Origin of the sequence: Pseudarthrobacter oxydans, from assembly GCF_034258515.1 — a bacterium.
Taxonomy (GTDB): Bacteria; Actinomycetota; Actinomycetes; order Actinomycetales; family Micrococcaceae; genus Arthrobacter.
The window spans coordinates 2,573,189-2,799,167 of sequence record NZ_CP139438.1; the positions used below are offsets into that span (position 1 = coordinate 2,573,189).

The 225,979-nt window shown below is 66.5% G+C and carries 202 protein-coding genes, 11 tRNA genes, 1 other RNA gene, 1 pseudogene and 2 riboswitches (2 of these 217 cut by a window edge); of the genes and pseudogenes, 64 read left to right on the plus strand and 151 right to left on the minus strand.

Features of this window, described 5'->3' with window-relative positions; translation table 11 throughout:
* On the minus strand, window positions 1–873 hold the 5' portion of the coding sequence (locus SMD14_RS11560) for an ROK family protein (protein ID WP_157243127.1). It extends 330 nt beyond the left edge of the window; only the first 873 of its 1,203 coding nucleotides appear in the window; its start codon is at window positions 871–873; the stop codon falls past the left edge of the window.
* Between the two features lie 199 nt (window positions 874–1,072).
* Window positions 1,073–2,263 carry a methyltransferase gene (locus tag SMD14_RS11565; RefSeq protein ID WP_321213736.1) on the minus strand — a complete coding sequence of 397 codons (1,191 nt, stop codon included), beginning with the start codon at window positions 2,261–2,263 and terminating at the stop codon, window positions 1,073–1,075.
* Window positions 2,264–2,560: 297 nt separating this feature from the next.
* Here SMD14_RS11565 and SMD14_RS11570 point away from each other — a divergent pair, with 297 nt between their 5' ends.
* Complete coding sequence (locus SMD14_RS11570; protein ID WP_321213737.1) at window positions 2,561–3,883, plus strand: class I SAM-dependent methyltransferase; 1,323 nt, start codon at window positions 2,561–2,563, stop codon at window positions 3,881–3,883.
* A 95-nt stretch (window positions 3,884–3,978) separates the two neighbouring features.
* On the opposite strand, the gene SMD14_RS11575 is transcribed toward SMD14_RS11570, so the two are convergent.
* From SMD14_RS11575 to SMD14_RS11635, 13 genes are all read right to left on the minus strand, one after another.
* Window positions 3,979–4,051, minus strand: a tRNA-Ala gene (locus SMD14_RS11575).
* A 174-nt stretch (window positions 4,052–4,225) separates the two neighbouring features.
* A tRNA-Ala gene (locus SMD14_RS11580) sits at window positions 4,226–4,298 on the minus strand.
* Window positions 4,299–4,410: 112 nt separating this feature from the next.
* A complete protein-coding gene (gene rsfS / locus SMD14_RS11585; protein WP_321213738.1) occupies window positions 4,411–4,812 on the minus strand; it encodes a ribosome silencing factor in 402 nt (133 codons plus the stop codon).
* Between the two features lie 43 nt (window positions 4,813–4,855).
* On the minus strand, window positions 4,856–6,091 hold the full coding sequence (locus tag SMD14_RS11590) for a hypothetical protein (protein WP_321213739.1): 1,236 nt from the start codon (window positions 6,089–6,091) through the stop codon (window positions 4,856–4,858).
* A gap of 7 nt (window positions 6,092–6,098) precedes the next feature.
* On the minus strand, window positions 6,099–6,713 hold the full coding sequence (gene nadD, locus SMD14_RS11595) for a nicotinate-nucleotide adenylyltransferase (RefSeq protein ID WP_157241973.1): 615 nt from the start codon (window positions 6,711–6,713) through the stop codon (window positions 6,099–6,101).
* Window positions 6,714–6,768: 55 nt separating this feature from the next.
* A complete protein-coding gene (locus SMD14_RS11600) occupies window positions 6,769–6,999 on the minus strand; it encodes a hypothetical protein (protein WP_321213740.1) in 231 nt (76 codons plus the stop codon).
* A 77-nt stretch (window positions 7,000–7,076) separates the two neighbouring features.
* The gene (locus SMD14_RS11605; protein WP_321213741.1) at window positions 7,077–8,456 is read right to left on the minus strand and encodes a glutamate-5-semialdehyde dehydrogenase; all 1,380 of its coding nucleotides are present in this window, start codon (window positions 8,454–8,456) and stop codon (window positions 7,077–7,079) included.
* Window positions 8,457–8,482: 26 nt separating this feature from the next.
* Entirely contained in the window at window positions 8,483–9,634 is a 1,152-nt protein-coding gene (proB, locus tag SMD14_RS11610; protein ID WP_321213742.1) for a glutamate 5-kinase, read from the minus strand.
* The gene (gene obgE, locus SMD14_RS11615) at window positions 9,624–11,213 is read right to left on the minus strand and encodes a GTPase ObgE (protein ID WP_321213743.1); all 1,590 of its coding nucleotides are present in this window, start codon (window positions 11,211–11,213) and stop codon (window positions 9,624–9,626) included. Before obgE ends, proB begins: the two co-directional genes overlap by 11 nt.
* A 116-nt stretch (window positions 11,214–11,329) precedes the next feature.
* A complete protein-coding gene (gene rpmA / locus SMD14_RS11620; RefSeq protein WP_009372867.1) occupies window positions 11,330–11,593 on the minus strand; it encodes a 50S ribosomal protein L27 in 264 nt (87 codons plus the stop codon).
* Window positions 11,594–11,654: 61 nt separating this feature from the next.
* The gene (gene rplU / locus SMD14_RS11625; protein ID WP_066276623.1) at window positions 11,655–11,963 is read right to left on the minus strand and encodes a 50S ribosomal protein L21; all 309 of its coding nucleotides are present in this window, start codon (window positions 11,961–11,963) and stop codon (window positions 11,655–11,657) included.
* A 263-nt stretch (window positions 11,964–12,226) separates the two neighbouring features.
* Window positions 12,227–13,774, minus strand: coding sequence for a bifunctional hydroxymethylpyrimidine kinase/phosphomethylpyrimidine kinase (gene thiD, locus SMD14_RS11630; protein ID WP_370460689.1), 1,548 nt, complete (start codon window positions 13,772–13,774; stop codon window positions 12,227–12,229).
* Window positions 13,764–13,861, minus strand: a riboswitch (TPP riboswitch). (Overlaps the previous gene by 11 nt.)
* Before the next feature lie 129 nt (window positions 13,862–13,990).
* Window positions 13,991–17,467, minus strand: a complete 3,477-nt coding sequence (locus SMD14_RS11635; protein ID WP_157241969.1) for an Rne/Rng family ribonuclease — start codon at window positions 17,465–17,467, stop codon at window positions 13,991–13,993.
* 439 nt (window positions 17,468–17,906) lie between these two features.
* On the opposite strand from SMD14_RS11635, the gene SMD14_RS11640 reads away from it, so the two are divergent.
* On the plus strand, window positions 17,907–18,578 hold the full coding sequence (locus SMD14_RS11640) for a vitamin K epoxide reductase family protein (RefSeq protein WP_157241968.1): 672 nt from the start codon (window positions 17,907–17,909) through the stop codon (window positions 18,576–18,578).
* A 63-nt stretch (window positions 18,579–18,641) separates the two neighbouring features.
* Here SMD14_RS11640 and ndk read toward each other — a convergent pair whose 3' ends face one another.
* Genes ndk through ileS form a run of 4 tightly spaced genes read right to left on the minus strand, consistent with a single transcriptional unit; the run spans window position 18,642 to window position 24,278 of the window.
* Window positions 18,642–19,061 carry a nucleoside-diphosphate kinase gene (ndk, locus tag SMD14_RS11645; RefSeq protein ID WP_228403670.1) on the minus strand — a complete coding sequence of 140 codons (420 nt, stop codon included), beginning with the start codon at window positions 19,059–19,061 and terminating at the stop codon, window positions 18,642–18,644.
* A gap of 54 nt (window positions 19,062–19,115) precedes the next feature.
* Window positions 19,116–19,583: a DUF4233 domain-containing protein gene (locus SMD14_RS11650; RefSeq protein ID WP_321213744.1), complete on the minus strand. Its 468-nt coding sequence runs from the start codon at window positions 19,581–19,583 to the stop codon at window positions 19,116–19,118.
* A complete protein-coding gene (locus SMD14_RS11655; protein ID WP_157241967.1) occupies window positions 19,584–20,942 on the minus strand; it encodes a folylpolyglutamate synthase/dihydrofolate synthase family protein in 1,359 nt (452 codons plus the stop codon). It abuts the gene before it with no gap.
* Between the two features lie 3 nt (window positions 20,943–20,945).
* On the minus strand, window positions 20,946–24,278 hold the full coding sequence (ileS, locus tag SMD14_RS11660; RefSeq protein WP_321213745.1) for an isoleucine--tRNA ligase: 3,333 nt from the start codon (window positions 24,276–24,278) through the stop codon (window positions 20,946–20,948).
* Window positions 24,279–24,697: 419 nt separating this feature from the next.
* On the opposite strand from ileS, the gene SMD14_RS11665 reads away from it, so the two are divergent.
* From SMD14_RS11665 to SMD14_RS11680, 4 genes are all read left to right on the plus strand, one after another.
* On the plus strand, window positions 24,698–25,237 hold the full coding sequence (locus tag SMD14_RS11665; RefSeq protein WP_321213746.1) for a hypothetical protein: 540 nt from the start codon (window positions 24,698–24,700) through the stop codon (window positions 25,235–25,237).
* Window positions 25,237–26,460 carry a histidine kinase gene (locus SMD14_RS11670; protein ID WP_321213747.1) on the plus strand — a complete coding sequence of 408 codons (1,224 nt, stop codon included), beginning with the start codon at window positions 25,237–25,239 and terminating at the stop codon, window positions 26,458–26,460. Before SMD14_RS11665 ends, SMD14_RS11670 begins: the two co-directional genes overlap by 1 nt.
* Window positions 26,450–27,148, plus strand: a complete 699-nt coding sequence (locus tag SMD14_RS11675) for a response regulator transcription factor (protein ID WP_321213748.1) — start codon at window positions 26,450–26,452, stop codon at window positions 27,146–27,148. The genes SMD14_RS11670 and SMD14_RS11675 overlap by 11 nt, the downstream gene beginning before the upstream one ends.
* A gap of 194 nt (window positions 27,149–27,342) precedes the next feature.
* Window positions 27,343–27,726: a hypothetical protein gene (locus SMD14_RS11680; RefSeq protein WP_321213749.1), complete on the plus strand. Its 384-nt coding sequence runs from the start codon at window positions 27,343–27,345 to the stop codon at window positions 27,724–27,726.
* A 7-nt stretch (window positions 27,727–27,733) separates the two neighbouring features.
* Here SMD14_RS11680 and SMD14_RS11685 read toward each other — a convergent pair whose 3' ends face one another.
* Complete coding sequence (locus tag SMD14_RS11685; protein ID WP_321213750.1) at window positions 27,734–28,495, minus strand: SDR family oxidoreductase; 762 nt, start codon at window positions 28,493–28,495, stop codon at window positions 27,734–27,736.
* Window positions 28,496–28,620: 125 nt separating this feature from the next.
* Here SMD14_RS11685 and valS point away from each other — a divergent pair, with 125 nt between their 5' ends.
* Window positions 28,621–31,242, plus strand: a complete 2,622-nt coding sequence (gene valS, locus SMD14_RS11690) for a valine--tRNA ligase (protein WP_321213751.1) — start codon at window positions 28,621–28,623, stop codon at window positions 31,240–31,242.
* A gap of 350 nt (window positions 31,243–31,592) precedes the next feature.
* On the opposite strand, the gene SMD14_RS11695 is transcribed toward valS, so the two are convergent.
* From SMD14_RS11695 to SMD14_RS11720, 6 genes are all read right to left on the minus strand, one after another.
* Complete coding sequence (locus SMD14_RS11695; RefSeq protein ID WP_157241962.1) at window positions 31,593–32,207, minus strand: DsbA family protein; 615 nt, start codon at window positions 32,205–32,207, stop codon at window positions 31,593–31,595.
* Between the two features lie 84 nt (window positions 32,208–32,291).
* On the minus strand, window positions 32,292–33,572 hold the full coding sequence (gene clpX, locus SMD14_RS11700) for an ATP-dependent Clp protease ATP-binding subunit ClpX (protein WP_157241961.1): 1,281 nt from the start codon (window positions 33,570–33,572) through the stop codon (window positions 32,292–32,294).
* Between the two features lie 176 nt (window positions 33,573–33,748).
* Window positions 33,749–34,408, minus strand: coding sequence for an ATP-dependent Clp protease proteolytic subunit (locus SMD14_RS11705; RefSeq protein WP_157241960.1), 660 nt, complete (start codon window positions 34,406–34,408; stop codon window positions 33,749–33,751).
* Window positions 34,409–34,445: 37 nt separating this feature from the next.
* The gene (locus SMD14_RS11710; RefSeq protein ID WP_157243122.1) at window positions 34,446–35,069 is read right to left on the minus strand and encodes an ATP-dependent Clp protease proteolytic subunit; all 624 of its coding nucleotides are present in this window, start codon (window positions 35,067–35,069) and stop codon (window positions 34,446–34,448) included.
* A 226-nt stretch (window positions 35,070–35,295) separates the two neighbouring features.
* Entirely contained in the window at window positions 35,296–36,687 is a 1,392-nt protein-coding gene (gene tig, locus SMD14_RS11715; RefSeq protein WP_321213752.1) for a trigger factor, read from the minus strand.
* Between the two features lie 81 nt (window positions 36,688–36,768).
* Window positions 36,769–36,843 (minus strand) — tRNA-Pro (locus SMD14_RS11720).
* 141 nt (window positions 36,844–36,984) lie between these two features.
* Between SMD14_RS11720 and SMD14_RS11725 the strand changes: the two genes are divergently transcribed.
* Window positions 36,985–37,058, plus strand: a tRNA-Gly gene (locus tag SMD14_RS11725).
* A 95-nt stretch (window positions 37,059–37,153) separates the two neighbouring features.
* Here the strand turns inward: SMD14_RS11725 and SMD14_RS11730 are convergent.
* The 3 genes from SMD14_RS11730 to SMD14_RS11740 form a co-directional block, all read right to left on the minus strand.
* Entirely contained in the window at window positions 37,154–38,104 is a 951-nt protein-coding gene (locus SMD14_RS11730; protein ID WP_321213753.1) for a DNA-formamidopyrimidine glycosylase family protein, read from the minus strand.
* On the minus strand, window positions 38,104–38,598 hold the full coding sequence (locus SMD14_RS11735) for a ribose-5-phosphate isomerase (RefSeq protein WP_321213754.1): 495 nt from the start codon (window positions 38,596–38,598) through the stop codon (window positions 38,104–38,106). The genes SMD14_RS11730 and SMD14_RS11735 overlap by 1 nt, the downstream gene beginning before the upstream one ends.
* A gap of 81 nt (window positions 38,599–38,679) precedes the next feature.
* Window positions 38,680–39,699: a hypothetical protein gene (locus SMD14_RS11740; RefSeq protein ID WP_321213755.1), complete on the minus strand. Its 1,020-nt coding sequence runs from the start codon at window positions 39,697–39,699 to the stop codon at window positions 38,680–38,682.
* Window positions 39,700–39,865: 166 nt separating this feature from the next.
* Between SMD14_RS11740 and pepN the strand changes: the two genes are divergently transcribed.
* Both pepN and SMD14_RS11750 read left to right on the plus strand, forming a co-directional pair.
* Window positions 39,866–42,445, plus strand: coding sequence for an aminopeptidase N (gene pepN, locus SMD14_RS11745; RefSeq protein WP_321213756.1), 2,580 nt, complete (start codon window positions 39,866–39,868; stop codon window positions 42,443–42,445).
* A complete protein-coding gene (locus SMD14_RS11750; RefSeq protein WP_157241957.1) occupies window positions 42,442–42,915 on the plus strand; it encodes an OsmC family protein in 474 nt (157 codons plus the stop codon). The genes pepN and SMD14_RS11750 overlap by 4 nt, the downstream gene beginning before the upstream one ends.
* Here SMD14_RS11750 and SMD14_RS11755 read toward each other — a convergent pair.
* Window positions 42,912–43,895 carry an NAD-dependent epimerase/dehydratase family protein gene (locus SMD14_RS11755; protein ID WP_321213757.1) on the minus strand — a complete coding sequence of 328 codons (984 nt, stop codon included), beginning with the start codon at window positions 43,893–43,895 and terminating at the stop codon, window positions 42,912–42,914. The two genes, SMD14_RS11750 and SMD14_RS11755, sit on opposite strands and share 4 nt — an antisense overlap.
* Before the next feature lie 117 nt (window positions 43,896–44,012).
* Here SMD14_RS11755 and SMD14_RS11760 point away from each other — a divergent pair, with 117 nt between their 5' ends.
* Window positions 44,013–44,696 carry a mechanosensitive ion channel domain-containing protein gene (locus tag SMD14_RS11760; RefSeq protein ID WP_321213758.1) on the plus strand — a complete coding sequence of 228 codons (684 nt, stop codon included), beginning with the start codon at window positions 44,013–44,015 and terminating at the stop codon, window positions 44,694–44,696.
* A gap of 2 nt (window positions 44,697–44,698) precedes the next feature.
* Entirely contained in the window at window positions 44,699–45,142 is a 444-nt protein-coding gene (locus tag SMD14_RS11765) for a globin (protein ID WP_321213759.1), read from the plus strand.
* A gap of 17 nt (window positions 45,143–45,159) precedes the next feature.
* On the opposite strand, the gene SMD14_RS11770 is transcribed toward SMD14_RS11765, so the two are convergent.
* Window positions 45,160–45,819: a hypothetical protein gene (locus SMD14_RS11770; RefSeq protein ID WP_321213760.1), complete on the minus strand. Its 660-nt coding sequence runs from the start codon at window positions 45,817–45,819 to the stop codon at window positions 45,160–45,162.
* 63 nt (window positions 45,820–45,882) lie between these two features.
* On the opposite strand from SMD14_RS11770, the gene SMD14_RS11775 reads away from it, so the two are divergent.
* Window positions 45,883–46,863, plus strand: a complete 981-nt coding sequence (locus SMD14_RS11775; RefSeq protein ID WP_157241952.1) for an acyl-CoA thioesterase II — start codon at window positions 45,883–45,885, stop codon at window positions 46,861–46,863.
* Between the two features lie 95 nt (window positions 46,864–46,958).
* On the opposite strand, the gene ettA is transcribed toward SMD14_RS11775, so the two are convergent.
* The 3 genes from ettA to SMD14_RS11790 form a co-directional block, all read right to left on the minus strand.
* Window positions 46,959–48,641 carry an energy-dependent translational throttle protein EttA gene (gene ettA, locus SMD14_RS11780; RefSeq protein WP_157241951.1) on the minus strand — a complete coding sequence of 561 codons (1,683 nt, stop codon included), beginning with the start codon at window positions 48,639–48,641 and terminating at the stop codon, window positions 46,959–46,961.
* Window positions 48,642–48,693: 52 nt separating this feature from the next.
* Entirely contained in the window at window positions 48,694–49,332 is a 639-nt protein-coding gene (locus SMD14_RS11785; RefSeq protein ID WP_321213761.1) for a DUF6993 domain-containing protein, read from the minus strand.
* 131 nt (window positions 49,333–49,463) lie between these two features.
* Window positions 49,464–50,024: a single-stranded DNA-binding protein gene (locus tag SMD14_RS11790; RefSeq protein ID WP_321213762.1), complete on the minus strand. Its 561-nt coding sequence runs from the start codon at window positions 50,022–50,024 to the stop codon at window positions 49,464–49,466.
* 214 nt (window positions 50,025–50,238) lie between these two features.
* Here SMD14_RS11790 and SMD14_RS11795 point away from each other — a divergent pair.
* Window positions 50,239–50,311, plus strand: a tRNA-Arg gene (locus SMD14_RS11795).
* A 62-nt stretch (window positions 50,312–50,373) separates the two neighbouring features.
* Here SMD14_RS11795 and SMD14_RS11800 read toward each other — a convergent pair.
* The gene (locus SMD14_RS11800; protein WP_157241949.1) at window positions 50,374–51,603 is read right to left on the minus strand and encodes an ROK family protein; all 1,230 of its coding nucleotides are present in this window, start codon (window positions 51,601–51,603) and stop codon (window positions 50,374–50,376) included.
* A gap of 137 nt (window positions 51,604–51,740) precedes the next feature.
* Here SMD14_RS11800 and xylA point away from each other — a divergent pair, with 137 nt between their 5' ends.
* Both xylA and xylB read left to right on the plus strand, forming a co-directional pair.
* On the plus strand, window positions 51,741–52,928 hold the full coding sequence (gene xylA / locus SMD14_RS11805; protein ID WP_321213763.1) for a xylose isomerase: 1,188 nt from the start codon (window positions 51,741–51,743) through the stop codon (window positions 52,926–52,928).
* A 3-nt stretch (window positions 52,929–52,931) separates the two neighbouring features.
* Window positions 52,932–54,350, plus strand: coding sequence for a xylulokinase (xylB, locus tag SMD14_RS11810; protein WP_321213764.1), 1,419 nt, complete (start codon window positions 52,932–52,934; stop codon window positions 54,348–54,350).
* 160 nt (window positions 54,351–54,510) lie between these two features.
* Here xylB and SMD14_RS11815 read toward each other — a convergent pair whose 3' ends face one another.
* From SMD14_RS11815 to SMD14_RS11825, 3 genes are read right to left on the minus strand one after another with little or no spacing between them, the layout of a single operon-like run.
* On the minus strand, window positions 54,511–55,368 hold the full coding sequence (locus tag SMD14_RS11815) for a sugar phosphate isomerase/epimerase (protein ID WP_157241946.1): 858 nt from the start codon (window positions 55,366–55,368) through the stop codon (window positions 54,511–54,513).
* Window positions 55,365–56,579: a dihydrodipicolinate synthase family protein gene (locus SMD14_RS11820; RefSeq protein WP_409339682.1), complete on the minus strand. Its 1,215-nt coding sequence runs from the start codon at window positions 56,577–56,579 to the stop codon at window positions 55,365–55,367. The genes SMD14_RS11815 and SMD14_RS11820 overlap by 4 nt, the downstream gene beginning before the upstream one ends.
* The gene (locus tag SMD14_RS11825) at window positions 56,579–57,748 is read right to left on the minus strand and encodes a Gfo/Idh/MocA family oxidoreductase (protein ID WP_321213765.1); all 1,170 of its coding nucleotides are present in this window, start codon (window positions 57,746–57,748) and stop codon (window positions 56,579–56,581) included. Before SMD14_RS11825 ends, SMD14_RS11820 begins: the two co-directional genes overlap by 1 nt.
* Before the next feature lie 190 nt (window positions 57,749–57,938).
* Here SMD14_RS11825 and SMD14_RS11830 point away from each other — a divergent pair, with 190 nt between their 5' ends.
* Window positions 57,939–59,030 carry a LacI family DNA-binding transcriptional regulator gene (locus tag SMD14_RS11830; protein WP_321213766.1) on the plus strand — a complete coding sequence of 364 codons (1,092 nt, stop codon included), beginning with the start codon at window positions 57,939–57,941 and terminating at the stop codon, window positions 59,028–59,030.
* Window positions 59,031–59,032: 2 nt separating this feature from the next.
* On the plus strand, window positions 59,033–59,848 hold the full coding sequence (locus tag SMD14_RS11835; RefSeq protein WP_321213767.1) for an alpha/beta hydrolase: 816 nt from the start codon (window positions 59,033–59,035) through the stop codon (window positions 59,846–59,848).
* On the opposite strand, the gene SMD14_RS11840 is transcribed toward SMD14_RS11835, so the two are convergent.
* A complete protein-coding gene (locus tag SMD14_RS11840) occupies window positions 59,796–60,698 on the minus strand; it encodes an aldose 1-epimerase family protein (protein ID WP_321213768.1) in 903 nt (300 codons plus the stop codon). The genes SMD14_RS11835 and SMD14_RS11840 overlap by 53 nt on opposite strands.
* 101 nt (window positions 60,699–60,799) lie before the next feature.
* Between SMD14_RS11840 and SMD14_RS11845 the strand changes: the two genes are divergently transcribed.
* Window positions 60,800–61,513: a DNA alkylation repair protein gene (locus SMD14_RS11845; RefSeq protein WP_321213769.1), complete on the plus strand. Its 714-nt coding sequence runs from the start codon at window positions 60,800–60,802 to the stop codon at window positions 61,511–61,513.
* A gap of 27 nt (window positions 61,514–61,540) precedes the next feature.
* Here SMD14_RS11845 and SMD14_RS11850 read toward each other — a convergent pair whose 3' ends face one another.
* The gene (locus tag SMD14_RS11850) at window positions 61,541–62,218 is read right to left on the minus strand and encodes a hypothetical protein (RefSeq protein ID WP_321213770.1); all 678 of its coding nucleotides are present in this window, start codon (window positions 62,216–62,218) and stop codon (window positions 61,541–61,543) included.
* 177 nt (window positions 62,219–62,395) lie between these two features.
* Entirely contained in the window at window positions 62,396–63,952 is a 1,557-nt protein-coding gene (mptB, locus tag SMD14_RS11855; protein ID WP_321213771.1) for a polyprenol phosphomannose-dependent alpha 1,6 mannosyltransferase MptB, read from the minus strand.
* A 193-nt stretch (window positions 63,953–64,145) separates the two neighbouring features.
* On the opposite strand from mptB, the gene orn reads away from it, so the two are divergent.
* From orn to def, 3 genes are all read left to right on the plus strand, one after another.
* Entirely contained in the window at window positions 64,146–64,733 is a 588-nt protein-coding gene (orn, locus tag SMD14_RS11860) for an oligoribonuclease (protein ID WP_321216261.1), read from the plus strand.
* A 128-nt stretch (window positions 64,734–64,861) separates the two neighbouring features.
* Window positions 64,862–64,934 (plus strand) — tRNA-His (locus SMD14_RS11865).
* Between the two features lie 126 nt (window positions 64,935–65,060).
* The gene (gene def, locus SMD14_RS11870) at window positions 65,061–65,633 is read left to right on the plus strand and encodes a peptide deformylase (protein ID WP_157241937.1); all 573 of its coding nucleotides are present in this window, start codon (window positions 65,061–65,063) and stop codon (window positions 65,631–65,633) included.
* A gap of 9 nt (window positions 65,634–65,642) precedes the next feature.
* Here the strand turns inward: def and SMD14_RS11875 are convergent, their stop codons facing one another.
* The 5 genes from SMD14_RS11875 to rnpB all read right to left on the minus strand — a co-directional run bounded on the left by SMD14_RS11875 (window position 65,643) and on the right by rnpB (window position 69,565).
* A complete protein-coding gene (locus tag SMD14_RS11875; protein WP_157241936.1) occupies window positions 65,643–66,440 on the minus strand; it encodes an HNH endonuclease family protein in 798 nt (265 codons plus the stop codon).
* Between the two features lie 124 nt (window positions 66,441–66,564).
* Window positions 66,565–66,774: a hypothetical protein gene (locus SMD14_RS11880; protein ID WP_157241935.1), complete on the minus strand. Its 210-nt coding sequence runs from the start codon at window positions 66,772–66,774 to the stop codon at window positions 66,565–66,567.
* A 75-nt stretch (window positions 66,775–66,849) separates the two neighbouring features.
* Window positions 66,850–68,292 (minus strand): glyceraldehyde-3-phosphate dehydrogenase, encoded by a 1,443-nt coding sequence (locus tag SMD14_RS11885; RefSeq protein ID WP_157243117.1) that lies wholly within the window; start codon window positions 68,290–68,292, stop codon window positions 66,850–66,852.
* A 293-nt stretch (window positions 68,293–68,585) separates the two neighbouring features.
* Window positions 68,586–69,128, minus strand: a complete 543-nt coding sequence (locus SMD14_RS11890; protein WP_321213772.1) for a TspO/MBR family protein — start codon at window positions 69,126–69,128, stop codon at window positions 68,586–68,588.
* Between the two features lie 45 nt (window positions 69,129–69,173).
* Window positions 69,174–69,565, minus strand: an RNA gene (gene rnpB / locus SMD14_RS11895) — RNase P RNA component class A.
* Window positions 69,566–69,621: 56 nt separating this feature from the next.
* Between rnpB and SMD14_RS11900 the strand changes: the two genes are divergently transcribed.
* The gene (locus SMD14_RS11900) at window positions 69,622–70,386 is read left to right on the plus strand and encodes a peroxide stress protein YaaA (RefSeq protein WP_321213773.1); all 765 of its coding nucleotides are present in this window, start codon (window positions 69,622–69,624) and stop codon (window positions 70,384–70,386) included.
* An 80-nt stretch (window positions 70,387–70,466) separates the two neighbouring features.
* Here the strand turns inward: SMD14_RS11900 and SMD14_RS11905 are convergent, their stop codons facing one another.
* A complete protein-coding gene (locus SMD14_RS11905) occupies window positions 70,467–71,204 on the minus strand; it encodes a C4-type zinc ribbon domain-containing protein (protein ID WP_321213774.1) in 738 nt (245 codons plus the stop codon).
* Window positions 71,205–71,324: 120 nt separating this feature from the next.
* A complete protein-coding gene (locus SMD14_RS11910; protein WP_321213775.1) occupies window positions 71,325–72,263 on the minus strand; it encodes a Nif3-like dinuclear metal center hexameric protein in 939 nt (312 codons plus the stop codon).
* A 102-nt stretch (window positions 72,264–72,365) separates the two neighbouring features.
* On the opposite strand from SMD14_RS11910, the gene msrA reads away from it, so the two are divergent.
* The 3 genes from msrA (at window position 72,366) to epsC (ending at window position 74,514) form a co-directional block, all read left to right on the plus strand.
* On the plus strand, window positions 72,366–72,890 hold the full coding sequence (gene msrA, locus SMD14_RS11915) for a peptide-methionine (S)-S-oxide reductase MsrA (RefSeq protein ID WP_321213776.1): 525 nt from the start codon (window positions 72,366–72,368) through the stop codon (window positions 72,888–72,890).
* Window positions 72,891–72,954: 64 nt separating this feature from the next.
* Window positions 72,955–73,890 carry a cysteine synthase A gene (gene cysK, locus SMD14_RS11920; protein WP_157241932.1) on the plus strand — a complete coding sequence of 312 codons (936 nt, stop codon included), beginning with the start codon at window positions 72,955–72,957 and terminating at the stop codon, window positions 73,888–73,890.
* Window positions 73,891–73,929: 39 nt separating this feature from the next.
* Complete coding sequence (gene epsC / locus SMD14_RS11925; protein WP_321213777.1) at window positions 73,930–74,514, plus strand: serine O-acetyltransferase EpsC; 585 nt, start codon at window positions 73,930–73,932, stop codon at window positions 74,512–74,514.
* Window positions 74,515–74,626: 112 nt separating this feature from the next.
* On the opposite strand, the gene gndA is transcribed toward epsC, so the two are convergent.
* Window positions 74,627–76,063: an NADP-dependent phosphogluconate dehydrogenase gene (gndA, locus tag SMD14_RS11930; protein WP_157241931.1), complete on the minus strand. Its 1,437-nt coding sequence runs from the start codon at window positions 76,061–76,063 to the stop codon at window positions 74,627–74,629.
* Between the two features lie 199 nt (window positions 76,064–76,262).
* Between gndA and SMD14_RS11935 the strand changes: the two genes are divergently transcribed.
* Complete coding sequence (locus tag SMD14_RS11935) at window positions 76,263–76,988, plus strand: FadR/GntR family transcriptional regulator (protein ID WP_157241930.1); 726 nt, start codon at window positions 76,263–76,265, stop codon at window positions 76,986–76,988.
* Window positions 76,989–77,122: 134 nt separating this feature from the next.
* Here the strand turns inward: SMD14_RS11935 and SMD14_RS11940 are convergent, their stop codons facing one another.
* The 5 genes from SMD14_RS11940 to SMD14_RS11960 form a co-directional block, all read right to left on the minus strand.
* The gene (locus SMD14_RS11940; protein WP_157241929.1) at window positions 77,123–77,413 is read right to left on the minus strand and encodes a hypothetical protein; all 291 of its coding nucleotides are present in this window, start codon (window positions 77,411–77,413) and stop codon (window positions 77,123–77,125) included.
* Between the two features lie 118 nt (window positions 77,414–77,531).
* Window positions 77,532–77,604 (minus strand) — tRNA-Val (locus SMD14_RS11945).
* A gap of 107 nt (window positions 77,605–77,711) precedes the next feature.
* Window positions 77,712–78,632, minus strand: a complete 921-nt coding sequence (locus SMD14_RS11950; protein ID WP_321213778.1) for an NAD-dependent protein deacetylase — start codon at window positions 78,630–78,632, stop codon at window positions 77,712–77,714.
* A gap of 6 nt (window positions 78,633–78,638) precedes the next feature.
* Window positions 78,639–79,133, minus strand: a complete 495-nt coding sequence (locus tag SMD14_RS11955) for a peroxiredoxin (protein WP_321213779.1) — start codon at window positions 79,131–79,133, stop codon at window positions 78,639–78,641.
* Window positions 79,130–79,549: a DUF3052 domain-containing protein gene (locus SMD14_RS11960; RefSeq protein WP_321213780.1), complete on the minus strand. Its 420-nt coding sequence runs from the start codon at window positions 79,547–79,549 to the stop codon at window positions 79,130–79,132. Before SMD14_RS11960 ends, SMD14_RS11955 begins: the two co-directional genes overlap by 4 nt.
* A 428-nt stretch (window positions 79,550–79,977) precedes the next feature.
* Here SMD14_RS11960 and aceE point away from each other — a divergent pair, with 428 nt between their 5' ends.
* The 6 genes from aceE (at window position 79,978) to SMD14_RS11990 (ending at window position 87,917) form a co-directional block, all read left to right on the plus strand.
* Window positions 79,978–82,719 (plus strand): pyruvate dehydrogenase (acetyl-transferring), homodimeric type, encoded by a 2,742-nt coding sequence (gene aceE, locus SMD14_RS11965; RefSeq protein WP_321213781.1) that lies wholly within the window; start codon window positions 79,978–79,980, stop codon window positions 82,717–82,719.
* Between the two features lie 154 nt (window positions 82,720–82,873).
* A complete protein-coding gene (locus SMD14_RS11970) occupies window positions 82,874–84,118 on the plus strand; it encodes a CdaR family transcriptional regulator (protein WP_157241925.1) in 1,245 nt (414 codons plus the stop codon).
* An 88-nt stretch (window positions 84,119–84,206) separates the two neighbouring features.
* Window positions 84,207–85,136 (plus strand): ACP S-malonyltransferase, encoded by a 930-nt coding sequence (locus tag SMD14_RS11975; protein ID WP_321213782.1) that lies wholly within the window; start codon window positions 84,207–84,209, stop codon window positions 85,134–85,136.
* Window positions 85,133–86,194 carry a beta-ketoacyl-ACP synthase III gene (locus tag SMD14_RS11980; RefSeq protein WP_157241923.1) on the plus strand — a complete coding sequence of 354 codons (1,062 nt, stop codon included), beginning with the start codon at window positions 85,133–85,135 and terminating at the stop codon, window positions 86,192–86,194. The genes SMD14_RS11975 and SMD14_RS11980 overlap by 4 nt, the downstream gene beginning before the upstream one ends.
* A gap of 79 nt (window positions 86,195–86,273) precedes the next feature.
* Window positions 86,274–86,519, plus strand: a complete 246-nt coding sequence (locus SMD14_RS11985; protein WP_009359314.1) for an acyl carrier protein — start codon at window positions 86,274–86,276, stop codon at window positions 86,517–86,519.
* 162 nt (window positions 86,520–86,681) lie between these two features.
* On the plus strand, window positions 86,682–87,917 hold the full coding sequence (locus SMD14_RS11990; RefSeq protein WP_321213783.1) for a beta-ketoacyl-[acyl-carrier-protein] synthase II: 1,236 nt from the start codon (window positions 86,682–86,684) through the stop codon (window positions 87,915–87,917).
* A gap of 89 nt (window positions 87,918–88,006) precedes the next feature.
* Here the strand turns inward: SMD14_RS11990 and SMD14_RS11995 are convergent, their stop codons facing one another.
* The 17 genes from SMD14_RS11995 to SMD14_RS12075 all read right to left on the minus strand — a co-directional run bounded on the left by SMD14_RS11995 (window position 88,007) and on the right by SMD14_RS12075 (window position 101,438).
* The gene (locus SMD14_RS11995; RefSeq protein ID WP_157241921.1) at window positions 88,007–88,510 is read right to left on the minus strand and encodes a DUF3145 domain-containing protein; all 504 of its coding nucleotides are present in this window, start codon (window positions 88,508–88,510) and stop codon (window positions 88,007–88,009) included.
* 242 nt (window positions 88,511–88,752) lie between these two features.
* Window positions 88,753–89,679 carry a tyrosine recombinase XerC gene (locus SMD14_RS12000; protein ID WP_321213784.1) on the minus strand — a complete coding sequence of 309 codons (927 nt, stop codon included), beginning with the start codon at window positions 89,677–89,679 and terminating at the stop codon, window positions 88,753–88,755.
* A 90-nt stretch (window positions 89,680–89,769) separates the two neighbouring features.
* Window positions 89,770–90,969: a DNA-processing protein DprA gene (gene dprA, locus SMD14_RS12005; protein WP_321213785.1), complete on the minus strand. Its 1,200-nt coding sequence runs from the start codon at window positions 90,967–90,969 to the stop codon at window positions 89,770–89,772.
* The gene (locus SMD14_RS12010) at window positions 90,966–92,510 is read right to left on the minus strand and encodes a YifB family Mg chelatase-like AAA ATPase (protein WP_321213786.1); all 1,545 of its coding nucleotides are present in this window, start codon (window positions 92,508–92,510) and stop codon (window positions 90,966–90,968) included. The genes dprA and SMD14_RS12010 overlap by 4 nt, the downstream gene beginning before the upstream one ends.
* Window positions 92,511–92,867 carry a YraN family protein gene (locus SMD14_RS12015; protein WP_157241919.1) on the minus strand — a complete coding sequence of 119 codons (357 nt, stop codon included), beginning with the start codon at window positions 92,865–92,867 and terminating at the stop codon, window positions 92,511–92,513.
* A 138-nt stretch (window positions 92,868–93,005) separates the two neighbouring features.
* The gene (locus SMD14_RS12020) at window positions 93,006–93,332 is read right to left on the minus strand and encodes a DUF2469 domain-containing protein (protein ID WP_157241918.1); all 327 of its coding nucleotides are present in this window, start codon (window positions 93,330–93,332) and stop codon (window positions 93,006–93,008) included.
* A gap of 50 nt (window positions 93,333–93,382) precedes the next feature.
* Window positions 93,383–94,183 (minus strand): ribonuclease HII, encoded by an 801-nt coding sequence (locus tag SMD14_RS12025; RefSeq protein ID WP_321213787.1) that lies wholly within the window; start codon window positions 94,181–94,183, stop codon window positions 93,383–93,385.
* Between the two features lie 2 nt (window positions 94,184–94,185).
* Window positions 94,186–95,013, minus strand: a complete 828-nt coding sequence (gene lepB, locus SMD14_RS12030; RefSeq protein WP_321213788.1) for a signal peptidase I — start codon at window positions 95,011–95,013, stop codon at window positions 94,186–94,188.
* Entirely contained in the window at window positions 95,014–95,691 is a 678-nt protein-coding gene (gene lepB, locus SMD14_RS12035; RefSeq protein ID WP_321213789.1) for a signal peptidase I, read from the minus strand.
* Between the two features lie 85 nt (window positions 95,692–95,776).
* Window positions 95,777–96,136 (minus strand): 50S ribosomal protein L19, encoded by a 360-nt coding sequence (gene rplS / locus SMD14_RS12040; protein WP_050054723.1) that lies wholly within the window; start codon window positions 96,134–96,136, stop codon window positions 95,777–95,779.
* A gap of 270 nt (window positions 96,137–96,406) precedes the next feature.
* Window positions 96,407–97,231, minus strand: a complete 825-nt coding sequence (gene trmD, locus SMD14_RS12045) for a tRNA (guanosine(37)-N1)-methyltransferase TrmD (RefSeq protein ID WP_157241914.1) — start codon at window positions 97,229–97,231, stop codon at window positions 96,407–96,409.
* A complete protein-coding gene (gene rimM, locus SMD14_RS12050) occupies window positions 97,232–97,780 on the minus strand; it encodes a ribosome maturation factor RimM (RefSeq protein ID WP_321213790.1) in 549 nt (182 codons plus the stop codon).
* A gap of 110 nt (window positions 97,781–97,890) precedes the next feature.
* On the minus strand, window positions 97,891–98,133 hold the full coding sequence (locus SMD14_RS12055; RefSeq protein WP_018759999.1) for an RNA-binding protein: 243 nt from the start codon (window positions 98,131–98,133) through the stop codon (window positions 97,891–97,893).
* A gap of 1 nt (window position 98,134) precedes the next feature.
* Entirely contained in the window at window positions 98,135–98,557 is a 423-nt protein-coding gene (gene rpsP / locus SMD14_RS12060) for a 30S ribosomal protein S16 (RefSeq protein WP_321213791.1), read from the minus strand.
* A 217-nt stretch (window positions 98,558–98,774) separates the two neighbouring features.
* Window positions 98,775–99,215: a hypothetical protein gene (locus SMD14_RS12065; protein ID WP_321216262.1), complete on the minus strand. Its 441-nt coding sequence runs from the start codon at window positions 99,213–99,215 to the stop codon at window positions 98,775–98,777.
* A 165-nt stretch (window positions 99,216–99,380) separates the two neighbouring features.
* Window positions 99,381–100,256, minus strand: a complete 876-nt coding sequence (locus tag SMD14_RS12070; protein ID WP_157241911.1) for a VOC family protein — start codon at window positions 100,254–100,256, stop codon at window positions 99,381–99,383.
* A 99-nt stretch (window positions 100,257–100,355) separates the two neighbouring features.
* A complete protein-coding gene (locus SMD14_RS12075; protein WP_321213792.1) occupies window positions 100,356–101,438 on the minus strand; it encodes an amidohydrolase family protein in 1,083 nt (360 codons plus the stop codon).
* A gap of 79 nt (window positions 101,439–101,517) precedes the next feature.
* A riboswitch (TPP riboswitch) is annotated at window positions 101,518–101,625 on the plus strand.
* Here SMD14_RS12075 and thiC point away from each other — a divergent pair.
* Window positions 101,620–103,440 (plus strand): phosphomethylpyrimidine synthase ThiC, encoded by a 1,821-nt coding sequence (gene thiC, locus SMD14_RS12080; RefSeq protein WP_321213793.1) that lies wholly within the window; start codon window positions 101,620–101,622, stop codon window positions 103,438–103,440. (Overlaps the previous riboswitch by 6 nt.)
* A 4-nt stretch (window positions 103,441–103,444) precedes the next feature.
* Here thiC and SMD14_RS12085 read toward each other — a convergent pair whose 3' ends face one another.
* Window positions 103,445–104,176 carry an alpha/beta hydrolase gene (locus SMD14_RS12085; protein ID WP_321213794.1) on the minus strand — a complete coding sequence of 244 codons (732 nt, stop codon included), beginning with the start codon at window positions 104,174–104,176 and terminating at the stop codon, window positions 103,445–103,447.
* A 105-nt stretch (window positions 104,177–104,281) separates the two neighbouring features.
* Window positions 104,282–105,865, minus strand: coding sequence for a signal recognition particle protein (gene ffh, locus SMD14_RS12090; RefSeq protein ID WP_321213795.1), 1,584 nt, complete (start codon window positions 105,863–105,865; stop codon window positions 104,282–104,284).
* A 118-nt stretch (window positions 105,866–105,983) separates the two neighbouring features.
* Between ffh and SMD14_RS12095 the strand changes: the two genes are divergently transcribed.
* Window positions 105,984–107,387 (plus strand): glucose-6-phosphate dehydrogenase, encoded by a 1,404-nt coding sequence (locus tag SMD14_RS12095; RefSeq protein ID WP_321213796.1) that lies wholly within the window; start codon window positions 105,984–105,986, stop codon window positions 107,385–107,387.
* A 124-nt stretch (window positions 107,388–107,511) separates the two neighbouring features.
* Here the strand turns inward: SMD14_RS12095 and SMD14_RS12100 are convergent, their stop codons facing one another.
* Window positions 107,512–107,850 (minus strand): P-II family nitrogen regulator, encoded by a 339-nt coding sequence (locus SMD14_RS12100; RefSeq protein ID WP_013601408.1) that lies wholly within the window; start codon window positions 107,848–107,850, stop codon window positions 107,512–107,514.
* Window positions 107,847–109,196, minus strand: coding sequence for an ammonium transporter (locus SMD14_RS12105; RefSeq protein WP_321213797.1), 1,350 nt, complete (start codon window positions 109,194–109,196; stop codon window positions 107,847–107,849). Before SMD14_RS12105 ends, SMD14_RS12100 begins: the two co-directional genes overlap by 4 nt.
* A 233-nt stretch (window positions 109,197–109,429) precedes the next feature.
* Here SMD14_RS12105 and SMD14_RS12110 point away from each other — a divergent pair, with 233 nt between their 5' ends.
* Entirely contained in the window at window positions 109,430–110,671 is a 1,242-nt protein-coding gene (locus SMD14_RS12110) for an MFS transporter (RefSeq protein WP_321213798.1), read from the plus strand.
* A 26-nt stretch (window positions 110,672–110,697) separates the two neighbouring features.
* Here the strand turns inward: SMD14_RS12110 and ftsY are convergent, their stop codons facing one another.
* The 7 genes from ftsY to coaD all read right to left on the minus strand — a co-directional run bounded on the left by ftsY (window position 110,698) and on the right by coaD (window position 118,782).
* Complete coding sequence (gene ftsY, locus SMD14_RS12115) at window positions 110,698–111,906, minus strand: signal recognition particle-docking protein FtsY (RefSeq protein WP_321213799.1); 1,209 nt, start codon at window positions 111,904–111,906, stop codon at window positions 110,698–110,700.
* 76 nt (window positions 111,907–111,982) lie between these two features.
* Window positions 111,983–115,570 (minus strand): chromosome segregation protein SMC, encoded by a 3,588-nt coding sequence (gene smc / locus SMD14_RS12120; protein WP_321213800.1) that lies wholly within the window; start codon window positions 115,568–115,570, stop codon window positions 111,983–111,985.
* 94 nt (window positions 115,571–115,664) lie between these two features.
* Window positions 115,665–116,645: a bifunctional DNA-formamidopyrimidine glycosylase/DNA-(apurinic or apyrimidinic site) lyase gene (gene mutM, locus SMD14_RS12125; RefSeq protein ID WP_321213801.1), complete on the minus strand. Its 981-nt coding sequence runs from the start codon at window positions 116,643–116,645 to the stop codon at window positions 115,665–115,667.
* A gap of 4 nt (window positions 116,646–116,649) precedes the next feature.
* A complete protein-coding gene (rnc, locus tag SMD14_RS12130) occupies window positions 116,650–117,372 on the minus strand; it encodes a ribonuclease III (protein WP_321213802.1) in 723 nt (240 codons plus the stop codon).
* Window positions 117,373–117,393: 21 nt separating this feature from the next.
* A complete protein-coding gene (gene rpmF, locus SMD14_RS12135; RefSeq protein WP_009356569.1) occupies window positions 117,394–117,597 on the minus strand; it encodes a 50S ribosomal protein L32 in 204 nt (67 codons plus the stop codon).
* Between the two features lie 36 nt (window positions 117,598–117,633).
* Window positions 117,634–118,158, minus strand: a complete 525-nt coding sequence (locus SMD14_RS12140; protein ID WP_157241902.1) for a DUF177 domain-containing protein — start codon at window positions 118,156–118,158, stop codon at window positions 117,634–117,636.
* Window positions 118,159–118,281: 123 nt separating this feature from the next.
* Window positions 118,282–118,782 carry a pantetheine-phosphate adenylyltransferase gene (coaD, locus tag SMD14_RS12145; RefSeq protein WP_321213803.1) on the minus strand — a complete coding sequence of 167 codons (501 nt, stop codon included), beginning with the start codon at window positions 118,780–118,782 and terminating at the stop codon, window positions 118,282–118,284.
* Window positions 118,783–118,825: 43 nt separating this feature from the next.
* Between coaD and SMD14_RS12150 the strand changes: the two genes are divergently transcribed.
* A complete protein-coding gene (locus SMD14_RS12150) occupies window positions 118,826–120,055 on the plus strand; it encodes an aminotransferase class I/II-fold pyridoxal phosphate-dependent enzyme (protein WP_321213804.1) in 1,230 nt (409 codons plus the stop codon).
* Window positions 120,055–120,843 carry a fused MFS/spermidine synthase gene (locus SMD14_RS12155; RefSeq protein ID WP_321213805.1) on the plus strand — a complete coding sequence of 263 codons (789 nt, stop codon included), beginning with the start codon at window positions 120,055–120,057 and terminating at the stop codon, window positions 120,841–120,843. Before SMD14_RS12150 ends, SMD14_RS12155 begins: the two co-directional genes overlap by 1 nt.
* 30 nt (window positions 120,844–120,873) lie before the next feature.
* Here SMD14_RS12155 and rsmD read toward each other — a convergent pair whose 3' ends face one another.
* The 4 genes from rsmD to thiL are packed head-to-tail and all read right to left on the minus strand — an operon-like array spanning window position 120,874 to window position 125,759.
* The gene (gene rsmD, locus SMD14_RS12160; protein WP_321213806.1) at window positions 120,874–121,497 is read right to left on the minus strand and encodes a 16S rRNA (guanine(966)-N(2))-methyltransferase RsmD; all 624 of its coding nucleotides are present in this window, start codon (window positions 121,495–121,497) and stop codon (window positions 120,874–120,876) included.
* A gap of 45 nt (window positions 121,498–121,542) precedes the next feature.
* On the minus strand, window positions 121,543–123,810 hold the full coding sequence (locus SMD14_RS12165) for an ATP-dependent DNA helicase RecG (RefSeq protein WP_321213807.1): 2,268 nt from the start codon (window positions 123,808–123,810) through the stop codon (window positions 121,543–121,545).
* The gene (locus tag SMD14_RS12170) at window positions 123,800–124,786 is read right to left on the minus strand and encodes a DAK2 domain-containing protein (RefSeq protein WP_321213808.1); all 987 of its coding nucleotides are present in this window, start codon (window positions 124,784–124,786) and stop codon (window positions 123,800–123,802) included. The genes SMD14_RS12165 and SMD14_RS12170 overlap by 11 nt, the downstream gene beginning before the upstream one ends.
* A gap of 22 nt (window positions 124,787–124,808) precedes the next feature.
* Entirely contained in the window at window positions 124,809–125,759 is a 951-nt protein-coding gene (gene thiL, locus SMD14_RS12175; RefSeq protein WP_321216263.1) for a thiamine-phosphate kinase, read from the minus strand.
* 229 nt (window positions 125,760–125,988) lie between these two features.
* Here thiL and SMD14_RS12180 point away from each other — a divergent pair, with 229 nt between their 5' ends.
* Window positions 125,989–126,492 carry a DUF3515 domain-containing protein gene (locus SMD14_RS12180; RefSeq protein ID WP_321213809.1) on the plus strand — a complete coding sequence of 168 codons (504 nt, stop codon included), beginning with the start codon at window positions 125,989–125,991 and terminating at the stop codon, window positions 126,490–126,492.
* Window positions 126,493–126,509: 17 nt separating this feature from the next.
* Here the strand turns inward: SMD14_RS12180 and SMD14_RS12185 are convergent, their stop codons facing one another.
* The 6 genes from SMD14_RS12185 to leuC all read right to left on the minus strand — a co-directional run bounded on the left by SMD14_RS12185 (window position 126,510) and on the right by leuC (window position 133,033).
* On the minus strand, window positions 126,510–127,658 hold the full coding sequence (locus SMD14_RS12185) for a D-alanine--D-alanine ligase family protein (protein WP_321213810.1): 1,149 nt from the start codon (window positions 127,656–127,658) through the stop codon (window positions 126,510–126,512).
* Between the two features lie 2 nt (window positions 127,659–127,660).
* The gene (locus SMD14_RS12190; protein ID WP_321213811.1) at window positions 127,661–128,713 is read right to left on the minus strand and encodes an NAD(P)H-dependent glycerol-3-phosphate dehydrogenase; all 1,053 of its coding nucleotides are present in this window, start codon (window positions 128,711–128,713) and stop codon (window positions 127,661–127,663) included.
* A complete protein-coding gene (locus tag SMD14_RS12195; RefSeq protein WP_321213812.1) occupies window positions 128,710–129,483 on the minus strand; it encodes a lysophospholipid acyltransferase family protein in 774 nt (257 codons plus the stop codon). The genes SMD14_RS12190 and SMD14_RS12195 overlap by 4 nt, the downstream gene beginning before the upstream one ends.
* A 9-nt stretch (window positions 129,484–129,492) precedes the next feature.
* Entirely contained in the window at window positions 129,493–130,818 is a 1,326-nt protein-coding gene (murA, locus tag SMD14_RS12200; RefSeq protein WP_157241893.1) for a UDP-N-acetylglucosamine 1-carboxyvinyltransferase, read from the minus strand.
* Between the two features lie 140 nt (window positions 130,819–130,958).
* Window positions 130,959–131,570 (minus strand): 3-isopropylmalate dehydratase small subunit, encoded by a 612-nt coding sequence (gene leuD, locus SMD14_RS12205; protein WP_157241892.1) that lies wholly within the window; start codon window positions 131,568–131,570, stop codon window positions 130,959–130,961.
* 8 nt (window positions 131,571–131,578) lie between these two features.
* Window positions 131,579–133,033, minus strand: coding sequence for a 3-isopropylmalate dehydratase large subunit (gene leuC, locus SMD14_RS12210; RefSeq protein ID WP_157241891.1), 1,455 nt, complete (start codon window positions 133,031–133,033; stop codon window positions 131,579–131,581).
* Between the two features lie 113 nt (window positions 133,034–133,146).
* On the opposite strand from leuC, the gene SMD14_RS12215 reads away from it, so the two are divergent.
* Complete coding sequence (locus SMD14_RS12215; protein ID WP_009356552.1) at window positions 133,147–133,866, plus strand: IclR family transcriptional regulator; 720 nt, start codon at window positions 133,147–133,149, stop codon at window positions 133,864–133,866.
* Window positions 133,867–133,921: 55 nt separating this feature from the next.
* Window positions 133,922–134,473 (plus strand): DUF1697 domain-containing protein, encoded by a 552-nt coding sequence (locus tag SMD14_RS12220; protein ID WP_321213813.1) that lies wholly within the window; start codon window positions 133,922–133,924, stop codon window positions 134,471–134,473.
* 24 nt (window positions 134,474–134,497) lie between these two features.
* Here SMD14_RS12220 and SMD14_RS12225 read toward each other — a convergent pair whose 3' ends face one another.
* From SMD14_RS12225 to SMD14_RS12245, 5 genes are all read right to left on the minus strand, one after another.
* A complete protein-coding gene (locus SMD14_RS12225; protein WP_321213814.1) occupies window positions 134,498–136,114 on the minus strand; it encodes a GTPase in 1,617 nt (538 codons plus the stop codon).
* Complete coding sequence (locus tag SMD14_RS12230) at window positions 136,111–137,904, minus strand: dynamin family protein (protein ID WP_409339683.1); 1,794 nt, start codon at window positions 137,902–137,904, stop codon at window positions 136,111–136,113. Before SMD14_RS12230 ends, SMD14_RS12225 begins: the two co-directional genes overlap by 4 nt.
* A 7-nt stretch (window positions 137,905–137,911) precedes the next feature.
* On the minus strand, window positions 137,912–138,967 hold the full coding sequence (locus SMD14_RS12235; protein ID WP_321216265.1) for an acyltransferase: 1,056 nt from the start codon (window positions 138,965–138,967) through the stop codon (window positions 137,912–137,914).
* A gap of 120 nt (window positions 138,968–139,087) precedes the next feature.
* A tRNA-Glu gene (locus tag SMD14_RS12240) sits at window positions 139,088–139,163 on the minus strand.
* Window positions 139,164–139,300: 137 nt separating this feature from the next.
* Window positions 139,301–139,372, minus strand: a tRNA-Gln gene (locus SMD14_RS12245).
* 301 nt (window positions 139,373–139,673) lie between these two features.
* Between SMD14_RS12245 and SMD14_RS12250 the strand changes: the two genes are divergently transcribed.
* Entirely contained in the window at window positions 139,674–140,186 is a 513-nt protein-coding gene (locus SMD14_RS12250; protein WP_321213815.1) for a hypothetical protein, read from the plus strand.
* Here SMD14_RS12250 and SMD14_RS12255 read toward each other — a convergent pair.
* The 16 genes from SMD14_RS12255 to ilvD form a co-directional block, all read right to left on the minus strand.
* Entirely contained in the window at window positions 140,183–140,920 is a 738-nt protein-coding gene (locus SMD14_RS12255; RefSeq protein WP_157241885.1) for an HAD family hydrolase, read from the minus strand. The genes SMD14_RS12250 and SMD14_RS12255 overlap by 4 nt on opposite strands.
* Entirely contained in the window at window positions 140,920–142,434 is a 1,515-nt protein-coding gene (gene gltX / locus SMD14_RS12260) for a glutamate--tRNA ligase (RefSeq protein ID WP_321213816.1), read from the minus strand. Before gltX ends, SMD14_RS12255 begins: the two co-directional genes overlap by 1 nt.
* Before the next feature lie 50 nt (window positions 142,435–142,484).
* Window positions 142,485–143,261 (minus strand): fumarylacetoacetate hydrolase family protein, encoded by a 777-nt coding sequence (locus SMD14_RS12265; RefSeq protein WP_321213817.1) that lies wholly within the window; start codon window positions 143,259–143,261, stop codon window positions 142,485–142,487.
* Between the two features lie 41 nt (window positions 143,262–143,302).
* On the minus strand, window positions 143,303–144,103 hold the full coding sequence (locus tag SMD14_RS12270; protein ID WP_321213818.1) for an MBL fold metallo-hydrolase: 801 nt from the start codon (window positions 144,101–144,103) through the stop codon (window positions 143,303–143,305).
* 82 nt (window positions 144,104–144,185) lie between these two features.
* The gene (locus tag SMD14_RS12275; RefSeq protein WP_157241881.1) at window positions 144,186–145,298 is read right to left on the minus strand and encodes a branched-chain amino acid aminotransferase; all 1,113 of its coding nucleotides are present in this window, start codon (window positions 145,296–145,298) and stop codon (window positions 144,186–144,188) included.
* A 104-nt stretch (window positions 145,299–145,402) separates the two neighbouring features.
* Complete coding sequence (locus tag SMD14_RS12280) at window positions 145,403–146,455, minus strand: 3-isopropylmalate dehydrogenase (RefSeq protein WP_321213819.1); 1,053 nt, start codon at window positions 146,453–146,455, stop codon at window positions 145,403–145,405.
* 107 nt (window positions 146,456–146,562) lie between these two features.
* Window positions 146,563–147,306, minus strand: coding sequence for a class F sortase (locus SMD14_RS12285; protein WP_321213820.1), 744 nt, complete (start codon window positions 147,304–147,306; stop codon window positions 146,563–146,565).
* A gap of 125 nt (window positions 147,307–147,431) precedes the next feature.
* Window positions 147,432–148,274, minus strand: a complete 843-nt coding sequence (locus SMD14_RS12290; RefSeq protein ID WP_321213821.1) for a hypothetical protein — start codon at window positions 148,272–148,274, stop codon at window positions 147,432–147,434.
* Window positions 148,275–148,495: 221 nt separating this feature from the next.
* A complete protein-coding gene (gene metG / locus SMD14_RS12295) occupies window positions 148,496–150,058 on the minus strand; it encodes a methionine--tRNA ligase (protein ID WP_321213822.1) in 1,563 nt (520 codons plus the stop codon).
* Between the two features lie 34 nt (window positions 150,059–150,092).
* Window positions 150,093–150,848, minus strand: coding sequence for an ATP-binding cassette domain-containing protein (locus SMD14_RS12300; protein WP_321213823.1), 756 nt, complete (start codon window positions 150,846–150,848; stop codon window positions 150,093–150,095).
* Window positions 150,845–153,640: an ABC transporter permease gene (locus SMD14_RS12305; protein WP_157241877.1), complete on the minus strand. Its 2,796-nt coding sequence runs from the start codon at window positions 153,638–153,640 to the stop codon at window positions 150,845–150,847. The genes SMD14_RS12300 and SMD14_RS12305 overlap by 4 nt, the downstream gene beginning before the upstream one ends.
* A gap of 216 nt (window positions 153,641–153,856) precedes the next feature.
* Window positions 153,857–155,446: a phosphoglycerate dehydrogenase gene (serA, locus tag SMD14_RS12310; RefSeq protein WP_321213824.1), complete on the minus strand. Its 1,590-nt coding sequence runs from the start codon at window positions 155,444–155,446 to the stop codon at window positions 153,857–153,859.
* A 126-nt stretch (window positions 155,447–155,572) separates the two neighbouring features.
* Window positions 155,573–156,598 (minus strand): ketol-acid reductoisomerase, encoded by a 1,026-nt coding sequence (gene ilvC / locus SMD14_RS12315; RefSeq protein ID WP_321213825.1) that lies wholly within the window; start codon window positions 156,596–156,598, stop codon window positions 155,573–155,575.
* Between the two features lie 90 nt (window positions 156,599–156,688).
* Window positions 156,689–157,201, minus strand: coding sequence for an acetolactate synthase small subunit (ilvN, locus tag SMD14_RS12320; RefSeq protein WP_009356538.1), 513 nt, complete (start codon window positions 157,199–157,201; stop codon window positions 156,689–156,691).
* Window positions 157,202–157,203: 2 nt separating this feature from the next.
* The gene (locus SMD14_RS12325) at window positions 157,204–159,108 is read right to left on the minus strand and encodes an acetolactate synthase large subunit (RefSeq protein WP_321213826.1); all 1,905 of its coding nucleotides are present in this window, start codon (window positions 159,106–159,108) and stop codon (window positions 157,204–157,206) included.
* Between the two features lie 384 nt (window positions 159,109–159,492).
* Window positions 159,493–161,211, minus strand: coding sequence for a dihydroxy-acid dehydratase (gene ilvD / locus SMD14_RS12330; protein WP_321213827.1), 1,719 nt, complete (start codon window positions 161,209–161,211; stop codon window positions 159,493–159,495).
* A gap of 265 nt (window positions 161,212–161,476) precedes the next feature.
* Between ilvD and SMD14_RS12335 the strand changes: the two genes are divergently transcribed.
* Both SMD14_RS12335 and SMD14_RS12340 read left to right on the plus strand, forming a co-directional pair.
* Window positions 161,477–162,550: a hypothetical protein gene (locus SMD14_RS12335; protein WP_321213828.1), complete on the plus strand. Its 1,074-nt coding sequence runs from the start codon at window positions 161,477–161,479 to the stop codon at window positions 162,548–162,550.
* Window positions 162,551–162,836: 286 nt separating this feature from the next.
* A tRNA-Lys gene (locus SMD14_RS12340) sits at window positions 162,837–162,909 on the plus strand.
* Window positions 162,910–163,129: 220 nt separating this feature from the next.
* Here the strand turns inward: SMD14_RS12340 and SMD14_RS12345 are convergent.
* Window positions 163,130–163,588 (minus strand): MarR family winged helix-turn-helix transcriptional regulator, encoded by a 459-nt coding sequence (locus SMD14_RS12345; RefSeq protein ID WP_157243103.1) that lies wholly within the window; start codon window positions 163,586–163,588, stop codon window positions 163,130–163,132.
* Window positions 163,589–163,683: 95 nt separating this feature from the next.
* Here SMD14_RS12345 and bcp point away from each other — a divergent pair, with 95 nt between their 5' ends.
* The 8 genes from bcp (at window position 163,684) to SMD14_RS12385 (ending at window position 173,743) form a co-directional block, all read left to right on the plus strand.
* Window positions 163,684–164,157, plus strand: a complete 474-nt coding sequence (gene bcp / locus SMD14_RS12350; protein ID WP_157241872.1) for a thioredoxin-dependent thiol peroxidase — start codon at window positions 163,684–163,686, stop codon at window positions 164,155–164,157.
* A 99-nt stretch (window positions 164,158–164,256) separates the two neighbouring features.
* Window positions 164,257–164,338 (plus strand) — tRNA-Leu (locus tag SMD14_RS12355).
* A gap of 245 nt (window positions 164,339–164,583) precedes the next feature.
* Window positions 164,584–165,258 (plus strand): fasciclin domain-containing protein, encoded by a 675-nt coding sequence (locus SMD14_RS12360; protein ID WP_321213829.1) that lies wholly within the window; start codon window positions 164,584–164,586, stop codon window positions 165,256–165,258.
* A gap of 211 nt (window positions 165,259–165,469) precedes the next feature.
* Window positions 165,470–167,140, plus strand: a complete 1,671-nt coding sequence (locus SMD14_RS12365) for an ABC transporter substrate-binding protein (RefSeq protein WP_321213830.1) — start codon at window positions 165,470–165,472, stop codon at window positions 167,138–167,140.
* A 79-nt stretch (window positions 167,141–167,219) separates the two neighbouring features.
* Window positions 167,220–168,722 carry a malate:quinone oxidoreductase gene (locus SMD14_RS12370; protein ID WP_321213831.1) on the plus strand — a complete coding sequence of 501 codons (1,503 nt, stop codon included), beginning with the start codon at window positions 167,220–167,222 and terminating at the stop codon, window positions 168,720–168,722.
* A gap of 69 nt (window positions 168,723–168,791) precedes the next feature.
* Window positions 168,792–172,025 carry an efflux RND transporter permease subunit gene (locus SMD14_RS12375; protein WP_321213832.1) on the plus strand — a complete coding sequence of 1,078 codons (3,234 nt, stop codon included), beginning with the start codon at window positions 168,792–168,794 and terminating at the stop codon, window positions 172,023–172,025.
* A 126-nt stretch (window positions 172,026–172,151) separates the two neighbouring features.
* Window positions 172,152–173,261, plus strand: a complete 1,110-nt coding sequence (locus SMD14_RS12380; RefSeq protein WP_157241868.1) for an LLM class flavin-dependent oxidoreductase — start codon at window positions 172,152–172,154, stop codon at window positions 173,259–173,261.
* Window positions 173,261–173,743 (plus strand): MarR family winged helix-turn-helix transcriptional regulator, encoded by a 483-nt coding sequence (locus SMD14_RS12385; protein WP_157241867.1) that lies wholly within the window; start codon window positions 173,261–173,263, stop codon window positions 173,741–173,743. The genes SMD14_RS12380 and SMD14_RS12385 overlap by 1 nt, the downstream gene beginning before the upstream one ends.
* Here the strand turns inward: SMD14_RS12385 and SMD14_RS12390 are convergent.
* Both SMD14_RS12390 and SMD14_RS12395 read right to left on the minus strand, forming a co-directional pair.
* Window positions 173,740–174,546, minus strand: coding sequence for a transglutaminase family protein (locus SMD14_RS12390; protein WP_157241866.1), 807 nt, complete (start codon window positions 174,544–174,546; stop codon window positions 173,740–173,742). The two genes, SMD14_RS12385 and SMD14_RS12390, sit on opposite strands and share 4 nt — an antisense overlap.
* Window positions 174,547–174,620: 74 nt before the next feature.
* Window positions 174,621–175,433, minus strand: a complete 813-nt coding sequence (locus SMD14_RS12395; RefSeq protein ID WP_197432491.1) for a hypothetical protein — start codon at window positions 175,431–175,433, stop codon at window positions 174,621–174,623.
* Window positions 175,434–175,577: 144 nt separating this feature from the next.
* Between SMD14_RS12395 and SMD14_RS12400 the strand changes: the two genes are divergently transcribed.
* Window positions 175,578–176,237: a DUF1684 domain-containing protein gene (locus tag SMD14_RS12400; RefSeq protein ID WP_157241865.1), complete on the plus strand. Its 660-nt coding sequence runs from the start codon at window positions 175,578–175,580 to the stop codon at window positions 176,235–176,237.
* A 28-nt stretch (window positions 176,238–176,265) separates the two neighbouring features.
* Here SMD14_RS12400 and SMD14_RS12405 read toward each other — a convergent pair whose 3' ends face one another.
* From SMD14_RS12405 to SMD14_RS12425, 5 genes are read right to left on the minus strand one after another with little or no spacing between them, the layout of a single operon-like run.
* A complete protein-coding gene (locus tag SMD14_RS12405; RefSeq protein WP_157241864.1) occupies window positions 176,266–177,420 on the minus strand; it encodes a cysteine desulfurase family protein in 1,155 nt (384 codons plus the stop codon).
* Window positions 177,421–177,427: 7 nt separating this feature from the next.
* Window positions 177,428–178,315 (minus strand): carboxylating nicotinate-nucleotide diphosphorylase, encoded by an 888-nt coding sequence (gene nadC / locus SMD14_RS12410; protein ID WP_197432490.1) that lies wholly within the window; start codon window positions 178,313–178,315, stop codon window positions 177,428–177,430.
* On the minus strand, window positions 178,308–180,116 hold the full coding sequence (gene nadB / locus SMD14_RS12415) for an L-aspartate oxidase (protein WP_321213833.1): 1,809 nt from the start codon (window positions 180,114–180,116) through the stop codon (window positions 178,308–178,310). Before nadB ends, nadC begins: the two co-directional genes overlap by 8 nt.
* Entirely contained in the window at window positions 180,116–181,420 is a 1,305-nt protein-coding gene (gene nadA / locus SMD14_RS12420) for a quinolinate synthase NadA (RefSeq protein ID WP_321213834.1), read from the minus strand. The genes nadB and nadA overlap by 1 nt, the downstream gene beginning before the upstream one ends.
* Window positions 181,417–182,127 carry an NrtR DNA-binding winged helix domain-containing protein gene (locus tag SMD14_RS12425; protein WP_104998334.1) on the minus strand — a complete coding sequence of 237 codons (711 nt, stop codon included), beginning with the start codon at window positions 182,125–182,127 and terminating at the stop codon, window positions 181,417–181,419. Before SMD14_RS12425 ends, nadA begins: the two co-directional genes overlap by 4 nt.
* 244 nt (window positions 182,128–182,371) lie before the next feature.
* On the opposite strand from SMD14_RS12425, the gene SMD14_RS12430 reads away from it, so the two are divergent.
* From SMD14_RS12430 to SMD14_RS12440, 3 genes are all read left to right on the plus strand, one after another.
* Entirely contained in the window at window positions 182,372–183,802 is a 1,431-nt protein-coding gene (locus SMD14_RS12430) for an amino acid permease (protein ID WP_157241861.1), read from the plus strand.
* A 67-nt stretch (window positions 183,803–183,869) separates the two neighbouring features.
* Window positions 183,870–184,697: an alpha/beta fold hydrolase gene (locus SMD14_RS12435; RefSeq protein WP_321213835.1), complete on the plus strand. Its 828-nt coding sequence runs from the start codon at window positions 183,870–183,872 to the stop codon at window positions 184,695–184,697.
* A gap of 19 nt (window positions 184,698–184,716) precedes the next feature.
* A complete protein-coding gene (locus SMD14_RS12440) occupies window positions 184,717–185,364 on the plus strand; it encodes a phosphoribosyltransferase (RefSeq protein ID WP_157241859.1) in 648 nt (215 codons plus the stop codon).
* Window positions 185,365–185,495: 131 nt separating this feature from the next.
* Here the strand turns inward: SMD14_RS12440 and SMD14_RS12445 are convergent, their stop codons facing one another.
* Window positions 185,496–186,827, minus strand: coding sequence for an MFS transporter (locus tag SMD14_RS12445; protein WP_157241858.1), 1,332 nt, complete (start codon window positions 186,825–186,827; stop codon window positions 185,496–185,498).
* 290 nt (window positions 186,828–187,117) lie between these two features.
* Here SMD14_RS12445 and SMD14_RS12450 point away from each other — a divergent pair, with 290 nt between their 5' ends.
* Complete coding sequence (locus SMD14_RS12450; protein WP_197432489.1) at window positions 187,118–187,852, plus strand: IclR family transcriptional regulator; 735 nt, start codon at window positions 187,118–187,120, stop codon at window positions 187,850–187,852.
* Here SMD14_RS12450 and SMD14_RS12455 read toward each other — a convergent pair.
* The 4 genes and pseudogenes from SMD14_RS12455 to SMD14_RS12470 all read right to left on the minus strand — a co-directional run bounded on the left by SMD14_RS12455 (window position 187,849) and on the right by SMD14_RS12470 (window position 194,597).
* Window positions 187,849–189,254: pseudogene (locus tag SMD14_RS12455) on the minus strand (MFS transporter). The gene SMD14_RS12450 and the pseudogene SMD14_RS12455 overlap by 4 nt on opposite strands.
* 98 nt (window positions 189,255–189,352) lie before the next feature.
* Window positions 189,353–192,421, minus strand: coding sequence for an AAA family ATPase (locus tag SMD14_RS12460; RefSeq protein WP_157241855.1), 3,069 nt, complete (start codon window positions 192,419–192,421; stop codon window positions 189,353–189,355).
* Complete coding sequence (locus tag SMD14_RS12465) at window positions 192,418–193,602, minus strand: exonuclease SbcCD subunit D (protein WP_157241854.1); 1,185 nt, start codon at window positions 193,600–193,602, stop codon at window positions 192,418–192,420. The genes SMD14_RS12460 and SMD14_RS12465 overlap by 4 nt, the downstream gene beginning before the upstream one ends.
* 56 nt (window positions 193,603–193,658) lie before the next feature.
* Complete coding sequence (locus tag SMD14_RS12470) at window positions 193,659–194,597, minus strand: aquaporin (protein ID WP_157241853.1); 939 nt, start codon at window positions 194,595–194,597, stop codon at window positions 193,659–193,661.
* Window positions 194,598–194,756: 159 nt separating this feature from the next.
* Here SMD14_RS12470 and SMD14_RS12475 point away from each other — a divergent pair, with 159 nt between their 5' ends.
* Entirely contained in the window at window positions 194,757–195,878 is a 1,122-nt protein-coding gene (locus SMD14_RS12475; protein WP_321213836.1) for an ADP-ribosylglycohydrolase family protein, read from the plus strand.
* Here SMD14_RS12475 and SMD14_RS12480 read toward each other — a convergent pair.
* Together SMD14_RS12480 and SMD14_RS12485 are read right to left on the minus strand one after the other, a co-directional pair.
* Window positions 195,859–196,338, minus strand: coding sequence for a DUF4395 domain-containing protein (locus SMD14_RS12480; RefSeq protein WP_157241851.1), 480 nt, complete (start codon window positions 196,336–196,338; stop codon window positions 195,859–195,861). The genes SMD14_RS12475 and SMD14_RS12480 overlap by 20 nt on opposite strands.
* A 67-nt stretch (window positions 196,339–196,405) precedes the next feature.
* Window positions 196,406–197,416, minus strand: a complete 1,011-nt coding sequence (locus tag SMD14_RS12485) for an exonuclease domain-containing protein (RefSeq protein WP_321213837.1) — start codon at window positions 197,414–197,416, stop codon at window positions 196,406–196,408.
* Between the two features lie 82 nt (window positions 197,417–197,498).
* Between SMD14_RS12485 and SMD14_RS12490 the strand changes: the two genes are divergently transcribed.
* A complete protein-coding gene (locus SMD14_RS12490; protein WP_157243098.1) occupies window positions 197,499–198,275 on the plus strand; it encodes a VTT domain-containing protein in 777 nt (258 codons plus the stop codon).
* 95 nt (window positions 198,276–198,370) lie between these two features.
* Here the strand turns inward: SMD14_RS12490 and rdgB are convergent, their stop codons facing one another.
* From rdgB to clpS, 6 genes are all read right to left on the minus strand, one after another.
* Window positions 198,371–199,045, minus strand: coding sequence for an RdgB/HAM1 family non-canonical purine NTP pyrophosphatase (rdgB, locus tag SMD14_RS12495; RefSeq protein WP_321213838.1), 675 nt, complete (start codon window positions 199,043–199,045; stop codon window positions 198,371–198,373).
* Entirely contained in the window at window positions 199,042–199,800 is a 759-nt protein-coding gene (gene rph / locus SMD14_RS12500; RefSeq protein WP_157241850.1) for a ribonuclease PH, read from the minus strand. Before rph ends, rdgB begins: the two co-directional genes overlap by 4 nt.
* 53 nt (window positions 199,801–199,853) lie before the next feature.
* Complete coding sequence (locus SMD14_RS12505) at window positions 199,854–200,651, minus strand: MBL fold metallo-hydrolase (RefSeq protein ID WP_321213839.1); 798 nt, start codon at window positions 200,649–200,651, stop codon at window positions 199,854–199,856.
* On the minus strand, window positions 200,648–201,664 hold the full coding sequence (gene murI / locus SMD14_RS12510) for a glutamate racemase (RefSeq protein ID WP_321213840.1): 1,017 nt from the start codon (window positions 201,662–201,664) through the stop codon (window positions 200,648–200,650). The genes SMD14_RS12505 and murI overlap by 4 nt, the downstream gene beginning before the upstream one ends.
* A gap of 105 nt (window positions 201,665–201,769) precedes the next feature.
* On the minus strand, window positions 201,770–202,336 hold the full coding sequence (locus SMD14_RS12515; RefSeq protein WP_321213841.1) for a DUF2017 domain-containing protein: 567 nt from the start codon (window positions 202,334–202,336) through the stop codon (window positions 201,770–201,772).
* Window positions 202,329–202,712 (minus strand): ATP-dependent Clp protease adapter ClpS, encoded by a 384-nt coding sequence (gene clpS, locus SMD14_RS12520; RefSeq protein WP_157241848.1) that lies wholly within the window; start codon window positions 202,710–202,712, stop codon window positions 202,329–202,331. The genes SMD14_RS12515 and clpS overlap by 8 nt, the downstream gene beginning before the upstream one ends.
* A gap of 262 nt (window positions 202,713–202,974) precedes the next feature.
* Between clpS and SMD14_RS12525 the strand changes: the two genes are divergently transcribed.
* Both SMD14_RS12525 and SMD14_RS12530 read left to right on the plus strand, forming a co-directional pair.
* A complete protein-coding gene (locus SMD14_RS12525; RefSeq protein WP_321213842.1) occupies window positions 202,975–204,303 on the plus strand; it encodes a nicotinate phosphoribosyltransferase in 1,329 nt (442 codons plus the stop codon).
* Window positions 204,304–204,312: 9 nt separating this feature from the next.
* A complete protein-coding gene (locus tag SMD14_RS12530) occupies window positions 204,313–204,951 on the plus strand; it encodes an isochorismatase family protein (protein ID WP_157241847.1) in 639 nt (212 codons plus the stop codon).
* A gap of 22 nt (window positions 204,952–204,973) precedes the next feature.
* Here SMD14_RS12530 and SMD14_RS12535 read toward each other — a convergent pair whose 3' ends face one another.
* The 8 genes from SMD14_RS12535 to SMD14_RS12570 all read right to left on the minus strand — a co-directional run bounded on the left by SMD14_RS12535 (window position 204,974) and on the right by SMD14_RS12570 (window position 214,357).
* The gene (locus tag SMD14_RS12535; RefSeq protein ID WP_321213843.1) at window positions 204,974–206,755 is read right to left on the minus strand and encodes a DEAD/DEAH box helicase; all 1,782 of its coding nucleotides are present in this window, start codon (window positions 206,753–206,755) and stop codon (window positions 204,974–204,976) included.
* The gene (locus SMD14_RS12540; protein WP_139029610.1) at window positions 206,755–207,096 is read right to left on the minus strand and encodes a DUF3039 domain-containing protein; all 342 of its coding nucleotides are present in this window, start codon (window positions 207,094–207,096) and stop codon (window positions 206,755–206,757) included. Before SMD14_RS12540 ends, SMD14_RS12535 begins: the two co-directional genes overlap by 1 nt.
* A 131-nt stretch (window positions 207,097–207,227) precedes the next feature.
* Window positions 207,228–208,010: a glucosamine-6-phosphate deaminase gene (gene nagB / locus SMD14_RS12545; RefSeq protein WP_321213844.1), complete on the minus strand. Its 783-nt coding sequence runs from the start codon at window positions 208,008–208,010 to the stop codon at window positions 207,228–207,230.
* A 21-nt stretch (window positions 208,011–208,031) separates the two neighbouring features.
* Window positions 208,032–209,603 carry a transporter gene (locus SMD14_RS12550; protein ID WP_321213845.1) on the minus strand — a complete coding sequence of 524 codons (1,572 nt, stop codon included), beginning with the start codon at window positions 209,601–209,603 and terminating at the stop codon, window positions 208,032–208,034.
* Window positions 209,585–210,406: an ABC transporter ATP-binding protein gene (locus SMD14_RS12555; protein ID WP_157241844.1), complete on the minus strand. Its 822-nt coding sequence runs from the start codon at window positions 210,404–210,406 to the stop codon at window positions 209,585–209,587. Before SMD14_RS12555 ends, SMD14_RS12550 begins: the two co-directional genes overlap by 19 nt.
* Before the next feature lie 125 nt (window positions 210,407–210,531).
* Window positions 210,532–211,629, minus strand: a complete 1,098-nt coding sequence (locus SMD14_RS12560; RefSeq protein WP_321213846.1) for an NADH:flavin oxidoreductase/NADH oxidase — start codon at window positions 211,627–211,629, stop codon at window positions 210,532–210,534.
* Window positions 211,629–212,600, minus strand: coding sequence for a tetratricopeptide repeat protein (locus SMD14_RS12565; RefSeq protein WP_321213847.1), 972 nt, complete (start codon window positions 212,598–212,600; stop codon window positions 211,629–211,631). The genes SMD14_RS12560 and SMD14_RS12565 overlap by 1 nt, the downstream gene beginning before the upstream one ends.
* A 53-nt stretch (window positions 212,601–212,653) precedes the next feature.
* Window positions 212,654–214,357 carry a hypothetical protein gene (locus tag SMD14_RS12570; RefSeq protein WP_321213848.1) on the minus strand — a complete coding sequence of 568 codons (1,704 nt, stop codon included), beginning with the start codon at window positions 214,355–214,357 and terminating at the stop codon, window positions 212,654–212,656.
* Between the two features lie 191 nt (window positions 214,358–214,548).
* Here SMD14_RS12570 and SMD14_RS12575 point away from each other — a divergent pair, with 191 nt between their 5' ends.
* Window positions 214,549–215,859: an AI-2E family transporter gene (locus SMD14_RS12575; RefSeq protein WP_321213849.1), complete on the plus strand. Its 1,311-nt coding sequence runs from the start codon at window positions 214,549–214,551 to the stop codon at window positions 215,857–215,859.
* Window positions 215,860–215,892: 33 nt separating this feature from the next.
* Here SMD14_RS12575 and SMD14_RS12580 read toward each other — a convergent pair whose 3' ends face one another.
* The gene (locus SMD14_RS12580) at window positions 215,893–216,693 is read right to left on the minus strand and encodes an alpha/beta fold hydrolase (protein ID WP_321213850.1); all 801 of its coding nucleotides are present in this window, start codon (window positions 216,691–216,693) and stop codon (window positions 215,893–215,895) included.
* Between the two features lie 42 nt (window positions 216,694–216,735).
* Window positions 216,736–217,092, minus strand: coding sequence for an ATP/GTP-binding protein (locus tag SMD14_RS12585; RefSeq protein WP_157241840.1), 357 nt, complete (start codon window positions 217,090–217,092; stop codon window positions 216,736–216,738).
* Window positions 217,093–217,207: 115 nt separating this feature from the next.
* Here SMD14_RS12585 and nucS point away from each other — a divergent pair, with 115 nt between their 5' ends.
* The gene (gene nucS, locus SMD14_RS12590) at window positions 217,208–217,903 is read left to right on the plus strand and encodes an endonuclease NucS (protein ID WP_321213851.1); all 696 of its coding nucleotides are present in this window, start codon (window positions 217,208–217,210) and stop codon (window positions 217,901–217,903) included.
* Between the two features lie 301 nt (window positions 217,904–218,204).
* The gene (locus SMD14_RS12595; RefSeq protein ID WP_011692441.1) at window positions 218,205–218,408 is read left to right on the plus strand and encodes a cold-shock protein; all 204 of its coding nucleotides are present in this window, start codon (window positions 218,205–218,207) and stop codon (window positions 218,406–218,408) included.
* Window positions 218,409–218,496: 88 nt separating this feature from the next.
* On the opposite strand, the gene SMD14_RS12600 is transcribed toward SMD14_RS12595, so the two are convergent.
* From SMD14_RS12600 to atpA, 7 genes are all read right to left on the minus strand, one after another.
* A complete protein-coding gene (locus SMD14_RS12600; protein WP_321213852.1) occupies window positions 218,497–221,058 on the minus strand; it encodes a DUF2156 domain-containing protein in 2,562 nt (853 codons plus the stop codon).
* Window positions 221,055–222,365, minus strand: coding sequence for an alpha/beta hydrolase-fold protein (locus SMD14_RS12605; RefSeq protein WP_321216266.1), 1,311 nt, complete (start codon window positions 222,363–222,365; stop codon window positions 221,055–221,057). Before SMD14_RS12605 ends, SMD14_RS12600 begins: the two co-directional genes overlap by 4 nt.
* A gap of 5 nt (window positions 222,366–222,370) precedes the next feature.
* A complete protein-coding gene (locus tag SMD14_RS12610) occupies window positions 222,371–222,799 on the minus strand; it encodes a DUF2550 domain-containing protein (RefSeq protein WP_157241837.1) in 429 nt (142 codons plus the stop codon).
* A gap of 10 nt (window positions 222,800–222,809) precedes the next feature.
* Window positions 222,810–223,094: a F0F1 ATP synthase subunit epsilon gene (locus SMD14_RS12615; protein WP_157241836.1), complete on the minus strand. Its 285-nt coding sequence runs from the start codon at window positions 223,092–223,094 to the stop codon at window positions 222,810–222,812.
* Between the two features lies 1 nt (window position 223,095).
* Window positions 223,096–224,550, minus strand: coding sequence for a F0F1 ATP synthase subunit beta (atpD, locus tag SMD14_RS12620; protein ID WP_321213853.1), 1,455 nt, complete (start codon window positions 224,548–224,550; stop codon window positions 223,096–223,098).
* Between the two features lie 83 nt (window positions 224,551–224,633).
* Window positions 224,634–225,524, minus strand: coding sequence for a F0F1 ATP synthase subunit gamma (locus SMD14_RS12625; protein ID WP_157241834.1), 891 nt, complete (start codon window positions 225,522–225,524; stop codon window positions 224,634–224,636).
* 72 nt (window positions 225,525–225,596) lie between these two features.
* Window positions 225,597–225,979 carry the final stretch of a F0F1 ATP synthase subunit alpha gene (gene atpA / locus SMD14_RS12630; RefSeq protein WP_321213854.1) on the minus strand. 1,255 nt of this gene lie beyond the right edge of the window, so only the last 383 of its 1,638 coding nucleotides appear in the window; the start codon falls outside the window, past its right edge — the gene reads right to left on this strand; its stop codon occupies window positions 225,597–225,599.

Here is a 225,979-nt window from a genome sequence, read left to right on the forward strand (position 1 = left end):
CCGGGAAAAGCTTTGCTGGATCTCCGCGCCGCTGTTCCCGGACCGCGTGCCGTCCAAAATCCCGGCGGCCTCCGCTTCGGCCACCAACACCTGCGGGATGCAGGTGGACTTCACGCAGCCGCGCAGGCCGCAGTCGCAAGGGGGTCCGTCCGGGTCCACCACGATATGGCCGATCTCGCCGGCGTTTCCGGAAGTTCCCCGGACAACCTCGTCATTGAGGACAATGCCGCAGCCGATGCCGGTGCCCATGTACATGAAGACGAAGCTGCCGGAGCCGCTGGGGCCGCCGGCCCACGTTTCCGCGACGGCGGCGCTGGTGACGTCCTTGTCCATCAGGACGGAATAGCCCGTGGCTTCGGAAAGGGCGCTGCGCAGTTCCACCCGGTCCCAGCCGGGGAGCAGGGGCGGATCCACCACGGATCCGCTATCAAGGTCGATGGGGCCGGGAGCAGCGACGCCGAGTCCGGCGATCCTCTCCCGGTCCACGCCGGAGTCCTCCACCAACTGGGCGATCTCCTCAGCGATGGTGGAAATAACGGCCGACGGATCGTTGCCGCCGGGGGTTTTAATCCTCGAGTGCCGCACCACTGCGCCCACCAGATCCAGGACCACGAAGGTGGTGACAGCGGGATCCAGGTGGACACCCAGCGCGAACACACCGCCGGGGTTGAGCCGCAGGATGGTGCGCGGCTTGCCGGGTCCGCTGCCTTCCTTGCCCGCCTCCACGATGAGGTTCTGGTCAAGGAGGCGCCGGGAGATGTTGGAGATGGTCTGCGGTGAGAGGCCCACAATCTGGGCCAGCTCCACCCGGCTCAGCCCGGCGGAAGCCCTTCGGATAGCGTCCAGGATCACCGTGAGGTTGAAGTCCCCCATTTTGGGCAGGTTGGTTCCGCGCCTCGGTGAGGATTGGCGGATCTCAGTCACGGCGTCCCCTAAACGTCTTTGGCCACGTACTTGTGGTGATGCTTGAATCGTACGTTACGCGTGGTCACAGACCCATAGGGCGGGCACGACGGCGCGGCGCGGCAAGGGCGGTCCTCCCCCTGGGCGGAGTGGGGCCGGCCTGTTCCGCTCATCCATCGCCGCGGCGGGTGCTCAACGTCACTGTGAACTTGGGGTTCCTGCCTTTCACGGCGGTAGGCCCAACGTGCCGCTCCAGCGCGGGCAGGTAGGGCAGGTGGCGGTTGAAGACCGTCCACAGCTCGCCCCCGGGCGCGAGGACCCGTCCCGCTGCCTCAATCATCTTTAGGCCTGCTCCAGCATGGACCCCGGCGCCGACGTGGAACGGCGGGTTGAGCAGGACCAGGTCCACGCTGCCTGCCGCCAGGCTGCCGAGGGCGTCATCCTGCAGGACGGTGATTCGGCCTTCCAGCCCGTTGGCTTGTGCCGTTGCCTGCGCGGAGGCCACTGCTGCGGCGGACTGGTCCGTGGCGGTCACTGCTGCCCCAGGGTGCTGCCGGGCGTACATGGCGGCAAGGATTCCCGTGCCGCAGCCCAGGTCGACGGCGTGCCGGGCCGCCTTCATGGCCGGGAGGAACGTCAGCAGGAACCTGGTACCGATGTCCAGTTTGGTGCCGGCGAACACTGCCCCATGGGCGGCGACGTCGAGGTCGAGCTCGGCGAGGTGTTCGACGACGGGATAGTTTCCCTTCCCGCCCCCTTGCGGACCGCACGCCAGAATCACGCGCGACTTCTGCCTGGCGAGCTGCGGCTGGACGGAAGAGAAGTGGCGTTCCAGCACGGCGTTCATGCCGAGTGACATGTGCTTGACCCGCCCGCCGGCCAGGAGCGTAACGTCCGGTGCCGCGTAGCGGGCCACCGCGGCGGCGATCTCGTCCAGCTCAGCCAGCGTCTTGGGCAACTGAAGCAGTACTGCCTGCGCCCCGGCCAGGAGTTCCGGGCCAAGCGGCAGCTGGGTGAACCCTGGCTCCCCGTCCGTGGAACCGGCGGGCATCCCCGCCGGGGCGGCCGGGAGCAGGCCGGCGCTACGGAGCCCGGCCGCGTTGAGCTGCAGGGCGCGCTCCCCGGTGATCAGGTCCTGGTGGACCCGTACGGAGCCCGGGTTGAGCGCGGCGAGGGCCCCCAGCGTCAGCGCACCGTACCGGTCCCCGATGACGGCCACTGCGCTTCCGGAAGCCACCAGTCCCCCGGCTGCCTCAAGCAGGAGCCGGTCCGTGGCGTCCCACGCCTGCAGGTTGGGTGCTTCCACATCCGGTCTGCGCCGGAGTGCTGCAAAGAGATCCCCAAGACTGTTTGATGCCAACTGTTCCCGCTGCTTTCCGTTGTTCTGGTTAAACGTGCCGCTGCCCGGAACTGCTGCCGCTCATTCCAAAGCCGTCCGCAGGCTTTCCCGGCGGTCCCGCCGGGCGCCACCCGGGCCGTCCCCGGCGTCGAGCATTACATAGCCGTTGCCACGGCGCTGAAGGTGACAGGCAGCGGAGAACCCGGCCGGCCCGCACCAACGACGATGACGTCGGTTCGGGCAGAATTCACCTCCCCAATGATAGTCGCGCGAGGTATTCCGGCCTTAGTGTTGGCCCATGGAGACGGGAGGAGCACCATGACCACAGCTACCGGGAATGCATCGCGGCTCGCCAGGGCCCTGGCAGTAGTGCTTGGCACTGAAGAAATACCCCTGCGCCTCCGCGCTTGGGACGGTTCCGAGGCAGGGCCGGCGGGAGCGCCTGTCCTTGAATTCCGATCCCGCCGCGCCCTGCGCCGGATCCTGTGGTCCCCGGGCCAGCTCGGCCTGAGCCGTGCCTATGTGGCTGGCGAGATCGACTCTCCCGGGGACATTTTCGCAGCGTTCGCGGCCCTGAGCTCGGCGGGCAAGTTCGCGGAGCCGGGTCCGTTCCGGCCGCTCACCGCCGGTGAAGTCTGGACGCTGCTGCGCACCGCGGTCCGGCTGGGCGCCCTGGGCCCCAACCCTGCGCCACCGCCGGAGGAGGCAAGGGTGGCCCGGAGAGGTCCCCTGCACTCGCGCCGCCGTGACTCCGCAGCCATCTCGCACCACTATGACGTGGGCAACGACTTCTACGCCTTGGTGCTGGGACAGTCCATGGTCTACTCCTGCGCCGTGTGGCCCGACGACAGCGACCACCCGGAGCAACCGGATGCCGGGAGCCGGCTCGCCGACGGCCTGGACGCCGCGCAGGAGGCCAAGCTGGACCTGGTATGCCGCAAGCTTTGCCTCCGGCCGGGCATGCGCGTGCTGGATGTCGGCTGCGGCTGGGGCAGTTTTTCCCTGCATGCGGCCGGGAAGTACGGCGCAACCGTTGTGGGCGTGACGCTGTCCACGGAACAGGCCATCCTGGCCCGGAAACGGGCCGCAGACGCCGGACTGACCGAACGGGTGGACATCCGGGTCCAGGATTACCGGGACATCGGGGACGGTCCGTTCGATGCCATCAGTTCGATCGGAATGTCCGAGCACGTTGGGCGGGAGCAGACCCCCGGTTACGCCGCTGCCTTGTTCGGCCTGCTCCGGCCGGGCGGGCGGCTGCTAAACCACGCGATCTCCTGGAATGCCGGTCCCACCAAACCCGATCCGAATTCCTTCATCCCCCGTTACGTGTTTCCGGACGGGGAGATGATCAGCCTCGGCGAGATGGTATCCGCCCTGGAGGCAGCAGGCTTCGAGATCCTGGATGTGGAGGCACTGCGGCGCCACTACGCGTTGACCCTGCGCGCGTGGGTCCACAGGCTGGAGGCAAACTGGGATCAGGCTGCGAAACTCAGCGGTCTCGGAAGGGCCCGGGTCTGGCGGCTTTACATGGCTGCAAGCGCACTGGGTTTCGAAGGCGGCCTGACAGGCGTCAACCAGGTCCTGGTACAGCGGCCCGGCGGCGACGAACCGCCGCTGCGGCGTACAGCCTGGCTTTGACTGCCTGAGCCGTGGGGCGACACAGGGTCGTGCCCCCGGAACCGGTCCCTTAAGCAAAAGGGACGATCCCGTGGGGATCGTCCCTTTTGTGCCGGTGGAGCTGAGGGGACTCGAACCCCTGACCCCCTGCATGCCATGCAGGTGCGCTACCAGCTGCGCCACAGCCCCGGACTTTGCCGCCCCCGGTTTACCACCTCGAAGCAACCTGTTCAGCTTAATGCACTTTCGCCGCTCACGCCAATCGGCCTGGTCCGCCTCGCGGCCGCATCGGCTCCCGGCCGGGGCAGGTAAAGCACACAAAAAAATCCGCCGGAATCGCAGTGATTCCGGCGGACCGTCCGGTGGAGCTGAGGGGACTCGAACCCCTGACCCCCTGCATGCCATGCAGGTGCGCTACCAGCTGCGCCACAGCCCCGAATTATTGCCGCTCCTTCAAGCTTTTCGGCTTTCCCCGAAGCAACTCAAATATCTTAGAACAGCAATTCCGAAAATTCCAAATCGGGCATATTCCGCGTGGTTCCGCGGATTTACTCGCTCTCGGACGCAGCAACAGCCTTTACGGAGGTGTCGTCACCGAGCTGCAGGTCAACGACGGGGCAGTCCTTCCAGAGGCGCTCCAGGGCGTAGAAAACGCGGTCTTCCTCATGCTGGACATGGATCACAACGTCCGAGTAGTCCAGCAGTACCCAGCGGCCGCCGGAACGGCCTTCACGGCGGACAGGCCGCAGGTCCTGCTTGGCGAGCTCTTCCTCGATCCCGTCCACGATTGCGTTGACCTGCCGCTCGCTGGGTGCGGAGGCAATGAGGAAGACGTCGGCCAGGGCGAGCCGCTCGCTGACGTCCAGGGCAACGATATCCTGCGCGATCTTGTCCGCGGCTGCCTTGGCGGCGGCGCGGGCTATGGTGATGGATGATTCTGATGCAGTCACGTGACTCCTTGTTGGGTGGAAACTCTAAGTGGCGGAACGCGGCTCAGCGGGACATGCCGCTGATGATGAGGATGATGCCCGAGACCAGGGCCACGATTCCGAATGCCAGGATGCAGAACTGCAGGACCCTGTTCCGCTGCGCCCGGGCCAGTCCGGCCGTGGCAGCGTCCAGGGGCTCCAGGCCGTAGGCCGACCTGGCGGGGATCCGCGGGAGGTCCTCAAAGAGGTCCTCCGCCTGGTTCGCGTCGGTCATCACGGGCCGCGGACGGGCTGCCGCCCGGGCTGCGGCTTCCGCCCTGGCAATGACGTGGGAGCGGCCCGAACCGGCTTCGGGTGCGGCCGGACGCTGAGGGCCCGCAGGGCGCCGTTTCTTGGTTCCGGGCGCCGTAACCTTCGACCCCGGACGGGTGGTGACCGGGACATGTGAGGTTGCGGGCGGCTTCATGACCGGCCGGTCGATGCCGGGAACCTGCACGAACTCCAGCGGGGTAACCATGGCAAGGTTGCTGGCCGTCGATGGCGCCGGGCGCTGGCTTGCCGGGCCGGTCTGGTCCCCGGCGCCGGGTTCCCGCGCCGGGCTCTTGGCAGGATCCCTCGACGGCGCAACCGGGGTTCCGGCCTGCTCGGCCAGCTTCTGCTTGGCAATGGCGCGGCGGTTCAGGATGGCCGCACGTTCGGCCAGGGCGATCTGCTCCGCCAGGATCTCCGGGTCAACCGCTTCCGGGTCCAGGGAGGCGATGTGCTCCATCTTGGCGATCTGGTTCTTGGCCTGCTCGGCGAGCAGTGCCCGTGCCGCCAGGGCCTGTTCAACCGTCATGCCCGCAGGGGCTGCAGGACCCGGCTCCGCACCGGAGGGTTTCTTGCCGTCCTGGGCAGCCCGCTCCCCCGCGCCCCGGCCCTCCTGCACCTGAGCGGCGGCATCGGTCTGGACGGACGACGGCGGCACAACGGGGTTGGCCGCGGTCAGCGCCTGTTCCTTGAGCTGCTGCAGGCGGAGCTGGCGCCGGGTGGGTGGCCCTCCGGCAGAGAGCTGGCCCTCTTTTTCCTCCAGCTCCTTAAGGGTGCGCAGGGCTGCGCGGTCGCGCGCCCGGATCTGGGACGACCGTTGAGTGGAGGTTTGCTCGGACACAGCAGCAGCGGGCCCGGGGGCCGTAGGGGTGGCAGCAGGCGGGTTCGCGGCAGGGGAAAGCTGCTCCGTGGCGGCGGGCACGGGCTGTTGGGCATCCCTGGCCTTCCGGAGTTCCCGGCGGCTGCGGATGGGGGGCTGTTCCTGACTCATTGAGAACTCATTCAGTACTGGCTGGTTCACGTGCTTGGGAAGTTGGGACATCGCCGGCTTCCACGGCGTCGGCGTACAGGCCGTACTTGGCGATGTACTGGACAACGCCGTCCGGCACCAGGTACCAGACCGGGTTGTTCGCGGCCACGCGCGTGCGGCAGTCCGTGGAGGAGATGGCCATGGCCGGAACCTCAAGGAGGCTCACGTCAGCGCGTCCCATCCCGTCGAGGACATGGCCCGGCCGGGTGACTCCCACAAAGTGGGCGAGCGACCACAGTTCGTCGATGTCCTTCCAGGAAAGGATTTGTGCCAGTGCGTCCGCTCCGGTGATGAAGAACAGGTCAGCGTCGGGACGCTGGGCGCGGAGGTCCCGGAGGGTGTCGATGGTGTAGGTGGGACCTGGCCGCTCAATGTCTACCCTGCTCACAGTGAAGCGCGGATTGGAGGCCGTCGCGATGACTGTCATGAGGTAGCGGTGCTCGGGCTCGCTGACGTGTTGGTGGGACTTCTGCCACGGCTGGCCGGTGGGGACGAAAACCACCTCGTCCAGGTCGAATTCCGCCGCCACTTCGCTGGCTGCGACCAAGTGGCCGTGATGGATGGGATCGAACGTCCCGCCCATCACGCCAAGCCGCAGCCTGCCGGTGGCACCCGAGCGGTGCAGGGCGCGGGAAATGTTAGCGGCCCTGCCCGTGATCGTGCTTGTTGGGGTGCTGGCGGTGCGGGTCCGCGTGCTCCTCGGTTGCTGCGTGGCGGTTGCCCAGGTTGGAGTAGGACAAGGTGATGAACATCAGCACCAGCAGGAGGGCGAAAATAACCACCCCGAAGACCCACGGCTCAGCCCACAGCGGCGCGAGTTCGTGTTCTCCGCCTTCGGCGACGGTCGTGGCAATCTGCTGGAACAGCATTTTCTCCCCTTGGGCTCAAACTATTGTGGCAGCGGAAAGCTCCGCCGTTTCTGACTTCTGGTCTATGTTACCGTGCGCTACCCGCGCACCTGGCCCTCGCCCTGCACGATCCACTTCGTGGTAGTGAGCTCGGTCAGCCCCATGGGGCCCCGCGCGTGCAGCTTTTGGGTGGAAATGCCCACCTCGGCGCCGAGGCCAAGCTCCCCGCCGTCGGTGAACCGGGTGGAGGCATTCACGATGACGGCAGCAGAATCAACCTCGGCGATGAACCGTTCTGCGTTACGGAGATCGTTGGTGAGGATCGCCTCGGTGTGGCCCGTGGACCACGTACGGATGTGCTGCACGGCCTCGTCCAGGCTGTCCACCATGGCCACCGCGAGGTCCAGGTCCATGTACTCCGTGCCCCAGTCCTCCTCAGTGGCAGGTTCGGACTCGATGGAGGCGGGCAGGGCCGCGCGTACCCGCTCGTCGGCATGCAGCCGGACCCCTGCCTGGCGGAGCGCGGCTGCCACGGCAGGAAGAACGGGGGATCCCGAGTGGACCAGGAGCGTCTCCACCGTGTTGCAGACGCTGGGCCGCTGGGTCTTGGCGTTGAGGAGGATCTCGACTGCCATGTCCTCGCTGGCCGATTCATCGATGAAGATGTGCACGTTCCCTTCACCGGTCTCGATCACAGGCACGGCGGAGTTGACGACAACGGTCTGGATGAGCTCCCGGCCGCCGCGGGGAATCAGCACGTCCACCCTGCCGCGCGCCTTCATGAGGACGTTGGCACCTGCGCGGCCGTACTGGTCGACTGTCTGGACGGCGTCGGCAGGCAGGCCTACGGACTCCAGCGCTTCACGCAGTACCCGCACCAGCACCTCGTTGGTGGCTTGGGCGGCAGTGCCGCCGCGCAGGATCACGGCGTTGCCGCTCTTGAGTGCCAGCCCCGCAATGTCCACGGTGACGTTCGGCCGTGCTTCGTAGATTGCCGCCACCACACCCATGGGCACGTTGACCTGCCGGAGGCGCAGGCCGTTGGGAAGCGTCTGCCCGCGGACCACGTTTCCCACGGGATCGGGAAGGTTGGCCAGGTTTTCCAAAGCTGCCACGAGTCCCGAGATGCGGGTTTCCGTCAGGGTAAGGCGGTCCAGCATGGCGGCGGAGGTGCCATTGGCTTTTCCTGCCGCCACGTCCATGGCGTTGGCCGTAAGAATGGCCCCGGTGTTCTCCTCCAAGGCTGCGCCGACGTTACGGAGGGCGCGGTCCTTCCAGGCCCGGTTTGCCATGGCCATACGGCGCGCGGCGTCACGGGAGCGGTCCGCAATGGCATGGACTGCTGCCTCAATATCGCCCGAAGACAGCGGGGAGTCAGCCGGCACCTGCGCCACGGATGAAGTAGCCGGCTGCGCCTCGGTGGCGGCAGTATCTCCGGGATTTTCAGCAGTCGTGTTGTGGATCAGGGCCTCAGTCATGTTCCAAGTTTAGGCGAGCGGGAAGCTCAAACCAGCACCAGGTCATCAACGTGAACAACTTCGCGGTCATAGCCGCTGCCCAGCGCCTCACCCAGGTCCCTGGTGGACCGGCCAAGCATCTGCGGCAACTCCGCTGACGAATAGTTCACCAGTCCCCGCGCAACCACGGTGCCGTCGGCAGCTGCTATCTCGACGGCGTCGCCCGCTTCAAATTCACCGTGGACGGCGGAGATGCCTGCGGGAAGCAGCGAGGTGCGGTGGTGCCGCACAGCCTTGACGGCGCCTTCGTCCAGCACCAGCCGCCCTTGGACGGAGGCGACGTGCGCCAGCCACAGGAGGCGGACGGGCTTGCGGGCACCGTTGACCGTGAACCAGGTGCCCACGTCCTCGCCGTTAAGGGCAGCCGCCGCGTTGGGGGTGGAAGTGACAAGGGCATGGATGCCGGAGCCGGCTGCCATGGTGGCCGCTTCCACCTTGGTCAGCATCCCGCCGGTGCCCACGCCTGCCTTGCCGGGTTTCCCGATGGAGACGCCATCCAGGTCCGCGGGGCCCGCAACGAGCGGGATCCGCTTCGCGCCAAGTGACGGCGGGCCGTCGTAGAGGGAGTCGACGTCGGACAGCAGCACGAGGGCATCGGCCCGGACCAGGTGGGCAACGAGGGCAGCGAGCCGGTCGTTGTCACCGAAGCGGATTTCATGCGTGGCCACGGTGTCGTTTTCATTGACCACCGGCACCACGCCAAGGTTGAGCAGCCGGTCCAGGGCGCGGAAGGCATTGGTGTGCTGGCTGCGCCGCATGAGGTCTTCGGCGGTGAGCAGCACCTGGCTGACCGTCACACCGTGCGCCCCGAAGGCCTGGGTGTAGCGGGCCATCAGGAGGCCCTGCCCCACGCTGGCAGCTGCCTGCTGGGTGGCAAGATCGCGGGGGCGCTTGGCAAGGCCCAGGGGTGCCAGGCCCGCGGCGATGGCACCGGAGGAGACCAGGATGATTTCGGTGCCGGTGTTGCGTTTGGCCGCCAACGCGTCAGCCAGGGCAGTCAGCGCCTCTTCGGAGATGCCGCCCTTGATGCTGGTCAGCGACGACGAGCCAACCTTCACCACGATCCTGCGGGCGCTGGCGAGCACGCTCCTGTCCACGGACCGCGCCAGCGGCACCGCAGCTGCCGCCCTAGAACTCATCGCCTGCGTCCAGTCCACTCTCCTTGAGCGGCTTGGCGACCCGGCGGCTGCTCACGGACTCGGTCCAGATGCCGGCCTTGCGCTCGGCTTCAAGTTCGGCGCGGGCGGCCGCCCTGGCGTCCTTGCGTTCCTGCTGCTCGTCACGTTTCTGTCCGCGCGTGGGGCGGTCGCCGATATCGGCAAACCGGACGTCGGTGCCGCGCGGCGAGGCCAGCAGTTCCGCACCGGCCATCATGGTGGGCTCCCAGTCGAAGACAACGCCGTCATCCTCGCCAATAACAACTGTGTCGCCGGGCTTGGCGCCCTGCTTGAACAGCTCCGTCTCCACGCCGAGCTTTGCCAGGCGGTCAGCGAGGTAGCCGATGGCTTCCTCGTTGGTGAAGTCCGTCTGCTTGACCCAGCGCACCGGCTTTTCGCCCAGCACGCGGAACAGCGGCTCAAGGCCCTTCTCTTCCCGGCGGATCCGGAAGCCTGCTTCATTGACCGCGCGGGGCTTGATGACAACGGGCTGCACCTTGGGCGGCGCAGCAGCCACCGCGTCCCGGGCCGCCTGGACGATTTCGGCCATGGCAAAGCCCAGCTGGCGGAGGCCCTCGTGGCTAGTTGCCGAGATTTCAAAGACCCGGTAGCCGCGGGATTCCAGTTCGGGGCGGACGAACTCGGCCATGTCCTTGCCGTCCGGCAGGTCCACCTTGTTCAGTGCCACCAGGCGGGGGCGGTGGTTCAGCGGAACCACTTCACCGTCCTGGCCCGCGTAGCTCATGTCCACGGCGTACTTTTCGAGTTCGGCCTCGATGACGGCCAGGTCCGAGAGGGGGTCGCGGTCGGCCTCCAGCGTGCCGCAGTCCAGGACATGGACCAGCGCCGCGCACCGCTCCACATGGCGGAGGAAGTGGTGGCCGAGGCCCTTGCCCTCGCTGGCGCCTTCAATCAGCCCCGGTACGTCTGCAATGGTGAAGCGGACATCCCCGGCCTGAACTACGCCCAGGTTGGGAATCAGGGTGGTGAAGGGGTAGTCGGCGATCTTGGGCCGCGCCGCGGACATGGCGGCGATAAGGCTGGACTTGCCGGCGGACGGGAAACCCACCAGGGCAATATCCGCAATTGACTTCAGTTCCAGCACAATGTCGCTGGACTCGCCTTCGATGCCGAGGAGGGCAAAGCCGGGAGCGCGGCGCTTTTGCGAAGAGAGCGCGGCGTTGCCCAGGCCGCCGATGCCGCCCGCCGCAGCCACGTACTCGGTGCCTTCGCCCACGAGGTCGGCGAGGACGGTGCCGTCCTTGGACTTGACCACCGTGCCGTCCGGAACGGGCAGGATGAGCGTCTCGCCGTTCTTTCCGCCGCGCCAGTCCCCCATGCCCGGGCCGCCGTTGGTGGCGTGGCGGTGGGGCGCGTGGTGGTAGTCAAGGAGCGTGGTGGTCTGGTGGTCCACGCGAAGGATCACGTCGCCGCCGTTGCCGCCGTTGCCGCCGTCGGGACCACCCAGCGGCTTGAACTTCTCACGGTGGACGGAGACGCACCCGTGGCCGCCGGTACCGCCGGATACGTGCAGTACTACCCGGTCTACAAAGCTGGCCACGTGGATCTCCTCAGTGCTGTTTCCTGGACACCCAAGGGCGCCAAGACGATTGTAATGCGGTTAAAAGAACAGTGGAGCGGACCACATGGCCCGCTCCACCGCTTCAGAACTGGTTGTTACTCTGCAGCTGCAGCAGCAACGATGTTGACGACGCGACGACCGCGGCGGGTGCCGAATTCAACGGCGCCCGGGGTCAGGGCGAACAGGGTGTCGTCGCCGCCGCGGCCAACGCCGGCGCCCGGGTGGAAGTGGGTGCCGCGCTGGCGGACGATGATCTCGCCTGCGGAAACTACCTGGCCGCCGAAGCGCTTGACGCCGAGGTACTGTGCGTTGGAGTCACGACCGTTGCGAGTGGAGCTCGCGCCCTTTTTATGTGCCATCTGAAATGCCTGCCTCTAAATTCTGGGGAATCTGCTGAAAAACCTGAACAGTAACGGGAGGTTACTTGATACCAGTGATCTTGACCTTGGTCAGTTCCTGGCGGTGACCCTGGCGCTTCTTGTAACCGGTCTTGTTCTTGAACTTCTGGATCACAATCTTAGGACCACGGAGGTCCTGGAGGATCTCAGCCGTAACAGTTACCTTGGCCAGGTCAGCAGCGGCGGAGGTGACCTTGTCACCATCAACCAGGAGCAGTGCGGGCAGCTGAATGGTGCTGCCAGCTCCACCGGCGACGCGGTTCAGGGTAACGAAGTCTCCAACGGAAACCTTCTCTTGGCGGCCGCCTGCGCGGACAATCGCGTACACCACTTGGGAACTCACTTCTCTCGACGTTTATTACAAATTTGCGTGCGGAACCCGGTTCCATAATTGGTTGGGCTCTCGCTGTGCCTCAACGCCGTGGGGTCATAACCCAAGTGTTGGCGTAAGCACCGAAGATCTAGAATACGCTAGTTTTGGCTTCGGCCGCAAATGAGGCTGGTTCCGGCGGGTTGTCTGTGATAGGTACCACAACACATTTCCTTGGCCGGGGGGTGCCCCACCATAGTACCGGCGCGGCGGCCGTCCGGACGTCAGGAATGAAGGCGCGGCGCGTCGAAAAATTCAACTTCCAGGCGGCAGGACTGCCTGAATGCCGTGGCCATGGCATCCTTCTCATGCGCCGGAGCGGTGCGCCCCGCACTGTCCACAATGGCAACCGCCCTGCGGGTGGCCGCGGCGAAGTCCTCATCCGCGTATGTGCGCAGCCACTCCGCGTAGGGATGGCCCGCCGGCTCCCCGGCAGCCACGAACTGTGCGTGGAGCGTTTTGCCCACCTCCGCGTACAGCCAGAAGCAGGGCAGGACGGCTGCCGCCAGCACGGCATAACTGCCCGACGCCGATGCCGCCACCAGGTGGTCCACGTAGGACTTGGTTACGGGTCCCAGCTGCGGCTCAACGGTCCGGGTACTGAGCCAGGAGCGGTGCAGTTCAGACTCGACCTCCAGGCATTGCGCGGCGGAACGTGCCCAGAAGAGTTGCTCTGCCTCGGTGGGGGCCAGGGCACTTGTCCGCGCGAGCACCCGTGAATAACCGTTGAGGTAGATGGCGTCCTGGGCCAGGTAGTAGCCAAACTGTTTCTCGGCCAGGTCGCCGGAGGCCAGGTCCCGGATAAACGCCAGGGAATAGATGGCTTCCAGGTGCTCCTCCGCTTCAGCCCACAGCCGCGCCGCGAAGCTGCCTTCAGCAGGCTCCGGCTGAAGGTGGTGGAAGTGGTGGACTGGTCCGTTGCCCGTACCCACCTCCAGCGACTCCGAGGCCTCCAGCGCGCCGGACAGCCAGGGCTTGACCTCCCGGAGGGCTGCCTCCCAGTCCCCCAGCCGCACCTGGACTGTGGCCATGGCTGATGACAGTGAACAACCGGTGCCGTGGCTGTTCAGCGTTGCCACCCGCCTGCCCGGGACCACCACCACGTCCTGGCCAAGCGTGCCTGCAGTGTTGACAAGGGCGTCGGGGCATTCGTCCCCGGCCAGGTGTCCGCCCTTCACAAGCACCGTCGCCCCGGTGGCGGAAGAGAGCTCGCGGCCCTGTTCCAGGGCGCCTTCCCAGCTCTCCTGCACGTTCCCGCCCACCAGCATGGCAAGTTCAGCCAGGTTGGGCGTGATGAGGTGCGCCAGCGGCAGCAGCTCGCGAAGTGCGGCTTCGGCGGATTCCTGCAGGAGCCGGTCACCGCTGGTGGCCACCATGACAGGGTCCAAAACCACGACGCCGGGACGGACTTTTTCGAGCCACGCCCGGACAGCTTCGATCACCGCGACATCACCCAGCATCCCGATTTTCACGGCGTCGATGCTGATGTCCTCACTGAGCGCGTCAAGTTGCCGGGTGAGGAAGTCAGCAGGCGGAACGTGGACCCCGCGTACGCCGCGGGTGTTCTGTGCGGTGAGGGCAGTGATGGCGGCCATTCCGTAGCCGCCGTGGGCCGCGATGCTTTTCAGGTCCGCCTGGACGCCGGCTCCGCCGGACGGATCCGAGCCCGCGATCGAGAGGACCCGGGGCACGTCCGGCCGCTGGCCGGACTGTGCTGCAGGGGCAGGGGCGCCCTGAGGGGTGGCAGAGGGCAATTCGAGAGTTGAAGACAAGAGACATCCCTTCGCCGGTGCTAGCCGGACAGGTTCAACGGGTGTGGATCTCAGCCGGCTCTGTGCGCGGCACCCCGTGTCGGTTCACCAGCCTAGCTTTTTTGCGGTACGCAGGGCGAAGGTGACGCAGTGCGACTGGTGCGGCCTTAAATGCCGGATGCCCGGCCGTCCACACGTGGTGGGCGGCCGGGCATCCAGCGTGTCGCGTGCCGTGGCCTAGAGTTCCGAAGCGGGAACCCCGACACCCAGGATGATGGGCTCCGCGGCAGGCTTGGCGTTGCCTGGCGCAGGGGCACCTGCCTGGTCAGCTTCCGGCGCCTTTGCAGAGTGTGAATGCCCTGCCGCCGCGGCGGGGACATTCTCGTGCTGCTCGACGGAGGTCTCGTTGGCCGCACCCTGGGCACGGCTGGCGCTGCGGTTGCGGCGCGCCCGGCGCGGGCGGGACTGTTCCAGGGTGTGGTCGGAATAGTCCTTTTCGCGCAGCGCATGGGCAGCCTGCAGCGGCTCAGGCCGGACCTGCGGAGACTCCGCCTGCGGTGCCTGGACGTGCTGCGGTGCCCGGACCTGCTCCGGTTCCCGCTGCTCCTTTTCCGGTGCCCGCCGTTCGGGCTGCCCGGCTGTGGCTTCCGCGGCAGGGGCAGGCTCACCGAGGTGGGCGAAGGCTTCGGCGAGCCGGTCCAGCGTCAGGGCCGGCTTCGGCTGCTGCTCCTCCGCGTGCTCCACGAACGGCAGGGCAACTTTCTCCCCGCCAAAGGTGAGGACGGCGGCAGGCCGGGAGGCGTCGCCGTCGTGCTTCTCAGGTTCCGCCGGCTGGACCTGCGGAGCCTGCCGGGCCGCGGCTACCTCATCGTCGTGCAGGTGGGCGGCGTGTGCTGCCGCAGCAATATTGGCAAGGGCAAGCCTGGTGGCTTCGGCCTTTGCGTGCCGCTCGGCGTCCGTGGGGTCGGGGTGGACCGTGTGCACGTGGAGGGCGGCTGCAGGAGCAGCGTCCACCTGCTGGCCGCCGCGGCCGCGGCGGCGCTTCCGGTCTGGACGGACGCCGGGCTGGCTGCTGTCCCCGCGCTGGGCCTCAGCGCGGTGGCTTTCATTCCGGACGTCCGGGCGGGCGTCCGAGCGCTGAACGTGGTGTTCGGCCGCCACGATATTGGCCCGGCGGTGCTCCACGGGGTCATCGTGGGTCACCACGCCGCGGCCGGCGCAGGCCTCGCACTGCTCGCCAAACACTTCAAGCAGCCCGGTGCCCATCCGCTTGCGGGTCATCTGCACCAGGCCAAGGGACGTGACTTCGGCAACCTGGTGCTTGGTGCGGTCGCGTCCCAGGCACTCCACCATCCGACGGAGGACGAGGTCGCGGTTCGATTCCAGGACCATGTCGATGAAGTCGATGACGATAATGCCGCCGATATCGCGCAGGCGGAGCTGGCGTACCACTTCCTCCGCAGCTTCCAGGTTGTTCTTGGTGACCGTCTCTTCAAGGTTGCCGCCGCTGCCGGTGAATTTGCCGGTGTTGACATCCACAACAGTCATGGCCTCGGTGCGGTCGATCACCAGCGAGCCGCCGGAGGGCAGGAAGACCTTCCGTTCCAGTGCCTTGTGGATCTGTTCGTCGATCCGCCATGCGCTGAAGATGTCCTGGTCCTTGGTCCACTTCTCGAGGCGCCCCACCAGATCGGGAGCGACGTAGGTGACGTAGGCCTCGATGGTGTCCCAGGCTTCCTCGCCGGAGACGATCAGCTTGGAGAAGTCCTCGTTGAAGACGTCGCGGACCACCTTGATGGTCAGGTCCGGTTCGCCGTACAGCAGTTCCGGAGCAAGGATCTTGGTGGACTTCGACTGGCTTTCGATGCCTTCCCACTGGGCCCGCAGCCGGTTGATGTCGTGGGTCAGCTCTTCCTCGGAGGCGCCTTCCGCAGCGGTCCGGACAATAACGCCGGCCTGCTCGGGGAGGCGGTCCTTGAGGATCCGCTTGAGGCGGTTGCGTTCGACGTCGGGCAGCTTGCGGGAGATGCCGGTCATGGAACCGCCGGGAACGAAGACCAGGTAGCGGCCCGGCAGTGAGATCTGACTGGTCAGGCGCGCGCCCTTATGGCCCACGGGGTCCTTGGTGACCTGGACCAGGACGGTGTCGCCGGACTTGAGCGCGTTTTCAATGCGGCGCTGCTTGCCCTCGAGGTTAACGGCCTCCCAGTTGACTTCGCCAGCGTACAGGACGGCGTTGCGCCCGCGTCCGATGTCCACGAAGGCTGCTTCCATGGACGGCAGCACGTTCTGGACCTTGCCCAGGTAGACGTTGCCGATCAGGGAATCCTGCTGGGTCTTGGAGACAAAGTGCTCGGCCAGGACGCCGTCTTCCAGGACGGCAATCTGGATTCTGTCATCGCGCTGGCGCACGATCATTTGGCGGTCCACGGACTCCCGGCGGGCCAGGAACTCGGCTTCGGTGATGACGGTGCGGCGGCGGCCCGTGTCGCGCGATTCGCGGCGGCGCTGCTTCTTGGCCTCCAGGCGGGTGGAGCCCTTGACGCTGGTGACCCGGTTGCTGACCGCGGGTTCTCCCACGGGGCGCGGTGCGCGGACGCGGGTCACCGTGTTGGGGGGATCGTCGTCTCCCCCGCCCGTCAGTTCAAGGTCCTGGTCGCCACGGCGGCGGCGGCGCCGACGGCGGGACGTCACGCCTTCGTCGGCCTGCCCGGCGGCTTCCTCGTCGGCGTCATCGGCAGCATCGGTCTCGGCATCTGAGCCCTCGGCGTCTTCGCCGTCACGCTCGCCAGTCCTGCTGCGGCCGCGGCGGCCGCGGCCACGGCGCCTCCTGCGGTTACCGGCATCGTCCGAGTCGTCCTCGGTGTCCTCTTCTTCAGCTTCTTCCGTGGCGGCCGGCGCGGGCCGGACAACAGCGCTGAGATCCGGGGCCTGGAACAGGACGGAAGTGGCGGAACCTGGCTCCAAAAAGAGGGAGCCGAAAGGGCTTGCCGGGGCGGTGGAAGCGGCAGGGGCGGCTACGGGTTCCGCGGCAGCATCGCCCTGGGCGGCTGCCTCGGCGGCGGGCGGGCCCTGCACGGGAGTGCCGTTGTCCTGCCCGGCTGCGGAAGGCAGGACCGCAGGTTCCGGTGCGGCCGCTTCGGCTTCAGCTGCGGCGACTGCCGGGTCAGCGACGGCTGGAGCTTCCGCGGCAGGTGCGGCTTCGGCGGGCGCAGCTCCCGCCGCCGCACTCTCTGCCTGCGCAGCCGCAGCCTCCGCCACCGGGGCGGAGGTCTTGCGGGTGGCAACCCGCCGGCGTCGGACGGGTTTTGCGTCCTCCGCGGCGGCTTCAGAAGGCGCGCCGGCCGACGCAGCCTGCGCGCCGGCGTCGTCGCCGGCAGCGGCAGGGGCGGCTGCCTCCTCGGCGAAGGCCGGAAGCGGCTCAGCCGGGTCAACCTTCTTCCTGGAGCGGCTCCGGCGGACGGGTGCCTTCGCCTCAGCGGCGTCGGTAACCGGCACTGTGTTTACTGCGTTCGCGCCGGATTCGGCGGCGCTGGCCCCTGCCTGCACGGAATCTGCGCCCGCGGTGCCTGCCGCAACGTCTGTTTCGGCGATCAGGGCGTCACTGGCCTTGGGAGCGGCTTTCCGCCTGGTCCTCGTGGCCTTCTTCGGCTCGGCCTCGGCACCCGTGGCGGCGGCTTCATCATTAACGGCTGAAACTTGTTCATTATCCATATGTGGCAACACTCCTGCCCCTGACGTACCGCCACATCCGGCACCCATTGGGGCACATATTGTCAAAACCCGCAGGCGTTGACAGAAGTCAAGTGGATACCCCCAGGTTCGCACCGGCAGTGGGGTGCGGCAGCCCGTGGGGGCCGGCAGGATGTTCAAAAACCCGTTGTTCCACGTGTCACAACCAGGTGCCGCCCAATGGAGTTGCGGGAGGCCGGATTGACAAATCCAATGCCTGCGCTGCTCATCATTGGCGGTCTTGCGAACAAGCCACCGGACCGGAATCCGAATGTGGATCGGGTTCCAGCCACGTTCATTCTCTCATACCCGGACTATTCCACGGCGGAAGAGGCGCTGCATATTCCCTCCCTGAAGGGTCTTTCCAGCCGCCGGCGTTACAATCGGGCAAGGAGCACCCGATGAAAAGGACGCCTTGCCAATGCCCAGCATTTCCCCCGTCAGCGGCACCCACGCGCCGGAACGGACTCTTGACCCGGACACCAGTGCGGCTGGAGCCCGCCCGCCCATGACCCGCGACCGGCCCCTCGGCTGGCTGCTGGTGGTCACCGGGGTGGTTGGCTGGCTCGCGTCCGGAGCACTGGTCCTGGAGAAGCTGGAGGTCCTCAAGGACCCTAACCACACCACGGTGTGCGATGTGAACCCTTGGATCTCCTGCGGCCAGGTGATGCAGACGTGGCAAAGCTCGCTGTTCGGCTTCCCCAACATGTTCATCGGCATCGTGGCGTTCGCCATCACCATCACGGTGGGAATGGCGCTGCTGGCCGGCGCCAACTTCGCCCGGTGGTACTGGCTTGGCCTGCAGGCCGGCGTCACGCTGGGCTTCGCGTTTGTGGTGTGGCTATGGTCGCAGGCGCTGTACGTCATCCACATCCTGTGCCCGTTCTGCATGATTGTGTGGGCGGCAATGATTCCGCTCTTCGTGTGGGTGACCATCCGGAACATCAGCGCCGGCGTGATCCCGGTACCTGCCAAGGCCGCCCGCATCCTGGGCGACTCCGGCTGGATCATCACGGCCCTGCTCTATGTGGCAGTTATCGCCACCATCTTCTTCGCCTTTATCCAGGTTTTCGCCGGGACGTCAGGCTTCTAGGCCTGCGGACGGGAAAAGCCCCTGGTTCCGAAGAACCAGGGGCTTTTTGCTGTCCCCGGGCGGTCAGCCCTGGAACCAGATCTTGATCTCGCGCTCCGCGGAATCGGTGGAGTCGGAGCCGTGCACCAGGTTCTGCTGGACCTTCAGGCCCCAGTCACGGCCGAAGTCGCCGCGGATGGTGCCGGGGGCCGCCGTGGTGGGATCGGTGGTGCCGGCAAGGGAACGGAATCCCTCGATGACCCGGTGGCCCTCGAAGATCGCCGCAACAACGGGGCCGCTGAGCATGAATTCCACGAGGGGCTCGTAGAAGGGCTTGCCGACGTGCTCCTCATAGTGCTGCTCCAGGAGTTCGCGCGAGGCGTCGACCTTCTTGAGTTCGGCCAGGGTGTAGCCCTTGGCTTCGATCCGGGCCAGGATGGCGCCGGTGAGGTTGCGGGCGACGCCGTCGGGCTTGATCAGGACGAGGGTGCGCTCAGTGGTCACGACTGCTCCAATGCGTTGGGATGGGTTTCGGGGACAAGTCTACGGGGACTTTGCCTACGGGGACTGCGGCTGCTGCCCCGGTCCAGCCGCCTGGTCCGGGTGCGCCGCCTCCCACTCCGCCTGCTCGCGGGCGCGCTCCCCGGCCTCGCGGTCCAGCCGGATTCCGGTGCGGATGCCGTACCACCAGGCCGCTGCGAACAGGGCGCCGACCAGGAACATGGCGGGCTCGAAGATGCCGGTCAGGACCAGGACGAGCTGCAGGATCCAGCCCAGCCCGATGCCCCAGGGCCTGGTGAGGAACGCGCAGGCCACGATCATCACGACACTGAGCCCGATCCCCACACCGAGGATGAGGGCCGGCGGGAACTCCCCGCGGCGAAGTCCGAACACTGCCAGGGTGGCGAAGAACATGACGAAGGCTTCCAGCAGCAGCACGGTGGATGCGAACATCACCTTGGTGGAGCGGCGCTTCCTGGGCATGCCCGGGCGCCACTCACGCTGGGCTTTGGTCAGCTTGGGCACTCAGGCCTCCGTCTTTCCGAGCAGGATCCGGGCCTCGGCAACAAGGGTGATGGAGCCTGTCACCAGGACTCCCCCGGACAGGTCGTCGTTGGCTTCGGCGCGTTCCACTGCCCACTCAAGGGCGTCGTCGAGCTTCTCCGCGATGTGCACGTTGTCCTCGCCGAAGCCAAGCTCAACCGCCAGTTCGGCCAGTTCCGCGGCAGGGACTGCCCGCGGGGAGTTCGACTGGGTGAAGCAGAATTCCTCCGCGATCCCGCCCAGCGACTCCTTGAGCTGCCGCAGGATCTCCTCGGCGTCCTTTTCCTTCAGCACCCCCACTACCGGAACCAGCCTGGTGAAGTTGAAGGCTTCCTGCAGGGCGGCAGCCGACGCCTTGATGCCATCCGGGTTATGGGCTGCATCCACAATGATGGTGGGCGCGGTCCGGACCACTTCAAGCCGGCCCGGCGACGTCACGTTGGCGAAGCCTTCCTGCAGCACGTCGAAGTCGAGTTCCTTTTCGCCCCCGAAGAATGCCTCGATCGCGGCCACGGCCACCGCGGCGTTCTGCGCCTGGTGTGCGCCGTGCAGCGGGACCAGGAGTTCCGGGTACCGGCCGGCGATGCCCTGGATGCTCACCATCTGCCCGCCCACCGCCACGGTCCGGGACTCAACGCCGAATTCCACGCCTTCGAAGCGGAACGGCACGCCCACGTCCTTTGCCTTCTCCAGCAGGACCTGCGCCGCGTCCAGGGGCTGCGCGGCGCTGATGAGGTAGCCGCCCGGCTTGATGATTCCCGCCTTCTCGTGGGCGATGTCCTCCGTGGTGTCGCCCAGGAGGTCCGTGTGGTCAAGGGAAATGGGCGTGATGACGGAGACCTGTCCGTCGCCCACGTTGGTGGCATCGGTGATCCCGCCCAGGCCAACCTCGATGACGGCCACGTTGACCGGCTGGTCCGCGAAGATTGCGAAGCCCAGGATGGTGAGGCATTCGAAGTAGGTGAGCCGGGGCTGGCCCTCGGCTTCAAGCTCGGAGTCCACGATCTCCAGGTAGGGACGGATTTCGTCCCAGATCCGGACGAACGTCTCGTCGGAAACCGGGTGGCCGTCGATGCTGATCCGCTCAGTGACCTTGGACAGGTGCGGGCTGGTGTATCGTCCGGTGCTGAGGCCATGGGCCCTCAGCACCGATTCGATCATGCGGGCGGTGGAGGTCTTGCCGTTGGTGCCGGTCACGTGGATGATCGGGAACGCCTTGTTGGGCTCCCCCAGCACGTCCATGGCGCGGAACAGCGGCGCGAGGCGCGGCTCCATCTTGTTTTCCGGCGCCCTGCCCAGCAGTTCGGCGTAGACGCTCTCTACGGAAAATTCGTCAGTCATGGATCAGGCCTCTACTTTTTCGACGGCGACAGCCGGCTCGGCGGCGTCCGAAGGTTCTGCCGCCAGGTCAACGGTGAGGGTCTCACCCTTGACCAGGTCGGCGTTGGCGAGCAGGGCGTCCACGACGTTCTGCCGGGCAGCCACGGTGGTCCGGATCCGGTCGCTGACGTTCAGCCCGGCGTCCTTGCGGGCCTGCTGGATGGCGCGGATCATGTCCCGGGCCAGTCCCTCTGCTTCCAGTTCCGGGGTGACCTCGGTGTTCAGGACCACAAAGCCGCCCCCGGGAAGGACAGCGGCTGCACGTGAGCCGGCACCCTCTGCGGCTTCAGCCACGACGGTTTCCAGGACGTACTCCTGCGGCTCGAGCTCGAGGCCGCCGGCGGTGACCACCCCGGCTTCGCTAACGGACCAGTCACCGGACTTGGAGCCCTTGATGGCCTGCTGGACGTTCTTGCCCAGGCGCGGGCCGGCAGCCCGTGCGTTGACCACGAGCTTCTGCTCGATGCCGAACTCCTCCGGGGAGGCGGCCTCGGCGTCGAGCAGGCGGACCGAGCGCAGGTTCAGTTCATCGGCGACGACGGCGGCAAAGCCTCCCAGCGCGCCTGCACCGGGTGCCACGACCGTAAGTTCCTGCAGCGGGAGGCGCACGCGCAGGTTCGCGGCCTTGCGCAGGGAGGAACCGGTGGAGCAGATCTGCTGTACGCGGTCCATCGCCTCGACCAGCCCCGGGTTGGCCGGGAACAGCCCGGCGTCCGGCCAGTCGGCCAGGTGCACGGAGCGCCCGCCCGTGAGCCCGCGCCAGATCTCCTCGGAAACCAGCGGCAGCAGGGATGCGGCTACGCGGGCGACGGTTTCCAGCGCGGTGTAGAGAGCGTCGAAGGCGTCGACGCTCTCGTCGAAGAACCGCTGCCGGCTCCGGCGGACGTACCAGTTGGTGAGCATGTCCAGGTAACTGCGCAGTTCGTCGCAGGCGCCGGAGATGTCATAGCTGTCCAGCTGGGCGGTCATATTGCGGACCAGCTCGCCGGTGTTGGCGAGCAGGTACTGGTCCAGTGTGTCGGCGTAGCCGTCATGGCGCAGCTTCGCGTCGTAGCCCGCCCCGCCATTGGCCGCGTTGGTGTAGAGCGTGAAGAAGCTGTACACGTTCCACAGGGGCAGGATGACCTGGCGGACGCCGTCGCGGATTCCCTGCTCGGTGACCACGAGGTTGCCGCCGCGGAGGATGGGGCTGGACATCAGGAACCAGCGCATGGCGTCGGAGCCGTCGCGGTCCAGGACCTCCGACACGTCCGGGTAGTTGCGCAGGCTCTTGGACATCTTCTGCCCGTCAGAACCCAGCACGATGCCGTGGCTGATGACGTTGCGGAAGGCCGGCCGGTCGAACAGTGCCGTGGAGAGGATGTGCAGCATGTAGAACCAGCCGCGGGTCTGGCCGATGTACTCCACGATGAAGTCGGCGGGGTTGTGGGTGTCGAACCAGGCCTCGTTCTGGAACGGGTAGTGCACCTGGCCGTAGGGCATGGAGCCGGAGTCGAACCAGACGTCCAGGACGTCCTCCACGCGGCGCATCACGGACTGGCCTTCTTCGGGAGTTCGGGGATCGTCCGGGTTGGGCCTGGTCAGTTCGTCGATGAACGGGCGGTGCAGGTCCACCTGGCCGTCTTTGTTCAGCGGCAGGCGGCCGAAGTCCGCCTCGATCTCGGCGAGCGAGCCGTAAACGTCCGTGCGGGGGTATTCGGGATCGGTGGACTGCCACACGGGGATGGGGCTGCCCCAGTAGCGGTTGCGGCTGATGGACCAGTCGCGGGCGTTCTCCAGCCACTTGCCGAACTGGCCGTCCTTGACGTTGCCCGGGATCCAGTTGATCTCCTGGTTCAGCTCGGACATGCGGTCCTTGAACTTGGTGACTTCCACGTACCAGGAGGAGACGGCACGGTAGATCAGCGGGTTGCGGCAGCGCCAGCAGTGCGGGTAGCTGTGCTCGTAGCTTGCCTGCTTGACCAGCCGGCCCTGGGCGCGCAGCACCTGCGTGATGGGCTTGTTGGCCTCGAACACCTGCAGGCCCGCGATGTCGTGCAGGTCCCCGTGCTTGAACAGCGGCAGGAACCTGGCGCCTTCGTCCACGGAAAGGATCACCGGAATGCCGGCCTCCTCGCACACCTTCTGGTCATCCTCGCCGTAGGCAGGCGACTGGTGGACGATGCCGGTGCCGTCACTGGTGGTGACGTAGTCGGCAACCAGGATCCGCCAGGCGTTCTCCATGCCGTACTTTTCGTTGTCTGCGAAGTCCTGCCACAGCGGCTGGTACGCAAGCCCTTCGAGTTCCGTGCCGGTGTGGGTGGAAACCACTGCGGCCTGGGCAGCCTCGAAATCCTCATAGCCCAGGTCCTTGGCGTAGTTGCCCACCAGGTCGGCCGCCAACAGGAAGCTTCCTGTGACGGGCGCCTCCGCGGAGGCAGCCTTGATGCCGTTCGGGCCGGCAGGCAGCACAGCGTAAGTGATGGAAGGGCCGACGGCGAGCGCCGCGTTGGTGGGCAGCGTCCAGGGCGTGGTGGTCCAGGCGAGGGCCTGGACGCCGGCAAGCTGCCGGGACAGCTCCGAATCCCCCGGGGTGATGGGGAAGGTCACCGTGACAGTCTGGTCCTGCCGGTTCTTGTAGACGTCGTCGTCCATCCGCAGCTCATGGTTGGACAGCGGCGTCTCGTCCTTCCAGCAGTACGGAAGAACGCGGTAGCCGTTGTAGGTCAGGCCCTTTTCGTGCAGCTGCTTGAAGGCCCAGAGGACAGACTCCATGTACTCCACGTTGAGGGTCTTGTAGTCGTTGTCGAAGTCCACCCAGCGTGCCTGGCGGGTGACGTAATTGCGCCACTCGTCGGCGTACTTCATCACGGAGGCGCGGCAGGCGTCATTGAACTTGTCGATGCCCATGGCTTCGATCTGGGTCTTGTCCGTCATGCCCAACTGCTTCATGGCCTCAAGCTCGGCGGGCAGGCCGTGGGTGTCCCAGCCGAAACGGCGCTCCACGCGCTTGCCGCGCTGGGTCTGGTAGCGGCCCACCAGGTCCTTGGCGTAGCCGGTCAGCAGGTGCCCGTAGTGCGGCAGGCCGTTGGCGAAGGGCGGGCCGTCGTAGAAGACGAACTCGTTGCTGCCGGGCTCGCCGCCGGGAGCGTCCGCGCTGCGCTGGTCGATGCTGGCCTGGAAGGTGCCGTCCTGGTCCCAGTACTTCAGGATGCGCTCTTCGATCTCCGGAAACTTCACGGAGGCGGAAACAGCGGCACCGCCGCTGGACGACGCGCTGGCAGAAGTGGAGGCTGAGGCCTTGGGGTAATACGTCATGTCGACATCCTGGGTTGAGCTTGGCGAACTGCCGGCCTGCGCCGTGCTGTTCCGTTCAGGATGCGAGGACGGCTTGCCGTGTTGTCCGCCGGACCCCACGCTCACCGCGGTACCACCTCACTTACCGTCGCTGCGTGTTCCCCGAAGGGAACTGGCGCCACGACGGCCGCTCATTGACTGCTGTGACGGGCTTACCCGTCCGGTTCTACTGGCGCGTACCCCGTAACGGCAGTATGCGTGTTCTTCCGGAAGCTCACCGGTGATTGCCGGGTCGACGCTGCTCGTTCCAGTTTAGGGTCCCGGGCCTGCGGATGTCGAAACACCTTCTGGTTCCCGGCCGGTGCGCTTCCCGGTGGACTCTGGACGCGGGGCTCGGCAAGGGAAATACTTCAGTTATCACGGTCCACTGGGAGGGCACCATGAGCGGCGAGAACAAGATGACGGATGCGGGTCCGGTCGGGTTGATTGTTTCCATCCAAGATGCCCGTCGCGAAGATGCGGTCAACGGCCATCTTGCCTGGGGTGAATTGTTGTCGCCGCAACTGGTGGCCGTGCGGGGCAGCACCGCCTGGGCCCGCGATCCCTTGGCCCGCTTTGAGGTCCTGCTGGCTGCACCGGAGGACATACCGCTGGATGCCGGAGCTATCGAACGGATTAAACCGAGGCGGATTGAACTCATCCCGCCGACTGTCGAGGGCACCGAACGCGGCGCGTTGATCTGGCTTGCCCAGTTTTCCGCCTTCCCTGCCCCTTACGCGGAGACGCTCGGCCCGCAGGATCCTGCCGAAGAGGCGGGCCCCGATGCTATGCAAGTTCCGCCCGCCTGGGATGCCGCTGCGGTCCTGGGACCGGTAGCTGCACGCGAACAGGAGTTGCGCCAGAACCTGGTCCAGCCTTCCCCGGACTCCGGGGAAGGGGAATTCCGAATGTGGTGGTGCTTCATCTTCGGCGGCTGCTGATGCCTCCTATCACAGGCTCCGCCCGCCGCAACTGGAAGGAGGCCGGTGATTTTGCGGCCCTTCTCCTGTGCTTCGCGCTGGAGCTGTTGCTGTCATGGGACAAAGCAGCGGCACCTTTTCCGGGCGGCGCCTGGCTGGTGCCCTGGCTGGTGCTGCTCCTCTACGCGCCGTTGCCGTTCCGCCGGAAACGTCCGGTGGCGGTTTTCACCGTCACGGCAGCGGGCAGCGCAGCATTGAGCCTGCTTGTGCCCGGTTTCGTGCCGCTGTTCGGCGTCTGGCTGGCTCTCTTCACCGTGGCCCTGCTGTGCCCGCGGATCCAGGCAGCGGCGGCGGCCGCGGCGGCGTGCGGACTGATTCTCCTGAACGTCCTGGTGGAGGTTGGCAGGTCCGGCGCCGGACAGGAGTGGGACGTGGCAACGGTAGGCGCCGTGGGCGGCGCCGTCATTACGCTGGCCGTCTTCGGGCTGGGCCGGTGGGTGGCCTGGAGTGTTAAACAACGACGCCGGGCGGCCCGTTATGCCGCTGAACGTGCCATCCGTGACGAACGCTCCCGCATCGCCCGCGAACTGCACGATGTAGTGGCTCATGCCGTGAGCCTCATGGTGCTACAGACCGCCGGCGCCGCACGCATCATGCAGGCAAACCCCCGGCAGGCCGCCGAGGCGCTCGAGAATGTTTCGTTGCTGGGGCAGCAGGCTGTGGTCGAACTGCGAAGGATGCTCGGGCTGCTCTACGATGGCGCTCCGGCCGCCTCCGCGGATTCCTGGGGGCAGGGCGGCGGACCCGATGCCCGGGACCTGCCGAGCATCTCCAGGCTGGAAGAATTGGTCAAGGAATCGGAGCGGGCTGGACTGGCCGTGGAGCTACACGTGACCGGGGCGCCCGTCCTCCTGGAGCCGGGCGTTGACCTGTCCGCCTACAGGGTGGTCCAGGAAGCCCTCACGAATGCGTCAAGATATTCGGCGGCAGGGCATCGCGCTACCGTATCGCTCCACTGGCAGGCCTCCGGCGTGCAGCTGGAAGTCCGCAACCGGTGCCTTCCGGGGGCATTGCACCACCCGCTGTCGAGCGGTCACGGGCTGGTCGGGATGGCTGAACGGGCAAAGGCAGCGGACGGCTGGGTAAAGACTGGCAGGCGCGGCGACGAGTTCGTGGTCCAGGCAGGATTTCCCGCCGGCGCCCCTTCGCGACGCGGGACCCCGGCGGTTCACGGTGGACGCTGAGGACCAGCGGCAGATCCGCGTCCTGCTCGTGGACGACGAACCCCTGGTCCGCGGCGGCCTTGCGATGCTTCTGGGAGCCGAGCCCGGCATTGTGGTGACGGCCGAGGCAGGAAACGGCCGCGAGGGTGTGGCTGCCGCCCGGTGCGGCATCGCGGACGTCGTGGTCATGGACCTGCGCATGCCGGTGCTCGACGGCGTTGCGGCGACGCGGGAACTGGCATCGGACGGTTTCGTACCGGGAAACAACGCCCTGCCAGTGCTGGTGCTGACCACCTTTGACGGGGACGAGCAGTTGTACGCGGCGCTGCGGGCGGGCGCCTCCGGATTCCTGCTCAAGAGCGCAGCGCCAGGCAGCCTTGCGGAGGCGGTCCGGTCCCTGGCCCGGGGTGACGGCTGGCTTGATCCCGCCGTCACCCGAATGCTGATAACGCAGTTCGCCGGCAGGACACCGGATGTCCTTCCGGCCCCTGCGGAGCTGTCCCGGCTTACCCGGCGCGAGCGGGAAATCCTGGCCATCATCGCCACTGGCCTGAGCAATACCGAAATTGCCGCCGCGCTGTTCCTCAGCGAGGGGACCGTCAAAACCCATGTGGGGCGCATCTTCGCCAAGCTCGGGCTGCGGGACCGCGCCCAGGCCGTGGCCTTCGCCTATGAAAGCGGCCTGGTGCGGCCCCGACTTGGGCCGTAATCGGAAGGCACCTGCGGGGACAGGCCCGGTCTGACCGGGCCTGTCCCGGGCCATAGGGATTTCCGGGGCCATACCCCTCAGGAGGTACTGCACAAATAAGGCAGGAGCCCGACGATCCCTGCTTCCGGAAAGCGCAATGTTGAGGCATCGAAGGGGCCTCAACCGGAGGCCCCCGGGAGCCCTAAGGAGCAGTCATGAACAGCACAGCAGCCGCCAACGCAGAATTCACCGCACCGCCTGCACGGAAGAGGCGCCGCGTCATCCGGAAGACAGTGGCCACGGCGGCGGTCGCCACAGCCCTGGCGGGCGCCGGAGTCGCAGCAGCACAGGCGGACGGCCTGCTGGCACCGGGCGCCTCCACGTTCGTCAGCACGAACCTCTGGGGAGCATCCAGGATCTGCGTGACCAACTACGGCGCCAACTGGGGCAGCTTTACGCTGTACGCCAGCTTCGCCAATCCCGAACAGAACTGGGTGCCCGCCTACAGCACGCGCTGCCGCGATGCCTGGTGGTTCGGACAGAACGTCCGTGTCCAGAACACCGGGTACACGATGGAATACGCGTACCGGGCGTTTTGACCAGGCGTCAGGCCCCCTTCCGGATCAGTTTGTAGTTTGCTGCCTGCGCCACCGGGCGGACCACAATCTGGTCGAGGTTGACGTGGTGCGGAACGCTCACTGCGTACCGCACCACTCCGGCCACGTCACCTGCAGTGAGCGGCTTCTCCACCCCTTGGTAGACCTTGTCCGCGGCCTGCCGGTCACCGAGCCGGTTCAAAGCGAACTCCTCCGTCTGGACCAGCCCCGGTGCCACCTCGATGACCCGGACGTTGTGCTCGGCTTCCTCCAGCCGAAGGGCCACGGTCAGGGCGTGCTGGGCGAATTTCGCCGCGTTGTACCCGCCGCCGCCCTCATAGGCTGCCAGCCCCGCCGTGGAGGTCAGGTTGAGCACCGTCCCTTCGCCGTTGGCGCGCAGCATCGGCAGGAACGCCCGGATGAGTTTCATGGTGCCCAGCACGTTGACGCGGTACATCCACTCCCAGTCCTCCGTGTCGGCTGCTGCGATGGTGTCGGCGCCCCTTGCACCGCCGGCGATGTTGATCAACGTGTCGATGCCGCCCGCTTCGGCCACCTCCGCCACAAGCCGGGACACGTCGTCGTCCTCGGAAATGTCGGCGGGAACTGCGACGGCGCCGGTCTCCTGCGCCAGGGCGGCGAGGCGATCCGCGCGGCGGGCGACCGCAAACACGGTCCAACCCTCCGCCGCGAGGGCACGGACGGTGGCCTCTCCGATTCCGCTGCTTGCGCCGGTCACCAATGCTGCTTTTTTCTGCGAAATGTCAGTCATGGCACCACCCTAACCGGGGCGGCCGAACGGGCGCCTCCCGATGAGTCGGCGGATGAACCGCAGCACACGGGGTGCCTCATGGACGCAGGGCGGGCGGAAGCGGCGGGACATGAAACAATTGGCAGATGGCTGAAGACAAACAGGGTACAGACACGCCCACCACCACCCCCATCAACGTTCCGGACAAGCCGGCCCTCGAGGGCCTCGAAACTGCGCTTACGCAGCGCTGGCTGGCCGAGGGGACCTACAAGTTCAATCGGGAGACCACCCGGGACCAGGTCTACTCGATTGACACTCCCCCGCCCACCGCTTCCGGTTCACTGCACGTGGGGCACATGTTCTCCTACACGCAGACTGACGTGCTGGCGCGCTACCAGCGCATGACCGGAAAGAACGTCTTTTACCCGATGGGCTGGGACGACAACGGCCTGCCCACCGAGCGCCGGGTCCAGAACTTCTACGGCGTCCGCTGCGACCCCTCCATCCCGTACAACCCTGACTACCGGCCGCCGGCGCAGCCGGCGAAGAACCAGCGGGACTTCGACGTCGTCTCCCGAAGGAACTTCATCGAGCTCTGCGAAGAGCTGGCGGTTGAGGACGAGAAGGTCTTCGAAAACCTCTTCCAGACACTGGGCCTGTCCGTCGACTGGGAGCTGACATACCGGACCATCGACGACAACTCGCGGGCGGTCTCGCAGCGCGCGTTCCTGGCCAATCTGGCGGCGGGCGACGCCTACATGGCCGAGGCACCCACCCTCTGGGACGTAACCTTCCGTACCGCAGTGGCCCAGGCCGAACTCGAAGACCGCGAGGTCCCCGGAGCCTACTACCGCTACCCGTTCTTCACCGAGGACGGACAGAAGATCCACATCGAGACCACCCGTCCCGAACTGCTGGCTGCCTGCGCCGCACTGGTGGCAAATCCCGACGACGAACGGTACCAGCCGCTGTTCGGCAAGAAGGTCACGTCGCCCGTCTTCGGCGTCGAGGTTGAGGTGAAGGCGCACCCGCTCGCCAAGGCGGACAAGGGCTCCGGCATCGCCATGGTGTGTACGTTCGGTGACCTGACCGACGTCACCTGGTGGCGCGAACTGCAGCTGCCCACCCGCGCCATCGTTGGCCGGGACGGCCGGATCATCAGCGAGGCTCCCGAATGGATCACCACCGATGCCGGCCGCGAGGCCTTCGCCGCGATTGCCGGCAAGACAGTCTTCAGCGCCAAGGAAGAAGTGGTGAAGCTCCTCACCGCCGCAGACCTGCTTGAGGGCGAGCCCAAGAAGATCATGCATCCCGTGAACTTCTACGAAAAGGGCGACAAGCCCCTGGAAGTGGTCACGTCCCGGCAGTGGTACATCCGCAACGGTGGACGCGACGAGGACCGCAGGGAGCGGCTCATCGCACGGGGCCGGGAGATCGACTTCCATCCTGCCTTCATGCGTTCCCGCTACGAGAACTGGATTTCAGGCCTGAACGGTGACTGGCTGGTTTCCCGCCAGCGCTTCTTCGGCGTGCCCATCCCCGTCTGGTACCCCCTGGACGCCGACGGCAACCCGGACTACGACTCCCCCATCGTGCCCTCCGACGGGCAGCTGCCGGTGGACCCGGCAGCGGACGCCGCTCCCGGCTTCGACGAAAGCCAGCGCGATGTTCCCGGCGGCTTCACCGGTGACGCGGACATCCTGGACACCTGGGCCACTTCCTCCCTGACTCCAAAGATCGTGGGCGGCTGGAAGCGCGACGAAGACCTCTTCGCCAAGGTCTTCCCCTTTGACGTCCGGCCTCAGGGCCACGACATCATCCGGACCTGGCTGTTCTCCTCGGTGGTGCGCGCGGACGCCTTGGAAAACAGCGCGCCGTGGAAGCACGCCGCCATCTCCGGTTGGATCCTGGACCCGGACCGCAAGAAGATGTCCAAGTCCAAGGGCAACGTGGTGGTACCCACCGATGTACTGGAGGAATACGGCTCGGACGCTGTCCGGTACTGGGCCGCTTCGGCCAAGCTCGGTGCGGACACAGCCTACGAGATCGCCCAGATGAAGATCGGCCGGCGCCTGGCCATCAAGCTGCTCAATGCGTCCAAGTTCGTCCTGAACCTGGGCGCCACGGAGGACTCGGTGCTGTCCGCTGACCTCTCCGTCCTCACCAATCCGCTCGATCGCGCGGTCCTGGCACAGCTCGCCGACGTTGTGGCCCAATCCACGAAGGCCTTCGAGAACTACGACTACGCACGGGCGCTGCAGATCACGGAAAGCTTCTTCTGGCAGTTCACCGACGACTACGTGGAGCTCATCAAGGACAGGGCCTATGGGGCTGCGGGCGAAGCCGAACAGGCCTCGGTGCTGGCAGCCCTCGCCACCACCCTGGACGCCCTGCTGCGGCTCTTCGCGCCGTTCCTGCCGTTCGCCACTGAAGAGGTGTGGAGCTGGTGGCGCAAGGGCTCGGTCCACCGCGCCGCGTGGCCGGCCGCCCTGGCGGTGCCGGGCGGCGACACCACCATGCTCGCAACGGTTGGTGTTGCCCTCAGCGGTGTCCGCAAGGCCAAATCCGAGGCGAAGGTGAAGCAGCGCACGGAAGTCCTGACTGCGACCATCACGGCTCCAGCTGGACTCGCAGGGCAACTGAATGCCGGCCTGGCCGACCTGAAGGCAGCCTCCAACGCCCGCGAAATTTCAATAGTGGTGGGCGAGGGCGAGCTGGCTGTCACCGGTGTGGAACTGGCCGTCACGGAGGAGCCGGCGAAAGCATAACCGCAGCCTTGGGCCCTGTTTTCGGGCAAAGGGGAAGCCCCATCAGCGTTTTGCCGTTGGTGGGGCTTCGACTTTTCGGCCATCCGGTGACGTCTTGATGGTCTGGCAGAATCCGCCGATCTTCAGGTCTTCCTACGTTCGTCACTTGTAGCTTGCATCCTGACTTTGCCGATGGCTGCGTCGAATGCATATCACTGAATCTTTGGTTTCTGCGTCCCACTTCTTTCGAAGTGGGTAAGAACTATTGTTGTCCCGGCTACCGCGATGCGCAAGAGCCCCGGCTGAACTACAAACGAGTAGTTCGGCCGGGGCTCTGGACACTCCCGCCGGGGCTTCCGGAGGGGCCGGGCCTAGTTGAATTCCGGACGTTCGGTCCTGCTCCGCTTCAATTCGAAGAAATGCGGGTAGGAAGCAATCGCGGTGGTGGCGTCCCACAGCTTGCCGGCTTCCTCGCCCCGCGGGATCCGGGTAAGCACGGGACCGAAGAATGCCGTCCCGTTGAAGGCCACAACCGGCGTTCCAACGTCCTGGCCCACCCGCGAGATGCCTTCCTCGTGGCTGGCCCGGAGCTGGCGGTCGTAGGCGTCGGTGGCGGCGGCTCCGGCCAGTGAAGCGGGAAGGCCGCATTCAGCAAGTGCTTTGGCGATCACCAGGTCGCGGTCCTTTTCGCCCTGTTCATGGATCAACGAGCCCATGGCGTCGTAGAGTGGCTTGACCGTGCCCCTGCCGTGTTCCTCCTGGGCCGCGATGATCACCCGGACCATACCCCAGGCGTTGTCCATCGATTCGCGGTAGGCAGGTTCCAGGTCCCGGCCTTCGTTAAGGACGGCCAGGCTCATCACGTGCCACTCCGTCCCGATGTCGCGGACGCCCTCCACTTCGCCTATCCAGCGCGAGGTGATCCAGGCGAACGGGCACAGCGGATCGAACCAGAAGTCGGCCGTGTTCTTAGCGGGCTCAGTCATAGGGAATTCCTTCGCTGGTCTCAGTGGCGCGGGGCAGCCACGACGTGTAAGGGCTACTGCGGGTAACGGCGCTGTGCCGGGAAGTCAGGCAGACTTACGGCGCTTGGCGACGTGGGGAACGATGGTCGGTTCCGCACCCCTCAGCACGACGTCCTCGGTGATGATCACGCTGGCAACGTCTTCGCGGCTGGGGAGATCGAACATGACAGGAAGCAGCACTTCCTCCATTATGGCCCGCAGCCCCCGGGCGCCGGTGCCGCGCTCCAGCGCCTGCTCCGCAATGGCGTCAAGGGCTGTGTCGTCAAACACCAGTTCCACGCCGTCTATCTGGAACATCTTCTGGTACTGCTTCACAAGGGCGTTCTTGGGTGTGGACAGGATCTGGATCAGGGCATCGCGGTCCAGGTTGGAGACGGTGGTGATCACGGGAAGCCGGCCGATGAACTCGGGGATCAGGCCGAATTTCAGCAGGTCCTCGGGCATCACTTCACCGTAGGAATCCACCTTCTTGCTGGCCTCGTTCAGGGGGGCGCCGAAGCCTATGCCCTTCCGTCCGGACCGCGACCCGATGATCTCTTCCAGGCCGGCAAAGGCGCCCGCCACGATAAAGAGGACGTTTGTGGTGTCAATCTGGATGAATTCCTGGTGCGGGTGCTTCCGGCCGCCCTGCGGCGGGACGGAGGCAACCGTGCCTTCCAGGATCTTCAGGAGCGCCTGCTGGACGCCTTCGCCGGATACGTCGCGGGTGATGGAGGGGTTTTCGCTCTTGCGGGAAATCTTGTCGATCTCATCGATGTAGATGATGCCCTGCTCAGCCTTCTTCACGTCGTAGTCGGCGGCCTGGATGAGCTTGAGGAGGATGTTCTCCACGTCTTCACCGACGTACCCGGCCTCGGTCAGGGCCGTGGCGTCAGCTACGGCGAAGGGAACGTTCAGGCGGCGGGCGAGGGTCTGGGCGAGGTAGGTCTTGCCACAGCCGGTGGGGCCGATGAGCAGGATGTTGGACTTGGCAATCTCGACGTCGTCGTGGTGGCCGCCGTCGGCAAGGCTTCCGGATTTAGGGGCGTGGCCGGCCTGGATCCGCTTGTAGTGGTTGTAGACGGCGACGGCGAGGGAACGCTTGGCAGGCTCCTGGCCAATGACGTACTCCTGCAGGAAATCGAAGATCTCGCGCGGTTTGGGAAGTTCGAAGCTTCCCAGGTCAGCAACTTCCGCGAGCTCCTCTTCAATGATCTCGTTGCAGAGCTCAATGCATTCATCGCAGATGTAGACACCGGGCCCGGCTATGAGCTTGCGCACCTGCTTTTGGCTCTTTCCGCAGAAAGAGCACTTCAGCAGATCCGTGCTCTCGCCAATCCGAGCCATATGTGAACCCCTTAGTATCCTGCTGCCAGGCAGCCTTGCTCCGTTGCTGGAATCTCCACCGGGCCTGCACGGACCGGTTGTGACACCATCCACTCTAGGTCACATTCGCTTCCCAGGGTGGAAGGAAAAGGCCGGTGGAGCCAAATGATTGGCCCCACCGGCCCATTACTTTACCGTTACCGGCTGATCGCCTGCGGTTTGATCTTCCGTGAATCCAGGACCTGGTCGATCAGGCCGTACGTCTGCGCTTCTGCCGCGGTGAGGATCTTGTCGCGCTCGATGTCGTTGTTGACCTGCTCTGACGTCCGTCCCGAGTGGTGGGCGAGCGTGTCTTCCAGCCAGGAGCGCATCCGCATGACTTCGGCTGCCTGGATCTCCAGGTCTGAGGCCTGTCCGCCCTGGCCGCCGGACAGCGCCGGCTGGTGGATCAGGACGCGGGCATTCGGGAGGGCCAGGCGCTTTCCGGGAGTACCTGCCGCCAGCAGTACGGCAGCGGCGCTTGCGGCCTGGCCGAGGCAGACCGTCTGGATCTCGGGGCGGATGTACTGCATGGTGTCGTAGATGGCCGTCATGGCGGTAAAAGAGCCGCCGGGCGAGTTGATGTAGAGGGTGATGTCGCGGTCCGGGTCAGTGGACTCGAGGACCAGCAGCTGGGCCATGACGTCATCGGCAGAGGCGTCATCCACCTGCACACCAAGGAAGATAATGCGGTCTTCGAAGAGCTTGGTGTAGGGGTCCTGGCGCTTGAAGCCGTACGGAGTGCGTTCCTCGAACTGGGGCAGGACATAACGGCTGGTCGGAAGGTTACCGGCAGTCGATCCGAAGTTGTAGGTCATTTTTGTTGCTCCTGATCTAAGTTTTCTCTGTGCCGGATTACTGTTCGGACGCTGACTCGCCGGAAGACCCGTTGGCCGTTCCGCCACCACCGGATACAGAGCCGGCGTGGGCGGCGATCTTGTCGAAGAAGCCGTACTCCAGGGCCTCGGTTGCCGTGAACCACTTGTCCCGGTCGTTGTCCTTGAGGATGGTCTCGACGGTCTGGCCGGTCTGCTCGGCCGTCAGTTCCGCCATGACCTTCTTCATGTGCAGGATGAGCTCGGCCTGGATCTTGATGTCCGAGGCGGTGCCGCCGATGCCGCCGGAAGGCTGGTGCATCAGGACGCGGGCGTTGGGGGTCGCGTAGCGCTTGCCCTTGGTGCCGGAAGACAGCAGGAACTGTCCCATCGAGGCGGCCAGGCCGGTGGCTACCGTGACGACGTCGTTGGGGATGAACTGCATGGTGTCGTAGATGGCCATGCCTGCCGTCACCGAGCCGCCCGGGGAGTTGATGTAGAGGTAGATGTCCTTGTCCGGGTTCTCGGCGGACAGCAGGAGCAGCTGCGAGCAGATGGCGTTGGCGTTGTCGTCACGCACCTCTGAGCCCAGCCAGATGATCCGCTCTTTCAGGAGACGGTTGTAGATGTAGTTGTCCTGGGCTGCGGGATCGACAGTAGCCATCCGGGGGGACTCTGCGTGCTGTGACATGTGTACTTACCTCTCGCTGGTGACGGTGACATCACTGAAAATCACTACTTGGACACTAACCGGTTTCAGCGGTGTTTTGTTCGCGCATCCGCGGCTGTTCGCTGACGGCGCACGATCGGCAGGGCCGGTGCGAAGCAGCAGGATCCAACGCAAACGGCCCCCGGATCCAATGATCCGGGGGCCGTCCACTCAGTGGCTCTTAGGCCTGGGCTTTGGCCTCTGCCGTGTCTTCCTCGACGGCTGCCTCGGCGGTCTCAGCCTCGGCCTCGACAGCTTCGGCTGCGGGAGCTTCCTCTTCGCCGCCGGGACGGACGAAGTCGCTCAGGTCCACGGCCTTGCCCTCGGTGTCGGTGACCTCAGCCTGGCCCAGGACGACGGCCAGCGCCTTGCGGCGGCGGACCTCGGAAACCATCATGGGAACCTGGCCGCTCTGATCGATGATCTGGGCGAACTGGTTCGGGTCCATGCCGTACTGGCTGGCGGTGGTCACGATGTAGTCGATCAGCTCGTTCTGGCTGACGTCGACTTCTTCCTTCTCGGCAATGGCGTCGAGGATGATTTCGTTCTGGAAGGCGCGGGCCGTGTTGGCACGAACCTCTTCGCGGTGCTCCTCGGTGTCGTGCTCGCCTTCACCGTGCCCGCTGCCCTCCTTGAAGTGGGCCTCGAGCTGCTCTTCAACGACGGAGTCCGGAACGGGAACCTCAACGAGCTCAACGAGCTTGTCCAGGACCTTGTCGCGGGCCTCGACGCCCTGCTCTACAACCTTGGAGTCTGCGGCCTGCTTGGCCAGGTCTTCGCGCAGTTCGGCGAGGGTGTCGAACTCGGAAGCCAGCTGGGCGAAGTCATCGTTTGCCTCGGGGAGTTCGCGCTCCTTGACGGCCTTGACGACGACCTTGACCTGGGCGGCTTCGCCGGCGTGGTCGCCGCCCACCAGAGTGGTGTCGAAGATGGCGTCTTCCTCGGCGCTGAGCCCGGTGACGGCTTCGTCGAGCCCGTCGAGCATGGTGCCGGCACCCACCTGGTAGGACAGGCCGGAAGCGGAGTCAACCTCTTCGCCGTCGATGCTGGCGGTGATGTCGATGGTGAGGAAATCGCCGTCCGCGGCGGGGCGGTCCACGGACTTGAGCGTGCCGAAGCGGCCGCGCAGTTCGTCGAGGGCCTTGTCCACGTCCTCGTCGGAGGACTCGGCCGCAGCAACTTCAACCTTGATGCCGGAGTAGTCCGGGAGCTCGATCTCCGGGCGGACGTCCACCTCGGCAGCGAACTTCAGTCCGCCGTCCGTTGCGGAGGGGTCCGGGACCTCGGTGATCTCAACCTCGGGGCGGCTCAGGGGGCGGATGCCGGATTCCTGCACAGCGGCCTGGTACCAGCCGTTGAGGCCTTCGTTGATGGCAGTCTCCAGGACGTAGCCGCGGCCGACGCGCTGGTCGATGAGCTTGGCGGGGACTTTGCCCTTACGGAAGCCCGGGACCTGGATCTGCGAAGCAACGGTCTTGTAGGCCGAGTCGATGCTGGGCTTCAATTCCTCAAAGGGGACCTCAACATTGAGCTTGACCCGCGTGGGGGTGAGGTTCTCGACAGCGCTCTTCACGGTCTAAGTACTCCTGGGATTGTGGGATGGGTTTCTGCAAACGCAATGTTTTGTCCAGGCCGAGTGGTCCGGGCCGCAGAGTCGGGGTGACAGGATTTGAACCTGCGACTTCCTGCTCCCAAAGCAGGCGCTCTAGCCAAGCTGAGCTACACCCCGTTAGTGCACAGGCAAGTCTACGGTGATCCGCGCCCAGTTTGCACATTTGACACGTAGCCCATGGATTAGGTTTAGTTGTATCCGGCTTGAACAGCCAGCCCGGAGTTGCAGGCCTGCTAATATTGCAGGTGCAGTTCTTCCGGGGACGTAGCTTAATGGTAAAGCCTCAGTCTTCCAAACTGATTACGCGGGTTCGATTCCCGTCGTCCCCTCCAAACAGACAGGCCCCTCCGACGAGGGGCCTGTCTTTTTAATCCGTTGGGCCCCGGTGCCGGCAAGCCATCGTGGGGACTTTGCCGGCAGCCCCCGTTCACGCCTGCTGCTGGCAGAAGGGGCACCAATAGAGTTTGCGCCCCGCCAGTTCAGCAATCAGCACCGTGGTGCCGCAGACCCGGCACGGCATCCCGTCCCGCTTGTAGACGTAATGGGCATTGTCCCGCGCGGGGAAGGTCCCGCTTTTCAAGGCGGCGGCGGTTGCCTTGCCGTGTTCCGACCAGTACCGGGGCGTTGTGGTGATGATGCGGCCGTCGGCAACGCCGTCGTTCATGACGGTCACGACGTCGCGCCACAACTTGCGTGCCTCGGCGTCGGGCAGTGCGGTTCCCGGCAGCCAGGGATCGATACGCCGGCGGAAAAGGACCTCGGCGCGGTAGACGTTGCCGACGCCGGCGATGATCTTTTGGTCCATCAGGAGTGCAGCCACCGGAGTTTTCCGGCCCTGCAAATTGGCCGCGAACCGTCCGGCGTCGCCCCGCAGGTTCCGCAGCGGGTCCGGCCCCAGCCGGGCGAGGACAGCGTCAGCCTCTGCCGCGGTAATCGCCTCGCAGGTGGTGGCACCCCTCAGGTCGGCCCACCCGTTGCTGCTGGCCAGCCTGACCCTCACGGCCCCCACGGGGTCCGGCGGACCGGCATAGGCGCTGCCTCCGTTCGTGCCGGCGCCGTCGCCGTCGTTCGCGTCCGGGAACGTCTCCCGCTCCCCCACCCGGCGCGGGGCACCGATGCTGGAGGAGCCGGCGAACGTGCTGTCGCCGCCAAAACTCCAGGCACCGTACAGGCCCAGATGCACATGCAGCACCAAGGTGTTGTCGAAGTGCAGGAACAGATGCTTGCCGTGCGCCTCGGCCACGAGCAGGGTGCGCCCGTCCAGGAGCGCGGCGCCTCCGCTGAACCGGCCCTGCGGGCTGGACACAGTGAGCCGCCGGCCGCCGAATACGTCCCCGAACTGCCGCGCCAGGCGGCGGACGGAATGCCCTTCGGGCACTACTCGATGACCTCGCCGGTTGCTTCGTAGGCGGCGATCTTGCCGATGCGGCGGACGTGGCGCTCGTCATTGCTGAAGGGCTCGGTCAGGAAGGCCTCGACCAGCCGGGTCGCTTCCTCCACCGTGTGCTGGCGGCCGCCGACAGCCACGACATTGGCGTCATTGTGCTCGCGGGCGAGTGTGGCGGTCGAGTGGTTCCAGGCCAGGGCAGCCCTGACGCCCTTGACCTTGTTGGCGGCGATCTGCTCCCCGTTGCCCGAGCCGCCCAACACGATGCCCAGGGCGTGGATGCCTGCCTGCTGGTCGGCAACCACGGCAAGGGCGGCATTGATGCAGAAAGAGGGGTAGTCGTCCTGGGCGTCGTAGGCCTTGGGGCCGTGGTCCACCACCTCATAGCCCTTGGCTGTCAGGTGGGACACCAGGTGGGCGCTCAGTTCCATGCCCGCATGGTCGGTGGCGATGTGGACCCGCGGGAAGGCAGGGGATGATGTCACGAGCAGAATCCGTTCGGTTGGGGGCGCAGGCAGCCGGCCGGGACGGCGCAGGCCAGGGTCAGGACAACACGGTCAAGAATACTAGGACTCCGGCTGGCCGGGAGTCGGCGCCGCCCCGCCGCCGGGCCGGGCCCTTTCAGCAACCCGCGTCAGTACCTCGGCCAGCCTCGCCGCCGAGGCAGTACTGCCCCCGCTCACCGCGAGGCGCTGGCCGTCGGTTTTGCTGACGACGACGGCGGGACCGCTGCTGACGAGCATGGCGGCAGTGCCGCCGTGGTGCCGGTAGCCCCACCCCCCATAGTCTGCGGCCTTCACCTCGGCGGCGGTAGCGCCCGAGATGGCTCCGGCCGGGACGTTCATGACCGGAACGATGCCGGCCAGCAGGACTTTCAGGCCGCGGCGGTCGGCTTTGATGCGCGCGAACAGGAACGCCGCGCCCGTCGCCGCGAGGAGCACGAGGAGCGCGCCGAGCCAGGGCACGGCAACGGCGATGAGGGCAGACGGAAGCAGCGATGCGATGGCGATCATGACGAATACCGAACTGCGGGCATGGACCCAGAGCCGGATGTCGTCCCGTGTCAGGTCGGGGTCAGCCTCCCTCGCGATGGCCAGTTGAAGGGCCCGGTCGTCGTCCGGTGACCACTGCTGGTCCGCTTTGAAGGTAAAGGCAACAATCACGCCGAGCGACAGGGCCGCCCCGCTTCCGAGTGCCAGGACGGTCATGTCCACATGGGATTCACGGGCGTCCGCCAGCCCTGCCTGTCCCACGATGCCGGCAGCGAGGGCGCTGGTGACGAAGAGCGTGAAGAACATCCCGGCGCCCATCATGATCCGGCGCATCAGCACGGGCCTGCTGACGGGCACGGCCTGGAAGAGGACCAGCCAGCCGCCAGCCAGGATCATTAAGGCTCCTGCCGTGACGTAGGCGCCGAAGGGCGCGAAGGAGGCGCCGCCGTCGTCCGTCCACCGGATGGCGAGCGGCTCCGGAAGGTCCGGCCGGATCAGGAAGGCGCACACCACGAAGGCCGCCGCCACCAGCAGCGGGAACCCCACCACAAACCGAAGGGCTTTCGTGTCCATCGACTCCATGAACTTTCCCATGATTTAACGCTACTCCCACGGCCGGCCGGCGGCTTTCCGCCTCACGCGGCAGCCATCCCGGGCCGTGCTACTTGCCAAGGCTGGCGGAATGCAAGAATGAACAATGCCGCCGCTGGGCACGCCAGCAGGCAGACGCAACCTTTCTGGAGGGCCCACTTTGCCAGGTATGAATCTGACGCGAGCTGAAGCCAGCGAACGTGCCGAACTGATCGCCGTCGAATCCTATGACGTCAGCCTGGACCTGACCCGGGGCGGAGAGGTCTTTGGCAGCACCACCACGGTGAAGTTCAGCGCGACGCCAGGGTCCTCAACATTCATAGACGCAGTCACACGCGCGGTGCACAGCGTCACCCTGAACGGCAAGAGCCTTGATCCGGCCACAGTGGCGGACGGCGTCAGGATCCAGCTCCCGGATCTCAAGGAACACAACGAACTCACGGTGGTGGCCGATGCCCCGTATATGAACACCGGCGAGGGACTCCACCGCTTCGTGGACCCGGTGGACAACGAGGTCTACCTCTACACGCAGTTCGAGGTTCCTGATTCGCGCAGGATGTTCGCCGTCTTCGAGCAGCCGGACCTGAAGGCAACCTTCACGTTCACCGTCACGGCCCCCTCCCACTGGGACGTCATCTCGAACTCGCCCACACCGGCGCCCGTGGAAACCACCGCCGCGGACGACGGCGGTGCCCGCTCCGTGTGGGCCTTCTCCCCCACTCCCCGGCTCTCCTCCTACGTCACTGCGCTGGTTGCCGGCCCCTACCAGTCGGTGCGCAGCGAGGTGGCCAGCTCGGACGGCCGCGTCATCCCGCTCGGCGTCTTCGCCCGGAAGTCCCTGATGCAGTACCTGGACGCGGACAACATCTTCGAACTCACCCGGCAGGGCTTTGAGTTCTTCGAGGCGCAGTTCGGCTGCCCCTACCCGTTCGAGAAGTACGACCAGCTCTTTGTGCCCGAGTTCAACGCCGGCGCCATGGAAAACGCCGGCGCGGTGACCATCCTGGAGGGCTACGTCTTCCGGGGCAAAGTCACCGACGCGCAGGTGGAACGCCGGGCCATCACCGTCCTCCACGAACTCGCGCATATGTGGTTCGGCGACCTGGTGACAATGCGCTGGTGGAACGACCTGTGGCTCAACGAGTCCTTCGCCGAGTACATGTCCCATCTGGCAGCCGTCGAGGCGACGAAGTTCACCAGCGCCTGGACCACGTTCGCGTCCGTTGAGAAGTCCTGGGCCTACCGCCAGGACCAGCTGCCCACGACGCACCCCATCTTCGCCGAGATCAACGACCTTCAGGACGTGGAGGTTAACTTCGACGGCATCACCTACGCCAAGGGCGCTTCGGTGCTCCGCCAGCTGGTGGCGTGGGTGGGCCCGGACCAGTTCATGGCCGGCGTGCGCGAGTACTTCGCCAAGCATTCCTGGCAGAACACCGAGCTGGGCGACCTGCTGGTGGAACTGGAGAAGGCCAGCGGCCGCGACCTGGATGACTGGGGGCGGCAGTGGCTGGAAACCGCCGGCGTCAACACCCTGAAGCCGGAGCTCGAGGTTGACGGCGACGGCCGGCTCACGTCCTTCGCCATCGTGCAGTCCGCCGTGGACGATTGGCCCACCATCCGCCCGCACCGGCTCGCCGTGGGCTTCTACAACCTTAACGACGCCGGCAAGCTGGAGCGGGTGCACCGCGAGGAACTGGACGTCGACGGCGGCCGGACCGAAGTTCCGGCGCTGGTGGGGCTGGTCCGGCCGGACCTGGTCCTGGTCAATGACGACGACCTCGCCTACGCCAAGGTGCGGCTGGACGAAAAATCGCTTGCGACGGCGACCGCCCACCTGAAGGACTTCAGCCACAGCCTGCCGCGGACGCTCGTGTGGAACTCCGCCTGGGACGCTGCCCGGGACGGCGAAAGCCCGGCACGGCGGTACGTGGAGCTGATCCTGGCCAACGTGGCCGCCGAATCCGATTCCTCGGTGATCCTGGTCCAGCTCCGCCAGCTTGCCACCACCCTGAACTTCTACGTGGCCGAGGAACACCGCGAGGCGACCGCGGTGGCTGCGGCGGACCGGCTGTGGGACCTGGCGTCCCAGGTGCCGGGCGGCTCGGACGCGCAGCTGCAGTTCGTGAAGTCGTTTGCGCTGCTGGCCGGCAGCGCCCCCCAGCTGGACAAGGTGGCGGGCCTCCTGGACGGCTCCCTGGTCCTGGACGGGCTGGGTGTTGACCAGGACCTGCGCTGGGAGCTGGTCGCGTCACTTGTGGTGGGCGGACGCCTCGGCCAGGACGGCATCGACGCGGAACTTGCGCGGGACAATACCTCCAGCGGCCAGAATGCCGCTGCCCTTGCCAAGGCCGCCATCCCCACGGCGGAGGCGAAGGCAGCCGCCTGGGATTCCATTGTGGTCAAGGGCGAGCTCTCCAATGCACTGCAGGGCTCCGCGGTCACCGGCTTCATGCGCGTGCTGGATCGGTCCCTGCTGGAGCCCTACGCCGAAAAGTACTTCGAGGCAGTGCCGCGGATCGTCGAAACCCGCACCCACGCACTGGCCCAGCAGATCGTCGTCGGACTCTACCCTGCGCTGCTGACCAGCCAGGCAACCGTGGACCGGACTGACGGCTTCCTGGCGGCGCTTCCGCCCGCAAGCGCCGCGCTGCGACGCATGATGCTGGAAAACCGCGACGGCGTTGCCCGGGCACTGCGGGCGCGCGCTGCGGATGTCCTTCCCGGCGAGGCTGTGCCTGCATCATGAGCCTGCACGAGCACCGCTATGAGCTGACGGTCCGGTGGACGGGCAACTCGGGCAGCGGGACGGCGTCCTACCGCGGCTACTCACGCGACCACGACATCCTTATTCCGGGGCTCCCTGTCCTCAAGGGCTCCGCGGACCCCACCTTCCACGGAGACCGGGAGCGGTACAACCCGGAGCAGCTGCTCCTGGCGGCACTTGCCCAGTGCCATATGCTCTCTTTCCTGCACGTGGCGGTAAAGCACGGCGTGGTGGTCACGGACTACCGGGACGAGGCCTTCGGGCTGATGACCCTGAACCGGGACGGCAGCGGCCAGTTTGAACGCGTGACGCTCCGGCCGCACGTGACCGTGGCCGATGCGGCGCAGGTGGAGCTGGCCGGCCAGCTTCACCACGAGGCGAACCAGCTATGCTTCATCGCCCGCAGCGTGAACTTCCCGGTGGAGCATGAACCGGTGACAGTGGCGGCTTAGGACGGCAGGCTGGCGGCGAGGCGCGCCTCGGTTCCGGGGGACAGCCCGGCCTTCCGGGGCCTGTCCAGCCCTCGCGCCCGCTCGTCCCGCAAGGTGTCCTGCAGCGTCTCCCGCCACGGCCGCAGCTGCAGCCCGGCAGCGACGGCTGCCCGGTTGCTCCGCGCCATGAAGCCCTCATGCCCGGGCGGGAGCCAAAGCGGCAGCGAGTCCGGGCCTGCCCAGTAGTTGACGCCCTGGTTCGCAAGCCATTCTTCTTCCGCCGGAAGAACCTCGCCGTCGTGGCCGGCGGTTTCCCTGGCGGCGGCAAGATACGTTCCGAAGGCCACCTGCCCGCCCAGGGCGTTCAAGGCTCCGGCCACGCCCTTCCCGGCCGCCCGGAGGATCCAGGCAGCAAGGTCGCGGACGTCGATGACCTGGGTCGGATGGTCGACGGCGGGAACCACCACCGGCTTGTTGTTCCTGGCGAAGCGGGCCGGCCAGTAGCCGTAGCGGTCCGAGCTGTCCCCCGGGCCGCCGATCAGGCCGGCACGGCAGAGGTGGGCTTTTCCGCCTGCCGCTTTGAGGGTGGCGGCCTCGATGGCCGCCTTCGACTCGCCGTAGTTCTCCGGAGTGGAGGGAGTTCCCGGCGCCAGGGGCTGCAGGAGCGCTGCATCCTCAGTTTCGTTTGCATGAGAGGCGTCGGCGTAGACGGAGCAACTGGAGACGAACGTCCAGTGCGCTGCCCGGTGTGCGAGGGCGTCCAGGGCTTCGGCGGCGGGGACGGGATCCCGGGCCACGTCCACCACCTCGTCCCACTCCCCCTCGGCGCCCGCGTAGGCGTCCGCGCCCAGTGAACGGTCCTCCCTCAGCCACGTGGTTCCCGCTGGCGGGGCCGCCGCGGAACCTCGGGCAAGGCAGGTGACGTCGTGTCCCGCCGCCACCGCCTGGCGGGCAATTTCTGCGGACAGGAAGGCTGTTCCGCCGAGGACAAGAATGCGCATGTTCAGACGCTACGGCGATAGTGTTAAAGAAGAACAGAGCCTTCCGCGCCGGGCGTAACCGGCGCTGCGGCATCCCTTCCCGGCGCAGCCGAAGAACAGCAGGAGTACTTCCCCCTTATGGTCAGCACGTTGTCGATCCTTCCGTCCACCGCCAGCCAGCCGGACGGCATCAGCGTCACGGGCATCGTGATCAGCCTCGGCGTCGGCGTCGCCATCTGGCTGGTGGCCACGTTCGTGATTTCCCGGATCACCAGGCGCGTGGCGGCAGGCAGCACCTTCTTCAAGAAACCCACCTTCAAATGGGCCGCCCCGGCGTTTAGGGCCCTGGACCACGAGCGGCGCGTCCAGCGCGCGGAAACCATCGGCTCGCTGCTGAACAGCGTGGTTGGCGTGCTCGTGGTGATCATCACGGGCATGTACGTCCTGCAGAACCTGGACATCAACATCGCACCGCTCCTGACGAGCGTCGGCATCCTGGGTGTGGCCATCGGCTTCGGTGCCCAGCAGCTGATCCGCGACTTCCTGGCCGGGATCTTTATTACCATTGAAGACCAGTACGGCATCGGCGACGTAATCGAAACCAGCGAGGTTGTTGGCGTGGTGGAGTCCATGGGCCTGCGCATCACGCGCGTCCGCTCGGACGACGGCGCTATCTGGTACCTGCGCAACGGCGAGATCCTGCGCGTCGGCAACCGTTCGCAAGGCAACTACGTGCCGCTGCACGAGTCGGAGGACGGCACCACGGACCAGGGCACGGATCATGCCGAACCCAAGAAGACTGACCAGAAGGCCGGAGACTAGGAATGACAATCCCGAGCGATCCCCAGCGGCCGCAGCTGATGCAGAACGATCCGTTCAGCAAGCCCGGCTACACCGACAACTTCTACGATGCCGTGGGCGGGCATGAAACCTTCGTGAAGCTGATCGACGTCTTCTACGACGGAGTAGCAACCGATCCGCTCCTCCGCCCCATGTATCCGGAAGAGGACCTGGCGCCGGCGAAGCGCAGGTTCCTGATGTTCCTGGAACAGTACTGGGGCGGGCCCACCACCTACGGCGAGGAGCGCGGCCATCCCCGGCTCCGCATGCGGCACGTGCCGTTCAAGGTGACGCCCGAGGCCAAGGACCGCTGGCTCTTCCACATGCGTGCCGCTGTGGATGCCCTGGAACTGCCCCCGCTCTACGAGGGAACGCTGTGGGACTACATGGAGCGTGCCGCGCTGTCCATGGTGAACAGCCCCGGCTGATGTTGCCCTAACCGCCGTTAGAGCAGCGCGCTTCCGGTCCGCGCGAGCACGTGGCCGCGGGTGCCTGTAAGCCGGAACCAGCGCCCTGCCCGGTAGAGCTTCTGGTCGCCGTCGGCCAGGAACCCCAGGGCCAGGGCGGCGAAAGCGGCTCCGGCCGGCAGGCCGGAGTCGTCCAGTTCCCTGCCCCAGACGGCGGCACGGGCGTTGTTGACGATCAGCGCCCCCGGCTTGTCAGGGACGATTCCCGCCACTTCCGCGATTCCTGCCTCTGCGGCTTTCCGCAGCGCGGCATCGCTGCGTGAACCCATCAGCTCCCACCCGCTCCGCGGGGCGCCCACCCCGGTCCAGGACTCGGTGACGGTGGACGGCGGAACCGGCAGCTCGACGTCGTCCGCCCCCGCCCGCGCCAGGCGGTCCAGGACGGCGGACAAGGACACTGTCACATCCGTCGCCGAAGGTTCCGCGAGGGCCATGGTCCGCAGCCCCAGAATGGTGGGAGTCGATTCACCCAGCAGCCTCGGCCGCAGCACGCAGACGTACGCGGCGAGGACGGAACCTGCAGCCTGAAGCCTGATGGCGCCGTCGTCAATTGATTTGGCCCGCGTAGCGAAAGTCTTCAGGTCAGCGAGATCCTGGGGATCGGCGAAGCGGAAGGACGAGGTGAGTAGATCAGACACACCAAGAACACTACCCGCTGGACCTTTGTTGAGCGGTGCCGGGGGGCCGTCTAGAGTCAAACCATGACTGAAGCCGACGCCGAAATCCTGGCGCTCCCCAGCGGGGACCCCACCTCATCGCTCATCTCCCTCCTTGACCTTGGTGAGCTGGAGGGTGCCCGGACGGACGAGGACATCTTCCTGGGTCCGTCCCAGCAGCAGCCCCACCACCGCGTGTTCGGCGGCCAGGTGCTGGCACAGTCGCTCATCGCGTCCATCAGGACGGTGGACCCGGAACGTTTTGTCCATTCCATGCATGGCTACTTCCTGCGCCCGGGGGACGCGAACAAGCCCATCACCTTCGGCGTCCAGCGCCTGCGGGACGGCCGGTCCTTTTCCGCCCGGCGGGTCCATGCGTACCAGGAGGGTGTGCCCATCCTGTCGATGATCGCGTCCTTCCAGGGCGAGGACGAAGGCGTGGAGCACGAGTCCACGATGCCCGGCGGCATCCCGGACCCGGAGTCACTGCCAAGCACCGCCGACCTGCTCGGCAAGTTCGACCATCCGGTGGCACGGCACTGGGCCTACGAGCGGCCGTTCGATATCCGGCACGTCGATCCCCCCTTGTACGTGTCGGCTAAGGGCAAGAGGGAAGCGCGGAATGCGGTGTGGATGAAGACCTTCGGGCCGATGCCGGACAACCCCAACCTGCACCGGGCAGCCCTGGCGTACGCCAGCGACTACACCCTCCTTGAGTCCATCCTGCGGCGCCACGGGCTGAGCTGGATCACGCCAGGGATGAACGTGGCAAGCCTGGACCATGCCATGTGGTGGCACCGGCCTGCCCGCGTGGACGAATGGCTCCTGTATGTCCAGGAGTCACCCAGCGCCCAAGGTGCCCGTGGACTCGCGACCGGCAAGATCTTCAACCAGGCGGGGCAGCACGTTGCCTCCGTCGCGCAGGAGGGAATGATCCGCGTGCCTACCGACCTGAAGAACAAAGTGGTGGGCGCTTTCCAGTCGAAGCTGATGGAGCACCAGATCCGCAAGGCCGGGCGGGACTAGCACCACCCGGAACTCCGCCTTCAGCGGGAAGACGAACAGGCCGGCACCCAGTGGGGGTGCCGGCCTGTTCGTCTTTGTGCGCTCTGCGCCTGGTGTCAGTCGCGGGTGAGGCGGCGGTGCGTGACGCGGTGCGGCTTGGCGGCGTCCGGGCCGAGGCGCTCCACCTTGTTCTCCTCGTAGGATTCGAAGTTGCCCTCGAACCAGTACCACTTGGAGGGGTTTTCCTCGTCGCCTTCATAGGCCAGGATGTGCGTGGCCACGCGGTCCAGGAACCAGCGGTCGTGGGAGACCACCACGGCGCAGCCGGGGAACTCGAGCAGTGCGTTTTCGAGGCTGCTGAGGGTTTCGACGTCGAGGTCGTTGGTGGGCTCATCGAGGAGCAGCAGGTTGCCGCCCTGTTTGAGGGTCAGCGCCAGGTTCAGGCGATTGCGCTCACCGCCGGAGAGCACACCGGCCTTCTTCTGCTGGTCCGGGCCCTTGAAGCCGAAGGCGGCAACGTAGGCGCGGGACGGCATTTCGACGTGGCCCACCTGGATGAAGTCCAGGCCGTCGGAGACAACTTCCCACAAGGTCTTGTTGGGGTCGATGCCGCCGCGGCTCTGGTCCGCGTAGGAGATCTTGACGGAGTCGCCGATCTTCAGGTCACCGCCGTCGAGCGGTTCCAGCCCCACGATGGTCTTGAACAGCGTGGTCTTGCCGACGCCGTTGGGGCCGATGACGCCCACGATGCCGTTGCGGGGCAGGCTGAAGGACAGGCCGTCGATGAGGGTGCGGTCCTCGAAGCCCTTCTGGAGGTTCTTCGCTTCCAGCACCAGGCCGCCCAAGCGGGGTCCCGGCGGGATCTGGATCTCTTCGAAGTCCAGCTTGCGCGTGCGGTCCGCCTCCGCGGCCATCTCCTCGTAGCGGGCCAGACGGGCCTTAGACTTGGTCTGGCGGCCCTTGGCGTTGGACCGGACCCACTCAAGTTCCTCGCTGAGGCGCTTGGCCTGCTTGGCGTCCTTCTTGCCCTGGATCTCCAGTCGGGCACGCTTCTTCTCCAGGTAAGTGGAGTAGTTGCCCTCGTAGGGGTAGAGGTGGCCGCGGTCCACTTCGGCGATCCATTCCGCGACGTGGTCCAGGAAGTACCGGTCGTGGGTGACGGCGAGGACTGCACCCGCGTAGGTGGACAGGTGCTGTTCGAGCCACAGCACGCTTTCGGCGTCCAGGTGGTTGGTGGGCTCGTCCAGGAGCAGCAGGTCCGGCTTCTGCAGCAGGAGTTTGCACAGGGCTACGCGGCGGCGTTCACCACCGGAGAGGTTGGTGACGTCGGCGTCCGCGGGCGGGCAGCGGAGGGCGTCCATGGCCTGCTCCAGCTGCGAGTCCAGGTCCCAGGCGTCCGCGGCATCGATGGCTTCCTGCAGGTGGCCCATTTCCTCGAGGAGGGTGTCGTAGTCAGCGTCGGGGCTGGCCATTTCCTCGGAGATTTCGTTGAAGCGCTGGATCTTGCCGTAGATCTCGCCCACACCCTCCTGGACGTTGCCCAGGACGGTCTTTTCCTCGTTGAGCGGGGGCTCCTGGAGCAGGATGCCCACGGTGTAGCCGGGGCTTAACCGGGCCTCACCGTTGGAGGGAGTGTCCAGTCCGGCCATGATTTTGAGGATGGTGGACTTACCAGCACCGTTCGGGCCCACAACACCGATCTTGGCGCCGGGGAAGAAGGACATGCTTACGTCGTCAAGAATGAGTTTTTCGCCAACGGCTTTGCGGGCCTTGGTCATTGTGTAGATAAATTCCGCCATGGTTCCAAATCTAGTGGGTGGGCAGGCATATCTCACATTCCGCGCAACAGGCTTACGAGCCTACAAAGCACTTCCCGCTCGCCAGGACGGGCAACACTGTCACTGTCACGGCGCCGTCGCGGACCTGGCCGATCACGCAGTCCTGTCCCTGGAGCACGGCCGCCTCGATGGCATCCGCTTCAAGGCCGGTGGGGGTGCGGCTCTGCGAAACCTCCAACGCCGCGGGGGCGATTCCCGCGCCCGTGAGGGCTTCCGTGAGTTGTGCGGTGGCGGGTTTGGGCGATCCCGCGGCCAGCCTGGCCAGCGCCTCTGTCACGGTCCTCTTGGCCGTTTCAGTGGCAGCCGCCGCTGCCGCGGCGGATGCGGTCCCGGATGTGTCCGCCAGCGGTCCGGCGGCATTTGTCTGTGTTGCTGCAGCCCGTGTTTCCGTTGCTGCGGGGCCGGCGGAGGCTGCAGCAGTGGATGTTGCACCCGACAAGGTTCCGCTGACGCAGCCCGATAAACCTGCCGCCAGCACTGTGGCGGTTACGGCCGCCAGCAACCGGCGCGCGGCGCTGGGCGGGGCAACTCCAGGAACGGCAGCTCCAGGAATGGCAGCTCCGGGAACGGTGGCTCCGGGAACGGTGGCTGAGGGGCTGGCCGATGAGGCACCGGCTGTTGAGTTCTGCCGGTGGTCAGGGGTATGCCGCATGGTGTCATTCTGCCATGCGGCCTGGTCCCGGCTCCGCAACCTGGGCGGACAGTGCACGGCCGGGGGGTGCCGCGGCACTGCCCGCCAAGGAACCGGGGGAACCGTTGATAGGGGACGCTGATATGGAAAACCTAGACTCCGGATTCGGCGAGTTCCCCCGTCTCCAGGTCCAGTGACACGAGGCTGCCGTTGCTGTCCTCGATGTACGCTGCGGCAGGATCGCCGCCGTCGGGATCGTCGTCGCCGTCCTCCGGTTCGTCGAACGTTCCCTCAGCGCCGGCCCGGTGCTCGGCGTCGAGGGGCGGCGCCGGCTCCACGAGCGAGAGGAGCGGTTTTGTGGAGGACCGGATGAAGTTGGCCGTACCCCACGTCAGGTCGTGACCCACGGCGTCGGCGTCAATGGTGTGTGAGTAGAAGACCCTGCCGTCCCTTTCCCAACTGCGGATCTTCAGCTTGCCAACCACGATGACCGGCTGGCCTTTCCTGATGCTGCAGCCCATGCTTCCCGCGAGGTGGCGATAGCCCTGGACCAGGAACCAGTTCGTGTGGCCATCCGTCCAGGTGCCGGATTCCTTGTCGAACCGGCGCGAGGTGGAACCGATACGGAAGGAGGCTGTGGCAACTCCCCCTGGAGTTGTGGCGCTCTTGATCTCGGTGGCAACGAAGCCCCGAATGGTTATTGTGTCGCTCATCTTCACGTCCTGTCGTCAATGGTGGTGCCCTAGCAGGCAAGACCAGCATGGCGCCGGCGCTGGCCACCGGGGAGGCAGGGGTTCGCCTATGTGCATAACCTGCGGCTGCGGCTGCCTGTGGAGGATTAGTGAGCCGCCGCAGGTCACTGACGACGCCGGGACTTCGGGCAATGTAAACTTTTTGAGGCGCCGGACTTCAGCTCCGGAATCCATTGCCTCAGTAGCTCAGGGGATAGAGCAGCGGCCTTCTAATCCGCCGGTCGGGGGTTCGATTCCCTCCTGGGGCACCCATGGGCAAACGCCCCGGTTCACGGACCGGGGCGTTTGGGGCCACACGTGCCGGCAGGGTTCAGGATTGCAGCCGGTGCGGCGCTTCCACCAGAGAGCGAACCACGCTGCCGGCAGCGCCCAGCAGGGCCCCCGCATCCCCTACCGCGGAGATGGTGACGTGCGCCGGGGACAGCGCACCCGGCGCGTACTTGGCAAGGCTGTCCAAAAGCGGCCCGCGGAGCCACTGGTCCAGGACGGCAAAGTGTCCGCCAAGCACCACAGCCCTGATGTCCACCACGCGGGACGTCGACGCCACCGCCACGCCCAGCGCAGTCCCGGCCCGTTGGACGGCGAGCAGGGCAGCGGGGTCCTCAGCGCCGAGGGCGCCCAGCAGACGGGCCATGCTCTCAGACCTTGGCCACCCCTTCGCGGCGATACCGGCAGCAGAAAAAATTGCATCCTGCCCGGCTATCGTCTCCAGGCACCCCGTCCCGCCGCAGGAGCAGCGGCCCCCCTCCGGCTGCACAACGATGTGGCCGACCTCCCCGGCGTTGCCTTCAGGGCCGGTGAAAAGCTCCGAATTGATCACCAGGCCGCCGCCGACGCCCACCTCGCCGGAGACGAACAGGAAGTCCCGCCTTCCGTGGGAGCCGTGGGCCAGTTCCGCGAGCGCGGCAGCATTGGCCTCGTTGAAGAGGGAGACCCCCAACGGCACGTCGGGAAGCAGCCGCCCCATGTCCAGCTTCGTCCCCAGCCAGCCCAGGTTCGGGGCGGCGGTCACGGTTGAACTGCCGGCGTCAACGAGGCCGGGTACGGCGAGCCCTCCGCCCAGGACCTCAACACCCGAAGACGCGGCCGCCTTCCGCACGTCGGCGGCGAGCGCGGCGAGTGCGGACAGCACGGGGGCGCTGTCGCTGTCGCGGTTGTCCCGTTCCCGGATTTCCTGCACCACCAGGGTTCCGGAAAGGTCAGTCACTCCAGCCGCAATGTAATCGACGTTGATTTCCATACCCATGACACCCCGCGCCGGATTCAGTTCCAGCCCGACCCCCGGCCGGCCCCGCTCCCCCTGCCGGCTCAGGCCGACCTCGCGCAGGAGGCCGGCGCCCAAAAGGTCCAGGACGATGCTCGAAACAGAGGCTTTGGTCAGCCCTGTGGCCGCGGCCACCTGTGCGCGGGTCGGATGGGTGCCGGCCGGTGCCTGCGCCACCCTGGCAAGGACCAGGGCGAGGTTGTTGCGCCGAACGTCCGCCATGTTCCCCGGGCTGGCGGCGTCGGACAGTGCAGTGGCAGGTGCGGTACTGGCCATGGCCGTTCTCCTCGGGCTGGAAGCGGGGCCGTCCCTCACAGGCCCTTCGCTATTGACCCTAGCGTAGACTCGCTTATATAGTTCAAGCACTAAACTAATAGTGCCGCAACCGGCGACAACGAGTGCAAGGACGCATCATGACTCTCTCCCCCACCCCCGCTGACAAGTTCACCTTCGGCCTCTGGACCGTGGGCTGGACGGGCGCCGATCCGTTCGGTGTGGCCACCCGCGCCGCCCTGGATCCCGTGGAGGCGGTCCACCGGCTGGCCGAACTGGGCGCCTACGGCATCACCTTCCACGACAACGACCTGGTCCCCTTCGACGCCAGCGCCTCGGAACGTGACCTGATCCTCAAGAACTTCAAGGCAGCCCTGGCCGAGACCGGCCTGAAGGTCCCGATGGTGACCACCAACCTGTTCAGCCACCCGGTGTTCAAGGACGGCGGCTTCACCTCCAACGACCGCTCCATCCGCCGCTTCGCCCTGTCCAAGGTGCTGCGCAACATCGACTCCGCCGCGGAGTTCGGCGCCGAAACGTTCGTAATGTGGGGCGGGCGCGAAGGCAGCGAATACGACGGCTCGAAGGACCTCTCCGCGGCCCTGGACCGGATGAAGGAAGGCGTGGACACCGCCGCCGCCTACATCAAGGACAAGGGCTACAACCTGCGCATCGCACTGGAGCCCAAGCCCAACGAACCCCGCGGCGACATCTTCCTGCCCACCGTCGGCCACGGCCTGGCGTTCATCGCCCAACTCGAGCACGGCGACATCGTGGGCCTCAACCCGGAAACCGGGCACGAGCAGATGGCAGGGCTCAACTTCACCCACGGCATCGCCCAGGCCCTGTGGGCCGGCAAGCTCTTCCACATCGACCTCAACGGCCAGCGCGGCATCAAGTACGACCAGGACCTCGTCTTCGGCCACGGCGACCTCACCAGCGCGTTCTTCACCGTAGACCTGCTCGAAAACGGCTTCCCGGGCGGCGGGCCCCGCTACGAAGGCCCGCGCCACTTCGACTACAAGCCCTCCCGCACCGACGGCTACGACGGCGTCTGGGAATCGGCCAAGTCCAACATGGCCATGTACCTGCTCCTCAAGGAGCGCGCCCTTGCGTTCCGCGCAGACCCCGAAGTCCAGGAAGCCCTCAAGACCTCCGGGGTCTTCGAACTCGGCGAGAGCACCCTCGCGGCCGGCGAAACCGCCGCGGACCTGCTCGCGGACACCACCGTCTTCGAGGACTTCGACGCCGACAAGGCCGGCGAACGCTCCTTCGCCTTCGTCCGCCTCAACCAGCTCGCCATCGAACACCTCCTGGGCGCCCGGTAAATCATGGCACTCGTAGCAGGGATCGACAGCTCCACCCAGTCCTGCAAAGTGGTGATCCGCGATGCGGACACGGGTGCATTGGTCCGGCAGGGCAGGGCGGCCCACCCGGACGGGACCGAGATCCACCCGGATCACTGGTGGGCCGCCCTGCTGGACGCACTACACCAGGCCGGCGGCCTGGACGATGTTGCAGCTGTCTCGGTGGGCGGGCAGCAGCACGGCATGGTGTGCCTGGACAGCGAGGGCCAGGTGGTCCGGCCGGCACTGCTGTGGAATGACACCCGCAGTGCCGGCGCGGCACTGGAACTGATCAGCAATGCGGGCGACGGCGACACTGCCGCCGGCGCCCGCTACTGGGCCGGCGCAACCGGCACCGTCCCGGTCGCCTCGCTGACGCTGACCAAACTTCACTGGCTGGCCGCCAACGAGCCGGAGAACGCCGCCAAAGTTGCGGCAGTCTGCCTGCCGCATGACTGGCTGACCTGGCGGCTGGCGGACCACGGGCCAGGCAGCGGTCCGGGAAACCTCGAGGCCCTCGCCACTGACCGTTCCGACGCCTCCGGTACGGGCTACTACTCGACGGCGACCGGCGAGTACCTGCCGGGGCTCCTGGAGTCCTCGCTGGGGCACGTTCCGCTGCTGCCCGGCGTCGTGGGCCCGCTGGGGGTCGTGGGCAAGACACCGGAGGGCGCCCTCCTGGCCGCCGGCGCCGGGGACAACGCGGCGGCGGCACTGGGAGTGGGCGCCGGCGTGGGTGACGTGGTGATGTCGCTGGGCACCTCGGGGACGGTCTTCGCCGTGTCCGATACACCGGCCGCCGACCCGTCCGGGCTGGTGGCCGGGTTCGCCGATGCTTCCGGGAACTACCTGCCGCTGGTGTGCACCCTGAACGCCACCCGCGTTTTTGACGCCACTGCAGCCCTGCTGGACATCAGCATTGCGGAGTTCAATGAGCTGGCGCTGTCCGCCGGACCAGGGGCCGGGGGCCTCACCCTCGTTCCCTATTTCGACGGCGAGCGCACGCCGAACCTGCCCGACGCCACCGGCTCCCTGCACGGCATCACCCGCGGGAACTACACGCCGGCCAACCTGGCGCGGGCCGCCGTCGAAGGCGTGGTCTGTTCGCTCGCGGACGGCCTGGCCGCCCTGCAGCAACAAGGCGTGCAGGCGCGGCGCATCATCCTGGTGGGCGGCGGAGCGCAGTCCGCGGCAGTACAGGAGGCGGCAGCGCAACTGCTGGGAATCAGCATCACCGTGCCGCGCCCGGGTGAGTATGTGGCCGACGGCGCCGCCCGCCAGGCCGCAGCGGCACTCACCGGGGAATTTCCGCAGTGGGCGCTGGACGCCGTCGACCTCCCTGCCGGGCAGGACGGCGGCGGGGTGCTGGCACGGTACCGCCGCTGCGCCTCCCTATATACCTGACACCGGGATACCTGACGCCGGGCCCGCCTGGCGTTTCCACGCGAAAGGCCCGGACCGCACTGTGATGAATTCACTGCGCGGTCCGGGTCCTTTCCATGTGGGGCGCAGCTCCTGCCAGTCATGTTGGGAACGTGGCAGGAGCCCGCGGTCTTGGGTCAGGTCAGGCGTACGGGAGGACGAGCTCCGCGTAGCGCTCCTTTACTGTGGCCAGGACGGTATTGCCGTCCGTGCCCCAGATGTCCTGATTGAAGATTTCCACTTCGATGTCACCGGTGTACCCGGCATCGCGCACCCAGGCGCCGATGGTGGCAAAGTCCACCACGCCGTCGCCCATGTAGCCGCGTGACAGCAGCGGATCCGCGGCGATGGGCATGTTGAAGTCGCACACCTGGTAGGACGCAAGTCGCCCCTCCCGGCCGGCGCGCTCGATCTGCGGCTTCAGTTCCGGGTCCCACCACACGTGGAAAGTGTCGACGGCGACGCCCACTGCCGACGCGTCGAACGGCGCCGCGAGGTCAAGGGCCTGCCCCAGGGTGGAGATCAGCGCCCGGTCAGCGGCGTACATCGGATGCAGCGGCTCCAGCACCAGCCGGACGCCGTTCTCCCGGGCGAAGGGGACCAGGTCGGCGAGACGGTCCGCCACGCGCCGGCGCGCAGCCACCACGTCCTTCTCCCCCGGGGCCAGCCCGCCGACCACGAGGAACAGTTCCCTGGTGTCGAGCGCGACGGCTTCCAGGATAGCTGCCCGGTTGTCAGCCAGGGCTGCGGCCTGCCCTGCGGCGTCGGGTGCGGTGAGGAACCCCCCGCGGCAGAGCGAGGAGACGCGGAGCCCGGCGTCCTTGATCAGGCGGGCTGCCTTGTCCAGGCCGGCTTCCGCCACTCGGTCCCGCCAGGGCCCGATGGCGGGGATGCCGGCGTTGACGCAGCCCTCGACCACCTGGGCCAGGGTCCATTTCTTGGTGGTGGCGCTGTTGATGGAAAGGCGCGCAAAGTCTGCCGTTCCTGACGTGCTGGTCATACGCCCACCCCGTTGATCCGCAGGTAGTCGGACATCCGGAAAGCGGCCAGAGCCGGATCCCGCAGCAGGCCCGCCTTGTCCGCCAGTTCAAAGGTCCTTGCCAGGTGGCATACCGAGCGGCCGGAGTGCAGGCCTCCAACCATCTGGAAGCCGGGCTGCCTGCCGTTGAGCCAGGACATGAACGCGATCCCGGTCTTGTAGTAGAACGTGGGTGCGCTGAAGATGTGCTTCCCCAGTTCCCTCGTGGAGTCGAGGATTTCGCGCGCCTTCGCGGCGTTGCCGGCGTCGTAGTTCTGCAGCGCCACCGAGGCGGCGGGGTAGATGGCCGCGAAGATGCCCAGCAGGGCGTCCGAGTGGCGGCTGCCGTCGCCGTCGATCAGTTCGGGGTAGTTGAAGTCGTCGCCGGTGTAGAGGCGGACGCCTTCGGGCAGGGCCGCCCGAAGGGCAACCTCATGGCTGGCGTCGAGCAGCGAGACCTTGACGCCATCCACCTTGGCCGCGTTGTCCCTGATAAGGCCGAGGAAGGTTCCGGTTGCCGTTGCTACATCGTCCGAACCCCAGTAACCGGCCAGGGCGGGATCGAACATGGTGCCGAGCCAGTGCAGGATGACCGGCTGGTCCACCTCCTCCAGCAGCGTCGAGTACACCTGCAGGTAATCCTCGGGACCCCGGGCAACCTTGGCCAGGGCGCGGGAGGCCATGAGGATCACCTTGGGCCCGGCCTCGCTGACCACCGCGATCTGCTCGCGGTAGGCCTCAAGGACGGCCTTGATGCCGGCCTCCCCGGCCGGCAGGGTGGCGCTGTCCAGCTGGTCGGTGCCGGCACCGCAGGAAACAAGGTCCCGCACCGACTTGCCGGCCGTTGCCGGGTTGCCGGCGGAGACCACCGAGGCTGCCTCGACGCCGGTGCGCTTGATGAGCTGCTGGGTTGCCGCCCAGTCAAGGCCCATGCCGCGCTGGGCAGTGTCCATGGCGTCGGCCACACCCAGGCCGTAGGACCACAGCTCGTGCCGGTAGGCCATGGTGGCGTCCCAGTCGAGCCGGGCGGGCGCGCCGGGCGTGTTGTCGGCCAGGACTTCGGGGATCACATGCGCTGCGGCATAGGCGCGGCGGGCGATGAGCGGCGCCGCTGGCCGGGCCCAGGACGTGCCGCCCTGGAGGCGGTATTCCCGGGTGCCGCCGTCGTGGGAGGGCAGGATGAGTGAGGTCATTAGAGGGTAATCTCCGGGATGTCGAGGGTGCGGCGTTCGTCGTTGGACTTCAGGCCAAGCTCGGCGAGCTGGACACCGCGGGCGGCGGAGAGCAGGCCGAAGCGGTGTTCGCGGCCGGCGACGACGTCGCGGAGGAACTCTTCCCACTGCAGCTTGAAGCCGTTGTCCAGGTCAGCATTGGCAGGGACTTCCTGCCACTGGTCACGGAAGGATTCCGTGACGGGCAGGTCCGGGTTCCAGACGGGCTTCGGCGTGTGGGCGCGCTGCTGCGCAACGCACTTGTTCAGGCCTGCGACGGCGGAGCCGTGCGTGCCGTCCACCTGGAACTCCACCAGTTCGTCGCGATAGACGCGGACGGCCCACGACGAGTTGATCTGGCCGATGACCTCGTCGCCGCCCGGGGTTTCCAGCTCGAAAATGCCGTAGGAGGCGTCGTCGGCGGTGGCCTTGTATTCCTTGCCTGCCTCGTCCCACCGGGTGGGGATGTGGGTGGCGGTCTTGGCGCTGACGCTCTTGACCTTGCCGATGATGCCTTCGAGGACGTAGTTCCAGTGGCAGAACATGTCCGTAGTCATTCCACCGCCGTCTTCCTTGCGGTAATTCCAGGACGGGCGCTGGGCGGCCTGGATGTCACCTTCGAAGACCCAGTATCCGAACTCGCCGCGGATGGAGAGGATTCGGCCGAAGAAGCCCTCGTCCACCAGGCGGCGGAGCTTGACCAGGCCGGGGAGGTACAGCTTGTCGTGGACCACACCCGCGGTGACGCCGGATTCCTTGCCGATCCGGGCGAGCTCGATGGCCTCGTCAAGCGTCTCGGCAGTGGGCTTCTCTGTGAAGATGTGCTTGCCGGCCTGCATGGCCTTCTTGAGGGTGGCTGCGCGGAGGCTGGTCATGGAGGCATCAAAAACGACGTCGACGGTGGGGTCGTTGATGACGGCGTCCAGGTCGGTGCTCCACTCGGAGACCTTGTGCTTTTCGGCGAGCTCCCGGATCTTGGCTTCGTTGCGGCCCACCAGGATGGGCTCAACCTGGACGCGGGTGCCGTCTTCCAGCGTGAATCCACCGGCGTCCCGGATGGGAAGGATGGAGCGCAGCAGGTGCTGGCGGTACCCCATCCGGCCGGTGATGCCGTTCATGGCAATGCGGATTGTTTTTGTCTCGAAGCCCATTTGTCCTCCACGGTGAGCGAGCAGTTCTACTGAAGTTGAAGCCCTACTGAAGCTGATTCGGGAAAGCGCATTCCCGCTACGTCAATGATGCACGTCCGCAGACTTCTTGGCAAGCGCTTTCCAGTAGCGGTCCGCAACTGCCATAATGTGGTAACGCCTATTGACCCAACAAAGCCGATCAGGAGACGCTGTGGCTGCAAGTACCCTTACCGAGGTGGCGCGGCTGGCCGGGGTATCTCCCGCCACTGCCAGCCGCGTCCTCAACGGTTCCGCACGCAAGCCGGGGCAGGACATCGCGGACCGTGTCCGGCAGGCTGCGGCCTCGCTTGGATACATTCCCAACGCCCAGGCCCAGGGCCTGGCGAAGTCCAGTTCGGGCCTGATCGGCCTGATCGTGCACGACATTGCGGACCCCTATTTCGCCGCCATCGCACGGGGGGTCCAGGAGGCCGCCCGTGAACAGCGCAAGATGGTGCTGCTGGCGACCACCGGCGGGGCGCCGGCGGAGGAGCGCGAGGCCGTGGCTGCCTTCGCTGCACGGCGTGCCGATTCGATCGTGATTGCGGGATCCCGCTCGTCGCGGGAGGAGGACCGGGACGACAACGCGGACCTTGCAGCGGAGCTTGACCGGTACTGCCGCAACGGCGGCCGGGTGGCGGTGGTGGGACATCCGGTAGTGGGTGCCAGCGCTCCTGAGGGCTACCACGTTGTTGCCGTGCCGAACCAGGAACTCGCCGGCGCCCTCGCAGCTGAACTTGCTGCCGGCTGGACTGGCGATTTCGTCATCATAGGAGGCCCCGAGGGCCTCTTCACGTCGGACGACCGCATCCGGGGCTTCCAGGAAGGCCTGGCCAGGGCCGGCCGGGGCGCGGCGGAGATCCTGCGCACCTCGTTCAACCGTGCCGGAGGCTACGACGCGGGCCTCAAGCTGGCTGCCAGGATCAAGGCCCAGCGGACAGCGGACGGCGATTCCCCTGCCACGGCGAAGATGTGCATCTTCGCAGTCAACGACGTCATGGCCATCGGGGCCTCGGCAGCGCTGCGGGCTGAAGGGCTCCGGGTTCCGCGGGACGCCAGGATTGCCGGATTTGACGATATCGAGACGCTGCGGGATTTCCGCCCCGCCCTCTCCACGGTCCGCCTGCCGCTGGAAGACATCGGCCGGCTTGCTACCCGGGCGACGGCCAGCGGCCCCGGCCGCAGCGATGGCCAGGAGGACGCCGACCTGCAGCCCGTGAGGGGCGAAGTCACGCTGCGCCGCAGCACGGAGACAGTGGCCTGACCATGGTGTCCGTGCTAACCGCTGTTCCTGCACGTGCCGGCGCGGACGGTGCCGGAGGCCCGGGGCCCGCCGTCCTGGTCCTGCCCGGCGGCGGCTACGGCCGCCAGGCGGACCACGAAGCGGAGCCGGTGGCCGAATGGCTCGCCGCGCTCGGCATCCACGCCTTCGTGCTGAGATACCGCGTGGCCCCGGACCGGCATCCGGCCCCGCTGGAGGACGCCAAGGACGCCATGCTGCATATCCGTGGCGGGTCCCATGGTTTGGCCGTCGATCCGCAGCGGGTCGGCGTCCTCGGATTTTCGGCCGGTGGACACCTGGCCGCCACGCTCTCTACCGCCGTGGCAACGGGCTGCGAGCGCTTCGACGTTCCCGGCGCGGTCCCGGACCTCACCGTGTTGTGCTACCCCGTGGTGTCCTACACCACGTCAGTGCACCAGGGTTCGGTCGACAACCTCCTTGGCGGCGCGCCGTCGTCGGACGTCCTTGAGGAACTTTCCGCGGAACGGCAGGTGACTGCCGCCACCCCTCCCGCATTCATCTGGCACACCGCGGATGACGACGCCGTCCACGTCAGCCACAGCCTGGGCTACGCCGGGGCGCTTATGGGCGCAGGCGTGCCTGCCGAACTGCATGTCTTTCCCCATGGCCGCCACGGATTGGGCCTCGCCGCGGAGGAGCCGGGGCCGGACCAGTGGACGCGGCTGTGCGCAGCCTGGCTCGCGCGAGCCGGCTGGACCTCCCCGTGTTGCGGGCCGGCAGTCCGGACTAGGCCAGGGCCCGGATGGTCCAGGACGCTGAGTGCGTCTCCCCCGGTTTGAGGTGAAGAAGGTCCGCCCCCGAGTTGAAGGCGTCAGGCGGGCAGGTCATGGGTTCAACCGCCAGCCCCAGCCTGTCCGGGCCAACCGGCTTGTCTGCAGTGTGGATCTGGACCCAGGGCCACTCCGCGCCCCATTCCAGTTCCACGCCTGTTCCCGCCCGATCCTTTACGCGGACCCGGGCCAGCCCGGCGGCGTCGCGGGTAATTCCAGTGAAGGCATGGTCAATCCTTACCGGCCCCAGCCGACGGGGACTGCGGAAGTCGAAGCCGCCTTCCTCCACGGTCTTCATGCCGATGGGAAGCAGCCGGTCCGGCGTCACGTCGAGGAATTCGCGCGCCGGCACTTCCAGCGTCCATTCGTCCAGCGTTCCCGGGCCGGCCACCAGGTAGGGGTGGGGGCACACGCCGTAAGGGGCGCTGGCGGACCCGGCGTTCACAGCACTCACCGTGCTGCGTAATCCGCCAGGACCCAGCGAGTAGGAAACGGACACCTCGAGATCCGATGGGTAGTGCGGGCCTGCGCCGATCGTGCACACCAGCACCACGCGGTCCTCAGCCACCTCCCGCACCGCCCAGATCTGCTCCGTGGCAAGGCCGTGGAGCGCCGAACCCCGCTCGGGCTCGTTGACGGGAGCCTGGTAATCGGTTCCGGCGTAGGCATATCTGCCGTCCGCCAGGCGGTTCGGCCATGGGACGCAGATAACCCCGCGATAGTCAGGAACCCGGCCATCCGGACCAAAGCCAACCACCAGGTCCCGGCCGTTGTGCTGCAGTTCCCGGAGGGCGCCCCCGCGGGCTGTGACCACGGCGGCGTAGGGGCCACTGGCAATGCTGTGTTCCGTGGATGGCATGAAAATCCCCTTTGGGGCCGAGACACTTGTGAGCGCTAACCAGCCTAGCGCATGTGTCCTGGCGCGGCACAAGGAAATCCTCCGCTGGATAGAGTTTCCCCATGGCCGAAGCGGATGCGCTGAACAGCGAGGTGCTTTCTGCCGTCCGCCGTGCGCTGCGTGAACGGGCAGATCCGGTACGGGGTGCCGGGGCGCAGGCCTACATGAAGTCCGCCATGCCCTGCCTCGGTGTGCGCGTCCCCGAAGTCCGCCGGATCGCTGCCGAAGCTGCCGGCGGCACTCCCTTCGCGTCGGCCGGCCAGCTGCGCGCCACTGTCCTTGAGCTTTGGCGGAACGCCGCCGCCCGCGAGGAACGGTATGCAGCCATCGACCTGACCGCTGAACCGCTGGCGGCGGGTGACATGCTGATGCTGCCCGTGTACGAGGAAATGATTCGCAGCGGCGCGTGGTGGGACTTCGTGGACCCGGTAGCGGCGCGCCTGTGCGGCCTGCTGCAAGCCAACCGTGAGCAGATGTCAGAAGTCCTGCTCGGCTGGAGCACCGACCCGGACTCATGGATAAGGAGGGCTGCCATCCTCTCTCAGCTTAAGGCGAAGGCAGCCACTGACACCGTGCTCCTGGCCCAGGTCCTGGCAACAAACATGGCAGACCCGGAGTTCTTCATCCGGAAAGCGATCGGATGGGCCCTGCGCGAGTATTCAAAGACGGCGCCGGAGTGGGTGGCGGCCTTCGTGGCAGAACATGAGGCAGCCCTCAGTCCGTTGTCCCGTAGGGAAGCGCTCCGGCGCCTCCCTGCCCCCGCACCTGACGCATAACGGCGGTGGCAGGCAAATAACCTGGAGTCAGGTTGACGTTCCGGACCGGGAGCGCGGGGATGGTGCAGCATGCCAGGCCTCCAGCCTGTTACCGGCCCGGGCACCGGCCAGCGCGAGGAGCACACCGCCGAACGCCATCGCCATGAGCCCGTACACCACGGATTCGGGTGGAGCTCCCCTCAGGGCGTGCATCACCAGCGTGCCCGGCACTAATCCCAGGTACCCTGCCGCACCGGCACCCATCGCCCACGGCCATGCCTTCGCCATCACCCGTGCGGCCGGTCCCGGCGGCCGCGAAGGTACTGCGGGCCTGGATGCGCCGATGCCCAGGATGATTCCCAGCAGCGGCGGACCGAAACCGCCACCAACGGCGAACAGCAGCAGCGCGAGCCCGATCAGCACCAGGGGCCCCCGCCGGCGGTGTACGCCGGCCACCGCCCAGGCCCCGAACACTACCGCCACCGCCACGGTCACAACGCCCGAAACCAACAGATCGGGTAACACCGTGAAGGCCGGCTCTCCGTCCAGGATTTCGAACGCTTCGTTCCCGGGCCAGGAACGGAACACCGGACCGTCGGGCGCCACCGGGCCCTGGAGGATCTCGCCCAGCCCGTGCTCCACGCCGGCCAGGGCCGCCAGCAGCCCAAAGACGCCCGTCACGGTGCGCAGCGCCTTGCCGGTCGGCGCGTGGCCCGAATTCTGCATCCGGCGCCTCCTTGAAGTGGGGGATGCTTCGACCGTACGGGCAGCGCATCCCCGGCAGCAGGGTCCAAAGGCCCGTCAAGCGGGCCGGACATCAGCGCCGGAGATGGTGGAGGCCACTAAGCCCGGCGAGGGAGCGTCGAGCGTCGCTTCGAACGCGGGACCGACACGCGGCGCTGCCTAGATGATGGGGCGTTCGACGACGGCCTCGTGCGTTTTGCGGAACAGCCGGCGGGTGCGGGGGTCCCAGAAAACCAGGTACAGGCCAAAGAGCAGGCCGGTCACCGCGGCGGCCACTCGGGCGAGGGCCAGTGCGAAGCCGAGGTCCTCGGTCTGAAGGTACGGGAAGACTTCCAGCTGGTCTGAAATGGCATAGATCATGAAGAAGGAGACAACGAAGTAGAGCGCCTTGACCTGCCAGTCATTCCTGATCCCGGTGACTGCAAAGAGCGGTATCAGCCATACGACGTACCAGGCTTGGATGATTGGAGACAGGAGGACAATCGCGGCCAGAGCGAGGGTGAGGCGGCGCATCAGCCGGTCGTAGTCACCGCGGAAGATCTGCCAGGCGACAATGCCCACGGCAACAAGCTTGCCCACGTTATAGACAAAGCCGGCCAAGGTGGCGCCGTCGAGTCCAAACGAATTGGCCAGGGAGGCAACCACCATTCCGATGAGCCCCACGGGCGCGTACCAGATGGAGATGCTTCCGGGGGCAGAGAGCCCATTGACCCAGCCGAAGCCGAAACCATTGACCAGGCTCATCAAGGCCAGGATGCCGAGGCTCAATGCAGCGGTCAGGCCCCAGAACACGAATTTGCGGAGCCAGCCCGCGTCCCTGCCCGCCCAAAGGAGCCCGATGAACGGCAGGAAGACGATGGTGATGGGCTTCACCGCAACGGAAAGGGTTACCAGCACAATGCCGCGGACCACCCGGTGCGTCGCGGAGTAGTAGAGTCCGGCCAGCGCCAGACCGATCATCAGTGCGTCATTGTGGACGCTGGCGATGAAGTTCGTCAGGAACAGCGGGTTCGCAGCGGTGAGCCAGAGGGCCCGGTGCGGATTGATGCCGTGCAGCTCGGCGAGCCGCGGAACATAGATCACGCAGAGGATGACTCCGGCCAAGGCAACCAGCCGGAACAGCATCACGCTTGCCTCCGGCTGGACGTTCGTGGACCACACAACGAACTGTTCAATCCACAGGAACAGCTGGCCATAGGGAACGGGGGCTTCCGTCCACATTTTGTCCGCGCCCAGCTGGAAGTAGTTGGACAGAGCCGAGATGCCGTTCTCGTAGGGGTTGAACCCTTCAACCATCAGCCGGCCCTGGCCAATGTAGGCGTAGACGTCGCGGCTGAAGAGCGGCACGCTGAACATCATGGGCAGGCCCCATGCCACAACGGCCATCAGCGTAGCTTTACGGGCCTGCCTGCCCCACACCCTGACCCGCTGCCCCAGCCTGAGCCAGGCACGGACCAGGAGCATGCCTCCTATGGCCAGCAGGACAATCGAGAGGGCAACGCCAACTGCTTCGGCACGCATCCAAATGAACAGCGGCATCCGGCGGAGTTCGGAGACCGGGGCCAGCCAGCCCACGCCCAAGGATCCGATAAGCATGAACATGGAGCCCACGAAGCCGGCAAGGAGCGGGGACCGGGGATTATCCACTTCCGCGCCGCCCGCTGCGACAGTGGCGGCGGGCGCCACCTCCCCCGCCGCAGGCACAGGCGCCGTCATTTCAGGATCGTCCAATCTATCTCGTCTGCGATTCTGCCCGGCGGGCCAACGGCCGGCCGAGGCGCATCCTCACGGGAGCGGGATGACCCGCCGCGTCTTCGAAATCCTAGCATCGGCCGGTGCCCTGAAGGTGTAACGGTAGGCTTGTCCGGTGCCTATATCTAACGAACGCATCGTCTGGATCGACTGCGAAATGACCGGCCTGGACATCAAGAACGACGCCCTGATCGAGGTGGCCGCCCTGGTCACCGACTCCGAACTGAACATCCTCGGCGACGGCGTCGACGTGGTCATCAAACCGGATGATGCCGCGGTGGCCCAGATGAACGATTTCGTCCGCGACATGCACACCAAATCGGGGCTCCTCAAGGAACTGCCGAACGGCAAGACGATGGCCGAAGCGGAAGCCGCCGTCATGGAATACATCACCACATGGGTGCCGGACCCGCGCAAGGCGCCGCTGGGCGGTAATTCCGTGGGGACGGACCGGGTGTTCCTGTCCCGGGACATGCCCGCAGTGGTTGAACACCTGCACTACCGGGTGATCGACGTCAGCACCATCAAGGAACTCTCGCGCCGCTGGTTCGCGAGGGCGTACTTCCAGTCTCCGGCCAAAAAGGGCGGACACCGCGCACTGGGGGACATCAAGGACTCCATCGACGAGCTCCGTTATTACCGGGAGGCCGTGTTCGTGCCTGCACCGGGACCGGACAGTGCCACTGCCCTGCAGATTGCCCGCCGCGTCACATCCGCCGGGGACGCCGGGCAGCAGGAAGGGTAATCTGCGCCACCTTCGACGGAATTTTCCGCAAAAACCCCAAAAGTGGACAAAGCACCCCTGAAGAGCAGGTAAGCTATATGAGTTGCCTTTCCAGAGGGCCGGTACGCCGGTAAATCTGCAGGCACATGGTGGGCTTAGCTCAGTTGGCAGAGCGCCTGGTTGTGGTCCAGGAGGTCGCGGGTTCAACCCCCGTAGCTCACCCTCACGGGACGGTATGTGCAGCCGTCCAAGAAGGAGGCCGCACCGGAGATCCGGTGCGGCCTCCTTCTTTTTTCGCCGTTTGCACACTTGCACCTGGCACGAGACACCGCTGAAGGACCGCTAAAGATGACCGTTCTGCCAATCACCATCTGGGGAGAACCCGTACTGCACCGCCGGGCTTCCGAGGTGGAAGTGTTCGACGACGAGCTGCGGACTTTGATAGCGGACATGTTTGAAACGAACGACGCCGCCAACGGCGTGGGTCTCGCGGCACCGCAGATAGGCGTGGGCAAGAGGATCTTTGTCTACAAATACGCCAACGACGACGGCGCTCCGCCCACGGGCGTACTGGTCAACCCGGTGCTGACCCTGTCAAAGATTTCCGGCGCGGTACCGGACCCGGACGAGGAAGAAGAAGGCTGCCTGTCCTTCCCCGGCGGGCAGTATCCCCTGAAGCGCGCCGAGTGGGCACGTGTTGAAGGGTTTGACGGCTTTGGACAGCCGGTCAGGTTCGAAGCCACCGGCTGGTTTGCCAGGGTCATCCAGCACGAATATGACCACCTGGACGGAAAACTGTACGTCAACCGGCTGATTGACCGCTATGCGCGCAAAGCCATGAAACAGGCCAAGAAGAGCGGCTGGGGCGTTCCCGGACTGACCTGGATGCCGGGCGTCGACCCGGACCCGTTCGGCCACTAGGGCACCCGGTCACTTCGCCGCAATGGTGGGCTGGTCCGGGCAGGACCCCAGCACGCGCTTCATGGCGCCCTTCTCCGCCTCGGTGACCCATAGTCCGTAGGCTGCCTTGACCGATATTTGGCGGGCCACATAGTGGCAGCGGAAGGATTTATTCTTGGGAAGCCAGGTTGCGGCATCGCCGGCACCCTTCTGCACGTTTGCCGGGCCGTCCGCCGCGATCAGGTTCAGCGGATCGTTGGCCAGGCTCTGGCGCTGCTTGGCTGTCAATCCCTGGGCACCCTTCTGCCACGCGTCACCCAAGGCCACGACGTGGTCTATTTGGACTGCCCGGCTGCTGTCGGAGCCCCGCCGGAAGTCCAAGGGCTGCCCGGTATAGGGCTCGCGGAAGGAGCCCCCTGCCACCCGGCACGTGGAACCTTCCATGAACACCACGGCGGTAAGGTCACGCCTGAGCATGTCGTTGCGGGTGTCGCACCCGTTCCGGTCCACGTCCAGCCACGCCTGGCCGAACGCTTCGCGGTCGTACTTGTCCTTCGCGGCCCGGCCCTTGACGGGAAGCCGTTCCAGCGCGGTGACGGCAGTACCGGAGGGCACGGGGTGCACCGGCACAACGGGCTTCATCCAGGCAGGGTCGAACACTGGGGCTTCGGTGGGGCCGGAGGCCGCGGGCTCCGCCAAGGCAAACTGGCCGGCAGTAAAGAACCAGGACAGTGCCGCCAGCGCACCGACGGCGGCCACTGCCAGGATGCCCCACGCCTGCCGCGAGCGACGGCGGGCTCGCCGGTAGGCGGACCAGCTCACAGTCATGGGGACCCGGCCCCTTCTCGGACATCATGCACCAGAAGAGCCTAGGCCGCCTCCCGTGTCGCCCCGTTGTTTTCCACAGTGTGGAGGGCAAGTGGCGGCGCTGGTGGAAGTGTCCGCGCGGGGGTTACTGCTCGCGCATCACCCTCCGGAGGTCCTCCTCGGCGATGGCCAGCAGTCCTTCCAGCTGGCGCACCCGATCCTCGCCGACGTCGCCCGTCTTGTAGGCGGCGCGGGCGCCCTCAAGCAGCCGGACGGCCTCCTTGTGGTTGGCTTTGGCGACGTCGAGGGCGTGCTCAAGGGTTGTTTCGTGCTGAAGTGTCGAATTTTTGTCCATGCCACCAGTGTGGTCCCGTTTCCCGGCTGATTCCAGCAGAATCAGCCGGGAACTCGCGGGACCGGCGGCCCCGGCCTAAACGGCGATCGCTGCGAGGGCCGCGGCGGATTCCTTTGCGGGGAAGGACGGCGGGTTGACCCCTGCCATTTCCTCCATCACGCGGACCACCTGGCAGCTGTAGCCGAACTCGTTGTCGTACCAGACGTAGAGGACGACGTTTTTGTCTGTGGACACAGTGGCCAGGCCGTCCACGATGCCCGCGCGGCGGGAACCGACGAAGTCAGTGGAGACAACTTCGGGTGAGTCGATGTAGTCGATCTGCTTCCGCAGGTCCGAGTGCAGGGACATCTCGCGGAGGTAGTTGTTGATCTCGTCCTTGGTGGTCCCGTTCTCCAGGCGGAGGTTCAGGATCGCCAGGGAGACGTCAGGGGTGGGGACCCGGATGGAGCTGCCTGTGAGCTTCCCGAGCAGCTCAGGCAGTGCCTTGGCCACGGCTTTGGCGGCACCGGTCTCCGTGATGACCATGTTCAGTGCGGCGGAGCGGCCGCGTCGGTCACCCTTATGGAAGTTGTCGATCAGGTTCTGGTCGTTGGTGAAGGAGTGCACCGTCTCCACATGGCCGTGCACGACGCCGAACTTGTCGTTGACGGCCTTCAGCACCGGCGTGATGGCGTTGGTGGTGCAGGACGCGGCGGACACGATCTGGTCAGTGTCCTCTATGGTGCCGTGGTTGATGCCGTGGACGATGTTCTTCAGGTCGCCCTTGCCCGGCGCGGTCAGGAGAACCCGTGCCACGCCCTTGCTCTGCAGGTGCTGGGACAGCCCTTCCCGGTCACGCCAGCGGCCGGTGTTGTCCACCACCAGGGCATTGTTGATGCCGAAGGCGGTGTAGTCGATGGTGGCAGGGTTGTCCGAGTAGATGACCTGTACCTGCACGCCGTTGGCCGTGATGGTGTTGGCTTCCTCGTCGATCCTGATGGTCCCTTCGAAGGACCCGTGGACGGAGTCGCGGCGCAGGAGGCTGGCACGCTTGGAGAGATCGTTGTCAGCGCCCTTGCGGACCACGATGGCGCGCAGGCGGAGGCCATGGCCGCCGCCGGCCTTTTCGATGAGGAGGCGGGCCAGAAGCCGGCCGATCCGGCCAAAGCCGTAAAGCACCACGTCGGTGCTGGTGCGGTCGTCGCCGCCGCGCTTGCCCACAACGTCGGCAAGTTCCGCGCGGAGGAATTCTTCCAGCGTGGCGCCGCTGCCCTCTTCCTTGAACTTCTGGTTCAACCGTGCGATGTCGATCGCAGCAGCACCGAGCTCCAGGCCGGCCAGGGTGTTCAGCAGCGGCGCGGTCTCCTCCAGGAGCAGCTCGTCCTTGCTCATCCGGCGTGCAAAACGGTGCGCCTTGAGGATGTTCATGGTGGACTTGTTGATCAAACTCCGGCCATGGATGCTGGTGACCACGTTGTTTTCGCGGTACAGCCGGCCGATCACCGGAATCATGGCCTCGGCGAGGGCCTCCCGGCCCATCCACGTATCAAGACAAGAATCTGACGTCTGGCTCACAGAAATACCTTCCTCGGTTCAGCCGTGTACGTCCTCGTACACGGATGTCGGCCACCACATGTTGTGCAGGGGCACCCGCGCCTGCAGGGGTCGGCCCCCAGGCGCCTGGATCGCGTGCAAAGAAAAACCGCCGGCTGCGAACGCAACCCCGGCGGAAGAACTCCTGCGTCCGGTCTCCATTCTAAGTTGGCCGGCCCCCCTGAACCGGCCGGAACCACGTGAAATCACTCACAGGGAACGGCCTTGCGTCCGGGGCATCAGTTGTGGATGGCCGAATAGAGATTGAGGCTGGCCGAAAACACAACCCACGAAAAATAGGGCAGCATCAGGAGGCCGGCAGCCGGGCTCACCGGACCGAACCGCACAACGAGGAAGGCGAGGGACGCCGCCAGCCCGGCAATCACCAGGAAAGCAGCCCAGAGTGCAGCGGCTCCAAATACCGGAAAGAGCCCGAAGAAGGCCAGCGGCCACGCGGCGTTGAGCACCAGCTGGACAAGGTACCCGGCCAGGGCGCCTCCCCTCAGCTCCCCTTTCCGCCAGACGAGCCAGGCGGCAACCGCCACCCCCGCGTAGAGCAGCATCCACATGCTCCTGAACATCCAGCCCGGCGGCATCCAGGGAGCCTTGACCGACCCCGCGAACCAGCCGCCGGAATTCAGGATGATGGGGACCGACGCCAAGGCCCAGGCTGCAGCGGAGAGCGCAAGGAACCCGGCCAGGGCAACAGCCTGCCGTCCGCGGGCGGAACCCTGCGGTTGGGCGGCTCCATAGCCGGAGGGCGGGTCAATATTTGCGGGCACGGTTCAGGATCCCCAACACAACTCTCAAGGTCAAACCGGAATGGGTGGATGGGTTGACCGATACGCCGGGTTCTGTGCTCCCGCCACGTTGCCGGTGCGGGAGTAGCGGCCATCCATCTACGAGCGCCGTTGCCGGCGCCCTCCAGCGGCCTACCCGGACACTCGGGCGGGCAGCCCTCAAACGTGTCCTGTCTGGCCTTGCTCCGGGTGGGGTTTACCTAGCCTTCCCGGTCACCCGGGAAGCTGGTGGTCTCTTACACCACCGTTTCACCCTTACCTGGTTCGTGCCGCTTTCAAACCGGCGCGACCCAGGCGGTCTGTTCTCTGTGGCACTGGCCTGCGGGTTACCCCGAGTGGGCGTTACCCACCACCCTGCCCTGTGGAGCCCGGACGTTCCTCGAGCCACTTGCGTGACGCGCGGCCGCCTGGTCAACCCATCCAGGTCCAGTCTACCGGCGCGGTGCCGCATTCCCTGCGCCGGTAGGATCGGACGGTGCTGATTCTGCTCCCCCCTTCCGAAGGCAAGACGCCCGCGATCCGTGGTTCCGCCGTCGACTGGCCTTCCCTGAGCTTCCCGGACCTGAACTCCTGCCGCGCCAAGGTGCTCGACGCACTGGGGGCGGTGAGCGCGCACGAGGACGCCCTCGCGTTGCTGGGGGTCGGGGCCTCGCTGAAGGACGACGTCGACCGCAACACCCGGCTCCACGCTGAACCCGCGGCTCCCGCCCACCAGATCTACTCCGGCGTGCTGTACGACGCACTGGGCTACAAGACGCTCACCCCTGTGCAGCGGCGCAAGGCAGACGAGTCGGTGCTGGTGATCTCCGCCCTCTGGGGCGCCATCCGCTTCGGGGACAGCGTGCCCGCCTACCGGCTGTCAATGGGGACGGCGCTGCCCGACGTCGGCCGCCTCGCCTCGTTCTGGAAGCCGCACCTGTCCAGTGCACTGGCGCCGCTCACCGAGGGGCAGCTGCTGGTTGACTGCCGGTCCAGCACCTACGCCGCAGCGTGGGCGCCGCCGGCGGCGCAGACCGTTACGGTCAACGTGTTCACCGAAGTGCAGGGCGTGCGGAAAGTGGTGAGCCATTTCGCCAAGCACACCCGCGGCGAACTGGCGCGGCACCTGCTGACCCGGCGGGGCAAGGCTCCAGCGACGCCGTCGGACCTTGCAAAGGCCGCCCGGGAAGTGTGGCAGGCAGAGCTCGTGGACGGGTCAGCGAAGAAACCCCACGCGCTAAACATCATCCTGCCGGGCTGATTCCCCCGCCCCTCCCCAACTAGGTAGCGCTAAGTGTCGTTATGAGCCGCCAAAACGACACTTAGCGCTACTTAGTTGGGTCAGGCCCATTCCTCCGAGCGGACCAGGATGGCGCCCGAGTCCGGGCAGAAGACGATGTCGTCAGCGGCGGCTGCCTTGATCTCGGCCAGGTCGCCGGGGCTCAGCTTCATGCCTGACGCTTCGGACGTGCCGTGGAACAGCCGGGCGGCGCCCACGCCCCGCTTGGCGAGCGTTTTTTCGTAGACGGCGAGCAGGCCGGCGTCGAGCCCCGCAGCGAATTCGGCGCGCCGGGTGCGGAGCCCGCTCGCTTCCGCCTCCACCTCAGCCAGTTCCGCATCCAGCTCGGCGCGGATGGTGCCGAAGGATCCCTGGATATCGTCCACAATCCCCTGCTGCGCCGCCTGCCTGGCGCGAAGGGAGTCCAGCCGCTCCATTACCTCGAGTTCGATGTCCTCAAGGTCCGAGCGACGCTTGTTGAGCGAGGCGATGTCCTTCTGGAGGGCCACCAGGTCCTTGGACAACCCGGTGCCGCTGTTCAGCCGCGCCTCGTCCCGCTGGATTCGCGAGGCGACCTGTTCCACGTCCGCCTCGGCCCGCTTCAGTTCGGCCTCGGCGTCATGGACAGCCACCTTCGCCGCACCAAGCTCGCCATTGGCAACAGACAGGGCCGCCTCAAGGTCCTTGATGCGGGGATCGTTTTCCAGGGAGCGGCGGCGGTTGGCGAGCGACTTAAGCTTGGCGTCCAGCCCCTGCAGCTCAAGCAACTTCAACTGTTCCGCCGGTGCTGCCTTCGCCACATTTACCTCCGCTTGATCCCTACCGGCCGGGGCCGGGCACCTGATCGGCGCTTCCTAGACTCTAGCGCGTGGCCTGCTCCCCCGCCTCGCTGCGTCGCCACCGGACCTCGCATTCAAGGCCTAGCCCGGGGTCAGGATGAAGTCCCAGGGATCGCTGTTGGTAGTGCTGACCCGGATTTCAACGTCATGGCCCTGGTCGGCGAGGACATTGCCCAGCGCAGCCGCAGCGGCAGGCAGCCACAGCCACTCGCTGGCGAAATGGGACACATCCACCAGGTAGGGCCGGCCGTTCAGGGCGGCCTCCCGGGCTTCCGACGCCGGGTGGTGACGCAGGTCAGCGGTGACATAGACGTCCGCGTTGCTGGCTCTGACCTCATTGAAGAGGGAGTCCCCGGCACCACCGCATACGGCGATGCGCCGGACCAGGCCGTCCTTGTCGCCGGAAACCCGCACTCCCCCGGCAACGGACGGGAGGATCCCGAACACGCGGGCCGCAAAATCGCCGAGGGTCATGGCCTCCGCCAGGTCCCCCACCCGCCCGATGCCCTCTTCCGGGAGGCCGTTTGCGGCCACCGTGAGCGGGGCGGCGTCCTGGAGGCCGAGCGCGTCGGCGAGGACGTCGGATACGCCGCCGACGGCGGAATCACCGTTGGTGTGGACGGTCAGCAAAGCGGTGCCGGACTCGATCAACCGGTGCACTGCCCGGCCCTTGGGGGTGGTGGCGGCGACGCTGGTGACGCCCTTCAGGAGGAGGGGATGGTGTGTGATCAGGAGTTCCGCGCCCCACTCCACCGCCTCCTCAATGACTTCCAGGGTTGGGTCGACGGCGAACATCACCTTGGTGACGGGCGCGGAGGGATGGCCTGCCACCAGTCCCACTTCGTCCCAGTTCTCTGCCAGGGATTCGGGCCACAGCTCTTCCACGGCCAGGAGCAGTTCACCCAGGGTGGGCGCCTCCGCGGACTCCGCTGCCCCAGGCCCGCCGGAGGGTGCGCCGCCGTTGCCAGTGCCGCCGTCGATGTTGTCCGGGCCGGTAACGTCGGTGTCCGCAGGTTCCATAGTCTTAGTTTTACCCCATCGGGCCGTCCGGACCGCACGTTTACAGCCGCCGCCCCTGGACGGCCCGGGAATCTTCCCGCGCCCCCAACCATTGAAGAGGTCATGAAAACTTTTGTTTTAGGCGGAGGCTGCTTCTGGTGCCTCGACGCCGTTTACCAGAAGACCAAGGGCGTCAGCTCGGTGGTGTCCGGCTATACCGGGGGCCACGATCCGCAACCGGACTACTACTCGGTCTGCAACGGCACCACCGGCCATGCCGAGGTTGTTGCCGTGACGTTCGACGAGGAGACCATCCCGGCGGAGGTCATCCTGGACATGTTCTTCGCCCTGCACGATCCCACCACGCTGAACCGCCAGGGCTACGACGTCGGCACCCAGTACCGTTCGTCGATGTTCTATGAGACCACCGAAGAGAAGATCCTCTTTGAAAAAGCGATCGACCGGAACCAGGCACTGTGGGCCCATCCGATTGTCACGGAGGTCAGCCGGCTGCCCCGCTTCCATGTCGCGGAGGAGTTCCACCAGAACTATTACGCCAAGCATCCAGAACAGGGGTACTGCCAGGTGATCATCAACCCCAAGCTCGCCAAGGCCAGGAAATATTACTCTGCATGGCTTAACGCTTAGCCACGCTTACGCGGCCTCGTTAGGCTGACCTCAGTATTCACCCCTCAGAGATAGGCGTATGTACATGGCACGGATCTATGACGATGTGACACAGCTGGTCGGCGGGACCCCGCTGGTCAAGCTCAACCGGCTCAGCGAGGGCCTGGATGCCACCGTCGCCGTCAAGCTTGAGTTCTACAACCCGGCCAACAGCGTCAAAGACCGTATCGGTGTTGCCATTGTCGATGCCGCCGAGAAGTCCGGTGCACTGAAGCCCGGCGGAACCATTGTTGAAGGCACCTCCGGAAACACCGGCATCGCCCTGGCAATGGTGGGTGCTGCCCGCGGCTACAAGGTCATCCTCACCATGCCGGAGACCATGTCCACGGAACGCCGCGTCATGCTGCGCGCCTTTGGCGCCGAGATCGTCCTGACTCCGGGTTCCGAGGGAATGCGCGGCGCGGTGGAGAAGGCCCAGGAAATCGTGGCCAACACCGAGAACTCCATCTGGGCACAGCAGTTCGCCAACGAAGCCAATCCCGAAATCCACCGCACCACCACGGCGGAGGAAATCTGGGCGGACACCGACGGCGCAGTGGACATCTTCGTCGCGGGCGTAGGCACCGGCGGAACCGTCACCGGCGTCGGCCAGGTCCTCAAGGAGCGCAAGCCCGGCGTCCAGATCGTCGCGATCGAGCCCAAGGACTCCGCCATCCTCAATGGCGGCGCACCCGGCCCGCACAAGATCCAGGGCATCGGCGCCAACTTCGTGCCTGAAATCCTGGACACCAACGTCTATGACGAGGTCCTGGACGCCACGCTTGAGGATTCCGTCCGGGTGGCCCGCGAGCTTGGCGTCAAGGAAGGCATCCTGGGCGGCATCTCCTCCGGCGCCATTGTCTGGGGTGCCCTGGAACTGGCCAAGCGTCCCGAAAACGCGGGGAAGCTGATCGTGGCTGTTGTCTGTGACTTCGGTGAGCGTTACATCTCCACCGTCCTCTATGACGACATCCGCGGCTGATCCAGCCGCTGTTCGCCCGTTTCCTGTAGAAAGAACTTTGTGGGCTTTTTCGCAAGACTAAAGGAAGACCTCGACGCCGCCCGGTCCCACGACCCGGCGGCTCGGGGTTCTTTTGAGAACTTTTTCGCATACTCCGGCCTGCATGCCATCTGGATCCACCGGCTGACGCACTGGCTGTGGCAGAACCCGGGGTTGCGTTTCCCTGCCCGGTTGATCTCGCAGCTGGGCCGGTTCCTCACCGGAATTGAGATCCATCCGGGTGCCACCATCGGCCGTCGCTTCTTCATCGACCATGGGATGGGCGTGGTGATCGGAGAGACTGCCGAGATCGGCGAGGATGTGATGATCTATCACGGAGTCACCCTGGGCGGCCGCTCCCTGGCCCGGATCAAACGCCACCCCACCATCGGTGACCGGGTAACCATTGGTGCCGGCGCCAAGATCCTGGGGCCAATCACCATTGGCCGGGACAGCGCCGTGGGCGCCAACGCGGTGGTGGTCAAGGACGCGCCGCCGGAATCGATTGTCACCGGCGTCCCCGCGAAGTGGCGCCACCGGGATGCCCAGCGTGAAACCAAGCCTGCGGTGGACCCGGCAGAGTACGACATCGAATACCGGATCTGACAACAGAAGCCGCCAACCCTGGCCGTGTCACCAGCGCCAGGCAAAAGCCAAAGGCCGGCAGTTCCTGAAACTTCAGGAACTGCCGGCCTTTGGCTTTAACCGATGGTGGAGGCTAGTGCGTGTCCACGGCTTCGATCTCGGACTTGTCCTCGCCCCAGAGGGTGTGGAAAGTGCCCTCGGAGTCGACGCGGCCATAGGTGTGGGCGCCGAACAGGTCTCGCTGGCCCTGGATCAGGGCGGCAGCAACGCGCTTGCGGCGCAGGCCGTCGTAGTAGGCCAGCGAGGAGGAGAACACCGGAACGGGGATCCCCAGCTGGACGGCGGTAGCGACGACCCGGCGCCATGCCGGCAGTGCCTCGGCGATGGCCTGCGTGAAGGCCGGAGCGAACAGGAGGTTGGCCGGCTTCTCGTCCGCTGCGTAGGCCTTGGTGATGTCCTTGAGCAGCTCGGCGCGGATGATGCAGCCGGCCCGCCACAGGGAGGCGATCTCGTCCAGCTTGAGGTCCCAGCCGTACTCCTTCGCTGCCGACGTCAGCATGTCCAGGCCCTGGGCGTAGGAGACAAGCTTGGACGCGTACAGTGCCTGGCGGACGTCCTCGACGAACGTCTCCGGGATCTCCACGGATGCCTCGTTGCCGGCCAGCAGCTCCTGGCCCAGCTTGCGCTGCTCCGTCTGGGAGGACAGGGCGCGTGCGAAGACGGATTCGGCGATGCCGGAAACCGGGGAGCCGAGCTCCAGTGCGGAGATGACGGTCCAGCGGCCGGTACCCTTCTGGCCGGCCGCGTCCACCACGACGTCGACGAACGGCTTGCCGGTCTTGGCGTCCACGTGACCCAAAACCTCGGCGGAGATCTCGATCAGGAAGGAGGAAAGCTCGCCCTTGTTCCAGTCCGCAAAGATCCTGGCCTGCTCGGCAGGCTCAATGCCGGCACCGGAACGCAGGAGGTCGAAGGCTTCGCCGATGACCTGCATGTCGGCGTATTCGATGCCGTTGTGGACCATCTTGACGAAGTGGCCGGCGCCGTCGGTTCCCACCCAGGCGCAGCACGGTTCGCCGTCCACCTTGGCGGAGATCTTTTCCAGCAGCGGGCCCAGGGCCTTGTAGGACTCCTTGGAACCGCCGGGCATGATGGAGGGGCCGTTGAGCGCGCCCTCTTCGCCGCCCGAGACACCGACGCCCACGAAGTGCAGGTCCTTCTTGGCAAGGGCAGCTTCGCGGCGGCGGGTGTCCTCGTAGTGGGAGTTACCGGCGTCGATGATGATGTCGCCCGGTTCCAGGAGCGGCTCCAGCTGTTCGATGACTGAGTCAACAGGCTTGCCGGCCTTGACCATGATCAGCACGCGGCGCGGCTTCTCCAGGGAATCGACAAGTTCCTGCAGGGTTTCCGTCCGGACAAAGTCGCCTTCCGAGCCGTACCTTTCCAGCAGGGCGTCGGTCTTCTCGACGGAACGGTTGTGCAGGGCAACCGTGAAGCCGTTCCTGGCGAGGTTGCGGGCGAGGTTGGCGCCCATCACCGCGAGGCCGGTGACACCGATGTGTGCAGACATCAAAACTCCAATTCGTACGTTGCGCGGATGTGCAGGGCTCCCGTTGCGTCGGAAGCACGATTGCAGACCAAGGGTCTTAATAAAGCATATATATTCGGGAGGTAACAGGAAAGTAACGCCCACCTTGTGGAAGCAATTGTGTCGCTGCGGTCCCGGCCGGCAGCCTTCCGGCCAACCCATTCACACTAGGCTTAGCTGCATGACCAGCAGCCTGCACCACCGTGCCATTGAGAATCTTGGCACCCGAATTGTCTCAGGGGAGCTGCCTGCCGGCCATATCATGCTCGCCGAAAACCTTGAGGATGAACTCGGGGTATCCAGGTCGGTGATCCGCGAGGCCGTCCGCGTGCTGCAGTCCCTCGGCCTGGTGGAGACCACCAAGCGGGTGGGCATCCGGGTATTGCCCCCGAGCCGCTGGAATCCCTTCGATCCCCAGGTCATCCGGTGGCGCCTGGCCAGTGACGCCCGCGGCGCGCAGCTTCGGTCACTTGCTGAGCTGCGGTCCGCCGTGGAGCCGGCCGCGGCCGAGCTGGCCGCCCAGAACGCGCCGGCGCCGCTGCGGCTGGAGCTGGTGGACGTCGCCCGTGCAATGCTCGACGCCGGCCGCAAGGGTGACGTGCCCCGCTTCCTTGAGCTGGACATCCAGTTCCACTCGCTGCTGCTGTCCGGCTCGGGCAACGAAATGTTTGCGAACCTCATGGGCCAGGTGGCGGAGACCCTGACGGGCCGGACCGTGCACGGACTGATGCCCGACCATCCGCACGAGGCCGCGCTCCAGTGGCACATGGACGTGGCGGAGGCAATCGCCCGGGGCGATGCTGCCACCGCCCGGGAGTCGTCAGACAAAATCATGAGGCGGACCATGTCCCAGATGTCCGATACGTGGACCGAGCAACCCCGCGTCTTCATTCCGGTGCAGCGCTGACACCGCTGCGTCGACTTTTTGTTTCCAGAGGTTCACGGTATATTCAACCCAGGCCCTCCACCGCGGCATCCCCCAATAGTCGCGGTGGAGGGTTTTCCAATGCCCGGAGCCCGCCGCCGGCCGGCACGATTCGCCTAGGCAGCGTCGGCAAGGGCTTCCCTGAGACGCCAGCCCCCACCCAGCCCGTCCCGCTCAAGGAGCATGGTGGTCAGGGCGGAGCCGGCGTTCCTTCCCAGCCTCACCTGAAGCTGCAGGACCTCGACATCCACACGACTAAGGCCCTTAGGCATCCTGCGGCGCGTCTCCCACCATTTGACCCGCTCAAACCACCGGACCGGTTCCGCGCCCACGGCCCATTCCCTGCCATTGCAGAGCACCGCCGCGGGCCTGCCGTCCGTCCCCGTCCGCACAATCACGTGTTCCATTCCTGCAAGCTATGGCAGGGGTCGGACATTCGGGGAAGAGCCCGGATTCCTGGCGGGGCGGGGCAACGCAAAAGCCCCGCCACTTCCACCTGAGGGCGGAAACTGCGGGGCTTGCGTGTGGGTCCTACCGGGATCGAACCGATGACATCCACGGTGTAAACGTGGCGCTCTACCAGCTGAGCTAAAGACCCAAAGTGGCCGGACCGGGCACTGCTGCGCCCTGACCAACGAACATAGACTCTACCCGACATCGGCCCCCGAATGCGAATCGACCGCTGAAGGGCACTGCGGCCTGCCCTTAGACGGGCGGGAGCTCCGACGCCAGCCAGGTCAGCGATTCACTGACGCCCGCCTCAAGCTTGATGGTTGCTTTGTCATCCCCGCGGGTTGCTCCCCTGTTGATAATGACCACCGGCTTGCCCTCCTTGGCGGCGTGCCTGACAAAGCGCAGGCCGCTCATTACCGTCAGTGACGATCCCGCAACAACCAGGGCTGCGGCATCATCGACCATCCGGTAGGAGATTTCGACCCGGTCCTTGGGCACGTTCTCACCGAAGTACACGAAGTCGGGCTTCAGCATTCCTCCGCAGGCGGGGCAGGCCGCCACCACAAAACTGCTGATCAACGCCTGGTCTTCCACCGTGGAATCGGCGTCCGGTGCCATCTCCACCAGCCCCGTCTGTGCCGCCCGGTCCAGGAAATCCGGGTTCAGCTCCTCGAGGATTCCTGCCAGCAGACGCCGCGTATAGGTCCGGCGGCAATTCAGGCAGACAACCTGGTCATACCTGCCATGGAGGTCGACGACGTTAACGCTGCCGGCGTCCTGGTGCAGGCGGTCCACATTCTGGGTGATGAGGCCGGTGAGGTGTCCCCTGCGTTCAAGCTCCGCCGCGGCGAGGTGGCCCTGGTTCGGATCCGCGCGCCGCAGGTGGGACCAGCCGATGTGGTTCCTCGCCCAGTATCGCTGGCGGTTGGCGGACGCCTTGACGAACTCCTGGTAGGTCATGGGCGAACGAGGGGGCGAACCGGGTCCCCGGTAGTCCGGGATCCCGGAGTCGGTACTGAGTCCGGCCCCGGTGAGCAGCGCGAAACGGTCCCCTGCCAGTACGTCCCGGATCCGGACCAGGACGTCAAGCTCTTCTGCGGACGGGGGTCCGGCAGGCACTGGCGGCATGCTCGCGAAGCCTGTGAGGCCCACACCATGCCGCTGCCCGCCCACGTGGAGTCAGGCCTTTTCGAGCCCGGCAAGTGCCGTGCGGTATTCCCCGAGGTCCCGGGCCTGGCCCCGCGGATTCACCACGCTGTACCGGATGGTTCCGCCCGCATCGATGATGAAGGTGCCCCGCCGTGCCATGCCGCTGTCGGCGTCGAACACCCCATACAGCCTGGCGACCTCGCCATGCGGCCAGAAGTCCGCGAGCAGGTCGAAGCTGTACCGTTCCTGGGCAGCATAGGCCCTGAGGCTGAATTTGCTGTCCACTGAGACGGCCAGGACGGTGGCGTTCGCATCCTGGAACAGCGCGAGGTTATCCCGCAGTTCGCAGAGCTCACCGGTGCAGATACCGGAGAATGCAAAGGGATAGAACACAAGGACCACGTTCTGGCCCCGGAAGGAGGACAACCTGACCGGCTCACCGTATTGGTTAACGAGTTCGAAGTCAGGTGCGGCCCCACCGACCGCGGGGACAGCTACGGCGGCAGCGGCAAGCGCTGCCGTCACTTGTTCTTCCTGCTCACCAGCCGCGTTGCGCTCCAGTCCTTGGACACGCCCGCTGAGGTGGTAACGTGCAGCCCGGCCGTCGGCGCTGCCTCCTGGATGTCTGCCGGGGAGACATATCCAGCCCGGCCGGACTTGGGTGTCAGCACCCACACCACGCCGTTTTCGCTCAGCGTGGTCAGCGAATCCATCAGACTGTCAACGAGGTCTCCGTCGCCGTCGCGCCACCAGAAGATGACGGCGTCCGCCACTTCATGGTCGTCCTCGTCCAGCAGCTCAGAACCGGTGAGGTCCTCAATATCGTCACGCAAGTCGAAATCGACGTCGTCGTCGTAACCGAACTCCTGAATCAGATCCCCGTTCTTGAAACCCAATTTTTCCGCCACATTTACCGAAGTGGCGGCGTCGGCCTCGCTCACGTGTACCTCCAATGCCTCATATATGCAGTGCGCATAGTGATTTCCATTACTCCCAAGCCAACACCCTTTGTGCCTGAGCTTCAAGCTGCCGCCCCCGCGATGCGCCATATTCTGCGTCACATCAGGTTCGTCCAGCCCGCTGCCCAGCGGCTTTTCGTCACACAACCAGTATGACGGCGAAATACAACTGGGCCGCCCAAGCCGCGGCTACGCATCGCGTAAGGGACAGAGTTAGAGTGGCAGGTGACAACTATGCCTGCGGGGCAACAACCCTGTAACTCCAATGCAGACGTAGGAAAACTTAGGACCCTGCCCGGCACACATGACCGGGCTGTTGTAACCGATACGTCGCACACGGCGTACGTACGCCGGGCGGTCACCCTGCCCGGCCTGAGTGCGCCACCAATGCGCGCAAAGAGAGGTTGGACGTGGCTGCAGGAGAAGATACCTCCCATATCCTCAGCGGGTTGACTAACCAGCTGCCTGATCGTGATCCCGAAGAGACTGCCGAGTGGGTTGAGTCCCTGGATGCATTGATCAGGGAACAGGGCACCGAGCGTGCCCAATTCATCATGCGGAGCCTGCTGCAGCGTGCCGGCGCGCAGAGCGTCGGGGTGCCGATGGTGACCACCACCGATTACGTGAACACCATCCCGGTGGACCAGGAAGCGGAATTCCCGGGCAACGAGGAATTCGAGCGCCGTTACCGGGCCTACATGCGCTGGAACGCTGCGGTGATGGTCCACCGGGCCCAGCGGGCGAACATCGGGGTGGGCGGACACATCTCCACCTATGCCGGGGCCGCGACCCTGTACGAGGTCGGGTTCAACCACTTCTTCCGGGGCAAGGACCACCCCGGCGGCGGGGACCAGGTCTTCTTCCAGGGCCACGCCTCCCCCGGCATGTACGCCCGCGCGTTCATGGAAGGCCGGCTCTCCGAGGAGGACCTGGACGGGTTCCGGCAGGAAAAGTCCCGCGAGGGCCACGCCCTGTCCTCCTACCCGCACCCGCGCCTGATGCCGCACTTCTGGGAATTCCCCACCGTGTCCATGGGCATCGGGCCGATGAACGCGATCTACCAGGCCCAGTCCAACCGGTACCTGCACAACCGCGGCCTGAAGGACACCAGTGACCAGCAGGTCTGGGCGTTCCTCGGCGACGGCGAAATGGACGAGCCCGAGTCCCGCGGCCTGCTCCAGCTCGCCGCGAACGAGAACCTGGACAACCTCAACTTCGTGATCAACTGCAACCTCCAGCGCCTGGACGGGCCGGTCCGGGGCAACGGCAAGATCATGCAGGAACTCGAAGCGTTCTTCCGCGGTGCGGGCTGGAACGTGATCAAGGTCGTCTGGGGCCGGGAATGGGACGACCTCCTCACCAAGGACACCGACGGGTCGCTGGTGAAGATCATGAACGAAACCCCCGACGGGGACTACCAGACCTACAAGGCCGAATCCGGCGGGTTCGTCCGCGAACACTTCTTCGGCAAGACCCCGCAGACCAAGGACATGGTCGCGGACCTCACCGATGACCAGATCTGGAACCTCAAGCGCGGCGGCCACGACTACCGCAAGGTCTACGCCGCCTACAAGGCAGCCACCGAATTCAAGGGCAAGCCCACCGTCATCCTGGCCAAGACCGTCAAGGGCTACGGCCTCGGACCGCACTTCGAGGGCCGCAACGCGACCCACCAGATGAAGAAACTCACCCTGGATGACCTGAAGAAGTTCCGCGACCACCTGCGGATCCCTATCACGGACGAACAGCTCGAAAAAGACCTGTACCAGCCCCCGTACTACCACCCCGGCAACGACGCTCCCGAAATCAAATACATGATGGAGCGCCGCGCAGCCCTGGGCGGGGCCGTCCCGGAACGACGGTCCAAGCACGCCGAGATCACCTTGCCGGACGCGAAGTCCTACGAGGTCGCCAAGCGGGGCTCGGGCAAGCAGCAGGCCGCCACCACCATGGCCTTCGTGCGCCTGCTCAAGGACCTGATGCGGGACAAGAACTTCGGCAAGCACATCGCCCCGATCATCCCCGACGAGGCCCGCACGTTCGGCATGGACGCGTTCTTCCCCACGGCCAAGATCTACAACCCCAAGGGCCAGAACTACCTCTCCGTGGACCGCGACCTCGTCCTGGCGTACAAGGAATCCGCCCAAGGCCAGCTGATCCACCCCGGCATCAACGAAGCCGGCGCCGTCGCAGCCTTCACCGCCGCCGGCACCGCCTACGCCACCCACGGCGTGCCCCTGGTCCCGGTCTACGTGTTCTACTCCATGTTCGGCTTCCAGCGCACCGGCGACGCCTTCTGGGCCGCAGCCGACCAAATGACCCGCGGCTTCATCATCGGCGCCACCGCAGGACGGACCACCCTCACCGGCGAAGGCCTCCAGCACGCCGACGGCCACTCCCCCCTGCTCGCCTCCACCAACCCCGCCGTCGTCACCTACGACCCCGCCTACGGCTACGAAATGGGCCACATCATCCGCGACGGCATCGAACGCATGTACGGGCCGGACTCGGAAGACCGGAACCTGATGTACTACCTCACCGTGTACAACGAGCCGATCACCCAGCCCGCAGAACCCGAGGAACTCGACGTCGAGGGCGTCATCAAGGGCATCTACCTGCTCGCCCCGGCAAAGATCGACGGTCCCCGGACCCAGATCCTCGCCTCCGGCGTGTCGGTGCCCTGGGCCATCGAAGCCCAGCGGATCCTCGCAGAAGACTGGTCCGTGTCAGCAGACGTCTGGTCCGTCACGTCCTGGAACGAACTGCGCCGCGACGGCCTCGCCGCCGAAGAGGAAGCCTTCCTCAACCCCGGCGAACCCGCCCGCGTCCCCTTCGTCACCCGGCAGCTCGAAGGAGCCACCGGACCCGTCGTCGCCGTGTCCGACTACATGAAAGCCGTCCCCGACCAGATCCGGCAATTCGTGCCCAACGAATTCGCCACCCTCGGCGCCGACGGCTTCGGCTTCTCCGACACCCGCGCCGCCGCCCGCCGCTTCTTCAAGAACGACACCCACTCCATCGTGGTGCGTTCACTGGAGATGCTCGCGCGCCGCGGTGAAGTGGATTCGCAGGCTCCGATCAAGGCGATTGAGAAGTACAGGCTCCACAACGTCAATGCCGGCACCACCGGCAACGCCGGCGGCGAGGCTTAGCACCTCCCCGCAGTAGAACCGCGACGGCGGCTCCCTCCGAAAGGCGGGGGCCGCCGTCGTCCGTTTCGGCAGGAGTGTCCTGTGACGCAGGCCAATGCGCATTGTAGCCTTTGCACAAATGGAGGTTGCGCGGCGGGGCCCGTATGCTCAGAGAATGCCAGCACCTGCCACCCCGTCCGCCAAGCGCAAACCGTCCACGCCCAGGGTCACGCCGGAGAAATCCGAGACGCTGAAGAAACTGCGGGCAAACGTGGGCCAGCTGTCCACCACCACCATGCGCGAGCTGGAAAAGTCGCTGCCTTGGTACAGCCGGCTCAGCTCGGACGAACGCTCGGCCCTGGGCATGGTGGCCCAGAACGGCATCGCCGCTTTTGTCACCTGGTACGAGCGGCCAAGCTCGCCGTCGTGGATCCTCACGGACGTCTTCGGCACCGCGCCCACCGAACTGACCCGGTCCATCAGCCTGCAGAAGGCGCTGCAGCTGATCCGGATCGTCGTCGAGGTGGTGGAGGACCAGGTTCCCGTGATTGCGCCGGAAGCTGACCAGCCATCACTGCGGGAAGCAGTGTTGAGGTACTCGCGGGAAGTCGCTTTCGCTGCCGCCGACGTCTACGCCCGGGCCGCCGAATCCCGCGGTTCCTGGGACACCCGGCTCGAAGCCCTCATCGTGGACGCCATCCTGCGCGGGGAAAACACGGACGCCCTGCGCTCCAGGATCGCGGCACTGGGCTGGAAGGCGCAGGAGCGCTTCACCGTCATGGTGGGCAATTCTCCCTCGGAGCCCAGCGCCAGCTACGTCAGCGAGCTGCGCCGGATGGCCGGCCGGTATGCGGAGGACGCCCTGGTGGGCATCCAGGGCGACCGGCTCATCCTCATCCTGGGTGGCGTCCAGGACCGGGAAACCGCGTATGTGAAGCTCAGCGAAATGTTTGCGCCCGGGCCGGTGGTGTACGGCCCGGAGGCCGGTTCCCTGCTGGAAGCCAGCGGATCGGCCCAGTCGGCCTTCGCCGGGCTGACAGCGGCCAGGGCATGGCCCGCCGCGCCGCGTCCGGTGGCCGCAGACGATCTGCTCCCGGAACGCGTCATCTCCGGGGACGACGCCGCGCGCCGTTCCCTCGTCAAGAACATCTACCGCCCGTTGCTGGCGGCGTCCAACGGCCTGGTGGAGACCCTGGGAACCTACCTGGAACTGGGCCATTCGCTGGAGGCAACGGCGCGGGAACTCTTCGTCCATGCCAACACCGTCCGGTACCGGCTCAAGCGTGTCTGTGACGTCACAGGCTGGGATCCGCTCCTGCCCAGGGAAGCCTTTGTCCTGCAGGCTGCGCTCGTGGTGGGGCGTCTTTCCGCCCCGCCTAAAGCTGCCGCGGAGCGCCTGCCGTCCCGGAATCAAGCCTAAGGCGTTGTAGACTTCCTACAACCTGACCCCGTGAGCTTGGTGCGGACAAACACCGCTGGAGCACACAGTAATTTGGAAAGCTGGATACGTGCTTGCAATAGTTTGCCCTGGACAGGGCTCACAGACCCCGGGTTTTCTGGCCCCTTGGCTGGAACTGCCCTCGGTGGCAGGCCAACTGGCCTCCTTGAGCGAGATCGCAGGCATTGACCTGGTCGCCCACGGAACCACCTCGGATGAGGAAACCATCAAGGACACCGCGGTCGCGCAGCCCCTGATCGTCGCAGCCGGCCTTGTTGCCGCGGGTTCGCTGTTTGATGTTGAGCTCAGTTCCCTTCCGGTTATCCTCGCGGGCCACTCCGTAGGTGAAATCACCGCGTCCGCCCTCGCCGGAGTGCTCACGGAGCAGGAAGCCATGACGTTCGTGCGCGAGCGTGCCAACAGCATGGCAGCGGCTGCCTCCGTCACTCCCACGGGCATGAGCGCCGTAGTTGGCGGCGACCCCGCCGAGGTCCTTGCGGCCATCACGGCCGCGGGCGCCACCCCCGCTAACGTCAACGGGGCGGGCCAGACCGTCGCAGCAGGCACTTTTGAACAGCTGAACGCCTTGGCCGCGAACCCGCCCGCGAAGGCCAGGGTCATTCCCCTTAAGGTGGCCGGCGCGTTCCACACCAGCCACATGGCCCCCGCCGTCAGCGCCCTCAAGGCGCTGCAGCCGCAGTTGAAGCCGCAGGCACCGAAGGTGCCGCTGCTGTCCAACTACGACGGCGGCGAAGTCACTGACGGCAGCGCCGCCGTCGACAGCCTTATTGCCCAGGTGTCACGTCCCGTCCGCTGGGACCGCTGCATGGAGGCGATGGTTGCCCGGGGCGTCACCGGCGTCATTGAACTTGCCCCCGCCGGCACCCTGGCCGGCCTCGCCAAACGGGGCATGCCCGGCGTCAAGACCGTAGCCGTCAAGACCCCCGACGACCTTTCCGCCGCCCTGGCACTCTTCGCAGAACTGGAGGGAGACGCATGAGCGTTCCCACGCTGAAGCAGGCTCCCATCCAGGAGCACACCCGCATCCTTGGACTGGGTGCCTACCGGCCCAGCGTCATCGTCACCAACGAGGATGTCTGCCAGTGGATCGATTCCTCCGACGAGTGGATCCGCCAGCGGACCGGCATCGTGACGCGCCACCGTGCCCCCGCGGACATCAGTGTCATCGACATGGCCGAGGGTGCCGCACGCGAGGCGATGGAAAAGGCCGGCATCGAACCTTCCCAGCTCGGCGCCGTCATTGTGTCCACGGTGACCCACCCGTATGCCACCCCTTCCGCCGCAGCCAGCCTGGCTGACCGCCTCGGGGCAACCCCGGCTCCTGCCTTCGACATTTCGGCCGCCTGTGCAGGATACTGCTACGGCATCGCCCAGGGTGACGCCCTGGTCCGCTCCGGTGCCGCCAAGTACGTCCTGGTGGTCGGCGCCGAAAAGCTGTCCGATGTCATCGACAACAGGGAACGCACCATCTCGTTCCTGCTCGGAGACGGAGCCGGCGCCGTCGTCATCGGCCCCTCCGACACCCCCGGAATCGCCCCCTCTGTCTGGGGATCGGACGGCAGCAAATGGGACGCGATCGGCATGACCCGTTCCATGCTGGATGTCCGCGACCTCGGCATGGCCGCCCGGCAGTCCGATTCCACAGGCGACCTCGCCCTCCTGGAAGAGGCCCAGGAGTTGTACCCCACCCTTCGCCAGGACGGGCAGACCGTTTTCCGCTGGGCCGTCTGGGAAATGGCCAAGGTTGCCCAGCAGGCCCTTGATGCCGCCGGCATCCAGGCGGAGGACCTGGTGGCCTTCATTCCCCACCAGGCGAACATGCGCATCATCGACGAGATGGTGAAGAAGCTGAAGCTGCCGGAGAGCGTTACAGTGGCACGGGACATCGCTGACGCAGGCAACACCTCGGCAGCATCCATCCCGCTCGCCACGCACCGCCTGCTGCAGGAAAATCCGGAGCTAAGCGGCGGACTGGCCCTGCAGATCGGTTTCGGCGCGGGGCTGGTCTTCGGCGCCCAGGTAATTGTCCTTCCCTAGGAACGCCCCAACGGGCCGCATCCGCGGCCCGGACCATTTCCGGCAGCACCTGCCGGCAATACAAGAAAAGGAGCCATCAATGGCTAGCAACGAAGAGATCCTGGCCGGCTTGGCTGAAATCGTCAACGAGGAAACCGGCCTGGCCCCCGAGGCCGTGGAGCTGGACAAGTCCTTCACCGAGGACCTGGACATCGACTCCATCTCCATGATGACCATCGTGGTCAACGCCGAGGAAAAGTTTGGCGTCCGCATCCCCGACGAAGAGGTCAAGAACCTCAAGACCGTCGGCGACGCCGTCAGCTTCATTGCCGGAGCGCAGGCCTAGCCAAGGCTTCCGCCGTTACGGCATGGCAGGGCTGCCGGTCCGGATGACCGGACCGGCAGCCCGCCGCATTTTTCCGGCACCTTCCGCCCGTTGGAACGGTGCCGATCATCAAAACGCGGGACCTCCGGAAGACGGATTCCCCACCGACGAAAGAGTGATCCCATGACACGCAAAGTAGTCATTACCGGTCTGGGTGCCACCACGCCCATTGGCGGCGATGTACCCACGATGTGGAACAACGCGCTCAAGGGGGTCTCCGGTGCCCGCACCCTGGAGGACGACTGGGTGGCCAAGTACGAGCTGCCTGTCCACTTCGCTGCGCGCTGCAGCACCCCGGCCCTGGACGTGCTCAGCCGCGTCGAAGCCAAGCGCATGGACCCCTCCACCCAGTTCGGCGTCATTGCGGCCCGTGAGGCCTGGGCCGATTCCGGCATCACCGAGTTCGACAAGGACCGCCTCGCTGTTGCCTTCGCCACCGGCATCGGCGGTGTCTGGACACTGCTGGACGCCTGGGACACGCTCAAGGAGAAGGGCCCCCGCCGTGTGCTGCCCATGACCGTTCCCATGCTGATGCCCAACGGTGTCGCCGCTGCGGTCAGCCTGGACCTCGGTGCCCGCGCCGGCGCCCACACCCCTGTTTCGGCCTGTGCCTCGGGTACCGAGGCGCTGCACCTGGGCCTGGATTTGATCCGCTCGGGCAAGGCGGATGTGGTCATGTGCGGCGGCGCCGAGGCTGCCATCCACCCCATGCCCCTGGCGGCATTTGCATCCATGCAGGCACTTTCCCGCCGGAATGACGATCCCCAGGGGGCGTCCCGCCCCTACGACACCGGACGTGACGGGTTTGTCATGGGCGAGGGTGCCGGCGCACTGGTCCTTGAAGCTGAGGAACACGCACTGGCGCGCGGTGCGCGTATCTATGGCGAACTGGCCGGAACGTCGGTCACTGCCGACGCGTACCACATCACCGCGCCCGACCCCCAGGGCCTGGGCGCCACGCGTGCGCTGAAGGCCGCCATGTTCGACGGCAGGATCCAGCCCGAGGATGTAGTGCACGTCAACGCGCACGCCACGTCGACGCCGGTGGGCGACAAGCCTGAATACACCGCCCTCCGCGCCGCCCTCGGATCCCATGTGGACAATGTGGCCGTCTCCGCCACGAAGTCCCAGATGGGGCACCTCCTGGGCGCCTCCGGCGCCGTCGAGGCCGTACTCACGGTGCTTGCCGTGTACGACCGGAAGGCACCCGTCACCATCAACCTGGAAAACCAGGACCCGGAAATCCCGCTCGACGTCGTCACCTCCGCCCGGGACCTGCCCGCCGGCAGCATCGTCGCACTGAGCAACTCGTTCGGCTTTGGCGGCCACAACGCCGTGATTGCCGTCCGCAGCGTCTAACGCCCCGGATTTGATCCGTTTACGAGAGGAGGCCCCGCCGGTTGGCGGGGCCTCCTCCTTGCTATGGAAATACGTCAGCTCGACGGCGGTCAGCCCACCTGGTGGAGCCAGCGCACGGGAGCGCCTTCAGCAGCGTGCCGGAACGGTTCGAGTTCTTCATCCCAGGCTTCGCCCAGGGCGAGGGAGAGTTCGTGGTAGACGGCGGCGGGGTCACCGGCGCCCGACTCGTAGGCGTAACGGATCCTGTCCTCGGACACCATGATGTTGCCGTGGACGTCGGTGACGGCGTGGAAGATCCCAAGCTCAGGGGTGTGCGACCACCGCCCGCCGTCAACGCCCTGGCTTGGCTCCTCCGTGACCTCATACCGAAGGTGCGCCCACCCGCGCAGGGACGACGCAAGCTTGGATCCTGTCCCGGGGGCGCCGGTCCAGGACAGCTCGGCCCGGAACATTCCGGGCGCGGCAGGCTGAGGGGTCCACTCAAGATCCGTCCGCTTGTCCACGACGGATCCGATGGCCCACTCAACATGAGGGCACAGGGCCGTAGGGGCCGAGTGAACGAACAGCACACCGCGGGTCATTGCATCAGACATTCCATCCTCCATAGCTCTAGGTACGTCTTCCCCAACGACCTCTGCCTGGATGGAACTGCTGGTGCCTGCACTGCGGCGGCGTTCCTGCCTGCCTATTCAGATGTATCAGATAAAGCTGTGTCCGGACTTGCTGTGACGCGAAAAGCCGCAAGCTTCACGCAGGACTTGAAAGTTACCGGACGTGACTCTCATTGTGCCGTACCCCACGAAATTACGCCAGTGCGATTCATGGCGGTGCTGGCTTACGCCCTCGGGTGGGCCTGCTGGTAGCTCTGCCGGAGCCGGTCCACCGAGACATGGGTGTAGATCTGGGTGGTGGCCAGGCTGCTGTGGCCAAGGATTTCCTGTACGGCGCGGAGATCGGCCCCTCCGTCCAGCAGATGCGTGGCCGCCGAATGCCGCAGGGCATGCGGCCCCGATGCCGAGGTATCGCCAAGCCCTGCGAAGAGGTCGTGGACCATGGCGCGGACCTGGCGCTGGTCCACCCGGCCGCCGCGGGCGCCCAGGAAGAGCGCCCGCCCGCTGCTGCCCTTGGCGAGCAGGGGCCTGCCCCGCCGCAGCCAGTCGTCCACGGCCAGGGCAGCGGGAACACCGTAGGGCACCGTGCGTTCCTTGTTGCCCTTGCCGATGACGCGCAGGGTGCGGCGGTCGGGGTCCAAATCATCGATGTCCAGCCCTGCCAGTTCGCCCACACGGACACCGGTGGCGTAGAGCAGTTCCACGATGGCACGGTTCCGCAGGGAAAGCGGCGCGCCCTCGGCCGCCGCATCGTCCAGGGTGGCCAGCAGCCGGGTCACCTGTGCGGCCTGCAGGACGCCGGGCAAAGCTTGCTCCCGCTTGGGGGCCGTGAGACGCAGTGCGGGATCCGCAACGATGAGCTCCTCCGCCAGCGCCCAGGCCGTGAAGACCCTTACGGAGGCGGACCGACGGGCGAGGGTTGCCCGTGCGGCGCCGGCCTGGCTCTGGTCCCCCAGCCAGCGCCGGAACGTTCCAAGCTCCAGGTCCCCAAGGCGGATGGCGCCTTCAGCCGAGGCATGGGACAGGAGGCTCCGGACGTCGCCCAGGTACCCTCGGAGCGTGTGTGGAGAAACGGCGCGCTCGGCGGACAGGTACCGCGCGAAGGCCTCAAGCGCCGCGCGAAGCTCCGCGGGCAGTTCCTCATTTTCCACCCCCCTACTGTCTCAGTTCCAGCGCCGAAAGGAGCGCTGACACGCACCTCCCGTCCCGGCCCGTACGCCCACAACGGCGGATCAGGCGCATCAGCTGGTTGCCTTTCCGCGTTTCCAGCCGCCCCGCTCCGAGACGGCCAAGCCCAGTAAACCCAACCGGCCCAAGCCGGCCCGGACGGATTCCTGGCCCAGGCCCGCGACCGTGGAGAGCTTTTCGACGGACGTGGTGGAGCGCAGCGGCAGGGCGTCCAGAAGAATCAGATCCTCCAGGGTCAGTCCGTCCTGAACGGCGGACTGGCCTTGGCGCGCGTCAGGAAGGGCAGAACCGCTGGGTCCAGCCAGTTCGGCAACCTCGGCGGCGTCCGTCACGCACACGGCCCCGCCATCCCGAAGAAGACGGTGGCAGCCGGCCGAGTTGGCGCTGTGCACGGATCCGGGAACAGCACCGACAGCACGGCCGAGGGTCTCGGCGTGGTGGGCGGTGTTCAGTGCCCCGGACCGCCACCTTGCCTCGACAACGACGGTAACGGCTGACAGCGCGGCAATAATGCGGTTGCGCTGGAGGAACCTGTAGCGGGTGGGGGCGGACCCCGGGGGAACCTCGGCGAGGACTGCGCCCTGGTTGCACACGGCCCGCAGGAGGTCCTCGTTTCCCGAGGGGTAGAAACGGTCCACTCCCCCGGCCATCACCGCAATGGTCGGCAGGGAATCCGACGCACCGGCAAGGGCTGCCCGGTGGGCATGCGCGTCTATGCCGTAGGCGCCGCCGGACACCACGGTGAATCCGCGCTGGGCCAGGGAGTAGGCCATATCGCCCGTGACCGATGCTCCATAGCTCGTGCTGTCCCTGGACCCCACAATGGCAACGGCTGTGGCCGCATCGGGAAGCCTCTGTTCCTGGCCCCGCCACCAGAGGCAGATAGGCTCCTGGATTCCGAGGTCTGCCAGCTGGGCAGGCCATAAGTCGTCCGACGGAATGATCAGGCGCCCGCCGAGCCGTGCCATGGTTTCAAGGTCGCGTTCGGGAGCGAGATCGGGGATGCGGGGCTTCCAGCGTTTGAGGGCGTTGGCCATCCCGGCCCAGACCGCGGCCGAACCGCCGTCCGTGAGGAGTGCGGTAATCTCCCGCTCCATATCCGGCCCTGCCGCCACCTCGCCGGTAGCGATCCGCAGTGCGTCCACCGCCCCGGCCACCTGCACAAGGGCCAGACCTGCCGCGTCCTGCGGCTCCATCAATCGCGAGAGGGCGGCACGGGAACGCCGTTCGATGTCCCTGGCTACTTGAGTCATGCCGCGGCCGCCGCTGCCTGCCGAAGGCCCAGGGCCTGCCCGATGTCGTTGGTGTCCGGCTGTTCCCGGTGCCCGAGGTCTGCCAGGGTCCAGGCCAGCCGGAGCACCCGGTCGTAGCCGCGGGCCGTGAGCACGCCCCGTTCCAGCGAATGGTCCAGGATGCGGGTCACGGCCGCCGGCAACCTAAGCTCACCCCGCAGGATGCGGCCCGGGACCTGTGCATTGGTCTCCAGCCCATAGCGTGCCAGCCGCTCGAGCTGCCGCCCCCGTGCGCCGCGCACCCGGCACGCCACGGTGGCGGTATCTTCCTCCGCTCCGGCCTGTCCGAAGTCGGCCAGGGAGACCCGTTCCACCTGCAGCTGGATGTCCACGCGGTCCAGGAGCGGCCCGGACATCCTGGCGAGATACCGCCGACGCATCATGGGTGTGCAGGTGCACTCGAGTCCCTTTCCGGAAGCTTTGCCGCAGGGGCAGGGATTTGCCGCGAGGACGAGCTGGAAGCGGGCGGGATAGGCGGCGGTTCCGGCTGACCGGTGGATCACCAGCTCGCCGCTTTCCAGCGGTTGGCGCAGCGCGTCCAGCACCCGGCGCTCGTACTCCGGGGCCTCGTCCAGGAACAGGACGCCCCGATGTGCCCGGGAGGCCGCCCCCGGCCGGGGAAGTCCGGAGCCGCCGCCGATGATGGCAGCCGCGGTTGCCGAGTGGTGCGGGCTTTCGAACGGCGGCCTCCGGAGCAGCTGGACTGAGGAGGAAGGCAGCCCGCACAGCGAATGGATGGCTGTAACCTCCATGGACTCATGGTCGCCAAGATCGGGCAGGAGCCCGGGCAGGCGTTCCGCCAGCATGGTTTTCCCGGCGCCCGGCGGACCCGTCAGGAGGAGATGGTGCGCCCCGGCGGCCGCCACCTCCAGCGCACGCCGTGCATCGCCTTGGCCCGAGACATCGGCCATATCGGGGTACGCCCCCGATTCGCCGGCTGCCTCGTCGGCACTGTCCGCGTCCTCGGGTTCGAAATCCAGCGCGAGCTCCTGGGGGTCTGCACCGAAGTCCAGTGCCAGCCTGGCCAGCGTGCTGTACCCCCGCACCTTGGCATCGGGGACCAGGGCCGCCTCCGCGAAGTTCGCCTGTGCCACGACGATGTCCGGATACCCGGCCTGTACCGAGGCCATCACGGCCGGCAGGATGCCCCTGACCGGGCGCAGCCTGCCGTCGAGCCCAAGCTCCGCGATGAACACGGTCCGCCCCGTGGGTTTGATGTCATTGGCGGCGCGGAGCACTGCCATGGTGACGGCAAGATCGAATCCCGAACCGCGTTTGGGCAACGAGGCGGGGATAAGGTTGGCGGTGATTTTCCTCCGGCTCAGGGGAATCCCGGAGTTCTTCGCGGCGGACCGGATGCGCTCCTTCGCCTCGTTGAGGGAAGCGTCGGGGAGGCCGAGGAGGACGAACGCCGGGAGGGTCTGGCCGATGTCGGCCTCAACCTCCACCATGTACCCGTTCAGCCCCACCAGGGCAATGGAGTAGGTGCGGCCCAGTGGCACTTATCCCACCCCCTTGAGGTGTTCCACCAGGGGTGTCCCGCCGCCGTCGTCTATCACCGCGATGACGTCAACACGCCGCAGCGGCATCCGCAGCTCCCGGTCCCTGCACCACGCAGCCCCAAGCCGGTGGAGCCGCGCAAGTTTTTCCGGGCCCACGGCTTCGAAGGGATGGCCGTAGTCCAGGGTGCGGCGGGTCTTTACTTCGGCGATGACCAGGGCGTCGCCGTCGAGGGCAACTATGTCTATTTCGCCTTCGGTGCAGCGCCAGTTACGCTCAACCACCAGCATGCCCAGGGTTTCAAGATAGCCGGCGGCGAGGTCCTCGCCGTGCCGGCCCAACAGGTCTTTCGATTTCATTTCTACCTCCGCAACCAGCCTGTGGTGGCTGGAGCACGGAGGACAGGACGATGACCGCCTATGTGGATTAAATGCGGTCAGGTGCCCCTGTGCAGGAGGAGTCCGCTTTGCAGGGAGGGTCCGGCCGGCGGAACGGAGCTAGTTGCCCAGGTCGACGTCCTTGGGAAGGGAAAGTTCCTCGTTGCGGGGCAGCTCTTCGACGTTGACGTCCTTGAACGTGAGGACCCTGACGCTCTTGACGAACCTGGCCGAGCGGTAGACGTCCCACACCCACGCGTCCTGCAGGGTGAGGTCGAAGTAGACTTCGCCGTCGGCGCTGCGCGCCTGCAGGTCGACATGGTTGGCCAGGTAGAAGCGGCGTTCCGTTTCGACAACATAGCTGAACAATCCGACCACGTCCCGGTATTCACGGTAGAGCTGGAGCTCCATGTCGGTTTCGTAGTTTTCAAGATCCTCAGCACTCATGCTTCCATCTTGCACCATCGGCGGGGCAGCCGCTGCCCGCGCCGGAGCACTCAGGGGTCGACGGCGCTATCCTCGCCATCCGGATCTTCACCGTCCGGATCCTGCCCGTCCGGCAGCCCGCCGTCGAGCAGGTCTCCGCCAAGCAGGCGCCAGCTGACCCGGTGGTAGGGCGTCGGCCCGGCAGCGCGGAGGACGTCGCGGTGCAGGGCCGTGGCGTAGCCCTTGTTGATGTCCCAGCCAAAGTCGGGGAACTCGACGTGCAGTTCCCGCATCATCCGGTCCCGTTCAACTTTGGCGATGACGCTTGCCGCAGCGACGCTCAAGCACTGCATGTCAGCTTTGATCTTGGTATGCACTGGTGCGTCACAGCTGGCCTCGACAACGGGTTCGTCGAACAATGACAGCTGCTCCGCGGGGGAAAGCCAGTTGTGGCTGCCGTCCAGGAGCACCGCCTCCGGACGGATGCCTGCCTCGAGGACCTCCCGCCAGGCCCGTGTTCCGGCGAGGCGCAGGGCGGCGATGATGCCGATGGAGTCAATTTCCTGGGCGGAGGCATGGCCCACTGCCGAAGCCACGCTCCAACGGCGCACCAGCGGTTCGAGCCGCTCCCGTTCGGCGGGGCTCAGGAGCTTGCTGTCCCGCACGCCGGCCAGCGGCTTCTGGCGTTCCAGGTCCACCACGGCAATGCCCACGCTGACCGGGCCGGCAAGCGCGCCCCGCCCCACCTCGTCCACCCCTGCGAGGTACCGTATCCCCTGTGCCTTGAAGGTCCGCTCGTGCCTCAACGTAGGGGCCTTTGCGCGCGCGGGCGGCCTGGCGGGACCCGTCCCGGGCTTGATTGCCGTGGACATGGTCAGGGCGCCGCCGGCACGTTCCGGAACACGTCCGGGTAATTGCCAAGGGTGGTGATGCGGTTCAGCGGCCAGGCAATGACCGCCGCCTTCCCTTCGAGGTCGTCGAGGTCGATGAACCCGCCGTCGGAATCCATGTGGGCACGGGAGTCGGCGGAGTGGTTCCGGTTATCGCCCATCACCCACACCTTCCCTTCAGGGACAACTACATCGAAGGTGCGGATCTGCGGAACCTCGGCGGGGTTGACGTAGCTTTCGTTGATTGCCGTCCCGTTAATGGTCAGTTTACCGCCGGCATCGCAGCAGACCACATGGTCCCCCGGCAGTCCGATGACCCTTTTGACCAGGTGCTGTTCAGAGTTGTCCGGCAGCAGGCCGACGAAGGTCAGGCCGTCCTGGATCCAGGTGAAGGGCCCCTGCTCCTTTTCCGGCGCGGCAGGCAGCCAGCCCTTGGTGTCCCGGAAAACCACCACGTCGCCGCGGCTAAGCGAGAAGGGTTCAGGCACCAGGAGGTTGACGAAAATCCGGTCGTCGACGTCCAGCGTATTGACCATGGACTCGGACGGGATAAAGAACGCCCGGAACAGGAACGTCTTGATGAGGAAGGACAGCACGACGGCGATCACCACCACAGTGGCGATTTCCTTCAGCCAGGCAAGGACCGGGCTGCCAGCGGATTTCCCGGCTGCCTTGGCGGCAGAGCGGCTGTCCGCGGCCGCGGGGGCAGGCGCCTCGGGATCCCGGGCTGCCGTCACCGGAACCGCATCGGCGGGTGTGCCCGAAGCCCCGTCCTGACGTGGTTCAGGAATCCGCGCGTGGTTCTCGGGCATCTACTGTCCGTTCTCTGTTGTTGGTCCTGCCGCAGGCGGACGTGGTACTGAAGCAAATCTATCAAGGGGCCAGATGATCTGGACCGGCCTGCCGATAACCCTGTCCAGCGGGACCATGCCGCCGCCGGGGGCACCGAGCAGGCTTCTGGAATCGGCGGACAGCGACCGGTGGTCACCCATCAGCCAGAGGCGCCCCTCCGGGACCACGACGCTGAACTTCTGGGTGCTGGGGGCGTCACCGCTGAAAATGTACGGCTCCTCCAAGGGCTCGCCGTTCACCGTCACGTTGCCGCCGGCGTCGCAGCAGGCTACCGAATCGCCCGGCATGCCGATGACCCTTTTGACGTAGGTTGTGTCGCTGCCGGTAAGGCCGGCCCATTGGGTAATGGCGGCCGCCGCATCCATGAAGGGGCCGTTGCCGCTCTTGAGCGGGGCGAAGGTACCCCGGCCGTCAAAGACGACGATATCCCCGTGCCGGACCGGTTCGTCCCGGAAGTCGGTCCGGGAAACCAGGATACGGTCCCCGCCTTCCAGCCCGGGCTCCATGGAGGCAGACGGGATGAAATAAATATCGAGCCACAATGAGCGGACCAGTCCGCTGACGGCAACGGCCAGGAAGACGGCGAGGAACGCAAAACGCCAGCCCGTTTTTCGGGGCTGGCGTTTTGTCTGGTCCATGGTCCGTATCCTGGGCGCTGGTGCTGGATGGCTCCGGCGCTGGCCGGATACGGCTGCGGCCCAGCCTCTGTAGGTCCGAAGGGACTTACTTGGCGGTGCTGAAGTCGCGCTTTTCCTTGATCTTCGCAGCCTTACCGCGCAGTGCACGCATGTAGTAAAGCTTCGCGCGGCGGACGTCACCCTTGGTAACGACCTCGATCTTTTCGATGATCGGGGAGTGAACCGGGAAGGTACGCTCCACGCCGACACCGAAGGACACCTTGCGGACGGTGAAGGTTTCGCGGACGCCTTCGCCCTGGCGGCCCAGGACGAAGCCCTGGAATACCTGGACACGGGTGTTCTTGCCTTCGATGATGTTCACGTGAACCTTGAGGGTGTCACCGGCGCGGAACGCGGGAACATCGGTACGCAGCGAGGCTGCATCGACGGAATCGAGAATATGCATAATGTGCACTCCTGGTGAACGCCACAGGTCATTCACTTTGGGTCACGGCAGGCAAGCCCGGACGCTGGTGGCGTACCCGGAGATTGCTGCCGAAAGTTAAGTGGTCCGGCCGCTTCACTGGTTGACGGGGCCGGTTGTCTTGGCTGTTGGTTGCGCTCCCCCTGTGGCAGGTGCGGACCCAGCAGACACAAGGACTAATTTTGCCACATTGCGGAGGCTACAGCCAATCCCCGCGGCCGCCGCCGAAAAATGGCTGCCCCGCCGCCCGCCCTAGGACCTGGATGAGTCCGCCTGGGCGCCTTCAGCACCGGGGCGGCGGCGCAGGCGCCCGTCGACGACGTCGTACCCCAGCTCCTGCAGTTCGGCGCGGTCCGCGCGCGGCAGCTTTCCGGCGTCGAACGTTTCGAGGAGGTCCGGCCGGCGCTCCGCCGTCCGGCGGAACTGTTCGTGCCGGCGCCACTGCGCGATCTTGCCGTGGTTGCCGCTCAACAGGACGGCCGGCACTTCACGGTCACGCCACACGGACGGTTTCGTATAGACGGGATACTCCAGGAGCCCGTCGGAGTGGGATTCCTCCACAAGGGACTCGGGATTGCCCACCACGCCCGGCAGGAGGCGGCCGATGGCCTCCACCATGGCCAGGACTGCCACCTCGCCGCCGTTCAGGACGTAGTCCCCCAGGCTGACGGGACGGACGTCGAAATGCTCCCTGGACCACTCGATGACGCGTTCGTCAATGCCCTCGTAGCGTCCGCAGGCGAACGCCAGGTGCTCCTGTTCCGCCAGTTCATAGGCCAGCGCCTGGGTGAAGCGCTCCCCGGCGGGCGAGGGAACTATCAATACCGGCCGGGCCGCCCCTTCCGGGCGGTCTTCGGCAATCGAGGCCAGGGCCTGCGCCCACGGTTCGGGCTTCATGACCATGCCGGCGCCACCGCCGTAGGGGGTGTCATCCACCGTCCGGTGCCGGTCCGTGGTGAAGGAGCGGAGATCGTGGACACGCAGGTCCAGGATCCCGTCCTGCCTGGCTTTGCCGATCAGCGACAGTTCCAGCGGTGCCAGGTACTCCGGGAAGATGCTGACGACGTCGATCCGCATCTACGCTTTGCCTTCCGGCTCCGAAGGGGCTGCGTCGGCCTCCGCGTTCAGCTCGAAAAGACCCTCCGGCGGCGTCAGGAGGATGTAGCCCTCCTCGATATTGACTTCCGGAACAATCTGTTCGACGAACGGAACCAGGATCTCGCCGCCTTCCGGAGTGGTGACCATCAGCAGGTCCTGCGCGGTACCGGTGTTGAGGGCGGCAACCTTGCCCACAACGGTTGAGCCCACCCGGGCCTCCAGGCCGACGAGCTCGTGCTCGTACCAGCCCTCGTCGTCGTCCTCCTCCAGTTCCTCGGTTTCGATGAAGAGCTTGGCACCGCGGAGGGTTTCCGCTTCATTGCGGGTTTCGATCCCGTCGAAGCCCAGCAGCAGGATGTCCTTGTTCCAGCGGGCACTGTTCACGGTGAGCGGGCCCACGGCCGCCGGTTCAACCGTGAACTCGGCGCCCGGGACAAACCGGTCCCCAGGGGCATCGGTCAGGACCTGGACCGTTACTTCCCCGCGGATGCCATGGGGTTTGCCGATTCGTGCCACCTGAAGCTGCATGTGTTCCTCTGTTCGGGTTGTGGTTAATCCACGGTGTTCTGGTGAAAGCACTCCGGCCCCTCCACCGCGTTGGTGGAGGGGCCGGAGCTAAAACTGATATTGCCGAGCGCTCAGCGGCGGCGGTCGGTGTCGACGACGTCGACCCGCACCGGCTCCCCGCCGGCCAGGGCTGCCACCACGGTGCGCAGTGCACGCGCCGTGCGGCCCTGGCGGCCGATCACCCGTCCGAGGTCGTCCTGGTGAACACGCACTTCGAGGGTGTCCCCGCGGCGGTTGTTCTTGGAGCTGACCTTGACGTCATCCGGGGAATCAACGATTCCGCGGACCAGGTGTTCCAGCGCTTCTGCCAGCAATCTACTCAGCCTCGGTGGTCTCTGCTTCGGCCTCGGCGGGTGCTTCGGCTGCATCAGACTTGGATGCCTTCTTGGTGATGGCTTCCGGGATGATCACGGAACCCTTTTCCGGGGCAACGAAGGCAGCCTTCTCAGACTTGGTCTTCAGGGTGCCTTCCTGGCCCGGCAGGCCCTTGAACTTCTGCCAGTCACCGGTGATCTTGAGGATCGCGGCGACCTGCTCGGACGGCTGGGCGCCGACGGACAGCCAGTACTGCGCACGCTCGGAGTTGACCTCGATGAATGAGGGCTCTTCGGTGGGGTGGTACTTGCCGATTTCTTCGATGGCACGGCCGTCACGCTTGGTGCGTGAGTCCGCGACGACGATGCGGTAGTACGGTGCGCGCATCTTGCCAAAGCGCTTAAGGCGAATCTTTACGGCCACTGTTGTGGTCACTCCTGTTTCAGAAAAGGGGGTGAACCCGGCTTTCTGCACCCGTGGGGCGGGCCATACTTGCGGGCTCGAAGGACAGGATCCTGACGCGGAGAGAGGGGCCACGCAGATCGAGTACCTGTTTATTGTGCCAGATCAGCGTTCGGATTTCGACTTGACACGTCCTGGCGCGGCCCCGCCCCGCCCGGACAGACGGGGCAGGAACGGCTCAGGCGGACCAGACGTAGAGGCCGGCGCGCTCCGAGTCGGCGATTCCGCTGGCCATTTCAGCGAGCTGCCGCACGTAGGTGCGCGCCTGGGCGGCATCGAAGGGCATGTCATCCTGCGCCGCCCACTGCTCAGCGACGTCGTCGAGGACGTCGCCCTCCCCTTCGGTTTCATACGAGAGCAGGTCGGCCAGGGCACGCACCATCGCGGGCGGAACCGCAAGGAGCGAATCGCTCGCCACGTCCACCATGGTCAACTCATAGTCTGCCCCGCCGGCATGGACGGCGGTGCCGGCCAGGTCGCCCAGCTGTTCGACTTCAAAGTCGCTGATTCCCGGGATCCGGACCGCGTCGCCGGCAGGGGCACTCCCGCCCTTGTCCAGGATGCCGCCGCGCTTCAGTGCGGCGTCGTGGGTGGCAACAAAGATTTCGGTGAAGCCCATGGGAAGTGCCCTCATTCCGTTGACGGTGCGGCCCGCCGGGATGCAGCGCGCGCTGCCCGGCAGTTCGGTTTCAGCCTAGTACAGGGACCGCCGGAGTTTTCCGGCAACGCCGGTCGGCGGCCCAACCCCCGCAGGGTTCTCAACCTTTGTCCGGGAGTGCGCCGGTCAGCGGACTGCCACCCGGATCCTGTTGCGCCACGGATCCTCGAACCGGAGTTCGGCTCCGGTGTGGTGGGCGGCAACACCGGCAACCTTGAGGCGGTCGGCGAGGGCGCCGACGTCGTCCCCCGACGGCACTTCGATGAGGACCTCACCCAGGCCGAGGGTGTCCTTGCGCGGCCCCGCGCCGCGGCTGTTCCATACGTTCATTGCCATGTGGTGGTGGTAGCGGCCCGCCGAGACGAACAGGGCCTGGCCGTGCCAGCCTGCGGTCTTTTCGAAGCCGAGGGTCCCCACGTAGAAGTCGCGGGCGGTCTGGACGTCGCCCACCTGGAGGTGCACATGGCCCACGCCCGCAACGGTTCCCCGCTGGCGTTCCAGGGACTCCTCAGTGAGGTGCTGCTCCAAATAGCGCTGCGGCGGAAGGGCCAGGCTGTCCATCACCACGTCAGTGCCGTTCCAGGACCAACTGCTGCGCGGCCGGTCCCAGTAGAGTTCGATCCCGTTGCCTTCGGGGTCGGTGAAGTAGAAGGCCTCGCTGACAAGGTGGTCTGCGCTGCCGGTGAAGGAACGGGGTTCAAACTGCGCGGCCGTGGCGATGGTCGCGGCCAGGTCTGCCTGGTTCTCGAACAGCAGCGCGGTGTGGAAGAGGCCGGCCTCTCCCCGGCCCGGAAGCGTCAGGCCCGGAGCGGGAGCCAGGTGCACCAGCGGTTTCTGCAGCCGGCCGAGGTAGAGCCCGCCGTCCTGCTCCGCGACGACCTCCAGGCCGAGGGCCCGCTGGTAGTAATCGGTCATGACCTTCATGTCGCCCACCTTGAGCATCACGGTGCCCATGGCGAGGTCGGCAGGAAGGAGATCCTGGCGGGCGGCTGCGTCGGTCATTTGAAGGCTCCTTGTATTGGAGGCCGTCCCGTCGGCGGCCTGTCACATATTAAAATTACTTGAAGCTTCAATTTATTCCAAGTGGCGGCCTCAAATAACTCAGCGGATGATGCGGCCGCCCAGCACCACGTGTTCCAGCGCCCTGATCGTTTCCGGGGTGGTCCGCGGGTCTTCGCGGCACACCACGACGTCGGCCCGCGCGCCTTCCTCCAGGTTGTCCGCTCCCAGCCACGTGCGGGCTGCCCAGCAGGCGGCATCCAGGGCCGCAGGCATGGGCAGGCCGGCCCCGTGCAGGGCGAGGATCTCATCTGCGATCCTCCCGTGGCGGACCACGCTGCCTGCGTCCGTCCCGGCAAAGATGCGTACGCCGGCGGAATGGGCCTCCGCCACCCGTTCCAGCCTGCGTTCCCACAGGGCACGCATGTGGGCGGCGTAGCGCGGAAACTTGGCGTCTGCCTGCTCCGCGATATCAGGAAAGGTAGCGATGTTGATGAGGGTGGGCACGATCGGCACGCCCTGCTCCACGAACCGGGGCAGGTGGCGGGGCAGCAGCCCCGTGGCGTGCTCAATGCAGTCAATGCCGGCGTCCAGCATCTGGTCCAGGGTGTCCCCGGCGAAGCAATGCGCCGTGACCCGGGCACCTTCATCATGGGCAGCCTGGACAGCGTCACGGACGACGGCGGCCGGAAAGGAGGGCGCGAGGTCGCCGGCGCTCCGGTCGATCCAGTCGCCCACCAGTTTGACCCAGCCGTCGCCGTCGCGTGCTTGCTTCCGCACGGCCTCCACGAGCCCGTCGGGTTCGACCTCCGCCGCAAAGCCGCGCAGGTAGCGGCGCGTGCGGGCCACATGCCGTCCTGCACGGATCAGCACCGGAAAGTCCCGGCAGCCCTGCATCCAGCGGGTATCGGCAGGTGAGCCGGCGTCGCGGACCAGCAGGGTTCCGGCGTTGAGGTCAGCCAGCGCCTGTTCCCGTGCAAGGGCGGGTTCGACCGGGCCGGCGGGGCCCAGTCCGATGTGGCAGTGGGCGTCAGCCAATCCCGGCAGCACCCAGCCGTCGAGCTCCCGCGCCGGAGGGGCAGTTGGCCGGCTGAACGTGAGCTTGCCGTCCACCGACCAGAGTCCATGGCGTACCCGGTCCGGTGCGGTCAGGACGGGTCCGCGAAAGTGAATGATGTCTGCCATCGGGCTTCCTTTCGATGCCCGGTCAGGCTAGCACCCGCAAATGTGACACCGCCCTTCCGGGGGCGTGTGGTAGCTTACACCTTGACCACACGGGTGCCCCTGCAGGGGCTGAGATCGGGCTGACGCAGCCTGCGACCGTTGAACCTGTCCGGGTAATGCCGGCGAAGGAAGTGAGTATTCCTTGAGTACACAAAATGCACAGCTGAACCCTGCCCAAGACCGTCCGGCGATGGGAGCAGCCGGCAACCAGCCACCGGTGACCCAGTCCCTGAAATCCCATTCTCTGGCCTACCTTGAGGATGCCGGCACGGGGATCAGGGTCCCGGTGACGGAGATTGCGCTGGAACCTTCCCCGAACGGGACGCCGAACAGGCCGTTCCGGACCTACCGGACGGCGGGACCTGGCAGCGACCCCGTCATCGGCCTCCCTCCCTTCCGGACGGACTGGATCGAAGCACGCGGAGACACCGAGGCGTACAGCGGCAGGGAACGGAACCTGCTCGACGACGGCCGCTCGGCTGTCCGCCGCGGCGCCGCCAGCGCCGAGTGGAAGGGAGCGCGCCCGGTGCCCCGCCGCGCCGTCGACGGCAGGACCGTGACGCAGATGCACTACGCGCGGCAGGGCGTGATCACCCCGGAGATGCGCTTTGTGGCGCTGCGCGAGAACTGCGATGTTGAACTGGTCCGCAGCGAGCTGGCTGCGGGCCGCGCCATCATCCCCAGCAACATCAACCACCCCGAGTCCGAGCCAATGATTATCGGCAAGGCCTTCCTGGTGAAGATCAACGCCAACATCGGCAACTCGGCCGTTACCAGTTCCATCGCGGAGGAGGTGGACAAACTGCAGTGGGCAACGCAGTGGGGCGCCGACACCGTCATGGACCTTTCCACCGGCGATGACATCCACACCACCCGCGAATGGATCCTCCGCAACTCCCCCGTCCCCATCGGCACCGTCCCCATCTACCAGGCCCTCGAGAAGGTCAACGGGGAAGCCAATGCCCTTACCTGGGAGATCTTCCGCGACACCGTCATTGAACAGTGCGAGCAGGGTGTGGACTACATGACCATCCACGCCGGCGTCCTGCTGCGTTACGTGCCCCTGACAGCCAACCGGGTGACAGGCATCGTGTCCCGCGGCGGTTCGATCATGGCAGGCTGGTGCCTGGCCCACCACCAGGAGAACTTCCTCTACACGCACTTCGATGAGCTGTGCGAAATCTTCGCGAAGTACGACGTCGCCTTCTCCCTGGGTGACGGGCTGCGGCCAGGGGCGACGGCGGATGCCAACGACGCTGCCCAGTTCGCCGAACTGGACACACTGGCTGAGCTGACGGCGCGCGCCTGGGAATTCGACGTGCAGGTGATGGTGGAAGGTCCGGGGCACATCCCGTTCCACCTGGTCCGCGAGAACGTAGAGCGACAGCAGGAGCTGTGCAAGGGTGCGCCGTTCTACACACTCGGGCCCCTGGTTACCGACGTTGCACCGGGCTACGACCACATCACCTCGGCCATCGGTGCCACCGAGATCGCACGCTACGGCACCGCCATGCTCTGCTACGTAACCCCGAAGGAACACCTGGGGCTGCCCAACAAGGACGACGTCAAGACCGGGGTGATCACCTACAAGATCGCCGCACACGCGGCAGACCTTGCCAAGGGCCACCCGGGGGCGCACGAGCGCGATGATGCGCTGTCCAAGGCACGCTTCGAATTCCGCTGGCGCGACCAGTTCGCGCTGTCCCTGGACCCGGTCACGGCGGAAGCCTTCCATGATGAGACCCTGCCCGCAGAACCTGCCAAGACCGCGCACTTCTGTTCCATGTGCGGTCCCAAGTTCTGCTCCATGAGGATCAGCCAGGACATCCGGGACGAATTTGGCTCGGCGGAGTCGCAGGCGGCCCTGGCGGCGGCGGCGGGGATGAAGGGGAAAAGCGAGGAATTCCGGGCGGCCGGCGGCAAGGTGTACCTGCCGGAGCCCCGTGTTGCCGCCGGAAGCTAGGGCGTCAGGACGCGCGTGCCCGGACCCGGCTGGCATCGCCGATAAACGAGCGGATGATGCGGTCCCCCTCTCCTGAATCCTGGGGCCGGTGCCCTCCCGCCGCAGTGCGGTGGAGGGCGCCGGTCTCCCGGAGGTAGCCCGCGATCTCTTCGTAGAGCGGCTCCCAGCCGCCCGTGAGGACGAGCGTAGGCACGCCCGGCACGATGTGCAGCGGAGCTTCCCACGACGGCACCTGCAGACGGAGCCGCCGGGCGGACCGCTTCTCTTCCACGGTGACCGGGTGCTGCAGGTCCGTGGCGTAGACCCGGCGCACGAATTCCCGCTGGAAGTCCTCGTCGCCGAGTTGGTGCCGGACGTCCAGGAGCGGCTTCATCAGCGCAATGTGCGCCGCCGTCGCCGGCAGTTCCGCGGTCAGCGACAGGCAGGCCGGCTCCACCAGCGTCAGCGAATAGACAAGGTCGGGGCGTTCGACGGCGGCCATCATCGCTGCGACGGCGCCTTGGGCATGTGCCACGACGTGCCCGCCGACGGCGCCCCTGCCGTCGTCGGCCAGTGACCGCAGCAGGATCCCCGCGTCCTCTTCGAAGGATGATTCCACCGGCTCTGCCACGGGATCGTAGCCGTGGCGGCGCAGGAACAGTGCGTCATAGGACAGTGCCAGGCCATGCTGGCGGGGCCAGGCCGCGGCGCCGAAGCTGCCCGCGCCGTGCACGAACACTACCCTCTGCTTGAACATGACCCAACCCTATTCCACAGCCCCGACATCCCAACTAAGTAGCGCCAAGTGTCGTTATGAACCGTCAAAACGACACTTGGCGCTACTTAGTTGGGCCAGGTTTGCTTACTTGCCGAGGAACTTGTCGAAGCCCTTGGGCAGGTTCAGCTGGGACGGATCGAAGTCGCCCGGCTGCTGGCCGAAGGCGGCGCCGGTCGGCAGAGCCTTGGCCGCGTTGGCCCGGCGGGCCTCGGCGTCCTTCCGCTCCTGGGCAGCCTTGGCGGGGTTGCCTGACTTCGCCTTCTTCTTGGGGGCGTTCTTGGCGTTCTTCCGCGCCCCGCCGCCGGCACCCGGCATGCCTGGCATCCCGGGCATCCCCGGCATGCCGCCCTGGGCCATCTTCTTCATCATCTTCTGGGCCTGGGCGAAGCGCTCCAGAAGGCCGTTGACCTCGGAGACGTGGACGCCGGAGCCGCGGGCAATACGGGCGCGGCGGGAGCCGTTGATGATCTTGGGCGCAACACGCTCGTGCGGGGTCATGGACCGGACGATGGCCTCGACGCGGTCGATCTCGCGTTCGTCGAACTGCTCCAGCTGCTGGCGGATGTTCTGCGCACCCGGCATCATCATGAGCATTTTCTTCATCGAGCCCATGTTGCGGATCTGCTGCATCTGGGCCAGGAAGTCCTCAAGGGTGAAGTCTTCCTGGTCGGCGAATTTCTTCGCCATCCGGGCGGCTTCGTCCTTGTCCCAGGATTTCTCCGCCTGCTCAATCAGCGTCAGGACGTCACCCATGTCCAGGATGCGCGATGCCATCCGGTCCGGGTGGAACAGCTCGAAGTCGTCAAGGCCTTCGCCGGTGGAGGCGAACATGACGGGTTTGCCGGTGACGGACGCCACCGAGAGCGCGGCACCGCCGCGGGCGTCGCCGTCGAGCTTGGAGAGCACGATGCCCGTGAAGTTGACGCCCTCATCGAAGGCGAGCGCCGTGTTCACGGCGTCCTGGCCGATCATGGAGTCGATGACGAAGAGGACTTCGTTGGGCACGATGGCGCGGCGGATCTGGCGCGCCTGCTCCATCATGTCGGCGTCGACACCGAGCCGGCCGGCGGTGTCCACGATGACGACGTCGTGCAGCTTCTGGCGGGCTTCCTCCACACCGGCGCGGGCAACGGCCACGGGGTCGCCGGCAGGGTGCTCGAGTTCGGAGGACGTGGCTCCCGGGTGCGGCGCGAACACCGGCACCTTGGCGCGCTGGCCCACCACCTGGAGCTGGGTGACCGCGTTGGGGCGCTGCAGGTCGCATGCCACCAGCATGGGGCTGTGGCCCTGGGCCTTCAGCCACTTGGACAGCTTGCCGGCGAGGGTGGTCTTACCGGCACCCTGGAGGCCAGCCAGCATGATGATGGTGGGGCCGTTCTTGGCGAGGCGGATCCGGCGGGTTTCACCGCCGAGGATCTCCACCAGTTCTTCGTTGACGATCTTGACGATCTGCTGGCTCGGGTTCAGCGCACCGGACACCTCGGAACCCAGGGCGCGTTCCCGTACCCGGCCGGTGAATTCACGGACAACTGGAACGGCAACGTCGGCATCCAGGAGGGCACGGCGGATCTCGCGGACTGTGGCATCGACGTCGGCCTCGGAGAGCCTGCCTTTACCCCGCAGATTCTTAAAGGTTGCTGTCAACCGGTCAGAGAGTGAATTGAACACGCGACGTGCACTTCTTTCTGTGGATGATCAAAGGCTATGAATAATCAAAGGCTGTGGATGATCGGGACTCGACTATCTAGGGTACCAAGTCGGACCCCCAAGGTGGCATGCTGGCAAAATGACGAGCCAAGCATCTGTGAAAACCCTCCTCATCCTCGGCGCTTCCGGGGACCTGACGGGCCGGCTGCTCCTGCCGGGCCTGGCGCGCCTGGTGGCGAAGGGCCACGCCACGGATCTCCGGCTCGTCGGTGCCGGGTCAGATCCCTGGACCCCGGAACAGTGGCGGGAAAGGGTTCACACCTCCTTCGAAGCAGCAGCCGGGCCCGCAGGTCCCGAGGGAAAGGACGCCCTGCAGTCCCTTGAAAAGGAGACGGTCTACCACCAGCTGGATGTCACCGCCGACGGCGCCCTGGCCTCGCTCCTTGCCGCGCTGGACGGCCCAACGGCCGTCTATTTTGCCCTCCCGCCCAAGATCAGCCAGCTCGCCTGTGAAACCCTGCGGCCCGACCAGGTTCCGGCCGGCACGCGGTTGGTGATGGAAAAACCCTTCGGCTCCAGCGAGGAGTCTGCCCGGTCGCTCAACCAGACACTGGTCCGGCTGGTTCCGGAAGACCACATCCACCGGGTGGACCATTTCCTGGGCAAGGCCACCGTGCTGAACATCCTGGGCCTGCGGTTCGCCAACAACTTCCTGGAACCCGTCTGGGACCGCCACCACGTGGAAAAAGTGGAAATCATCTTTGACGAGGACCTCGCGCTGGAGGGACGCGCCCGTTATTACGACGGCGCCGGCGCGCTCCGGGACATGATCCAGAGCCACCTCCTGCAGATCATGGCGCTGATGGCCATCGAACCGCCGGCCACCATCGGCGAACGGGACCTGCGCGACGCCATTTCCACGGTCCTGCGCGCGAGCAGCGTCCCGGAGCCCTACGCCGGTTCCAGCCGCAGGGCGCGCTACGCGGCGGGTGAACTGGCGGGGAAGGAGGTCCCGGACTACGCGCGGGAGGACGGTGTGGACGCGGCACGAGGCACCGAGACCCTGGCCGAGATCCAGGTGAACATCGACAACTGGCGCTGGAAGGGCGTCCCCTTCATCCTCCGTTCCGGCAAGGCGCTGGGCGTTAAGCGCAAGGAAGCCGTGGTCACGTTCCGCCCGGTGCCCCACCTTCCCCGGGGCTTTACCGGCGTTGACTCGCCGAACAAGCTAAGGATCGGCTTCGGGCCGGACACCCTGGCGTTCGACGTCGATGTCAATGGTCCCGGCAACATCTTCAGCCTGGGCCGCATCACCCTCGGCGCGGAACTGAGCGCTTCGGACCTCCTCCCCTACGGTGAAGTCCTGGAAGGCGTCCTCGCGGGCGACCCGTTGCTTTCCGTCCGCGGCGACACCGCGGAAGAATGCTGGCGCATTGTTGAGCCTGTGCTCAAGGCCTGGCAGCAGGATTCTGTCCCGTTGGAAGAGTACGACGCCGGATCGGCCGGCCCCGCGGGCTGGCCGGGCACGGTGCCGGGACACTAAGGCCAGCTTCCGCCGCAGCTGCATCCACGCTGGCGGCGGGGTGTCGGACAGCACAGCGGAGCGGGCAGGAAAACCTTCCGGTTTTCCTGCCCGCTCCGTTTTTTAGTTTTAGTGCTTTGCCGGCCTAGATTGCCGCAACGCCCCGTTCACCGGTGCGGACCCGCACCGCCTCCGAGACATCCACGGTCCAGACCTTGCCGTCGCCGGCCCGGCCGGTGTTTGAGCTGGCGATGATGACATCCAGGATGTCGTCTGCCTGCTCGTCGGTGGCGAGGACCTCCACCCGGATCTTGGGCAGCAGGTCCACGTTGTACTCCGCGCCGCGGTAGACCTCGGTGTAGCCGCGCTGCCGGCCGTAGCCGCTCGCCGCGCTGACCGTCAGGCCCTGTACGCCGTAGGCCTCCAGCCCCTCACGGATGGCCTCGAGCTTTTCCGGCCGGACGATCGCAGTAATCAGTTTCATGCCCCCACGCTTTCCTTACCTGTTGCTGATTCGGTCTTCGCGGCTCCTGATTTCTGTGCCGCGTCCGACTGGGTCTTGCCGGTGATCATGTCGTGCAGGGGCTGGAAGCTTCCGCCGTGTCCCCCGACGCCGAACTCGTAGGCGGTCTCGGCGTGCAGGCTGAGGTCCACGCCCACGGTTTCCTGTTCCTGCGAGACACGGAAGCCCATGGTCTTGTGGATGGCCAGGGCGATGATCGCCGTCAGGATGGCGGAGTAGGCGATGGCGATGCCGGCCGCTGCGAGCTGCGCCCACATCTGGGTCATGCCGCCGCCGTAGAAGAGGCCGCCGCCCACGCCGTCGGTGGGCAGTGCAATGAAGCCCAGGGCCACGGTGCCGATGATGCCGGAGACAAGGTGGACACCGACAACGTCCAGCGAGTCATCGAAGCCCCAGCGGAACTTCAGTCCCACCGCGAGGGCGGAAGCCACGCCAGCCACGATGCCGAGGCCGAGGGCACCGACGGGGCTCACGTTGGCGCAGGCCGGGGTGATGGCGACGAGGCCGGCAACAACACCGGAGGCGGCACCCAGGGAGGTGGGGTGGCCGTCGCGGATGCGCTCGGTGACCAGCCAGCCGAGCATCGCGGCAGCCGGGGCGGCAAGGGTGTTCACCCAGATGAGCCCGCCCTGCTCAGCGGTGGTGGCGGCACCGCCGTTGAAGCCGAACCAGCCGAACCAGAGGATGGCTGCGCCGAGCATAACGAACGGGATGTTGTGCGGGCGGTGGTTCGGGTCCTTGCCGAACCCCTTGCGGTTGCCGATGATGAGGACCAGGACCAGGGCTGCAACACCCGCGTTGATGTGGACCACGGTGCCGCCGGCGAAGTCGATGGCCGGGCCGAGGGCCTGGCCCACTGCACCTTCAGGACCGAACAGTCCGCCGCCCCACACCATGTAGGCCAGCGGGCAGTAGACAAGCGTGACCCAGACGGGCACGAAGACAGACCAGGCGCCGAACTTGGCGCGGTCAGCGATGGCGCCGCTGATGAGTGCGACGGTGATGATGGCGAAGGTGGCAGCGTAGCCGACCTTGATCAGTCCGTCCGGGGTGTCGATGCCCTCAAGGCCGAACGTGGCAAACGGGTTGCCCACAATCTGGAAGAAGCCCTCGCCGGAGCTCATGGAGGCGCCCCAGAGAACCCAGACAACGCCAACCATGCCGATGGAGATGAAGCTCATCATCATCATGTTCAGCGCGGCCTTGGCCCGGGTCATGCCGCCGTAGAAAAATGCCAGACCCGGTGTCATGAACAGCACAAGCGCCGCCGACACCATGATCCATACGTGACCTGCGGTAAGTTCCATGGTGCACGCCTCTCTTATCGATTTGGTCGAAATTGCGGAGATGATCCGCCTGCCAACGCCTTTTGCGTCCTGTAACGAGTGTGTCGGCGCTGTGTTTCGGCCGCGGAGGTTTTTTATTGCGGGGCTGTTACAACAACCTCTAGGAAGTAAATGGTGCATATCTGGCTTGTTACGGTTATGTTTCACCTCTCCCGCCGACGCCCCTCGGACAAGTACGCAAGGACCCCTCGACCATGACGGCAGAACCCCGCGTGAGCCGCGCCACAGCGCGGATTTTTTCCCTGCTGCGTCCCGGCAGGCAAAAGCTGCCGCGCGACATCAAGGTGATGCTGGCCGCGGCCTTCCTTATTGCCCTTGGATTCGGTCTTGTTGCGCCCGTGTTGCCACAGTTCGCCACAACCTTCGGCGTGGGAAATACCGAAGCTTCGGTGATCGTGGCGATCTTCGCGTTCATGCGGCTGGTCTTCGCGCCCGCCGGCGGTGCCCTCATCGGCCGGATCGGCGAACGGCCCGTCTACGTCATGGGCCTGCTGATCGTCGCCGCCTCCACCGCTGCCTGCGCGTTCGCCCAGGACTATTGGCAGCTCCTGCTCTTCCGCGGGCTTGGCGGAGCCGGATCGGTAATGTTCACGGTCGCTTCGATGGCGCTGGTGGTGCGGCTTGCGCCGCCGGAGAGCAGGGGCCGCGTTTCCGGCGCCTACGCGTCCGCCTTCCTCATCGGAAATGTGTGCGGCCCGATCGTCGGCGGCCTGCTGGCCGGCTTCGGCCTGCGCGTTCCCTTCCTGGCGTACGCGGCCGCCCTGGTGATGGCCGCCGTCGTGGTCCAGACACAGCTCAGCCACCAGCGCCGGGGCGGCGGGGACGGGCAGGACCGCGCACCGGACATGCCCCTGGGAGAAGCGCTTGCCATGGGCACCTACCGGACCGCCGTGCTGTCCAGCTTCGTGAACGGCTGGGCGACTTTTGGGGTCCGGATGGCCACTGTTCCGCTCTTCGCGGTGGCGGCCCTCGGAGCCGGACCCGAGGCGGCCGGGTTTGCACTGGCAGTTTTTGCTGCCGGGAACGCCGCAGCCCTTACCTTCTCGGGCCGGCTGGCTGACACCCTGGGCCGCAAACCCATGATGGTTGCCGGACTGATTGTTGCCGGGGCCGCCACCGCTGCCATCGGTTTTACGTCCGGGCTGGGCTGGTTCCTTGCGGCATCGGCCCTGGCCGGGGCCGGCTCCGGCCTCTTCGGCCCGGCCCAGCAGGCCGCCGTCGCGGACGTGATCGGCAACGGCCGGTCCGGGGGCAAGGTCCTGGCCGTATATCAGATGACGTCCGACGTCGGCGCGATTGTTGGGCCCGTCCTGGCAGGTGTGCTGGCCGACCGGCTGGGCTACGGCTGGGCTTTCGGGGTGACCGGCGGCATCATGCTCGTGGCCGCGGTGGCCTGGGCCGCCACCCGGGAAACCCTGCGGACAGCCCGGCCCTGAGTCCTCCGGGCCAGTTCAGCAGCGGGCTAGTTCAGCAGCGCGTCCACAAAGGCCTCTGCGTCGAAGGGGGCGAGGTCATCCGCCCCCTCACCCAGGCCGATCAGCTTGACCGGGACTCCGAGGGTCTTTTGGATGGCGACGACGATGCCGCCCTTGGCGGTTCCGTCCAGCTTGGTCAGGACAATGCCCGTGATGTTCACGACCTCCGAGAAGACGCGGGCCTGGTTCAGGCCGTTCTGGCCGGTAGTAGCATCCAGCACCAGGAGGACCTCGTCCACCTCGGCCAGTTTCTCAATGACGCGCTTGACCTTGCCCAGTTCGTCCATGAGGCCCACTTTGTTCTGCAGCCTGCCGGCAGTGTCGATCATGACCACGTCCACTTCCTGGTCAATGCCTGCCTTGACTGCCTCGTAGGCAACGGAGGCAGGATCGGCGCCGTCGATGTCCGACTTCACAGTGGGAACGCCAACCCGCTGGCCCCACGTGGCCAGCTGTTCGGCGGCCGCGGCGCGGAAGGTGTCCGCAGCGCCGAGGAGGACATCCTTGTCCTCCGCAACCAGGACGCGGGCGAGCTTGCCCACGGTGGTGGTCTTTCCCACGCCGTTGACGCCCACCACCATCATGACGGCCGGCTTGTCCGCGTGGCGCTGGACGTTGAGGGAGCGGTCCATGGTGGGGTCCACGAGCTTGATGAGTTCTTCGCGGAGCAGCTCTTTGACCTGCTCGGGGGTCCGGGTGCCCAGGACCTTGACCCGTTCACGGAGGGCGTCCACGAGCTGCATGGTGGGTTCGGTGCCCAGGTCCGCCAGGAGGAGGGTCTCCTCCACCTCGTCCCACACGTTCTCGTCGATCTTGTCGCTTGAGAGCAGCGCCAGGAGTCCCTTGCCCATGATGTTGTTGGACCGGACCAGGCGCTCGCGCAGGCGGACCAGCCGGCCCGCCACGGGAAGCGGAGTCTCAACCGGAATGACCTCCAGCCCCGCGGCGTTATCCGGGACCTCAGCGGTTTCCAGCCCCTCCAGGTCCACCGGGCCCGGGGCCGTACGGTCCGCAACCGCGCCGGGCCTGTCCTCAACGGCAGTGCTCCCGCCCTGCGGCAGTACGGGGTCGTTGGCATCGCGTGTGCCAGGGTACCGGGTGATGTTCTTCCGGGTCTTCATCAGGACCGGAATCAGCCCGCCGATAACCACCAGGGCAGCAAGAATGGACAGGATTATGGGAAGGATGTCATTCACTCCCCTAGCTTCTCATACGCCCGGGGGCGCCCTTCCGGGGCAGGCGTGCAGTTGACCTGCCGTTACACCCGGCCGGTCATACGTCGGCCCCGAGCCGCTGGCTGATCACCGTGGAGACGCCGTCGCCGCGCATGGTGACGCCGTACAGCGCGTCCGCCACTTCCATGGTCCGCTTCTGGTGGGTGATGACAATGAGCTGGCTGGATTCCCGGAGTTCCTCGAAGATGGTGATGAGCCGGCCCAGGTTGGTGTCGTCCAGGGCAGCTTCCACCTCGTCCATGACGTAGAAGGGCGAGGGCCGTGCCTTGAAGATCGCCACCAGCAGCGCCACCGCGGTCAGCGAGCGTTCCCCGCCCGACAGGAGCGAGAGCCGCTTGATCTTCTTTCCGGCGGGACGGGCTTCCACCTCGATACCGGTGGTGAGCATGTCGGCAGGGTCGGTGAGCACCAGCCGCCCCTCCCCGCCCGGGAAGAGCCGGGCGAAGACCCTGACGAACTGGGCCTGGGTGTCTTCGAAGGCCTCGGTGAAGACGCGCTGGACGCGGTCATCCACCTCCTTGATGATGTCCAGCAGGTCCTTCCGGCTGGCCTTCAGGTCCTCGAGTTGGGTGCTGAGGAACTGATGGCGCTCCTCGAGTGCGGCGAATTCCTCCAGTGCCAGGGGGTTCACCCGGCCCAGGCTGGCGAGGTCGCGTTCAGCCTTCCGCAGGCGCTTCTCCTGCTCTTCGCGGACGTAAGGCTTTCCCTCGACGATTTCCGCGCCCGCGCCGTCCACCGGAGCACGAAGGGCAGCCCATTTGTCGCCGCTTTCTTCGGCCGGAACCGGAACGGGAACGTCCGGTCCGTACTCGGCTGCCAGGGCGTCCGGGGTAATGCCCAGTTCGTCGATGGAGCGGGTTTCCAGTGCGTCGATTTGCGCCCTTTGCCGGGCCCGGGCGAGTTCGTCGCGGTGGACGTTGTCCGTGAGGTCGGCCAGTTCCCTCGCCAGGAGTTCATTGGCGGTCCGGATTTCCCCAAGGGCCTGGTCGCGCTGCTCACGGTTGTCTTCGGCAAGGTCACGTTCATGCCGTGCCAGATCCACGGACACGTCGACGTGGCGGAGCGCCACGTCTACGGCGGCGGACACGGCGGCTGCGCGCCGCGCCTGGATGCGGCGGACACGGGCGCGCTCGGCGGCTTCCTCCCGGGCCCGGCGCTCAGTGGCGGCGGCCCGCTCCAGTGAGGCCACCCGGTTCCTGGTGGCTGAGAGCTGCTCTTCGGCGCTGCGAAGAGCCAGCCGTGCCTCAACCTCTGCAGCGCGCGCGTGGGCCGCCGCCTGGGCCAGGGCGTCGCGGTGTTCAGTTGACGGCTCCTGCTCCGCGGGCGCTTCCTGTGCCGCCGCCAGGCGTGCGGCCACAGCTGCGAGCGCTTCCTCCTCTGCCGCCACGTTCTCCTCCGCCCTGGCCAGCGATGACGCCAGGCGGTCGCTTTCGCCGACGGCGCTGCGGAGCACGGAGTTCAGGTGGCCGAGGCGCTCAGCCACGGCGGCCAGCTTCGCGTCGGATTCGTGCAGCCTTTCCAGGGCGGCGTCGGCCCGATCCTGCGCCTCCGCGCGCTTTGCCTCGGTGGCCGCGAGGGCGAACCTGTTCCGCTCCAAGGCTGCCGAGACCGCCGCAAGCCGGCTCTCGGCGTCGTCCACCGCCGCCTGCACCTCAAGGAGCGACGGCGCCTTGGCCGAGCCGCCGGTGACCGACACCGCGGTGAAAACGTCTCCGCCGGTGGTGACGGCCGTCAGCCCGGGATGTCCCGCCACCAGGGCGGCCGCTGCCTGGATGTCCGGGACAACGGCAGTGCCGGCCAACAGGTCCGCAACCAGGCTGGCGGAGGAGGCGTCGCAGCTGGTGAGGTCCGCGGCCCAGCGCGCGCCCGGAGGGAGGGACATGTCGGTGCCGGTTGTGGGTCCAGCTGCAGCCCCTGCCGATCCGAGGAGCAGTGACGCCCGCCCGGCGTCGTCGTCCTTGAGGAGCTGGAGCACCGCCGTTGCCGTCTCCGCGTCCCGCACCACGATTGCTTCGGAGGCCTCCCCCAATGCCGCGGCTATCGCAGTCTCGAAGCCGGCTTCCACCGTGAGCCCGGCAGCCAGGGTTCCGAGGATTCCATCGAGGCCCGCGTGCAGCGCGTGCCTCGCCCCGTCTTTCCGTTCCAGGCCCAGCTTCAACGCGTCACGGCGCGCCGCCAGGGCGTCGCGCTTCCGGACCCCCTCACTGACGGCTGACTTCAGGCCGGCGATTTCCTGGACCACGGTGTCGAGGGCCTCATTGGCGGCCTCGTAGTCGGCGTCAAGGGATTCCTCTCCCTCCTCCACACCGGCCACCTGGTTTTCCAGTGCCGTGAATTCGGCCTGGGCACGTGCCCGGCGTTCGGTCCCCGCCGCAAGGGATTCACGGAGCCTGCCCAGTTCCGCCTGGGCGGACTCAACGCGGGACCTCGCCGCCGCAACCTGGCCTGCCAGCCGGGCCAGGCCTTCGCGCCGGTCAGCTGCAGCCCGCAGCTCCGCCGTGAGCCGTTTGTCCTCTTCGAGCGCGGCATGCTCAGCCTCGGCCTTTGCGGCGCTTGCTGTGTCCAGGGCGCTGCGCCGGTCAAGGATGCTGCGCTCGAGCTCAACCAGCTCCTCGCGGACCCTGGCCGCCTGGCGTTCCAGTTGTTCCGGGTCCCGGCCCGGCGGCGGTGCCTCCACGGAACCGAGGAGGCGGCTGCGTTCCTGTGCCAGGGAGCCCAGTGAACGCAGCCGCTCCCTGGCAGCGGACAGACGGTACCAGGCGTCCCGTGCGGCATTCAGCCGGGGGGTTGCTTCAGCTGCGAGTTGCTCCAGCTCGGCTTGTTGGCGGCGGCCGGCCTCAAGCTCCTGGCCGGCGAGGGCCCGCCGTTCTTTCAGGGCGGCTTCGTCCGCCACGTCCTGTTCCAGTGCCAGCTGGAGCTGGACCAGATCGTCGGCCAGCAAACGGGCGCGGGCATCGCGGACATCGAACTGGACCCGCTGGGCCCGGCGCGCCACTTCCGCCTGTTTCCCCAGCGGCGTGAGCTGGCGCCGGATTTCTCCCGTGAGGTCCGTGAGGCGCTGGAGGTTGGCCTGCATGGCCTCCAGTTTGCGCACGGTCCGTTCCTTGCGCCGGCGGTGTTTCAGGATTCCGGCCGCTTCCTCGATGAAGCCCCGCCGGTCCTCCGGCGTGGCATGGAGGACGCGGTCCAGCTGGCCTTGGCCGACGATGACGTGCATCTCGCGGCCCAGCCCGGAATCGGACAGCAGTTCCTGGATGTCCAGCAGGCGGCAGCCTGCGCCGTTGATGGCGTATTCCGATCCGCCCGTACGGAAAAGCGTCCGCGAAATGGTCACTTCGGTGTACTCGATGGGCAGGGCGCCGTCAGTGTTGTCTATGGTCAGGGAGACGTGGGCCCGGCCAAGGGGCGGCCGGCCTGACGTCCCGGCGAAAATGACGTCCTCCATCTTTCCGCCGCGGAGCGTTTTGGCCCCCTGTTCGCCCATGACCCAGGCCAGGGCGTCCACCACATTGGACTTCCCGGATCCGTTGGGGCCAACCACCGCGGTGACCCCTGGCTCGAAATTGAAGGTGGTGGCGGACGCGAATGACTTGAACCCCCGGACGGTCAGGCTTTTGAGGTGCAAGGCTTTTCGGATCTCCTGAGTGGCTGAGGCGGCTGCTTCGCTGTCCTCAATCTACTGCGTGGGGGCCCAATATCCGGGATTCCCGCGGGCATTGTCACCAGCGCCCGTTCCGGGGACGGGGCTGGCAGACGGGGCAGGTGTGCGAGGACCGGTTCATGAACTGCTCGCGGCGGATGACGGCGTGGATTCCAGCTGCGGCGCAGCGTTTGCAGGCCTGACCTTCCCGGCCATAGGCGTTAAGGGACCGGTCAAAGTACCCGGAGGCGCCGTTGACGTTCACATACAGCGAGTCGAAGCTCGTTCCGCCGGCCGCGAGGGCATCCAGCATGACCTGCCGGGCGCTGGCGAGCACCCTTTCCGCATCGCCACGGCGCAGGGTGTCGGTGGGCCGGGCATAGTGCAGCCGGGCGCTCCACAACGCTTCGTCCGCGTAGATGTTTCCGATCCCGGAGACCAGTCCCTGGTCCAGCAGCGCCCGCTTCAGGCCGGTTTTGCGCTTGCGGAGGCGCCGGTAGAAAACGTCGAAGGAGAAAGCGGGGTCCAGGGGGTCCCGTGCAATGTGTGACGCTTCCTCAGCTATCAAGGGCAGGGGCGATTCGGCGAGGCCGCCGGGGCCGCCGTCGTCCGTGGGAACCATCGCCGTGACGAACAGCCCGCCAAAGATCCGCTGGTCCACGAACCTCAGTTCTTCCGGCTTGCCGTCACCGGGGCTGAGCCGGAAACGGACCTTCAGGTGCTTTTCGTCCGGGACGTCCCGGTCCTGCATCAGGAGCTGGCCGCTCATCCCGAGGTGGGCCATCAGGGCAACGCGGGGGCGTTCCACGGCCGGCGCCGGCGCGTCCCCGGCGGCGCCGTCCCCGTGGCCGCCTTCCACCAGCGGCATCCACAAGAACTTGCCCCGCCGGACGACGTCTGCAACCGTGGCGCCTTCCAGGTTGCCGGTAAAGTCCTCCACGCCCAGGGCGTGGCGGCGCACCGACCGTGGATCAAGGACCTCCACCGAGGTGATGGTCCGGCCGCGGACCCAGCTCACCAGGCCGCGGCGTACCACCTCAACCTCGGGAAGTTCAGGCATGGCGCTACTTGGCGGGGACGGAACCGGCGGACTTTTTTGTTCCCGCTGCTGCTCCGGAGAGCACGCGCCACGCGTCCGCGGCGGCTTCCTGCTCCGCTTCCTTTTTGGAGTGGCCGGAACCCTTGCCATAGGCGGTTCCGCCCACATGGAGGACAGCCGTGAAAGTGCGGGCATGGTCCGGCCCGGAGCCGTCCACTGCGTAGTGGATGGTGCCGAGCTGGCGGCTTGCAGCGAGTTCCTGGATGTTGGTCTTCCAGTCCGTTCCGGCGCCCAGGGCGGCCGCGTCCTTCAGCAAAGGGCCGATCAGGCGCATCACCAGCTGGCGTGCGGTCTCGATGTCGTTGGACACGTAGGTGGCACCGATCAGTGCTTCCATGGTGTCGGCGAGGATGGAAGCCTTGTTGTTGCCGTGGGTGAGCTTTTCGCCCTGGCCAAGGTAGATGTACTCCCCGATGCCCAGGCTGCGTCCGATGCCGGCAAGCGCACGGGTGCTGACGACGGCGGAGCGCCGCTTTGCGAGCTCACCTTCGGGCAGTTCCGGGTTGTCCCGGTACAGGGCATCGGTAACCGAGAACCCGAGGATGGAATCACCCAGGAATTCGAGCCGCTCGTTGGTGGGGATGCCGCCGTTTTCGTAGGCGTAGGAACGGTGTGTGAGCGCAAGACGAAGCGTCCCGGCGTCTATAGAGACACCGAGACGCTTCAGAAGCTCTTCAGTTGAAGACATCATGTCAGCCTCAGGGGCCGATTAGACGTCCGCGACCTTGCGTCCCTTGTACTCAAGGAACAGCGCAGTGCCAGCCGAGTCGGTGACGACCTTTGCCTGGTGCGGCAGGCTGTAGGTGACCTGGCCGTTCTCGACGGTCTTCACCAGGTGGGGGGCGGTCGCCTTCCACTGGGAGCGGCGGGCGCGGGTATTCGAGCGAGACATTTTCCGCTTGGGAACAGCCACGGCTAACTCATTTCTCTCTAGACAAACACGTACAAATCAATTTTGCCGGTCAGGCTTAGCCATATCAGCTAGGGCAGCCCAGCGAGGATCCAAGACCTCGTGGTGGTGCCCCGGCTCGTCTTCCAGGCGAACTCCGCATTCGGAGCAAAGGCCCTGGCAGTCTTCCCGGCACACCGGCTGGAACGGCAGCGCGGTCACCACTGCGTCCCGCAACACCGGTTCAAGATCGATTACATCGTGCTCGACTCGACGTTGCTCTTCATCATCTTCTCCGTCCGAGAGCTCCACGCCCTCATAGAAGAAAAGTTCTTGCACATTGACCTCGAGGTCATACGCAAGGGGATCCAGGCATCGGCCGCATTCACCTGTTACCTCGGTGAGCACGGTTCCTGATACCAAAATTCCTTCGTGTACGGCTTCAAGCCTCAGATCCAGCTCGATATCCGAACCTTCCTGAACGCCAATGAGCGCCACGCCAAGATCACCTGGCGCGGGTACATGTTCCTTCAGTGTCCGCATGCTTCCCGGGCTGCGCCCGAGGTCCTTGACGTCGAACGCCAGGGGCGAACCAGCATCTCTTTTAATGAGAACTCCTGTTGAACATATGACCGACGTACTATCTTAGCCTGAAGAGCCACAGGGACTCAAACCGGCCGGCAGGGAGTGCCGAAGTACCGGACCAGCCTACCCCCTCGGCTGCTGGCCGGGGCCCGACTCGCCCGCAAGCATCCGCCGCAGCACCGACCGGGGCACGTATTCGGACACATTTCCGCCCAGGCCGGCCACCTCTTTGATCAGGGTGGAGGAAAGGTGGAGGTAATGGGCCTCTGCAGGCAGGAAGACCGTCTCAACGCCGCTGAGCTGCCGGTTCATGGTGGCCATGGGCAGCTCGTAGTCGAAGTCCGAGGACGACCTGAGTCCCTTGACGATGGCCGAAACGCCGCGCTGCCGGCAATACTCTGCGAGCAGGCCCTCCCCGACTGGTTCCACCACGATGCCCTTGAGCGAGGCGAGGGTTTCCCGTGCCATGTCCAGGCGCTCCTGGAGGGTGAACCTGTAATGCTTGGCCTGGTTGGTGGACACGGCCACGATGACCTCGTCAAAGAGGCCGGCGGCACGTGCAATAACCTCGAGATGGCCGTTGTGGATAGGGTCGAAGGATCCGGGGCAGACAGCGCGTCTCATGCTCCGAACCTACCCCATGGGAACACCGGGATACCATGACTGGATGCATCCACCACGGGAACTTTCCACCCCCATGGCCCCTGCTCCGTGGCAGCGCGCCGCCCTCGGAGCAAACCTCCTGGCCCCCGACGGAGGCCTGGGCGTCACCATCTTCGAAGAGATGACCACCCTGGCCGTGCAGACAGGCGCCATTAACCTCGGCCAGGGGTTCCCGGACGAGGACGGCCCGGCGGAAATCAGGGAGGCCGCCCGGTCTGCCATCCTGGCGGGCGCGAACCAGTATGCGCCCGGCAAGGGCATCCCGGAACTGCGGGAGGCAGTCTCGGCCCACCAGCAGCGGTTCTACGGCCTCTCCCCCGACCCGGCGACGGAAGTCATCATCACCACCGGAGCCACCGAGGCCATCGCGGCCTCGCTCCTGGCCTTCGCCGGTCCCGGCGACGAGGTCCTCACCCTGGAGCCTTTCTACGATTCCTACGGCGCCGTGATCGGCCTGTCCGGTGCGACGCACGTGACTGCACCGCTCCTGGCCCCGGACTTCATGCCGGATATGGCCGCCCTCGAGGCCGCTTTCAGCGCGCGGACGAAGGTGGTGCTGCTGAACAACCCCCACAACCCCACCGGAGCGGTCTTCCCGCGGGACGTGCTCCAACGGGTCGTTGACCTGGCCCGCAGGCATGACAGCATCATCATCACGGACGAGGTCTATGAGCACCTCACGTTCGGCGTCCGGCACGTACCGGTGGCTTCCCTGCCCGGAGCGGCGGACCGGACCATCACCATTTCCTCGGCCGGCAAGACCTTTTCCCTGACTGGCTGGAAGGTCGGCTGGCTCACGGGGCCCGAAGATCTGGTGTCGGCCGCCCGGACGGTCAAGCAGTTCCTCACCTACAGTTCGGGCACGCCGTTCCAGTCGGCCATCGCTACGGGCCTGGCCCTGCCGGACTCCTTCTATGAGGGCATCGCGGCGTCCCTTGAGCACAAGCGGGACATCCTGAGTGAAGGCCTGCGTGCCGCGGGGTTCGAGGTCTTCTCGCCGCAGGGCACGTACTTCGTCAATGTGGACACCGCCCCCTTGGGCATCAGCGACTCCGTGGACCTGGCCCGGAAGCTTCCGGCACTGGTGGGCGTGGCCGCGATCCCTGTCCCGGTTTTCTGCCACGCCGAGGGAGCCGAGCGCACCCGAAGCCTGCTCCGTTTCGCCTTCTGCAAGAAGGCCGAGGTCCTGGAAGAGGCTGCCGGGCGGCTGGCTGCACTCAGCGGCAGGCTCTGATGCCCGGCGGGCGGGAGGTCCGGGCGTCCCGGTTCCTGCGCACCACCGGACAGCACGCGTCCATAGAACCCGACGCCTTCACTGCCGGCAGCTACGTCCTCAGCATCGGCGGCGCGGAACAGTCCCACGTGAACCTTCTGCAGCCGGAGGAGATCTTCTACGAATACCTGCGCCGGATCGGACACCTTGTGGACCTGGCGGCACCCCCCGGGGTTCCGGTCAGTGCGCTGCACCTGGGCGCGGGAGCGCTGACCCTGGCCCGGTACATCCAGGCCGCAAGGCCCGGGTCGGTGCAGTATGCGGTGGAGCTGGAGCGTGAACTGCTCGATTTCGTCCTGCGGGAGCTGCCCCTGCCCGAGGGGACGGACCTGCAGACCATCATCGGCGATGCCCGGGAGTCACTTGTCCGGATTGACCCCGAAGTCCGGTTCGACGTCGTCATCCTGGACATCTTTTCCGGGCCGGACGCGCCCGCGCACCTGACCACCGGCGCGTTCTACCGGGAAGTGAGGGAGCGGCTCAACCCTGCAGGACTGCTGATCGTCAATGTCGGCGACGAGCCGGGCCTGACCCTCGTCCGAAGCCAGGTGTCCGCCATGCGGCAGGCCATGGCGGATGTGGCCGCCGTCGCGGAAACAGGCATGTTCGAAGGCCGCTACCCCGGCAACATCATCCTCGCCGGCACCCTCACCCCGTGGCCGCCGGAATGGACCACTAAACTGACCGCCCGCGGGCCGCACCCGGCAAAAGTGCTGGCCGGAGTGGACCTCGACCCCTTTGCAGGATGACTCCGGGAGGCCAAAGTTCCCGCGCCCGGGCTAGCGTCCGGCCGGTTCCGGCGCCTCGGGAATGTCGTCATCGTCGATTGCATCGGGCACGAAAGGCTCCGCGAACCACAGCCTGGTCTCCCCGTATTTCTTCTCCGCAAACCGGGTGAGAGTCTCGGGCCACCGGGGCTCGGGCGAGCGGGAGGAGCGCTCCACCACCACCACCGCCGCCGGCGACAGGTGGGTGGACAGCTTCAGGAGCACTGCCTGCAAGCCAACCTCCTCGAGCAAATACGGCGGGTCCAGGAAAACAAGGTCCCAGACTGCCGCCTCCGATGCGCGTTCCAGGAAGGATTCCACCTTTGAGCGGTGGACGGTTACCACTTTCCGGCCCAGGACGCCGTTGACGAGATCGGCATTGCGCTGGCAAACGGCGCTGGCCCTGCCATCGGACTCCACCAGGTCCACTGTCCGGGCGCCCCTGCTGCCGCTCTCGACCCCCAGGGCGCCGGAACCCGCATAGAGGTCCAGCACGCGGGCGCCGGTAATGACGTTGAAGGCATCAAGGCGGGAAAAAAGCGCTTCCTTGACGCGGTCCGTGGTGGGCCTGGTGAGGGATCCCGGGACGCCGGTCAAAGGAGTGCCGCCGGCGGCACCTGCAATAATCCGGCTCATTCGACGCTCCTGTCTTGGCCGCCAGGATATCCGGCACCCACCATGCTAGCCGCGTTCAAGGAACGCCTCCTTCTCGGGATTGAGGTATTTGTCGATCGCCTCGGCAAGCTCCGGGCGAGCGGACAGGGCAGGGTCCTCGCGCACAATCTCCTGGGCGTCTTCCCTTGCCCGGGCAATGACGTCGCCATGCTCCAGGACGCGGAGCAGCTTCAGGGTGGAGCGTCCGCCTGATTGCGAGGCTCCCAGGATGTCGCCCTCGCGCCGCAGCTTCAGGTCCTCTTCGGACAGGACGAAGCCGTCGGTAGTCGCCGCCACGGCATCCAGCCGGCGGCGGCTGGGATGCCCGGGTTCAAGGGCGGTGACCAGCAGGCAGGTCCCTGGCAGCCCGCCCCGGCCCACCCGGCCGCGGAGCTGGTGCAACTGGGAAATACCGAACCGGTCCGCATCCAGAATGACCATCAGGGTTGCGTTGTGAACGTCCACGCCCACCTCGATCACCGTGGTGGAGACAAGCAGCTTGATGCGGTTGGCCGCAAAGTCTTCCATGACGCCGAACTTCACGTCCGGTTCCTGCCGTCCGTGGAGCGGTGCCAGGGGAACTCCGGACAGGGTGGTCTCTTCCCGCAGATGCTCGACGACGGCCGTCACCGAGGCGAGCTCCCGGCCGCCGTCCCCTTCCGCATCCCCCGCCGGAGGCTCCGCCTCCCCGGGGCTGAAGTCGCCGTCGTCGTCCGTTCCGATCCTGGGGCAAACGACGTACACCTGATGGCCCCTGTCAATCTCCTCCCGGGCGCGGGCCCAGATGCGGCCTGCCCAGGCCGGGTTCTCGGCAAGTCCCACCAGGTGGGTGGCGATAGGGGCACGGCCGGCCGGCAGTTCGTCCAGGACCGACGTTTCGAGGTCGCCGAAAACTGTCATCGCGACGGTCCGCGGGATGGGCGTGGCCGTCATCACCAGCAGATGCGGCGGCTTCCGCGCCTTGGCGCGCAGGGCATCGCGCTGCTCCACCCCGAAGCGGTGCTGCTCATCCACCACGATCAGGCCGAGATCATAGAATGACACGTTGTCGCTCAGCAGGGCATGGGTCCCGATGATGATCCCGGCCGTCCCCGAGGCGGCATCAAGCAGGGCCTGCCGGCGCGCCGCCGTCGGCAGGGAGCCAGTGAGCAGCGAAACCTGGACGGAAGCGCCGTCCATCCCGCCCAGCAGGCCGTCTCCGGAGAGTGGGCCCAGGGTCCGGCGGATCGATTCGAAATGCTGGGCAGCGAGGACCTCCGTGGGCGCCAGCAGGGCCGCCTGCCCGCCGGCATCCACCACCTGCAGCATGGCACGGAGCGCCACGATGGTCTTGCCGGAGCCCACTTCTCCCTGCAGCAGCCGGTTCATGGGGACGTCCCGGGAGAGTTCTGCCGCCAGGGTTTCCCCGACGGCGGCCTGCCCGGCCGTGAGCGTGAACGGAAGGCTCCGGTCGAAACTGGCCAGCAGGCCCTCCGGAGCGGGCCGGCGGGCGGTGGCTTCTTCCGAGGCCAGCTGTGCACGGCGGCGGGCCAGGGCGGACTGCAGCACCAGTGCCTCCTGGTAACGGAAGCGGCGACGTGCCTGCTGCCAGTCCGTGGCCGACTCCGGCTCATGGATCAGCCGGTAGGCTTCGGCGATCGGCAGGAACTTCTCCCGGGCCGCGATGGCGGGTGGCACGGGATCCGGCAGGGAGCCAAGGTCAGCAGTTTCGAGCAGGGTTGAGACAGCCTTCTGGATCTTCCAGCTGGGAAGCTTGGCGGTGGCCGGATAGATGGGAATGGGCATGGCGGCCAGCTTTTCCGGATCCCGGCCGCCCTCGCTGAACGGATCATCGTCCAGCAGCTGGTAGTCGGGGTTGGTGAGTCCAAGGGATCCCTTGAAGGACGTGACCTTGCCGGAAAACAGCGCCCGGCGGCCAGGGAGCAGGTCCGCTTGGGCCTTGTAGCCGTTGAAGAAGCTGATCTTGAGCGTACCCGGCGCTTTGCCCCGGTACTCCGTGCCGCCTACCACCCGGAGGCCCTGTCTTCCGTCGTCGTCGGAAACCACGACGTCGGTGATGGTGCCGCGGCGCGCCTGCATCCGGCGGGTGTTGCTGGAGAGCACCCGGGCGATCAGGGTGACTTCTTCGTCCCGGGGAATCTCGCTGATGGGCGTCAGCTCCCCGCGGCTCATGTAGCGGCGCGGGTAGTAATTCAGCAGCCCCTCGACTGTGGTGATGCCCAGATGCTTTTCTATGACCGCTGCGGAACGCTTACCAAGCCGCCGTTCCAGCGCCAGGTCCAGTTCAGCGCTCATGCCCACTGGAGTTCACTGCATCCGTTGCCGGGTCCCGCGGCAGCGCGAGTTCACTGATGCTGATGTTGGCCGGCTCCCCCAGGGACCGGATGATGTGGACGGCGGGATCCGCCTCGGGGACATGGACGTGGACGCGCCACCGGTAGTTGCCGTCGGAATCGGGCACGCTGCCAACCTGGCTCATGATCACGGACTCGCCCACCTCGTCCAGCCGCTGGCGGAGGGTTGCCGCGTTGAGGGGTGACAGGCTGATGGTGCACATGACTTCCACGCCGTCGTCATCCGGCATGGCCGTATGGATGTGCGGGTCAGACACGTCGTAGCCGTGCAGGCCGTCAAGGAGTTCGCTTTGGAGCTCTTCACCCAGGATCGCTGAGCGAAGGCAATCGAGGATCAGCAGCATCCCCACTCCGCCCGCATCAACCACATGGGCGGTCGTCAGAACGTCCAACTGGTCTTCGGTATGGATCACCGCGGCGAGGGCGCCCTCCACAACGGCGTCCAGGGCAAGGCCCAGGGCGTGGTTGCTGTCGTCCCCGTTCTGTCCGGCGTCGACAGCGGCCGCGGCCCGGGCTGCCGCTTCCATGACGGACAGCATGGTTCCCGGCACGGGATCGCTCAATGCCGACCAGGCACGGATCTGGGCACGGTTGAGGGCTGCCGCCAGCAGGGTGGAGGTCAGCCGGGTGTGGCCTGCCAGCGGCTCGGCGGCTGCGCACAGGAACACCGAGAAAAGGGTCCCCGAGTTGCCCCGCGCTTCCTCCATGGCGGCCTGGCCCGCGGCGGCAAGGACGGCGCCGACGTCCATGTGCGCGGGGTGGTCACCCGTGGCAGCGAGGGAACGGGCTGCGGCGCGCACGGTGACGTAGAGGTTGGTGCCGGTGTCGCCGTCGGCCACGGGAAAGATGTTGATGGCATTCAGGCGGTCGCTGTGGTTGCCAAGGGCGGTCTCAGCCTTGCCCAACCATCTCTTCATCGCTTGCGCGTTAGCGGCAACCTTAGTGTGCAAAGTGATCCCATCCCCCGGTGTCCGCGGACCGGCCCGCAATTTTGACGCCCGGGCCTTCATTGATTCCCAGTGCTTGTACTGAGCCTATCGCAGTGAATCCGTGAGGCAGCGGCGAACCAGGAGGGAAGGTGGCAAGCAGTCCGTGGTCCTCCCCGCCGCCGAGGACCCACTCTCCAGGGTCCATGCCCAACAGCTCAGCGGCCGGCCGAAGGGCGTCCGCCAGCCGCTTCAGCGGGCCTGGATTGAGGTCGACGGCGACACGGCTGGCTGTTGCCAGCCTCATCCCATCGCGCAGCAGCCCGTCTGAGATGTCCAGCATGGCGGTGGCGCCGGCGGCACGCGCGGCGGGCCCTGACGCCAGGGGCGGCCGTGGCCTGCACTGCAGTTCCACCAAGGCGCGTTGACCGTCGCTGAGGGCATCAACAGGCACGTCCGACTCCAACAGTGCGAGGCCTGCGGCAGCATGGCCGGCGGTGCCCGCAAGGGCCAGGACGTCCCCCGGCCTGGCCCCGGACCGGAGGACCGGCGCGCCGGCGTCGAGCGTTCCCAGCACGGCCACGGTGACGGAGATTTCGCGCCCGCGCCCCAGGTCCCCGCCCGCTACCGAGCAGGATGCCGCGCCCAGTTCCCTGATGCCCGCGGTGAGGCCGTCCGCCAGGTCCTCCACCCAGCCCACAGCCGTTTCGGGCGGAAGGGTAAGGCTTACCACCATCGACGTGGCGCGCGCACCCATGGCGTTGATGTCACTCAGGTTCTGCGCCGCAGCTTTCCAGCCGACGTCGAAGCCGGTAGTCCGGTAGCCGTTGGGCCATTGCAGCCTAAAGTCCTGGTCCTGGACCTGGGTGTCGATGCTGATGACGGTCCTGCCGTCAGGAGAAGCCACTATGGCGGCGTCGTCCCCCGGGCCGAGCAACGTAGCGTCGCTGTGCGCGCCGTCCATGGCCAGGCGCGGAAAGATCCGGGCCAGCAGCCCGGCCTCGGAGAGCGCAGAGACGGTCAGGGCGGAGACGGTCTGCGGCTCCCCGACGGCGGCAGCGCCTTCAGGCTGGGGCCGCCCGTGGTGGGTGATGGGATTCTCAGGCACTCCACTACGCTATCGCGGTACTCCGACATTGCCGGCCCACGGTGCCGCGTCAGGGCGGAGCCCACCGCGGCGATAGGCTGGAGACATGCACCGTCCCCAGCTTTCCCTGCCCGCCCGCGTTGCCAGGCTGGCACTGATTGGGAGCCTTGCGGCCGTTTCTTTAACCTCGTGCTCGCCTGCCGTGGATGTTCCGGCGGCCAAGGACGCGGCCAACCCGGCGTGCGCGCCCATGATGGTGGGCCTGCCTGATGCCATCGGCGAGTACGCGCTGCGAAAGACAAACAGCCAGGCCACGGCCGCGTGGGGCGATCCGTCCCTGGTGATCCTGCGCTGCGGCGTGAATGTGCCCGGGCCCACAACGGACCGCTGCGTGACCGTGAACGGGATCGACTGGGTCATCAAGGAAGGGGATCCGGTGTGGACCCTGACAACCTACGGCCGCGAACCGGCAACGGAGATCCTCCTGGACCCTGACAAGATCAGTTCAGCCACTGTCCTTGCCGACCTTGCGGCAGCGGCCGGCAAGGTGCCGGCCGCCAGGAGCTGCGTGGGGCAGGAGGATCTCCAGAACCTGCCGCCGAGCCAGTAGGCGGTGGCGGCTGACTCTTAGCGCAGCCCGGTTTTGCGGTTCAGCGCGAGGTAGATCAGTTCGTCGATGAGGTCGGCGTAACCCAGGCCGGAAGCCGCCCACATCTGCGGATACATGCTCTTGGGCGTGAAGCCGGGCATGGTGTTGATTTCGTTGATGATGAGTTCCCCGGCGGGCGTGTAGAAGAAGTCCACCCGGCTCAGGCCCTCGGCCCCCACGGCGTCGAACGCCGCCGCGGCAAGCTCCCGGACCCGGGCTATGGCTTCCTCGGGGATGTCGGCAGGGCAGCTGAGGGAGGCGGCGTCGTCCTCCACATACTTGGCGTTGAAGTCGTAGAACTCGTGGGTTCCGCCTGCCACGGAAATTTCACCGGGCATGGAGGTGCGTGGCGCGTCGGTGCCCCTGCCTTCGAGGACCGCACATTCGATCTCCCGGCCGGTGATGCCGGCCTCGATCACCAGTTTCAGGTCGTGCCGCCGGGCTTCCTCGATGGCTGCATCGAGGAGTTCCAGGGAATCCACCTTGGAGATACCCATGGATGATCCTGCCCGCGCCGGCTTGACGAAGACGGGAAATCCCAGCCGGTCCACCTGCTTGCGCACTGACTCCGGGTCCTTGCGCCACTGCCTGTCCGTCACCGCGACATACGGACCGACCTGCAGCCCGGCAGCCTCGAACACCACCTTCATGAAGTGCTTGTCCATGCCCACGGCCGAGGCCAGGACGCCGGCGCCGACATAGCGGGTATCCGAGAGTTCCAGGAGCCCCTGGATGGTTCCGTCCTCCCCGAACGGGCCGTGGAGAAGCGGGAAAACCACGTCCACCGTGCCGAGCTCCTGGGGTACCTCGTTCGGGGCCGTGACGATCAGCTGGTGCTCGCCCCCGATCTCGGCAAGGGTCACGGTCTGCGGCGAAGGCGCCACCTCAGGGAGGGATGTTCCCGCGAGGGACCACTGGGCCGTATCGGCTGACGCGAGGACCCATTGCCCGGTTTTGGCGATGCCAATGGGAATTACTTCGTACTTGTCCTTGTTGATCGCGCCGAGGACACCGGCCGCTGTCACGCAGCTCACGGCGTGCTCGCTCGAGCGGCCGCCGAAAAGGACCGCCACCCGGGGTTTGGCCCTGCGCGCGGGCTCCCCTGCAGCCAGGTTTTCATGGGACATCGTCAGTATTCGCCTTCAGGTTTCAGTTCCCGGGACAGCAGGACGGGCCCCAGTTGGTCAACGGACAGCTTGCCGGCCAGCACGGCAACGACGGCGGCTGTAATGGGCATCTCCACGCCCAGCTTGCCTGCCAGCTCGTGGACCGCCTGGCCCGATTTTATGCCTTCGGCGGTCTGTGTCATCTTCTGGCCCACTTCCTCAAGCGTGAGGCCCTGCCCCAGGAGCCGCCCGGCGGTGTGGTTGCGTGACAGCGGGGAGGAACAGGTGGCCACAAGGTCGCCCAGGCCTGCGAGGCCTGCCATCGTCTTGGCTTCTCCGCCAAGGGCAAGGGCCAGGCGGGACGTTTCCGCGAGTCCGCGGGTGATGACGGACGCCTTGGTGTTGTCCCCCATCTGCCTGCCCTCGCAAATGCCGACGGCCAGGGCAATAACGTTCTTGACGATCCCGCCGATCTCCACGCCCACGACGTCGGCGGTGGTGTACGGCCGGAAGTAGGGGGCCGTGCAGCTCCTGGCGATCCAGCCTGCGGCGGCGGAGTCGGTGCAGGCAACCACAGAGGCAGTGGGTTCTTCGCGGGCGATTTCCATGGCCAGGTTGGGGCCGGACACAATGGCTATGCGCTCGGCGGGCAAGCCCAGTTCCTCGCTGATGACCTCGCTCATCCTGGCGTCCGTACCGAGCTCCAGGCCCTTCATCAGCGAGACAACCATGGCGTCCGGAGCGATCAGGCTTTTCCACTCCCGCAGCTGCGGCCGGAGCGACTGCGCCGGGACCGCGATGACCACAAGGTCAGCGCCCTCCAGGACAGCGGCGACGTCTGTTGACGCGGAGATGCTCTCCGGCAGCGGGATGTCCTTCAGGTACTGCTCGTTGCGGTGGTCCGCATTAATCCGGTCCACCACTTCAGCACGCCTGCCCCACAGCCTGATGCTGCGCGGCTCGTCCGCAGCAGCCGCGGCGTCAGCGAGGATTTTCGCAAAGGTTGTTCCCCAGGAGCCGGCGCCGAGAACAGCAACGGAGCGGGCCGAGCCCGTCTGCCTTCCCCCAGGGGTCACGGAGCTTCCGTTCCGGTACCGGTCTGCTGCTGCCCGCGCTCCACGAACCTGCCGTGCCGGGCCTGCTGCTTCTTGGCCGGATCCCACCGCTCAGCCGGAGGCTCTTCTCCCCTGATTTCGGCCAGGAGTCCAGTGATCGCATCCATGATCGCGTCGGTGGCCCCGGCAAGGGTTGCCTTGTCCAGCGGACGGCCGCTGAAGGCGCTGAGGTCAACGGGCTCGCCCACCACTACGGTCGACTTCTTGCGCGGGAACAGGTGGAACCGCTTGCCGTAACGGGGGAAAACTTCGTGGGCGCCCCAATGGGCAATCGGAACCACCGGAATGCCGCCCTCCAGGGCAAGCCGCGCAGCACCCGTGTGGCCTTTCATGGGCCACAGCGCCGGATCACGCGTCAGGGTGCCTTCGGGGTAGATGATGATGGCCCCGCCTTCGGCAACGATCTCCTGCGCGAGCTGCAGGGAGCGGTTCGCCCCCGCGGACGAACGTTCCACCGGGATCTGCTTTGTTGCCCGCAGGACCCAGCCCAGCACCGGAACCTTGAAGAGCCCTGACTTGGCAAGGAAGTGCGGGGCAATCTTGTGGTTGTAGAGGAGGTGGCCGACGATCAGGGGATCGATCTCGGTGCAGTGGTTGGGCGCGGCGATAAAACCGCCCGCAGGCAGCTTTTCCGTGCCCTCCCACTTCTTGTCCATCATGAGGTTGAACAGGGGGCGGACTATGCCGGCGACCACAGCGAGCGTGGCGCGGCTCTTGGCCGGTTCCTTCACGGCTGCCTGCTACTTCTCTGTGGTGATGTCGAAGTCGGCGCCAAGGCCGGCCAGCTTTTCAGTGAAGCGCTCGTAGCCGCGGTTGATGATGTCGATCCCCGTGACGCGGGAGGTGCCGGTGGCCGCGAGGGCGGCAATCAGGTGGCTGAAGCCGCCGCGCAGGTCCGGAACATCGATGTCCGTGCCCTTGAGCTGGGTGGGTCCGGAGATCACCGCGGAATGCAGGAAGTTGCGCTGGCCAAAACGGCACGGCACGCTGCCCAGGCACTCTCGGTGCACCTGGATGCTGGCGCCCATCCGGATGAGCGCGTCCGTGAAGCCGAAGCGGTTCTCGTAGACCGTCTCGTGGACGATGGACACGCCTTCGGCCTGGGTCAGGGCCACCACCAGCGGCTGCTGCCAGTCCGTCATGAAGCCGGGGTGCACGTCAGTCTCCAGCACCAGCGGATTGAGCTTCCCGCCGCGGTGGTAGAAACGGATGCCGTCTTCACCGATGTCCATGCCGCCGCCCACCTTGCGGTAGGTGTTCAGGAAGGTCATCATGTCCCGCTGGGAGGCGCCTTCAACGAAGATGTCACCCTTGGTCACCAGTGCCGCAGAAGCCCACGACGCCGATTCGTTGCGGTCCGAAAGCGCCCGGTGGTTGTAGCCGCCGAGGTCGCGGACGCCCTCGATGCGGATGGTGCGGTCAGTCTGGACGCTGATGATGGCGCCCATCTTCTGCAGCACGGCGATGAGGTCGATGATTTCCGGCTCTGTTGCAGCACCGGACAGCTCGGTGATGCCCTCGGCGCGCGTGGCGCTCAGCAGCACCTGCTCGGTGGCGCCCACGGAAGGGTAGGGCAGGGAGATCTTGGCGCCGTGCAGGCCCTTGGGGGCCGAGATGTGGATGCCGCCGGGCCGCTTCTCCACCACGGCACCGAACTGGCGCAGGACGTCCAGGTGGTAGTCAATGGGCCGGTCGCCGATCTTGCAGCCGCCGAGGTCGGGGATGAACGCCTCGCCGATCGCGTGGATCAGCGGCCCGCAAAGCAGGATGGGGATCCGGGAGTCGCCCGCGTGGGCGTCGATGGCGGTGCTGGACGCCGTCTTGGCGGCCTTGGGGTCCAGCGTAAGGTCGCCGGTCACCGGGTCCTTCACCACGGTCACGCCATGGAGCTGCAGGAGGGAGGTGACAACCTCCACGTCCTTGATCTCCGGCACGTTCCGCAACACCGACGGTTCGTTGCCCAGCAACGCTGCCACCATCGCCTTGGGAACAAGGTTCTTTGCTCCCCGGACGCTGACGCGGCCTGTAAGCGGGACTCCGCCGCGGATTGTCAGAACACTACTCATATACCGGTTTCCTTACGATCACTCGCCCCCAAATCCTTGCAAAGGCTCCAACCAAGCATAGGAGGTTGCGTTACCTAACCGAAATACGCGGGCGACGGCGGCAGGGCGTGGCGTGCCGCCGTCGGCCCTGCGCGGCTGCTTCAGCCGTTGGAGGAAAGGCGTGCCGGCAGGGTTTTCGGCTTGAACGAAGGACGGGTCGCCTCGTAGGCCGTGATGTCCGCCTCATGCTGCAGGGTCAGCCCGATGTCGTCCAGGCCCTCGAGCAGGCGCCAGCGCGTGTAGTCGTCAATCTCGAAGGGCGCAACGATGTTTCCGCACACCACGGTCTTGGACACCAGGTCCACCGTGACTTCGGTCCCCGGAGCGTTCTCCAGTTCCTTCCAGATCAGCTCGATGTCATCCTGGGAGAGCTCGGCGGCCAGCAGGCCCTGCTTGCCGGAATTCCCACGGAAGATGTCGGCGAAACGGGAGGAAAGGACGGCCTTGAAGCCGTAGTCCTTCAGCGCCCAGACGGCGTGCTCGCGGGACGATCCTGTTCCGAAATCCGGGCCTGCCACCAGGACGGACCCGGCGTTGAACGGCTCCTTGTTCAGGATGAAGGACGGGTCCTTGCGCCACGCCGAGAACAGCGCGTCCTCGAAGCCGGTCCGGGTAATCCGCTTGAGGTAGACGGCGGGGATGATCTGGTCCGTGTCCACGTTGCTCTGCCGCAGCGGGACGCCGATTCCGGTGTGGGTGGTGAACTTTTCCATGGCGTGTCCTAGGCTGCGTCGGTGCGGATGGCGGCGGATTCGGGAGCCGGATCGAGGTCCGACGGCGAACTCAGCGTGCCTCGGATGGCAGTGGCTGCGGCAACCACCGGGGAGACCAGGTGGGTGCGGCCGCCTTTGCCCTGGCGCCCTTCGAAGTTGCGGTTGGAGGTGGACGCGCAGCGCTCCCCCACGTCCAGCTGGTCCGGGTTCATGCCGAGGCACATGGAGCAGCCGGCAAAGCGCCATTCAGCGCCGAAATCCTTGAACACGCGGTCCAGGCCTTCGGCCTCCGCTTCCAGCCGCACGCGTGCCGACCCCGGCACCACGAGCATGCGGATGTTGGGATCCTTCCGGCGCCCGCGGATGATGTCCGCCGCTGCACGCAGGTCCTCCATCCGGGAGTTGGTGCAGGAACCCAGGAACACGGTGTCCACCCGGATGTCCTTCATCGGCGTGCCGGCCTTGAGGCCCATGTACTGCAGTGCCCGCTCGGCCGCTGCCTTGGCGTTCTCGTCACCGAAATCCTCCGGAGACGGGACGGACTCGGACAGGGAGACGCCCTGGCCAGGGTTGGTGCCCCAGGTGACGAACGGCTCCAGGGTGTCGGCGTCCAGGTCCACCTGGGCATCGAAGACGGCGTCGTCGTCGGTCCGCAGGGTGTTCCAGTACTCGACGGCGGCATCCCAGTCCGCGCCTTCCGGCGCGTGCGGGCGGCCCTTCATGTAGTCGTAGGTGGTCTGGTCCGGCGCAACGAGGCCGGCCCTGGCACCCGCTTCGATGGACATGTTGCAGATGGTCATGCGCGCGTCCATGGACAGCGCCCGGATGGCGGAGCCGCGGTATTCCAGGACGTAGCCCTGGCCGCCGCCGGTGCCGATCTTGGCGATCACGGCCAGGATGATGTCCTTCGCCGTCACGCCGGGACGCAGCGTTCCCTCGACATTGATGGCCATCGTCTTGAACGGCTTCAGGGAGAGGGTCTGGGTGGCCATGACGTGCTCCACCTCGGAAGTGCCGATGCCCATGGCCAGCGCACCGAAGGCACCGTGGGTGGAGGTGTGCGAGTCACCGCAGACAACGGTCATGCCCGGCTGGGTGAGGCCCAGCTGCGGGCCCACGACGTGGACGATGCCCTGCTCGGCGTCACCGAGGCTGTGCAGCCGCACGCCGAACTCTGCGCAGTTGTTGCGCAGCGTCTGGATCTGGGTGCGGCTGGTCAGGTCGGCGATAGGCTTGTCGATGTCCAGCGTGGGAGTGTTGTGGTCCTCCGTCGCGATGGTCAGGTCCGGCCGGCGCAGCTTGCGGCCGGCCAGCCGCAGGCCTTCGAATGCCTGCGGAGACGTGACCTCGTGGACCAGGTGGAGGTCGATGAAGAGAAGGTCGGGCTGGGCGTTGGCTCCATCACCATCACCTTTGCGCACCACGTGTGCGTCCCAGACTTTCTCGGCCAATGTCTTTGCCATGGCCATCTCCCTTCACTGCTGTTTGGCTGATGAGATCAACTGAATCAGGACGGCTCCGCACTGCGCCAGCCGAAAGATTTGCATCTCAGATATTGAGACGGCAATATCATTACATGGACAATTCTAGTGGAGTCGGTGTCATTGATAAAGCGGCCCAGGTGCTTGATGCACTGGAAGCCGGCCCCACCACCCTCGCGCAGCTCGTGGCGGCCACCGGCCTGGCCCGCCCCACTGTGCACCGGCTTGCCCTCGCCCTGGTGCACCACCGGCTGGTAAGCCGTGATATCCAAGGCCGGTTCGTCCTGGGGAGCCGGCTGGTTGAACTGGCCTCCGCCGCGGGCGAGGACCGCCTGATCGCCTCCGCCGGGCCCGTCCTGATGCAGCTGCGCGACGCCACCGGCGAAAGCGCCCAGATTTTCCGCCGCCAGGGTGACTGGCGGGTATGCGTGGCGTCGGCCGAACGGCCCATCGGCCTTCGTGACACCATTCCCGTAGGGACGCAGCTGTCCATGAAGGCAGGATCAGCCGCCCAGGTGCTGCTCGCCTGGGAGGACCACGACCGCCTGCTCGAGGGGCTTCAGTCAGCCCGCTTTACGCCTACCGTCCTGGCTGGTGTACGACGGCGGGGCTGGGGCCAGAGCCTCGGCGAACGCGAGCCCGGGGTGGCCTCAGTTTCGGCGCCGGTGCGCGGGCCGTCCGGTCGGGTGATCGCGGCAGTTTCCATCTCCGGACCCATCGAGCGGCTCACCCGCCAGCCCGGCAGGCTGCATGCGGAAGTGGTCTGCAATGCCGGCCGCATCCTCACCGAGGCCCTGCGGAAGAACAACGACTGACGCGCTGACACCAACCGGCGGCCCGTACCGGCGCCGCCGGGCTAGGATTTTCGGCATGGGCAGCTACGCAGTGTTTCTTCGCGGCATCAACGTGGGCGGCATCAACATCAAGATGGCTGATCTGCGGGAGGCGCTCAAGGCCGCAGGCTTTGCTGACGCCCGCACCCTGCTTGCCAGCGGAAATGTGGTCCTGGCCAGCCCCCTGGACGCGGACGCCGTCAAACGCGAATGCGAAAAATGCCTGCGGGACACGTTCGGCTATGACGCCTGGGTGGTGGTCCTCGAGTCAGCCCGGCTGTCGGACCTCGTGGCCGCCTGCCCCTACCCCGAGGACGACAAAACCACCCACAGCTACATCACGCTCTCCTCGGACACGGGGGTCCTCGATGAACTCGATGCGGCAGGGGCGGCGCTGGAGGAAAACGAACAGGAGAGGCTGGGTCCGGAGGCCCTCGCCTGGCTGGCACCGGCCGGCGGAACGCTGGACAGCCCCTTCAGCAAGATTTCCGCGAAAGCCAAATTCAAAGCCGCGACCACTACGCGCAACCTGCGCACCCTGCTCAAGGTAAGGGACGCTGCCGCCGAACTCGCGGCGAGCGGGGCTTAGCTCGCCTGCCCGGCCGCGCAGGCCCTATCCGGCCGCAGCCGTCCGGAGCGCGGAGTTAAAGCCGGCCAGCCGGCTGACCTCCACCTCCACGGGTTCCACGACGAGTTCCTGCGCCACCGCGGCCACGGCGGCATTCAACCGCTTCCGTGCCCTCGCCGCCCGTGCATTGGCCGCGGCGGCTGCAATAAAGCGGCCCGTGATGGCAAGGAAGATCCCCAAGGCCACCCCAAAAGCGATCATCAGCGTGGGCACAGGCCATCCTTCGACCCGGGGCACCTCCGGCACGGGCATCTGGAAGTATCCCAGTGCCGCCAGGACACCTAGCCAGCCCAAGCCACCCAGCACAGTCAGCAGGGCCAGCCACTGCACCACGTTGAAGACTCCCCACCACCAGGATTTACGGTTCGCGGCGAGGTCCGTTCCGGCGATGGCCTGGTCCAGGGCATCAGGCAACCGCTCCCTGCCTTCACGGGCGGCCCCCCGGATGGCTGCACGCCAGGGGCCGGGGGCACCGGCACTGGCGGCGTCGGCGAACTCCCGCACCGCTGCGTCCGTGCGCGCCCGTTCCGGCGCCCCTGCCGGCGGCAGCGACGTCCGGTTCAACTCCGACGGAGCCGCGCTGCGCAGGTTGAGCCGGCGCAGCGGATCCGCACGGAACCTGGACAACCACCGGGTCACCGGCCACCCCGTGCGCTTCACTGACTCCAGCCGGTAGGACTGCCCGACCGCCTGCACCACCACCGGCACGTTCGCTGCGATGGCCAGCTCATCAGCCAGGCGTGTCCTGGCTGCAGGCCGGACACCGGCAGCAGTCCCCTCGCCCGACACGGCACCAAGGTCGGCCGACGCCTTTGAGATATCCGCTGCAAACCGCTGGGCCTGGGCTTTCCGCTTGACCGCAACACCACGGATTGCCGCACGGACCTGGTCCACCCCGGCCCCCGTCAAGGCGGAGGCCGCAAGCACCTGGACCTTGCCAAGTCCGTCCCGGGCAAGGATGGAGCGCAGGGATTCCAGGACGGGCTGCACATCGCGCTCCGGCAGCCTGTCCACCTGGTTGAGGACCACCAGGGTCACGGCTCCGTGGGAGGCCAGGCGGGACAGGAAGTCGTTGTGCACGGCAGCGTCCGCGTACTTCTGGGGGTCAAGGACCCACACCAGCACGTCCACCAGCCCCACCATCCGCTGCACCACTTCGCGGTTGGACGCCTTGGTTGAGTCAAAGTCCGGCAGGTCCAGCAGGATCAGGCCGGTGCCTTCGTCCGCGAACCCATCGACGGCGGCGGCGTGATGGCGGTTGCGGACTTCGAGCCAGTCGAGCAGCGGCTCGCTGCCGTCCGCCCCCCACACCCCTGCCAAAGGTTCCGATGTGGTGGGACGGCGGGCTGCCGCCGTCGCAATTTCCGCGCCGCTGACCGCGTTGAAGAGGGAGGACTTTCCGCTTCCTGTGGCGCCAAAGAAGCCCACCACGGTGTGGTCGGCGGAGAGGGAGCGCCGTGAACTTGCGCGTTCCAGGACGCTGAAGACCTCCTGCAGGGACTCATCCGGAAGGACTCCTTCGCCAAGTTCCCGGGCATCGTTGAGGGCTGAGAGCCGCCGGTCAAGCCGGGACGACTCGCGGGTATCGCTGTGGCGGCTCATGCCTTGTCCGCCAGCCGGAGCAGTGATGCGGCGTGGGCGGCGAGGGCTTCGGGCGCGCTTCCGTCGTATTCCGGCAGCCGGGCGAGGAACCTGCGTCTCTCCTCCTGCAGCAGCCGCTGGCAGCGGGCGTGCAGGTCCTTGCGCGCTTGTTCGGCCATCCGCCTGACGGCGTCCTCGCCGAAAACCGCTTCGAGCAGCCGCTGGCCCACGACGGCGGTGCCTCCTGCTACGCCCACCTCCAGTCCGGTGAGTCCCGCCGTCATCGAAAACACCACGATCATCAGCGCGGCGCCCAGCCCGTTGATGCCGAAGGACAGCCAGCGCGCCTGGGTCCGCTTGCCCTGGCCCTCGGTGCGGATCAGTTCCATCAGTGCTTCCTGCCACGCCCGGATCTCGGCGGCGGCGCGGTCCTCGAAGCCCGGCGTCGTGCCGGAGAGATCATCAGTCCCCAGCAGCTGCCGGCCGGCGGGGTCGTTGCGCCAGCGCTGGTCCGTGTCCTCGGCGGCGTTGGCTGCTTCGTCAACGATGACAGCCTGCAGGCCTGTCTCAATGGCTGCTTCCACCCTTACCGCGGGCGCCGGTTCACCCCGGAAGAAGGCACCCACCCGGTCACGGAACCGGCCCACATTCTGTTCGAGGGCCCGGAAAAATTCTCCCGTGCCCACGAAGTCCTGCCAGCGGGCCAGCACTTCGCCCCTCAGGAGCGCGCCATCCCTTGTCGCGTCCAGGATGCGGTCCGCAGCGGCTTCATAGGCGGAGACGGCGGCGCCCTCCAGGTTCGCGGCAGCATGCTGCTGCTCCCGTGCTGCCTGCGCAACGGCAGAGACACGCTCCGCCATCGCCCTGACGGTTCCGTTCAGCGTGCGGCGGGCAATGTCGGACCGGCCGGCGGCGTCAGCGGCCAGCCCTGCCAGCCAGGTCCGCAGCGGCTGGACCGCCCCGGCGGGGAGCATGCCCATGGGATCCAGGCTGGTTTCAGGTATCACGAACATCTGCGCCGCCCCCAGGCCTTCGCGGTCCAGCAGGCCGCGCAGGTCCTCGCTGACTTCTGCCTCCGCCGCCGGAGGGACCCTGTCCAGGACCACCCCCACCATGATGTCCCGCGAGGCTGCATTCAGGAGCAGTTTCCATGGAACGGCGTCGGCATAACGGTTGGCGGTGGTGACGAAGACCCACAGGTCGGCGGCGGCCAGCAGCTGGGCTGCCAGCTTGCGGTTGTCATCCGAGATGGAATCCACATCGGGGGCGTCGAGGACAGCGATTCCTGCGGGCACCCCGGGGTCCGACACGAGGACGAGGGATGACATTGCAGCGGCGTCCGGAACCGCTCCTGCCCGGTTGGCAGGCACGGGACTGCTGACGATGGAACCGCGGATCCTGTTCAAGCTCGGCAGCACGCGCTGGCCCTCGAACCAGGCCGCCTCCGACGGGTGGTGCAGGAGGATGGGCTGGCGGGTAGTGGGGCGGATGGCGCCTGCACGGGTTACCGGGTGGCCTACGATCCCGTTCACGAGTGTCGACTTGCCGGCTCCGGTTGAACCTCCGACGACGGCCAGGAGCGGAGCGTCAAGGCTGCGGTACCGCGGGAGGATGTAGTCATCGAGCTGGGCCACGGCGCTGGCGGCCTCGCGGCGCGCCTGCTCAGCATCCGGCAGGGCAAGAGGCAGCTCCGCCGCCGCAAGATCATTGCGCACCTCTTCGAGCAGCGTTAAGGCCGCAGAGGCAGCAGCACTGCCGGAAGGTTTGCGCTGCGGATCCTGCGGGGCATCCTGCTCGTTCCGGGAGGTCACAGCAACATCATGCCAGTTCCCGAACTGTTCGCCGTACGCCCTGCGCGCGGTGCCATAGCTGGGCCGGCTTCTCCACGTAGCGGCAGGACAGCCACGCAACTGGTGCTACCAGCAGTAACGAGGCAGCCGCAAACACCAAAGGAGGCACAACGGAGTGTAGCCCGAGGGCGGCAAGGAACTGCTGCGCAGGCCAACCATAGATATAGATACCAAACGAAACGTCATAGCGGGACCCCACTCCGAAGAGGGGAAGATACAGTGACCCCAGGATGAGGAAAAGACTCAGGGGAAGGTGTACCAAGGATGACGCGAAGCCGAAGGATGACACCAGGACCACCAGGCCGGCGGCAAGCACGAGGGTTGTAGGGTTCGCGGGAATGACATCCTGGAAAAGGTAGATCAACGCTCCTGCGAGAAACGACAAGACAGGTATAAGCGGCCAGTCGTTACGCACGGGCGCGGCGATCCAACCGGCGTCGACGGCCACGGCAGCGGCTGAAGCGACACTGAAGAGAGTCAGCAGCGCGAGGCGTACTAAGTCGGGCCGGAAAAGCCGGAACACTATTCCGATCAGGATGTAACAGGCGATCTCCCAGAACAGCGTCCACAGTGGGCCGTTCCACAAGCGGGGGTCTGGCAGGCCTTCAAGCGACCCGGGAATGCCCCCGACTGCGATAAAGGGGGTGCCGGCGGACAGATTGGTGACAAAGTAGACCGCAGCACCGGAAAGCGAGTAATGCCGGCCCGTCAAGGCGGCCGTAACAGGGGCAACCACAAAAGCTACAGCGGTCACGCAAGCAGCAAGGCCGGGGAAGATCCGCAGAAACCTGGCTAGGCAGTAACTGCCGGCTGAACTCGCCCGTGTCCTGCTTCGCGTTATCAGGTATCCAGAAATCCCGAAGAAGCCCAGCACCGCCCAACTGCCGAGCTTTACACCTCCCGGATTGGGCTCGGGCCCGTAGCCTCCCAGCCACCAGGAGTGGGACAGGATGACAGCCGAGGCCAATAGCAGCCGGATGGCGTTCAAAGAGTTCTTGCTTCCGGCAAACCGGCTTCCCAGCACAGATTCCCCCAAATGGCTTCGATTTGGGTTCAAGGTATGGCAGCTTCCCCAAGAAACATGTCAGGTTTGCCGAAGCTTTAAAGAAAGATGGCCCCGGGCGTTTGCCCGGGACCATTTCGGTGGTGACCCCAGCGGGATTCGAACCCGCGTTACCGCCGTGAGAGGGCGGCGTACTAGGCCGCTATACGATGGGGCCGTGTACATTTCCGTACTTTTGCCAGCGTTTCCGCTGATCAAGCTCAGTGATTCTTTCACACACTTTGCTTTGGTTTCAAATCGGCGGACCGGCTGAAACCGTCTGTTTCGAGCTTCGAACTGCTGCTCAAATCAGAGCTGGGATACCAGGACTCGAACCTAGAATGACGGTACCAGAAACCGTAGTGTTGCCAATTACACCATATCCCAATGATACTTTCGGGCCGGATTTCAGGGGCTTTACCCTGCTCCGTGCGCCTCAGCACGAGAAATTACTTTACCTGAGACTCTTGGCTCGCACAAATCGGCGCGGGTGATGCTGGCCACGACAGCCTTGCATAGTGAATGGACGGACGGAAGGGGCGACGCAATGGCTTGGAGAGCGCGGACAGTCATCGGTTTGGTCGGTGCGGCCGGGGTCGCGGCGTGGGCTCGGGCCTGGCGCCCCCGGCACTTGACGTGGGGCGCAACCCCTGATGAGGTGGCCCGGGCGTTGCCGGGTGATGACCTGGTGCGGTCTCCGACTTTCAACGCCACCCGTGCCATCTCAGTCGGAGCTCCACCCGAACGGATCTGGCCCTGGCTTGTCCAGGTCGGGGTGCGGCGGGCCGGGTGGTACAGCTATGACCTGCTGGACAACCTCGGACGTCCCAGCGCCAGGCAGATCCGCCCCGAATGGCAGGCCCTTGAACCGGGCGACACACTGCCGATGAGTCCGGACGGCAAGCACGGTATCAACGTCTACTCAATGGACTACCCGCGCTCCATGGTCTGGGGAACCCCGGGTGACACCACATGGGTTTGGCAGCTTGACCCGCAACCGGACGGAACCACCCGGCTCCTCACCCGGATCCGCTCCCGCATCCGGTGGTCGCCTGCATCCATTGCATTCTCGGCACTGCTGGAGGTTGCCGACTTCTGGATGATCCGCAAAATGCTGGCCGGCCTGCGTGAACGGGCCGAGCAGAGCGGAACTTCCCCGGGCGGGGAGGACGGCCGGACCCCTGCCCGGAGCGCTTCCTAGCCGACCAGCTCTGCCAGCGAGGACACGGCGTTGCCTTCAAACTCCGCCACCGGCTCCCCCACCCTGTTGAGCCAAACGCCGACCAGCCCCGCCGCCGTCGAGCCCTCCGCGTCCAGGAGCCGGTTGTCGCCCACATAGAGCGTGTCGGCCGGTGCGGTACCCAGCAGCCGGACACCTTCCAGGTAGATGGCCGGATCGGGCTTCGCCACGCCCAGCGTGTCCGTCCCCACCAGCCGCCGGACGCGTTCCAGTCCGGCTCCGTCCAGCTTGGCGCGCTGGTAATCATGCACGTTGTTGCTGACCGCCCCGTAAGGGATGCCTGCCTGGTCCAGGACGTCCAGCAGCGGCATGACATCCGGAAAGGGCTTTACATAGGCGGGCTGCTTTTCAATGTAGGCCGCCAGCCACTGGTGGGACTGCTCGCCCTCGTCCAACTCGACGCCGAAGTGGCCCAGGGCGGCACGGCCGCGCAGCAGCCGCTGCTCGTTGAACGTGAGTTCACCGGCCAGGTAGCGGTCGTAATAGTGGGTGGTTTCGTGCGTAAAGATACGGCCGAACCGTTCCCACCCGGCCTGGTCCAGTCCGGGCAGGAGGTGTTCGCTGACTTCCCGCAGCGCGGTTGTCATCGAGAACTCGAGGTCCACCAGTGTGTCGTCGATGTCGAACAGGATCCCCCGCACCGCCCCGAAGGGCGTGTCCAGGAAACTGGTGGAGGCAGCGGTGGGAGCTGACATCAGCCGCGGAAGGCCCGGAGCCTGCGGAGTGAGGATTCCCGGCCGAGGATCACCATGGACTCGAAGAGCGGCGGCGAGATGCGGCGGCCGGAAACAGCCGTACGCACCGGTCCGAAGGCGAGCCGGGGCTTGAGGCCCAGCTCCTCAACCAGGGTCCTTTTCAGGGCAGCCTGGATTTCTTCCGCCGTCCACTCCTGCACGCCGTCCAGGGCGGCGATTGCCGCATCGAGGACCTCCCCAAGGTTCTCCGGAAGTCCCTTCCGGGCGTCGTCCGCCACATCGATGGCGTCGTCATCCTTGAACAGGAATCCGAGCATCTCGGGCGCCTCGCCCAGGAGCGTGATGCGCTCCTGGATCAGCGGCGCGGCCTCGGTGAGGATTTCCTCCTGCCGCGCCGTGAGCTGCTCCCCCACGTAGCCCGCGGTGCGCAGGTACGGCACCAGCCGCTCCCGGAAGTCCTCCGGCGCGAGCATCCGGATGTGGGTCCCGTTGATGGCTTCGGCCTTCTTGATGTCAAAGCGCGCAGGGTTGGCCAGAACGTCGTGGACATCAAAGTTTTCGATCAGCTGGTCCACGGTGAAGATGTCCTCGTCCGCGGACAGGCTCCAGCCCAGCAGGGACAGGTAATTCAGGAGGCCCTCGGGAATGAAGCCGCGGTCGCGCAGCAGGAAGAGGTTGGACTGCGGATCACGCTTGGACAGCTTTTTGTTGCCTTCGCCCATCACGTAGGGCAGGTGGCCGAACTCCGGCATGTAGCTGGCAACACCGATTTCCATCAGGGCGCGGATGAGGACAACCTGGCGCGGTGTGGAGGACAGCAGATCCTCGCCGCGCAGTACGTGGGTAATGCCCATGAGGGCGTCGTCCACGGGGTTTACCAGGGTGTACAGGGGGGACCCGTCCGCACGCACGATGACGTAATCCGGGATACTGCCGGCTTTGAAGGTGATCTCGCCGCGGACCAGGTCGGTGAACGTGACGTCTTCATCGGGCATCCGGACCCGGAGCACCGGCTGCCGGCCTTCGGACCTGAAGGCGGCCACCTGATCTTCGGTCAGCTCGCGGTCAAAGTTGTCGTAGCCCAGCTTGGGGTCACGGCCGGCCGCGCGGTGGCGCGCCTCGACCTCCTCGGGGGACGAGTAGCACTCATAGGCGTAGCCGGCCTCGATCAGCTTGGCCACGACGTCTTTGTAAAGGTCCAGCCGCTGCGACTGCCGGTACGGTTCGTGGGGCCCGCCCACTTCCACGCCCTCTTCCCAGGTGATGCCGAGCCACTTCAATGCTTCCAGCAGCTGCTGGTAGCTCTCCTCCGAGTCGCGTGCAGCGTCCGTGTCCTCGATGCGGAAGACGAAGGTGCCCTTGGTGTGCTTGGCATGGGCCCAGTTGAACAGTGCCGTGCGGATCAGCCCCACGTGCGGGGTGCCCGTGGGTGACGGGCAGAACCGGACCCGTACGGGAGTGTCGGCAGAAACGGAGGGCAAGGAGGCAGCAGTCGACGCAGAAGCAGTAGTCATAGTGGCTCCAACTTTACCGTCTGCCGCCAGGGGTGAAGGCGGGCCTGGCGTCAGCGGCGCACGATGGGGTTGGACAGGCGGCCGATGCCCTCAATCTCCACTTCGAAGCGGTCCCCCGCGTTGACGAGTCCTACGCCGGCCGGAGTCCCCGTCATGATGACGTCGCCGGGCAGGAGGGTGAAAGCCTGGGACACAATGGAGACCAGCTCGCGCACTCCCCTGACCATCTGGCTGGTGCTGCCGTCCTGCCGCAGCTCCCCGTTCAGCCTGCCCTGGATCTGCAGGTCCTCGGTATCCAGCTCTGTCTCGATCCACGGGCCCAGCGGCGCGGAGGTGTCAAAGCCCTTGGCCCGGGTCCACTGCAGGTCGGTTTTCTGGACGTCCCGGGCAGTGAGGTCGTTGCCGCACGTGTAGCCGAAGATGACGTCGTCCACGCGGTCCTCAGGGACGTCCTTGCAGATCCTACCGATGACCACGCAGAGCTCAGCTTCGAAGGAGACTTCCTCGGAGAACTCCGGCAGCACTACAGGATCGTTGGGGCCCACCACGGCGGTGTTGGGCTTCAGGAACAGGAGGGGCTGGGCCGGGACTTCGTTGCCGAGTTCATGCGCGTGCTCCACGAAGTTTCGTCCCACGCCGATGACCTTGCTGCGGGGAATGATCGGGGCCAGCAGCCGGACGTCCTCCAGCTTGTGGCGGACGGAGGTGCGCTCCACCCCGTTGAAGAACGGGTCTCCGTGGATGACAGTGATTTCCTCACTGCCCGTGTCACCTTCGACAACGCCGTAGAGGGGATCAGAATCAACGACAAACCTGGCAATACGCATGGCTCCTACCCTACCGTCTCGCCACCCCGTGACTGCCAGCGCTACGTCTGGGCCGCAGTGCCCCGGAGGTAGTGGAGCTGCGCCGCCACGGAAGTTTCAGCGGCCCGCCGCACGGAAGGGTCGACGTCGGAATACACTGCGCCGGCGACGTCACGGGCGGTTGCGTCCCGGCCCAGGGTGTCCAGCGCAGCGCGGACCTGTTCCAGCCGCTCAAGGCGGTGGCTGCGGTAGGCGCGCGCAATTTCCACCAGCGACGGAAGAACGGGACCATGGGCGGGAAGCACTGTGGCGGGGCCAATCGCTTCCAGCCGGTCGAGGGAGGCAAGGTAGTCCGCGAGGGTTCCGTCAGGGTAGTCGAGCATTGTGGTGCCGCGGCCCAGGATGGTGTCCCCGGTCAGGACCGAGCCGTGGGCACCGTCGCCGGGGAGGTGGAAGCACACGGAATCGGAAGTGTGGCCGGGAGTGGCCACCACACGGATGTCCACGCCCGCGGCGGAAAGGACTTCGCCATCCTGCAAAGGAGTGCCGCTGCCGTGGCAGTGGACGGCGTCGGCGGCACGCACGGGGGCGCCGGTCAAGCCATGGAGCCGGGCGGAACCTGCTGTGTGGTCCGCGTGGCGGTGGGTGATGAGGATGAGGTCCACGGGGCCTGCCGCTGCCAGGGCCTCCAGGTGGGCCTCGTCGAGCGGACCGGGATCCACCACCACGGCGCCGGGGTTACCGGGTGCGTGCAGGACGTAGGAGTTGGTCCCCGCCAGGCTCATGGGTCCTGGATTGGGCGCCAGGAGAAACCGGGTCAGGGCCGAGCTGCGCTGCAGGACGGAGCCGGAAGCTGAAGTCACCACACCATCCTTGCAGACGCGAAAGGCGCCTGCCGGAACAAAGTCCGGCAGGCGCCGTCGTACGCGTCTGGAAAGTGGGCGCCTAGGCCAGGCGGGTCAGCCAGCCGTGGGTGTCCGGGACAGTCCCGGTCTGGATGCCGAGCAGCTGCTCGCGGATGGCCATGGTGGTCTCCCCCGCCTTGGCGTCCTCGGAGCCGATGAACTCGGTGGCGTCCTTGAGGACTCCGATCGGGGTGATGACGGCTGCGGTACCGCAGGCGAAGACCTCGGCAATCTCGCCGGAAGCAACGCCGTCGCGCCATTCGTCAAGGGTGATCTTGCGCTCGGTGACCTGGCGGCCCATGTCCTTGGCCACCTGGATGACGGACATCCTGGTGATGCCTTCCAGGATGGTGCCGGTCAGCGCGGGGGTGACCAGCGAGCCGTCCTTCATCACGAAGAAGACGTTCATGCCGCCCAGTTCCTCGACTGCATTGTCGTTGAAATGGTCGAGGAAGAGGACCTGCTTGCAGCCGTTGGCTTCTGCTTCCTGCTGGGCAATCAGCGACGCGGCGTAGTTGCCGCCGCATTTGGCATCGCCCGTTCCGCCGCGGCCGGCACGGGCGTATTCACGGGAGATCCAGATGGATACGGGCTTCAGCTCACCGCCGAAATAGTTGCCGGCCGGTGAGGCGATCACCCGGAAGGAAACTTCGCGTGCGGCGCGCACACCCAGGAAGGCCTCGGTGGCGATCATGAACGGCCGCAGGTAGAGGGCCTCGCCGTCGCCGCCGGGAACCCAGTCCCTGTCCACGTTCACCAGGGCTCGGATCGCTCCGAGGAAGTATTCAGCCGGCAGCTCGGGAAGGGCAAGCCTGCGGGCTGACTTGTTCAGGCGGGCCGCGTTTGCTTCGGGACGGAAGGACCAGATGGAGCCGTCGGCATGGCGGTACGCCTTGAGGCCTTCGAAAATCTCCTGGCCGTAGTGCAGCACGGCGGCAGAGGGATCCAGGACGATGGGACCGTACGGTTCAATCCTGGCGTTGTGCCAGCCGCCGTGGCCGTTCTCGTCCACGCTGTAGTCCACCACGGCGGTGTGGTCGGTGAAGTGGTTGCCGAATCCCGGGTTGGCCAGGATGGCTGCACGCTCTTCAGCAGACTTCGGGTTGGCCGAAAGCTGCTGGCTGAATTCGACGCCATGGGCGGTCTGGGTCATGGTTCCTCCACGATCGGCCGCCCCGTGTTCAGCACTGAACGGCGCGGCGGCATTTGGTGATTCGAGACAAGCTTACGCCCGATGCCGGAGCCCCTGGCGCGGTGTCAGAGCCCGGCGGCGATGGCGTCGCCCACGGCACTCGTGGTGCGTGAACCGCCGTCGCGCTCCTCGACGTCGGCAACCACTGCCGCTTCGATCCTGCGGGCCGCTGCGGCGTAGCCGAGGTGGTCCAGCAGGAGCGCAGCGGAGAGGATGGCAGCCGTTGGGTCTGCCTTGCCCTGGCCCGCAATGTCCGGGGCGGACCCGTGCACGGGTTCGAACATGGAGGGGGCCGTGCGGTCCATGTTGATGTTGCCGGATGCCGCCAACCCGATGCCGCCGGTGATCGCGGCGGCGAGGTCGGTGAGGATGTCGCCGAAAAGGTTGTCAGTGACTATCACGTCGAAGCGGGACGGGTCGGTGACCATGAAGATGGTGGCGGCGTCCACGTGGAGGTAGTCGTGGGTGACCTCCGGGAACTCCTGCGCCACCGCCTCAACGGTGCGCTTCCACAGGTGCCCCGCGTAAACCAGGACATTGTGCTTGTGGACCAGGGTGAGGTGCTTGCGCTCCCTGGCGCTGGCCCGGCGGAACGCGTCCCGGACTACCCGTTCCACGCCGTGGGCAGTGTTCAGTGAAACCTCGGTGGCCACCTCGTGGGGCGTGCCCGCACGCAGGGTGCCGCCGTTGCCCACGTAGGGCCCCTCGGTGCCCTCGCGGACCACGATGAAGTCAATGGTGCCCGGGTTGGCGAGCGGGCTTCCCACCGTTCCATAGAGCCGGGACGGCCGCAGGTTGACGTAGTGGTCCAGGCTGAATCGGAGCTTGAGCAGCATCTCGCGTTCAATAAGTCCCGACGGGATACGCGTGTCTCCCGGGGCGGCGCCCACCGCGCCGAACAGGATGGCATCCCGGGTCCGGAGGTCCGCCAGGACCTCGTCCGGCAGGGTCTCCCCGGTGGCCAGCCAGTGCTCTGCACCGAGCTTGTAGTGGGTCTGCTTGAGCTCCACGCCCTCCGCTGCCACGGCCTTTTCGAGGACCTTAATGGCCTCGGCAATCACCTCGGGGCCAATGCCGTCGCCGGGAATAACTGCAAGATCAATGGAGGATGCGCTCATGGATTCAGGTTAGCCAAAACATCCATATGCTGGTCAAGCTGTCTCAATATTCGAGAAGATGCCGAGGGCCGCCGCAGCGCCGGGCGGCAGGAGGCGCTGGGCGGCACTCACTGGGCTACCGGGGAGGCACTGACAACCACGTTCGTGCCCCAGAGGTCGTCCGTGTAGCACGAGATGAGGACCAGCCTGTTGGGCGCAACCTCCCAGACAGGACTGTCCTTGAGTCCCGATTTTACGTACGTGGTGACAGAGTCCACCTGGTATTCAAGCTCACCCGCGGACGTGGCAACGGTTAGCCTGTCCCCCGCTGCCGCCTTTGAACTGAGCCGGTTGAAGGGCGCCTCAAGGTCCTGCCAGCTGTGGCCCACAACGTAGGTGGTGTTGGTGGAGCCCGCCCCCGGCATTCCGTAGGGGGTCAGCCAGTATCCGTCCATGGTGGGCGGCGGAATTATGGTCTGGGAGGCAACGTCCGAGCTGCTCGGATCGAGCGGATGGATGGGGACGTCGATATCAGCAGCTGGATAGACCAGCCGCTCCGGAGGAGCAGCCGGCGGCCCGGCGGCGGCCGACGGCACTTCCGGGGTGATGGCCGGAACAGGGGAAACTGAAACGGCGCCCGTCTCGGACTGCAGTGGAACTGGCGCTGAGGCCACCGCAGTTGCGCCGCCCGGCGGCGACGTCCGCGCCCCGGGCTCAACCAGCGCAGGGAGAAGGGCCACGGCAAGGAAGCCCACGGCTCCGGCCAGGGCCAGCAGAACAACGGTCCTGAGAGTTGACAGCCCGTGACCGTGGCCGGCTGTGCCGGATGTTGCGTTCTCTCCCGGTACTTCCTCCGGGTCATTACCTGCCATGAATTGTCCTCATGCTTCGGTTCAGCGTGGGGAAAATGCCGGGAGACGCAAAGCGCCGTGCAACACCTGCACGGCGCTTCGCGTCCCTTTTACCCGAATGCCGCCGGGGCGGCGGCTACCACGCGCTATCCGCGCTGCTGTCCGCGGACGGCAGTCCTAGCCATCGTCTTCCGGACAGCGAGGGCAGCGCCGGCGACCATCACAGCGGCCAGTCCGCCAAGCCACGGAGCTGCACCCGGACCGGACGAAGCCGAAACAGCGGTCTGCACGTTGAAGCCCTGGTTTGGCGCGGCCACTGCACCGGTTCCGCCTCCGGCAACAGCGCCGCGCGGAGTCGTTCCGGGCACCACTTCACCGGCAGGAGGAGGTACATTGCCCGCGGGCGGTACCGTCGGCGGGGTCGTCGGCGGCGTCGTGGTAACTTCCACGGGAACGCAGTTGTTGTTGAAGGTTGCCTGCCCGGCGGCGGTCCAGTTCTGGCCGGCCGGAACCACCTTTCCGCTGTTCGGCGGGATGATGTCCTCGCTGTGCTGGTGGTGGGCGCCACCGTGGCCGTTCAGGCCCTGCAGCGCAATGTCAAGGACCCGGTAGGGGTTCTTTTCCGATCCCGTCGCGTGGCAGATGGTGATTTTCTTGTCGTTGTCCTTGGGCGGCCCGGCGGGACTTCCGCCGGGCTCGGCGCAACCGGCGTTCCACACATCGACCTTGTCCAGGTTCTGGCCACCAGGCAGGACCTTCCCGTTGTTGGCCGGGATGATGTCCTCGCTGTGCTGGTGGTGCGAACCGGCGTGGCCGTTCAACGCATGGAGGTCAACCGTGATTGACTCGTAGGGGTTCTTTTCCGATCCCGTGGCGTGACAGATGGTGATTTTTTCACCGCCGCCCGATTCACCCGTGGCGAATGCCGTGGCTGTTGCGCCCAAGAGTGCGAGGCTTGTGACTCCCAAGGTGGCAAGGATCCGTTTCATTTCCGTCTCCGTCAATAGTCTGCTTCAGACTGTTCAGACGCGAGAGAGAACACACCGCCCCAACCTGACGGGTCAACCCAATGTGACGGGTCAAAGGCAAACAGACAGCATCGGGGCGACGGTTCTCCCAGATGCGAACTGTCAGTTTGCTAACACGTTCAGGCTATGGATTTTCCTGTCCGGAATCCCCAGTAGGACGTACTTATCTTCGGAATACGGAACTACTTGGCCTCGGCCGGCTCTTCGTACTTCGGGAACACCGGCGAAGGGGCCGGCAGCTCCGTCCCTGCAACGATCGGGGTGCCAATGGCCGCGAACTGCCGGGCTTCCCCTTCGGGCTGGCCCAGCGTCTGCAGAAGCGCCGCCGTTGCGGCGGGCATGACCGGCTGCGCCAGGATGGCCACGATCCGCAGCACCTCGAGCGTCACGTAGAGCACGGTATTCATCCGCTCAACGTCGGTTTTCCGCAGCACCCACGGCGCCTGCTCGGCGAAATAGGCGTTGGTGTCGCCGAGGACTCCCCAGATCGCTTCAAGGGCGCGGCTGAATTCCTGCTTATCAAAGGCTGCCCGGGCCGCGGCGAGGAGGCCGCCGGCCTGCTCCAGGATGGCGTTGTCCTCCGCAGTGAACGCGCCGGGAACGGGGACCGTGCCCCCACAGTTCTTGGCGACCATGGACAGCGAACGCTGGGCCAGGTTGCCGAAGTTGTTGGCCAGGTCCGCGTTCATCCGCCCCACGATGGCGTCGTGGTTGTAGCTGCCGTCGGCGCCGAACGGCACTTCGCGGAGGAAGAAGAACCGCACCTGGTCCACGCCGTACTGGTCCACGAAATCGGATGGAGCCACCACGTTGCCCAAGGACTTGGACATCTTCACTCCGTTGTTCTGCAGGAAGCCGTGGATCATGACGCGCCTGGGCAGTTCAAGGCCTGCGCTCATGAGGAAGGCGGGCCAGTAGATGGCGTGGAAGCGTGAGATGTCCTTGCCGATGATGTGCACGTCGGCGGGCCAGTACTTCCGGAACTTTTCAGATTCGACGTCGGGGTAGCCAACTCCCGTGAGGTAGTTCGTCAGGGCGTCCACCCAGACGTACATGACGTGCTTGTCGTTGCCCGGAACCGGGACGCCCCAGTCGAACGTGGTGCGGCTGATCGACAGGTCCTCCAGGCCGCGCTTCACGAAGCTGATGACTTCGTTGAAGCGGTACTGCGGGGCACCGAACTCCGGATGTGACTCGTAGAGCGCCAGGAGCTTGTCCTGGTAGGCGGACAGCCGGAAGAAGTAGCTCTCCTCCGCCGTCCACGTCACCTCCGTGTCCGTCTCCTTGGAGTAGCGCACGCCGTCGTCCTTGACCACGGTGTCGTCCTCAACGTAGAAGGCTTCGTCCCGGACGGAGTACCAGCCCTCGTACTTGGACAGGTAGATGTCCCCGTTGGCTTCCATCTTTTTCCAGATGGCCTGCGACGCGGCGTAGTGGTCCTCGTCAGTGGTCCGGATGAAACGGTCGTACGAGATCCCCAGCGCGGCATGCGCCGCCTTGAAGGCTTCGACATTCCGGTCCACCAGTTCCTTGGGGGTGATGCCTTCCTTCTCGGCCGTCTGGGCGATCTTCATCCCGTGCTCGTCCGTGCCGGTCAGGAACATCACGTCGTAGCCGTCCAGCCGCTTGAAGCGGGCCATTGCGTCGGTGGCAATGTACTCGTAGGCGTGGCCGATGTGCGGCACCCCGTTGGGGTAGGTGATGGCCGTGGTGATGTAGAACGGCGTTTTCTCTGAAGCAGTCACGTAGAGGACGTTACCTTCGGTGCGGAGGGGCGGGCTAGATGAGTTCGGTCAGGGTATCGCTGAGACGGACGAGTTCGTGGTCGTGCGAGGCCACCAGGACGGCGATTCCGTCCGACGTGGTGTCCTTCAGGATGCTGATGATCCGGTTGGCAGAGGCACGGTCGAGGCTGGCAGTGGGCTCATCCACCACCAGGACGCGCGTGCCCAGGATCAGTGCCCGGGCAATGGCGACGCGCTGGCGTTCACCGCCGGAGAGCTGGGCAGGACGGTGCCGCATGCGGCGGCCCAGCCCCACGAGGTCCAGCAGGTCCTTGGCCATGTCGCGGCGCTGGTCCACTTCGCCGTCAGGGACAGCGGGCAGCAGCACGTTCTCGAGGGCGCTCATCCCGTCAATCAGTGCACCGCCCTGGTCGACGTAACCGATCAAGGCACGACGGCGGTCGGCGATTTCGTCGTCGCCCATGCTTTCGAGGGAATCGCCTTCCCAGTAGACACGGCCCGACGTCGGCAGCGTCAGTCCCGCGCCGACGGTGAGGATGCTGGTCTTGCCGGAGCCGCTGCGGCCGGCAACGCAGTGCATCTCGCCGGCGTGCAGGGTGAGGTCGAAGCCTTCCACCACGCTGACGGCTTCGGCACCGCCCTTGCCCCCGCCGTAGCGGATGGTGATGTCGTTCAGTTCCAGCGGGGTCCCGTGGTCGGAGGCCTTGACGATGGTGTTGGCGCGGGTCTGCAGGGGGACCTCCGCGGAGCCGGACCGGCGGCTCCGCTGGACATTCGTCGGGTTTGTCATTGGACCACTTTCGTTGCAATCGGTATCCAGCAAAGTACAGCCACAAGGCCTGCCACGCCCGCCCACAGTGCAGCGTACGGCGCCAGCAGCAGGCCTATCCCCAGGGCGCCCAGCACGCCCAGCGGCAGGGCAAGGGTTCCCACCAGGGCATTCTCGAACAGCCGGACCTGGCGCAGCATGTCCGGGTTCCAACCCATCGCCTCGAGGATGCCGAGGTACTGGCGCTTGGCGTTGAGCTCAAACCGCCCGGTGACCAGCGTGAGCACCAGCCCGACAGCCACGCCCGAAAGGGCGAGGAGGATGCTGGGCAGGGCAACACTGGCTGCGGCCAGGCCACTCAGGGCACTGGCGCCGGCAGCGCGGGGAATGTCAATGAGCAAGGCGATGAGGCCGCCCACTGCAGCGCCGAACACGCCTACGGCCAAGGCAAGGGAGATCGTGTTGAATTTGTTGGTGCTCAGCTGGCGGTTGGCGAAAGTCAGCGGCGAGTCCACCGGGATGAGCCGCTCGTCATGCTGCGGCTCCTGGTCCACGACGTGGCCATGGCGCAGCTGCTGCGCTGCGAAGAAGGCCGCAGCCGCGTAGAGCACAAGGACGGACACGGACACGAGGGCCGTGGCAAGGCTCCAGCTCACCAGGCTCAGCACGGTCCCGGCGACGGCCAGCAGGACGGCGCCCACTCCGAACTCCTCCAGCACCCACCGGCGCACCCGGCGCTGGGTCCAGCCCATGGCCCGGAGCGTTCCGGCTTCGCTCCTTCGCTTGCGGATGTAGCTGACGGTGGATGCCCCCGTCAGGAGGGCTGCACCGCAGAGCGTCAGGAAGAGCAGCGTGACGTTGGTGCCGGACAAGGATCCGGTGACGGCTTCGGCAGCGTTCTGCCGCACCCAGGACTGCCGGACGGTGCCCAGGGCGGATTCCTTCCCGGCGCCGTCCTTGGAGTAGCCGGGAACGAAGATGCTGGCATCCTCGCGTGCGGAACCGGCCACAATGGTGGCTTCCAGGCCCATCGCGCGGATTTCGCCCGCCAGCTTCTCGACGTCGGGCTGCGCCTGCTTCCAGCTGCCCGGCGCCTTCGCGCGGACCCGGACGGCGTCGATCACGCTGGCGTTGTCGGTGTAACCCCGGGCAGCGGCAAGCCCGTAGTAATCGGTGATGGCACCGGCGGACTGGCTGGCCAGGCCGGTGGCGCTCAGGGAAGGTTCCAGCTCCGTGGCCGGGACATCGTTTCCGGCAGCGTCCTTGACCAGGGTGAACGGGGTGGGGTCGTAGCCACCGAGCGGCAGCTTGTTGACGTCGCCGGCGGCGGCAGCAACGGCAGAGGGGTCGAACGTGCCGTAGACCATCGCCAGCGGAGCAGCTGCCTGCGACCCCGTTTCGAGGTTCTCGCGGTAGGAACGTTCGTCCACGGGTTCGCGCTGGGTCTGGTCAACAGGGGCGCCGTTGGCGCTCTTCTCGGGCAGCCGGTTGACGGTCACCCATTCGCCGGGAACTGCTGCCTTGTCCACGGCGCCGTTCGCAGCCGTTTCGCCGTCCGTGTACTTGGGTGCGGCGGCAAAGTCGGTGCTCCACGTGGCCGGGGTGTAGAGGCCCTGGTTGAAGTTGCCGGTGCTCCCAAGCAGGGATGAGTGGTCCGTGGAGCCCGGCCAGGAAAGGACGAAGGGGTCCTTGGAGACGAACGGGAGGTAATCCTTGTCCAGGGACCGGGAAACGGTACCGACGTCCTTGACGACCTTGCCGGCGCCGTCAATCTCTTCGATCTTGACGTTGTACTTGAGGTCCAGCGACGTGCCGGAGCGCACGATCAGCGGAATGGCCTGGGAGTCGGCAGTCAGCTGCCCGGTCCGCTTGGCCTGCTGGTACTGGGTCATCAGCGGTGCCCAGTACTTGAGCTTGACGCCGAGGAAGTCCGGCCCTTCCTTCAGCTGGTCCAGGCTGATGCCGTTGGTGAAGAGCCCTTCAAGGTAGCGGCCCACGGCGCCCGCGTCGCGTGCATCAGCGGGCGGCGCCTTCTCCAGCGGGGCCAGGAAGTCGCCCGCCGAGCCCAGCAGGGCCCGCTCGGCGGCCGGGTCCACTGCCACCACCGATTCGGTTACCTCAGGGGCGAGGGGCAGTGATACGGACAGGTTGAAGAGGTTGTGCTCGGAGCCGCCGGCCGGGGCGGGAAACTTGATGCCCGTTTCATCCTTGGGTGCAGCGATCCTGATACTGCTGCCTCCGGCGGCCTTTTCTTCAACGAGCTTGGCCTTGCCCAGGGTGCCTTCGGCAGTGGACTTGAACAGCGTCTGCTCAGAGACGCCGTCGGAGCTGACGGCGCTGGCGGTCAGGCGGTACTTCTTGCTTTCGTCGCTCAGCACGGATTCGGCGGCAGGCCACTGGTCCGGGGCGGTTGCCCCGGCGGCCTGGTCGGCCGTTGCGGTGCCGGCCAGCCCGGCGTTGTAGCCCAGGTAGTCCATGGCCTCCAGGCGGGGCGACTCGAGGTTCTGGGTCACCCGGGAGACGAGGCTGATGGGGGCTGCCACGGAGGTTCCGGTCAGCTTTTTGATGGCTTCCAGCTGTTCAAAGCTGATGCCTCCGGTCCCGTTGGCGATCTCCGGCTGCATCAGCGCGCCGGAAGGCGCCTTGGCCTGGACCAGGATGTCATAGAGTCCCCGTGAATTTTCATCCACGGTCCTGTTGAGTGCAGCCTGTGACTGGCTTTGGACGAGGACCGACAAGCACATGGCTGCGATCAAGATGGCCGCGGTCAACAGCAGCACCCTGCTTCTGATGAACCTCTGGACGGCGTTCATGGAACTCCCTGAAACCTGGAATGCGTGCGCACATTCGAGTCCGCGCGGGGCGGACATGGACTATTACGGACTGATGTGCAAAAGGTAATTGGCCGGCCTGCCGGCCCCGGTCCTGAATGAGGACCAAGCCATTGTAAGCAGACCGGCCAATCATACGTGGCCTTGCGGGGACTCGCCGAAGCGGGTCCGGCGGGTACGGCGTTTCGCTGCCGTGGACTAGTCCTCCAGGTCCACTTCACGTACCATTTCGGCGCCGATGCCGGCCTTGATGGCGTCGAGGACCTGCTGCGGCACCGAGCTGTCGATGGTCAGGAGCGCGAGCACCTGGCCGCCCTCGTCAGAGCGCGCAACCTGCATGCCGGCGATGTTGATGTTGTTCATGCCCAGGATATGGCCGATCGTTCCGATCACGCCCGGGCGGTCGGTGTAGGCCACTACCACCAGGTGTTCGCTGATCGGGATTTCCACCTCGAACCCGTTGATGCCCACCAGCTTCTGGATCTGCTTGGGTCCGGTCAGGGTACCGGCCACCGAGATCTGGCTGCCGTCGCTGAGGGCGCCGCGGAGGGTCAGGACGTTCCGGTAGGACTCGGTTTCCGGGGTGGTGATCAGGCGGACGTTGATGCCCCGCTGCTCGGCGATGACCGGCGCGTTGACATAGGAGACCTGCTCGGTCACGACGTCGGCGAAGATGCCCTTGAGGGCGGCCAGCTCCAGGACCTTGACATCGAGGGATGAAATCTCGCCGGCAACCTCAACGTCGAACTGGGTCAGGGAGGCATGGGTCAGGGCTGTGAAGATCCGGCCCAGCTTCTCGATCAGCGGGATGCCGGGGCGGACGTCGGGGGCAATGACGCCGCCGGCCACGTTCACGGCGTCGGGCACCAGTTCACCGGCGAGGGCGAGGCGGACCGACTTGGCGACCGAAACGCCGGCCTTTTCCTGGGCTTCGTCGGTGGAGGCCCCGAGGTGCGGGGTGACCACCACGTTGTCCAGCTTGAAGAACGGCAGGTCGGTGCTCGGCTCCTTGGAGAAGACGTCCACGCCGGCGCCGGCGATTTCGCCGTCCTGCAGGGCCGTAAAGAGTGCTTCCTCGTCCACCAGTCCGCCGCGGGCCACGTTGACAACGTAGGCGGTGCTCTTCATCTTCTTGAAGGCGTCCGCGCCCAGCATGCCCACCGTCTCCGGCGTCTTGGGCATGTGGATGGTGATGAAGTCCGCCTGGGCCAGGAGCTCATCCAGGGTCACCAGCTGGACGCCGAGCTGTGCGGCGCGGGCTGAGGTGATGTACGGATCATAGGCGAGGATCTTGGTGTCAAAGCCCTTCAGGCGGGCAGCGACGAGGGCGCCGATCCTGCCGAGGCCGATGATGCCGATCTTCTTTTCGAAGAGTTCGATGCCCGTGTACTTGGAGCGCTTCCACTCGCCGTCCTTGAGGGCGGCGCTGGCCTGCGGGATGTGGCGGGCCAGGCTGAGGATGTGTCCCACCGTGAGTTCAGCTGCCGAGACGATGTTGGAGGTGGGCGCGTTCACCACCATGACACCGGCCTGCGTGGCTGCCTTGATGTCCACGTTGTCCAGGCCTACTCCCGCACGGGCGATGACCTTGAGGTTCTTCGCAGCGGCGATCGCCTCGGCGTCCACCTGCGTTGCCGAGCGGACCAGGATCGCGTCAACGTCGCCAATGGCGGAGAGCAGCTGGGAACGGTCGGCGCCGTCGGTCTGGCGGATCTCGAAGTCCGGGCCCAGGGCCTCGACGGTAGCGGGGGAAAGTTCTTCGGCGAGCAGTACTACGGGTTTTGACACGGCTGATCCTCTGCGTTGCAGTCCGGGGGATAAAAATAGTCTAGGCCGACGGAAAGGCCGGGCTCACATTGTTAAGTGTGAACCCGGCCTCACAGTCTGACTTTATAACGGCACGTTGGGCCAGCCTTAGCGGGCTGCGGAACCTTCGACGTAGTCCACGTCCTGCTGCTGCCAGGCGAAGAGGGAGCGCAGTTCGCGGCCAACAGCCTCGATGGGGTGCTGCTCAGCCTTGGCACGCAGGGCCTTGAATTCGACGCCGCCGTTGTCCTGGTCCTCGATGAAACGCTTGGCGAAGGCGCCGGACTGGATGTCGGCCAGGACGGCCTTCATGTTTTCCTTCACCTCGGGGGTGATGACGCGGGGACCGGAGACGTAGTCGCCGTACTCAGCGGTGTCCGAAACGCTCCAGCGCTGCTTGGCAATGCCGCCTTCCCACATGAGGTCGACGATGAGCTTGAGCTCGTGGAGGACCTCGAAGTAGGCGATCTGCGGCTGGTAGCCGGCTTCGGTCAGGGTTTCGAAGCCGTACTGGACCAGCTGGGACACGCCGCCGCACAGGACGGCCTGCTCGCCGAAGAGGTCCGTTTCGGTTTCTTCGGTGAAGGTGGTCTTGATGACGCCGGCGCGGGTGCCGCCGATGGCCTTGGCGTAGGACTTGGCCAGCTCCCAGGCGGAACCGGTGGCGTCCTGTTCGACGGCGATGATGTCCGGGATGCCGCGGCCGGCTTCGAATTCGCGGCGCACGGTGTGGCCCGGAGCCTTCGGGGCGACGAGGATGACGTCAACGCCCTCCGGAGCCTGGATGTAGCCGAAGCGGATGTTGAAACCGTGGGCGAAGGCAAGGGCCTTGCCGGGCTTCAGCTTGTCCTTGATGGAGTCGTTGTAGATCGAGCGCTGGTGCTGGTCCGGCGCCAGGATCATGATGACGTCGGCCCATTCGGCGGCGTCGGCAACGTTCTTGACCGTGAAGCCTGCGTCCTCGGCCTTGGGTGCGGACTTGGAGCCGTCCTTCAGGGCGATGACAACCTCGACGCCGGAATCGCGCAGGTTAAGCGCGTGGGCGTGGCCCTGGGAACCGTAGCCAACAATGGCTACCTTGCGGCCCTGGATAATCGACAGGTCGGCGTCGTCGTCGTAGAACATTTCAGTCACTTGCGTAACTCCTCTTGAGTGGATTGTAGATAGGTGTCTTGCGTGGTGCGGTTACGGGCGTTGCGTACTGCCGCGCGGGACCTTGAGGGCCTAAGCGGAGCGCAGCGCCCTGTCACTCATGGAGCGGGATCCCCGTCCAACGGCCAGGGTGCCGGACTGCACGATTTCGCGGATGCCGAAGGGCTCCAGCACTGAAAGCAGCGCTGCGAGCTTCTCCGGGGTACCGGTTGCCTCGATCACCAACGAGTCTGTGGACACGTCGACGACGGCGGCACGGAACAGGTCTGCGGCCTGGGTAACCTGCAGGCGTGTTGCGGCATCCGCACGTACCTTGACCAGGATGTGGTCGCGCTGTACGGAAGATTCGGAAGTCAGCTCAACGATCTTGATGACGTTGATCAGCTTGTTGAGCTGCTTGGTGACCTGCTCGATGAGGTCGCCGTCGGCGTCGACAACGACCGTCATCCGGGAAATGCCCGGAACCTCGGTGGGGCCGACGGCCAGGGAGTTGATGTTGAAGGCGCGCCGGGCGAAGAGGCTCGCAACCCGGGTCAGGACGCCCGGCTTGTCTTCCACCAGGACGGAAAGTGTGTGGCGGCTCATGGTCAGTCCTCTTCTTCCCATTCCGGGGTCATGTTGCGGGCAACCTGGATCTGGTCGTTGCTCACGCCGGCGGGCACCATCGGCCACACCATGGAGTTGGGGCTCACCACGAAGTCGATGACTACGGGGCGGTCATTGATTTCGAGGGCCTTCTGGATGGTGGCGTCGATGTCCTCGTCGCGTTCACAGCGGAACGAGGCGCAGCCGTACGCCTCCCCCAGCTTGACGAAGTCCGGGATGCGGACGGTGTCGTGGCCGGTGTTCAGGTCGGTGTTCGAGTAGCGGCCTTCGTAGAAGAGGGTCTGCCACTGGCGCACCATGCCCAGGGAGGAGTTGTTGATGACGGCAACCTTGATGGGGATCTTGTTAATGGCGCAGGTGGCCAGTTCCTGGTTGGTCATCTGGAAGCAGCCGTCGCCGTCGATGGCCCAGACCACCCGGTCCGGCTCGCCCACCTTGGCGCCCATCGCAGCCGGCACGGCATAGCCCATGGTGCCGGCGCCGCCCGAGTTGAGCCAGGCATGCGGGCGCTCGTACTTGATGAACTGAGCTGCCCACATCTGGTGCTGGCCAACGCCTGCCACGTAGACGCCTTCCGGACCGGTCAGGGCGCCGATCCGCTCGATGACCTTCTGCGGGGCGGTCAGGCCGTCGTCCGGCTCGGTCCAGCCCAGCGGGTAGGTTTCCTTGAGGTTGTTGAGGAAGGCCCACCAGGTGGTGAGGTCCGGGGTGCCCGACGCCTCGAACTGGGTGCGGACGGCTTCGGTGAGCTCCGGAATGATCTCCTTGACCGAACCAACAATCGGCACATCCGCAGTGCGGTTCTTGGAGATTTCGGCCGGGTCGATGTCGGCGTGGATGACCTTGGCCATCGGTGCGAACGTCTTCAGCACGCCGGTGACGCGGTCGTCGAACCGGGCACCGAGGGTGATCAGCAGGTCCGACTGCTGCAAGGCAGTCACCGCCGAAACGGTGCCGTGCATGCCGGGCATTCCCATGTGCTGCGGGTGTGAGTCCGGGAACGCGCCCTTGGCCATCAGCGTGGTGACGACCGGGGCTCCCGTGGCCTCGGCGAGTGCCAGCAGCTCAGCGGATGCGTGCGCTTTGATGACACCGCCGCCCACGTACAGCACAGGTTTGCTGGCCGCGGCAATCAGCTTGGCGGCCTCGCGTACCTGCTTGTTGTGCCCTCGGGTGACCGGACGGTAACCGGGCAGGTCGATGCGCGGCGGCCAGGAGAAGGTCATCTCGCCTACCTGGGCGTCCTTGGCCACGTCCACGAGGACGGGACCGGGGCGCCCGGTGGAAGCGAGGTGGAACGCTTCCGCCATGACATGCGGGATGTCGTTGGGGTCGGTCACCAGGAACGAGTGCTTGGTGATGGGCATGGTGATGCCCACGATGTCGGCTTCCTGGAACGCGTCGGTGCCGATCACACCGCTGGACACCTGGCCGGTGATGGCCACCAGCGGAACGGAGTCCATGTGGGCATCCATGATGGCGGTAACGAGGTTGGTGGCGCCCGGGCCCGAGGTGGCGATGCAGACGCCCACCCGCCCGGTCACCATGGCGTAGCCTTGCGCGGCGTGGCCGGCTCCCTGTTCGTGACGGACCAGCACGTGGTTCATGCTGGAGGCCATCAAGGGGTCGTAGGTGGGCAGGATCGCGCCACCGGGCAAACCGAAAATATCGTCGACGCCGAGTTCTTCGAGCGAGCGGACAATTGCTTGCGAGCCGGTCATCACCGTCGGGGGTACGACGTTGTTCGGCCCAAGGACAGGAGAGACGGCGGCAAGCTCGGCGACGACGGCGTTCTCAGCCGTCCGGTCGGCGCGGTCCGGAGCCTTGGCGGCTCCGGCGGACTTGGTGGCCATCAGCGAGGGGCTGATGGGCGATCCTTTGCTCATCGGACTCTTCCTTGTGGATCATCTGTGGTTCGTGGAAACTGCGGGAAATAAAAAAACCCCTCAGCCTGGCGGCTCTTCGAGGGGTTCGCGCGTGACAGTTCGTTGCCGGGGCTAGTGGGCCACGCGCTTGCTAAGGACGACGACTGCTTCTGCAACAGCGCAGCTGGTAACGAAAGTCATGCGTTCAGTTTTCCCTCTGGGCGAGATGCGTGTCAACGAGCCGTGCCACGATCTCACCATGTGGACCCCATTGTCCACTTATTGATCCTCCAGCGGAAGGATCAAAACCTACAGCCACTCACCCTGGCCCGGAAGGGCTTAACAAGGGTGATGCCGAGGGGCCCCTTGCATGAGGCGCTCAGCGCCTCATGCAAGGGGAAGGCATCAGCCGCAGTATGCGCCTGTGCTGGCACTGTGCACCAGCTTGGCGTACTTGGCGAGCACGCCCTTGGTGTACCTGGCCGGGAGCGGCTCCCAGCCCACCTTGCGGGCTTCGAGCTCGGCCTCGTCCACCAGCAGGTCGAAGCTGCGGGCTGCGATGTCCACGCGGATACGGTCGCCGTCCTTCACGAAGGCGATGGGGCCGCCGTCGACCGCTTCCGGAGCCACGTGGCCGATGCACAGGCCTGTGGTGCCGCCGGAGAACCGGCCGTCGGTAAGGAGCAGGACGTCCTTGCCCAGGCCTGCGCCCTTGATGGCGCCCGTGATGGCGAGCATCTCGCGCATGCCCGGACCGCCCTTGGGGCCCTCGTAGCGGATAACGACGACGTCCCCGGCGTGGATCCGGCCGTTGTCCAGGGCGTCCAGGGCTCCCTGTTCACGCTCGAAGACGCGGGCGGTGCCTTCAAAGACATCGGCATCGAAGCCTGCGCTCTTCACCACTGCGCCCTCGGGCGCCATGGTGCCGTGCAGGATGGTGATGCCGCCGGTCTTGTGGATGGGGTTGTCCAGCGCGCGCAGGATCTTGCCGTCCACATCCGGCGGGTTGATGGCGTCGAGGTTTTCGGCCACGGTCTTGCCGGTGACGGTGAGGCAGTCGCCGTGCAGCAGGCCGGCGTCGAGCAGTGCCTTCATGATCACCGGCACGCCGCCGATCCTGTCCACGTCGGTCATGACGTAGCGGCCGAACGGTTTGAGGTCGCCCAGGTGGGGGATCTTGTCGCCGATGCGGTTGAAGTCATCCAGCGTCAGCTCAACTTCGGCCTCGCGGGCGATCGCCAGGAGGTGCAGCACGGCGTTGGTGGAGCCGCCGAAGGCCATGGTGACGGCGATGGCGTTCTCGAACGCTTTCTTGGTCATGATGTCGCGCGCAGTGATGCCCTGGCGGAGCAGGTTGACCACTGCCTCGCCTGACTTGCGGGCGAATTCATCACGACGGCGGTCTGCCGAGGGCGGGGCGGCCGAGCCGGGCAGGGACATGCCCAGGGCCTCGCCGATGCAGGCCATGGTGTTGGCCGTGTACATCCCGCCGCAGGCACCTTCGCCGGGGCAGATGGCCTTTTCGATGCGGGTCAGGTCCTCCATGCTCATCTTGCCCGCGGCGCAGGCACCAACGGCCTCGAACGCGTCGATGAGGGTGACTTCCTTCTCGGAGCCGTCCTCAAGCTTGACCCAGCCCGGCATGATGGAACCGGCGTAAAGGAAGACGCTGGACAGGTCCAGGCGGGCAGCTGCCATCAGCATGCCGGGGAGGGACTTGTCGCAGCCGGCCAGCAGGACCGAACCGTCAATCCGCTCCGCCTGCATAACGGTCTCCACGGAGTCGGCAATGACTTCGCGTGACACCAGGGAGAAGTGCATGCCCTCATGGCCCATGGAGATGCCGTCGGAAACCGAAATGGTGCCGAACTGCATGGGGAACCCGCCGCCGGCGTGGACGCCTTCCTTGGCGCCTTGCGCAAGCCGGTTCAGGGAGAGGTTGCAGGGAGTGATTTCGTTCCAGGAACTGGCGACGCCGACCTGGGGCTTGGCGAAGTCGTCATCACCCATACCGACCGCCCGGAACATGCCGCGGGCGGGCGCCGCGTGGATTCCGTCCGTTACGACCCGGCTCCGGGGTTTGATGTCAGGCTTGTTCTCGGTTGCGATCTGGGCGTCACTCATAGGGGAAAGTCTAGGGCTCGGCTCCACACCGGAACGACAGGTTCATGCCCCTCAATACCAAAAGCCTGAAATTCGATGCCGGATCATGGACTGCCATCTCGCATAGTGAGACGAATCGTTCGGGGCCCGTCCCGCCGGGCGCTGGCTCACGGGCGTCTTCCAGCCCCGCGCCGCGCAACAGCCACTGCCGTCAATCTGGACAGTCGTGGCCGCCGGACGTAGCGTCAGGAAAAGACACCTTGCCATCCGGACTGAAGGGCCTGCCATGGATTTCGTTTTCTGGATCATCCTGATCATTGTCATCATCGGCGTTGTGTGGTGGTTGCTGAACCGCAACAGTGCATCCAAGCCGTCCGGGGAGTCCGGCGCCGAGCGCACGCGCACCGACGGAGCGCTCTCGGGCGGAAGCGCCGCTGCCTCTGCTGAAGCAGCCGGCACCACCGGCCTTCCCGGCGCAGCAGGTTTCGGCCGTCCCGCCGAACCTGCAGCGCCGACCACCGCAGAGGAACCCGCAGATACGGCGGCACCGGCTGCAGTCCCCCCAGTACCCGGCCAGGACGAGCGCCGCCGCCAGGACGAGGACGAGTGGGAAACCAAATGGTCCGAGGCCTCGGGCTCCTCCGTCGTTGCAGCCGGCGGAGCATCGCACCGCGGGCCGCAGGAAAGTCCTCTGCAGGAAAGCCCGGCCGGGACCGGTGGCGCGTCCATGGCGGCTCCTTCCCCGGCTCCCGCGGACCAGCCGGCAGAACCGGCGCCGGCATCCCGGCCGGTCCATCACCCTGAATACACGGAGCCGCACGCCCCCACCCTCCCGGGCGCCGAGACGGCGGCGGTGGAGGACCTGGACGACGCCGGTCCGGCGGGCCGGGCTTCCACGCCGGCGGGTGCCGGTACTGAAAACGGCACTGCACGTGGTGCTGTGAGTAGTGCTGCGAGTGCCTCTGCCGCGGGCCAGCCCGCCGGTGGCGGCGCGCCCGCAACGCCGACAGCTGCCGTCGTTCCCGACAGCGCGCCCGCGGCAGAAACGGCGGACCGCACCCAGTCTTCCGCCGTGACTGAAAACGGAGCCGACCACGCCCGACAGCCCCAGGCCGCAGCAGCGACGGAACCCGCAGGACACCTGGCGGCGGATGAACCCTACGGGGCGGGCTCAGCGGCCGCGGCAGCGGATGGCAGCGGACCGGCCGGCTACACGGTCAAGGGTGACGCCGGAACCATGGTCTATTACGAGGAGGGGCATCCCGAATATGACCAGGCGCGGGCCGAGGTCTGGTTTGAGTCGGCCGCCCATGCCGAGGCCGCGGGCTTCCGGGTTCCCCGCCGGAGGCGGCTCGAGTAAGGCCCGCGCCGGCGCCTACGGCACCACCACCGGTTTCGCTGCTGCCCTGTGGCCCATTTCACAGGGCAGTACGGCACGATCCGCTACGTCGCCAGGACGCCGGAGGGCGGATTCCGGCTCCCACCCGGCAACAAAAACCCTGATTTTGTGCTGGTTCTGCCCCCTCCCCCGCGATGCGGGCCCGGCTTTCCACCCGATTTCACATGCGCAAAAAGTTCGTGTAGAGTTTCATGTCGTTGCGGAGATCAACCGGGAAAGAAAAGCCCGGTGATCACAGCAAAAAGATGCACCTCTAGCTCAATTGGCAGAGCAATTGACTCTTAATCAATGGGTTCCGGGTTCAAGTCCCGGGGGGTGCACGATTGGGAAAACAGCCTCCTGCTCGCGGAAACGCGAGCAGGAGGCTGTTTTGTTGTGTCCCCACTTGTTTCGGCCCCTGGCCGCCGCGGAGGGACCTGCATGGCGCCGACGTGGCGGCGGTGGCCAGGGGCCGTCCTCGGGCAACAAAAAAGGCGTGACCGCAGCCCGTGGAGGCCGCAGTCACGCCTGCCCGCCGGCGACTAGTCCGGCGTCTTACTTCTAGGGTGTGTTCTCCACCAGCGCGCCGTTGGCGGAGCTGGGGGTTGTGGCGAACTGGCTGGCCAGTTCGCGCACGACAGCCTGGAGTTCCTGACGCAGCAAGTCCGGATCAATTGAGGCTGACGCCAGCACCGACCGTTCCATTTCCACCGCGGCCTTAACGGCTTCTTTGCCCTGCTCGGTGAGGGACACCACATGGCTCCGGCGGTCCGACGTGCTGCGGACGCGGACGATGTGTCCGTGGGCCTCAAGGCGGCTGAGCGTCTTACCCATAGTCTGCGCCTGGACACGAACGTATTGCGCAAGCTGCGCCTGGGTCATGGGGCCTTGCGCATCGAGAACCTCGATGGCAATGACTCCCGCATGGGTGAGGCCGATGGCACCCAGTTTTTCATTCCAGGAGTGTTCAACGAGGCGCGCAGCAGTGGACAAGAGGCGCCCCGTGGGCCAGTGATCCATATCAGGCATGCAGCAAGTATAGCCAAGTGCCGATTAGCACTGGTTCCCTGCCCTTACTAGGCTGGTGTGTCCCGCCCGCGAAAAGGAGAAAAACATTGGCTGACAGACTCGTAACCGGCGACGACGCGCCCGGTTTCACACTGAAGGACTCTTCCGGCGCGGACGTCAGTTTGTCCGGGCGCCCCGGCCGCCACACCATTGTGTACTTCTACCCGGCAGCCGCAACACCGGGGTGCACCAAGGAGGCGTGCGATTTCCGCGACAACCTTGCCTCTCTCCAGTCGGCCGGCTACGACGTGCTGGGCATCTCCCCCGATCCGGTGGAAAAACTGGCGAAGTTCGCGGCAAAGGAAGAGCTCACTTTTCCCTTGCTCTCGGACGCGGACCATGCCGTTGCGGAGGCGTACGGTGCCTGGGGCGAGAAGAAGAACTACGGCAAGACCTACGAGGGACTGATCCGTTCCACCATCGTGGTGGACCCCGAGGGCAAGGTTGCGCTGGCCCAGTACAACGTCAGGGCCACGGGCCACGTTGCCAAGCTGCGGCGGGACCTTAACCTCGACGCCTGACCATGCGGCGCTAACCAAGGCCCTGCCGTGGCGACGCTACAATGGACACTGGCATCCGCCGTCGGGCCCTGCCGAAGGGAAACGGCGGCAGGAAGCCCTGCGCGAGTGGTGAAATTGGCAGACACGCAGGATTTAGGTTCCTGTGCCTTCGGGCGTGGGGGTTCAAGTCCCCCCTTGCGCACTATATGGTCCCCCGGCTGTGGCCGGGGGACCACTCCGTTTAACCGGCCCGCCACCTGCGCGTATGCACGGCAAAATTCGCAGGCCGCCGAAAAACTCCTTGGAATGCACCCATCCGCGTCCCACCCCCGGCCGAATACCCAGTGAGACACCGGCCAAGGGCAGGTGCCCACCAGCAAGATTCGAACGACGCCGTCCGACAGTGTGTCCGCGGCGGGCAGACGCCACAATCCAAGGAGAACCGAAATGCAGACCATCAAGCGCACAACCTTCACCGTCGCAGGCGTAGCAGCAGCAGCTCTGCTCAGCCTCACCGCCTGTGGCGGTTCGGCATCGACGTCCGGCTCCTCCGCTCCCGCGGAATCGCCGGCGGCTACGAGCATGGCGCCTTCACCGTCCGCCACCGCCTCCGCTGCGGCCATGGATCCGGCGGCCAACCTGGTTGGCCCGGGCTGCGCGGGCTACGCCGAAAAGGTCCCCTCAGGTGCAGGCTCCGTTGAAGGCATGGCCCTCGATCCGGTGGCGGTTGCAGCGTCCAACAACCCGATCCTGACAACCCTCACCGCGGCCGTTTCCGGAAAGCTGAACCCCAAGGTTGACCTGGTGGACACGCTGAACGGCGGCGAGTTCACGGTCTTCGCTCCGGTGGATGACGCCTTCGCCAAGATCGATGCCGCCACCATCGAAACCCTGAAGACGGACGACGCCCTCCTGAGCAAGATCCTGACCTACCACGTGGTTCCCGGCCAGATCACCCCCGACAAGATCGCCGGCACCCACGCTACGGTCCAGGGCGGTTCCGTTACTGTCACGGGCAGCGGTGACCAGCTCAAGGTTGATAACGCCAACGTGATCTGCGGCGGCGTCCAGACCAAGAACGCCACCGTCTACCTGATCGACTCGGTGCTGATGCCCAAGTAACCACCAGGTGCGGACACCCCAACGCGTCCGCGGGAACAGCGAAGCCGGGGGCCTGCCGAAAGGATGGCCCCCGGCTTCCCTGTGCCGCGGAGGCCGCGGCGGCCCCGCGGGCCGGAACACCCGGCGGCGCCAGGGACCTGCAGGTGGCGTCTATTAGACTGGGCTTCGGTCCGCACGCGGCGGCTCCGGCAGATCCAGAGGTGATAAACGAGTGCCCAGCAGTACTTCGCGGCGGACAGTCATCAAGACGGGCGCTGTCCTCCTGGCGTTGGGCGTGACCTCCTGCACGGCCGTCCCCGCCCCCTCGCCGTCGTCGGACTCCCCCAGCGCAACAACCGCCGCCGAGCCCGCCGCCACCTTCAATTTTGGAACTGCTGCCCAGCCCCTGGGCCTGGATCCTGCCCTGTCCAACGATGTCGAGTCCCAGCGCATTACCCGCCAGATCCTCGAAGGGCTGGTGGGAGTGGACCAAATCACCGGAAAGCCCACGCCATTGCTCGCCACGGAGTGGACTGAATCGAACGAAGGCCGTTCCTACACCTTCAAACTCCGCTCCGACGTCGTTTTCCAGGACGGGACCCCGTTCAACGCGGAGGCCGTCTGCGTCAACTTCAACCGCTGGTTCGCCTTTTCCGCGGAGTTGAGGCGGCAGGCTCCGGGCGGAACCTTCAAGGGTGTCTTCAAGGCGCATTCGGATGAGCCGGAGCTCTCCATCTTCAAAAGCTGCACCGCACTCTCAGCGGACACTGTGAGGATTGACCTTACCCAGCGGTTCACCGCCTTCCTCCAGGCCCTTACGCTGCCGGCCTTTGCCATGGCCTCCCCTGCCGCCCTCGCCGCGGGCAAGGCCGACGTCCTAGACCAAAGCCGCGGCGGCCAGCCCGTCTCCGCCTTTGGCACCAAGCCGGTGGGAACCGGTCCGTTCAGCCTTTCCTCCTGGGACGAAGGAAGCGTGACGCTGGCCACCAACAAGTCCTATTGGGGCGAACGCGGCCAGATTTCCACCATCAACTTCGTCGCCTACGACCACCCGCAGGCCAGGCTCCAGGCCCTGCTCGACGGCAAGATCGACGGTTATGACGCCGTAACGGTGGGCAACTTCGACCAACTGGTCAAGCGCGGAAAGCAGATCGTCCAGCGCGACCCCTTCTCCGTCATGTACGTGGGCATCAACCAGGATGTCCCCGTGCTCCAGAACCTGAAGGTCCGCCAGGCGATCGAAATGGCGATCGACAAGGAGACCCTGATCCGCAGGTTCTTCATCGACAACACGGCCAAGGCCACGCAGTTCGTCCCGCCCAAGATCAGCGGCTTTAACAACGAGGCCCCGGAGTTGGGCCACGACCCCGCCAAGGCCAAGGAGTACCTGAAGGAGGGCGGGTACGCCGGCGAGGAACTCAAGTTCTACTACCCCCTGAACGTCACCCGCCCCTACCTGCCCACGCCCGAGAAGGTCTATGCGGAGATCAGCCGCCAGCTCACCGCCGTCGGATTCAACATCCAGCCGGTTCCGGTGGACTGGTCCGACGGCTACCTGCAGAAGGTGCAATCGCCCGGCGACCACGCGCTCCATCTCCTGGGCTGGAACGGCTCCTACTCCGATGCCGATAATTTCGTGGGCCCCCTCTTCGGGGAGAAGAACGGCGAGTTTGGCTACCATGATCCCCAGGTCTTTTCGAAGATCAACCGGGCGCGCGGGTTGCCCGAAGGCAAGGAACGGGATGAGCAATATCACACCATCAACGCCCAGATTGCGGCGACCGTACCCGCAGTCCCCGTCGCCTTCCCCATCTCCGCCCTGGCCCTGTCCGACCGTGTCCTGAGCTATCCGGCGTCGCCGGTCTTAAATGAAGTTTTCACGAAGGTGCAACTAAAGCCTTGACGGAGCGGCCCAATTTCAGTATGTCCGCTGCCCGGGGATATTCTGTGACAGCCAGAGCCGCTGCAATCGGAGACTGATCGTGACCTTCATTTCCAAGACCCCACATGCCGACGTCGTCCTGATTGGCGGCGGCATCATGAGCGCCACACTGGGGGCATTCCTCAAGCAGCTGGAGCCGGACTGGACCATCTCCCTGTTCGAACGGCTGGACCAGCCCGGGCTGGAAAGCTCCGGCCCGTGGAACAACGCCGGCACCGGCCACGCTGCCCTCTGCGAACTCAACTATTCCCCTGCAGCCAAAGACGGCTCAGTGGACCCCTCCAAGGCACTGCAGATCAATGAACAGTTCCAGTTGTCCCGCCAGTTCTGGTCCCATTTGGTGGACCGGAACCTGATCGGCTCTCCCAAGGGCTTCATCAACACCGTGCCGCACATGAGCTTCGTCATCGGCGAGGACCACACGCGCTTCCTGCGGACCCGGTACGAGGCACTCAAGACCCACACCCTGTTCCGGAGCATGGAGTACTCCGAGGACCACGGCCAGATCGCCAAGTGGGCGCCGCTGATCGTGAAGGGGCGCGATCCCAAGCAGCGCATCGCCGCTACCCGCGCCGCAGAGGGCACCGACGTCGACTTCGGGGCACTCACCCGCGAACTGACCACCTACCTTGGGAACAACGGCGTCGAAATCAACTTCGGCCATGACGTCACGGGCATCTCCAGGGCGTCCGACGGCGGCTGGGACCTTTCGCTGAAGTACCCCAAGTCAGGCGAGCACGGCAAGATCCACGCCAAGTTCGTGTTTGTGGGTGCCGGCGGCGGCGCCCTGCACCTGCTGCAGGCTTCGGGCATCCCGGAAAGCAAGGGCTACGGCGGGTTCCCGGTCTCCGGGCAGTTCTTCCGCTGCACGGACGAGACCATCGCCGCCCAGCACAGTGCCAAGGTCTACGGCCAGGCATCGGTGGGCGCGCCGCCCATGTCGGTGCCCCACCTTGACACCCGGTACGTGGACGGAAAGCGTTCGCTGCTGTTCGGACCGTATGCCGGGTTCTCCACCAACTTCCTGAAGAACGGTTCCTACCTCGATCTTCCGCGGTCCATCAGGCCGAGCAACATCATTCCAATGCTGGCGGTGGCGAAGGACAACATGGACCTCACCGCGTACCTGGTCAAGGAAGTGGCCAAGCGCCACGGCGACAAAGTCGAAGCGCTGCGTGAGTACTACCCGGAGGCCAAGGACGGTGACTGGGAACTGATCACCGCCGGCCAGCGTGTACAGATCATCAAGAAAGATCCGCAGAAGGGCGGCATCCTCCAGTTCGGAACTGAAGTGATCGCCGGCCGTGACGGTTCCATCGGCGCGCTCCTGGGCGCGTCCCCCGGAGCATCCACTGCGGTCCCTATCATGATCGAACTGCTGAAGAAGACCTTCCCGCGGAACTTCAAGGGCTGGCAGTCCAAGCTGAAGGACATGATGCCCGGCTACGGGGTCAAGCTGGACGAGAACCCGGAGCTTGCCGTCGAGCTGGAAAAGGCAACAGCCAAGTCGCTTCAGCTGGAGAGCGTTTCCGCCAGCCGCTGACCCTGCCGGGGCCGGCGGCCGGCACGTCCGGGTCCGTATCCGTCAGTCAACCCCTCAGGAGACCATGCGATGTTCCGGCTGGCACAACTCTCACTTGCGAACCGGGCCCTGATCGCACTGGTGACTGTCTTCGCGTCCGTCTTTGGCGTGATCACCATGTCGTCGCTGAAGCAGGAACTCATCCCGTCGATCGAGTTCCCGCAGATCACCGTGCTGACCGCCATGCCGGGTGCCTCCCCGGAGGTGGTGGACAAGCAGGTGAGCGGGCCGCTGGAGACTGCCCTGAACGGCGTGGAGGGGCTGGAATCCACCTCCTCCACGTCCCGCAACGGCGTCTCCCAGATCACCATGGTGTTCACGTACGGTTCCAACCTGGACCGGGCACGGAACCAGATTGACCGGGCCATCTCCAACGCCAAGCGGACCCTGCCCGAGGACGTCCAACCGCAGGCCTTCGCCGGCAGCATCAATGATTTTCCCATCGTTTTCCTGGCGGTTTCCTCGGACAAGGGCCTCAGCGAACTCAACGCCGACCTCCAGCGGCTGAGCGTGCCCCGCCTGCAGAAGATCGACGGCGTCCGGGGCGCCGACGTGACAGGCGGCGCTACCCAGCACATCGAGATCCTTCCCCGGCCCGACGCGATGGCGGCATCCGGCGCCACCATCGCCTCCATCCGGGATGCGATGGCCAACAACGGTGCGCTGATCCCGGCCGGAACGCTGGAGGAGCAGGGCAAGACGCTGTCACTGCAGATCGGCAGCCCGGTCGATTCATTGGACGCCATCAAGGCGCTTCCGCTTGCCGGGGCCAGGAACGCCGCCACGATCGGCGCCGTGGCGGACGTCGCCCTCAAAGATGACGAACGCACCTCCATCACCCGGACCAACGGTTCGGAAACGCTTGCCGTGTCCATCACCAAAAAGCCTGAAGGCGACACGGTGGGCATTTCGCACGCAGTCCGGGACACCCTCGACGAACTCGAAGCCGAACTTGGCTCGAACGCCAAGTTCACCCCGGTGTTCGACCAGGCACCGTTCATCGAAAAATCCATCAAGGACCTCACTACCGAGGGCATGCTGGGGCTGGGTTTCGCGGTGGCGGTCATCCTTGTCTTCCTGATGTCCACCCGCTCCACCCTGGTCACGGCAGTCTCCATCCCGCTCTCGCTGCTGATCACCTTTATCGGCCTGTCCGCCACCGGATATTCCCTGAACATCCTGACGCTCGGCGCGCTCACCATCGCCATCGGCCGGGTGGTGGACGACTCCATTGTGGTCATTGAAAACATCAAGCGGCACCTGAGCTACGGCGAAGACAAGGTCACCGCCATCCTGACCGCCATCAGGGAGGTGGCGGGGGCCATTACCGCATCCACGCTCACCACCGTTGCGGTCTTCCTCCCCATTGCCTTCGTGGGTGAGCTCGCGGGCGAGCTGTTCAGGCCGTTTGCCCTCACGGTCACCATGGCGCTGCTTGCATCCCTGCTGGTTTCGCTGACCATCGTCCCGGTGCTGGCGTACTGGTTCCTGAAGAACACCGGCGCCGCGGCCGGTGCGGCTGCGGCAGGTTCAGCAGCTGCCCGCCGCAACGCGGACGAGGTGCGGGAACGGGCGCTGGAAGCGGAACAGCGGAGCAGGCTCCAGCGCGGGTACCTGCCCATCCTCACCAAAACCCAGAAGCATCCGGTGCTCACCCTTGTTGCCGCCGTCCTGGTGCTTGGCGCAACGGCGGCCATGACGCCCCTGCTGGCCACGAACCTCCTGGGTAACTCGGGCCAGAACAGCCTCACGGTCCGCCAGGTACTGCCCGCCGGAACCAGTTTGGCCGACACCAGCGCAGCGGCCGTCCGGCTGGAAGAAGTCCTTCGAGGCATCGACGGCGTGAAGGACGTCCAGGTGACGTCCGGCAACGCGCAGGCCGGGTTCGCCGCGCTCACCTCCACCGGGTCCTCGAACTCCACGTTCACGGTGGTCACGGACGAAAAGGCGAACCAGGCACGGCTGCAGGAGACGGTGCGGAGCGAACTGGCAAAGGTCCCCGATTCCGGGAAGGTCTCGGTGGGCACCCAACAGGGCGGCTTCGGCACATCGTCCACGGTGGACATCACGCTCAAGGCCGCCACCACCGCCGACCTCCGCGAGGCCAGCGACACGATGGTTTCGGCGATGACCGGCGTACCGGGCACCAGCGAGGTGGCAACCAACCTCGCGGCAAGCCAGCCGGTGGTCCAGGTCAAGGTTGACCGGGCGAAGACCGTCGCCGCCGGGCTCAACGAGGAACAGGTTGCGGGCGTGCTCGCATCCACCATCAGCCCCATCCCCGCCGGAACCGTCCGGATCGACACGGATGACTTCCCGGTCCGGATTGGCAAAGGCACCAGGTTCACCAGCATCGACGCCGTCCGGCAAATTTCCCTGCCGGCAGCCGGGGGCCCTGTCACGCTCGGCACCATCGCCGCGGTTGAACAGGTGGACGTCCCTGTATCCATCACCGCCAGCAACGGCCAGCGCACAGCGCGGATCTCCGTGACGCCGTCGGGCTCCAACCTGGGCGCCGTCAACGCGGAGGTCCAGAAACGGCTCGAAGAAGTACAGCTGCCGGCGGGCGTCACTGCCGAAATCGGCGGTGCCACCACCCAGCAGCAGGAGTCCTTCCAGCAGCTCGGGCTCGCGCTGCTGGCGGCAATCGCCATCGTCTACGTCATCATGGTGGCCACCTTCAAGTCGCTCATCCAGCCGCTGATCCTCCTGGTCTCGGTGCCGTTCGCGGCCACCGGGGCCGTCGCACTGCTCCTGGTCACCGGGGTCCCGCTGGGACTGCCTTCGTTGATCGGCATGCTCATGCTGGTGGGCATTGTGGTCACCAACGCGATCGTGCTCATCGACCTCATCAACCAGTACCGGCAGCCGCGCGACGGACGGCCGGGCATGAACGTTGCGGACGCGATCACGCACGGGTCGCGCCAGCGCCTGCGTCCCATCCTGATGACAGCCCTTGCAACCGTGTTCGCCCTCACCCCCATGGCGCTGGGCCTCACGGGCGGCGGCGGCTTTATCTCGCAGCCCCTGGCTGTGGTGGTCATCGGAGGGCTCATCTCCTCCACGGCCCTCACCCTGGTCCTGGTGCCTGTCCTGTACAGGCTGGTGGAGGGCCGGCGCGAGAGGAAGGCCCTGCTCCGGGAACTGCAGGCGAGGCCGGAATTCGGCCCCGGGGCTGACGTCGATGAGGAGTTCCGGGACTGGACCACCGGCATGGTGCGGAAAACCAGCGGCAGGCGCGCTGCACCCGGAAGCCCCGAATAGGCAGGGCCGACGGCAGGCCCGGAATATTTTCCCGCAGGACGCGTTGTACCCGTCGATAGATGCAAATGCATCTAAATTGGACTACACTGGGAACAAGCCAGCAGTCCAGGAACGGAAAGGCACATCATGCAGATCGGTGTTTTCAGCGTCAGCGACATCACCACGGACCCCACGACGGGCCGGACCCCCACCGAGAACGAACGCATCAAGGCCTCGGTGGCCATCGCCAAAAAGGTGGAGGAAATCGGGATGGATGTCTACGCCCTGGGCGAGCACCACAACCGGCCGTTCTTCTCCTCCTCCCCCACCACCACCCTTGCCTACATCGCCGCCCAGACCGAGCGGATCACCCTTTCAACGGCGACCACGCTGATCACCACCAACGACCCGGTCAAGATCGCCGAGGACTTCGCGATGCTCCAGCACCTGGCCGACGGCCGGGTGGACCTGGTCCTGGGCCGCGGCAACACCGCGCCGGTGTACCCGTGGTTCGGCAAGAACATCCAGGACGGCGTGGAGCTGGCCATCGAGAACTACAGCCTGCTGCGCAAGCTCTGGGACGAGGACACCGTCAACTGGTCCGGCAAGTTCCGGACCCCGCTGCAGAACTTTACGTCGACGCCCCGCCCGCTTGACGGCGTCGCTCCCTTCGTGTGGCACGGTTCCATCCGCACGCCGCAGATCGCGGAAGTGGCGGCCTACTTCGGGGACGGCTTCTTCGCCAACAACATCTTCTGGCCCAAGGAGCACTACCAGCAGCTGATCGGCCTCTACCGGGAGCGCTACGAGCACTACGGCCACGGCAAGGCGGACCAGGCGATTGTGGGCCTGGGCGGCCAGTTCTTCATGCGGAAGAACTCCCAGGACGCCGTCAAGGAGTTCCGCCCCTACTTCGACAATGCCCCTGTGTACGGGCACGGCCCGTCACTGGAGGACTTCACCTCCCAGACGCCGCTGACCGTCGGCAGCCCGCAGGAGGTCATCGAAAAGACGCTGACGTTCCGGGAGTACTTCGGCGACTACCAGCGGCAGCTGTTCCTGATCGACCACGCCGGCCTGCCGCTGAAGACGGTGCTGGAGCAGCTGGACCTGTTCGGCGAGGAAGTCCTGCCCGTCCTGCGCAAGGAATACGCCGCCCGCAAGCCCGCGCACATTCCTGAGCCGCCCACGCACGCCGGCCGGGTTGCCGCGCTGCTGGCAGCGCAGGATGCCGAGAAGTCTGCTGCGGAGGCGTGATGGCAGGCAAGGCTCCTGAATCGCCGGTCCGCCTCGCAGCAGAGACCTGGGAGTCGCTGTTCCGGGCCCAGGTGGCGGTGATGCGCAAGCTGCAGTCCGGGCCTGCGTTCCGGAAGCTCGCGGTGAACGAGTACGACGTCCTGTTCACGCTGTCCCGCTGCCCGTCAGGCTGGCTGCGGCTCAACGAGCTCAATGACAACGTCCTGCTGAGCCAGTCCAGCCTGAGCCGCCTGGTGGAGCGGCTGGAGAAGCGCGGGCTCGTGGCCAGGATGCCGGCACCGGAGGATGGCCGTGGCGTGCTCCTGAAGCTGACTGACGAGGGGCGGGAGCTTCAGAAGGAGATCGGGCGCGAGCACGTGCGCGATATCTCCGCCGTCCTGGGTCCCGCCCTGACACCGGCTGAGCAGAAGGAACTGACAAGGCTCACCACCAAGCTCAGGAGCTCCCTGGGACCGCGCCCGCCCCGGCAGGAACCGGGCTAGCCCAGCGCCACCAGCCGGGCGGGATCCTCAACCGGGAGGTCTCCGTTGACCACGGCGGTGACCTGCATCTGGTTCAGCGTCAGGCTTCCGCCCACCGTGGACAGGAACGCCGTGTCGGCCGAGTCCCTGCCCGCCGTGATCCGCAGCATCGACTCCCGCGGGGCCAGCCCGGTGGGATCGATGACGTGCCATGCGCCTTCCACGTATGCTTCGGCCACGGCGTGGAAGTCCATGGGGCTCAGGCCGGGGGCGTACACGGCCGCCAGGCGTGCGGGTATGTCCTTGGACCTCAGCAGCGCAATGGCCAGGTGCGCAAAGTCGCGGCACACCCCGCGGCGGCTGAGGAGTGTCTCCACCGCACCGTCCGTGCCGCGGGAGGAGCCGCTCATGTACCGGAGTTCCCCGTTCACCCAGTTCCGGACGGCGAGCAGCAGTTCGCCGTCGCAGAGTCCTTCGAACTCGGCATACGCGGTGGGCAACAGGCGGTCAGATTCCGCGTAGCGGCTGGGCCGGACGTACCGGATCCGGTCGGCCAGCCCGGTTTCCTCGGGCAGTGCCTTCCCCCCCACCGTCGCGGAGTATTCCACGGTCACTTCGGCCGGGTCGGTGAACTCCATGTACTGCAGCCTGCCGCCGTGGTGGTCCGGCACCTCGGCCACGGGAACCTGCCGGCCGCCGGCTGTGATGGACAGGCTCTCCTCAAACGAGGAATAGCCGTCGTTCCTCGCCGCGGCTATGGCCATGGCCACCTTGGTGTTGGCTGTGGTCCTGAAAACCAGGCGTGCGGAAACAGTGCGTTCCATGACTCTCCGGGGGTGTCGGCAGTGGAAGGAAGTCGCCGGTTGTCGCGGCCGTTGATGTGGGCCGGGAACGGGGACTAGTTCTTGATCTCCAGAGACATTAGCATCCGCTGGACGTTGGCGAAGTCGCTGCTGTCACCGACGTACTGTGCGGCCTGGCCAAGAGTGTCGAATGCCTTGGCGGGTGCCACTTTTTCGTCTGGCGCGAATGCCCTGACGGCTACCAGGTCACCGAAGGAGTAGTCCCCCTTGCCGGCCGGGCCCCGGATGACGTTGCGCAGTTCGCAGGCCTGGCCGTCCGCCCCGCCCACAAGGTTCGTGACCCCGTACGAGCCGAAGTACCGGTACCCCTGGATCACCCTGAACACAACCCTGGGCGGAATGGTCCCCTCCCCGCCTTCGGCTTTCATGTCCGACGGCACGCTGCTGATCACGGTGTAGGGCCGCCGCGCGTCCTGCGGACATTCAGCGGACGACGGCGGGAGTCCCGTCCGCAGTGCCGCCATGAAGGTGCCGTCGGGCTTCTTCACCTCGACCTTCAAGGCCCCGGGCAGGGCACCCTCCTCCGGGGCCACCGACTGCGCTATCCACTCCTGCGGCAGCTCGAAACTCACGCTCTTTGCAGGGTCCGAGAAGGTTTTCCAGGCGGAAGCCGTGGCCACGGGCCCGGCCGTAGCGGACTCCGTGGCACCGGGCTTGGCGCTTCCGGAGGCCGTTGCTGACGCTGATGCTTCCGCCGGCGCGGTGGAGGCGGCCGCGGTGCCCGGCCCGCCAGGCTCCGCTGTCCATCCCGGCCCGCTGTTTGACGGTGTGGAGCATCCTGCCAGGAGCGCGCCGGCCACGAGCACTGATGCGCCCGCCAGGGCCCTTGATGTTGCCATGCCTTCCATGCAGCCAGCCTAACGGGACGCGGCAGCGTCGGGTCCTTTCCCCGGACGGTGTTTCGGCCTGCGCCGATGCGCGGAAGCCGTATGGCAGGGATGCGTGTCGTCGTCGGACGCGCAACTCCGGCGCCGGGGACTAGGCTGGTGCTTATGGAAGCCCACCACGGCACGGCCGAAGAAGATTTGGCGGACATTTCCGCCGTCGACATCGCCGACTGGCGCCTCCGGACCTTTGGCCTGTACGCCAATGTCCGCAAAGTCTCGGCCGAGAGTCCGGCGGAAGCGCATCTGTATTGGCGCCACCAGCGGGACCTCATGTTCGCCACGCACCCTGCATCCCCGCTGACTGCCGAGGAGAAAGCACGCTTCGGGGGCTTGAAGACTGCGGACTATGATCCGATTTTCCGTTTCCACGTTCCGCTGACCAAGGAAGGTGCCGGACGGGAAATGAGCATCGAAACCGGGACCGACGGCGTGGTGAACTTCGTCAGGATGGGCACGTTCGACCTCCCCGAGATGGGGCAGCTCGCCGTGTGGAAGCTGCGGGGCTACGGCGGCGGCATCTTCGTGCCCTTCCGCGACGCGACCGCAGGCCAGCCCGGCGGAAGCTACGGGGCAGGCCGCTACCTCCTGGACACCATCAAGGGAGCCTTCCACGGCGTCCACGGGACAGGACCGGATGCCCCCTTTGTCCTGGACTTCAACTTTGCCTACAACCCGTCCTGCGCCTACAACGAGGCCTGGGCGTGCCCCCTGCCGGGCCCGTCAAACCGGCTGGCCGTGGATATCCCCGTCGGAGAGCTCTACTAGCAGGTCGCACCGGGGGCATCCGTAACGGCTAGGAGCCGAGGGTCCGCACGCTTGCCACTGCCTGCCGGACAGCTTTGGCGGCAACCGCCAGGTCCTCCCCCGCCACCGCGGCGTCAAAGCTGAACCTGACCGCTGTCTGGGCCACCTCAGCCTCGAACCCCATGGCCGTGAGGACCGGCGACGGCGCATCGGACCCGGCTGCGCAGGCGGAGCCGCTCGAGCACACCACCCCTTGGCGCTCCAGTTCCAGGAGCACCGATTCGCCGCTGGTTCCGGGGAAGCAGAACGATGCCACGGAGGGCAGCCGCTCTGCGGGGTGCCCGGTCAGCACCGCCCCCGGTACCCCCGTGAGCACGGCGTCAATAAAGCTGTCCCGCAGGGCGGCCACCCGCCGTCGTTCTTCCTCCTGGCCGGCCTGGGCGAGTGCCAGCGCGGCGGCCAGCCCCACGGCACCTGCAACGTTCTCCGTCCCCGAACGGCGGCCGCGCTCCTGGCCGCCGCCGTGGATCAGCGGCTCGATCCTGGTGCGGCCGCGGACGAAGAGCACCCCGCAGCCCTTGGGTGCCCCCAGTTTGTGGCCCGAAAGGCTCATCGCGTCAACGCCCAGCGCCCTGGTGTCAAGGGGCAGCCAGCCCGCCGCCTGCACTGCATCCGTATGGAAGGGAACCCCATGGCTGTGTGCTGCGGCGGCCAGTTCGGCGACCGGCTGGACCGTCCCCACTTCATTGTTGGCGTACATGATGCTGACCAGCGCGGTTTCCGGGCGCAGTACTGCGAGGAGCGCCTCGGGAGTGACCTGCCCGGTCCCGTCCACCGGCACCACGTCAACCTCGAAGGCGTGGAAGCGTGCCAGGTACCGTGCGGACTCCTCAACGGCCGGGTGTTCGACGCCGCTGATCACCACCCGGTTCAGCGCGGGGTCGGCTGCCTGCCGCGCCAGGGCAATGCCTTTAACGGCCAGGTTGTCCGCTTCGGTGCCGCCGGAGGTGAAGGTGACCTCACCGGGCCGGCAGCCCAGGACCGCTGCCACCGAGGCCCTTGCATCCGCGAGCGCCCTGGCAGCAGCCTCGCCCAGGGTGTGGTGGCTGGAGGGGTTTCCGAACTCGCCGGTCAGGTAGGGCCACATGGCGTCCAGGACCTCGCGGCGGACCGGGGTGGTGGCGGCAGCATCAAGGAAGATCATGGTGTATTCACCCGGCCGTCAGTTCCACGTCCAGGCCGAGGTCCAGCGCGGCCACCGTGTGGGTGAGCGCGCCAACGGAGATGACGTCCACCCCCGTGGCGGCAATTCCCGCGACGGTGGTGAGGTTGACGTTGCCGCTGGCCTCCACCCGTGCCCGGCCTGCAACCAGGGCAACGCCGGCGCGCAGCTCCTCCACGGTGAAGTTGTCCAGCATGATGGTGTCCACGCCTGCCGCCAGGACAGGTTCGATCTGGTCCATCCGGTCCACCTCGACCTCGAAGTGCGTGGTGTGCCCCAGCTGCGCCTTGGCGGCCAGGAGCAGTCCCGTGAGCCTGGCGGGGTCCCCTCCGGTCATGACGGCCAGGTGGTTGTCCTTGGCGAGAACCGCGTCCGACAGGCTGTACCGGTGGTTGGCGCCTCCCCCGCAGCGCACCGCGAAGCGCTCCAGGATCCGCAGTCCTGGGGTGGTCTTGCGGGTGTCGGTAATGCGGGCGGGCGTCCCTTCGGTGAGCTCGACGAATTCCGCGGTCCTGGTGGCGATCGCGGACATCCGCTGGACCAGGTTGAGGGCCACGCGTTCGGCAAGCAGTACCGAGCGGGCCCGTCCGCTGACCCTCGCGAGGTGCGTGCCGGCGTCGAACCTGTCGCCGTCCCCCCGCAGCAGTTCCACGTCCGTGTCCGGGTCCACCAGCAGCATGGCGTCTCGGAACACGGTGGCGCCGCTGAAGACGCCGGGCACGCGGGCGTTCAGCACGGCGGTGGCGCGGGCTTCGGCGGGGATGAGCAGCTGGGAGGTGATGTCCCCCGCCGGAGCGTCTTCGGCGAAGGCGCGCTCCAGGATCTCCCGCACCGGCGCCGACGGCAGCGCCAGGTCAAGCAGGGTTGTTTCAGTCATGGAGGATGCTCACTTTCGGGCGGTTCGGGTACGTGGTGTCGAATTCTTCCCTGATGCCGGAAGCATCCTCCGGGCAATCGCTGCGGTAATGGGCGCCCAAGGACTCCTGGCGTTCCTGGGCCGCAGCCACCAGGAGCTGCGCTGCCAGGAGCAGGTTCCGGTCCTCATGCAGTCGGGCGTCCGCAGAAGGGGCAACAGTGCCGGGACGAACGACGGCGGCCCACCGCCCCAGGGTGTCCCCCGCTTCCCGGAGCAGCTCCCCGGAGCGAAGCACCCCGGCCTTGGCAGTCATCATCCGGCGCAGGGCCTCACGGGAGAACGGCTCACTCCCCCCACCGAAGTTGGACGGCCGGCTCCCACCCGGAGCAGCTGATGCGGCCGGCTCGCCTACTAAAACAGCAGGGAAGGTGCCGGCGTCCATAGTTTCTCGGGGCAGCGGTGCGGAAGCGTGCGTCAAGGGGAGGCCGCCCGCGGCCGAGGCAGCACGCGGAGCATCGGTGCCCCGAGGGGGCGCACCGCCGTCGTCACCTGCCAGGAAGTGTTCAACAGCGCGGCGGCCGAAGACGAGTCCCTCCAGGAGGGAGTTGCTGGCCAGCCGGTTTGCCCCTTGGACCCCGGTGCACGCAACTTCCCCGGCCGCATACAGTCCTGGAACAGTGGTGCGGCCGTGGAGGTCGGTAAGGACTCCGCCCATCCAGTAGTGGGCCGCGGGTGCCACCGGAACGAGTTCGCGGGTCCAGTCGATGCCGGCGTCGAGGGTCCTCTGCGTGAGGGTGGGGAACCGCTTCGCCAGGAATCCGGGACCCTTGGCTTGCTCAATGACGCGTGCGTCGAGGTAGACGTGGCCGTTGGGATCGCCGAGCTTGGCAAGGTGCAGGGCAATGCTGCGGGAGACCACGTCGCGGGGGGCGAGTTCGGCGCCGGGGTGGTAGGCCCGCATGAATCGCTTCCCGTTGCCATCGACGAGGACGGCTCCTTCGCCGCGGACGGCTTCGGAGATGAGGAGCGGATCCTGGTCCAGCCCGCGGGCGGTGCCCGGGCCCGGGGTGCCGGCGCCGGGCACCAGGCAGGTGGGGTGGAACTGGAAGAATTCCAGGTCGGACACTGCTGCCCCGCTGCGGACGGCGAGCGCAAGGCCGTCGGCGGTGGCCACCGCGGGGTTGGTGGTCTGGGCAAACAACTGGCCTGCTCCGCCGGTGGCGAGCAGCACGGCGTCCCCGCGCAGTGTGAGTGTCCGGCCGTCCTGCAGGAACTCGACGCCCTTGACGTGGCCGTCCGTTTGCCGGAGGGCTGTGGCGTGGGCGCCGGTATGAAGTGCCAGGGAACCGCCTGCCTGCCGGGCCAGCACTGCACGGATCAGGGCCGCGGCCACCTTCGCGCCTGTGGCGTCGCCGCCCGCGTGCAGGATCCGCGGGGCGGAATGGGCGGCTTCCAGCCCCAATGCCGGGCCGCCGTCTGTACCGGGATCAAAGACCACGCCGAACCGTTCCAGCCCGGCAATGTCCCTGCGGGCCTCCGTGCACATGAGCCGGACTGCCTCTTCGTTGCAGTGTCCCGCACCTGCCTGGAGGGTGTCGGCAATGTGGGCCGCAACGGTGTCCCCGGGGGTGGGCTCGTCCAGCACGGCTGAGATGCCGCCCTGGGCGTACCAGGTGTTGCTCTCGCAAAGCTGGCCCTTGCTCAGCAGCACCACGTCTGCCCCGGCGTCGGCCGCCAGCAGTGCGGCGTAAAGTCCGGCAATACCGCTGCCGACGACGACCAGCCGCCGGCGCGTGCCGGGCACAATGGGCGCGGCGGACATTATGGCCTGGCGGCGAGCATGCGCTCGAGCGCGGTCCGTGCATGGTCCTGGACGGAGTCCGCCACCGTGATCCGGTTGACGATCCGCCCGGCCACCAGTTCCTCCAGCACCCAGGCAAGGTAGCCCGGGTGGATGCGGTACATGGTGGAGCAGGGGCAGATCACGGGATCCAGGCAGAAGATGGTGTGCTGCGGGTATTCGGCGGCAAGCCGGTTCACCATGTTGATCTCTGTGCCGATGGCAAAAGTGGTGGGTTCCGTGGCCGCGGCGATGGCCTTCCTGATGAAGTCGGTGGAGCCGGCCGAATCGGCAGCGTCCACCACCTCCATGGGGCACTCCGGGTGCACGATCACCTGGACGCCGGGGAAGTCGGCGCGGGCTTTCTCGATCTGGGCCACGGTGAAGCGCTTGTGCACCGAGCAGAACCCGTGCCACAGGATGACGCGGGAATCGAGCAGCGCCTGCTCGTCGTTGCCGCCCAGGTCCTTGCGCGGATTCCACATGGGCATCTGCTCCAGCGGCACGCCCAGGGCCTTGGCAGTGTTGCGGCCCAGGTGCTGGTCCGGGAAGAACAGCACCCGCCGGGCGCGCTGGAACGCCCACTCAAGGACCGTCCTGGCGTTGGAGGAGGTGCAGACGATGCCGCCGCGCTCGCCGCAGAAGGCCTTCAGCGCGGCGGAGGAATTCATGTAGGTGACGGGGATGACCGGAACCCGGCCCTCGGCGTCGGGCTCCGTGCCGTAAATCTCCTCAAGCTGCTCCCAGCACTCAGCCACGGAGTCGGCGTCGGCCATGTCCGCCATGGAGCAGCCGGCCGCCAGGTTGGGCAGGACGACGGCCTGCCCGGGGGCGGAGAGGATGTCAGCGGTTTCGGCCATGAAGTGGACGCCACAGAAAACGATCGCCTCTGCGTCCGGACGGGTGAGTGCGGCGTTGGCCAGCTGGAAGGAGTCGCCCACGAAGTCGGCGTACTGGATCACTTCATCGCGCTGGTAGAAGTGCCCCAGGATGACGGCCCGGTCCCCCAGCGCAGCCTTCGCGGCCAGGATCCTTTCGCCCAGCTCGGCGTCGCTGGCCAGTTTGTATTCCTCGGGCAGCTGGCCCTGGCGGGGGGTGGCGGCGGGAGCCACGTCCGCACTGGAGGCACCCGGGCCGTAGGCGGGAACGCCGGTGAGCGCCTCGGCAAGGTCGTAGTCCCAGGGGCCCTTGGCCAGGGCCGGGCTGCAGGTGCTGCCCTTTGCGGTGGCGCCGTTTTCGGCCTGCTCGCGCGTGATCAGCTGGATTGCCGTGTTGACGCTGCTCATGGTGTGCTCCTGTTGTCTGGGTCAAGGCCGGGCCGGCCGGTAAAGCGGTAGAGGCGCGGTGGACGGTGCTTGCCGCCCTGGAGGTACTCGCCCGTTTCCTCTATTTCGGGGGTGGACTTGAGCTGCCTGCGGAAGTTCGCCGGATCCAACTCGCGGTCCAGGACGGCTTCGTAAACCTCCCGCACCTGGGCAAGGGTGAAGTATTCCCCCAGCAGGTGGTAGGCCACGGAGCCGTAGGCCAACTTGTTGCGCAGCCGCCACAACGCGTAGTCCACGATCGCGTTGTGGTCAAAGGCGAGTTCGCCAAGGCGGTCCGCACGGAACCACCGGACGTTCTCGGACTCATCCGCGAGCGCGGCTTCGGTCGGCTGGACCAGGGCCCAGTAGACGATCGAAACCACGCGCTGGGTGGGTGAGCGGTGAAGCCCGCCGAACGCGTACAACTGCTCCAGGTAGCTGGGGGCAAGTCCTGTTGTCTCCCTCAGGTTCCGTGAGGCCGCGTCCTGGAGCGACTCCGCGTGGCTCAGCGGGCCGCCCGGCAGCGCCCATAGTCCTTTGAAGGGTTCCCGGATCCTTCGCACCAGCGGCAGCCAGAGCGTAGGGCGCCCGGATTTTTCACTGGGGCGGAGCGCGAAGATGACCGTGGAGATGGCCAGCGACGGCGGCGCGGCCTGGCGCTCGGAGACGTTGGCAGAACTGGAGTACATGTCCCACCGCCTTTCCGGGGACCAGGGGCTCGCCCTCCGCAAAGGCGCCCGACTGAGTTATGGTCATTTTGACCAAAACTAATTCTACGGCCTGCCGCTCCATAAACGCCAACTATTTCGGAAGTTTGCCGTCCCGGGGTTCCCGCCGCCCGGGGGCATCAAATTCCGCTGCGGGACCGTAAACGGTAAATTCAAGAGGTCCCACAAGGCGGCACCATCCAAACCCCAAGAAGGTTCACGGCACATGACGATGAAGTCCACCACAGCCCGGCCCACCGGAAAGCCCGCGCATCCTCCCCACAGCATGAAGCCCCGGCAGCTGACCATGATGGGGCTCGGCAGCGCCATCGGCGCCGGCCTGTTCCTGGGCTCGGGCGCGGGAGTGCAGGCCGCCGGCCCCGCCGTCCTCATTTCCTACCTGGTGGCCGGCACCCTGATCATCCTGGTCATGTGGGCCCTGGGCGAAATGGCTGCCGCGAACCCCAACAGCGGCGCCTTCTCCGTTTACGCGGAACGCGCTTTGGGGAAGACGGCCGGCGCCACGATCGGCTGGCTCTGGTGGCTCCAGCTCGTGGTGGTGATCGCCGCCGAAGCGCTGGGGGCAGCCGCACTCCTCTTCTCCGTCTGGCCGGTCATTCCAGTGTGGGCGCTGGCACTGGTGTTCATGGTGGTTTTTACCGGCATCAACCTCGCGGGGGCCCGGAACTTCGGCGAGTTCGAGTTCTGGTTCGCCATCCTCAAAGTTGCCGCGATCGTGCTGTTCCTGGCCGTGGGTGCCGTCCTCCTCCTGGGCCTGCTGCCCGTCACATCACCCGGACTGTCCAATATCACCGGCGACTTTGCGCCGCAGGGCCTGGGCGGCATTGCGTCCGCACTCTTCGTGGTCATCTTCGCGTTCGGCGGGACGGAGATTGTGTCCGTTGCCGCGGCCGAAACACAGGATCCGGAGCGGAGCGTGGCCAAGGCCATCCGCACTGTTGTCTGGCGCATCCTGGTGTTCTATATCGGCTCCGTGTTCGTCATCGCCGCCGTCCTTCCGGCCACCTCGGAAAGCCTCGCCTCACCCTTCGCCGGCGTGCTGGACGCGGCGCGAATCCCCGGCGCCGGAACGGCGATCACCCTGGTGGCCGTCGTCGCACTCCTCTCCGCACTGAACGCCAATCTCTACGGGGCGTCCCGGATGGCCTACTCCCTCGCACAGCGCTCCGCAGCGCCCCGCATCCTCACCCGCCTGGGCGGCGCCAACGTCCCCATGCTCGCGGTGGGGGTATCGGTCGCCTTCGGTTTCATCGCCACCGTCCTGGAGCTGCTGTTCCCCGAACGGATCCTTCCGGCCCTGTTCCAGCTGGTGGGCTCCACCTGCCTGGTGGTCTGGGGAAGCGCCCTCGTCTCCCAGCTGATCCTGCGGCGGCGGGCGGACCGGGCAGGAATTCCGCTGCCCCTTCGGATGAAGGGTTTCCCCGGGCTGACCATCCTGGGACTTGTCCTGCTGGCCGTCATTTTCGCTGTGGGGTTCAGCGCGGAAGAGAGCCGCCTCCAGCTCTTCAGCACCTTTGCCCTTATCGCCGGGATTGCCCTGGCCTGCGCGGCGGGCGCCCGGCTCACCGCCCGGACCCGCCGCCCGGAGGCTGCCGCCGGTGAGGGGAAACAGCCGGGCGGCCGGCAGGTAGAGTAAAACCAGTAGCACGAGGTTCCGAAGCGCCGGGTCCGCCTGGGCGCCGTACTTGATGAGGACTGACACCATGAGCGGCAGGCACACCGGCCAACAGCACACGCACACCGTGGAAGGCACGGACCCGCAACTCTACGTGGCGGTGCATGATCCTGCGGTTGATGCCGGGTTCCGCCCGGTCCTGCTGGTGCACGGGTTCTCCTCCTCCAGCAAGCTCAACTGGGAGGACACCGGGTGGGTGTCCGCGCTGCTGGACGCCGGCCGGCGGGTTATCACGGTGGACCTGCCCGGCCACGGCCGCAGCGGCGCCCCGGAGGACCGGGACTCCTACTCCCCCAGCAGGATCCGCGCAGACCTGCTTCAAACAGCGTTCGACGCCGGCGTGCGGCCTTTGCAGGAGGGTGACCCTTCCAGCGGCCTCGACATTGTGGGCTACTCGCTGGGCTCCAGGCTCGCCTGGGAATTCGGCGCCACCCAGCCGGAAATCACCCACCGCCTTGTCCTTGGCGGCCCCAACATTTCTGATCCGCTGGCCGAGTTCGACCTTCGCGCCGCGCAGGATTACCTTGCCGACGGCACACCCATAGCCGACGAGTCCACGGCCCGGCTGCTCAAGATGGCACTCCTGCTGCCCAGCAACAACATCTTCGCGCTGCTCTCCCTGGTGGAGGCCATCAAGGCCGAGCCGTACGACCCCGCAGAGGCAGTTCCCCACGTGCCGATGCTCCTGGTGGCGGGGGAAATGGACGAACGGGCCGCCAGCCTGCCGCAGCTTGAAGAACTGGCGCGGAAGGCCGGTTCCATGGCCGAGCAGCTTATCCTGCCCGGCAGGAACCATACGAACGCTGTGACGAGCAGGGCCTTCAAGCAGGCTGCCATTTCCTTTCTGGCCGTCTAGCCTTTTCGCGGAGGGACTGATGCGCACGTTCTTCGAAGACCGTACGGACGCCGGCGAACGCCTTGCGGCCATCCTTCCGCAGTTCCGGGAGCGGCCCGACACCCTTGTGCTTGGCTTGGCCCGCGGGGGAATCCCCGTGGCAGCCGCGGTGGCAAAGGCCCTCCATCTTCCACTCGGAACCGTCCTGGTCCGGAAGCTCGGAATTCCCGGCCATGAAGAAACAGCCTACGGCGCCCTGGCCTGGGTCCACGGCCGAACAGTCCGGCTGGTCAACAAGCCCCTGCTGGACCGCGTCCTTGAACACGGCGTCCGCCAGGAATGGCTCGACGCCGTGGAGCAGCGGGAACGCGCCGAGCTGCTCCGCCGCGCGGAGCTCTATCCGGGCGTGGACCTCGACCTCGCCGGAAAGACCGTCCTCCTGGTCGATGACGGCCTGGCGACGGGAGCCACCATGCGCGCAGCAGTGGAGGCAGTGCGCGACGGCGGCGCGGCAACCGTCGTGGCGGCTGCCCCGGTCGGCTCCATTGAGGCAGAGGCCTCCGTGGAGCGCGCATGCGACGCCGTCCTGTGCCTGCACCTGCCCGGAAAGTTCCGCGCGGTCGGCAGTTTCTACCGGCACTTTGAGCAGTTGTCGGACGACGATGCGATCAGCATCCTGGAGCAGTAACACAGCAGGCCATGTCCTTTCGCAGTATGGCAAAGGAGACGAACCGGCACGGCACAGGCGGCCCAGACGGCGAAGCGGGCCGGACCGCCATGGTCCGGCCCGCCGTCGTCCTGCACTGGGCGGTGGTGGGATTAGTGGTGGCTGACGCCGAGCGGCCGCCCCTTGGTTTCCTTGGCCAGAACCACACCAATGGCGGAGATGACGCACAGGACCATGATGTAGATGCCAATGGATCCGGTCCACTTGGTGGACTGCAGCAGCGTTTCAGCGATGGTCGCCGCGAATGCCCCGCCCAGGATGGCGCCGAAAGCGTAGCCGATGGAAATCCCGGAGTACCGCACATTCGCGGGGAACATCTCGGCGTACATTGCTGACATGGGCCCGTAGGACAGCCCAAGCCCGATGGTGAGGACAAACAGCGCCAGGCCGTAGAACCAGATGTTCTTGGTGTCGATGAGTGCGAACATCGGGATCATCCAGGCGAAGATGATGGCGTAGCCCGTCAGGAAGGTCTTGACCCGGCCGATGCGGTCCGAGAGCCAGCCGCCTGCAAGGGTGAAGATCAGCCAGCCGAAGGAGGCCAGGGTGGTGGCCAGCAGCACCTCCGCGGTAGGCATCTTCAAGGTCCTGGTGGCGTAGGCGATGAAGAAGGCAATCAGCAGGTAGCCGGCCGCATTGTTCCCGATGAAGATCATGGTGGAGTACAGGACCGGCTTCTTGTGGCTGCGGACCAGCTCGCCCAGCGGGGCCTTGCTTTCCTGCTTCCGGGCAGCCATCTCCCGGAAGACGGGGCTTTCGGCCACCGCCCGCCGGATCAGGTAGCCCACCACGATAAGGACGATGGAGAGCAGGAACGGCACGCGCCAGCCCCAGGCCGCGAAGTCCTCCTTGGACATGCTGGTGTTGAGGAAGAAGAGCAGGCCTGTGGCCAGGATCATGCCGATGGGCACGCCGATCTGCGGGTAGGCACCGAAGAGGCCGCGCTTGTTCAGGGGCGCGTGTTCAACGGCCATCAACGCCGCGCCGCCCCACTCGCCGCCGGCTGAGAAGCCCTGGATGATGCGGAGCGTGATCAGCAGCACAGGTGCCCAGGCGCCGATCTGGGCGTAGGTGGGCAGCATGCCGATCAGGGCGGTGGCTGCACCCATCATCACCAGGGTGAAGACCAGCATCGCCTTGCGGCCCAGGCGGTCGCCCAGGTGGCCGGCCACCACGGCGCCGAGGGGCCGGAAGAGGAAGCTGATGCCGATCAGGGCGAATGAGAGGATCTGTGCCAGCCCGGGGTTGGACTGGTTCAGCGGTGCCAGGAACAGCGGCGACAGCAGCGTTGCGGTCAACTGGGCAAAAATGAAGAAGTCGTACCACTCGATGGTGGTTCCGACGAGGGTGCCGGCGAGGACCTTGCGTTCCTCCCGCCGGGTGCTGGGACCGGCGAGTGTGTCCACCTTGGAAGGTGTGGTCATTGAAACTCCATTGTTCAAGGCAGCAGCGCTGCCGGGACGCCATCAGGATTACCGACAGAACGGTCAGTTAGTTAGTAGGGTACTACGAAAATGTGAGGCACAACACGGCCCGCGCAAACTTTTATGCGCAGCCGGTTGAACTGCGGGAACCTGCAGGAAAGCCGACCTGACGTTTGGGCTCCGCGATCACCCAGTTCTATATTTGAATTGCCCTTTCGAATTGAGGACACCGCGCGCCTGGCCGGATCCCCGGCACCCCCTGCCGGAACCTGCCACCTAGGATGGTCACCATGAATCCCACCGCTGCAGCGCCGGCCGGAGCAGCGCCGGCCCAGGCGTCCGCGTCGCAAACCCTGTCCCGGGGAATCCGCGCCCTGGAGATCCTCGCGGCAGCGCCCGGCCCGCTGACCATTGCGGAACTGGCGGACGCGATGGGCGTGCACCGGTCGGTGGCGTACCGCATCCTCCGGACCCTGGAGGACCACTCGCTGCTGGTGCGGGACGACGCCGGGCGGGTCCAGCCGGGGCCGGGGCTGGCTGTCCTGGCACGCGGGGTTTCGCGCAACCTGCAGGCGGCAGCCCTTCCGGAGCTGACGCAACTCGCCAATACCCTGGATATGACGGCGTTCGTGGCCGTGTGGGACCACCACGACTGCATCACCCTGCTCACGGTGGAACCCAGGCACTCGGGCGCCACTGTGGCCCAGCACCCCGGCACCCGCCATCCCGTCAACGCCGGCGCCCCGGGCATCGCCATCCAGTCGGCGCTCACCGAGGCCGAATGGGACCGGCTGGCCACGGGAATCCCCTACCGCCCCGAGGCCGCCGAGGCCCGCCGCGCCGGATACTCGGCCAGCCACGACGAGGTCATCGCCGGCGTATCGTCCCTGGCTGCGCCCGTCCGGGTACCCGGCAGCCGCCCGGCCGCCCTCGCCGTCGTCTATATCCGCTCATCCCATGACCCCGCGACGGTGGGCGCGGCTCTGGTGGAGAGCGCCGCCAGGATCGAGCGGCAACTGGCTTAGGGCCTGCGGCGAAGAACAACGCCGGACGCGGCACCCAGGAGTGCCAGGACCGCTGCGGCACAGACCGGGACAACAAACGCCGCTGCGTAGCCGTGCAGTTCGGCCAGCTGGCCGCCCAAGGACGAGCCAAGGGCAGTGCCGGCCACGATGCCGCTGGCCAGCGCCGTCATTACGGTGCCGAGCCGGCCAGCCGGAGCGACGGCACCGCCGACGCCAAAGACCGTGACCATGACCGGCCCCACCGGGAGGCCCAGGACCAGCAGCGCCGCCACCATCCCGGGCATCGAGGACGGCAGCAGCAGGAGCAGGGCCAGCGCGGCCATCAGCCCGGCGCAAAGCGCCCACCGCCCGGACAGGCTGAAGGCCTGCGGCCAGTAGGCAACCGACAATGCCGCCGCGGCCGAGCTCAGGCCCATCGAGGCGTACAGCAGGCCGGCAACCTCCGAGCCTCCAAACAATCCCGAAAACGAGCTCAGGGCGGCCTGCGTCGAGCCAAAGAACGTTCCCATGCACACCATGGCAAACACCGGCAGGGCCACCGCTGCCGGGAGGCGCCCGGCAGCGGTTCCTGCACCCTGCGAACGCCGGTCCGCGGCGGTCCGGGCCGCGCTGCCCGCCGGAGCAGCCCTGATGACCGGAACGGCACGATGGGTGCGGTGCACCGCGAAGGCCGGAACGAAGGTGATGGTCATGGCCGCCGCAAGGGCAAGGGGCAGCCAGGGCGCCAGCAGGCTGGCCAGGATTCCCACCAGGGCCGGCCCAAGGACAAAAGTCACCTCGTCCGCGGTGCTTTCGTAGGAAAGGGCAGTGTGCAGGTCCTTCGCCCTGTCCGCGGCCGGCCCCCGTGAGGCCAGGGCCATCCACCGCACCCTGGCCAGCGGTCCGACCTGCGGACAGCTTGCACCGGACACGAAGGCGGACGCCAGCACCGCCGCAGTGACACCGCCGAACTCCCCCATGGCCCACACCGCAAGCATCAGGGCCACCACTGCCGCGGTATTAAGGAGGGACGCGATCAACAGCACGGGACGTTGTCCGCGCCGGTCGGCCAAGGCTCCCAAGGCCGGAGCGCCCAATGCCGAACCGATCCCGACCGCACCGGCAGCCGTCCCGCCCAGTGCGTAGGAACCGCTGGCTGACGTAACCAGCGTGAGTGTCCCGACTGTCAGCATGGCCAGCGGAAGCCGCGCAAACGGCCCAGCGGAATAAAGCTGCGGCCGGCAAGACGGGGCAGCCGGGCGAAGCGGCTGCCGCCGAGAGCCGGGTTGGCGGACGTCGGGTTGGCAGCTGGCTGGTTGGCGGCGCCAGGCGGCTCAGGGACGTGGGCGGGTGCAGGGGAAGGCGACGGCTGGCCGGCAGGGACAGTTACTTGCGGGCTGTCAGGTGAGGTGGATGAAGTCAATTCCGGGCTCGTTCATGTTGTGCACACCGTCCCTCCTCCCGATGCGCGCAACCCGGTAACTGTCCAATTATATCCGGCTCCCGAGACCGCCGCCGCTGTCACACGGGAGCATCCACCGCGTCGGAGATCCGCAGCGTCGATCCGTTCCGGCCTTTCAGTACTTGGAGCTGGGCGCCGATCCGCTGCTTCATCTCTGCCACGTGGCTGACAAGCCCCACCACGCGGCCGCCGTCCCGGAGGCCTTCAAGGGCGTCCATCACCTGTTCGAGGGACTGCTCATCCAGGCTGCCGAACCCTTCGTCCACGAACAGGGTTTCGATCTCCACTCCGCCGGCCTCCTGCTGGACCACGTCCGCCAACCCGAGCGCCAGGGACAGGGAGGCCATGAACGACTCGCCTCCGGACAGCGTGGAGGTGTCCCGGCGGAACCCGGTCCACTGGTCCACTACCTCCAGGCCAAGCCCCGACTTTGCGCCGCGCGCGGCCTTGGCATCAGTGTGCTGGAGCAGGTACCGGCCATCGCTCATGGCCACCAGCCGCTCCGAGGCCGCCAGGGCCACCTGCTCCAGGCGGGCGGCCAGGACATAGCTATTCAGGCTCATCCGGTATGTGTTCTCGCCCCGGCCTGCTGCGGCATCCGCCAGGCCCGCGAGCATCTGTGCCCGCTCGGCAGGCTGCCGCGCCGATCCTGCCAGATCGCTGTACTCGGCCCGGATACCCCGGAGCGAGGCCAGGCACCTGGACGCCATGCCGGCAGCAAGGTCCGCGTCCCGGGCTTCCTGCACTGCGGTGGCCGCAGCTTCCCGGAACCCCGCAAGCCGCGCCGGGTCCACTTCGTAACCGGCCGACTTTTCTTCCAGTGCCAGCACAACATCCGCTGAAACGAACAGTTCCGCTACCTTTGCCTGCTCGTCCTGGGCGGCCCGCACGCTGGCCTGGAGGGCAGTTGCCTCGGCGGCCTCAAGCAGCTGTTCCCGGGCCTCGCCGGCGGTTGCGAAGCCGGCGGCAGGAAGAGCCTGTTCCAGCTGCTCCCGCGCCTCGGCGGCCTGGGCCTCCGCCTGTTCCAGCTGGGCCTGTGCTTCAACCGCCTTATTGAGGACTGCCACTGCGTTTTCCAGCGCGCGCAACCGCTGGGCCAGGCTCCGGTGGCTTCCCCTGAGCCCGGCCAGTGCCTGGTCAAGGGCGGCGGACTGTTCGGTCACATCGGCCAGCGAGGCCACAGTCCGGGCAAGCTCGGCTTCTGCGTCCGTCCTCGATTTTTGTGCTGCTTCGACAGCGGCCTCAAGCTTCTCGAGCCGCAACCGGACAGCGCTGAGTTCCTTGACCGCGGCCTCTGCCTCGGCAGCTGCCAGGCGCGCGCGGACCGCGCCGTTTTCGGCCTCTTCCGCGGCTGTTTCCCCGCCCTGGCCCGCCAGGACGGCCACCAATTGGCTGGCTTCTGCCAGTTCATGGGCAACCACGGCACAGGCGGCCTCCGCCGCCTCGTGGACACGCCGCGCTTCCTCCTCCTCCTGCGCGAGCCCTGGACCACCCGGACCGCCTGCGGCGGGGGCGGGATGATCGGTGCTGCCACAGACGGCACAGTGTTCGCCCGGTACCAGCTTGGCGGCCAGCTCAGCAGCCGCGTTTGCGAGCCTCTCTTCCCTGAGGTCCAGCCAGTGGCGTTTTGCTTCCAGCTGGCTGTCCCGGAACCCGTCGTACCGGACTTTGACCTGGTCCCGGACAGCAACGGCCCCGCCATAGCGCCTGACGACGTCGAGCAGCTCCTCCGCGGCCGCGGCTTCCTTCCGCCGCAGGGCCTCGGCACCCGCTCGCTGCTCGAGATCCTGCAGCCCGTCCTGGAGGCGGCGCCGCTCGGCCTGGAGTTCTTCGGAGCGGCTCCCCGCCTGCACGAGGACGGCGGCGAGTTCTTCCTGCTTTTTCACCAGCCCGCTGTGGCGCTTCCGGAGGCCCAGCAGCCTGTCCTCGTCCGGCACCCGGGCCTCCACGACGGCAAGGAGCGAACGCAGGCGCCCCAGTTCGGCGGCGCAGCCGGCAGCGGCTCCTGCCCCGTCCGCAGGCGGGACCGCGCCAATTCCCAACTCCAGCTGGGACAACTCGGGGTCTTCCCCTGCGGCCATGCTGAGCAACGTAAAGGCGGACTCCACGGCAGTAGCGGCCCGCCGGACCTTCGCGACACCTGCATCAACGTTCAGCAGCTGCCCGTGCAGGACCTCGGCTTTCCGGTGCCGGGCCAGCCGGAGGAGCTGTTCCTCCAGCAACTGCGCCCCCTGGTCCACGGCCGCTTTCCGGGCCGCGGCGGAATCGAGTTTGCGGCGCCGCTCCCCGCGCGCTGCTTCCGCTTCCACGGCGTCCCTGCATTCGGTGCTTGCGGCTTCCGCCCGTTCCGCTTGGCCCGTGAGTTCCGCCAGCCGCCCGTTTACCGCGCTTTCAAGCCATTCAAGCCGGGCCACCGCATCATCCGGGGATGGAGCGCCGGCCCCGTCCAGCCCCAGGGGGGCCGTCTCCGACTCCGCCCGCGCCGCCAGGATTTCGAGCTGGCCGGCGAGGAGGGAGACTTCCTCCTTGGCTGCCTGCGCCTGGCGGGCCAGTTCCTGCTCCACCGATTCGAACCGCTCGGTACCAAAAAGCTTCTGCAGAAGTTCCAGCCGGTCGGTGGCCTTGGAACGGAGGAAAGCGGCGAAGTCGCCCTGGGGCAGCATCACCACCCGGGTGAACTGCTCCCGGTCCATGCCAAGCAGGGCCAGAATCTCTGCGCCTGCCTCATCATTGCGGGCGGACTTTTCCGTCCAGGTTCCGCTGACGCGTTCACGCAGCAGCGTCTTGGCCTGCTGCGTGGTGAAGCCGTTCTTCCCCCGGGCGCTCGGCTTGTCCCAGGCCGGGGACCGCGTCACTTCGAAGCGGCGGCCCTGGGCCGAGAACTCACAGGTGACGGCAGGCTCCTGCGCCGGTTCCGCATGGTCGCTGCGGAGCCTTTTCCCGTCCTGGCGGGCCCCGGGAACGGAGCCGTACAGGGCAAAGCAGATGGCATCCAGGACGCTGGTCTTTCCTGCGCCTGTTGGGCCGTTGAGCAGGAAAAGGCCATGGGCGCTGAGCCTGTCGAAGTCAATCTCCTCGGTACCGGCAAAGGGCCCGAACGCGGAGATCAGGAGGCGGTGGATCCTCATCGTGAAGCCTCCAGGAGCCGGACGTTCTCCAGGGCAGCAGCCACCGCGGCTTTTTCGGCCGCATCGGGTTCCCTGCCGCGCACATGTTCCAGGAAGCCGCAGCACACCGCCAGGTCGTCCGGCGCCTCGGCCAGCCTGCTGCTGTAGCTTGAGGCGGCGGCCTGGGCTCCGCCCTCCGGATCGAAACCAAGGACCAGGGTGTCCGGGAACCGGGAACGGAGCCGCTCCATGGCTCGGGCGGGCCGCTGGGCGTCGGTCAGGGTGACCTGGCAGTAGGCGGTTTCGGCCCACTGGTGCGCGGGCGATTCCAGCAGCTCAGCCAGGGGCCCGCGCAGCACGGCCAGTGCGCGCGGCGCCGGCCACAGGACTTCCCGCACTGAGGTGACTCCGTCCGCGCCGAGGTCCACGAGCCAGCCGCCTTTCTGGTGGGTGGCTTCCGAAAAGGAGTAAGCGAGCGGCGAGCCCGAATACCTCACCTGGGGCGACAGGGTTTGGCGTCCGTGCAGGTGCCCCAGTGCGGCGTAGCTGAAGCCCTCGAAGAGGTCCAGCGGTACGGCCCCGACGCCGCCGATGCTGAGGTCCCGCTCGCTGTCCGAGCTGATCCCCCCGCTGGCGAAGGTGTGGGCCAGGACCACGGAATGAACGGTGGCCGATGCTGAACGCCGCTTGATGTCCTCGCGGATCATCCCTGTTGCGGCCCGGGTAACTTCAAAGTGGCTGGGGGTGTCCGCACCGAGTTGTTCGGCGACGAGCCGGGGTTCGAGCCACGGAATGCCGTAGATGGCCAGCACGGCCTTGCCACCTTCCCCGGCAGCCGCGTCCCCCAGCGGCAGCAGCAGCGGTTCGTCCAGGTCCTCGATCCTGGTGCGGAGGTGCACTCCCCCGCGTTCCAGGAGCCGGGACGCAAAGCCCAGGCGGATGGCGGAATCATGGTTGCCGCTGGTCAGCACCACCTTGGCGCCGGCAGCGGTCAGGCGCACCAGGGCCTCGTCAAGCAGGCGTACCACGTCCACGCCGGGAAGGGCGCGGTCATAGACGTCCCCCGCCACCAGGACAACGTCCACGCCGTGCTGCTTGACGGCACCGACCAGCTGGTCAACGAAGGCGCGCTGGGCGTCCAGCATCCCGACGCCGTGGAAAGACCGGCCCAAATGCCAGTCCGAAGTGTGTAGTAACCGCATGTTCCTAAGCTATCGGCTGCCACTGACAGCGACGGCAACCGCCGCGGGCACCGGGATCAGCCCCGCGTTCCTTCAAAGAAGTCCTGGGCTTCGCTGGTCCCCGGCCCGGGCTTGTCCGTGCGTGGATCGGGGCGTCCGTCCGCACCGGAAACGGCGGGCACTGCGGGCGGGGACACGTCTGCGCCCTGCGTCCCGGGGACCGCGCTGACAGCCGGCCGGCGTCCGCCAGCGGCCGCTCCGAAGCTCCGGAACACCAGTCCCGCAAGGGCAGCGCCCACCACCGGGGCAGCCAGGAAAACCCACAGCTGCCCGGCAGCCCAGCCCGAGCTGAAAAGGGCGGACGAGACTGCGCGGGCAGGATTAAACGGCAGGTTGCCCACCGACTGGCCCAGCTGCAGGAGGACCGCAAAGGACAGGCCGACCGCCACGGCAGCGGCGGACCGGCCGCCGCCGTCCTGCGAATTGTCCCTGCCGGACGTCCCCAGGAAGACCGCAACAACGATTGCGGCGCCGAGCATTTCAAGGAGCAGCACCGCAGCGAGCGGCGCCTGGATGATGGAGTGTTCGCCAAAGCCGGCCGTGACGGTGTCGAAAGCGGTGCGGCTGTCCGCAATCCCCGGGAGGGTGCGCAGGATTCCGAAGAGGGCGAGGGCACCAGCCAGTCCACCGGCCAGCTGGGCACCGGCATAGGCGGCTGCGGCGCCGGCCCGGATCCGTCCGGCCAGGAGGTGCCCCACGGTGATGGCCGGGTTGAAGTGGCCGCCCGAAACGTGCGAGAAGGCGAGCATCGCGGCGGTCACGGCCAGGCCGGCTGCAAGCGCCGCAGGGAGGGGGCTGGAGTCCGGGATGGTGAACAGCGGAACACCGAGGCCGGCCACCACGATGAACAGCGTGCCGAAGGCCTCGGCCCCCAGCCTGGGCAGCAGTCCGGGGCGTGAGGCCTCCGGACCGCGGGGCAGCAAGGCGTCGTGATGGTCAAGGGCGGGGGTGCTCATGGTGGACCCTTTGGTAGGCAGGAGATGGCGGTGCGGCCGCCGGGCAACCCCTCCATTATTCCAGCTGCTTCCGGGCGTTTGCCGCGCCCGCGCGTTGACCCGGACGGCGATGGCCGGCACCCGTCAGGAAGCCGGCCGCTGCCGCGGTAAATTTGCAGCATGAGCATTGAACCCGGCCCGTCCGCGCCCGCACTGAGATCACGCATCCACGGCTGCCTGCTGGGCGGCGCGTTGGGCGATGCCCTGGGCTATGCCGTCGGCACGGACTCGATGGAGGAGATCCGGCGCCGGTTCGGCGGGCACGGCCTTACCGGTTTCCATGAGCTGTCCGGGAGCCCCTTTTCGGACGAGACCCAGCTGACCCTTTACACGGTTGACGGACTGGTGGAGGCACTTGAGTGGGCGAATTCCGGGGTGGGCGCGGACGTCAACGCCTGCCTGTGGCTCGCGTACCTCCGGTGGCTGGCCACGCAGGGAGAGTCTGCCCCTGCGGCGGCCCCCGCACCCCAGCCGCGGTGGATCGACCGCCAGGCAGTGCTCCACGAGCGCCGGCGTCCGGACAAGGCGTCCATCTCCGGGCTGGCCACGGGTGAGATGGGGACTGTCTTCCGCCCGGTAAATCCGGTGTCGAAGGGCTGCGGAACGGTGGTGCGGTCGGCGCCGTTCGGGCTGGTCCCGCACATCACGCCCGACGCCGTCTATAAGCTGAGTGCAGACGCCGCCTCCCTGACGCACGGGCACCCGGCGGCGCGCCAGAGTGCCGGAATCTTCAGCCTGCTGATCCACCGGCTCGTCACGGGCGAAGGGCTCCACGAGGCGGCTGCCGCAGTGGCCGCCCGCTCCCGTTCGCTCAACGAGGTGGCACCGGAACTGCCCGACCGCCTGGACTACGCCCTCCGGCTCGCGGGCAAGGGCGTAGTCAGCCCGGAGGAACTCACGGAGGCACTGGGGGAAGGCCGGACCGCGGCGGAAGCACTCGCCGTCGCGCTTTACGCGGTGCTTGCCACTGCGCCAGGCACAGGCGGTACGGGCGGGGACAACCAGGGCACGGACGACGCCGGCGCAGGCACGCTGCCCGTCCGGCACTTCCGGGCGGCGCTGGCATTGGCGGTGAACCACGGCGGGAACAGCGATTCCACCGGTTCGCTGGCCGGGAATATCCTGGGGGCCTTCTACGGCGAGGAGTGCCTGCCCGCAGACTGGCTCGGATCGCTGGAAGCGCCCGAGGCGGTCCGCGGCATGGCCGATCTGCTGGTGGGGGTTACGACCGCCGAAGGCTGATGTTGTTGCACGCCTCGCAGACGTCCTCCGGAATCAGTCCGTTCCGCTGCAGGAACCCGAAGATCACGCACCCCAGGCAAAAGCCTGCAAAAGCCTCAAGTGACGCCGCGACGACCAGGATGCCCAGTGCTGCCCATGCTGCGGGCGCTGCCCCGGCCACGAACAGGACCAGGGCGGTGGTGGACACTGCGGCCCCAATCCCCTGCGCGAAGCGCTTTGGCGGTCCGGGGACCAGCTTCACCCGTCCCAGCCGCGGCGTGATGACCTTCACGGACAAGAGCGCCAGCGGCGAAACCCTCGGCCCGAACAGCACGCGCAGCCAGAACCCGACGGCGATGGCCAGCAGGCCCCACACTGAGCCGCTCGCTGCCGTCACAACCGCGAGCAGCACAACCAGGCCCGCGGTCACGCGTGCGGCGTACTCATTGACGGGATTCGGGAAGGCGAACACGGAACTCATGAGCCAAGGCTAGGAGCGGTCTGTCCCGCAACCAAGGTTTGTTGCGCCGGATGAACCGGCGGGCACCTCAGGCGATGCCCGCGGCCGCGAAACCGCCCACCATCTGCAGGAACTCCCCTTCGGAGAGCACCTCGATGGCCTGCCCCCGCTCATGGAGTTCCAGGACCCGGCGGGCCTTGCCCGTCAGCCTGCCGGACCGAAGGTCTGCGGCGACAAAGCCGTCGCCCACCACCAGGACCGTGGTGCGTCCGGTTACGCGGCTTTCGGGCCGGGCGCCGACGTCCGCAGAGCGCCTTTTCGCCTCCGGGCGCCCCATGGACAGCTGCCCGGTGAAGACGACGGTCTGCCCGTACAGGGGATGGCCGGGCTCGGCGTCGGGGTTGGGCAGCGGGTTGGCGCCCTCCTCCGGCCAGCCCGCCTGGAAGGGCCGGAGCGGCGCAGCAGTGCTGCCGGACGCAGCCGAGAGGGCGGCCAGGCTCGGTTTGGAGAGCGCATCCGTCGCGGGGTGGAAAGCCTGTTGCCGGGGCATCACCAGTCCCAGGGAGAGGTAGAGTTCGGCGATGCTGTTGGCCTGGTTCCTGCGGGCTATGTCGATCAGGATCCCCGCGCACGCCCGCGCGTCCTCGGCGGCGTCGTGATGGTTCACCAGGGGAACGCCGGCTTCCTCCGCGGCGAACGGCAGGGAGTTGGACACCAGGGAATAGCACCGCCGGGAGAGCATCACGGTGCAGACATAGTCGTAAGCGGGCCCCGGCAGGCCCGAGACCTCCAGGCCGGAACGGATCACGCCCAGGTCGAAGGCAGCATTGTGCGCCGCGAGGATGTCGTCGCCGATGAAGGCCCCGATCTCGGGGAAGAGGTCCCCGAAGCGGGGCTTGCCTGCAACGTCCTCGGCCCGGATGCCGTGGATCCGGACGTTGTGGTAGTCAAAGTGGTCGTGGTCCTGCGGCGGCCGCATGAGCCACGAAGCTTCCTCGACGATCCGGCCGCCCCTGACCTTGGTCAGGCCCACCGCGCAGGGAGAGCCCCGAAAGCCGTTCGCAGTTTCAAAGTCGATCGCCGTAAAGTCCAAACCCACGGCCCAACCTTACCGCCGGAATGCCGCCCCTCCGTGCAGGCACAGCTCTGTCAAGTACCCTTGAGAGGTGAACTTTCCTGTGATGAATGACCTCGCCGTGTCCATGCTGGGCGGGGCAGGACCGGTGCAGCCCCAGCTGGCCTCCTTCCTGCCCGACTGGCTGAACCCCCAGGTCTTCCTGGCCGATCCCGCCCTGGCACCTTGGGTGGTCCTGCTGGTCTGCGGAATCGTCTTCGCGGAAACCGGCCTGCTGGTTGGCTTCTTCCTGCCGGGTGATTCCATGCTGTTCACCGCCGGACTGCTGGTGGCCACGGACACCATCAAGTTCAACGTGCTGCTGTTCGCGCTGCTGATCATCATCTCGGCCATCGTGGGAAACCAGACCGGCTACCTCATCGGTTCAAAGGCCGGCCCCGCCATCTTCAACAAGCCAAACTCACGCCTCTTCAAGCGCGAGAACGTGGAAAACGCCCACGCGTTCTTCGAAAAGCACGGCGGTAAGGCACTGATCCTGGCCCGTTTCGTCCCCATCATCAGGACTTTCGTTCCCGTCATCGTGGGCGTGGCCCAGATGAGCAAAAAGAAGTTCTTCCTCTTCAACGTCATCGGTGCAGTGCTCTGGGGCGGCGGCGTGACGCTCCTGGGCTACCTGCTGGGTGACCGCGTGCCGTGGGTCCGCGAGAACCTGGACATCATCTTCATCGCCATCGTCCTGGTTTCGGTCCTCCCCATCGGAGTGGAGGTCCTCCGCGGCATCTCCGCCAAGCGGCAGGCGAAGGCCTACGGCACCGATCCGGTGGACGAGTTCATCGAAGAGCACGCCCCCGAGGACGAGCAGAAGACGCCGCGCCTGCCCTAGGAAGCCGGCCAGGGATCCTACGCAAAAGGTGTGCCCCCGCTCCGGCGGGGTGCACACCTTTTTTGTTTGCCCAGCCAGCCGTCCACCGGCGGGCGTCAGGACTTCGGCGCCTGCAGGGCCTCGACGATGGCGGGCAGCAGCGCGCGGAACGCCTTGCCCCGGTGGCTGATGGCGTTCTTTTCCTCGGCGGACAGCTCGGCACAGCTGCGGTCCTCCCCCGCGGGCTGGAGTACCGGATCGTAGCCGAAGCCGCCGTTCCCCCGCGGCTCGCGCAGCAGGATCCCTTCGAGTTGCCCGTATTCCACTACCTCGCGTCCGGGGGTGCCGTCCGCGTCCGGGACCGCGAGGGCCGCCGCGCAGACGAAGGCGGCGCCCCGATGGTGGTCCGGAACGTCCGAGAGCTGGCTGAGCAGGAGCCGGAGATTGGCGGCGTCGTCGCCATGGCTGCCGGCCCACCGGGCTGAGAAAATCCCGGGTGCTCCGCCCATGACGTCCACGGCGAGGCCGGAGTCGTCGGCGATGGCCACCAGGCCGGTGGCCTCGGCGACAGCGCGCGCCTTGAGCAGCGAATTCTCGGCGAACGTCACGCCTGTTTCGACGACGTCCGGGGCACCTGCAGCCGCTGCGTCCACCACCTGCGTGTCGACGTCGAGCCCGGGCACCTGTCCCCGCAGCAGCTCACGCAGTTCCCGGAGTTTGCCCTTGTTGTGCGTGGCGAGGACCAGGCGGGGGGCAGCACCTTGCCACGGGGCGGCGGCGGCCGCGCTCACAGCGTGTCTGCCAGGGTTTCGCGCTGGATGGCCGCGAGCTGCGTGGTGCCCAGCAGGGCAAGGTCCAGGAGCTGGTCCAGTTCTGCCCTGTCAAAGGGTGCGCCCTCAGCCGTGCCCTGCACCTCCACGAACTTGCCGGACCCGGTGACCACCACGTTCATGTCTGTTTCGGCCCGGACGTCCTCCACGTACGGCAGGTCCAGCATGGGAACGCCGTCGATGATGCCCACGGACACCGCGGCGATGGTGTCGATGAGGGGCTGGGCGTTCTTTGCGATCAGCTTGTTGTCCCGGGCGAAGCGGATGGAATCAGCGAGCGCAACGTAGGCGCCGGTGATGGCTGCCGTGCGGGTTCCGCCGTCGGCCTGGAGGACGTCGCAGTCCAGCACGATGGTGTTCTCACCGAGGGCCTTGGTGTCGATGATCGAGCGGAGCGAACGGCCGATCAGCCGTGAGATCTCGTGGGTGCGGCCGCCGATCTTGCCCTTGACCGATTCGCGGTCGGAGCGGGTGTTGGTGGCCCTCGGCAGCATGGCGTACTCGGCGGTGACCCAGCCGCGGCCCTCACCCTTGAGCCAGCGCGGGACGCCCGCGGTCAGGGAGGCGGTGCACAGGACCCGGGTGTTGCCGAACTCGATCAGGGCCGATCCTTCGGCCTGGGAAGACCATCCGCGCGTGATGCTGATGGGCCGGAGCTGGTCGGGAGCGCGGCCGTCGGCGCGCACGATGGGCACTGCAGTTGCTTCAGAAGTCATGCCTTTAGCTTATCCACTGCAGGTGCTGCCGACGCCTGGCCCTGCTTCGGGGCCTAGATGGTGTAGTGGACGCCGGCAACCGCTACCGCAACATCGCCGCCGAACACCGGCCGGGCCTCGGCCATCACGGTGGTCTGGGACGTCCATACCGGAATGTGCGTCAGCAGGAGCCGGCGTGCCCCCGCCGCCGCGGCGGCCTCCCCCGCACGCTTGCCGGTGAGGTGGACGTCCTTGATACCGTCGTCGCGGCCTTCCTCGAATGCAGCTTCGCACAGGAAGAGGTCTGCGTCCTTCGCGGCTTCCTCAAGCCCGGCGCAGGAATCGGTATCACCGGAGTACGTCAGGGTCCGGGAGACGGTGTTGCCTTCCTTGTCCGGTTCCACCACTTCCACCCGCAGGGCGTAGGCCTCCTCCACGGGGTGGTTCACGGCAAAGGGGGTCACAGTGAAGGGACCCACGGTGACCGGCTGGCGTTCGGCCCAGTTGGTGAAGTCGAATTCCTCATGCATGCCAGGGTCCAGCGGCAGCCCGTACGCGGTGGCCATCCGGTCTGCAGTGGCGGCCGGTCCCCAGACCGGAATCCGTCCCCGGCCCCAGCCGCCGGGCTTCCAGCGGACGGCCACGTGCAGGCCGCAGAGGTCCATGCAGTGGTCGGGGTGCAGGTGGGTCAGGAAGATCGCGTCGATGTCCTCGAGGTCCGTGTACCGCTGGATGGCACCCAGTGCGCCGCTGCCCAGGTCCATGACCACTTTCCAGGTCCGCTCGCCGTCGTTCGCGGTCAGGAGGTAGCAGGATGCGGGCGATCCGGGGCCGGGGAAGGAACCGGTACAGCCGACGATGGTGAGCTTCACTGGCCCGGCCCCCCGGTCACTGACGTCCCAACGAAGTTGGAGATCCGCGGACGGGCGGCGGCGCCCTGGGCGGCAGCGATCATCTCGGGGGTGATCCGGGCAAGGCTGCCGGTGGGGTACTGCGCGGACACATGGTCCACGTGCCGGACGGAGAGCACTTCCGGGCCAAGGAACCGCCTGGCCAGGGCCTCGAACTGGCCGGCATCGCCGGTGGCCACAAAGTGGTGTTCCGGGGGCGTGGCGTCCGTGCGCTGGAGACCGTGGGTGGCCAGGGCGCGGTAGACGTCCTTGGCGGTCTCTTCGGCGCTGGACACGAGGGTCACGTCCGCTCCCATGACGTAGGAGATGACCCCCGTGAGCAGCGGGTAGTGCGTGCAGCCCAGGACCACCGTGTCCACGCCTGCCGCCTTGAGGGGTGCAAGGTACTCCTCGGCAACAGCAAGAAGTGCCGGTCCGGTGGTGACGCCGGCCTCCACATAGCTGACGAACTCAGGACACGCCACCGAGGTGATCGCCAGGTCGGGAGCCGCGGCAAACGTGTCCTCGTAGGCCCGGGACCCTACCGTGGCGGAGGTGCCGATCACGCCGACCCGTCCGCTGCGGGTAGCGGCAACGGCACGCCGCACCGCCGGCTGGATGACCTCGATGACCGGGATGCCGTACTTGGCCGTGTAGCGCTCCCGGGCGTCGCGCAGGACAGCGGCCGACGCCGAGTTGCAGGCGATGGTGAGCAGCTTGACGCCGGAGTCCACGAGTTCGTCCATCACACCGAGGGCGTTTGCCCGCACCTCCGCGATGGGCAGGGGGCCATAGGGCCCGTGCGCCGTGTCCCCTACGTAGAGGATGGACTCATTGGGCAGCTGGTCGATGATGGACCGTGCCACCGTCAGGCCGCCCACGCCGGAGTCAAAGACACCGATGGGCCGTGACTCCACGGCGGCGGCAGGGATGTCGCTTGCGGCGGACCCGGCTGCAGCGCCTGCCGGCGGATCAATGCTCGAGGCTCTACTCATGATTATTCGAGGATAGGGCTTCCCTGCAGCCCCGGCGGTGATCTTGTGGCCAGCAGCTCATGTCTGGTGTGTCACAGCACGGGGACGGAGACCGGCCTGCGCCGCTCATCGGCGCGCGTCCAGGGACTGCAGCATGGCCTGGACCAGTGATTCCTGGAGCCAGGTGGCGAAGTTGTAGACCAGCGCCAGGTAGCTTTCCACGTCCTCCGCCTGGGACCAGTCCTGCATGAGGTGGACATGTTCGGCATCCTCCTCATCCTGGATGTCCAGCCGCTCGGCCAGGACAAGCCGGACGTCGTTCAGCGCCATGGACCAGTGCTTCGCCCCCTCGGGCGTCAGCACAATCTCGTCCTTGTCCAGGTCCAGGGCGGCCGCCTGCAGGGCGCCGATCTTTGTCTCCCGCAGCGACCGCTCGGTGAGCTGGCGGAACTCAAGGGACGCGCCGGCGTCGTCCTTCATGACGTTGGGAAGGAGGCGCTTAACGGCGCGGTCCGAAGGCTCGGCGACGTCCATGTCCAGGCCGATCAGGGCAGCCAGCGGATCCTGCCCCGTCCGTTCCTCCGGCTGCAGCATGGAAATGACGTCACTGATCAGGCTGCGCAGCAGGTCCCGCTCCGCAGGCTCAAGATAGCCGGTAATGCCCTTGAGTCCGTACTTGAATGCCTTAGCCACGTTTCCCCTTGCCCTGGCCCGGTCCGCCGGATTTGCGGGTGCTGCCGCCGTTCCCGCCGCTGGCCTTCTCCACCGTCGCCCACAGGCCAAAACCGTGCATCGCCACCGCGTGGCGCTCCACCTGCTCCTTGCTGCCGGAGGCAACAATGGACCGGCCCTTCTTGTGGACCTCCATCATGAGCTTGTTCGCCTTGCTCTCCGAGTAGCCGAAGTAGCTCTGGAAAACGTAGCTCACATAACTCATGAGGTTGACGGGATCGTTCCAGATCACCAGGTTCCAGGGGATGTCCGGTGCCGTCAGGGAATCGGTGGATTCCGCTGTTCCGGTCCGGGTGCCCTCCCGTGTATCGGGGCCGGGCGCAACGCTTATGGTCATCTATCCATTCTATGGGGATGATGGGCCCGGCCCCGCGGCGAAGCGGAGCGAGACGCGGGAGCCGGTGGGTGGGCCCACGCCGGCGAGGGCCCCGCGGCGAAGCGGAGCGAGACGCGGGAGCCGGTGGGTGGGCCCACGCCGGCGAGGGCCCCGCGGCGAAGCGGAGCGAGACGCGGGAGCCGGTGGGTGGGCCCACGCCGGCGAGGGCCCCGCGGCGAAGCGGAGCGAGACGCGGGAGCCGGTGGGGACTAGAGTAACTTTCGTGAGTACCTCCGCCGGCTGGGACCATCCCCGCACGTCTTTCTACACCGACCACTACGAGCTGACCATGCTGCAGGCGTCGCTCCACTCGGGGGCCGCGCACCGCAAATCGGTGTTCGAGGCGTTCGCCCGCCGCCTGCCGGACGGCCGGCGCTATGGGATCGTGGCCGGCACCGGACGGCTGCTTGAGGGCATCGCCAACTTCCGTTTCGGGGAAGCGGAGCTGGAGTTCCTGGAGCGCACCAAGGTAGTCAATGCCCAGACCCTCGAATACCTGGCCTCCTACCGTTTCTCCGGGGATATCTGGGGCTACCCGGAGGGTGAAGCGTACTTTCCCAATTCCCCCATCCTGATCGTCGAAGCCACCTTCGCCGAAGCCTGCATGCTGGAGACCTACCTGCTGTCCGTGCTGAACCACGACAGCGCCATCGCCTCTGCCGCGTCCCGCATGGTCAGTGCCGCCGGAGGCCGGCCCTGCATCGAGATGGGCTCCCGGCGCACCCACGAGGAAGCGGCCACCGCCTCCGCCAGGGCGGCCATCATTGCCGGGTTCGACAGCACCTCCAACCTCGAGGCCGGCATCCGCTACGGGATCAAGACGGTGGGCACCGCCGCCCACTCCTTCACCCTCCTGCACGACACCGAACGCGACGCGTTCGAGGCGCAGATTGCGTCCCTCGGGCACCATACGTCCCTGCTGGTGGACACGTACGACGTCGAAGCGGCCGTCCGCACGGCAGTGGACCTTGCCGGTCCCCGGCTGGGAGCGGTCCGCCTGGATTCCGGGGACCTGGTTGCGCAGGCCCAGTGGGTGCGCCGCCTCCTGGACGACCTCGGCAACGAGAACACCAAGATCGTGGTCACGTCCGACCTCGACGAGTACGCCATTGCGGCCCTGCAGTCCGCCCCGGTCGATTCCTACGGGGTGGGCACCTCGCTGGTCACCGGCTCGGGCGCACCCACCGCCAGCATGGTCTACAAACTGGTCAGCCGCACGGACGATGACGGAAACTTCGTCTCCGTCGCCAAGGCGGCCAAGAACAAGGCCAGTGTGGGCGGCCGCAAATACGCGCTGCGCAAGCTGGATGAACGCGGCATCGCCACTGCCGAAGTGGTGGGCGTGGGGCACCGGCCCGAGGATGACGGCAATGACCGCCCGCTGCTCCAGCAGTTCATGAAGAACGGCGAGGTGATGCCGGGCTGGACCGGCCATGAAGGGGTGCTTCGCGCACGCCAGCGCCATGCTGATTCCATGGCGGAACTCCCCCCGGTGGTTAACCGCCTGCAGCGCGGTGAAGCCGCCATCCCGACTCTCTATGAAGACAACTGAGGAGGACTGATGTCCCGCGCACTGATCATCGTCGACGTCCAGAACGATTTCTGTGAAGGCGGCTCGCTCGCCGTGTCCGGCGGTGCGGACGTTGCCGGCGCCATCAGCGAATACGTGGACGCCCACCACGGCGAGTTCGACCACATCGTGGCCACCCAGGACTGGCACATCGACCCGGGCGCCCACTTCTCTGACACACCGGACTTCAAGGACAGCTGGCCGCCGCACTGCGTGGCCGGGACCCGGGGCGCCGAACTCCATCCGGACCTCGACACCGAATACATCCAGGCGTACTTCCAGAAAGGCCAGTTCGCCGCTGCCTACTCCGGCTTCGAGGGCCTGCTGGCCCCTGAAGACGCAGTGCCCACCGGGGAACGCCGGCCCGGGGCCCTGCCCGGACCGGCAGGCGAGGAAAAATTCGCCCCGGACGAGGACGCTATCGGGCTGGATGACTGGCTGCAAAGCCACGACGTCGAGGACGTTGTGGTGGTGGGAATCGCCACCGACTACTGCGTCATGGCCACCGCCCTGGACGCCGTCCAGGCAGGCTACTCGGTCACCGTCCTCCGGTCCCTGACCGCGGGGATCGCGGAGGACCTGGAGGACGCGGTGGCCGAAATGGAACTCGGCGGGGTAGACGTCGCCTGAGTGTCCCTGGCGGCTTCGGCCGCTACTTCCGGCCGATGAACCAGTCCTGGAGCTTCCGCAGACGCGACTGCAGCTGCTCCTCGTTTGCCTGGGCAACGGGCGGTCCGCCGCACACCGTCCGCAGCTTGGTGTGCACCACGCCGTGGGGGGTCCCCGTGCGGGCAGACCAGGCGGCCACGTTCTTGGCCAGCTCGTTCCGGAGGTCCATCAGCATCCGGTGGTCCGGGACGGCCGGCGCCGGGGTTTCGGCCGCCGCGGGAGCCTTCCGGTTCTTGCGGTTCAGCTGCTCATGCTGGCGCTGCCGCAGCAGCGTGCCCACCTGCTCCGCGTCCAGCAGCCCGGGAATGCCCAGGAAGTCCATCTCGTCGTCGGACCCCACTTCGCCGCCCGTGCCGAACTCGCCGCCGTCGAACAGCACACGGTCAAAGGACGCCTGTGAATCCAGGGCCTCGAACTTGCCCTTGGTCAGGCTGTCCGACGCCTTGTCCTCGCGGTTGGCCTCGGCCATCAGCGAGTCCTCGGGATTGAACAGGCCGTCCCCGTCTTCCTTCTCGGGGCGGTCCAGGGCATGGTCCCGCTCCGCCTCCATGGAGTTGGCCAGGGCCATCAGCTGCGGCACCGAGGGCAGGAAGACCGACGCCGTTTCCCCGCGTTTGCGGGCACGCACGAAACGCCCCACAGCCTGGGCAAAAAACAGCGGCGTTGAAGTCGATGTGGCGTACACGCCCACGGAAAGCCGGGGCACGTCAACGCCTTCGGACACCATCCGGACCGCCACCATCCAGCGTTTCTCGCTGGCGGTGAATTCCTCGATCTTGCTCGACGCCTTCGCGTCGTCGGAAAGGATGACCGTGGGCGACTCCCCGGTGATCCTCTTGAGCTGCCCGGCGTACGCGCGCGCGTCCTCGTGGTCAGTGGCAATCACCAGGCCGCCGGCGTCGGGGACGGTCCGCCGGACCTCGCTGAGGCGCTTGTCCGCACCGGCCAGGACAGCCGGAATCCACTCGCCTGCGGGGTTTAGGGCGGTACGCCAGGCGTGTGACGTGATGTCCTTGGTCACCGCGGCCTCCCCCAGCGACGCCGCCATCTCTTCACCGGCACTGGTCCGCCAGCGCATCTGCCCCGAATAGGCCATAAACATCACCGGGCGGACAACGTGGTCCCGCAGGGCGTTGCCGTAGCCGTAGGTGTAGTCGGCCTTGGAGCGGCGGATCCCGTCCCGGTCCTCGGCATACTCGACGAACGGGATGGGCGAGGTGTCCGAGCGGAACGGCGTACCGGTCAGGGAGAGGCGCCTCACTGCGGGGTCGAACGCCTCGCGCAGGCCGTCGCCCCAGGACAGGGCCTCGCCGCCGTGGTGGATCTCGTCCAGGATCACCAGGGTGCGGGCGGCCTCGGTCTTGGCACGGTGCAGCAGCGGCTTGCTGGCCACCTGGGCATACGTGACGGCCACCCCGATGAAGCCGCGGCCGTGCTGGCCGTCGGAGTTCTTGAAGTTGGGGTCGATGGCGATTCCCACCCTGGCCGCCGCATCCGCCCACTGCCGCTTGAGGTGGTCCGTGGGCGCCACGATGGTCACCCTGTTCACGGCGCCGGAGTCGATGAGCGTGGAGGCCACCCGGAGGGCAAAGGTGGTCTTGCCGGCGCCGGGGGTTGCTACCGCGAGGAAATCACGGGGGCTGTTGCTCAGGTAGAGGTCAAGCGCTTCCTGCTGCCAGGCACGGAGTTTCGGGGCGGTTCCCCAGGCTGCGCGTTCCGGATAAGCCGGAGGCAGGGTGGGGCCGCCAAAGAGCGTCTCCGTCACTATTTGTTGTTGCCCGAGTCCCCTCCGGGACCCTTGCCGCCGTCGTTGCCCGGGCGGAGGCCGTCATAGACCTCTTTGCACATCGGGCACACCGGGAATTTCTGCGGGTCCCGGCCCGGCGTCCAGACCTTGCCGCACAGGGCGATGACGGGCTCCCCGGTCAGCGCGGACTCCATGATCTTTTCCTTGCGCACATAGTGCGAAAAGCGCTCCCGGTCCCCGGGTTCCACTTCCTGGCGCAGTTCCTCGCGCTCAATGGTGGCTGTGGACGATCCAGCCCCGGAAAGCTCGCGCATCGGGTCGTTCTCGAGAGGGTCCGTCATGCTAGTCATGCGAACCATCTTAGCCGTTCGAGCGGGGCCACGTTCGACGCCGGACGCTGCCGCCGCGCCGCCCGGAACCGGCCGCCGTCGTACTTTTCCGCCGGGCACCCTGGCTGCCGGCCCGCGGTCAGCCAGCGGCCAGCCGGTGGTCAGAGGCCCTGCCAGGCGGGCTTGTTGTCATAGGTGTGGCGGTAGAAATCCGCCAGCTTCAGCGCCGAGGCGGCGGCCTGGTCCAGCAGGACGGTGGCGTGCGGATGGAACTGGAGGATCGACGCCGGGCAGATGGCCGAGACGGGACCCTCCACGAAGTCGCGGACCGCCTGGGCCTTGCGCGCGCCCGTTGCCACCAGGATGACATGCCGCGCCTCCATGATGGTTCCGAGGCCCTGGGTGAGGACATGGTGCGGGACCTCGGCCAGGCTGTTGAAGAACCGGGCGTTGTCCCGGCGTGTCTGCTCGACGAGGCTCTTGATGCGGGTCCTGGAGGTGAAGGAGGACCCCGGTTCGTTGAACGCGATGTGGCCGTCCGTCCCCACTCCCAGGAGCTGCAGGTCGATTCCGCCGGCGGCGCTGATGGCTTCCTCGTAGGCGCGGCAGGCCGCCGGAATGTCCTCGGCTGTCCCGTCCGGTCCGTGCACGTTCTCCGGGGAGATGTTCACCCGGTTGGTGAATTCACGCCGGATGACTTCGCGGTAGGACTCGGGATGGCCGGCAGGAAGGCCCACGTATTCGTCCAGGGCAAATGCGTGCGCCCGGCTAAAGTCCAGGCCGTCCCGGTCGTGCCGGGCGGCCAGCTCATCGTAGACGGGCAGCGGGGACGAGCCCGTTGCCAGGCCCAGGACAGCACCCGGTTTGCGCCGCAGGAGTTCCTCGATGGCGTCAGCGGCGAGCTTACCGATCTGTTTGCTGCCGTTGAGGATGACTACTTCCATGCTCTTCCTTTCCGAAGTTTTTCAGCGGTTGACGGCCACTTGGGCCAAGAGCTCGGGACCGCGGGCATCCAGCCATTTTCCGCCCAGCCGCACGCCTGCCACGAACAGGCACAGGCCCAGGGCCGTCCCTGCGCCAAGGTTGATCCAGCCGAAGATCCGGTTGCCGGTGACCAGCTGGGCGGCCAGGAGCCCGGCCTCCGGCAGGACCAGGACCATCAGGAGCACCAGTCCGCCGAACTGGACCGCGAGGGTCTGCCCCACATTGCCCGGCGGTTTTTTGAACGGGCTGTCGCCCGGCAAGGGAACGGCCACGGTGTAGCGTGCGGAGACAACCGAAGACAGGCCCAGGCCGGTGAACAGGACGCCCAGGCTGAGGCCCAGCTGGCCGGGCAGGGCACCCCAGTCCCCCGTGAAGGCGGAGTACCCCAGCGCAAACACCAGCACCACCGGCAGTGCGAACGCCAGGCAGGCCAGGGCACGGCCCAGCCGGTCCGCCACGCCCCGGACGCCCGTGGCCAGGTGGAGGGCGAACGCGGTGTTGTCATAGGACACATCGGCGGAGATGGACCAGGCGAGGATGAACGCGGACATCGGGGCGAGGAAAGCCAGGCTGGTGTAATCCCCGGTCTGGCTGCCCTGGAACAGCAGCACCACGGGAAGCAACGGGATCACCACAAGCGAGCCCGAATACCGCGGGTCCCGGAACCAGTACGTGAGGCACCTGGCCATCACCGCCCCGGCCGGGACCGCGGGCAGGACCCCCACAAGTCCCAGCTTGCCGCCTTTCCTCTTCCCGCTTCCCGCATAGGGAGGAGTCACCAGCGCCCGCTCCAGCAGGACCTTCCAGGCCCACGCCAGGGCGGCAAGTGTTGCCGCGGACAGGAGCAGCTTCAGGGCTGCCGCGCCTGGCTCGCCGGCGGCGACGTCACCGGCAATGGACCATGGGGCTCCGAGCGGCGTCCAGGACAGCATCCGGGCAAAGCCGGGGAGGAATCCGGCGGACGAGGAGATGCCCTGGCCTACCCCGGCCACGATGGGTCCCATCAGGACCAGGGGCACCATGAAGGCGACGGCGCTGATGTCCTTGAAGCGCCGTGACGCTGCCAGGCTTGCCGTCGCCGTTGTGACCACCTTGGCGATGACCACGCAGGTCATCACCCCCAGCACTGCTCCGGCGAAGGCAGCGAGCGCGGGAAGGACCGCCCGGGACCACGTCACCACCGTAGCCAGGGCAACGAGGGACGTTGCGAGCCCGGGAATTCCGATCAGGCCGCCCAGGGCCAGTCCCGCCAGCATCTGGTTCATGGGGATGGCGAAGGTTGTGAAGCGCGCAGGGTCCAGCGTCATGTCCGTTGCCGACGCCACCACCGGCACGATTCCCCAGCCCACGATGGCAGCGGACCCGCCCAGCACCACGGCGGCGTAGGCGAGATCGTGCGGCGCGTTGCGCAGCAGTACCAGGACCACCACCAGCATGCCCACCAGGCCGAGCGCATACAGTCCGGCGAAGGCCATGCCCACCAGCTGCAAGGGGCTGCGGCGCAGGCCGTTGCGCAGCAGGGTGAGCTTGAGCCTCAGGAGGTGCGCAACCATTCCAGGCCCTCCGTGTGGCTGCGGCCGCCAACCAGCTGGACGAACCGGTCCTCAAGTGTTGCCCCGGCGCGCACCTCGTCCACCGTTCCCGCAGCCAGCAGCCGGCCGCCGGCCACCACTGCCACGTGGTCGCACATCCGCTGGACCAGGTCCATGACGTGGCTGGACACCATGACGGTGCCGCCGGAGGCAACATACTTGTCCAGGATCGAGCGGATGTTGGCCGCCGAGATGGGGTCCACCGCCTCGAAGGGTTCATCCAGGACCAGGAGCCGGGGCGCGTGGATCAGGGCGGAGGCCAGCGCGACCTTCTTGGTCATGCCGGCGGAGTAGTCCACCACCAGTGTGCCGGCGTCATCCTGGAGGTCCATGGCCGCGAGCAGGTCCGCAACGCGCGTGGCCACGACATCCTTGTCCATTCCCCGCAGCAGCCCGGCGTAGGTGATCAGCTGTTCCCCGGTCAGCCTGTCAAACAGCCGCACGCCGTCCGGAAGGATGCCCATTAGCCGTTTGGCTTCCAGCGGCCGCTGCCACACGTCCACGCCATGGACCACCGCTGTGCCAAAGTCCGGGCGAAGCAGGCCGGTGGCCATGGACAGCGTGGTGGTCTTGCCGGCACCGTTGGGGCCCACAATCCCGTAGAAGGAACCTGCCGGCACGTCCAGGCTGATGCCGTCCACGGCGATTTTGCCGCCGAAGCGCTTGGCCAGGCCCCTGATGGACAAGGCAGGCAGGTGTGCCGCAGGGCCGGGAAGCGCGGCCGGGTCCGGTGGCAGCGCCGGCTCGGGTTGCGGAGCAGTCATGAAGCCAGCGTAGCCCTCAGCCCACCCCTTCGGGGTCCTCCCGCAGGAGGAGTAACCAAGGCGTGGCGACGCCCCTTATCCAGCTGCGCCTTTGTGCTGCCGGCGGGCCTCCATCGAGCCGGACATCAGAATGAATGCCGGGGAACGGCCCGTTCGTATTGCGGCGGCCACGCAATGTCGTGGCCCAGTTCGAAGGCGGCCCGCAGCCACCAGTGCGGGTCCCGCAGCGCTGCCCTGGCAATGAGGACGCCGTCAGCCTGTCCCGTGGCAAGGGCGTGTTCTGCCTGCCCGGCGGAGGTGAGCAGGCCAACGGTCCCGGTGGCCACTCCGGCTTCCTTGCGGATGGCGGCGGAAAACCCGGTCTGGTAGCCGGGGCCGGCCTTGATGTGCTGATGAGCCACGGCACCCCCGCTGGAAACGTCGATGAGGTCCACCCCGTGTTCGGCTGCCTGCCGGGCCAGGCGCACGGAAGCGGCAAGGTCCACACCGCCGTCCGCCCAGTCGCTGGCGGAGATCCTCAGGAGCAGCGGCATGGACTCCGGAATGACCGCCCGTACCGCGTCCACCACGGCGAGCATCAGTCGGTTCCTGCCGGCTTCGTCCCCGCCCCACTGGTCGTCGCGGGTATTGATCAGCGGGCTTTGGAACTGATGGAGCAGGTACCCGTGGGCGGCATGGATTTCCATGGTGTCGAAGCCTGCGTCCAGGGCACGTCCGGCAGCCGCGGCGAAGTCGCCGATGACGCCGCGGATCTGTTCCTCCGTCATCGCGGCGGGAACGGCATAGCCGTCAAAAGCCGATGCCGAGGGACCCACAGTGGTCCAGCCGCCGTCGGACTCCGGTACGCTGCCCTGCCTGCCGGAAAACGGCCAGTAGGTGGATCCCTTCCTGCCGGCATGGGCGAGTTGCACGCCGATCTTGGCCTCCGCCGGGCCGTGGCGGTGCACGAAGGACGTGATCCGCTGCCAGGCCTCGGCCTGTGCGTCGTTGTAGAGCCCGGCGTCCCGGGGACTGATCCTGCCCTCGGCGTTGACGGCCGCTGCCTCGGTGAGGATCAGCGCTGCGCCGCCGGCCGCGAAGGACCCCAAATGCATCAGGTGCCAGTCGTTCGGCACGCCGGGGGCGTCGTCGGGATCGCAGCTGTACTGGCACATGGGTGAGACCCAGCCCCGATGCTGGAGCTCCAGCCCCCGGAGCTTCAGCGGCTGGAACAGTGCCGGCACTAGAAGAGGACCCTCGCGAGTGCCTGGCGCGCCTTGCCCACCCGCTCGTCCGCAGACCCCACCACGTCGAACAGCTCCAGCAGGCGGACGCGGGCAGTTTCACGTTCCGGGCCGAAGTTCCTGCCGATGAAGGTGACCAGCCGGTTCAGCGCATCCTCCACGTGGCCGCCTGCCACATCCAGGTCCGCCACGCCCAGCTGCGCCTCAAGGTTGTCCGGTTCGTTGGCCGCCAGCGCCCGCAGGTCTTCGCTGTCCTGCGCGGAGAGCGGCTGCAGCCTGGCCATCAGCTCCACCTGGGCCAGGCCGGCCTTCGCCTCGTGGTCCGCGGGCATCTCGGTCAGTGCCTGGCGGTAGGCATCGGCTGCTGCGGCGTAGTCCCCCGCCTCGATGGCGTCAAAAGCCGCCTGGTGCAGCGGCGGCAGGGGCGCGGGGGTGTCGTCTTCAGCGGCACCGGCACCCAGGCTGCCGGTCACGCCGTTCGCCGCAGCCACCTTCAGCAGTTCGTCAAAGAGGCTGCGGACCTGCTGTTCGTCTGCGCCTCCCTGGAAGAGCGGTACGGGTTGGCCCTTGAGGACGGCCACCGCGGTGGGCACGGCCTGCACCTGGAAGGCCTGGGCCAACTGCGGGAACGCCTCGATGTCCGCGGCGCCGAGGACCAGGCGGCCGCCGTAGCTTGCCACCACCCGCTCCAGGACGTCCAGCATGGTTGCGGACTCCGGCGAGTAGGAGGCCCAGAGCGCAAAAACAACCGGCACCTGCGCTGACAGCTCCACCAGCTGCTGGAAATTGCCTTCGGTGACGTTGACTTTCAGTTCCGGCGAGCCAGGAGCATCGGGGGCTCCGCCCTGCGGCGTTCCGGTCCCGGCCGGGGACGCGGGGCGCTGCTTCAGCGTGGAAAGGTCGACGGCGCCGCGCAGGTTAAGCAGGTTGGCAGCGGCAGGAGGGACTGGGCGGGAAGCTGGCGAACTCATGCTTTCCACTCTAGCCACTCCGGCCGCTGCCGGGGCTACTGAAGGAACCGGGGTTACTTGAAGCTGGCCCCCGTCAGTCCGCGGGTCGCAGCGACGAGCTTCATCGGGTCGGTTGACCCTGCCGGCGGCACGTACACGGCCACGGACTCGGCGAAGGTCAGGACCATGCCGGTGGTGGTTTCCTTGCCGCCGGCCAGGGCTGCGGCATCGTCACCAATGGTGAGCTTGTCACCTGCGGCCTTGGGGGTTCCCTCGAAGCCGAAGTTGATCCGGCCCAGGACCAGGGCGCCGCCGTCAGCCGTCCGGAAAACAACCGTATTTTCCGGAGCCACCTTGTGGGTGAAGGAGAAGTTGCCGTTCTCGCCGGCCTTCACCACCTCGGCCTGGTAGGACAGGGTGTCCGCAATGTACGGCGAGGACTCCCCTTCCACGAGCTTGTCCTTGTAGGCGGACTCAGCGGTGGTCAGTCGGTCGGCAAGGCCGGACATGGCCTCCTCGCCGCTGTAGAGCAGGCCGGTCTTGTCTCCCGCGGCCAGGGTCTCCGTGCCGTCCCGGTTGATGGTGGGGAAGGTGGTTCCGGGCTGCAGCGGGTTGGTTTCCACCAGCTTGTAGTTCTCGCGCGGAGAGGGCTGGACCAAGGTCAGCAGCTGCGGCACCACGTTGCCGTCGCCCTGGGTCACCGCCATAACGGACCTCGGCCACTCGCGGTCGCTGGTCACCACGGTGGTGAGCAGCTTGGTGGAGCGGACCGGCATGCGGGGCTCGTAGGAGCCCACCTGGGAGCGGATCTTGTAATTCTGGGTGCGGACCTCAAGCTCAGTGCCGCCCACGCGGTCCGCGAGCTTGGCCGCATCCTTTGCGGCATCGCCGGCGTCAACGGCGCTGGAAACCTGTTCCAGGATCCTGCGGAACTGGGCATCCAGCAGGACGGGCGGACCGGACTGCCCCTGCGCGGCAGGCGAAGCTGCGGAAGACGGATCCGGGGAAGGCGCCGGCGATGTGGCGCTGGCGGCGGCACCGGTTCCGGCCACGACGGCAACGGCCACTACTCCGGCGGCCGCCATGGTTACCCGCGAGGACCGTGCCTCATTGCGGGCCCGGGCGCGCTGCGCAAAGCCGCTGCCCTTGCCGTCGCCTTCGCCGTTGCGCTTGCGGGCGGAGAGCAGGGCCAGGGCGATTCCACCCAGGATCAGCAGCGAGCCGAGGATGATCAGCGGGATGGCCCACGGGGTGGACGTGTCGTTGGGGAACGTCATGGAAACGGTGGCCGGCGCCGGCTTGGTTCCGTCGGAGGCGAGCAGGAGGGTCCAGTCGCCGTCCGCCGGTGCTGTCCACGAGTATTCAAGCTCGCTGCTCGCATTCTCGGTGGAAACCCAGAGGTCCGAGCCGGCCGGGTTGGGCGCGGTGGCTTCGCCGTCGGCGTGTTCAACCAGCAGCGACTTCTCGTCCCCGGACACGCCGGTGATGGTGTTGTGCGCAGTCTGGCCCACCCACGCCTCCACGTCGTCCGGCCGGCCCGCTGCCAGGAGGAAGTTGCCGTCGCCCTCGATCTTGATCTTGACGGTCCCGCCGTGAAGGGTGCGCAGGTTTTGGTCGATCACGGTCAGCGGGGCCTCGGCAGCATCCACCGGAGCGGCGGCCGTAAAAGTCTCGGAGGGGGCCCAGATGGTTCTCTGGCCGATGCCGGCCAGAAGTGTCAGGAGGCCGAGCAGCACGAGTGCGACTGCAGTCTTTAAACGCAAGGGAACACCTATCATCAGCGGGGGTTTCCTTTCAATAGTATCCGTTTTGTTATCGAAGGCCCGGATCGGGGCTTCTGCGAGGACCGCCAGCGGGTCGCCGGCCGGGCCGTTCCGCTGCTGTTGACAAGGCTGCTGATAGTGTTTGCGATGATCATCACACCGGCCCGCCGACGCGGTGCCATCAACGGAACAGGCCCTTAAAACCAGTGACTGACAAGACGGACGAATCCTCCGCGGCGCCAGAGAACCCGGGGGGTGGGCAGCCGCCGGCAGCCGCTCCGCAGGGTCCCGCAGCTGCCCGCCGGAAGAGGCCCGCCGCGGCCGCCCTCGGGCTGCTGCTTCACCGCCTGCGCCAGCCACTCCCCGGCGCCCAACCCAGGCTCCGGTTTGAAATGCCGCCGGAGTACTCCCGCCAGAACGGGGAAGACGCCAGCCGGGACAGCGCGGTACAGCCGCAGTTCGGCAGCCCCGGCCCCCGGATCTCGCCGCAGCATCCCCTTTATCTGGGCTTCATGGGCACGGTGGGCGTGGGACTTGCCCTGCTGGTCTACTGGATCGGCTCCAACACCACGCAGCTGCTGCTGTGGATTGTGGCTGCGCTGTTCATCGCGCTGGGGCTGGAACCTGTGGTCGGCTGGCTGGAAAGCCGGAAGATCCCCCGCCCCGCCGGAATCCTGGTGTCCGTCACGGTGCTGATAAGCGCCGTCGTCGGCTTTTTTGCCACGCTCATTCCCACCATCGTGGAGCAGGTCACCCAGATCGTCGAGCAGGCACCGGTGTGGATCCGGGACTTCATCGACTCCGACTTTTTCCGCAGCCTGGATGACCAGTTCGGCGTGCGCGACCGGATCACAGAGGAACTGGAGAAGTTCGTCAACGACCCCGCCGCGATGGGCGGGATTTTCGGGGGCGTGGTGGGCTTTGGCTCCACCGTGGCCAACGGCCTCTTCGGCACCCTGATCGTCCTGGTGTTGAGCCTGTACTTCCTCGCTGCGCTGCCCGCAATGAAGAAGTGGGGCTACCGGCTGGCGCCGCGTTCCCGGCGGCACCGCGTTGAAGCGCTGTCCGAGGAAATCACCCGATCGGTGGGCAACTACGTGATCGGCCAGGCGGTGGTTGCCCTCCTGAACGCCACCTTCGCCTTCATCGTGATGTCCATCGTGGGCATCCCTTTCGCCCTGCTGCTGGCGTTCGTGGTGGCCCTGCTCGCGTTCATTCCGCTGGTAGGCGGCATGATCGCGGGGATCGTGGTACTGCTGGTTTCGCTCACCGAGGGCTGGCAGGCGGCAGCGGTGTACGGGATCTGCTACTTCGCCTACTTGCAGTTCGAGGCCTACTTCATCTCGCCGCGCATCATGCAGAAGGCCGTGGCGGTCCCCGGCGCCGTGGCCGTCATTTCAGTCATTGCCGGCGGCAGCCTGCTGGGCGTGCTCGGCGCGCTGATCGCCATTCCGACGGCGGCCGCCGTCCTGCTGCTGGTCAGGGAGATCTACATCGTCAGGCAGGACCAGCACTAAGTGTGCGTCACTGGACCCGGCCCCAGCCGTTCCCTAGGCTGACGCTGTTGCCGCGGGCCCGTTCCATTCGTGCGGCAGTCCGGCAGCGCCCGATCCCGCCTCGGTGACGTCATCCACAATTTCGTTGAGCACCCGGGAGGCGTACTTCTCCCCCACCCACAGGTGCTTGGCGCCGTCCACGCCCACCACGCGGGCCTGCGGGACCAGGCTGAAGCGGGCTCCGGCCTCGTCCGGCTTGAGGAAGTCATCGTGCTCCGGCACCAGGACCGTGAGCGGCTTTCCTGATGCGGCCCAGAGGCGCAGGTGCTCATCTGTGGCGCGGTGCAGCGGGGGCGAGAGCAGGACCGCGCCCTCAACCAGGGACGCCACGGGTTCCACGGCTCCGTACATCAGGGCGAGTTCCGTGCCGAAGGACCATCCCACCAGCCAGCGGTTGGGCAGGCCGCGTTCGACGGCGAAGCGCACCGCGGCCTCCATGTCATGGCGTTCCCCGACGCCCTCGTCGAAGGCCCCGCTGCTGGTTCCGTGCGGGGACGTGGTTCCGCGGGTATTGAACCGCAGCACGGCGATGCCGGCAAGCGCCGGCAGCCGGTAGGACGCCTTGCGGTAGACATGCGAGTCCATGAAGCCGCCGTGCGTTGGAAGGGGATGCAGGGTGATCAACGTGGCATTCACGGGGCCGGATTCCGGCAGCGCCAGCTCGGCCACCAGGGTGTGTCCGTCTTCCGTGTCCAGCTTCACCAGCTCGCGTTTGGCGGGCAGCACGGTTGAGGCACGGATGGGAGCGGGCCCTGCGGCCTGGTGGAATTCGTACGACGCCGGATCAAAAGTCATGCCTGCCAGCTTAGCGACAGCGGGCGCATCTTTGCCCGCCCGTCAGCGGTAGCGGTAACTGCGCGACATCCAGCAGTTGGTGTGCCAGTGCCGCCGTTCGGCCAGGCCGGCCGCGGCCCCGAACAGGTGGTCATCCTTCCAGACCACCAGGTGGGCGACGCCGGGCAGCACCGCGGTGGAGCATTCGGGGCAGATGTAGGTTTTCTCGGCGTTTTTGGCGGTCATGGTGCGGACCATCCATTCGCCGTCGGGCGCAGTCTCCCGCCGCACGATGCCGGCACGTGCGCGTTCGAGGTCGAGTTCGGGGACGTCCTGGCCGCCCTTCTTTCCGGCGCCCGCTCTTCCGGACCCGGAACCCTTTCCGGAAACGGGACGGCGGGGGCGGTTGGAGCGCGGCATGCCTCCATTCTGCCCCAGCGGCGGGCCGGCAGGCTCCTCAACCGGCCGGAGCCGGCCGCAGCCGCCCGGACACGGCCGGCGGAGCCTGCACCCGGCAGACGGTAGTCTGTACGGCGTGCGACTTGTCATAGCCCGATGCTCCGTTGATTACGTTGGCCGGCTCAAAGCCCATCTGCCGCTTGCCACCAGGCTCCTGCTGGTGAAGGCCGACGGCTCCGTCCTGGTCCACTCCGACGGCGGTTCCTACAAACCGCTCAACTGGATGAGCCCGCCGGCCACGCTCAGGGTGATTTCCCCCGAGGACGTGGACCTCGAACTCGGGGTGGTGGAGCAGTGGACCGTCCAGTCCGCCAAAACCGACGACCGGCTCATCATCAACATCCACGAAAAACTCGACGAGTCCTCCCACGACCTCGGCGTGGACCCCGGGCTGATCAAGGACGGCGTGGAAGCGGACCTGCAGCGCCTGCTGGCGGAACAGATTGAAACACTGGGAGCCGGCTACTCCCTCATCCGCCGGGAATACTTCACCGCCATCGGCCCGGTGGACATCCTTGCACGCGACGCTGAGGGCGCCACTGTGGCCATTGAGCTGAAGCGCCGCGGTGACATCGACGGGGTGGAACAGTTGACGCGGTACCTCGAACTGCTCAACCGCGACCCCCTCCTTGCCCCGGTCCGCGGGATTTTTGCGGCCCAGCAAATCAAGCCGCAGGCAAAGGTCCTTGCCAACGACCGCGGGATCGACTGCGTGACCCTGGACTACGATGCCATGCGCGGCGTTGACGACAGCGAGTCACGGCTTTTCTGACTGCAGGGCCAAGGTGTTCAAACCCCGGTTGAATAAGCTCCTGACATGCGCATTAACCTGTCTTTTGCCGAAAATTTGTCCGTTTCCCCGTGCAAACCGTTGACCTGCGGGAACGGGCATGAAATTCTTGTCTCAGTCTTTGTGTAGGTGTTTTTCATGCTCGCAAGACATGTTGCGAGCGCGAAGCTCCTGCAACGCCGCTTCCCTTTCCGGGACGGTAATTCAGGATTCTTCTCGCGGAGTGACCAAGGCCGGCACGAGGTGTGCCGATCTTAAAAAGTTCCATAATGAGGAGAAATAAATGGCACAGGGAACCGTCAAGTGGTTCAACGCTGAAAAGGGCTTCGGCTTCATTACCCCGGATGATTCGGATGGGGACGTTTTTGTCCACTACTCCGAAATCCAGACCGGCGGCTTCAAGACCCTCGACGAGAACCAGCGCGTTCAGTTCGAAATCGGCCAGGGCGCCAAGGGTCCCCAGGCTACCGGCGTAACGCTGGTCTAGTCCCGCATTCCGGCCGCAGCTGCGGCCGGGCAGCGAAACAATGGTCCCCGGCAATTATGCCGGGGACCATTGTTGTTAATCAGGACGGCTATTTCACCAATTTGCGCACCAGGCGGGCGCCCTGCGGAAGGGAAAGCCCGGGCAGGTACGCGCGGGTCAATGCCCGGCCGATCGCCGGCAGATACAACGCGTCCTGGTAATACAGGTAAAGCGCACGGTATTCGGGTTTGAAGCGCGACTTGAATGCGGCCAGGGAGCGGAATCCGTAGACGGGTTCCAGTGCGTGCCCCACGAGGTCGAGTATCCGGACCAGGTTGTCCGCTTCGCCTTCACCGGGGGCCTCAGAACGGGGTCCGTCACCGGCAGGGGATTCGGGAAGGCTGGCCAGCGGTGAGCCCGAGAGCGAGATCACCTCAACCGAACTGCGCAGCTCAAGCACGGCAGAGGCGATGAGGAATTCCATGACCCCGGGAAATCCGTCGGCGCCGCGGCGCATGACGTCGAGCGTCCTGCTGACCAGGACCCCGCCGTCATAAACCGGCAACCAGCTGGTCACCCCGTGGACCGTGCCGCCGGCATCCACGGCAAGGCAGCACAGCACCTCCGGGTCGTCGAGCTCGTCGATGCCGCCGAGGGTAAAACCCATTTCGGGAACGGTCTTTCCGGCCGCCCATTCCTCGGAGACCTCGATCAGCTTGGACCGTAGCGCCGGCGGCAGGGACTGGTACGTTCCCCAAACAGCCTGAACCCCCAGCTTGGCTGCCCTGTTCAGTGCGGTCCGGACGTTCTGCCACTCCTTGCCCTTGAATTCGAGTTCACGGACGGCCAGCCGGGTCTCCTGGGCAACGGCAACCCTGGAAAAACCGCGTTCCCGCAGCATCGGCCAGAGCGAATCATCGCAGGAGTAGAGCGCAGGGATGAGGCCTTCGTGGCTGCAGTAGTCAAGGAAACCCTCGGTCACCCGCCCTTGTGCAGTTGGCGGCCCGAAAGCGCCGCCCAGTGTCAGAGCCACGCTGCCGTGCCGCTGGAACGCCACGGCGCCGCGGCCGTCGGGGCTGAACCAGTACGTGTTGGGTTCCCACAGCGCCATCCAGGACAGGGGTCCGCCGCCCTGGTGGAGCAGGGCGCGTGCTTTGATCCTGTCCTGCCGTCCGGAGTCGTTGCCGTGGTGGCCGCTGAGCAGGGCCCACCACACGCTGACCAGCGCGACAACCCAGAACACGGGTCCGGAATAGGCAAAGAGCACCGCTTCCAGGTTGTTCCGGTCGGCGAACACCCGGTGGTAGTACTGCGGGATGGGAACCGGGACGTACTGGCGCGCAAGCTCTGCAAAGAGCGCCAGGATGCCGCCGTCGCGTAGCAGACCGCCGGCCCAGAACCAGGCCGCCGCGTATGCTCCGGCGAGGACAAGCCATGTTCCTCCCACGACTGCGGCCAGCGTCCGGCGGGCAGCAGGCCGCGTCTGGACGCGGAACTGGCGCCGGTTGAGCCACAAAAGGACCGCCAGGAGCAGGGGGACGAACACCAGGGGAAGCACATGGGCAAACGCCGAGGCCATGGGTGTGGCGGACGCGCTGTGCGGCCTGGACGGGATCAGTGCGAACAGGGCAAGATAGACGCCGGCAAGGGCTGTGACCGCAAGCTGGATGACTATGGCGATGTTCAGGGCCAGGCGCCGGCCGCGGCGCATGCCGTCCGCACAGATCAGCAGCAGGATGACCGGAACCACCGCAAGCGCGAGTCCGAAGGGCCCGGCAAAGCCTGCCCGGCCCGCTTCAAGGCAGGACGACTCCACGGTTGCGCCGCAGTTGAACTCCAGTTGGCTCAGGGTTGGCATCGGGTTGAGGACTACGTCGCGCAGGAGCGCCAGCGGGCCTGTGGGTGACCTGGCGATTCCGGTGAGGATGGGCCCCACCGCAAAGACTGCCACCGTCAGGGCCAGCAGGTTCCGTGCTTCGCGGCCGGTTGACCGGTGCCGGTGGAGCTGGCCGCGATCACCCTGGATCCACCAGCCGGCCAGGAGTCCCAGGATGGCACCGATCAGGCCGATCACCGTTTCTGCATGCCCGATGTACAGCACCAGCAGCAGGGAGATGGACAGCACAGCTGTCCGGAGCCGCCGTTGCCAGAGGACCGGCAGCCGGCCGGAGGCTGCCAGACCTGCCGCGAGGACTGCAGGGTAGGGTCCGATCAGGATGTCGTCGGCCATCCGGTCGAGCCACCCGTCCCCCACGTATCCCGCCAGTTGCGTGATCAGCAGGAAGAGCGTTACGGCACCGAACTGTCCTCCGAAAAAGAAGGCGGCCGCTGCGACGGTTCCCAGTTTCCGCTCGGCAAGCCCCAGCAGCAGGAGGATCATCAGCGACGCGGAAATATAGGCCAGCGGGTTCGTGGCGAAGAAGAGGCTGGTGAACAGGCACCACCAGTTGCCGGCCCGCAGCCCCGGCCCGCTGACGCCTGCCCCGTCCAGCAACTGCTCCGGGGGCCCGGCAAGGAAACTGCCGGTGACAGCACCGGTGGCGAGGAACACGAGCAGGACCGCCACTGAGAAGGGCATTGACTTCAGGGCACTGATGGCACGGTCGAGTGTCGGGCGGACCACCGTTGCCCAGGCGAGCGATCCTGTCCGGACCTTATGTCCCGTTGTCATTGCCCCATCCCCCAGCGGGCGGCCAGGAACTCCAGGGCATCGGCAAGGCGCTTGGAGGACGTGTCCCAGGAGTGGCCTGTTTGTTCCACCTCGTAGGCGCGGACGTCAAAGCCGGCCTCCCGTGCCGCGGCGGCCAGAGTACGGAGATAACCCACAAATTCTGGGTCGTTCTGTCCGGCAGTCAAGTACAGGCCGCTGGATTCGAAGCGCTGTTCCTTCATGATGGCCAGGGGGGTTTGCCGCTCAAATTCCTCCGGCCTCCCCGGAAAGGCAGCGTCAATGGTTTTTTGCCGCTCCTTGGCGATGGCCGGTTCAGCTTCCCCGGAGAACGAAAGGACAGCCGGAAAGAGATCCGGGTGCCGGGTTCCCATCTGCAGGGCACAGGTGCCGCCAAAGGAAAAGCCGCCAATGGCCCACCGACTATGGTTGGTGTCCACGGCCAGGGTGGAACTGATCCAGGCCGGCACGTCATGTGACAAGTAGGTGTCAGCCTGCGCTATCTGGCTGTCCATGCACATGGTGTTGGCAGACTGCGAGCCGTTGGGATCGGGGATCACCACCACCGGTGCCAGGCCGCCGTGCGCCGCCGCAAAGGAATTCATGTGCCCGCCCAGGGCACCGCCGGTCAGCCAGTCCGCGGGGCCGCCCGGCTGTCCGGCGATCAGGACCAGCACCGGCAGGGCTGGCCGGTTTTTGGCGAAGTAGGCGGGCGGCAGGTAGATGTACGCGTCCCGGGCGCTCATCCCGGACTTTTCCCCCGGGATGAAGGCCTTCCGCAGCTCGCCTTCGGCAGGGACGTCCCCTTGCGGCACCCACCCGCGGAGGGTAGCGCCGTCGGACTGTCCCGGCTGCCGCATCAGCTCCTGCTCCAGCGTCGGGATCCTCGCGAGTGCTGTGCCGAAGAGATCGCTGACCGTCTTGTTGAGGCCAAAATAGGCGTTGATCTGCACTGCCGAAAGTGCCGTCACCAAAAGGGCGGCCACCAACCCGGCCGCACGCCGGCGCCACGTGTTTCGGGGCATCCTCAGGAGGAGGAGGATCAGGGCGGCCACGCCGGGCACCACCCACAGGAGGACGGTATCGGGAATGTTCTCCGGGAAGATCGAGAAGACGTTGATGAGAGCCCAGTGGATGGAAGCCACGAGGGCGAAGGCGGCAGCCGCGGCCGCAATGACTTTCAAGAACCAGCTCCGCCTGGCGACGGCGGACGGGGGCAGCAGCAGGTACGCGGCACCGGCCACCCCAAGGCCGAGGGAAGCCCAATATAGCGGCCCGTCGATGAGCCGGATGTCGAAGAACCAGTCCACGTTGGCTAGCGCCAAGTCCCAATGCCGATGACCGGGCCGGCTTCCAGCCAGGAAGAGAGGCCCGTGTAGGCGTCGAAGTTCATGGCGAGGCGCATGTCCTGGCCTTCGTACCGCAGTTCAACAATGACGACGTCGGGCTGCACCTTGACAGCCTCGGCCTCCGTGGGCGTCCGTCGGCCGAGCAGTTCCAGGGAATGCCGTTTGAACTTGTGCTTTGGCCGCACGCTAAGGGAGAGCAGCCGGAACCATTCAAGGTCGTTGTCCTGATAACGACAAACCCCCATCTGCCAGCTGTTTCCAGCCATGCAAATGGAGGCGTCCACCGTGCCGAGGGCACGCCGCAGATTGAAGCGGCGCACCCCCGAAAGGCACAGTGCAAATATCAGCAATCCAAAAGCGACTGCCAAGGCGATGAACAGACCCGGTGCGTCCATCAAAGTGATGCTAGCGGATCCCAGCGGTAGCCGAGCCGCCCAGCTGGGCGTTGTCAGCAACGATAACCACACGGTTGTTGTCGACGGAGAAGAACCCGCCGTCAACCTCTACCGCAATCCGGTCTCCCGAAACCGGCTGGATGGCCAGTTCACCCTCGGCCAGGATCGCCAGCAGGGGCGAGTGGCCGGGCAGGATTCCGATTTCACCATCGCTGGTGCGGGCCTTGACCATCTTGGCCGCTCCGGACCACACAAAGTGGTCCGCTGCGACAATCTCAACCTCAAGCTCAGCCATATTACTTGGTCTGTTCCTGGATCTTGGCCCACTGGCGCTCTACGTCATCCAGGCCGCCGACGTTGAAGAACGCCTGCTCTGCGATGTGGTCGAGCTCGCCATCGCAGATGGCGGAGAAGCCTTCGACGGTGTCCTTGATGGAAACCGTGGAACCTTCGACGCCGGTGAACTGCTTGGCGGTGTAGGTGTTCTGCGAGAGGAACTGCTGGATGCGGCGTGCACGCGACACGACGATCTTGTCCTCTTCGGAGAGTTCGTCAACGCCGAGGATGGCGATGATGTCCTGGAGTTCCTTGTTCTTCTGCAGGATCTGCTTGACACGGACAGCCGTGTTGTAATGGTCCCTGCCGATGTACTGGGGGTCCAGGATGCGGGAGGTGGACGTCAGCGGGTCAACTGCCGGGTACAGGCCACGGGAAGCGATTTCACGGGAAAGTTCCGTGGTCGCGTCCAGGTGCGCAAAGGTAGTTGCCGGGGCCGGGTCGGTGTAGTCATCCGCGGGGACGTAGATGGCCTGCATCGAGGTGATGGAGTGGCCCTTGGTGGAGGTGATGCGCTCCTGCAGGAGGCCCATCTCATCAGCCAGGTTCGGCTGGTAGCCCACGGCGGAGGGCATGCGGCCGAGGAGGGTGGAGACCTCGGAACCTGCCTGCGTGAAGCGGAAGATGTTGTCGATGAAGAGCAGCACGTCCTGGTTCTGGACATCGCGGAAGTACTCCGCCATGGTCAGCGCGGACAGGGCCACGCGGAGGCGCGTTCCCGGCGGCTCATCCATCTGGCCGAACACAAGGGCGGTGTCCTTGAGGACGCCTGCCTCTTCCATTTCAACCCAGAGGTCGTTGCCCTCACGGGTACGCTCGCCGACGCCGGCGAATACCGAGGTACCACCGAAGTTGCGGGCCACACGGGTGATCATTTCCTGGATCAGAACGGTCTTGCCCACGCCGGCGCCGCCGAAGAGGCCGATCTTGCCACCCTTGATGTAGGGGGTGAGGAGGTCGATGACCTTGATGCCGGTTTCCAGCATCTCGGTGGAGCCTTCGAGCGAGGCGAAGTTCGGTGCCTTGCGGTGGATCGGCCAGCGTTCGCTGATGTCCAGTTCCGACTCTGCAACGTCCAGGGGCTGGCCCAGCACGTTGAAGATGTGGCCCTTGACGCCGTCGCCAACGGGTACGGAGATGGGGGCGCCGGTGTCCACTACGTTGGTGCCGCGGACCAGTCCGTCGGTAGCCTGCAGGGAGATGGCGCGAATGAGGTTGTCGCCCAGGTGCAGGGCGGTCTCGAACGTGATGGTCTTGGTTACACCGTTGAGAGTAATCTCGGTGGTGAGGGCATTGTAGATGGACGGGATTGCGTCAGCCGGGAATTCGACGTCGACAACCGGGCCGATTACGCGCGCAATGCGGCCGGTGGCACCGGACGTTGCGGCTACGTGTTCGGTAGCAGTGGCAGTCATCTCTCTCACTTCACTCAGTAGATGGCGTGGGTTTAAGTTTATCTGTGGTGGTGCAGGTCCTGCGGAATCCGACCTGCTGCAGGCTAGGACGCGAGGGCGTCGGCGCCGGCAACAATCTCGGAAAGCTCCTGCGTAATTTCAGCCTGGCGGGCCGTGTTGCGCAGACGCGTGTACTTCTTGATGAGGTCCGTGGCGTTGTCGCCGGCGGACTTCATGGCCCGCTGGCGTGCAGCAAGCTCCGAAGCCGCAGCCTGCAGCATGGCCGCGAAGATGCGTGACTCGATGTAGCGCGGCAGCAGGGCATCAAGAACCTGCTCGGTTTCCGGCTCGAATTCGTACAGCGGCAACAGGTCCGATTCAGAAGCGGCCTGCTCTTCCACTACTTCCAGCGGAAGCAGGCGGATGACAGTGGGCTCCTGGGTAACCATGGACTTGAAGCGGGTGTACACCACGTGGATCTCGTCCACGCCGCCCTCTTCGTAGTCGGTTGCGAACTCGGACAGCAGTGCTTCGCCGATTTCGCGCGCGGTGGCGAATTCGGGTGCGTCCGTCCCTCCGGTCCAGACCCGTGCGTATTCACGGTTCCGGAAATCGAAGTAGGCCTGGGCCTTACGTCCAACGACGTACGTCTTGACTTCCTTGCCTTCTTCGTGGAGCAGCTCGATGAGACCTTCCGCCTGCTTGAGCACGCTGGCCGAGTACGAACCCGCCAGTCCACGGTCCGCGGTAATTACCAGGACAGCGGCACGGCGGATCTGATCCGGCTCGGTGGTCAACGGGTGGTCGATTTCGCTTTGAGTTGCGACAGCAGAAACGGCGCGTGTGATCGCGTTCGCGTAAGGCAGTGAAGCTGCTACGCGCGCACGGGCCTTGCCGATGCGCGAGGTAGCGATCAGTTCCATCGCCTTGAAGATCTTGCGCATCGACGTGGTCGAGCTGATCTTCTGGCGGTAGACCCGGATCTGGGCTCCCATACTTATCCTTTCCTAACATTCCTTAGACCGGATGCGCCGGGCCCTTGGGCCCGGCACATCCGGCCAGCGGAACTAGCGCTTCTGCTTGACGATTTTTTCCTGGTCGACTTCGCCCTCGGAGATGGCTTCATGCTCCTCGTGGCCGGCGCCTACCAAGCGGTCGTCGCCCTCGCCGAAGAAACCCTTCTTGAAGTCCACGATGGCGGACTTCAGGGCTGCTGCGGTGTCGTCGTCCAGCACATTGGTCTGCGCCAGCGTGGTGAGGATCGAGGACTTGTGCGTCAGGTGCTCCAGGAACTCGGACTCGAAGCGGCTGATGTCCTCAACCGGAACGTCGTCCAGGTAGCCGTTGGTGCCGGCCCAGATGGACACAACCTGGTTCTCCACCGGGAACGGCGAGTACTGGCCCTGCTTGAGCAGTTCCATCAGGCGGGCGCCACGGGTCAGCTGCTGGC

What these genes read in the sequence shown, in the direction of transcription:
- SMD14_RS11940 (WP_157241929.1), bottom strand. Translation starts at nt 77,413, where the DNA reads ATGGAACACGTGATTGTGCGGACGGGGACGGACGGCAGGCCCGCGGCG.
- SMD14_RS11755 (WP_321213757.1), bottom strand. Translation starts at nt 43,895, where the DNA reads ATGCGCATTCTTGTCCTCGGCGGAACAGCCTTCCTGTCCGCAGAAATT.
- xylA (WP_321213763.1), top strand. Translation starts at nt 51,741, where the DNA reads ATGACTCTCTCCCCCACCCCCGCTGACAAGTTCACCTTCGGCCTCTGG.
- SMD14_RS12020 (WP_157241918.1), bottom strand. Translation starts at nt 93,332, where the DNA reads ATGAGTGCTGAGGATCTTGAAAACTACGAAACCGACATGGAGCTCCAG.
- SMD14_RS12075 (WP_321213792.1), bottom strand. Translation starts at nt 101,438, where the DNA reads ATGGCAGACATCATTCACTTTCGCGGACCCGTCCTGACCGCACCGGAC.
- SMD14_RS12540 (WP_139029610.1), bottom strand. Translation starts at nt 207,096, where the DNA reads ATGGTTCGCATGACTAGCATGACGGACCCTCTCGAGAACGACCCGATG.
- SMD14_RS12110 (WP_321213798.1), top strand. Translation starts at nt 109,430, where the DNA reads ATGACGGCAGAACCCCGCGTGAGCCGCGCCACAGCGCGGATTTTTTCC.
- SMD14_RS12225 (WP_321213814.1), bottom strand. Translation starts at nt 136,114, where the DNA reads ATGAGCCGCCACAGCGATACCCGCGAGTCGTCCCGGCTTGACCGGCGG.
- valS (WP_321213751.1), top strand. Translation starts at nt 28,621, where the DNA reads ATGGCTGAAGACAAACAGGGTACAGACACGCCCACCACCACCCCCATC.
- SMD14_RS12390 (WP_157241866.1), bottom strand. Translation starts at nt 174,546, where the DNA reads ATGGAACGCACTGTTTCCGCACGCCTGGTTTTCAGGACCACAGCCAAC.
- SMD14_RS11995 (WP_157241921.1), bottom strand. Translation starts at nt 88,510, where the DNA reads ATGTCTGATGCAATGACCCGCGGTGTGCTGTTCGTTCACTCGGCCCCT.
- murA (WP_157241893.1), bottom strand. Translation starts at nt 130,818, where the DNA reads ATGAGTAGTGTTCTGACAATCCGCGGCGGAGTCCCGCTTACAGGCCGC.
- SMD14_RS11825 (WP_321213765.1), bottom strand. Translation starts at nt 57,748, where the DNA reads ATGGGCTTCGAGACAAAAACAATCCGCATTGCCATGAACGGCATCACC.
- SMD14_RS12530 (WP_157241847.1), top strand. Translation starts at nt 204,313, where the DNA reads ATGTCCCGCGCACTGATCATCGTCGACGTCCAGAACGATTTCTGTGAA.
- SMD14_RS11680 (WP_321213749.1), top strand. Translation starts at nt 27,343, where the DNA reads ATGAACAGCACAGCAGCCGCCAACGCAGAATTCACCGCACCGCCTGCA.
- rsmD (WP_321213806.1), bottom strand. Translation starts at nt 121,497, where the DNA reads ATGAGCCGGATTATTGCAGGTGCCGCCGGCGGCACTCCTTTGACCGGC.
- SMD14_RS11670 (WP_321213747.1), top strand. Translation starts at nt 25,237, where the DNA reads ATGCCTCCTATCACAGGCTCCGCCCGCCGCAACTGGAAGGAGGCCGGT.
- SMD14_RS12395 (WP_197432491.1), bottom strand. Translation starts at nt 175,433, where the DNA reads ATGGAAGGCATGGCAACATCAAGGGCCCTGGCGGGCGCATCAGTGCTC.
- SMD14_RS12170 (WP_321213808.1), bottom strand. Translation starts at nt 124,786, where the DNA reads ATGAAGAGATGGTTGGGCAAGGCTGAGACCGCCCTTGGCAACCACAGC.
- SMD14_RS11850 (WP_321213770.1), bottom strand. Translation starts at nt 62,218, where the DNA reads ATGCAGAATTCGGGCCACGCGCCGACCGGCAAGGCGCTGCGCACCGTG.
- SMD14_RS11605 (WP_321213741.1), bottom strand. Translation starts at nt 8,456, where the DNA reads ATGACTGAGGCCCTGATCCACAACACGACTGCTGAAAATCCCGGAGAT.
- SMD14_RS11750 (WP_157241957.1), top strand. Translation starts at nt 42,442, where the DNA reads ATGAGCCTGCACGAGCACCGCTATGAGCTGACGGTCCGGTGGACGGGC.
- SMD14_RS11935 (WP_157241930.1), top strand. Translation starts at nt 76,263, where the DNA reads ATGACCAGCAGCCTGCACCACCGTGCCATTGAGAATCTTGGCACCCGA.
- SMD14_RS12255 (WP_157241885.1), bottom strand. Translation starts at nt 140,920, where the DNA reads ATGTCAGCTCCCACCGCTGCCTCCACCAGTTTCCTGGACACGCCCTTC.
- SMD14_RS12465 (WP_157241854.1), bottom strand. Translation starts at nt 193,602, where the DNA reads ATGCGGTTACTACACACTTCGGACTGGCATTTGGGCCGGTCTTTCCAC.
- SMD14_RS11740 (WP_321213755.1), bottom strand. Translation starts at nt 39,699, where the DNA reads ATGGGAAAGTTCATGGAGTCGATGGACACGAAAGCCCTTCGGTTTGTG.
- SMD14_RS11705 (WP_157241960.1), bottom strand. Translation starts at nt 34,408, where the DNA reads ATGACCTACAACTTCGGATCGACTGCCGGTAACCTTCCGACCAGCCGT.
- SMD14_RS12565 (WP_321213847.1), bottom strand. Translation starts at nt 212,600, where the DNA reads ATGAGTTCGCCAGCTTCCCGCCCAGTCCCTCCTGCCGCTGCCAACCTG.
- SMD14_RS11570 (WP_321213737.1), top strand. Translation starts at nt 2,561, where the DNA reads ATGACCACAGCTACCGGGAATGCATCGCGGCTCGCCAGGGCCCTGGCA.
- rimM (WP_321213790.1), bottom strand. Translation starts at nt 97,780, where the DNA reads ATGCAGCTTCAGGTGGCACGAATCGGCAAACCCCATGGCATCCGCGGG.
- rpmA (WP_009372867.1), bottom strand. Translation starts at nt 11,593, where the DNA reads ATGGCACATAAAAAGGGCGCGAGCTCCACTCGCAACGGTCGTGACTCC.
- SMD14_RS11640 (WP_157241968.1), top strand. Translation starts at nt 17,907, where the DNA reads ATGCCCAGCATTTCCCCCGTCAGCGGCACCCACGCGCCGGAACGGACT.
- SMD14_RS11785 (WP_321213761.1), bottom strand. Translation starts at nt 49,332, where the DNA reads ATGCGGCATACCCCTGACCACCGGCAGAACTCAACAGCCGGTGCCTCA.
- SMD14_RS12490 (WP_157243098.1), top strand. Translation starts at nt 197,499, where the DNA reads ATGAATGACCTCGCCGTGTCCATGCTGGGCGGGGCAGGACCGGTGCAG.
- rph (WP_157241850.1), bottom strand. Translation starts at nt 199,800, where the DNA reads ATGACTTCTGAAGCAACTGCAGTGCCCATCGTGCGCGCCGACGGCCGC.
- SMD14_RS11885 (WP_157243117.1), bottom strand. Translation starts at nt 68,292, where the DNA reads ATGGGCCGGGAGGCCCTCGCCGAGGCCATGATTCCGGTGATCGGCCGG.
- SMD14_RS11880 (WP_157241935.1), bottom strand. Translation starts at nt 66,774, where the DNA reads ATGGACAAAAATTCGACACTTCAGCACGAAACAACCCTTGAGCACGCC.
- SMD14_RS12435 (WP_321213835.1), top strand. Translation starts at nt 183,870, where the DNA reads ATGAGCGGCAGGCACACCGGCCAACAGCACACGCACACCGTGGAAGGC.
- SMD14_RS12380 (WP_157241868.1), top strand. Translation starts at nt 172,152, where the DNA reads ATGCAGATCGGTGTTTTCAGCGTCAGCGACATCACCACGGACCCCACG.
- proB (WP_321213742.1), bottom strand. Translation starts at nt 9,634, where the DNA reads ATGAGTTCTAGGGCGGCAGCTGCGGTGCCGCTGGCGCGGTCCGTGGAC.
- gndA (WP_157241931.1), bottom strand. Translation starts at nt 76,063, where the DNA reads ATGTCTGCACACATCGGTGTCACCGGCCTCGCGGTGATGGGCGCCAAC.
- rnc (WP_321213802.1), bottom strand. Translation starts at nt 117,372, where the DNA reads ATGTCTTCAACTGAAGAGCTTCTGAAGCGTCTCGGTGTCTCTATAGAC.
- coaD (WP_321213803.1), bottom strand. Translation starts at nt 118,782, where the DNA reads ATGAGACGCGCTGTCTGCCCCGGATCCTTCGACCCTATCCACAACGGC.
- ilvD (WP_321213827.1), bottom strand. Translation starts at nt 161,211, where the DNA reads ATGAGTGACGCCCAGATCGCAACCGAGAACAAGCCTGACATCAAACCC.
- SMD14_RS11910 (WP_321213775.1), bottom strand. Translation starts at nt 72,263, where the DNA reads ATGGAACCTGCGGACACCGACGTTACCGGCCCGGACAACATCGACGGC.
- clpX (WP_157241961.1), bottom strand. Translation starts at nt 33,572, where the DNA reads ATGGCTCGGATTGGCGAGAGCACGGATCTGCTGAAGTGCTCTTTCTGC.
- SMD14_RS11600 (WP_321213740.1), bottom strand. Translation starts at nt 6,999, where the DNA reads ATGCTGTTCCAGCAGATTGCCACGACCGTCGCCGAAGGCGGAGAACAC.
- SMD14_RS12095 (WP_321213796.1), top strand. Translation starts at nt 105,984, where the DNA reads ATGACGAGCCAAGCATCTGTGAAAACCCTCCTCATCCTCGGCGCTTCC.
- SMD14_RS11685 (WP_321213750.1), bottom strand. Translation starts at nt 28,495, where the DNA reads ATGACTGACATTTCGCAGAAAAAAGCAGCATTGGTGACCGGCGCAAGC.
- nadC (WP_197432490.1), bottom strand. Translation starts at nt 178,315, where the DNA reads ATGACTGAAACAACCCTGCTTGACCTGGCGCTGCCGTCGGCGCCGGTG.
- SMD14_RS12150 (WP_321213804.1), top strand. Translation starts at nt 118,826, where the DNA reads ATGCATCCACCACGGGAACTTTCCACCCCCATGGCCCCTGCTCCGTGG.
- SMD14_RS12555 (WP_157241844.1), bottom strand. Translation starts at nt 210,406, where the DNA reads ATGACTGCTCCGCAACCCGAGCCGGCGCTGCCACCGGACCCGGCCGCG.
- pepN (WP_321213756.1), top strand. Translation starts at nt 39,866, where the DNA reads ATGAATCTGACGCGAGCTGAAGCCAGCGAACGTGCCGAACTGATCGCC.
- SMD14_RS12220 (WP_321213813.1), top strand. Translation starts at nt 133,922, where the DNA reads ATGGGCAGCTACGCAGTGTTTCTTCGCGGCATCAACGTGGGCGGCATC.
- SMD14_RS12325 (WP_321213826.1), bottom strand. Translation starts at nt 159,108, where the DNA reads ATGAGCAAAGGATCGCCCATCAGCCCCTCGCTGATGGCCACCAAGTCC.
- SMD14_RS11635 (WP_157241969.1), bottom strand. Translation starts at nt 17,467, where the DNA reads ATGGATAATGAACAAGTTTCAGCCGTTAATGATGAAGCCGCCGCCACG.
- SMD14_RS12580 (WP_321213850.1), bottom strand. Translation starts at nt 216,693, where the DNA reads ATGACTTTTGATCCGGCGTCGTACGAATTCCACCAGGCCGCAGGGCCC.
- SMD14_RS12300 (WP_321213823.1), bottom strand. Translation starts at nt 150,848, where the DNA reads ATGACAAACCCGACGAATGTCCAGCGGAGCCGCCGGTCCGGCTCCGCG.
- cysK (WP_157241932.1), top strand. Translation starts at nt 72,955, where the DNA reads ATGGCACGGATCTATGACGATGTGACACAGCTGGTCGGCGGGACCCCG.
- SMD14_RS12615 (WP_157241836.1), bottom strand. Translation starts at nt 223,094, where the DNA reads ATGGCTGAGCTTGAGGTTGAGATTGTCGCAGCGGACCACTTTGTGTGG.
- SMD14_RS11590 (WP_321213739.1), bottom strand. Translation starts at nt 6,091, where the DNA reads ATGAGTCAGGAACAGCCCCCCATCCGCAGCCGCCGGGAACTCCGGAAG.
- dprA (WP_321213785.1), bottom strand. Translation starts at nt 90,969, where the DNA reads ATGACTCAAGTAGCCAGGGACATCGAACGGCGTTCCCGTGCCGCCCTC.
- SMD14_RS11790 (WP_321213762.1), bottom strand. Translation starts at nt 50,024, where the DNA reads ATGAGCGACACAATAACCATTCGGGGCTTCGTTGCCACCGAGATCAAG.
- SMD14_RS12425 (WP_104998334.1), bottom strand. Translation starts at nt 182,127, where the DNA reads ATGTACTCCAGTTCTGCCAACGTCTCCGAGCGCCAGGCCGCGCCGCCG.
- murI (WP_321213840.1), bottom strand. Translation starts at nt 201,664, where the DNA reads ATGAGTAGAGCCTCGAGCATTGATCCGCCGGCAGGCGCTGCAGCCGGG.
- SMD14_RS12430 (WP_157241861.1), top strand. Translation starts at nt 182,372, where the DNA reads ATGACGATGAAGTCCACCACAGCCCGGCCCACCGGAAAGCCCGCGCAT.
- SMD14_RS12600 (WP_321213852.1), bottom strand. Translation starts at nt 221,058, where the DNA reads ATGACAACGGGACATAAGGTCCGGACAGGATCGCTCGCCTGGGCAACG.
- SMD14_RS11875 (WP_157241936.1), bottom strand. Translation starts at nt 66,440, where the DNA reads ATGACTGTGAGCTGGTCCGCCTACCGGCGAGCCCGCCGTCGCTCGCGG.
- SMD14_RS11840 (WP_321213768.1), bottom strand. Translation starts at nt 60,698, where the DNA reads ATGCCATCCACGGAACACAGCATTGCCAGTGGCCCCTACGCCGCCGTG.
- SMD14_RS11845 (WP_321213769.1), top strand. Translation starts at nt 60,800, where the DNA reads ATGGCCGAAGCGGATGCGCTGAACAGCGAGGTGCTTTCTGCCGTCCGC.
- gltX (WP_321213816.1), bottom strand. Translation starts at nt 142,434, where the DNA reads ATGACTACTGCTTCTGCGTCGACTGCTGCCTCCTTGCCCTCCGTTTCT.
- SMD14_RS11985 (WP_009359314.1), top strand. Translation starts at nt 86,274, where the DNA reads ATGGCTAGCAACGAAGAGATCCTGGCCGGCTTGGCTGAAATCGTCAAC.
- SMD14_RS12280 (WP_321213819.1), bottom strand. Translation starts at nt 146,455, where the DNA reads ATGAGCGCATCCTCCATTGATCTTGCAGTTATTCCCGGCGACGGCATT.
- SMD14_RS12625 (WP_157241834.1), bottom strand. Translation starts at nt 225,524, where the DNA reads ATGGGAGCCCAGATCCGGGTCTACCGCCAGAAGATCAGCTCGACCACG.
- clpS (WP_157241848.1), bottom strand. Translation starts at nt 202,712, where the DNA reads ATGACCATAAGCGTTGCGCCCGGCCCCGATACACGGGAGGGCACCCGG.
- SMD14_RS11695 (WP_157241962.1), bottom strand. Translation starts at nt 32,207, where the DNA reads ATGACTGAGCCCGCTAAGAACACGGCCGACTTCTGGTTCGATCCGCTG.
- xylB (WP_321213764.1), top strand. Translation starts at nt 52,932, where the DNA reads ATGGCACTCGTAGCAGGGATCGACAGCTCCACCCAGTCCTGCAAAGTG.
- ileS (WP_321213745.1), bottom strand. Translation starts at nt 24,278, where the DNA reads ATGACGTATTACCCCAAGGCCTCAGCCTCCACTTCTGCCAGCGCGTCG.
- SMD14_RS11655 (WP_157241967.1), bottom strand. Translation starts at nt 20,942, where the DNA reads ATGACTGACGAATTTTCCGTAGAGAGCGTCTACGCCGAACTGCTGGGC.
- leuC (WP_157241891.1), bottom strand. Translation starts at nt 133,033, where the DNA reads ATGGCAAAGACATTGGCCGAGAAAGTCTGGGACGCACACGTGGTGCGC.
- SMD14_RS11820 (WP_409339682.1), bottom strand. Translation starts at nt 56,579, where the DNA reads ATGACCTCACTCATCCTGCCCTCCCACGACGGCGGCACCCGGGAATAC.
- SMD14_RS12185 (WP_321213810.1), bottom strand. Translation starts at nt 127,658, where the DNA reads ATGTCCCATGAAAACCTGGCTGCAGGGGAGCCCGCGCGCAGGGCCAAA.
- SMD14_RS11800 (WP_157241949.1), bottom strand. Translation starts at nt 51,603, where the DNA reads ATGGCCAGTACCGCACCTGCCACTGCACTGTCCGACGCCGCCAGCCCG.
- SMD14_RS12570 (WP_321213848.1), bottom strand. Translation starts at nt 214,357, where the DNA reads ATGATAGGTGTTCCCTTGCGTTTAAAGACTGCAGTCGCACTCGTGCTG.
- SMD14_RS11980 (WP_157241923.1), top strand. Translation starts at nt 85,133, where the DNA reads ATGAGCGTTCCCACGCTGAAGCAGGCTCCCATCCAGGAGCACACCCGC.
- SMD14_RS12215 (WP_009356552.1), top strand. Translation starts at nt 133,147, where the DNA reads ATGGACAATTCTAGTGGAGTCGGTGTCATTGATAAAGCGGCCCAGGTG.
- thiL (WP_321216263.1), bottom strand. Translation starts at nt 125,759, where the DNA reads ATGGACGGCGCGCACAGCGACGCTACGTTGCTCGGCCCGGGGGACGAC.
- ettA (WP_157241951.1), bottom strand. Translation starts at nt 48,641, where the DNA reads ATGGCGGAATTTATCTACACAATGACCAAGGCCCGCAAAGCCGTTGGC.
- SMD14_RS12105 (WP_321213797.1), bottom strand. Translation starts at nt 109,196, where the DNA reads ATGGAACTTACCGCAGGTCACGTATGGATCATGGTGTCGGCGGCGCTT.
- SMD14_RS11665 (WP_321213746.1), top strand. Translation starts at nt 24,698, where the DNA reads ATGAGCGGCGAGAACAAGATGACGGATGCGGGTCCGGTCGGGTTGATT.
- leuD (WP_157241892.1), bottom strand. Translation starts at nt 131,570, where the DNA reads ATGGAAAAGTTCACCACCCACACCGGAATCGGCGTCCCGCTGCGGCAG.
- SMD14_RS11775 (WP_157241952.1), top strand. Translation starts at nt 45,883, where the DNA reads ATGACTGAAGCCGACGCCGAAATCCTGGCGCTCCCCAGCGGGGACCCC.
- def (WP_157241937.1), top strand. Translation starts at nt 65,061, where the DNA reads ATGACCGTTCTGCCAATCACCATCTGGGGAGAACCCGTACTGCACCGC.
- rplS (WP_050054723.1), bottom strand. Translation starts at nt 96,136, where the DNA reads ATGCATATTCTCGATTCCGTCGATGCAGCCTCGCTGCGTACCGATGTT.
- SMD14_RS12290 (WP_321213821.1), bottom strand. Translation starts at nt 148,274, where the DNA reads ATGAAACGGATCCTTGCCACCTTGGGAGTCACAAGCCTCGCACTCTTG.
- SMD14_RS11765 (WP_321213759.1), top strand. Translation starts at nt 44,699, where the DNA reads ATGACAATCCCGAGCGATCCCCAGCGGCCGCAGCTGATGCAGAACGAT.
- SMD14_RS11760 (WP_321213758.1), top strand. Translation starts at nt 44,013, where the DNA reads ATGGTCAGCACGTTGTCGATCCTTCCGTCCACCGCCAGCCAGCCGGAC.
- SMD14_RS11990 (WP_321213783.1), top strand. Translation starts at nt 86,682, where the DNA reads ATGACACGCAAAGTAGTCATTACCGGTCTGGGTGCCACCACGCCCATT.
- nadA (WP_321213834.1), bottom strand. Translation starts at nt 181,420, where the DNA reads ATGAGCAGCGTCAACACGGCAATCCAGCTGATCACGCGCGAGCAGGCC.
- lepB (WP_321213788.1), bottom strand. Translation starts at nt 95,013, where the DNA reads ATGCCCGAGAACCACGCGCGGATTCCTGAACCACGTCAGGACGGGGCT.
- SMD14_RS11815 (WP_157241946.1), bottom strand. Translation starts at nt 55,368, where the DNA reads ATGACCAGCACGTCAGGAACGGCAGACTTTGCGCGCCTTTCCATCAAC.
- SMD14_RS12385 (WP_157241867.1), top strand. Translation starts at nt 173,261, where the DNA reads ATGGCAGGCAAGGCTCCTGAATCGCCGGTCCGCCTCGCAGCAGAGACC.
- msrA (WP_321213776.1), top strand. Translation starts at nt 72,366, where the DNA reads ATGAAAACTTTTGTTTTAGGCGGAGGCTGCTTCTGGTGCCTCGACGCC.
- SMD14_RS12470 (WP_157241853.1), bottom strand. Translation starts at nt 194,597, where the DNA reads ATGAGCACCCCCGCCCTTGACCATCACGACGCCTTGCTGCCCCGCGGT.
- SMD14_RS12065 (WP_321216262.1), bottom strand. Translation starts at nt 99,215, where the DNA reads ATGGGCTTCACCGAAATCTTTGTTGCCACCCACGACGCCGCACTGAAG.
- mptB (WP_321213771.1), bottom strand. Translation starts at nt 63,952, where the DNA reads ATGACGGCGCCTGTGCCTGCGGCGGGGGAGGTGGCGCCCGCCGCCACT.
- SMD14_RS12165 (WP_321213807.1), bottom strand. Translation starts at nt 123,810, where the DNA reads ATGAGCGCTGAACTGGACCTGGCGCTGGAACGGCGGCTTGGTAAGCGT.
- SMD14_RS12265 (WP_321213817.1), bottom strand. Translation starts at nt 143,261, where the DNA reads ATGCGTATTGCCAGGTTTGTCGTTGATTCTGATCCCCTCTACGGCGTT.
- SMD14_RS12360 (WP_321213829.1), top strand. Translation starts at nt 164,584, where the DNA reads ATGCAGACCATCAAGCGCACAACCTTCACCGTCGCAGGCGTAGCAGCA.
- mutM (WP_321213801.1), bottom strand. Translation starts at nt 116,645, where the DNA reads ATGCCTGAACTTCCCGAGGTTGAGGTGGTACGCCGCGGCCTGGTGAGC.
- SMD14_RS12585 (WP_157241840.1), bottom strand. Translation starts at nt 217,092, where the DNA reads ATGCCGCGCTCCAACCGCCCCCGCCGTCCCGTTTCCGGAAAGGGTTCC.
- SMD14_RS12100 (WP_013601408.1), bottom strand. Translation starts at nt 107,850, where the DNA reads ATGAAACTGATTACTGCGATCGTCCGGCCGGAAAAGCTCGAGGCCATC.
- SMD14_RS12595 (WP_011692441.1), top strand. Translation starts at nt 218,205, where the DNA reads ATGGCACAGGGAACCGTCAAGTGGTTCAACGCTGAAAAGGGCTTCGGC.
- SMD14_RS12445 (WP_157241858.1), bottom strand. Translation starts at nt 186,827, where the DNA reads ATGACCACACCTTCCAAGGTGGACACACTCGCCGGTCCCAGCACCCGG.
- SMD14_RS11835 (WP_321213767.1), top strand. Translation starts at nt 59,033, where the DNA reads ATGGTGTCCGTGCTAACCGCTGTTCCTGCACGTGCCGGCGCGGACGGT.
- atpD (WP_321213853.1), bottom strand. Translation starts at nt 224,550, where the DNA reads ATGACTGCCACTGCTACCGAACACGTAGCCGCAACGTCCGGTGCCACC.
- SMD14_RS12610 (WP_157241837.1), bottom strand. Translation starts at nt 222,799, where the DNA reads ATGGACGCACCGGGTCTGTTCATCGCCTTGGCAGTCGCTTTTGGATTG.
- ilvN (WP_009356538.1), bottom strand. Translation starts at nt 157,201, where the DNA reads ATGAGCCGCCACACACTTTCCGTCCTGGTGGAAGACAAGCCGGGCGTC.
- SMD14_RS12305 (WP_157241877.1), bottom strand. Translation starts at nt 153,640, where the DNA reads ATGAACGCCGTCCAGAGGTTCATCAGAAGCAGGGTGCTGCTGTTGACC.
- trmD (WP_157241914.1), bottom strand. Translation starts at nt 97,231, where the DNA reads ATGCGGATCGACGTCGTCAGCATCTTCCCGGAGTACCTGGCACCGCTG.
- SMD14_RS11710 (WP_157243122.1), bottom strand. Translation starts at nt 35,069, where the DNA reads ATGGCTACTGTCGATCCCGCAGCCCAGGACAACTACATCTACAACCGT.
- SMD14_RS12025 (WP_321213787.1), bottom strand. Translation starts at nt 94,183, where the DNA reads ATGTCCACGGCAATCAAGCCCGGGACGGGTCCCGCCAGGCCGCCCGCG.
- SMD14_RS12550 (WP_321213845.1), bottom strand. Translation starts at nt 209,603, where the DNA reads ATGGTTGCGCACCTCCTGAGGCTCAAGCTCACCCTGCTGCGCAACGGC.
- SMD14_RS12085 (WP_321213794.1), bottom strand. Translation starts at nt 104,176, where the DNA reads ATGTTCAAGCAGAGGGTAGTGTTCGTGCACGGCGCGGGCAGCTTCGGC.
- SMD14_RS12375 (WP_321213832.1), top strand. Translation starts at nt 168,792, where the DNA reads ATGTTCCGGCTGGCACAACTCTCACTTGCGAACCGGGCCCTGATCGCA.
- SMD14_RS12180 (WP_321213809.1), top strand. Translation starts at nt 125,989, where the DNA reads ATGCACCGTCCCCAGCTTTCCCTGCCCGCCCGCGTTGCCAGGCTGGCA.
- nadB (WP_321213833.1), bottom strand. Translation starts at nt 180,116, where the DNA reads ATGTCCGCCGCGCCCATTGTGCCCGGCACGCGCCGGCGGCTGGTCGTC.
- SMD14_RS12475 (WP_321213836.1), top strand. Translation starts at nt 194,757, where the DNA reads ATGAGCATTGAACCCGGCCCGTCCGCGCCCGCACTGAGATCACGCATC.
- SMD14_RS12480 (WP_157241851.1), bottom strand. Translation starts at nt 196,338, where the DNA reads ATGAGTTCCGTGTTCGCCTTCCCGAATCCCGTCAATGAGTACGCCGCA.
- SMD14_RS12460 (WP_157241855.1), bottom strand. Translation starts at nt 192,421, where the DNA reads ATGAGGATCCACCGCCTCCTGATCTCCGCGTTCGGGCCCTTTGCCGGT.
- SMD14_RS12345 (WP_157243103.1), bottom strand. Translation starts at nt 163,588, where the DNA reads ATGGATCACTGGCCCACGGGGCGCCTCTTGTCCACTGCTGCGCGCCTC.
- SMD14_RS12440 (WP_157241859.1), top strand. Translation starts at nt 184,717, where the DNA reads ATGCGCACGTTCTTCGAAGACCGTACGGACGCCGGCGAACGCCTTGCG.
- nagB (WP_321213844.1), bottom strand. Translation starts at nt 208,010, where the DNA reads ATGGAAGTAGTCATCCTCAACGGCAGCAAACAGATCGGTAAGCTCGCC.
- SMD14_RS12070 (WP_157241911.1), bottom strand. Translation starts at nt 100,256, where the DNA reads ATGACCGACGCAGCCGCCCGCCAGGATCTCCTTCCTGCCGACCTCGCC.
- SMD14_RS12335 (WP_321213828.1), top strand. Translation starts at nt 161,477, where the DNA reads ATGGATTTCGTTTTCTGGATCATCCTGATCATTGTCATCATCGGCGTT.
- SMD14_RS12400 (WP_157241865.1), top strand. Translation starts at nt 175,578, where the DNA reads ATGGAAGCCCACCACGGCACGGCCGAAGAAGATTTGGCGGACATTTCC.
- SMD14_RS12450 (WP_197432489.1), top strand. Translation starts at nt 187,118, where the DNA reads ATGAATCCCACCGCTGCAGCGCCGGCCGGAGCAGCGCCGGCCCAGGCG.
- SMD14_RS12405 (WP_157241864.1), bottom strand. Translation starts at nt 177,420, where the DNA reads ATGATCTTCCTTGATGCTGCCGCCACCACCCCGGTCCGCCGCGAGGTC.
- SMD14_RS11970 (WP_157241925.1), top strand. Translation starts at nt 82,874, where the DNA reads ATGCCAGCACCTGCCACCCCGTCCGCCAAGCGCAAACCGTCCACGCCC.
- SMD14_RS12015 (WP_157241919.1), bottom strand. Translation starts at nt 92,867, where the DNA reads ATGAAATCGAAAGACCTGTTGGGCCGGCACGGCGAGGACCTCGCCGCC.
- SMD14_RS12275 (WP_157241881.1), bottom strand. Translation starts at nt 145,298, where the DNA reads ATGACCCAGACCGCCCATGGCGTCGAATTCAGCCAGCAGCTTTCGGCC.
- SMD14_RS12285 (WP_321213820.1), bottom strand. Translation starts at nt 147,306, where the DNA reads ATGGCAGGTAATGACCCGGAGGAAGTACCGGGAGAGAACGCAACATCC.
- nadD (WP_157241973.1), bottom strand. Translation starts at nt 6,713, where the DNA reads ATGGGCGGGACGTTCGATCCCATCCATCACGGCCACTTGGTCGCAGCC.
- orn (WP_321216261.1), top strand. Translation starts at nt 64,146, where the DNA reads ATGACCGGCCTGGACATCAAGAACGACGCCCTGATCGAGGTGGCCGCC.
- lepB (WP_321213789.1), bottom strand. Translation starts at nt 95,691, where the DNA reads ATGGACCAGACAAAACGCCAGCCCCGAAAAACGGGCTGGCGTTTTGCG.
- SMD14_RS12155 (WP_321213805.1), top strand. Translation starts at nt 120,055, where the DNA reads ATGCCCGGCGGGCGGGAGGTCCGGGCGTCCCGGTTCCTGCGCACCACC.